We start from the raw sequence: 224,418 nt of genomic DNA, 5'->3' as shown, positions 1-224,418 counted from the left end.
GCTACTGCAACGACCTGCTGGTGAAACTGAACGTCCACGGGATGCGTGTCGCCGACGTGGCGATGCCGGCGGTCTACGGCGAGGAGGAGTCGAGCATCGCGTACGCGGAGTATATCCCAAAGGTCTCGGTGATGTTGCTTCGCGACTTCCTGTGGCGGCTGAAAATCAAGTACCTCGCGGTGGATTTCCACCCGCTCGCCCTGTTTTACCTCTTCGGTGCGGCGACGGCTGCGATCGGCGTCCTCGGAACCGGCGTGGCGGTGTTTTCGGCGCTTCCGAGTCCCGGCACACCGGCCGTCCAGGGCGCGACGAGTCTACTGTTGCTCGTCGCCGGTATCGCGTTCCTCCTGCTGGCGATGGTGTTCGACATGGCCGAAAGTGAATCGCTCGAGCGGCAGGTGCGATAGCGCCGTGCGAGCGCAAATTCGCCTGCAGGGTCGTTCGGGTTGGGACTACGATTTCGTTATTCAGAGTCGGGTTTGAAACTGGGACGGGCGGAACCGGTAACGGCTGATGCTTACTGAACTCCACACTTGATCGATGGTCAAGGTGGATATTCAATGAGCCATGTATGATTGCAGCTTGTACATCTGATCCGGACCTTCCTCCCCGGTTCAAGTAGTGTACTGGGATTTTCTGTTCCGCAGTTTGGACAATTTTCACTCTCCATAGAGATGTGGCATCTGCTACCGGTAAAGTTCATCGTGCCACACATATAGGGTGTGAAAAAGCGGGTCACAGCAGCAACTGATTACTCCTTCCCCTGAACGTACCGCGAGTCGCGAGTTTCACAACATATTCTAAATAAAGAAGTCGTACTATTATTTACTGGCAAGCTTCCTTTGTTTCGGCGTCAGTTCAGTCTCCGTGAGGGATGGCTCGTCCGGCCTGAAGACCGACCACTCCTGTTTCTTCGGTCATCCGCGTACGAGAAGGGGCCAGCGGCGCGTACCGGTTCTGTCACGGAGTGACGGTCTGTATTCCGGATCCCAATATTCCCAGCGTGAGCCCCGAGACGAGCAGGGAGAGTCCGGCGACGAACAGCAAACTATGGAGCCAGTTGCGCTCCCCTCGCTCCCTCCCGCCGGCCGCGAGCCGACTACCGATCGCGTCCGCCTTCGCGCCGAGCGGATCGGGGAACATCGACAGCACCTCGAAGGGTTCGGCGGGATCCAGTGCGCCGACGAGCAGCGCGAACGTGACGAAGATCACGAATCCGACGGGCGGGACGGCTGCGAGTGCGAGCCACGGGTTCGTGAGAGCGGTCGAGAGGGCGACGATCGGCACGGCTGCGAGGACGGTCGTCAGTATCGACCGTCCGAGTCGCGCGTCCGAAAGGGGATCGAAGCCGACCAGTCGAGCGCTCCAGCAGTGGAAGACGAACATCGAACCGTAGCCGACGCTGGTCGCGATGGCGGCACCGTGCATCCCGAAACGAGGGATGAGCGCGACGTTGAGCACGAGGTTAATCATAGCCGCACCACCGGTGGCCGCGACCGGATATCGGAGCATGCCCTTCCCCTGTGAAATCGCCAACACTGGGCGCGCGAGCGCGAACCCGAGCGATCCAGGGAGTAACAGCAGCAGGGGCGTGATCGCTGGCATGGCGTCCGCACCGAAGTAGATCGGCACGGCGACATCCGCAAGCGCCGCGAGCCCAACCGCCATGACGCCCGTGAGAAGGAACGTGTACCGCGTCGTTCGGGATGCCAGCTCCGAGATCTCTCGAAACCGGTTTTGCGACCACAACTCCGATGTCGAGTGGACGAACACCGTCTGAAGGGCCATCGGGATGAACCAGAGGAACTCGGCGAGTGTGAGCGCCGCCTTGTAGTTCCCGACCGCGGCGCTCTCCCGGAAATGCTGGAGCATCACGATGTCGATATGATAGAGCGACATCAGCAGGAAGACCAGCGCGATGCTCATCGAGTTGAACGTGAGCATCTGCTTCCGGGGGAACCGCTTCGTCGGGCGGCTGAAGAGACACGACAGCGACACGCGGCGATGCACGAGCGCCAGTCCGATCACGGCGACGAGCGTACTTGCAACCAGATGCCCTGCAAGCGCGCCGATTACACCAGCGCCGAGGTACACCAGCGGCACGGCGACGACGACGAATCCGATCTTGTCGAGGATCTTCAGGGGTTCTGAATATCGCTCGAGGCCGAATCCCATAAGCGTTTTTCGCGCGTAATCGCGAAACTGCGCCGTCACGACGAGTGCGGCGAGGACGTAGAAATACCGCGTCAGATCGGATCCGAACGCACGGCCGACGACGCCGAACCGTGTCGCAAGCACCAGCAGGAGGGCCCCGAGGGCAGAGAGCACGATCGCCAGCCGGAGATAAAAGCCGACGACGTGTTCGCTCCAGTTGGCTGCGGCCCGATCCTCCGCGAGGAACTTTCGGACGCCGTCAGTGATCCCGGAGCTGACGAATATCATGTAGATCGCGAAGATGGACAGCAAAAACGCGTATTCGCCGAACGCCGATGCGCCGAGAAGCCGGTACAAAAGCGGCGTCGAGAGCGCAGTGACGACGAGCACGACTACTTTCGCACTGACCACCGAGAAGACGCCGCTCGCAATACTCCGATTCACGGTTTCACCCTGTGACAATCGACAGCCGCCATCGACGACGATCGCTCACGATCCGACGTACTCACTGTGGCGAGACAGTGGCGACTGTGTGGCGTTATTATACGGGGGTTAAACGGGTCGAGACGCGGTTACGAGTACGTGTTCTCCCAGGTCGTGACGTCACTCGCCCCGAGGTCACGGATTCCGTCGACCAGTCGGTTCTTCTTGAACGCCGGGCTCGTCGACGAATCGTAGAGGCAGACGGCTTCCTCGTCACCCGACGACTCGAGTACCGAGTCACGAACGAGTGCGTTGGAACCGAGGTCGATGAACGGATGCTGACTGGCTCGCAGTTCGCTCTGGTAGACCGTCAGATCCGTACCTGTGTTGACGATGGCGTTCCGGTCCGTCCCGTCTCGGCCCTGCTGTATGACATCGACGTAGCTGAAGCGGCAGTTGTCCCGCTCACACCGAATCCCGTCGCGGAAGCCGCCACCGTCGCCTGCCTGCCCCGAGATCGTCAGCTGCTCGGCGAGTATCTGCTCGGTCCGATCGCTCTCTCGAATCCAGAGCGGATAGCCGCCGGCGGTTTCGTGGGTGATATCCGTCTCGACGATCGTCGTCTCGCCGCACTCGGGCGAGAGGACGATTCCGTGGTTGATGTCCGACCCTCGGATATCCAGGCGCGTATTGGCGATCCGGGCACTTTCGCAGTTGTTCATCACCGAAATCGCGTGACTCGTCGGCATCGGCGAGGTGATCTCGATAGCGGCCCCGTAGATCTCGATATCACGACCGTTTTCGATCCGGATCCCACGCTGGGCTCTATCCGCCGGCCGCGTCGCGTCGACTTCGACAGTCGGCCACCGAATTTCGCTTCCCTGGCCACCGACACGCACGTTCGCGCCGTTGCTGTTGTAGAACCAGCCACCGTGGACGATGATCGTCCCCTTGCCACCCGCCGCGTAGAGGCCGTTGTTCGGAAAGCCGCCGAGCCAGCAGTGTCTGAACTCGAGCGTTCCCACGTTCTGGTTCGCTTCGATACCGATCGGGCCACGCCAGCGGTTGCCGGCGTTCGGCGTATTGTCGACCCACGCACCGCCGTCCGGCGCTCGGAACCGTTCGACAATCCCGTAGCCGTCGGGATCGGTGACGTTGAACATGCCCGGCCCCCACGTCCCGCTGTCGTGGAAGCCGTCGATCGTCACGTCGCGGACCTCGAGTCGGTCGGCGGAGGCTTCGATCGTCCGGATCCCCGTGTCGGGTGCCGACTGGTCGACGTCGAAGCCTTCGAAGCGGAGGTGGCCCCCGGGGCTGTACGAGACACCGAGGCGGAACAGCCGATACTGCGGCCCGTCGAACTCGTGGAAGTCCGCCGGAATAAGCGTCGCGTTCTCGCCGACGACGCCGAAGTTGTCGAAGCCCGTGAATCGAAACTGCTCGTCCATGAAGTACTCTCCCTCGGGAAACACGAGCAGCGTGTCGTCACTGCGGAGGTCCTCGAGCACGGGCGTGATCGATTCAGTACCGGTATCGTCCGCGCCGGCCTCGGTCACGTCTACGACGGTCGCGTACTCGTCGTCGTAGTGGTCGTACGGGTCCGATGCGGCGGCAGTCGACGTCAAGCCGAGTCCGGCGGCACACGCCGCCACGGTTTTTCGCAGGAACCCCCTCCTCGACCGTGAGCTCGATCCGTCGATCGATGGTCGACCGGCCTCCCCCTCGGTCGAGTGAGAATCACGAGAAGCGTCACGATTCAAGCGCTGCAGATCACGTCCATCCGACATTGAAATACAAGTCGTTGTGAGTAATGACGGGGTCCAGTAGCTATGGATTCGGATAGCAAGTTTTTAAGTTCGAGAGTCGGCCGTCGCACTCGAGTCAGCCGAAGCGATTCGATTGTTGAAACGGTTGCACGTGTTACAATTCGCCGATCCAGCGGCGAGAACGAGGAAATTCTCACGCGTCAACTTCTCGTTTATCACCTCGGTAATCACTGCTCTCGCGACGGACCATCGTGGCGATCGGCTCCTGATCATCCGTCTCGTTATCGACATTCCTCGGGCATTCGATCGCTCTCGAGCGTGGCGGCGATCAGTTCGGAGACGGCGTGGCGAAGTCGCTGGGAAACCGCGGAATCCGAGATGCCGAGTCGATCGGCGAGGTCGTCCTGTGTGGCTCCGCGTGGCACGTCGAAGTAGCCGGCGAAGTAGGCCATTGTGAGCACCTCGTGCTGGCGTTCTGTGAGGAAATACGTCTGCTCGTCGGACGCTGATGAGTCGTACAGTCGGTTCACCCGAAACGAGACGCCGTGAGCGCGACAGTGTGCTCGAAACGCCGACAATGCGTCGCGATTGGGGACGTGGACCCGTGTGATCCACCCACCGTCGCCACTCGTGATCGTGAAGGCGAACACCCCGTTCTCGACACAGCAGTCAGGAACGATCTCGAGGGGCGTCTCGACGTCGACGCGATAGATCGTTCGGTTCTCGAAGACGGCGACACGTGTCGGGTTCGAAACGGTCGGGTCGGCGTCCATCGCCGCCTCGAGTGCTGTATCCGCGTCGCTGAACGCCGAGACGAACTGTTGGCGTTGCGCATCGGTCGTCGTCCCGTACTCGTATCTGAGCGTCACGCCGGAACAGCGTTCTATCGTCGGGACCAATGGAAGGCTGTCGTGGCTGAGATGGATTTCTGCAATAAATCCCATTGAGATATCGGTGTCGTACTCCGTCGTCGGGACCAGTGGCCCATACTTATACCGCGGGTAAGCGAGTTGCAGCGACTCGAAACCGTCCTGTGAGGGCGGTCAGTTCATGTAACCTAGATCGGCCAGCCGATCGGTGACCGCCTCGTCCGTCGCCGGTCGTTTACCGTCGTGCGTGTCGTACTCGGGATAGGACGTCGGTTCGATCGGGTCGACGACGGGAACGACGCTGCCGTCCATGCGGTCACTGTAGGGAACGCCCATCGCGGCCATGACCGTCGGCGCGACATCGAAGAGGTGGGTCCGTTCGAGCGCGGCGGTCTCGTCGATTCCCTCACCCGCGGCGATGAAGACCCCGTCGAGTTTATGATTCCACGGTTCGGCCGGGCTGAAGTAGTTGCCCTCGCCCAGCTGCTCGGAGAGCATGTGATCGAAGCCAGCAGGGATCGTGACGATGTCGACCGTCTCCTCGAGTTCGTCACCGTGGAAGTACTGCTCGCGCGGCGCGACCGTCTCGAAGAACGGCTCGCCATCGGGTGTTTCGATCGCCTGAAGCGCCCGGATGAGGTTCTCGCGGAGTTCCTCGTACTCTTCCGGTGGAATGATACCGTTCGGTTCCCGCCCTTCGAGGTTGATTCGAACGCCGAGTTCGGTCCGTGCACGGACGTAGGCCTCCGACTCGGCGAAGTCGACCTGCTCGTTGGCCGTCCGGGAGATGCCGCTCGGTGCATACTCGATGGCGAGCTCGGCCAGTCCGACCCGCTCGAGCGCGGTCCTGATGCGACGGGCGGTGATGCCGAATCGGGCGGCAACCGACGCTGCGCGTGCAGCGACGCCGGGCTCCCAGGTGTCGTACTCTTCGCCTTCGCGGAGCCGTCTGCGCATCGGTGTCCACGACGGCATCCCCTTGCCGCCGGTCGTCGTCTCGAGGTAGCCCATATCGCGGAGGTACTCGTTGACCCGGAACTCGTACCCGTCGTACTGTCCCATGCCGTGATCGCTCACGAGGAAGACGCGGTCGGGATCGCAGTCCTCGAGAATCTTTCCGATCTGTTCGTCGGTCGCTTCGTAGACGCGGTCGACGTGTCGTTGCTTGCCGCTGAACTCGTGGAAGACCGTATCCGTCTTCTGGAACTGGACGAAGCCGAAGTCCGGCTCGAACTCGCCGACGAGGTAGCGAAACGCTTGGCCGCGCATCCGAACGAGGTTCTGATACTCGTCGATCTTCGCACTGTCGGACAGCGAGTCGTCGTCTCGTGTGTAGCTCGGGTAGACGCGATACTCCCCGATCGCGTCGCGGACCTCGTCTAAGAGTCCGGCGGGGTGACACGGCGGGTCCTCGGGCCCGAGGAAGCCGGGGATCACCGCCCCGTCGAACTCGTCGGGTGGATGCGTCACTGGTGCGTTGACGATGACGCTCGAGCGGTCATGGTGATCCAGCAGCGTCCACAGCGAATGCTCGTGGACATCGTCGTTGCTCGCCACGTGCCAGTCGTAGCCGTCGTAGCCGACAAAGCCGACCACACCGTGTTTCCCGGGGTTAACCCCGGTATAAATCGATGGCCACGCGCTCGGCGTCCATGGTGGGATCTGCGACTCGAGCGGCGCGGCGACCCCCTCCGAACAGAGCCGCTCGATGGTCGGAATTCGGTTTGCTTTGAATAACCGTTCGAAAACCGGCAGACACCCCGCATCGATCCCGATCAGCAGCGTGTCCAGCCCGTTCGATTCGTTCGTACCCCCAGTCGATGTCGTGTCGTCACGGCGAAACGTCCGAGTCATCCTTTACTACTCAATGTGTTCGTTCGACCGCAGCCGACAGCCCACGGCAGCGGCGTTGTTCGTTGCACCACGTCTCTACGCCTATCGATGGAGACGGGATACTTCATTATCGAGACGTTAAACCCACCACACCGCCCGAATTCTGGCGGTCTGCTAGATTTGTGGCACCGGTCACGGGCGAATGCCCGACATCGTTTCGAGCACGTTCTCGAGGAGCCCAACGGCATCTGCTTCCAGTTGCTCGGCCCGAAACTCGTCTCGCGCTTCGGCCGTAAGGCGGATGACCGGCTCGGTGCCGCTCGGACGCAGGAGGAACCAGCCGTCGCCGACATCGACGTAGACGCCGTCGAGCGTCTCAATGTCGTCGTAGCGCTTGCGGACGCGCTCTCGGACTCGGTTCATCACGGCCTCTTTGTCCTCGAGTTTGACCGACGTGCGGCGGATGGGGTACGTCTCGATCTCCGCGACGAGATCGGACAGCACCCCGCGGTCGGCAATGAGTTCGACGAGTTTACACGCGGCAAGCGGGCCGTCCGGACACAGCGTCTCGTCCGGCCAGATCCACGCCCCGCTGGGCTCCCCGCCGAAGACGACGTCCGGCTGTGTGGCGCGGTCGGCCACGAAGCCGTCACCGACCCGCGTTCGGCTCACCGACGCGCCGACCGTCGCCAGCGCGTCGTCGACAGCCATGCTCGTATCGATCGGCGCAGCGATCACGTCGCCATCGGTCGCAGCCTCACGTGCGAACAGGGCGAGGAGGGCATCTTTCGGCACGAAAGAACCGGTCTCGTCGACGGCGAGCATCCGATCGGCGTCGCCATCATGGGCGATCCCCACCGCCGCGTCGGTCGCCTCGACGAGTGCCGAGAGGTCGCCGAGCGTCTCTCGTGTCGGCTCGCTCGGCCGACCGGGAAAGCGTCCGTCTCGCTGTCCGTTCAGCGTCACGACGTCACAGCCGACCTCCGAGAGCACGCGGGCGGTGATCGCACCGGTGCCGTTCCCAATGTCGACGGCGACACTCGGCGGCTCGTCGATCGAAACAGACTCGCACAATGCCGCCGCGTGGCGATCGGTCGCATCCGGGACCGGCTCGCGCGAGCCGTGTCCGTCCCACGGACGGAGGTCGTACTCGTCGCCTTCGATGCGAGCGGTGATCGCCTCGAGTTGCTCGGGATCGAAGGCCTTGCCCGAGGCCGACCAGAGTTTGAGCCCGTTATCCGGTGCGGGATTGTGCGAGGCCGTGACGACGATGCCTGCATCCGCGTTCGTTCGCGGGACCGCTCTGGCGATCGTCGGTGTTGGTGCGACACCGGCCTCGAGCACGTCTGCGCCACATTCTCGCAGTCCGGCGGTCACTGTATCGGTCAGGACCGCGCCGCTCTCTCGAGCGTCTCGTCCCACGACGACCCGCTCGTAGCCGTCGGACGCGACGGCGCGCCCAATCGAGAGCGCGAGTTCGGCTGTTACTGCTTCGCCGACAGTGCCGCGGATACCGCTCGTTCCGAACATAGCATGGGCTCTCGAGGACGCAGGGATTACTATGGAGTTGTTAGGACGAGGTCGCGGGTATTCAGGGGCTATCTGTGTGAGGGCTGTGTTCTATTGGCGGATATCACAGCGGTAGCTCATACCAATAGCTCTCTGGGCGAAAAGTGTAAGGAATAGTATGATAGTCCCGGGCAGATTCGAACTGCCGTCATGGGCTTGCTTCCGTGACGGACTGAACCGAAACACGTCCAAAGGCCCATATGATTGGCCACTACACCACGGGACTTCTCACTCCGATCAAAGTCCCGTGTACCTCGTAAATCCTCCGGATTTACTCGCCACCACGGGACTCCACGGAACGTCACTCGATGGATAGACCGCCATCGCACAATAGTGTTACTTTTCGTCGTGAGACGGAAGTGTGATCGTCCCCGCTTCGGCATGGCGATGACAGCTCCGACAGAGCGTTATCACGTTGTCCATCGTGTGTGCAGCTTCGGGCCGCTCGAACGACCGCACTGGCCGGCGATGATGCACGTCGGGATTCCGGCCCAGTTCTTCGGCACTCGTCCCGCAGTGTTGACACTCGTAGTCGTCACGCTCAAGGGCCTGCCGTCGCACCCGCCACCAGCGCTGGCCGTAGTCGATCGATCCGCCTTCCCACTGATGGTGATCCGGTCCGACGACGTTCTCTGATAACCAGTCACCGTAGCACTCGAGCGTACAGAAGACGCCTCGTTTCTGCTTCTCGAGTCGCGCCGGCCGAGCCTCGAGTTCGGCATCGCAGGCTTCGCAGCCGACGATGACCCGCTCACCTTTCTCCGACGGATTTCCCGGTACCACTCCGCGGGCACTCTCGACGCATTCTGGACAGTACATACCTGGCTTGTCCGAGGGATAGTAGTCGAGCGTCGCTCCACAGCGATTGCACGTCCCGGTTTCTTTCGCGTCTTTCCAGTTTCCGTTGTGTTCTCCACCGTTTGGATTACAGTCGTCGCAGAACTCGCGTCGTGCTTTCGGGTCGTAGAACTCGACTCCACAGCCCGTACAGGTTCGATTGGGGAGTGGCTCACCGTGGACTTTGGTATGATGCTGGCGCATTCCCTGTTCGGTGTTCAGGGACTTCCCACAGGTCGGACAGTCCATAACTATCGTCGTAGTTATGGGGAAATAAACACTAGCCAACCGCAGTGAAAGTGATCCGAACGGCCTCGAGCGACGCGCTCGAGTCTATTCAGGGAACCCGATTCGGCAACGGAAAAGCTGCTCGCGACGGAGCCGGCTTACAGGTAGCCTTCCTCGGCCAGTCGCTCGATGCCTTCCTCGAGTCGCTCTTCGCTCGCTGCATACGAGATCCGCGCGTAGCCGGGGGTGCCAAAGGCGCTGCCGGGCACGGTCGCGACGTGGGCGTCTTCGATCGCGCCTTCACACCAGGCCTGATCGTCGTCGTCTACGGGGAGCATCATGTAGAACGCACCCTCCGGGACGGCGACATCGACGTCGTGTTCGTCGAGCAGATCGATGACGAGGTCGCGGCGTTCTTCGAAGGCTGCGACCATTTCGTCGACGGCGTCCTCGGTCTCGAGCGCTTCGAGGCCGGCGTGCTGGACGAAGTTCACGGCCGAGGAGACGGAGTGGCTGTGGAGTTTGCCGGCCTGGTCGATCAGATCCTCTGGACCGGCGAAGTAGCCGAGCCGCCAGCCGGTCATCGAGTAGGCCTTCGAGAAGCCGTTGACGGTGACGGTGCGGTCGGCCATGCCCTCGAGCGTGCCGAGGCTGGTCGGTTCGACACCGTAGGTGATCTCCTTGTAAATCTCGTCGGAGATGACGGTGATGTCGTGTTCGACGGCGAGATCGCGGACGCCCTCGAGCGCGGCGTCGGAGTAGACCGCGCCGGTGGGGTTCGACGGGGAGTTGACGACGAGTAGTTCGGTGTCGTCCGAAACTGCGGCCTCGAGGTCGTCGAGGGCGGGCTCGAGCTGGAAGTCCGAGTCAGAGAGGTCGACGCGGGTCAACTCGCCGCCGGCCATCTTGACCATCGCCTCGTAGGAGACCCATGCGGGGTCGAGCAGGACGACCTCGTCACCGTCTTCGATGAGTGCCTGGACGATCTCGTAGAGAGCCTGTTTCGCGCCGGGTGTGACGATGATCTCGTCGGCGGTGTGCTCTAAGCCGTCGTCGGCGAGTTTGTCGGCGATGGCCTCGCGCAGTTCGAGGATACCGGCGGAAGTCGTGTAGCCGGTGTGGCCGGCATCCATCGCGTCCTTGCCGGCCTCGACGATGTTCTCGGGCGTGGGGAAGTCGGGTTCGCCGACGGAGAGGTCGACGACGTCTGCGCCTTCGGCCTCGAGTTCGGTTGCGAGCGCGGAGATAGCAAGCGTCGCGGACGGTTCGACTCGGGTTACACGGTCGGTAAATTCCATAGTCATTGTTGGGAGTCGGCTACGGGACTGGGATCTGGGAGTTCGTCGACGAGATCGAGCGCGCCGTCGACGGCCTTGGCAGCGTTTTCGACGCGTTCGCGCGCTTCGGCGGCGGACATGCCGGGGCCGGTCACGCCGAGTGTCACCGGCGTATCGCGCTCGAGACTCACGTCGGAGAGTCGCTGCGCGGTAGCGTCGGTGATCACCTGATCGTGGTCGGTATCGCCGGTGATGACGGTGCCGATCACGGCGACAGCGTCAATCTCGTCGCGACGTGCGAGCCGGTCAGCGGCCAGCGGCGCGTCGTAGACGCCCGGTACGTGGACCGTCTCGTACACGTCGGCACCCGCGGCCGTTGCGGCCTCGAGTGCGTCCTGCTCCATCTGCTCGGTGATCGGCCGGTTGAACTCCGCGACCACCAGTCCGAGCGTGGTCATAGGCGAGCGGTAGGGAGGACGGGTAAAAGAGGTACCGTTCTGCGGTGGCCGCGTGCTATCGATTGTCGGCCGGGCCAGGGCTCGACAGCACCCGATTCTCGCGCTCGAGCCGGACAAGAACCGCTACGACGTGTCGGTACTGCGAAACGACACGTCGCCGTTGGTCGTCTCGAGACGGATGCGGCGGGTCCCATCACCCAGCGTCATCTCGAGCGAACTGTCGCTCGAGGCGGTCGAATCGCCAAAGCCCTCGACCGAGATGTCGCCGTTGGTCGTCTCGATGCTGACGGTCGCATCGACCGATTCGGGTGCCCGAACCGTGATTTCGCCGTTAGTACTCTCCGCGGTCAGGTCGCCGCCGTCTGCAAGCACGATGTCGATATCCCCGTTCGTCGTGTCCGCGTCTACGTCGCCGCTGACGCCAGCGGCATGGACCTCGCCGTTAGTGGTCTCGGCGCTCAGTCCGCCGTCGACGCCCTCAGCATCGATCCGGCCGTTCGTCGTTCCGGCGACGAGGTCGCCGGTCACGTTCCGGGTCGCGACATCGCCGTTGGTCGTCTCCGCCCGCGCAAGTTGGATTCCCGACGGAACCGTCACCGCGAGGTCGACTTTGGGATCGGGGCCGAAGAGAAACGGCGTCGTTTCGAAGTTCGTCTCGAGTGTGAGTTGCCCGTCGCTCCGGTTGGATTCGAGAGTTACTGACTCGAGAGTGTCTTCGGTCGGTGCCGCTTTGTCGGCCGTGACCTCGATCGCGTCGCCTTCGGCTCCGTCGACGGTGATCGCGCCGTTGACGGTTTCGAGCGCGAGTGAACTGAGATCGGAGGTTTCGTAGGTTTCCGTCACGGTTTCCGTTGCGCCCCTGCCAGTCGCGAGACAGCCGGCGAGTGTGCCGAGGGTGCCGAGACTTCCCCCACCGAGCAACTGGCGTCGCGAAATATCATGTTGCATACGGAGAACTACCCGTTCTCACAACATATGTACTGGTAGTCAGTTTCTGACGTGGGTGCTCTCCACGAAGGTTTTTATAAGATAACAAATTCGTCGGGTGACACCGTTTGCTGTCACGGCCAGTTCCGTTCGATCGGAACGCATCTGTGATACGTGGGCAGCAAGGAGCGATCGCGCTTCGAGCATCCCGTTTGGGAATTCTTAAGCGCGGCCGACGACAACCGCGGCGTAATGACGACGCTACGGACGCCGGGACCGACGATCGGTGTAGTCGGAGGGGGACAGCTCGGGCGGATGCTCGCCGAGGCGGCCGCACCGCTTGGCGTCGAGGTGGTCGTGCTCGATCCGACGCCGGACTGTCCGGCGGCGCTCGTGGCCCGCGACCAGATCGTTGCTGACTTCGACGACGAAGCGGGGATCCGCGACCTCGCCGAGCGCGCCGATGTCCTCACGTTCGAAATCGAACTCGCCGACCAGAACGTCATGGACCGCATCAGTGAGGAGACGGGGACGCCGGTCCACCCGAAGCCCTCGACGCTCGAGACGATCCACGACAAACTCGTCCAGAAACGCGAACTCGAGGACGCGGGCGTTCCAGTGCCACCGTTTCGCAAGGTCGACGATGCCGACGACATTCGCGAGGCGATCGATGACTACGGCGCGCCGGTGATGCTCAAAGCCCGCACCGGCGGCTACGACGGGCGTGGGAACGTACCAGTCGAGTCCAAAGCCGACGCCGAGGACGCCCTCGAGTCGGTCGCCGGTCCCGCGATGGTCGAGTCCTTTGTCGACTTCGAGCGCGAGGTGTCGGTTATCGCCGTCAAGGGTGACGACGAGGTTGCCACCTTCCCGCTGGGCGAGAACGTCCACGAAGACGAGATCCTCCGGGAGACGATCGTTCCTGCCCGCTCGAGCGAAGCCGTTACCGAGCGCGCATATGACGTTGCGCGGGACGTGCTCGAAGTAATGGACGGGCGTGGCGTCTACGGGATCGAGCTCTTTGAAGCGACGGACGGCGAGATCCTGCTCAACGAGATCGCCCCGCGCCCGCACAACTCGGGCCACTGGACGATCGAGGGGACCCAAACCTCGCAGTTCGAACAGCACACCCGGGCCGTGCTGGGCTGGCCGCTCGGTTCGACAGCCCTGCGTTCGCCGACGGTGATGACGAACCTGCTCGGCGACGTCGACGAAGAGCAACCGGCAGCCGTGGGCGACATCGACGAGATCCTCGGAACACCCGGCGCGGCCCTCCACTGGTACGGCAAGCAGCAGGCGCGCCCGCTCCGAAAAATGGGCCACGTCACCGTGACGGGCGACGAAGGCACCGACTCCATCGACGACCTCCTCGAGACGGCGCGCGAACTCGAGGCCGCCGTGACGTTCCAGTCGTAGTCGCTCGACTGCGATCGATTCGATCTCGGTCTCGTTTACCACTGTTTCAAGTCGCTTGCCCGACCAGCATCGCCTATGAGCGACAGCGTTAGCGACTTGATCGACCGCCTGCACGACGAAGCCGACCAGGACCGCCCGGCTGCGGAGACTCCCGACATCGGGATCGTGATGGGCAGTGACTCCGACCTCGAGACGATGATGACCGGCGGCAAACGTCGCGGAGCCTACGATGCCTTCGTGGATGACCTCGGCTTCGCCGAGCAGACCGATTACGAGGACGCGCCCGATGAACGGTTCACGTTCGAGACCTACGTCACGTCGGCCCACCGAACGCCGGACTTAATGACGGCTTACGCCGAGACGGCCGAGGATCGTGGGCTCGAGGTTCTCATCGCTGGCGCGGGCGGCAAGTCCGCGGATCTGCCGAACATGACTGCCTCGATCGCGTATCCGCTGCCAGTCATCGGCGTCCCGGTTCAGGAAAAATCCGTCGACAGCGTCATCGGAATGCCGACCGGCGCGCCGCTGGTCGCCGTCGACGCCGGCAAATCGTTCAACGCCGCGCTATCGGCCGCCCAAATCCTCGCTCGCCAGCACGACGACGTTCGCGACCGGTTGGTCGAGTACCACGAGGGACTACGCGACGGCGTCGGGGCTGTGTCCCGTGAACTCCACGACGAGGGGACGCCGGCGTTCCGGGAGCGCGAACAGTAACGAGCGCGATTCCGTTCGCGAGAGATCTGGTCACGTTCTGACCCCAGTTGCAGAACACCTGTCACGACTGCTTGGAATTTTCAGCTGGATAAAGACGGGGCCGCTCGAGTGCCCAACGTTACTGGTTCGACGGCGAGTAATATTTCTTTACCGGTCCGACACCTCTCCAGGTATCTATATATAGGATCATGTGACTATTCACATGGGAGTTATTCACGCTGAAATCCCGTTGTGGCCCGTGTTTCCCGCAAAAACAAAGGATCAACCCTTATGTGTGTGCGGTTTGAAGCCCCGAACGTTACCGAGATGAATGATTGGATCGCCATCGGGGCACTGGCGCTCGTCGGGGTACTGATACCGTTCGGGATGATGACGGTATCGTATCTCCTGCGGCCCACGGTTCCCGAAACGAGTAAACGCGCCACCTACGAGAGTGGCGAGATTCCGACCGGCGGAACGCGCATCCGGTTCAATATTCAATACTACATGGTTGCGCTTCTGTTCGTCGTCTTCGATATCGAGACCGTCCTTCTGTTCCCCTGGGCGGTCGCCTATCAGGATGCGCTCGCGGCGGATATCCCGCTTGCCCGCGCGCTCGGGCCGATGCTGGCGTTCGTCGCTATCCTGCTCGTCGGACTCGCGTGGGCGTGGCGCACAGGCGCGGTACAGTGGGCACGGACACCTCGCCAACTGGACGCTGACAGACCATGAGTAGCGAACAACCCGAACAACCACGCCAGCAGATCTACGACAGCACCGCACCGTCGACGGACACCCGCGATTCGCGCATCGGGGAGGGTGCCGACGACCGCTTCAACTCCAAGCTTCGCGAGGCCTTCGGATCGACCCCCTTCATTCTCACGAAGTTCGACAAGTTCATGAACTGGGTGCGGGGCAACTCGATGTTCATGCTCCAGTTCGGGATCGCGTGTTGCAGCATCGAGATGATGCACACCTACGCGATCAAACACGACCTGGATCGCTTCGGGGCCGGCGTGCCACGCGCGTCGCCCCGTCAGGCCGACGTGATGATCGTCCCCGGGACAATCGTCTCCAAATTCGGCCCCCGCATGAAGCGGGTCTACGACCAGATGCCCGAACCCAAGTTCGTCGTCGGCATGGGCTCGTGTACGATCTCCGGCGGCCCCTTCCAGGAAGGCTACAACGTCGTCAAGGGTGCCGAGGAGATCATCCCCATCGACATCCACGTCCCCGGCTGCCCGCCGCGGCCGGAGGCGCTCGTCTACGGTATTGCCAAACTCCAAGAACGCATCCGCAACGGCGAGTCGACGCCCGTCGTCGTCAAACCGTACGAACTCGAGAAGTTCGGCGACCTGCCGAAAGACGAGCTCGTCCAGAAGCTCGCGGACGACATCGACGAAGACGACCTCGTCATGCGCTACAACTGGGCTGATTCACCATGAGCACGGGACTCGAACGACAGCCGGCAGTCGAGGTCACCGAAGACGAACTCGAGGCGATCGTCGGTGATCGCGCGCTCGCACGCGACGATCATCTGAACGCGCCCGGATTCGTCATCCGGCCGGACGACGTTCAGGACGTCCTCAAAGACCTCCGGGACGAGGCCGGATTCGACCACCTCGCCAACCTGACCGCACAGGAGTATCCGGACCGGTACGAATCGATCTACCACCTCCGGAAATACGCCGATCCGACACAAGAAGTGTCGGTCGTCGTGCCGACCACGACCGACGAGCCGGTCAGCCAGACCGCCGAACCGGTCTTCCGTACTGCCGACTGGCACGAACGGGAGGCGTTCGACCTCGTCGGCATCGACTACGAAGGCCACCCCGATCCGCGACGGATCCTGCTGCCGGAAACCTGGCAGGGCCACCCGCTCTCGCGGGACTACGACCAGGAGAAACCCCAGCTGGTGACGCTGACGGAACACGCCAATCCGATCCAGCCCGACCACCACGACGACGAGTCGGACACGATGTTCCTCAATATCGGGCCACACCACCCGGCGACCCACGGTGTGCTCCACATCGAGACGGTGTTAGACGGTGAAACCGTCGTCGACGTCGATCCCGACATCGGCTATCTCCACCGCTGTGAGGAGCAGATGTGCCAGCAGGGCACCTATCGCCACCAGATCATGCCGTATCCCGACCGCTGGGACTACGTCTCGGCTGGTCTCTTGAACGAGTGGGCCTACGCACGCGTCGCCGAAGACCTCGCGGACATCGACGTCCCCGAGTACGCCCAGGTCATTCGGACGATGGGGGCCGAACTCTCCCGGATCGCCTCACACATGCTCGCGCTGGCGACGTTCGCACTGGACGTCTACGGCGACTTCACCGCCATCTTCCAGTATGGGATGCGTGATCGTGAGGTCGTCCAGGACATTCTCGAGGATCTGACCGGCCAGCGGCTCATGTTCAACTACTTCCGGCTGGGCGGGGTCGCCTGGGACCTGCCCGAACCCCGCGAGGAGTTCATCGAGAAGACGCGCGACTTCCTCGATGGCCTTCCTGCAAAGGTCGACGAGTACAACGACCTGCTGACCGCAAACGAGATCTTCCAGATTCGAACGCACGATACCGGCATTCTCGAGCCCGAGGTCGCCAAACAGTACGGCTGTACCGGCCCCGTCGCTCGCGGGTCGGGCATCGACTACGACCTCCGTCGGGACGACCCCTACGGCTACTACGAGAACTTAGAGTGGGACGTCGTCACCAAGGACGGCTGTGACAACTACAGCCGCGTCCTCGTGCGTATGCAAGAAGTCGAGGAGTCCGCGAAGATCATCGAGCAGTGTCTCGACTTGCTCGAGGACTGGCCCGAGGACGAACGGACCGTCCAGAGCAACGTTCCGCGGACGCTGAAGCCGGATGCGGACACCGAGATCTACCGCGCCGTCGAAGGTGCAAAGGGCGAACTCGGCATCTACATTCGCGCGGACGGCACGGACAAGCCGGGTCGGTTCAAGATCCGCAGCCCGTGTTTCCACAACCTCTCGGCGCTGCCCGAGATGGCCGAAGGGGAGTACATCCCCGACATGATCGCGTCGCTTGGCAGTCTCGACATCGTGCTCGGGGAGGTGGACCGATAGTATGACCGGCACAACTGTCGCCGCAACCGATGCGGCGTCGGGGCTGCCGGCGGTCCCGCTGCAGGATACGGTCTTGCTCCCCGAACGGATCGGTGAACTGACCGGCCTCGACGGGTTCGGCCTCGGCGGAGAACTCCTCGCGACGTTCCTTGCGGCCTTTCTCATCGGGAACCTGATGCTCGCGATGACTGGAGTCGCAGGGCCGTGGGCGAAACGAAAGATCACTGCCGCCTTCACCGACCGGATCGCGGTCAATCGGCTCGGGCCGGCAGGACTGTTCATTATCGTCGCCGACTCGGTTCGACTCCTCTCGAAGGAGCTTATCATTCCCGAAAACGCCGATCGACCGGCCTACGATCTCGCGCCGATCGTCGTTGCGGCGTCGGCGCTGCTTGGGTTTGCCGTCATCCCGATGGGAAGCGGCCTCCACCTCGCAGATCCCGAGGTCGGACTTGCATACGTCTTCGCCGTCTCCGGGATCGCCAGTCTCGGGCTGGTGATGGCCGGCTACGCGTCGGCGAACAAGTACTCGCTGCTCGGCGGCCTTCGTGCGGTGGCACAGAATATCGCCTACGAGATTCCGCTGGTCATCACCGGGATGTCGGTCGTGATCTTCGCCGGCACGCTACAGATGGGCGAGATCGTCGCCGCCCAACACGAGACGCTGGTCGAGATCGCTGGTATCTCGATTCCGACGTGGTACGCGTTCGTCAACCCCTTCGCGTTCGTCCTCTTTCTGGTGGCGAACTTCGCGGAGGTCGGGCGCAACCCCTTCGACACGCCGGAGGCACCAACCGAGATCGTCGCGGGGTATCAGACCGAGTACTCCTCGGTGCACTTCGTGTTGATCTACCTCGGTGAGTTCCTCCACATCTTCCTCGGCGGGGCGATCATCGCGACGATCTTCCTCGGCGGGCCCGCAGGCCCCGTCCTGCCGGGCATCGTCTGGTTTATCATCAAGATCTGGGCGGTGTTCTTCGCGACGCAGTGGCTGCGCTCTGCGGTGCCACGCGTCCGGATCGACCAACTGATCGAGATCGGCTGGAAGGGACTGCTCGTCCTCTCCTTTGCGAATCTCATCCTGACCGCGGTAATCGTGGGGCTGATAGCATGATCGGGATACTCAAATCGATGGCAACGACGATGAAACACGCACTGGACGGCTCGACGTTCACGGTAGAGTATCCAGAGACCGCACCGGACGTCTCGCCGCGATTCCGCGGCGTCCACAAGTTCAGCCAGGAGCGGTGTATCTGGTGTCGCCAGTGTGAAAACGTTTGCCCGAACGACACGATCCAGATCGTCACGAACGATCAACGACAGGGCGAACAGTACAACCTCCACATCGGCCAGTGTATCTACTGCCGGCTCTGTGAGGAGGTCTGTCCCGTCGACGCCATCCTGCTGACGGAGAACTTCGAGTTCACCGCGGACACGAAACACGACTTCGTCTACAACAAAGAGCAGCTGAAGGCAGTACCGTGGTACAAAGACATCGACCCACTCGCCGCCCGCGAACCCGATCGAGACGCGTGGGTCGGTGAAGGTGAAGGGGAGGTCGATTACCAGTAACGGGTCCGCCCGTCCCGCAAACGGGCAGTAACTACCAATACATGAACTACGAGCTGATCGCGTTCGCGCTGTTTGCGTTACTCACGCTTGCCAGCGCGGTGGGTGTCGTGCTCATGCAGGACCCGTGGCATTCGGCGCTCCTGCTGGGCGTGGCGCTGCTCAGCGTGGCAATCCATTATGTGATGCTGGCGGCGGAGTTCGTCGCCATGATGCAGGTCCTCGTCTACGTCGGCGGGGTCCTCGTCCTCATCACGTTCGCTGTCATGCTGACCCAGCGCGACGATTCCGACACGGACGAGGTGGTACAGGCATGACGACCGGCCCGAAACTCAGACTCGGAAAGACGCTGGTCCCCGGACTACTCGCGGTCGGGCTGTTCGGCGTGATGGCACTGATCACGCTGAACGCGGCCTTCGAGCCGATGACCGCGGCTGCGGGGGCTGGCTTCCCCGCCGACGTCTCAATTACGGCCGAACTCGGCTACGCGCTGTTTGGCTTCGATGAACTCCAACAGATCGGCGGCACCGAACCGTTCCTCGCCGCCGTCTTGCTCGTCGCCGTCGCACTCGACGCCGCACTCGACGCCTCGCTCGTCCTCGCGAAACGCGAGGAAGGTGGCGAACCCGTCGCCGCGCTCTCGAGCGCTGGCGAGGAAGCAAGCGCCACTGGCGGGCCGGAACCGGCCGTGACTGACGGTGGGACCGACGGCTCGAGTGCAGCAACGAACGACCGGCACACAGACACTGGAGGTGACAGCCGATGACCGTCGACGTGCAGTATTACGTGCTGCTGTCGATGGCAGTGTTCTGTATCGGGCTGTTCGGGGTGTTGACGCGTCGTAACGCACTGTTGTTCCTGATGTCCGTCGAACTCATGCTGAACGCGGCGAATATCAATCTGATCGCGTTCGCGTTCTATCACGGCAACCTCACCGGCCAGCTGTTCGCGCTGTTTACGATGGCGCTGGCTGCCGCCGAGGTGGCCGTCGGACTCGGGATCATCCTGGTGTTGTACCGTAACTTCCGTGACATCGACGTCACGGTTCCGACGACGATGAGGTGGTAAGATGGCAGCAACAGCAACAGGACCATTCGGATTCGCACCGGCGATCGCAGTGCTCCCGCTCGTGGCGTTCGTCGTCACGCTGCTCTTTGGGAAGCATCTGCCGAAGAAAGGCGCGCTTCCGGGTATTATCGCGACGGCAGGCTCGCTGCTGATCTCGCTTGTGATGTTCGTGGCGGTCGGCGGTGGGAACGCATATCACACGACGCTGTACGAGTGGACGGCCGGCGCGGCCGCAAGCGAGACCGGCGCTGACGGGGTCGCCTTCACATTCGGCGTGTTGATCGATCCGCTCTCGGCGCTCATGCTGGTGATCGTCTCGCTGGTCGCTCTACTCGTCCACGTGTTCAGCCTCGGCTACATGAACGCCGAAGGTGAGACCGGGCTACCGCGGTACTACGCCGAGCTCGGCCTCTTTACGTTCAGCATGCTCGCCTTTGTCTTTGCGGACAACCTGCTGATGGCGTTCATGTTCTTCGAACTCGTCGGCCTGTGTTCGTACCTGCTGATCGGGTTCTGGTTCCGCACGGAATCGGCCCCCTCGGCCGCGAAGAAGGCGTTCCTGGTCACCCGCTTCGGTGACTACTTCTTCCTGATCGGGGTCGTCGCCATCGCGGCGACGTTCGGCACGGTCGGCTTCGCTGGCGAAGGATCGTTTGTCACCGCCGCCGAGACGGCAATCGACGACGGCGCGACGCTGTTCGGCTTCGACGCCCAGACGTGGGTGACGATCACCGGCCTGCTCGTGCTCGGCGGGGTGCTCGGCAAGTCCGCACAGTTCCCGTTCCATACCTGGCTACCCGACGCGATGGAAGGCCCGACCACCGTCTCCGCACTCATTCACGCGGCAACGATGGTCGCGGCCGGTGTCTATCTCGTCGCGCGGATGTTCGGCTACTACGCGCTTTCCCCGACGGCGCTTTCGATCATCGCGTTCGTCGGCGGCTTCACCGCCCTGTTCGCGGCGACGATGGGCGTCGTCAAAGACGACGTCAAGCAGGTGCTTGCGTACTCGACCATCAGCCAGTATGGCTATATGATGCTCGGCCTCGGCGTCGGCGGCTACGTCGCCGGCGTTTTCCACCTGCTGAATCACGCCTTCTTCAAGGCCTTGCTGTTCCTCGGTGCCGGGGCTGTTATCGTGCTCATGCACCACGAACAGAACATGTGGAAGATGGGCGGCCTGAAAGACAAAGCGCCCGTCACCTACTACACCTTCCTTGCGGGCGCGCTCGCACTCGCGGGGATCGTCCCCTTCTCCGGCTTCTGGTCGAAAGACGAGGTGCTGTTCGACGCGCTCATCATCGGCTTAGAGCAGCCGGTCATCCTCGCGGCGTACGCGATGGGTCTGGTTGCGGTGTTCTTTACGGGTTTCTATACGTTCCGGATGGTCTTCCTGACCTTCCACGGTGAGCCCCGGTCGGAGACCGCCGAAGACCCACACCCAGTCGGCTGGGCCATCAAGGTCCCGCTGATCGTGCTGGGGATCCTCGCGACCGTCACCGGACTCGTGAACATGGCACCCGTCGCGAAGCTACTCAACGTCGACATCACGTTCCTCGAGTTCTGGCTCGATGGCGAGTATGGCTACGTCGAAGGGCTGACCTACCACGCGTACCACGAGACGGTCGCCTTCGAAGAGGGCGTCATCGGTGGCTCCGAGACGACAACGATGCTGTTGAGTGCGGGCCTGTCGCTCGGGCTCGCACTAGCCGGCGCGTTCACCGCACACACGCTGTATAACGTGCCCGAGCCGACCCGCCACATGCAGAAACTCGGCGGCGCGTACAGCCTCCTGCGGAACAACTACTACCAGGACGAGTACCAGGTCTGGCTCGCCCAAGGATTCACGCTGCCGCTGGCTCGAGCTGCCGACCGGTTCGACCAGACTGTTATCGACGGCATCGTCAACGGGACGTCGACCGTGAGTCTGTTCAGCAGCAACTGGGTGAAACGCATCCAGACAGGTATCGTGACTAACTACGCGGCGTTGCTGGTGGGCGGGTTCATCGCCTTACTGCTCGTCCTCGGCTATCTCGGAGGGTGGTTCGCATGATGATTGAAATACTGATCGCGGTTGCACTGGTCGGCGCGCTGGTGACGTTCGTCGCGCCGAATCGCATTGCTGGCAAACTCGCTTTCGCTATCAGCCTTGTGCCGACGGCGCTGTCGCTGTGGCTGTTTGCGGCCTTCGATGGCAGCGGCAACGCCTTGCTCGACGGCGAACTGGCGTTCGAATCACAGGCGGCGTGGCTCGAGATCGGCGGCTACTCGATCTCGTGGTTCGTCGGTCTCGACGGGATCAGCCTGCCGCTGGTCGTCCTGACGGCGATCCTCTGTACGCTGGCGATCGTCAGCTCGTGGACGCCGATCGACGAGCGCGAGTCGCAGTTCTACGGCCTGATCCTCTTTATCGAGGCGATGTTGATCGGCGTCTTCTCGGCGCTCGATTTCTTCCTGTGGTTCGTCTTCTGGGAGGCGGTCCTGATCCCGATGTACCTGCTGATCGGGATCTGGGGCGGCCCGCGTCGCAAATACGCCGCGATCAAGTTCTTCGTCTACACGAACGTGGCGTCGCTGGTGATGTTCGGGTCGTTCGTCTCGCTCGTCTTCGGGCTCGGTGACTCGGTCACTTCATTCGGACTGCCCGAAATCGCGACTGCGATGCTCGCCGGCGGCCCCGAAGGGTTCTTCGGCCTGAGCGGGACGACGCTCGCGTCGCTTGCGTTCATCGGCATGTTCCTCGGCTTTGCGGTGAAGGTGCCAGTGGTGCCGTTCCACACGTGGCTCCCTGACGCCCACGTCGAGGCCCCCACGCCAGCGTCGATTCTGCTGGCCGGCGTGCTGCTGAAGATGGGGACCTACGCCCTGCTCCGGTTCAATTTCACGATGTTCCCCGAGCAGGTCGAAGCCTACGCGGTGCCGATCGCGGCGATCGCCGTCATCAGCGTCATCTACGGCGCGATGTTGGCGCTCGCCCAGACCGACCTCAAACGGATCGTCGCGTATTCGTCCGTCTCGTCGATGGGCTATGTCATCCTTGGACTGGTCGCGTACACCCAGTTCGGTGTTGGTGGCGCGACCTTCCAGATGGTTTCCCACGGCCTCATCTCCGGGCTGATGTTCATGTCGGTCGGCGTCATCTACAACGCCACCCACACCCGGATGGTCACCGACATGTCGGGCATGGCAGACCGGATGCCGATCGCCGTCGGCGTGTTGATCGCCGGCGCGTTCGGCTACATGGGGCTGCCGCTGATGTCCGGCTTCGCCGCCGAGTATTTCATCTTCTTTGGCTCGTTCGGCTCCGAGTTGCTCGCATACTCGGCGCTGTTTACGTCGCTGGCGATGTTCGGCATCGTCATCGTCGCGGGCTACCTGCTGTTTGCACTACAGCGGACGGTATTCGGACCGTACAACCTAGAAACCGACTACGAGGTCAGCCGCGCCCCCGTCCACGACGTCGCGTCGATGATCGTCCTGCTGGGACTGATCATCACCCTCGGCGTGGCCCCTGACTTGATCTTCACCATGATAACCGACGCAATTGATCCGATCATCCAGGGAGGTGGGCTCTGATGGCAGTCTTCCAGCTTCCCGAATGGGCGGCACTCGCCCCGGCACTGATCCTGGCAGGAACGGCACTCGTCTTGTTCCTGTTCGATAGCATCAATCCGCGGTCGACGAACCGCTCGCTGCTTGCTGGCACCGCCGTCGCCGGCTCGCTGGCCTCGCTCGCCGTCGCCGTCTGGTTTACCGCCGCCGGCGTCGGTGCGACCGGGATCGAAAACTACGGCGTCGTCGACGTCATGAACGGCCAGTTCATCGTCGACCGGTTGGCGCTGTACTTCATGATCATCATCTCGATCGTCACTGCCCTCGTCGCGGTGGCGAGCTACGACTACCTGCGCGATCACACCTACCAAGCTGAGTACTACTCGCTGGTCGTCCTCGCGGCGACCGGGATGTCGATGATCGCGGCTTCGAACAGCCTCGTGACGATCTTCATCGCACTCGAGCTGACAAGCCTGCCGTCGTACGCGCTGGTCGCGATCCTGAAGGACAACCGCGGCAGCGTCGAAGCGGGGCTCAAATACTTCCTGATCGGCGCGCTGTCGTCGGCGATCTTCGTCTACGGCATCTCGCTGGTCTACGGCGCGACCGGCTCGCTGCAACTCGAGGCCGTCGCGGCGAACCTCGGCGCGGCGGGCGAGATGGGCGGTCTGCTCGGGCTTGGCATCCTGATGTTGATCGGCGGCGTCGCGTTCAAGACCGCCAGCGTCCCGTTTCACTTCTGGGCCCCCGAGGCCTACGAGGGCGCGCCCGCGCCGATCTCGGCGTTTCTCTCCTCGGCCTCGAAGGCCGCTGGCTTCGTGCTCGCCTTCCGCGTGTTCACGACGGCGTTCCCGCTCGAGGCGACGACGGCGGTCATCAACGTCGACTGGACGTGGATCTTCGTCGTGCTGGCGATCATCACGATGACGCTTGGCAACTTCGCGGCGGCGACCCAAGAGCACGTCAAGCGGATGCTCGCCTACTCCTCGATCGGTCACGCCGGCTACGTGCTGATCGGGCTGGCGGCGCTCTCGACTGAGGCCGGCGACCTCGTCATGGGTGCAGCGATGATGCACCTGCTGGTCTACGGCTTCATGAACACGGGTGCGTTCCTGTTCGTCGCGCTGGCCGAGTACTGGGGTGTCGGCCCCACGTTCGAGGATTACAACGGCCTCTCGAAACAGGCACCCTTCGCCTCCGCGGCGATGGCTGTGTTCATGTTTAGTCTCGCCGGCGTGCCGCCGTTCGGTGGCTTCTGGAGCAAGTACCTGCTCTACACCGAGACAGTCAACGCGGCCGCGGACAACACGGTCTTGCTCGTCCTCGCCGCCGCGCTCGTCGTCAACAGCGCGCTCTCGCTGTACTACTATTCGCGGCTGGTCAAGGCCCTCTGGATCGAGGAGCCGATCCTCGATCGGGATCGCCTCGCCCAGCCGACCGGCCTTTACGCGGCGATCATCGCCGCCGCCGTGATGACGGTCGTCATCCTGCCGGCGTTCGATCCGATCGCCACCGCCGCACTCGAGGCGGCGGCGGCAGTCGTCGGCTAACGCGACCCGGTAGCTTTTACCCCTCGGGGTCGCAAGCCGCGATAAATGGTTTTCCGGCTCGTGCTCGGTTGTGGGACCGTCTGTCGGAAAGTGACCGAACAGGTCGCCGAGCGCGACGGCCGCGTGCTCGTCATCACTGACGATGCAAGCGCCGTGGAAACGTTACGCGACGAGAGCGTGCCCGCCCGGCACGCGGATCCAACCGATCCCGATACCATCGCGACCGTCGACCGACCGGACGTGATCTTCGTCGCTGGCGATCGAACCGACGGAAATCGGACCGCACTCGAGCTCGCGCGTGAGCAGTTCCCCGCCGTCTCGATCGTGGCCTATCTGGGTGGGCACGCGACGGCGACGGACCGCAGCCAGTTCGCGGCGTTGGCGGACCACGTTGTCGATCCGACGGCGGCGATCGCAGACCACGCACTCGAGACAGCGAGTGCGTCGGCCGAGGCGGCTATCGAACTCCGGGCGTCGCTTGCGGGGATCGACGGTCGACTGGCGGTTGTAACCCACGACAATCCCGATCCGGACGCGCTTGCGAGCGCGGTCGCGCTCGTCGACATTGCTGAATCAGTTGGCGTCGACGCTGACGCCTGTTATTTCGGCGATATCTCCCATCAGGAGAACCGGGCGATGGTCAACTTACTCGATCTGGACCTGCAAAACATGGCTCCCGACGATCCGTTGACGGACTATTCGGCGTTCGCACTCGTTGATCATTCCCGACCCGGCGTCAACGACCAGCTACCGGCGGACCTTCACGTCGACATTGTCATCGACCACCACCCACCTCGCGGGCCGGTCCCCGGCGAGTTCGTCGACCTCCGGCAGGAGGCGGGCGCGACCAGCACCGTCCTGACCGAGTACATAGAGCACTTCGATCTCGCGTTCGATCCAGCGACGGCGACGGCGCTGCTGTATGGCATTCGAGTCGATACGAACGACTTTACGCGGGAAGTCTCACCGGCCGATTTCCGGGCTGCCTCAGTGTTGTCTCCCCACGTCGACACGTCGCTGCTGCGCCAGATCGAACAGCCGTCGCTCGAGGGTGAGACACTCGAGACGATCGCACGGGCGATCAAAAACCGGATCGAACGAGGGTCAGTCGCCGTTGCCAGCGTCAATCGGATCAGCAACCGGGACGCGTTACCGCAGGCCGCAGATCAGCTGCTGACGATGGAGGGGATCGAGACGACGCTGGTCTTCGGGTTCGACGACGAAATGGTGTATCTCTCGGCCCGCTCGCGGGCGGCAGATGTCGATCTCGGCGAAACGCTTCGGGACGCGTTCGATCGAATCGGCAGCGCCGGCGGTCACGCCGACATGGCCGGCGCCCAACTCGAGATCGGTATCTTGGGTAGTGCCGACGACGAGGAAGAGGTCGAATCGATCGTCAGCATCGTCGAAGAAGTGATTATCAACCGCTTTTTCGAGGCACTCGAGACGCGACCGGGGGTCCCGGTCGGAGCCTATACGCAAACCAGCGAGTGGCTGTTCACCCAGCGCGGTGGGTCGGAAGACGGCGAGTCGGCATAAGGGTGTCCGACTCGAGTCGGCACCTGTCGATCGGCTCGCGGTCGGGGCACAATGTATTTTGTCAGTGTGTTCATACAACATGGTAGATGAGAAACAGAGCGCGGTGGCTTACTGACACGATTGCGGGTGTCTCGACGCTTACCGGCCTCAGTGGGTTCGTTCTCGCCGCAAACGGAGAACTACGGTTCACTCCCGTCTTTGCGGCCCATGCGACAGTTCTCGGTCTGTACGCTGCCATCATCCACCTCGCCAGTGACACGCCCGTCTCTGTCACAACGCTCGTTTCGATCAGTCCACTCCTGGGGGTTGCCACCGTGGTCCTCCCACTTCGAGTTAGGCTGGTGGTCGTTTCACTGCTGCTCACCGCCGGCGGGATCGCGCTTTCGCTTGTCACAACAGAGACGCGACTTCCAAACGGCATCCCCGAATAGAAGACAGTGCTTTTGCGCGCGGCACCCGTATAATCGTCTATGGAGGTCGTGTCGGACCGGACGAAGCCCCGGGTCAAAGATTACATGACGCGCGATGTCGCGACAGTGTCGCCCGACGAAACGGTCGGCGAGGTCGCGAGACGAATCGCCGAGAGTGACGAACACAGCGGCTTTCCCGTCTGCGAGCGCCGCCGCGTCGAGGGGTTCATCAGCGCCCGCGATCTGTTGCTTGCGGACGACGATGATCCGATCTTCAAGATCATGGCGACGGAGTTGCTGGTCGCCCACCCCGACATGAAGGTCAACGATGCCGCCCGCGTCATCCTCCGTTCCGGCATCCAGAAACTTCCCGTCGTCGACGACGCGGGCAACCTCGTCGGAATTATCTCGAACGCTGACGTCATCCGCAGCCAGATCGAACGCGCAACCCCCGAGAAGGTCGGCAAGCTCATGCGAACGTTAGAGCAAATCCACGAGATCGATCTAACCCAAGAGCGCCGCACCGTCCCGCTTTCGGAGCTGACACCTACCCAGGGCCGGGTGTACGCTGACGAACTCGAGGGGAGACGCTACGAGCTCGAACGCGGACTGGCCGAGCCGCTGGTGGTCATCGACAACGGCGGGATGCTGTTGCTGGCCGACGGCCACCACCGTGTGCTCGCGGCCGATCGGCTCGGGATCGACGAGATGGATGCCTACGTCATCGTTATCGACCGTGAGATCGAGTTAGGGATGGCAGACACGGCCAAAAAAGAGGAGTTAGAACAAATCGACGATATCGATGTCGTCGACTACGCGCGCCATCCGTTAGTCAAGACGACGAAGCGACTCCAGTCCGACGATCAGGCCGAGTAAAGACCACTGACGGCCACGAGAACGGACGGCGGTGTTTTCATGCACGATGTATTGATAGTCGTAGACATCAACTGCTGGTGAGCGTTTTCAGTGTCCGTGCGGTAACTCGTTCGATGGATCGCTCACGCATACCCGATCGGGTCCTCGTCGCCGGTGCCAGCGGGGAGACCGGACAGGAACTCCTGTCAGTCCTCCGGCCGACCGAACTCTCGGTGCGCGCGACCACGCGGTCGTACGCGAACGTCGACATGCTCGAGCGACACGGGGCGGACGACGTGATCGTGGCCGATTTCTTCGAGTCGGCCGACGCCGTCGCGGCGGTCGATGACTGTGATATCATCTATTGTGCGGTCGGCACGCCACCGGGGGTTCGTCACACGATCGGGAGCCGACTGGTCGATCGAACCGGTGTCATCAACCTCATCACTGCTGCCGTTGGGGCCGGTGTCTCCTATTTCGTTCTCGAGAGTGCGATCGGTGTCGGGAGGTCGAAAGCGGGGCTGTCGCTTCCGGCTCGGCTCTTGATCCGGGGCACGCTGTCAGCCAAACACGACGCCGAAACGGCTCTGCGCCGATCGGGACTGGACTACACGATCGTCCGTCCCGGCAGACTCACGAACGATCCACCAAGCGGTGCGGTCGTGGTCAACGAGGGCGGTGGTTCGTTTTCGGGATCGATTCCGCGGGCCGATGTCGCACAGGTAATGGCGGCGTCGCCGTTTACGCCCGACGCGCGGAACCGAACCCTCGAGATCGTCAGCCGCGATGGCTTGACGAGCGAGCCGCCCAACCCCGTCGATATCGACTGGGCCGACGACCGCCTCACGGCCGGGCGCGAACACCGCCGGCTGTAATAGGACAGTTATACGTCGCGTTCGATGACGAACTCCGTGAACTCCTCGAGTTTCCGCGTCGTCTCGGTGTCGAAGTCTACCTCCTCGAGCACCGCCCGCGCTTGGGCAGCCAACTCGAGGGCACACTCGCGGGCGGACTCGATGCTCCCGGTTTCCGCGAGAATCTCGAGCGCCTCGTGGATCTCGTCGTCAGTGTTCTCGTCGGCCTCGAGAATCGCCTGCAGCCGTCGGGCACGCTCAGGGTCGCTTTCTGCCATCGCGTGGATGACGAGCAGCGTCTTCTTTCCCTCGCGGATGTCGTTGCCGAACTCCTTGCCGAACTCGCCGGCTCGACCAAGCGAGTGTTCGACGTCCAAGATGTCATCGCCGATCTGGAAGGTAACGGCGGTCAGTTCCGCGTACGTGGCAACTGCCTCCTCGACCGCGTCGGGCTGATCGGTGATGATCGCGGCCAGTCGGGCGACGATCCGCCCGAGACAGCCGGTCTTGCACGCACACATCTCGAGGTATTCGTCGGTGCTGACCCGGACCTCGCGTTCGTTGTGCCAGCAGATGTCCATGCCTTGCCCGAGGTGGGTCCGGTTGAGTTCGTCCATCAACATCTCGTAGGCAGCCAGCTGCCGGTCGGCTGGCAGGTCGGCCGGATTCTGTGTAATCACTTTCAGCGGCAGGAAGTACATCGCATTGCCGACGTTGAGCGCGATGTCGTGTCCGTAGACGTGATGCAGTGCCGGATCGCCCCGCCGCATCGTCGCCTCGTCCTCAACGTCGTCAACGATGATCGTCCCGTTGTGCAGGAGTTCGGGAATACAGGCGTAGGGGAGGTACTCGGCAGGATCCTCGCCGAACCCCTCGATGAAGACCAGAAAGAGAATCGCACGCCATCGTTTCCCACCACGATCGAGGAGGTCCCACAGCGGCGTCGCAAGCGCACACTCGATGCCAGTGGCATCGTACTCGTAGGTCGGTGGCCCGAAGAACGTCTCGAGATAGTCCGCGTCGATTTCGCGTGGGACCAGATCGGCGATCGCCTCGTCGATGGCCGGCCGCCAGTCGGCAAGCATCTCCCGCATATCAGTTTCGAGCAGGAGCGGCGTAAAAAAGATTCGTAGTTAGACTTATCACTGGAAGTGAAAGTTGGCGACCCGTTCATTCGAGGACGGCCAGCAAGCGAAGCGATGGGGAGCGATACAGTTACCCGGCCGTCCGCCCACGATACGGTCATGACCGCCTGGATCGGCTCGATCTTCGAGAGCGACGTCGGCTGGACCCACCTCGAGTCTCTCGTCGACGTCGGGAATCGCATGGCCGGCAGCAAGGGCGAACGCGAGGCTGCCGAACTAACCCGTGACGCGCTGGCCGCCGCCGGCGCGCGGGATGCCCGCCTCGAGTCCTTCGAGATACAGGGCTGGACCCGCGGTGACAGCGCGATCACGGCCGGCGACACAACACAGGACTGTATCGCGCTCCCGCGCAGCCCTGACGACCGCGTCACCGGGCCACTGGTCGACCTCGGCTACGGCCTCCCCGCGGATTTCGAGACGACCGACCTCGAGGGTGCGATCGTCATGGTCCGCAGCGACGTGCCCGACTACTACGATCGGTATCTCCACCGCCGTGAAAAGTACTATCACGCCGTCGAGAACGGTGCTGTCGGCTTCATCTATCGCAACCACGTCGAGGGCTGTCTGCCGCCGACCGGCAGCGTGGGTAGCGCGGAACGACGTTCCGCGGACACAGACAGTCGGACGGAGTCCGACGAGACTGACGCGGACCCGATCGGCGAGCTTCCGGCCGTCGGCGTCTCGAGCGAAGTCGGCGCACGGTTGGCCCGTCGATTCGACGGTGAGCAGATCACGCTCGCCGTCGAGGCCGATATCCACCCCGCTGAGAGCCAGAACGTCCATGCCGAACTCGGCCCTGACACCGACGAGCGTATCCTCGTGACGAGCCACGTCGATGCTCACGACATCGCCGAGGGTGCGATGGACAATGGGGCCGGTACCGCGATGGTCGTCGAACTCGCGAACGCGCTCGCTGCCCGCGAGGACGACCTCGAGACCCGCGTCGAGTTCGTCGCCTTCGGTGCCGAAGAGGTCGGGCTGGTCGGCTCGACCCGGTATGCCGAGGCAGCCGACAGCGACGCGATCAAGGCAGTGGTCAACAACGACGGCGTCGTCAACGCTCGAACGCTCGAGTTCGTCACCCACGGCTTCGACGCGCTCGCAGCCGTCGCAGACGAGGTCGCCGAGCGATACGACCACCCGATCGAGACGGTGCCGACGCTTGGCCCCCACAGCGATCACTGGCCGTTCGTCGTGGAGGGCGTACCCGGCTGTTACGTCAAATCGGTCTCCGAGGGCGCGGGCCGAGGATGGGGACACACCTTCGCCGACACGATCGAGAAACTCGAGCCACGGACCCTGCGCGAACAGGCGATCCTCCTGACCGCGTCCATCGTTGCACTCGCCCGCGAAGACGTGACCGTCGACCACCGGACGCCCGAAGACATCGCAGTCGACCTCGAAGCACAAGACCTCGCTGAAGGGATGAAGATTACCGGCGACTGGCCCTACGACGAGTAACACGTCACTACCACAGGACGGATCGACCGCCGGCAGGCAGTCGGCGACCGACAACCGTACCCTTTTCATTGGGCCGTGTGAACTGACGACCATGGATGCCGCGTGGAGCGCCGGCGAAAAGCCCGTCGTCGGCGTCATCGATGGCCCAGCGGACGACACTGACGCCATCGAAATCGGTACTCGCGTCGAGTCGGCCGACGCCGACGTGACGATCGTCAGCGACGGCCTCGAGACCGTACTCGAGGCGGAGCCGTCGGTGCTGGTCACGGCTGGCGAAGCGTCGCTGACAGCACTTTCGCGAGCGGGCATCGATGCTCCCGTCCTGCCGGTCGGTCCGGTGTCGGGCATCGAGTCGGTCGACCGCGAGCGCGTACCCGACGCACTCGAAGCGGTCATTAGCGGTGACGCCGTCTGCCGTCCACAGCCCGTACTCGGTGTCAGCCTCGAGTCAAACGACACCGTCGTCCGCGATCGCGCACTGTTCGACGTGACCCTCGTCACCGACGAACCGGCGCGTATCTCCGAATACGGAGTCCACAGTCGCGGCCAGCCCGTCGCGACGTTTCGTGCCGACGGTGTCGTCGCGGCGACACCCGCCGGAAGCCACGGCTACGCCAGCACCGTCGACGCGCCCCAGCTCTCGGCGGCCATCGACGCGGTCGCCGTGGCTCCGATCGGTCCGTTCGTCACCCAGACTCGTCAGTGGGTTCTCCCCGACGATGACCTCGCGTTTACCGTCGAGCGAAACGAAAACGACGTCCGTCTCGTCGTCGACGACCGATCGGTCGGGATGGCGTCAATGGATGCACGAGTCACCATCTCAGTTACCGACACGCTCTCGACGCTGATCGTCCCGGAGCACTAAAACGAAAATTGCAGCAGCGTCCCGGGTCCGGTTAGCTGTTGTATGGCTCTTCGTCTCGGTGCCCGTCTGGATTTTCCTGCTCGAGCGCGGCGTCTTCTCGGTCGTCCGATTTGTGTTCGATGTCCTGTCGGCGCTGTTGTTCGTCCTGTCGCTCGCGCGCTTTCTTTTCTTCCTCGGTCAGTTCGTCCTCGTCACGCGCCTCCTCTGGGTCGGTCTGTTCGTGCTCGAGTTGGACGTCGCGTCCGTGCTCCTCTTTGCCGGTCGTCTCGCGTTCGTCGGTGTCGTCGGACATACTGATCCCGACGGGCATAGCTGTGAGCCACGAAAAGACGTTGGGCTTGCCACGGTCGGTGACCGGTCGCTATCGACAGGGGTCGGTCTCCACTCGGGCGATTACCACGGTTCGCCGGCGGCGAGATCGATCTCGCTGTCGCCCTTCTCAGAGGGGCAAATATCTGCCAGTGCGCAGTCGCCACAGTCAGGATTCCGTGCCGTACAGACCGCTCGTCCGTGGTCGATACAGAGGTGGGTGAACTGCTGCCAGTAGTCCTCGGGCACGATTTGCATCAGCTCCTCCTCGATCCGCTCGGGACGTTCTTCCTCGGTCAATCCCAGCCGCTGTGAGAGCCGCTGGACGTGCGTGTCGACGACGATCCCCTCGACCACGTCGTGGCCGTGCTGGAGGACGACGTTGGCCGTCTTCCGCCCGACTCCCGACAGCTCGGTTAGCTCGTCCATCGTGTCCGGCACCTCGCCGTCGTGGTCCTCGAGGATCGTTTCACAGGCGCTACGAATGTACTTCGCCTTGTTGTTGTAGTAGGTAATCGAGTTCAGATCCTCGGCGAGTTCGTCCTGCGCTACGTTTGCGTAGTCTTCGGGGCCATCGTACTTCTCGAAGAGGTCCTTCGTCTCCGTGTTGACCCGCTCGTCGGTACACTGCGCCGAGAGGATCACCGCGATCAGCAACTCGAGGCGATTCGAGTACCGCAGCGAAATCGTCGAATCGGGGTATTCCGCCTCGAGTCGGTCGACGACCGTCTCGGCCTGTGCCTGCCGCGTCTCGCGTGGGGTGCCCATAGGGGTGTGGTGGCAGCCGGTTCGTTTCAGCGTTCGGGTTCGATTCCGGCCGACACAGCGAGGACCGACCGATAGCCGAATGCCGTGAGCTTTAAGCGGCCCTCAGCCACCTATCAGGGTATGAAAGCCACGGCCATGGCCCACCCCATTCAGGGGCTGGTCAAGTACCACGGGATGCGCGACGACATCAAGCGATTCCCGTATCACGACAGTATCAGCGTCTGTACGGCCCCAAGCCACACGCGGACGACCGTCGAGTTCTCGATGGACTACGACGAGGACACGTTCATCGTCGACGGCGAAGAACTCGACGGCCGCGCGTACGAACGCGTCGAGGCCGTCGTCGAGAAGGCCCGCTCGAAATCCGACGCCGCCCACACCGTCTATCCCGTTCGTCTCGAGAGCGAGAACAGCTTCCCCTCGAACGTCGGGCTGGGCTCGTCGTCGTCTGGCTTTGCAGCCGCCGCGATGGCGCTGGCTGAAGCGGCCGACCTCGACGCCTCGCGACAGGAAATCTCGACGATCGCCCGCGTCGGCTCGGCGTCGTCCGCTCGAGCGGTCACCGGCGCGTTCTCCCAGCTGTATACCGGGCTCAACGACGAGGATTGTCACTCCGAGCGGATTCCGTCCGATCTCCACGAGAACTTAAAGATCGTCGTCGGGCTCGTCCCATACCACAAAGAGACTGAAGACGCCCACCGCGAGGCCGCCGACAGCCACATGTTCCAGGCGCGCAACGCCCACATCCACGGCCAGATCGCCGAGATGCGCGATGCGCTTCGTGACAACGACTTCGAGCGCACGTTCGAACTCGCCGAACAGGACTCGCTGTCGCTTGCGGCGACCACGATGACCGGGCCTTCGGGCTGGGTCTACTGGCAGCCAGCCACCCTCGCGATTTTCAACACGGTTCGTGAACTCCGCGAGGAAGAGGACATCCCCGTCTACTTCTCGACTGACACCGGTGCCAGCGTCTACGTCAACACCACCGAGGAGTACGCCGAGCAAGTCGAAGAAGCGGTCGCCGACTGTGGCGTCTCGACGACGATCTGGGACGTCGGTGGCCCTGCGAAGCTGCTCGACGAGGATCAGCACCTCTTCTAACCAACCTTTTGCGCTGTCGTTCGAAAGGCGCGGAGCGCCTTTCGTGATCACGAGACGCCAAAGGCGTCTCGAACGACGCTCCCTCGCGTTGCTCGGTCGCTCGGCAAAAGGTTGATCAAAAGCACTCCTCCCTCCGTTCCGAACGCGTAGCGTTCTCCACGTCAGTCGTCGGCCCGCTCGCTCACCCTTCGGGTTCGCTCGCGGTCGGTGTCGGTGAATCGCCTGCCCTTCCCCGGATCACGGACTCCTCGCGGTGCTCGGAGCCCGTTCCCGGCCATCGATTTTGGACGGTGCTGTTCAAGTCACCCGCTTCTTTCAAGAACACTTATCGCTTCGATCACGTCCAGCGGTCCAGCCCTGTCTGGGTGACGCTTTCTTCGATCCGCTCGAAGCCCCGTGCGACTTCGTCTTCGTCGACTCCCCACTCCTCAGTGACGTACTCACGAGCCGCTGCAAGGTCCGGCTCGAGCGTCGTCTCGAACTCGTAGTCATCGGTCACGTTCGGATCGCGAAACAGCTGTCTGACCCGATCGGCGTGCTCGATGTGGTCGCCGCGGGCCTCGAGGACGCTCCAGAGGTCGCCGTGGTCGGCGATTTCGGAGAGCGCCGTCTTGGGGCCGATGCCGGAGACGCCCTCGTTGAAATCCGTCCCGATGAGAATCGCCGCGTCGATCAACTGCTCGAGCGTGAGGTCGTGGTGGTCGAGGGTGGCCTCGAGATCCATCAGTTCGGGATCGCCCTTGCTCGTGAGCTGGCGAAGGGTACGCGGTGCCCCGAAAAGCAGAGCGTCGTAGTCCTCCGAGCCGACGTAGTCGGCGTCACCGCGTTTGGCCATGTGGGCGGCCTGTGCTTCTCCCTCCGCGGGTGCTTCGACGATCGGCACGTCGAGCAACCGAAGGAGTTCACGGCTCGTCTCCTGGATCGTCGGCGTCAGCCGCTGGGTCCGGGACTCGAGTTGCGCGATAGCGACCGCATCGCCTTCTTTACGGGCGGTCTCGAGTTGCTCCTCGTAGCTGCGGCGTTGCTCGCGGCGAGATTCGATCTCGTCGTCTTTGAGTTCGGAGGGGCCGCCGTCGAAGACCATCACCGGCGTCACGTCGTTCTCGAAGAATTTGGGGAGGCCCTGGACGATGCCGACGAGGTTGGCGACTTCGGTGCCATCAGCGGTCGTATACGTCTCGCTGTCGGTCCACTTGACCGTCGTCGTTAGATATCGGTAGAGCCAGTTGTGGGCGTCGACGGCGACGACACCCTCGATGTCATCGAAGGGGATCTCCTCGATGACAGCGATGTCCCGGAGTGCAGCGTTTCCCATTGTGGGATACTTGGGACGACTGGGATTTCAATCGTTGGCTTCCGATGCGGTTCGTCCCGTCGGCGAGTTCCGAGCCGGCCCTATGGACTGGCGACTGGTCGTTGTGTCGGTCGAACGAACGGATCACAACAGTTCGTCGCCACACCGGCGGCCAGAACGTCTCTCTCGAGACAACAATTAGGGGTGAGCTATAAGGTAACTCGGACCTAACTCAATTCTAGGTATGACAGCGAGTTCATATAACGCCACCCACTCTTTCTGGTACGTTCACACAAAAGACGTGTCAGCGCCGCCGTCTCTACGTTCCTGCCATGCTTGAGCCCGTTGCTGCAAGCCGGCTGCAGTTTGCGGTGACGACGATCGTCCACATTATTTTCCCCGTCATGAGTATGGGGCTCGCGCCTTTCCTCATCTATTTCACCTGGAAGGATATCCGCACTGGCAAGCCCATCTACGAGCAGCTGCGACGGTTCTGGACGAAGATCTTCGCCATCAGCTTCGTCGTGGGCACCGTCACGGGCATCGTCCTCGAGTTCGAGTTCGGGACGAACTTCGCGGTGTTTTCGACAGCCGCGGGCGACCTCTTTGGCGGGCCACTCGCCCTTGAGGGGATGATGGCGTTCATGCTCGAAGCGACGTTCCTCGGCATCTTCGTTTTCGGCCGCCAGCGCGTCGGGAACGTCCTCTATATGATCTCAGCGGTCGCAGTCGGTATCGGCACGTGGCTCTCGGCCGTCTGGATCCTGGTCGCAAATTCCTGGATGCAGACGCCACGCGGGTACGAACTGGTCTCCGAAAACGGCCAGCAGGTGGTGATGCTCGTCGATCCCCTCGCTGCGTACCTGAACCCGCGATTCATCTGGATGTACGTCCACATGCAAAACGCCGCCGTCGAATCGGTGGCGCTCGTTCTGGCGGGGTTGGGCGCGTACTTCGTGTTCCGCCACCACATCTGGGGCTACCCGATCGAGAACGTCGAGTTTTGGGAGACGACGCTCAAGTTCGGGCTCATCGCGCTCATCATCACCGCGCCGCTGCAGGTCCTCCACGGCGACCTCTACGCACGACACGTGTTCGAAACGCAGCCACAGAAGTTCGCCGCAATGGAAGCCATCTGGGAGACCGAGTCGTACGTCCCCGAGTACATCATTGCGTTTCCGACGAGTATGGAGGATCTCCTCGATCCTCGGGCGAAAGACATCTTCGGCATCGGGATCCCAGGTGGCGCGTCGTGGCTCGCCAGCGGTGGTGATCCACAGGCGACGATCCGCGGCCTCGAGGAGTTCGAAGGCCCACAGCCACCCGTCGCCCTCGTCTTCTGGTCGTTCCGGGCGATGGTCGGCCTCGGGTTCTGGTTCATCCTCCTGGCCGTCTGGGGCGGCTACCGCTGGGTTCGTGGCCAACTCCTCGAGGACGACCTGCTGCACCTGGCGCTGATGGCGTCGACACCGCTTGGTATCTTCGCTGTCCATCTCGGCTGGGTCGTCACCGAAGTCGGTCGCCAGCCGTGGATCATTCAAGACATCATGAAGACGAGTGCCGGCGTTTCGTCGGACCTCACCGGCACAGAGGCGACGGTGACATTGGCCGGCTTTACCGTCGTCTATCTAGCATTGCTCGTGTTGTATCTCTACGTCGTCGCCCGAATCGTCCGTAGCGGACCGCCAGCACCGGCTGATCTTACGGTGACTGAGCGTCCGGAAACGCCAACGGACGAGGTGGGCGCTGATGACTGACGGCGGCTGGCTCGCGAACGGCCCGTTGTTCGACTTGCCGCTCGCGGATATCTGGTTCGGACTGGTGTTTTTCATCTTCGCGATGTTCCTGTTTCTCGACGGGTTCGACTTCGGCGTCGGATTACTGTTTGCGACCCGTGAAGACAGTCACGAACGTGAGCAGTTACTGGCCGCGATCGGCCCGTTCTGGGACGGTAACGAAGTGTGGCTGGTCGTCTTCGGTGGTGCGCTCTTTGCGGCGTTTCCGGCCGTCTACGGCAACCTGTTTAGCCGTCATTACCTGCTGATGTTCGCCATCCTTGGTGCGCTCATCATCCGTGGGCTTGCCCCCGAGATGTACGAACAGCGCCACGACGAGAACTGGCAACGCTGGTGGGGTCGCGCGTTCATCGTCGGCAGCGTCACAGCGCCGTTTTTCCTCGGCATGTTCACCGCCAACTGGTTGGTCGGCGCGACGACCATCATTACCCTTCCCAGCCTCGTCGTTGGCCTGACCGTCGTTGCGCTCACGGTCGTTGACGGTGTCGCCTTCCTTCGGCTGAAGACGCGGGGCGAGCTCCGTGCCGACCTCCAGACGGACGGCCATCGCGCGCTCGGTGCCTATCTGGTGTTAGTCGTCCTGACGCTTGCGTACATCGCCGTCGCAGTCCCGGATCTTCGGTCGGCACTCGTCTCGCCGCTCGTGGTGGCACTCATCGTGCTGACGCTCATCCTCGCCGGCGTGTACGCCGTGGCGACGAGCCGTGATCGGTACTACGTGGCGTTCGTCGCCGCTGCGGGGCTCGTGTTCAGTCTCGTAAGTATCGTCGCCGGGCTGATGTATCCGACCATCGACCCTGCAGTTGGCCTGACCGTCGACGCGGCAATCGTCTCAACGGTCCCGCTCAACCTCATGTCGATCGGTGCAGGGCTGCTCTTGCCACTGATCTTCATCTACTTCGGCGTGCTGTACTCGGCGTTCAGCGGACCGATCGATGTGGAGGAATCGTACTGATGGAGCGTGACAAGACGGACGGCAACGGAACGAGCACCGTCGAGAGCGACTCGAGTCGTGAGGAGGAACGCACCGGTACCGGCGTCGAACGCCGCCGATCCGAGCGCGACCAGTCACCCCCGCAACTCGGCTCGCGAATACTGGTCACGTGGTTTGAACTCACCGTCGTCGGCATTACCGGCAGCCTCCTGGGTACCACGGTCGGTGGCCCGGTTGGCTTTCTCATCTATCTCGCGACGTCGCTTCTCACCGTCGGCGTCATCTTCTACAACGTGAACCAACTGATCAAGGGCTGGGTACAGCTGACCGGAGAGCGACCGTAACAACACATGTCCGACTCGAGACCCCTGTTCGCAATTATTACCTCGAACCGCGAAGTGCCCCCTAGAGCAGACAATACTGTCCAACAGGTCACCACTTTAGCGCGTTCGGGCCGTTGTACCACATGTGAGCCAACCCATGTCACAGAACGATGGACACAAGCCGTACAACAGTTCCCTGTTCGTAAGCGGCGTCGCGATGGTCCTCGCGAGCCTGATCACAGCCGTCTGGATGTTCAGACTCGGCGATATCGTCACGGCACTTGGCCTCGGGTTGATCGTCGCCGCTGGCCTCCTGCTGGCGGGAATCGGCCTCTCGCCCGAGGCGACGACGCACTGACGCCCGCACTCCTTATCCCCGGCCTCGGTACTCTGCATATGCCAACTAGATACAACACCCTAGCGGACGACTCGAGGAGACACATCGTGAGCAACCGCTGTTGCCCGCAGCCACCGTTGACGGGGTGGATCCAGCCGTGAATCGTACTGATACGGTCGACGATGCGACGTGGATGCTCGCGTTATCGATCCTCGTCATCGCGGTACTCGTCGGCGTCGGCCTGCTACAAGTGTATCTTAGCGGCGATTACGGTTCGTTCTTCCGGAGTATCGGAATCGGACTGCTCCTGTTGCTGTTCAGCGTTGGCTTCTACCGCAAGTGGCATGGAACGTGATCGGCTCCAGTGTAAATCCAGACTCGATCACCTCGCGACCGTTGCCTGATACTGTCGGACAAAACGGCTCACCCCTCGATCGCACCTAAGACGCTGTCGCCGACGTCGACAGCCGTCGAGACGCGATCAAGTAGTCACTGACGTTTGTCCGGTCGTCTGAGCTGTCGTACCTGATACGGATCACTGTCAGTCAGTGCTAGCGAGAGGGGCGGTACATTGGGAGAGGGCCGGTAGACTGGATGTGCTGTCGCTGCTGCTGCTCGAGTTTTCTCGCAACGACGCGCAGAACCGGGTATGGGAGAACGTACCAATAGTTGGAAACGTGTTTTATTTACACCAGCGTAGCAATCATCAGCCAGATTTGATAACGACTGGCGCGAACTAAACGCTGCGGGTAGTGAGTAGTGTCCGCTCGCTTCGCGAGCGGTTGACCGCCGGAGCGGGGTGAAACCCCGCGACGGCGGCCGTTTGGCATCAACGGGTTTTGCCGGGGGTTGAGGCTGGCGTCGCAGACGCCAGCCGATGCTCCCGGTAAAAGAGGTTGCTGTACGTACCGCGTGTTTCACACCGTATTCTAGATGAAGAAAGCGTGCTGCTAACTACTGGTAAGCGGGAGAGTCATCGGACACACGCGGTGAGCGTCTCTTGTCCCACCTGAACCGATTCACAGACGGATACAGGGCCGTCGTGCGCTCGAGATGTCGTGACGGGCAGTAGTGATAACCGCAATCACATCGTCGGTCGGACTGCAGCGTCATGAGCGACGAGGTCACCTGCGTCCGAAAAGAGACAGCAGCCCTACACGTAGGACTCGCCCTCTTCGACAGGGCCACTGAACGACGAGTACAGCACGATGAAGTACGTCGCGATCAGCGGCAAGAGGATCGACGAGCCGATGGTCATTATGTTCAGCGACAGCGGCGACACGATCGCGTCCGCGACCGTGAGCCCAGTCGCCGGGTCGATCAGCGGGAACAGCAGCGTCGCCGCGAGTGCGACGAGTCCGTACACCTGCCCCGCGACGGCCGCAAAGGCCAGGTAGTAGCGACCGGCCCACCCGGCGACCACGTGAACACCGGCGAGCAGCACCGTCAGCCCAAGCAGGCCGAGCGTCGGTACCGAGAACAACGCGACGTGCGGTGACGACCGGCTGCCGACGACCAGCGTCGCGACTGCCAACAGGAGGTAGACGACCTGCGCGAGATGGCCGAGTGACCGCGTCTCGAGCCGGACGTCGCCCCGGGTTTTCAGTCCGAGGAAGGCAGCACCGTCAACGATCGTCAGTGCGATGACGGCCAGACCAGCCAGCAGGCTCGCAATCGAGGCGACACCCTCGACGCCGAACAGCCAGTTGCCGACGAAGACACCGAGGAAGAACGGTGACGCGATGCTCCCGACAACGAACGCGCGGCCCCACCAGCGTTGCCAGTCCTCGTCGTGGCGCTGTTCGTACATCTCGGGGGCGAGCCCACGGATGATGAGCGCACCGAGGATCGCGAACATCAGCAGGTAGTGGCGACTGAACAGCGTCGCGTACACCGACGGAAAGACGGCGAACAGCATGCCGCCGAAGACGACCAGCCACACCTCGTTGCCGTCCCAGAACGGGCCGATCGAAGCCAGCAACTGCTCACGCTCGCCGTCGGTCGTTCGCGTGGCAAACAGCGCGCCAACGCCGAAGTCAAACCCGTCGAGAAACAGGAACGTTCCGAAGACGGCGAACACGAGCCCGAACCAGAGTTCCTCGAGCGGCAGGCCGAAGAGTGGCCCATTAGCGAGGGCGGGCGTCGCCATGATCGAGACGTCAGTCATCGCTCGGAACGACCCCCTCGGGGATGTTCGTCTCGCGTTTCGGCGTGGGTTGGCGGGTCGGAGCCTCCGTCCGGATGAGGCGGATGACGACGTACCAGTAGAGGACGAGCAACGCCGTATACACCCCGACGAATCCGACGAGTGTAGCGAGCGCTTCCGAGCCGGTCAATGACGACGAGACGCCCGCATGCGTCTTCATCACGCCCTGTATGACCCAGGGTTGGCGGCCCACCTCGGTGACGATCCAGCCTAGTTCGACGGTGAAGATACCCAGTACCGACGATCCCATGAACGCTTTCGCCAGCAGGTCGTCATCGAATAGGGTCCCCTGATACCATCGGTAGCCGCCCCAGAACGCCAGCAGGATAAACCACGTTCCGAGGCCGACCATCGCCCGGAACGCCCAGAAGACGATGGCGACTGGCGGGCTCTCGGCGTCGATATCGCTTAACCCGGTTATTGTCGCACTGGGATCGTTCCCGCTTGCAAGTAACGATGCGACGAACGGGATTTCGATAACGAAGAGGTCGTCGGCGTGGGGGTCGGTGATGTCACTCAGGCTCGTCGGAATCGCCACGAGCTTCAGTCCGACTCCAGAGTCAGTCTCGTACTGTGCTTCCATGGCGGCGAACTTCTGTGGCTGCGTGTCCGCGACGTGGCGGCCGTAGGCATCGCCGTGGATCGCCTGAAACGGGGCGGTGACGAGTAAGACGGCAAGGCCGACTTTCATCGTCGTGCGCCAGAACTCGGTGTCGCGGTTCGTCCAGACGAAGTAGGCGGCGACGCCGGTCAAAAACAGCGCAACCGACAGAACCGCCGCATTCTGCATGTGGACGTACATCCACGGGAACCGTGGATTGGCATACGCCGCAATCGGGTCCACGAGGCTGATGATCGGCTGGCCACTCTCTGTCGCCACCTCGTAGCCACGGGGCGTCTGCATCCAGGAATTTGCGACCAGGATCCAGACGGCCGAGAGCCAGGTCCCGAGCCCGACGAGCACGCTCGAGAGCATGTAGAGGCGGTCGGTAACGCGGTCACGCCCGAAGACGAAGATACCGAGGAACGTCGCCTCGAGCATGAACGCCATCATCCCCTCGAGGGCAAGCGGCCCGCCGAAGAGCTCACCGGCGGCCGTCGCAAACGCCGCGAAGTTCGTCCCGAACTCGAACTCGAGGACGATGCCCGTGACGGTGCCGACGACGAAGCTGATCGCGAAGATCTTCGTCCAGAAGGTGCGAAGTTGTTCGTATACCTGTGCGCCCGTCCGTATCTCCTTCCACGTGAAGTAGATGAGGAAGGGCGCGAGCCCCATACTCATCACGGGGAAGATGATGTGGACTATCGTCGTCACCGCAAACTGAAGTCTGCTGGCGATGACTGGATCGATCATAGTACAGTTGGGTAATGTCGGGTTCGGTTGCGGTCACCCAACAGAGGGTGCCGCTGGGGGTATCAGTCAGTTGTTACTGGTCGCGGGTGACGAACCACCAGTCGTAGTAGTTCAGGTCGTTGTCGTCGGCAGCAGCGGCTTTTCGGTCCTGAGCGTCTGCTTCGGTTCCCGGCGGTGACAGGAGGACCTGGTCACCGAATTTGTCGTTGTTTGGCCAGTCAGCGGGAGCGGCGACACCGTCGTCGTCGCTCTTCTGAAGTGCACGCAGCGAGCGGAGGACTTCGTCGATGTTACGGCCGATCTCCATTGGGTAGGTCAGACGTAGCCGAACCGTCCCCTCCGGATCGATGACGAAGACGGTGCGGACGGTTGCCGTTCCTGCACCGGGGTGGAGCATGCCGAGTTGCTGGGCAACCGCTCCCTGATCGTCCGCGATGATCGGGAACTGAATGTCGACATCGAGGTTCTCGGCGATCCACTCCGTCCACTTGATGTGCGAGTGGACGCGGTCGACCGACAGCCCGAGCAGTTCGGCGTTCAGCTCCTCGAACTCCTCGCGACGCTGCTCGAAGGCGACGAATTCAGACGTACAGACGGGCGTAAAGTCACCGGGGTGGCTAAACAGGACGAGCCACTTGTCTTCGTAGTCGTCGGGCAGCGAACGCTCACCCATGCTCGTCTCGACGGTCAGATCGGGGAACGTATCGCCGATGCCAGGTACGTCAGTCGTCGGTTCGTCCGTGGGAGCGGGTGATTGCGTCATTCTTCATCACCCTCTTAGGATTAGGGGTATTAAAGTTGATTTCTACCAACTATATTTTCTTTTTCGAGAAACATACTACACCATACAGAGCATATTTTCCGATAGTTCGATCAGGACGGCGTTCAGACGGCGCTACAACGGTGCGCCGTCGGTTTGAATCGGAAAAAGCGTGGTTGCACCGTCACACGGCCTGCGATCGGCGTGTGCGTATGCCTCGACTCGGTTCGATTGTGACGTTATCGTTCCTGTCGGTCCGACTCCTCGATTGAGGTGCTCCCGAGTGCGCGGGCGGCTGCAAGGAGCCGGCCGAGCGCACGCCGGACGTCGGCGTCGAACAGCGCCTTGGTGAGCCCAATCAGGCCGACCGGTTCGGGGTCGTCCTGCGTGAGTCCCTCGATCGAGGCATCGACGACGTTGGTGAACTTCGGATCGCCCATCGTCTCGACGAGCGCGATCATGTTACCCGCGTTCCGCCCGAGTTCGTACATGTCGACATCGGCGTCCTCGTGGGCATCCGCAAAGCCCGCCGCGGCCATCCGGAGATCACGGATGACGTTCCGGTTGTCCTGAGCAACGTCCCGCAGTTCCGGGGTCAGATCCATCGCCAGCTCGTGGGTCGCATCGAGCAAGTCGAGCATCTCCGCGAGCGTCTCGGTGTTGTCACCGAGTTTCTCGAGGAGGATAATCGTCTCTTCGCTCTCTAAGGCGAGCCGAACGCGCTCGATAACCTCGCGGTTCTCGCGGATCGCGACCTGCAGCTCCGGAACGAGATCGTCGGACAGCTCTTTCGAGACTGCGAGGATGTCAAGCAGTTCGATGAGCGTGTCCGATTCTTCGCCGACCTTCTGTAAGAGGACCAGCGTCTCCTCACGCTCGAAGGCCATGCGCAGCTCACGGATGGGTTCGCGGTTCTCACGGACGGTCTCGCGGAGTTCTGGGGTCAGGTCCGCGGCCAGTTCTTCCGCGACCGTGAGCAGCTGGAGCAGTTCCGCGAGCTCCGCTTCGTTTTCCTCGATCGCGCGTGCCAGTTCGGTTTCGTCACTGAGCGTGCCGTCGGCGTCGAGGGATCGTTCGTTGCTCGCCATCGTTATGGGAGTGGGTCGTAGCCGCGCAGCCAGGAGTCCCAGTAGAAACTGGGCAGGATATTGACGTCCATGATCCAGTTCATCCGGCTTTCGACGGGCGCGGAGATGCTGTTCTCATAGTCGAATTCGGCGACCATCGCCTTGCCCTTCTTCGTCAGCAGCGGACAGGCAGCGTAGCCCTTGTACTTTGCCGTCTGGCGTTTGTCCTCCATGTGTGCCGTGAGGTTGTCGAGGACAACGTGAGCCTGCTTGCGCGCTGCAGCGGCCGTCTTGGCGTTAGGCGTGTCACAGCCGTCACCGAGTGCGAAGACGTCTTCATACTCGGTGTGCTGGAGCGTGTGTTCGTCGACAGTGACGTACTCGCTGCCACCGGTCAGCGGCGAGTTGTCGGTGAGTGCCGGCTGTCCGTACTGCGGTGGCACGGGCGCGTAAAGATCGTACTCCTGGGTCTCGCCTTCTTCGGAGTAGATAACCTGCGCTTCGTGGTCGATCTCGTCGACCGTGAAGTTCAGGTTGGCTTCGATGTCACGGTCTGCCCAGATCTCCTCGAGTTTCTCGCGATACGGCGAGACGCCGAAGACAGCGTCGCTGCCCTTGGTCATGACGACATCGACGTCGTCGCGGATGCCCTTTCGGCGGAAGTAATCTTCCGCGAGCATCGTCATCTTCAGCGGCGCGCCGCCGCACTTGATCGACGTGTCGGGGACTGAGACGACAAAGGTGCCGCCGTCGAAGTCCTTGAGCGCCTCTCGCAACTGCATTGCGGCCTCGAAGTGATAGAACGGGTAGACCGAGTCGGTCTCTTCCCAGCCCTCGAGCATGCCGGGCGTCGTCTCGGGTGCGAGTCGGTGGCCCAGCGCGACGACGAGGTAGTCGTACGACAGCTCGCCGTCCTCGAGTGCGACGGTCTTTGTGTCGGGATCGACACCTGTTACGGCAGAGTGCACGAAGTCAATACCGTCACTGAGGAGCCCGCGGATGTCCCGGAATTGATCTTCGGGCTCCATATACTCGAACGGGAGCAGATAGAACGAGGGTTGGTACGCGTGTTCTGTACTTTTGTCCACGATGCTGATCTCCGCGTCGGAGCGGTCCAATCGACGACGGAGCATGTTGGCGGTCATCGTGCCGCCGACGCCAGCACCAAGCACGACTATATGGTCCATAGACACCTAGCCTTTAGACGTATACTACCTGAATGCTGAGGTTGCTGAAATAATAGTTGGGAATAGTTCTCCCATACTGAAACTCACAGAAAAAATTGCTGGGAGTTGCCAATCACGCGCTGGTCGACCGCTGACTGCCGAGTTGCATGGCAGATATCCGCGTGTCGTCTCAAGCGATCCGTCGTGAGACACGCGGTGAACAACCCGTAATTATTGCTTCCTTTCGTCGGCGACACCGACGACGCACAGAAAACTGACTGGAATGCCATCAACACGCTCACAGACGGGCGAAACGCGGAAATGGGGGAGCAATCGCTCGCGACAAACGCCACGACTCCAGGTCTGGCCGCCACCAGGAATTGCATCGGGGGCGGTCATGGCCGTTAGTTACAATCCTCTTCGGAACCGCAGACTGTTCGATACGCCGAGCCATAGTCCTCACGGCAACGGGGTGCCGATCGGAGGACAATCGTCAGTTCAGATGTGGGGCCGCCAGTGGCGGCACTCGATTATAGCGGCTGACGGATGGATAGCAGGACAGGGGTTACAGGTCGGTCGAATCGCAGGTTTCGACCGGGACATCGACGAGGTTCCCCCACTCGGACCAGGAGCCATCGTAGTTTGCGACGTTCGGATAGCCGAGCAGTTCCGAGAGCGCAAACCAGACCAGGGCCGAACGTTCGCCGACGTTACAGTAGACGAGGATTTCGTCGTCTTCGGTGATTCCAGCTTCGGCAAACGGTCGTTCGAGAACCTGTTGGTGCTCGAATCGGCCACACTCTCGGACGACGCTCTCCCACTCGATGTTTACGGTTCGGGGAATGTGTCCGCTTGCACGCGCGGGTGCGTCGGCCTCGCCACAGTATTCCTCGGGCGACCGGACGTCGATGATAGAGACATCCTCCGAGAGCGCACTCTGGACGTCCTGGCGGTACGCGCGGATGTGGTCGTTCGGCGGTTGCGTCTCGTACTCGGCGGGCGTGACCGTCGGGGTCGTCTTCGTCGTCGGATAATTGTTCTCGGTCCAGTAGTATTTGCCCCCGTTGAGCAACCGGACGTCCCGATGGCGGTAGTACTTAAGCGTCCAGTAGACGAACGCCGCGAACTCGTTGTAGCCATTGCTATAGAGAACAACCGTGCTGTCGGGCGTGATCCCCCGCTCGCCCAAGATGTTCTCGAGTCGGTCAGCGCTGGGAATCGTCCGCGTGCCGGCATCGAGGAAGTCTTCCCGCGGATCGAGTTTGATGGCACCCGGGACGTGGCCCTCCTCGTACTCGGTCGAAATCTCGACCAGTCGAAGGTCGGGATCGTCCGCCTTGAACGCTTCAAGCCGTTTGTGCGCACTGTCCGGCTCAACGAGGACCTGTTCGGGATAGCCAGTGCGGTCGTTTCCGATCGACCGATGGCTGATACTGTAACAGGTCTGTCGCCCGTCGTGAAGCGCCGGTGCGGCCTCGATCAGGTGTTCCTCCTCGAGTTGCGTGAGTCCATATCGTGCCGTCCGCGAACAAAGAAGTGTCTCCTCCGTGATCTGTTTGAGCGTCATCGACCCCTCCCGAGACAGTGTCTTATAAATGAATTTCGAGCTCGGCGGAAGGTCCATCAGCGCCTCCTCGATGTCTGAGGTTTGCATTGTCCCTACAATATCAGTAAGAACTTGCGCGTAAAGACGCTATTGGTATATTTGTCTCCAGTGTCAGCTTTGAGTCCGGTTCCGGGTCGTGTGCGCCGAACCGCGGGCAAAGTTGCGGAAATTATGTTGGGTACCTCCGCACTTTCCTCTCACCCCCGATATTTGAGGGAAATTATTCTCCCCGCTCAAACCGTTTTACGTGGGCACTATATACAATACAGTGACGATGGTCGAGACAATCACTGCTGAAGCGTTGCGAGATATGATCGACGCCGACGAGGACTTCGTCCTCTTCGATACCAGGTCTCCCGAGAGTTTCGAGGACTGGCATATTGCCGGTGCTAAGAACATCGAGTACTCCGGGAGCAACGACGAACTCGTCGGCGAGTTCGACGAAGACGCCATTGATGCGGACGATACCGTCGTGACGATCTGTGCGACGGGCCGATCCGCGAACGGATTCGCGAACTACCTCGAGGACGAGGGACACGTTGACGAGGTCAAGACCGTCGAGAACGGCATGGAGGCCTGGAGTATGGTCTACGACGTCGTGCCGGTTGCGACCGAAAACGACGATCTCGTCATCGTCCAGCTCCAGCGGCGCTCGAAGGGCTGCCTGGGCTACCTCGTCGGTTCGAAACGCGCCGGCGAAGCCGCACTCGTCGACGTCACCCGCGCAACCGACGAGTTCCTCGAAGCCGCAAGCGAACGCGGACTCGAGGTAACTCACGTCCTCGACACGCACATCCACGCCGACCACATCTCGCGAGGTCGACAGCTCGCCGACAAGCTCGGCGTGCCATACCACCTCGGCGCACCTGCCGAAACTCGAGACCCGCAGTTCGAGTTCGACCCCATCGAGCCCAACGACGTCGTCGAACTCGGCGATGTCGAGATCAAGGCCGTTCATACGCCGGGCCACACGACGGGGATGACCTCCTACCTCGTCGACAACGAGGCGCTGCTGACCGGTGACACGCTGTTCGTCGAATCCATCGGTCGAACCGAGCTCCAGTTCGCGGACAAGGACGCCCGCGACGGCGCTCGCGTCCAGTACGAGACGCTTCACAACGTCATCATGACCGAGCCCAACGACGTCAAGATCCTGCCGGGGCACTTCTCGGTCACCAACGACGGCGAGTACATCGACGTGACGCCCGGCCAGCCGATGTTCTCGACCGTCGGCTACCTCTGGGAGAACAACGAAATCCTCCGCATGGACGAAGAGGACTTCGTCGATCATATGTTCGACAACCTGCCGTCGAAGCCACCGAACTACGAGCAGGTCATCGCGACCAACGCCGGCGAGTACGAACCCGAAGACGAAGACGAAGAGACCGAACTCGAGCTCGGTCCGAACCGCTGTGCCGCCACGTCGGATAGCGCCGTCGCCGACGACTGAAACCCCAACCCTGTCCCATAATGTTTGGCATCGAATCCCTGTCGGGAAACGCGCAAGCAGTTGCCCTCGTTGGTGTCGTCTTACTCGAGGCGATGATCCTCTACGTCGGGTACGGCGGCCTTGAGCAGGTCTTCGGGGACTACGTCGTGGATCTGCTGCGAGGCGAGTAACGAGAGCACTGTCAGTGTTGACGTGGTGACCTGGGCGGCCTCGAGGCTTCGGGGTCGCAGCTCTAGCGGTGTCACTGTGCTTCGTGCGAGCACGGGCATCTCACCATTCCCCTCCGATTCCCGGCGTCTGGTTTCCGCCGGTTGTCAACAGAACCACACTCCTCGGGCAACTATACTCGACACCGCTCGCGCAGCCGTTCGACGACACGACTGATTCCGGTCGACGCCGATCGAAGATACTGTCGTCCCGCATGAACACGCTGCGCGAGTGCAAACCGGATCGCGTCGTAGGTGTTGCCCAGCAGGTTCCCGATGTAGATCGCACGGACGAACGCGAGAACGTCTGCAGCCGTTTCCGGACCATACGTCTCTCGCAACGCGTTCCGTGCATCTCGACCCGGGTTCCCGTCCGTCTCTGCGTACTGCTGGGCAAACACAAGCGCAGGCCGTTCATTGTCGTCGACTGCCGATCTGATGTCGTTCTCGAGGAGCTGCGTGATCGTCTCCTGCTCCATACCGGTTTCGCGTGCGACATCAGTGTGGTACCGGGTACAGTACTGACACTCGTTGACTGCCGTGACCGCTAACATGATCTTCTCTGCGAACTGATCGCTGACTCTGTCGGCACGTTTGGCACGAATGAGCCGTGGGAAATTATGGATAAATCGAGCAATACCAACCGGGAGCGACCGGATCGTGAACCTCGTCTTCTGAAACTCGGCGGTGGCTTCCCCCGTGGCGTTCATATCGGGATCTACTTTTTCAGTCGCTCGTAAGTCGATTGCGGTCGACTCGAGCGGTAGACCGAGTCAGAGCCGAACCGTGATCGCTCCGCGTCCGGCACACACCACGCCCATAGTCTTGTTCTTTATTAACAATATTGCCCGACGCCCCTCACACCCACTCTCGAGCTGCAGCTGTGCGCTCCCCGAGTGAGACTGCAGACCAGTAGCTGCTACCCACCGAAGTGATCTGACTACCACTGACCGTCACTCGTCGCGTGTCTCGCGGTCCGGCGGCTCGTTGTCACGACGCGTGTCGAGAAACACTGTCTCGTCGTCGGAGAGATCGCGGTCGCGAAACTCCTCGAGTCCGGCCTGATAGCGCTCGCGGTCGGTCCACCCAGTGTCGTCGTCCGGCGTCGGATACTCGAGGATCAGTTCCGCGATCCCCGTCGTCTCACCGGTGTAGGCAAAGCCGGCCCGGTAGAGCGCTTCGTAGGCGAAGGGATTGTTGACGGCGATCCGGAGCCGTTCATAGCCACGCTCGCGGGCCCGATTGCGGACTTCTCGGCAGAGTGTAGGACCGATCCCCTCGCCGCGCCGGTCGCGGTCGACGGTCACGTAGCGCAGCCACAGCGTGTCCGCATCGGTGCGATCCTCGTTGAACGCGACTGCCGCGACGATCTCGCCGTCCGCTGACCGCGCCACCGCCTTGCCGGTGTTCGTCATGACGAATTTGCCGGCATAGCTGAACCGTTTGTAATCGAGCCGGAGTTTGGGGCCGTCGGGTGGCCAACCGAGCAGTTCGTACTCCACGGGCGGTCTTGGAACGCAGCTTACTACAATCCACGGAGTCTGCCCGCTCTGGTCTTCGAGATGTGAAGAGAGCGACACTCGATGTTACTTGTGACGTTGCTCGCAGCAGAAATGCGCGGACCGGGATTTGAACCCGGGCCATGAGCTTGGAAGGCTCAGGTCCTACCACTAGACCATCCGCGCGCATTCTCCGGTTTTCGTTCCACGTTTAAGGCTCTTCCTTTTCCGATCCGTCGCCCGCCCGTGAGTGCCGCCGCCGTCAGCCGATCATCAACCGACAACTAGCGTCTCGAGGCGCTATCCGCGGTCGACTATAGTGTCGACTCCGTGCCTGCCACCGTCGCATAACAGTTTCCGCTCGAGACCTCCGACTCGAGCACCGAGAGGTCGCTCTCGGCCAGCTCCGTTTCGAACTCGTCGGGTGCGTAGATGTGATAGAAGCGATCGACCGTCTCGCCACCGGGCAGGGTCCACTCGACCATCGTGTCGAAGCCATCGGTTTCGTCGAACCGGTCGTGAGCGGTCGACCACGCGCTGACGAGCGCGCGGCCGTCGGACGCCAGCACCCGCGCGAGTTCGTCGAGACTGGCCCGGCGAGCGCGCTGGGTCGGCAGGTGATGCAGCGTCGCGACGTAGACGGCGAGATCGACGGTGTCGTCCCCCAACGGCAGCGAAGCCACATCCCCCTGAATCAGTGCGACATCGAAGTCATGCTCGAGCGCGCGCTCGCGGCCCGTCTCGAGCAACCCGCGGCTGACGTCGAGTCCGACGACGGACTCGAGATCGGCTGCCAGCAGTTCGGCGTGGCGGCAATTGCCACAGCCGAGATCGAGACCCACACCAGCGGTGTCGCAGTCGGTCGCGTGGCGCTCGACGAAGGCTTCGACTTCAGGCCACGCGTACTCCCGCGTCGAGGCGAAGTGGGTCGCGATACGGTCGTAGGTGTCACGCACGTCTCCGCGGCTGGTGCGCTCGTCGTCTCGACGGTCACGGTCCTGATCCCCGGCCATCGGTCAGGCTTCGTCGGGGAACCCGCAAAAAGCGTTCGTAACCTGCCTGGACGGAACCCGCTGTGATATCTCAATTGGCCGATCACGACTTCAGCGCCGATGACCCCGATCGAGCGGCAACCGATGAGAATGTGTGAGCATGACGGGGCTCGAGGAATTCGAGGGGTTTATCTATACCCGACGGGAACTGTGGGATGCGTACGAGGGCTCGTAGATCAGGGGTAGATCACTCCCTTGGCATGGGAGAGGCCCCGGGTTCAAATCCCGGCGAGTCCACTCGAAATTTGGCTTTTCAGGCCTTCTACTTGCTGAATTCCGTTCCCTGAGGGTATTCTGACGGCTATCGATGCCACAGTGCTGACAGCTGCTTGCTTGAGAGTCATGTTCCTGTTATAGGTCTTCGATGAAGTCGCGGCGCTGTTCCATCTTCTCACGGTCTGTACGGCGGTCATAGTGCCGATCGAGGATTTCAGAGGAAACGTCACACCGATCGCTGACGATTTTCTCTGGAATATCCTCGCGGAGCTGGTACGTGATCGCCCCGCGCCTGATCGTGTGCGGCGAGAGACTGCTCGGACAGTCGTAGTAGTGCCCGTACTCCGTGGCTTCGCAGTCCTTCGGCTCGCGATCGTGGGGACAGCCCTCGATCATGCAGGGCTGCGTAAGTCGGTACACCTCCGAACGGATCTGCCCGGAACTCAGCCGCCCTCGATCGCTTGTCACGAGCGGCTCGCGTCCGTGCTTGTCCACGACGTCGTGACGGTGAAACCGGATGTACTCGTCGAGGACGTCGCAGTAGTAGTCGTCGAGCGCAATCGCCCGCTCGGCTGGCTTCTGGTTCTTGAGCGGCGTCCCGGTATCCGGGCGGTGGCGAAGCCAGAAGCACTGTTCGTCGGGCTCGTAGTCCTCGAGGTCGACCGCTCGAAGACTCCCGAGGCGGATCCCCGTATGCCAGAGGATCGCCATGATGACGTGCTCGCGGCTCGCGCGCTTGTACCGCTCGAGGTAGCCGATAATCTTCTGAGCGCGGTCGGCATCAAGCATCTCGTCGCGCGCTTCGTCACCGCGGTCGACGTCCGGCAGCTTCACCCGCTCGCGCATCCCAGGCTCGACGGCGTCGATCGACGCGCAGAACTCGAGGAAGACGCGCAGTGTTGCGAGCTGCCCGCGAAGCGTGACGATGTTCACGTCTTGCTGTCGCCACACGCGGTATCGGTGGAGATCGCGACCAGTGAGGTCGTTGAGGTTGTCGATTCCGACCGTGTTACACCACTCGACGAAGGCGTTGAGCCGGTACTTGTGGTTCTGGAGCGTCTTCGCGCTCACCTCGAGTTCGCGGTGCGAGACATAGAGGTCGACCGCCTCGCGCGGTGTGATCGGCTCGAGGTCGTCGCTCATGCGCTGACCCTCCGTGTCGCGAAGTTGCTGAGTCTGCGGAAGACACCGCCTCGACGGAGTTCTCTGCCGTCTTCGGTGTGAACGATGTGGCCGCCAGCGTGGCACTCGGTACAGCGATAGCAGGCCGCGTCTGTCTTTCCCCAGGCAGTTCTCCGGGCAGTCTCCCCGCAGGTCGCGCAGGAGACCGTCTCAGGCTCGGCACTCATCGGTCTCCCCCGTCGGTTGCGGCCATCTGAAGCCCGCAAGCATCAGCACGCCGGCGGACACTTTCCTTGAGCAGTGCTTCGGCCTCGGTCGTCAGCGTGTAGCTGTTCGTTCGTCCGTCGAGTTCGCCGCGTTCGATGAACCCGTCGTCAGTCAGGCTATCGAGGTTTTGGTACAGCCGGCTGTGGAGAACGTCGTCGTAGTACTCCTCGAGATCCTCCTCGATTGCGAGTCCGTAGGGATCTATCCCGTCCGACTCGATACCGGCGATCGCCTCGAGAATGTCGCGCTGAAAGCCGGTGAGGTCGCCCCACTTGGTGCCGCCATCGGCCACCAGTTCGCCAGCCGGTGCTTGCGGTTCTGCAGTTGCTTCCGTATCGCACCCGCCGTCAGCGCGGAGCGCTGCACACACTCGACAGGCGGGTTCTTCGCGTCGAGCGTCGTAGCCCGTCGCTCGAGCGCCACAGGCGCACCGAGCGTCAGACCTTTTGGTTGGCGATGCCTCTTGCCGTGCGTGGGGTGCACGCCCCACGGAAGTTCCGAGATTCATTCCAGATCACCGGAGCTACCTTCTGGGCGGCGCTCCAACGCCGCCCGGCCTCACATACCAACAAGAGTCATCTTCAGCCGAGTTGGCAGCTCCTCACCTGCACAATTAGAGTGGTATTGCATAAATGCACCGGTCGGGCATATTGGTCAAGTTTTAGTCTAATCAGTAAATTGCGGAGGATTAGGTGTATCTGTACCGTCTGAGAACGTGATGAGACAATCTGGGACATGGATGACGATTTGGGATGATCGAATTCTCGAGATCATTCGCGACGAAGATGCTGGGCGGGTTGGGGATCTTACCGAAAGAGAGGCTATTCGTATATCTCCATCCTCAGTATCCCGACGATGCAAGAAACTTGCAGAGCATGGATTGCTCACTCCTCTCGGAAACGGAGTATACACAATCACTGATCGAGGAGAAGCGTATCTCGACGAGGAATACGACGCTGAAAACGAGGTCTATCTCAACGGGAACGGATCGAACGACGGCCCAACTGCAAGCCAAACCTCTGAATCGTAATGAGTCGAAAACCCGCTCGCTGGATGTGTACGCTCGATGAACGGATTCTCGAGCATCTCTCGGAAGATCCCTGGTCTACACCGGAGCATATGTCTCGAGTTATAAAACTCACCGCTTCGCGCGGGCGAGTTGAAGAGCGGTGTCTAATGCTCTCTGAGGTTGGACTGATTATTCCGATCTTTGAGGATAGCGATATGTATGAGATTACCTGTGAGGGTGAAGAATATCTTGACGGTAAGCTTGATCCCGAGAATCGGCCTTCTCCGACGATACACCGTTACTCAAATCACGAGATTACGTAGTATCCAACTCCACTCGGCAGTTCGAGTTCTCTGCAGTTGATTGTCGACAATCTATCAGCTATCTTCTGTTAGCGAAACGGTTATACATGAATCATTTAATGAATCAAATAGTCATGGGTAAGCCGACTTGTATTGATCTCTTCGCTGGTGCCGGCGGGTTTTCTCTTGGATTTCAAGAGGCTGGTTTTGACCTACTTGCTGCTGCAGATAAAAGTGAGGCTGCCTTAGAGTCATATGAACATAATCTAGAGAACGTGACTACTGCGGGAGTATATCTTGATAAAATTAGTCCTCAAGAACTATCCGAGAGGGTGAATGTTGAGCCAGAAGAGGTAGATGTTGTCATTGGAGGACCTCCGTGTAAAGGTTTCTCGACGGCAGGAAAAATGGACCCAGATGATCCTCGAAACTCACTGGTTGCCAATTATATCAATATTGTCGAGTATTTTGATCCAGATGCAGTTGTGATGGAGAACGTAACTGGAATCCTTCACATGGCGGATGGTGAATACAAAAAGCGGATAATAAGAGCATTTCGGGACGCCGGTTATAATATTGAGGATCACCCACCCACCCTTCGAGCTGCTCATTACGGAGTTCCCCAACTCCGTGATCGTGTATTTTTCCTCGCTTCGAAAGAAGGGGTGATTGAACCACCATCTCCTACGCACTATGGTCCTGATGATGATCGCTCTGCTGAATCCAGAGATTTAGAAGAATACATCTCTGTTGAAGATGCTATTGACGATCTCTCCTATCTCAGGTATGGTGAGAAATCTATGGAATACGAGCTAAGCGCGACCACCGACTATCAAGAAGAGATGAGAGATAGCTCAGAGAAGATCTTCAATCATAAAGCTACTAATCACGGTGAAACCGTTCGGGAACGGTTTAAGCGGTTTGAGCCTGGTGACGAGATGGGCGATCTCGACGAAGAATATCAGACTAAAAAACATTCAATGAAACGTTGGGATCCAAAAAAGCCTGCACCAACAGTCACAACACTTCCTGAAGATTTCATACATTATTCTCGACCGCGTATTCCTACCGTCCGTGAGCTCGCGAGAATTCAGTCTTTCCCGGACACATTTGAATTTAAGGGACCCCGAACAACGGGTGGTAAGCGTCGACGAAATACCGTTCCTCAGTACACTCAAGTAGGAAACGCGGTTCCTCCGAAACTAGCAAAATCTGTTGCTGAGGCAGTAAAGGAGCACCTGCAGACCAATTTGATTACGACTTGATTTGTTGGGTCACCTCTTCAATTAGACTCTTTTCCCGCTTGGTCACAAACTCTTGATAATTGTCTGGAACTGGGAACTCATTGGGGAAGCTATTCACACGCTTGTATTGCGCTCTCTCTGTGTCACTAAGTGTATCCAGCCAATCTCGAGGTAGTTCGTCATTCTTTTGCCGGTTTACTTCTTTGGGAAGCAACTGAAGGTTCCCGATTCGATGAATATTGAATTCCTCATCTTCATCTAAATCGACTTGCCTCTCGATATGATCCGATCTGGAAGCAGGGAAGATGTGATCCACCTCGAGATTGTCTACATCGGCGTACTCAAAGGCTGGAGTTGAGAGGTTGAGAATCGCAGCAACATCCCAGCTCGTGAAAATATTGTTCCGGCCACGCGTTCCGGTGTCATATTCTGCATTTTCTACAATATTTCTCACGGTATCTTCGCCAATTTCGATATCGAGATAGTCGAATATGTAGCTAAATGCCTCCTCTTCTGGGAACTCTGAATAATTCCGATCCATATTTTCATGGAGGAAGTTTGAAAGACGCGTTGCCTCAACACGTCCAAGTGATCCTTTTGAAGATTTCAGTAGAAGAAGTTTGGACAAGAACCGATAGATATTCTGGAGATTATCTGTATCTTCAGGATCGGCATCTGGGTTATAGTAATAGAACTTAGCTAATGCCGCGATCATCGGCATTGTTGACATTGTTTTTCGCGTGAAGCCTAATGTTGTGACAGACTTGAGAGCAGCGTCAAGGCTGTAACAGAACCACTGACAATCGCCTGTATCGTGCGTGGAAAACCTCTCCCCGTCTTTCAACCATTTACCACGGATTGTGAGTAGCTCGTTATCTGATAAATTACTCACTGGCTGTGTCTTCAGCACGTCATTTATTAGGTAGACAGAATATCGCATGAAGAGTTCCCGGTCAATTTTCCTATCATATTCCTCAAATGCTTCCTGATAACTCTGAACCCATTCCTTTGTTTTCTTTCTGGGGTTGATTTGCTTCTCTTCTGGCTCAGTAAATGGCCAGGTACTCATCATTCGTGACATCAAGAGTTGATGCGGATCTGGGTCCTCACCTTCAACATTAATACGCTGGAAGATCTCTTTGATCTCCGATGAAGACTTCTTCACATCTTTATTCGGGAGGGTAGCATCAAGAATTCTGGATTCAACCTTCGGGATGACTTCTGAACGAATGTCTAGCAATTCATTTCGTCGATCTTCAGTCAGATTAACATCATTGAGCGTTTCCTCTGTGATTCTTCGGAGTTCTCGAGCGTTTCTCACCTCACGATTCTCGTTCATCATCTTCGGAAGCGGGAACCAATATCGCTGGGTTCCATCAGATGATTCTACGTACCCGAACTCGTGATTAGCATCATAATCATCTGTTCTTCGGAACTCGAATTCGTAGTCTCCAGCTAAATTCTCACCGTCAAAGTCAGGATGACCAAGGAGATTAATACAAAGTTCATAGGAGGACCAATCATTGATGTTCTCTCTTCGTCCTCCTCTTCCAGTGGTGTACTTGAGTCGTTTACCGAATAGTCCAATAAAGAGGGAAGTTAGGCGCTGCTGCCCGTCGATTACGAGATAACTCAAATCAACGTTCTCCTCATCGGCTTCTTCATTGTACTTCCAGAACCCCTCCTCATTGACTGGATCGGGAATGGCTCGATCATCGTCAGCATAGTTTCGGATGAACTTATACGGATAATAATCGGCATTGGAATGGGCCACGTCCCACCGAGTTATGAGACCAACAGGATACTCCCTAATGAGGGAATCAAACAAGTTCTCGGTCTGTTTTTCGGACCAGACGAACTCGCGTTGCAATCCCGGTAGGAAGATACGGTGGTTCAAGTCCTGAATATAATCTGAAATGCTCGGCATGTCTGAAACTATATTGAGATGTACTAATTACTTTCGAGTTATATCGAGATAGATGTCACATCAGGCCGTACAGAAGTGTATCGTGGAGAATATGATTGTGTACTTGCATACAATACTATTAGTGTGTGAATCTAACCAAATTCGTCAACTTGGGTCCAGACGATCGAGACGCTCTTCCGCTGCTTTAGCTGGATCATCTCCTTCAAGCGTTGCTCTTACATGTCGTGCAAGAGCTTCTGCCATAATCGGTGGAACTGCATTGCCTACTTGCGAATATTGAGGGAGTGACTCGTCTCTCCGATTCCCGCCAGTCGTTCGTGGCCCCTCAAATTTAAACCAGTCAGGAAACGACTGCAGCCGTGCCATTTCTCGAACAGTAGGTATCCGATTGCGCGAATAATGTACCAAGTCCTCTGGTAGGGTTGTTATGGTTGGAGAAGGTTGGTCTGGACGTAATCGATGAAGAGTGTATTTGCTCGTCTGTAGCTTCTCTGGAAGATCGTCCATACTATCCCCGGGCTCCATCGCTTCAAATCGCTCCTGAACACGGGTACCATGATTAGGAGCTGTATGATTATAGAGTGAACCACTGTGATTCTTGCGCATTAATCGCTGGTAATCACTGTGTGGTATATCCATATACTCGGTGCTGCTCTCTCCGATACCAAGAAACGCCAGATCACTCATTGCTTCTTCAACTGTTTGACAGCTGCGAGTTTCAGAGACAGATCCTAATCGCTGCTGACCGGTATCGGTAATATGAGTACGACGTGGTCGGGAAACTGGGTGAGAATCCCGATAGCCAATAAAGAAGACGCGTTCTCTCCGTTGTGGAACTCCGTAATTAGCACTATTGAGCTCGAGCATTCGGGTATTATATCCTAAATCACGTGTGCGTGAGATGATCTCGTCTACGTATGCACCATCTTTTATCGATTTCACACCAGGGACGTTCTCTATTATAATTGCATCAGGTTTCAGAGCCTCGAGTACATCTATGTACCTTCTGAAGAGAGTATTACGAGCATCATCCTCGTTTTGACTACCAGTAATGCTGAACCCCTTGCACGGTGGCCCACCAACTAAGACATCTACGTCACCAGTACTAAATTCGCCCTTGTCCAGAAGTGGCTGAACGTCATCTGCTAAATTGGAGATATCTGCCTGAAGGAATGGATGGTCAAAATTTGCTTGATAGGTTTTACCGGCCGTCTCATGATAATCTGATGCAACGAGAATATCGAATCCAGCATATTCAAAACCGAGACTGAATCCACCAGCACCACAGAAGAGATCTACACAGGAGGGTCCATCGCTCATGAATGCCCGTTTTTCATATCAAGGCAAGATACTGCCGATCCGATCAGGAGAAGTCAACAAGATTTAGAATGGTCTTGTCCAATATATTTGTAATGAATCTCGACGATATTGATGTCGATGCTCTCCAAAATGAAATTCAGGGTGATGGCCTCCTTGATGAAGTCCGTGAAGAGCATATGCCAGACTCAAACACAATGTCCGAAGAGGCGATTAATAAATGGGAGGACGAGAATTACGAAATTACACCAGACAGTGTAAAAGAGAATGCTGATCATTTACTCCAGTCTCTTTTAAAAAGGGAACAGGATTTGTATAATCACTATCAGTCACAAGTATATAGCCAAACATTGGTTTATTTCCTTAAGAACCACTATGATGTTGGTCAAACTGCATTATCGTCATTCGATAATGATGATGACGATGATATGGAGTATGCAGACTATGCTACGCTCCAATCGCTTTTTACATCGCTTGAAGAAGACTACAAGTCGACAGATGGGTTTGTGTCCTACTTTGAAAAGATATTGCCAAAGATCTATCCTGCTATGGACGCAATCAGTGTTTCTGCACAACAGTCCCGACGAAAACGTGCAGGATCAAGCCTTCAGAGTCATTTACTAAACCTCTTTGACCGAGCGAGCTTTACTGTGGAAAATGTGATCTCTGCTGGCAATGGACACATATACCAGATAAAGAAGAAGAACGAGCCTGATGACGTAGGAACTGTCGATGTGTATATCTCCTGTCTCACGACAATGCGGGATCGATTCCGACAATCCTTATCTGATTCGTCAGCAGTTCTGAGCAAAGAGAACCAACGTCGGTTCATCGCGACTGCATCTGGTACGACCTTGATTACTGCCTCAGCCGCAGATGATGTCACCATCAAGAAGGTCCGTGAAGTAACGAACGAAGGTTTCACCCTGATAGTGTTTGAGGAAGTAAAGAATAAACAATTCCCAGGCATTGAGGGGGTGATCTCTTACAAAGAGTTCTTCAGCGACCAATTGCCTGAGATCTTGAATATAGACCGCTAATAGGCCTTACTAACTCATACTATCTGAGTTTGTACCGGCTGATCCCGTTATAGTGGTTATACGGCCCGTTTCTCTGGGTATATCTCCCTCGAGGTAGCTTACTTTCCCCCGCTCCCGTCGGATCGCTTCCGGCGAGAACTCACCGAGGTAGTGCCGCCGAAACGTCTCCCAGTCATCCCAGCCGCCCCAGTCCATTACAACCGACGGTAGCACACCTTGCTCGAGCAGATTCGTCCCCCAAGTCCGACGGAGGTCGTGGACATCGAGGAACGACCAGCCACGATCTCCGCTTTCAGCCTGAAGGCGTTCGGCAGCTCGCTGCACCCAGCGGTAAACCGTCTTAGCAGTAACGCCGACGATCGGCTCGTCCGGTGCGATCCCGGCAGCATCCGTATGGGCCTCGATGTACGTCGCCAGACGATCGGGAACTGGCGGCTCGCGGTAGTGTTCCTGCTTCGCAACGTCTTCCCATACTCGCAAGTGTGTCCCGGTCGGCGTCTCGACGACATCAGCGGGCGTTATCTGGACGATCTCGCAGCGGCGCAGTCCACATCGACCGGCAAGCAAGAACGCGATCATCTGGCGGTTGTTCTCCGCCTCGTCGATCACGGCTTGCAGTTCATCGTCACTCAACCACACGCGCTTCCCGTCACGTTGCGGGTACGACTTGAGTCTCATCGCTGTCCTCGATTCTCATTTTTAGCCCAACAAACCATGAAGAATGGGGTTATCAGTACGGCGATCGACCCCAATCTCGAGGTGAATTGTCCGCGAAGACAGGTTTCGCGGACACGTCTTCCTACTCTGAAGAACGCTTATCCGCGAGGTTTCCTATCAATGGAATATGGAGAATATTGAGGGTCAGGTTATAGCGGATGTGCGAAGTCTCACAGGAGATGTCCCTGAAGCGTTCTCATGGTGTGTCGACGTAGACGATGACATCTACATCTTTGAGCTTGGCGACGGCTCGTTTCTCATCCCCGTCAGTGACTATGAGGGGAACGGACCCGGAGCATGGCGAGGAAAAGGAGTCAACGACTGGGAAGAACTTGCTGGATCACTTATCGACTCCATCGCACCGATGTCCACTGACGCAATGAATTACCGCGACTGGGACGACCAATCAGGATACCGACCACCTGTAATAACGCTCGATACTGAAGAGCGATTCTTCCCCGCTGGCGATCCCGAGGGTAATCAGCCTGGTGTACTCTACCGAATATTGGGTAGTAAGACTTTCATCGTGGACTTCGAGCAGGCCTAAGAAGTCCTCCTTCTCTCGAGCATCCTTCGGATAGTTCTTTTCTTAAACACGATGGCTGTGGACAGGAAAGCAATAGAGGGCTTTTCACATATGTGTAAGCCCATTAATACTGGTATGTCTGCCTGTTCGAATGGATAAAGTATAACTCCAAACAATAACAATATTCAAATAAGCCGTCTCCGAGAGGTGGCGGCGTCAAGACCCACCGTCTGACGAAATTGGAGGGGACTCTCCCGTTGATCCTAATCCAGTCAACGTTGGGAGGCCTCTCTGGTGGACTCCGAACAGTGGGCAGAGTTGAAAAACAATGTCCGCTAAAGATGGGGACAATAGTTCCCAACGGCGGTGGGCTACGCTTCGCAAACAGTTCGAGGATCCTTCAACGTGGGATCGCTTGGACAAGGCGCGCGACGTACTGAAGACAGCCTATTGGCTGTTGAAAGTCATTAGCACGCTAAGTGCCGTTTAGGCGCTTCAGAAGCGTGGTCCGCCAGAAGAATAGGCCTCTAATTATAGGGGCATTCGCCCCTTTGTCAGGAAAAGGGAATTTCATTGCACCGTTATTCTTATTAACTAGTCTATCACACTCCTAGTTGGATTAGGATCAACGGGGGAGTCCCTAGGTTATGACTCTTCCATTCCTCTAATTGCTGAGCCCTAGCTCTACCCTCACTGCACCGTTATTCTTATTAACTAGTCTGTCCAATACCTAGTTGGATTAGGATCAACGGGAGAGTCCTAGGTTATGACTCTTCCATTCCTCTAATTGCTGAGCTCTGGCTTTGTATTGCGTCTATATCTCAAAAAGAGCACTTCACTCAACTGTCTGGTCGTGGATAGTCGCTCGGATTAAGCACTGAGACTTCCCACGTCCCTGTATCAGTCCGCGTCACCCGCACTGGCTGATCTTTCACGTTGCCCTCGTCGTCGACCAATCCAAGCGCCCGAAGCTCGCTCTTCGGGAGCACAACACCGCCCGACGTACGACCAACTTGTACCAACTGATGGATCGGCATGGCTACGTTTTGAACTGGTGCTGAATCTGTTTAAACATTGGTCTCACCAGTACGAGACTATGATATTCCCGACCGCTATCACTCGCTCGAGCGACCCATCTGAGCATGGGTGCAGACAACCCGCCACCGACTGACGAGAAGCTTCCCGACGAGATCTACCACGACCGAAATCTCCTCGCGATCGCCTTCGCGAGGGCGATGCGACTTACCTGGGGACCGGATACCGCGGGCTGGTACCGCCACGACGACTGGCCCGTAGTCTGGGTTGACACCCCAGCCGGCCAGAAGTCGTGGCACGTCACGCCCGGCCTCGAGGATGTCCTCGAGCGCTCACCACTCGACAAGCGTGAGCCGATCGGCGGCTACGACGGCCACTCGCGGACGCTCAAGAACTGCCGGCTCGCTCGCTATATCACCCGATCTTACTGATGACGGAGCGAATCGAGTTCGGATCGAAAGCAGCGGCTGACCAGTTTCGCGACAAGTACACCGACCACCTCTGCAGTGACGACGACCGCCGGCTCAAGACCGTCGTGATCTCCTCGAGCGCTCCCGACCACGTTCTCGAGACGGCGACGATCGAGGCCGCGGCGGGGCGCTCCGAACGCGGTGGTCGTGGCGGTCAGGCTAATCTGACCGACCACGAACGCGAGTCAATCAAGTTCTCTCGAACCTCAGTGCCCCACGCCAGAAGCGTGAAGGGGCTGATGATCGAGCAGGGCGTCGACGACTGGCTCGCCTACTACGATCACACGCTCAGCGTCGACGAACACCGCGAGGTTGCCAAGCGTGCGACTCGCGACGAACGCGGTGACCGACTCGACGCTGACACCAACGTCGACGATCGCCTCGCTGACCTCGAGGGTGCACAGGGAGAGCAGTGCGGCCACGCTCGCGACCACTGCGAGGATGGCGAAGACGAAGCGTGCGAGTTCCTCGTCGAGGCGTGCGGCTTCGATGAAGACGACATCGAGGCACTCGTCGCCGAAGCCCAAGCGGACGACCCGCCAGGCGAACTGTACGGCGCGAAGAACCTCCTTTGGCGACGCTACCAGATCGCCGTCGCGGAGGCGAAAGAGGCCGCGGCAGCGATCAACGAGATGAACGACCTGCTCGGGGAGTCAGCGACGGCATTCCGCGAGCTGGGCGATCGGAAACTGACGAAAGACGACATCGACTGGTAACCTCATGACAGGCTACTTCTGCCCCGTTGAGGGGTGCGACAAACACACGGACGAATGGGACGACGACCAACCGCCCTTTGCCTCGAGGGAGGCGGTCAGGAGCCACATCAACGCGATGAGCGGTGACGACCACCAGCGAGCAAGGGACCAAGGGGCCTGGAAGGAGGCCCCGACCAGCAACGAAGGCGCAGACAGCGAGGGGGTCGAGAGCAGCGACGACCAGCAGTCCGAAGCAACCGAGAGCAGCAACGACCAGCAAAACGAGCAGCCAGAAAGCAGCGACGAAGGGGGTGACAGCACCCCCTCGAGCAGCGACTCGACTGACGAGAGCAACGACGACCAGGGAGACGAACCAGTGAAACCCGCAGACAGCACCGACCCGTGGGAGTCAGATGAGCAGGCAAACGACCAGCAAAAAGGGACCACTCAAGGGTCCTCGAGCGGTGGCTCTTCTGCCTCGAGCAGTCCCTCGAGTGGTGGTCTGAATCTCCGGGCAACTGCGATCCTAATCGGGGCGGCGGTTGCCCTCGCCGTGCTGATTCTTTTGTGGCGTCGCCGCCGGTCGAACACGATCGATGTCGACTCGTCCGACCCGGTGCCTGACGAGGATGAGTCAAGCAGCAACGGCATCGATCGTGAAACAGGAGGTGGTCTTCAGTGAGCGACGCCGTTGACGAGGAAGACCTCGAAGGGCCCGCTGACACTGGCGACGAACCCAAGCCCGAAGACGCCCTCGAGGAAGAGGCGTACGCCGAGATCGATCCGGCGATCGCCGAACAGGTGGCAGCAGCCGACACTGAAGACACCGATGACGACGATGGTGTCGACGTCGACGACCCGGCGGATGAACCGGATGAAACCACCGAAAGTACCAGCACGGGTGACCGGAAGACGGTCGGTCACGTCTACTGCCGGGCACTCGGGGCCGGCGCTGCGATCAGCCAGGATCGGATGGGCTCGGGCGTCGACGACCGGTCGGCAGTGATCGACGAGTACGCCGATCTCGCGAAAGAACTCGACCTCGACGAGTACATGGACCAGTGGTACCGGGAGAACCTAAGCGGCAGCTCGGAACTCGGGCCCGGTCAGGGGCTCGTCGCGATGACCTCGCTGTTCGCAGTGATGGTTCTCGTCGAGGACGCGGAGATGCTCGACGGCGCGATCGACTCGATCGGCGGAGCCACGCCGGAGGTGGAAGCATGAACCTCCGAAATCTCGCAACCGGCGGGGATCCACGCAAGGCCCTCGCGACGAAGTTCTTCCAGAGCAGGCAGGCCGAGGCGTTCCTCTCGATCGTCGCCCATCGCGAGCGGCGGATCATGGAGGCCGTCGTCGACCTCCAGGAGGCAACAGACGCCGATATCGATGTGATCGACGGCGTTCCATCGGTCGACGACCGCGTCGAGCAGATTCGATCGATGGCGCTCGCGATGATCGACGAGTCACTCCCTGAGTGGTACATCACCGAGGCGATGGACCTCGAGAACGCCGAGGAAGCCGCTCAGTATGCCGACCTCACTGCCGACGAGTGGGAGACGACCAAGGAAACGTGGGCCGACCGCTATCGCGAGCAAGGCATCGAGGGCGACGTCGACGAACTCGCGACGGCACACATCCGGGCTCGCTTTGATATCGACGATCTCGAGACGTTCCGCGAGGCCGTCGTCGAGTGGCCTGACGATCGACAGCGGGCCGTCCTCGAGGAGGCCCTCGCCGGCGGCCTCGAGATGGCAGAGCAAGGAATCGAAGACGTCACGGAGGAACTCGAAGACCGATGAATCTCGCGTTCGGTGCCCGGACAAACTGGGGCAAATCGTACGGCTTGCAGGCGTACACTGAGCGGAACGCACCCGAGTACGACCGAACAGTTCTCGTCGACTACAAGGACGAGTACACCGGGCTGGTCGAGTCGGGACTCCTGCAGCGGCTTCCGCTCCGACCAGGAACTGAGGAACTGTCACGGTCCCAGTGGCGGCAGATATTCGAAGACAACGGCAGCCTGCAACTGGCCCGCGATGGGATGACTGACGACGCCTGGCGCGAGGCAATCGCCGTCGCGATCGAGGCGCTGGCCCAACTCGAGGAACGCACGTTCCTGGGTTTGGACGAAGCCCATCGACTCGCACCGCAGAAGGGCGGCTATCCCGACGCGATCGACACGCTGGCGACGACGTGGCACGGCGACGGGATGGGTGTCGCGTGGGTGACCCAGAGATTCGCGAAACTCGACGAAGACATCGCCTCGCAGTGTCAGGCGTCGATGCTCGGCGGCTTCGGCAGCGGGAACGACCTCGACAAAGTCCGAGGAATCGTCGAGTATCCGGCTGACGCTCACAAAGCCGACGCGGAACGCTGCCCGCGGACACTCCCCGACGCATTGCTCGTCGACGGCGAGCCGCTCACGCTCCGCCGGTTCAGCGACGACGACGGGAACACTATCGGCTCAGAATGGATCTATTCGGACGACACGACGCTGCAGCGTATCGATTCGCGGGATTGGACGCTCAACAGCACACACTACGGCAGCGACCGAGTGCGGATCAAACACCCCTTCGACGACTAATCAAATGCGCACCGATGTCACGCTTCGCGGAAGCAAGGCCGACCAGTTCGAACGGATTCAGGACCACCTCGAGGACCGACGCGGTCACGATCTCTCACGAACCGATGTTGTCGGCATCCTGATGGCAGAGTTCGAGCAGGACCTCGAGGACGATCGCAGACGACATCGGTCGCGACCGTGACAGCGGTCCGCTGCGGACTGCCGCGGATCATCACCACCAGCGCCGCCTGACTGCGTTTCTGACGCGCTCTTATATCCGAATTCGGCCGGTTGGTCGGACTCGCATGGCGATGAATTTCGATCAGGCCACGCAGGCTCTGACTGACAGTGACGTGTGGATGGATGTCGGCATGGTCGCGGGCGGCTACCTCGCTCCGTACCTCGTCGACACGGCAACTGGCACAATGCTTCCCTCGGAGATCTTCGGTCTCGGTGGGATGGCGCTCGGCGAGACGGTCGTTAGCAACCGAGCGTTCACGCTCGGCTCGGGAGCGTTCGTCGTCCGGGAAGCTGCCGAGCGCTTCAACGCGCAGGGGATGATCAACGAGGTGCTCGCGTAAATGAGCCTCTCGCTGTACGCCGCCCTCGGTGACGTGAGCAAGTACGTCACCACACAGACGAACATCACCGATCAACTGACGCCGGTCCTGACGATCAGCCCCAAAGACGGTGTGGGGGTTCTCATCCGGAACGCCGTCAGCGTCGGCGACAAATCTGGACTGCCGATCTACGGCAAGTTCAACGACTCGAACGGGAATCCGCTCCCAGCGAACACGCGCATCGCGATCGGCTACAAGTCCCCGACCGACGAGAGCATCCAGGTCGTCTCGGATCCCAAGGCCACGATCGCGAGTTACATCAAGAACAGCGTCTCCGACCAGCAGGACGAGCGCAAGGTCGACGCCGTCAAGCACCAGCTCAAGGGTAGCAAGCTCGAGGTGCGTGACATCGACGAGGCGTACATCCTCGTCGATTCGTCCGCGCAGATCGACCACACCAACAGCGAGATCTACTTTGAAGAGTCGGCGCTCGCGGAGGTGGATCTCGAGTAATGGCGATCAAACGCAAGCTCAAGTCGGCAAACTGGGTTCCCGGCAGCCTCACCCTCCGCGAGTTCGACACTCAAGAAGGCACCCCTGGCGAGGCGTCGGTTGTCGCCGAAACCAAGCTCGGACGGCCGCTGCAACTCCGAGACGATCCGGACAGCGAGCTTCGACTCGTGCTACCGGCGTACGAGCACTTCACTACCAACGGGACGGCGGACGATCAGGAGACGTTCGACCTCTCGCACAACGCGATCGACTCGCCGTCGACGGAATCGTTCGTGCTCTACGAGGATGGCACGGTCGTTGAACCGGACAGCGTCGACTACGCTGCTGGCTCGTTCGATTACACGTCGACGGGCACCGACACCGACCTCGACGTCTTCTATATCGCTCGCGACCCGGCATCGGTCGAAATCCGGAAGACCGCACCGGGCGCAGGCGGCAAGGTCAACCAGACGCTCAAGGAGGCACAGACGGCGATTCTCCACACTCGCGACCAGGCACAACAGGAGGTTCGCTTCGGTTTCGAGCGGACGCCGTTGCAGCCGTACCTGCCGCGGAAGTTCAAACTGCAGGTCGTCGTCGACGCACCGTATACCGTCGCGTTCGAGGCCCCCGAGAGAGCCAACGGCACGCCTCGAGCCCGCAATGCCCTGCTGTCGCTGCCGCGGTACCAGACCGAGGCCCGGATCGAGGGCCTGGGTGCGGCCGTCAAGCAGGACATGATCGGAGTTCGGGAGTGATCCACCATGCAGGGTGGCCTTTCGGACGGAACCGGGCCGGGGGAGGTGGCCGTCACGGCGACGACATCGTCGACGACCGCGACCTCGAGCCCGAACCAACCTCAGCAGCCCCCGGCGAGCCCGACCGAGCGGCTCGTCTACGGCACGCAGTGGACGCAGGACGACCTCATGGTCGGCCTGCTTGCGCTGCAGGTGGTGCTGCTGGTCTTCGTCACGATTCGAGCATGATCGGACACACGCAGTGGCTCGTCGCGACGATCTTGCCGACGGGCCCCACGGACAATATCGGAATGGAGGTAAGCTAACCGATGGCCGGACCTGCAGCCGCGCTCGCTGCTGGCGAGGCAGCGGACAAAGCCGGTGACATAGCGGAAAATGCCGATGACATCGCTGAGCCCGCCGCCGAGGCCGTCAGCAACGTCTCGGATAACGTCGGCCAAGCAGCCGAGAACAGCAAAGGCTTCAACATCGCGCTGGCAGTCGGTGCGATCGCCTTCGCCTACGTCGTGTATCGCGTTCTGAACATGACTCGCGGGCCGGGCCAGACCGTCGACGGCATCGGCGGCGCGATCGGCAACATCGTCGGCGGAACGACCAACGCAGCCGGTGGGGCCGGCGACGCCGCAGCCGGTGTCGGTGATGCGGTCGGTGACCTTTGGGGCGGCTCGACCGATGCAGCCGGCGGAATCGGCGGTGCAATCGGCGATGTCTGGGGTGGTGCAACCGACGTCGCGGACGGCACTGGTGATTTCGTCGGGGACGTTACTGGCGACATCTGGAGCGGCTCGACCGACGCTGCAGACGGCGCTGGCGACTTCGTCGATGACACCGTCGACGGTGTGACTGACGCCGGTGGTGACCTCTTCGGCGGCTTGCTCTCGAGTGGTGACGACGCCGTCGATGGTGCAGCTGACGCCGGCGGCAATCTCGTCGATGGTGCGACGAACTTCGCCGGTAACATCTGGAGTGGGTCGACTGACGCCGTCGACAATGCGACCGATGCTGGCGGCAATCTCTTCGGTGGCCTCCTCTCGAGCGGCGACGATGCTGTCAACAATGCAGCCGACGCCGGCAGCGATCTCGTCGACGGTGCAACCGATACCGGGAGCAACGTGATCGATGGTGCAGTCGACACCGGAGACGATCTCGTCGATGGCGCAGCCGACGCCGGGGGCAATTTCGTCGACGGAGCGACCGACTTCGCCGGAGGGCTGATCTAAATGGAGCCGATCACCCTGCTCAACCAGTTCGGGTTCCCAACCGTCGCGTTCCTACTCATGTGGAAACTCTATCGGGAAGAACGCGGCGAGCGACGGGATGAACGCAGCGAGTGGCTCGACGCGATTCACGAGCACACGGAGACGCTGAAGGCACTCCGCCGGGATGTCCGGACGGTTGCGACCGACGGCGGTACCGAACAGGAGGGGGATGCCTGATGGTCGGCGGCTCGTCGATCGGACCCAACAGCCAGGTTGAGCGCATCCTCTCGAAGTACGGCCTTGAGGCAACGTCGTGGGGTGACGATCTCCTCGAGGACGACACCAACCGACTCCTGCTCGCCCTGCTGCTCGAGCAGCGCGGCGAGAACGCCCTCGAGGCGATCGACCACCAGCCGGATGACAACCAGGAAGCTGGCTACTTCGTAACGGAAGAGCCGCTGCCGGTGGTGTCGACAGGCGAAGAGCGTCTTAACTGGCAGTTCCCGGCGAAATCCGTGACAATCTGGGGATTCGACGAACCGGTTTACGTCGCGTTCCGCTCGGAGGGAGACTATCGGAAGATTCCGCTCACACCGAGCGAGTCTCCGTTTACGATCGCCCCCGAGGGTGGCCTCGACGCCTCGAGCGTTTGGATTCGAAAGCCGAGCGACAGCAGTAACGACACCGAAATCAAGGTCTTAGCACTTCAGTAACATGGCTACAGTTGCACAAAAGCAGTCAACGGTTGCATCGCTTATCGACGATATCGCAAACACCCTTTCGGGTCTCTCCGCATGGAGTGACGCCGATACAACCATCGTCAATGACGGAGCGTCCGATTCGTGGGACAAGAACGGGCGTGTTTTCGAGAATACCAACATGGGCGTTTATCTGCTCATGTTCGTCGGCGACGGAAACCAGCACGCAGCAGACTCCGACTATGACGACGTCCATGGCGTTCGGTTCATTCTCTCGAACGACTGGAACAGTACCGACCACCATCCAGCTGGGAAGACTACAGTTACGGGCAATGACCCAATGTCTGCAGACATCGGCAACCACCGGTCTGATTCCTTCAATAACCACAGAGTCAGCTGGTCTACGTCCGAAACGGGCGCGTGGCTATTCGCCACCGATATGGGTACAGCCATTGATGCCCGATCACTCTCTGCCACGTATTTCATCAGCGCCGGAAACGACTATCTGAACGTTTCGGCGTGGAATACGAGCGACGGTAACAACGGTATGGCGTCGGCGTACGGACTGGAGTATGTCGATTCCAAGTTTTGGAACGACGGACAAGACCCGTGGGCCTTCTGGCAAGGCGACAGCTACCATGATCGGATGCAAACAGGCTACGGTTGGAACTCGTACATCTCTGACAGCCCATCCATCGAATATCTTGGTACGTCGATCGGAAACATCGAATCGGGCGACTGGGGTATCATCAACCCCGACAGTACAGATGATACGTTTTTCTTCCGTCGCCCGACGATCTACCAGACTAACAGCCAGACCGTTCCCGTCGCGTTCCTCGAAGACGCCATCCCGAACGATAAGCAAGAAGGTGCCGCACACGGCGATATCGTCACATACGACGCCACTGACTACCGAATCATGCAACAGTCGGGCGCGGGGAAATCCAACACAATTAGCGTCGGATTGAGGTACGAATAAATGGCTACGTTCAGCGCGGCATCGGGCGGCTACGGGGCCGTAAGTGGCTCAAGTACGACGACAACGCGACTTGCTTCGAGCTTCGACCCCGTGCAGAACATCACCGGGCTGAACGCCGGAGACTCTGGAACAGCTACCAGAGCCTCGAGTACGCGATCGGGCGCTGGAATCGACAAGGTGGCCGCGACCTCGACGACGTCGACGACACGACTCGCTTCGAGCTTCGATCCCGTGCAGAACATCACCGGGCTGAACGCCGATGACTCGGGAACTGCTACCAGAGCCTCGAGTACACGATCAGGTGCTGGAATAGACGAGGCTGCCGCGTCCTCGGCGACGTCGACGACGCGACTTGCCCGCGAGTTCGATCCAGTACAGAACATCACCGGGATGAACGCCGAAGGTGGAACCGGCGGCACAATGCTCCCCACCGCGTACTTTCGGAAGTTGCGCGGTGTTGTCGTCGACGAGAACGGAGAGCCCATCAAAGACGCTGCTTGGCTGTATTCGCAGGAGAACCTACCCACAGGCGGGCGTGTCGACGATGAGGGACGGTTTACCATCTACACGCTCAAGCAGAGGTACAGCGAGTTCATCCTAATTGGCGAATCTGGCCGTAAAAACGTCGATTACACATGGTACCAGCCTGTGAGTACCGAAGTAAATAGCACGGAGAACGATGTAACGCTGGTTTTCAAGACTGGCGAAATCAAAGGTCTGTTCTCCGGCGGTAAGGGAATCGGTATGGGAGGGCCACTCGGATGATCGACATCTCCAATCCGACGCTGCTCGGGATCGTCCGCTCGATCAACCCCTCGAGAAGATAAGAAAAGAGACCGGCTTACGCGAGTGCTTTTTCTCCGGGTTCGACGATGTCCTCACCGTCGGTGTAGCGCATCGGTCGAACGAAGATCCACACGCTCTGGTTGCCTGGTTCGACCGAAGCATAGCCGAGACTTTCGAGCGGCTTGATGATCTCCTCGAGAACGGCCGCCTTTGGCGTGTTGTTGTCGTAGAGCTTGTTCTTCGCCGTCTCGAGTTTCACGCGGCGCTTGATCTTGTGGGGTGCAGACGCTCGTTCGTGGAGCAGCCGGTAGGCTTCAGCAAGCCGTTCGTTGTCGGGAAGGATCGGCTGGGGTTCGTCGAGGTCGCCTTTCGCCTCGACTTCTTTCTGCACCAGCTCGCGGAGCTTCTCGCTTCGGTTCTTGTCCTCGCGCTCGGCGATCTCGTCGAGCGTCTCGAGAAGGTCGTCGGGACAGCCGAACGAGACGCGGCTCGAGGGGTTGTGATCCATCCTGGCCATCAGTGGTTCACCCCGGTTTGCATATCGGGTGAATACGCAGACGGCGTCGAGGTTCGGAGTTCGTATGCAAGGGGGGTGGGGATCCCTACGGAGAGGGCTATCGCGCGGGTGTGTGCGCGAGTCATGCGCGACCCTCCATCTCCCGCTCGTAGTCTTGTGTCCGTTCGATCGCCGCGTCGTGTGGTTCTCCCTCGAGCGTCTCGCCGGTTGCGTGGTGCATCTCATGTTCGTCGTCGGGGCTACTGTCGGTCGCTTCGACGTCGATCAGTCCGATGAAGTCGGCCTTCCGGAGCGTACAGAGATGCGCGCACGGCCCGTCGTGGTACTGCCAGCCTTTGCAGTCACACCGACCGATGTACTCGTCGTCCTCGAGGCCAAGCGCGCAGTAGTGGACGCTCTCGCCATCTCTGAGCGTCACCTTGTAACCGAACCGACCGAACGGCTCGATCAGCGCCTCACGTGGATCCGCTCGAGCCCACGACTCGGTCTCACCGTCGCGTTCCTCGAGGAAGTCGACGGGTTCGCCATCAGTGGGTTCTGAGAAGGCGCTCATCGGCCTCGAGACACCTCCTGAAGATCGTGTGGTCCGTTCTCACAAACGCGACGGGGGAGGCCGCCGGCTGAGGTCTGGGTCACCATCCGACCACCGCAGTGCGGGCAGAATCGGCTCATGCTCCGACACCTCCGCCGTACTGCGATTGACCATGGCCGAGGATTCCAGTTGCCCGCCCGGCGAGTCCACTCGAATTTCTCCGCCGTAACCAGGGTTCGACACCGCAGAGGACGGGTCTTGAATCGTCCAGCTTCCGCACAGACGCCTGAATACGTTGTCATCGCACGTATTGTAGCACTTTCCTGTCCCGATCAAGACGGCCGTCACGCTTCTGACAGCGATCGACGGCAAGCAGTTCGTCATGAGTGTCATCAGCCGTCGCGTTCATCGCTTCCGATGCGACGCACAGATCACACCACTGCACACCTACTCGCTGGATGAGACCGGAGCCGATCGCCGACTGTGATAACAGCTCCGTAACCGCGGACTATTAACGGGACCATCCAGTATGTGTGTACATGGCTAACGTGCGTGTTGCAGGAACAGGGTTAACAGCGTTCGGAGCCAGTCCCGAGCGGACTGGACGGGATCTCTTCGCCGAAGCAAGCATCGCTGCCTTCGAGGACAGCGGCGTGTCTCGAGACGACGTCGAGGCCGTCTTCTACGGCAACTTCATGGGTGAACTCGCAGAACATCAGGGCCATCAGGGGCCGCTGATGGCCGAAGCCGCAGGCGTCCGAGCACCCGCGACCCGGTTCGAGTCCGCGTGTGCCTCGAGCGGCGTTGCGGTCCGTGAGGCGGTCAAGCGGATCCGTACCGGTGAAAACGACGTGCTCCTCGTCGGCGGCGCAGAACGGATGACCAATCTCGGCACCGCGGGCGCGACGGAGGCGCTTGCGATCGCCGCGGATGACCTCTGGGAGGTGCGCGCCGGGACGACCTTCCCTGGCGCGTACGCGCTGATGGCACAAGCCTACTTCGACGCGTTCGGCGGCGACCGCGAAGATTTGGCCCATATCGCCGTCAAGAATCACGACAACGCGCTCCCCAACGAGAAGGCCCAGTACCAGCGTGCGATCGAGGTCGACGACGTGCTCGAGGCTCCGCTGGTCTCGGAACCGCTCGGACTCTACGACGCCTGTCCGATCTCCGATGGCGCGTCCGCGCTCTTGCTGACCAGCGAAGACTACGCTACAGACCACGACCTCGAGGCACCAGTCGCGATCACGGGGACTGGGCAGGGCGGTGATCGAATGGCACTGCACGACCGTGAGCATCTCGCACGCTCGCCGGCCGCTCGCGAGGCCGGCCAAGAGGCCTATGCCGACGCCGGTATCGATGCGGGCGACGTGGACGTTGCAGAGGTCCACGACTGTTTTACGATCGCCGAGGTGCTCGCACTCGAGGCGCTCGATCTCGAGCCGATCGGCGAGGGGATTTCGGCGGCCCGCGACGGGCGGACGACTGCCGACGGCGAGTTGCCGGTCAATCTCTCGGGTGGGCTAAAGGCGAAGGGCCACCCGGTCGGCGCGACCGGTGCCTCTCAGGTCGCCGAGATGGCGACGCTGCTTGCGGGCACGCATCCGAACAGCGACCACGTCGCGGATGCAACGACCGGCGTCACCCACAACGCGGGTGGGACGGTTGCGAGCGCGATGGTTCACGTCCTAGAGGTGGCCGCGTGAGCCGAGCGATCGCGATGACGCCAGCGCATGCGCTGGAGGTGGTCGCATGAGCGAGCGCAGTGACGCTGACGATATCGCGGACGCCGGCTTCGACGAGTGGCTCGACGCTGCCGAAACCGGCGACGCCTACTACCTCGAGTGTCCCAACGGCCACGGCTCCCTGCCCCCGCGGCGGGTCTGTCCTGACTGTGGCGCGACCGATCTCGAGGCGGTTGTCCTCCCCGAACCCGGCGAGATCGAGACGTTCACTATCACGCACGTTCCGACACCGGCGTTCGAAGACGACGCCCCGTATGCGACTGCCATCGTAAACGTCGGTCCCGTGCGGATCACCGGGCAAGTTGTGGGGATCGATCCCGAGGCAGTTGAGACCGGACTCGAAGTCGAACTCGAAATCACGGTTTCGGAGACGACCGGCGAGCGCGTGATCGGATTCCGACCGGCATAGTCGGTTCGCGGCCGTCGGTGCGTTTCATGGCTAGCAGACAGCACGAGCCGCAGTTCCCAGCTCGTCGACGGTCGACTACTCGTCGATGCCGACAGCCAGCAGTTCCGCACGCAGATACTCGACGAACTCGTCGGGATGTTCGGCGTGGGGCAATTGCGTCGCGTAGTCGATGACGACCAGATCCAGATCGGCAGCCGCCGCGAGGTCGCGCCCATCTCGAAGCGGAACGAGGCCCGCATCGCGGCCCCAGACGAGTGTGGTCGGCGTCTCGAGGACGGCCAGTTCGGTCGCAAGGTCGAACTCGGGATCGAGGGTGCCCGCGGCGAAGGAAGCGGGAGCGTAGCGCGCGCCGGACTGGTGGGCGCTGTCCCAGGTGTACTGGACCATCTCCGGATCGATCCGGCTGGTATCGTAGTACCCATCCCGATCGTAGAAGTAGCGGATCGAGGGTTTGCTCGCCAGCAGATTATAGAGCGTCGTCCCGACGATCGGCGTCCGCAGCAGGGTTCGGAGCCACGGCCGTTCTGTCGCCGTTTCGTCGGTCGGGCAGATCAACACCAGCTGCTGGAAGTCGGTCTCGTCGGCGGCATCGACCGCGAACGAGCCGGTCAACGAGGAGGCGACGACGATCGGGTCCGCCGTCACGTCGCCGGCGAAGTCACGGATGAACTCGGCATACAGGGACGGCGCGTAGACCAGCGGCGGTCGCTCGGAGCGGCCAAAGCCCGGCAAGGCGACCGCGTAGACGTGATAGTCCTCGGCCAACTGCTCGACGATCGGTTCGAACTCGTAACTGCTTGCGCCCGCGTAGATCCCATGGCACAAGAGCACGTCCGGATCAGTCGGGTCGCCAGCGACGGTGTAGGTCGTCTCGATCCCTCGCCAGCGATAGGTTCGTTCGATACCGACCAGCGGGTTCTCGAGGTCGCCGGCACGCCGTTTCAGCAGACGATTGCCGACGATGGCCCCACCGACAGTTCCGAGGGCTGCACCGAGGACTCTTCGGGCTTTCATACAAGGATGTAGGACGGCGACGGCCTTAGAGTTCAGGTTCAGATACACGTTCTGCTGCAACCGGCACATCGATCAGCAACCGCGCCGGGTGCTGCGATTCGAGTGACCGGCCTACTCGGCGCTCGAGTCGTCCGCGTCGGCGGCCAGATTCTCGACGCAGGCCTCGACGGGTGCGAGCACGTCGGTGGCGATCGAGTAGGGATCGGTTTCACCCTGCCGGACGGCTTCGGCGAGGTCGTCGATGCCGCCGCTGTCGGCGAGTTCGCCCTCGAGCAGCGCGTGGACATCCTCGCGCAGCAGCGTCCGAATTTCTTCGGCGTATCGCTGGCGGACCTTCTCGGCGTGGGTTCCAGAGTCAACGAGGTACGACCGGTGGTTTCCGAGTTCGTCGATGAAGGTGTCGACGCCGGTCCCCTTCGTGGCGACCGTCTCGACGATCGGCGTGGTCCAGTCGTCGGTGTCGTCACCGCTCTCGTCGACATCGTCCCAGCCCGCGCCATCGCCGTCCATCGCATCGACGCCATGGTGGCCAGCGCTACCGGCGAGCCCGCTTTCTTCGCCGAGGTGAACCATCTCACGCAGTTCTTGGACAGTCCGATCTGCGCCCTCGCGGTCGGCTTTGTTGACGATGAAGATGTCGGCGATCTCTAAGATGCCGGCTTTTAGCGTCTGAATGTCGTCGCCCGAGCCCGGCGGGACGAGGACGGCGACGGTGTCGGCGGTCCGAACGATGTCGATCTCGTTCTGTCCAGCACCGACGGTCTCGATGATGATCTTGTCCTTGCCGAAGGCGTCCATCGCCTTGACGGCGTCTGCAGTGGCCGTCGAAAGCCCACCAAGCGTGCCGCGGGCGCTCATCGAGCGGACGAAAACGTCCATGTCGCCGACGGTCGACGCCATTCGGATGCGGTCGCCCAGTACGGCACCACCGGTAAACGGCGAGGAAGGGTCGATCGCGATGACCCCAACCGTCTCGCCGCGTTCGCGGTAGGCCTCGGCGAGTTTGTCGACCAGTGTCGACTTGCCCGCACCCGGCGAACCGGTAATGCCGATCACGTCGGCGTTGCCCGTATGGGCGTAGAGCTCCGAGACGAGGTCCCGATAGCCTGGCGACCGGTTCTCGATCTTCGAGATAACCCGGGCGAGTGCGCGGTGTTCGCCGGCCAGCAGCGCCTCGAGTAGCGATTCGTCGGCTTCGTCCATGGTCATCGCTGCGGCGCGTTTTCGCGGACGAACTCGATGGTTTCCTCGATCGAGGTCCCGGGGCCGAAGATCGCCGCGACGCCGTCGTCTTTGAGTCCCTCGCGGTCTTCGTCAGGGATGACGCCGCCGGCGAGCACGAGCGTGTCGTCTTTGGCACCGTACTCCGCTAAGCCGTCCATGATCTTCGGGACGAGCGTGTCGTGGGCTCCCGAGAGAATGGAGATGCCGAGGACGTCGACGTCCTCTTGCACGGCGGCCTGGACGATCTGGTCGGGCGATTTGTGCAGTCCGGAATAGATGACTTCGAAGCCGGCATCACGGAACGCGCGTGCGATGACGTGTGCCCCGCGGTCGTGACCGTCGAGGCCGACTTTGGCGACGAGACACCGAATCGACTCCGCTTCCTGTTCGCTGCTCATACCACCCTCTTTCCGAGCCGACTGTTTGACTTTAACGGAAAATTGTTTCCATCGGCTGGTGCAGCGACGGAATTCCGTGGCGGCCCGGGTCGGTGATCGAATGGAGTTGTGACGGCATGACTGTCAGATCGCCCAAAACTGGACCGAACCAAAGGCTAAAGAGCGAAACGACCGAACATTCCAGTAATGACTATCGTTCGTCTGCTGCGGAGGGATCTATCGTGGGCGTCGAAATAAAAGAGACCAGGGTGACCGACGCCGAGTTCGAGGAGATGAAAGGATTCGTCTTCGAATATCTCGCGGCAAGCGTCGAGAAGGAAGATGAAGGTGGCCGGATGCGCTGGTATCCCTGGCACTCCGCTGAGTACCGCCACAACCACATCCTCAACGTGGTCGACCTCGCGACGGAAATCGCACAAAAGGAGGGCGCGGACGTCGACGTCACCCGCGTCGCCGCTCTCTTTCACGACGTCGCCAAACTCGAGACCGATCAGGAACTCCACGCCGAAGCCGGCGCTCGCGTCGCCCGTGAGTACCTCGAGTCCCACGGCGAGTATCCCGAGTCGTTCATTCAGCAGGTGTGTCGTTCGATCGAACACCACTCCTATCAGGGCGATCTGACCGATCTCGCCCTCGAGACCCAGTGTCTCATCGAGGCCGACCTGCTCGATAAGGTCGGTGCAAACGGGACCGCACTCATGCTATTGCGGATGGGCTACGAGGCTCGCACGCACATGGACAGCGAAGAAATGGTCGAGCGCGTCTTAGAGCGTGGGTACGACGCCGCCTCGCGCGTCCAAAGCGAGACCGCCGAGAGCATCGCCCACCAGCGGCTCAAACGCGTCAAGTGGTTCAGCGAGTGGCTCGAAGACGAGATCGCGGCGCTGGGCGAGTAATCGATCCGTCAAGGATAGCGCCCACTCGAGGCGAGGGTTTTCGAGACGTAACCACCCACAGCAGTGACTGGTGTAACAGTAGATAGGTATCCGATTTCGTTATTCAGAATTCTGCCTGAAGCTGAATCGGGCAGTTCGATCACTACATATGCGAACTAATCGGATTCGTTGACAGTGAACTCGACCGCGAAATATGGCGTCGTTCCCAAAACCAGAAATCGGTACGTACCGGACTGAAGCTCGCCATCGAGGGGGGCGGCTCGCTCTGTTAACGCTTGTTCTGAGAGCGTGAGTTGGATGGTGGTACGTTCGCCAGCAGGGAGTATGAAGGCACAGAGGTCATAATACCCATCTGCAGTCCACGTTAGGTGCGCCCATCCGTCGTTCGTCTGCTGCTGTAGTGCCCACGGATTGTGACAGCCGAGGGTGAAATCGGACGGACTCTGATTGCAGATCTCGAACTCGACTGTGTCGCCCAACCGAACAGAATCTGGTTGAACAGAGAGGGCCAACTGATCATGTTCGTAGACAACATCCGCTTCATCTGCGTATTCGGGGTCTGAGTTTGCTTCCTCGGAGCGGAATGCGGAGACGGTACAGCCAGCAAGCGGCACTGAGGCAGACGCCCCAACAAGACGGAGGAGGCGTCTGCGTGATGGAGGGGAAGTCATATAAATCAACCATTGTTGTCGTCGGTAAATACTTTCTCTGTACTGAACGTGAGTTTCGCGAGCGACGCTGAATAAAGAACCCGTATTACCAACTACTGGTAATCCACTGTCAGCGCGGGTCAGGCCACCATTAGACGATTCCAAGGCCCATCGCGAGAAAGAGCACGCCGAAACCGACGAGGACGACAGCACTGCCTGCGGCAACGATTGGTGCGAAGGCGTCGACGCGCCGACCCGCCGCAACCAGGGCCGCCGGATAGGCGACGATCCAGCACGCGATTCCCGCGAAAAAGCCGAGCAGCAGCGCCGGCGATCCCGTCTGGACGACCAACGACCCCGCGAGTGCGCTCCCGACCGCCGGGGCGTGTGCAAGAACGTCGAGCGTGCCAGGCTCGAGCAAGCCGACGCCGACGGTGAGCCAGAAGCTGATCTGGTAGGGGTTGGTCAGCGGGAGCGCGAACGTCTTGCGAAAGCCAGAGGCGGCGCTCCCGGCAGCGTCGGTAAACGACGTCGCGGTTCTGGCCTCGTCGATCGCGCCGATGGCGAAGTACAACATGAGACAGCCGCCGGCGACGTACAGCGCGGGGCGAAGCCCCGACAGGCGGTCGATGACGGCGACGACGCCGGCCAGCGTGAGCACGAAGAAGATCGCGTCCGCGAGCATGGCCCCGAGGCCGGCCCGAAAGCCGGCCGCCCAGCCGCGAACGACGCTCTCTTCGGCGATAATGGCGTTCATCGGTCCCGGTGGCGCGGCCAGCGCGAGTCCAAAGAGCACGCCAGCAAGTGCTGTCACGATGAGGGCAGTCACGCGTCTCGCTCGGCAGTGGGAGATACAGCGACAAAAGCACAGCGAACGCTGCGGGCCGGACGACAGTCCACTCGAGCAGGGGGCCGACAGCGGTAGCGGCTCTGGTTCGACACGTAAACCAATGACAGCTTAGTTGCTCGCGCCCATACCGGTGCACATGGTGCACCGTCGGTTTCGATCGCGTCCGTTCCAGGTGGTGAGCGTGCCATGAGACGCAGGGAAATCGTGGCTGGGCTCGGCAGCATTGGTGCCCTGGCCGGTGCAGGTGGACTGCTTCTCGGAGACGGGTTCTTGTCTCAAGCCGACACCGCCGACGCGGACGATGGCGGTGATGACGGTGGGCCGCTCACCGTCGAGACGATCGATGCGCGAGGAAGCGATGCCGGGACACTGTCGGTCCCCAACGGTGATCTCATGGTCGTCGAACTCTTCGTCACCGGCTGTGGCAACTGCCAGGCACAGATGCCGAACCTCGCCGAGGCACACGCGCAACTCGTCGCAGACTATGGCGACGAACTGACGTTTCTGGGGGCGACGTACCAATCCCCAGAGGGCAAGCCGCCGGCTGAGCTCCGGGACTGGTGGCGCGCCCACGGCGGGAACTGGCCCATCGGCTACGATCCGACAGGGGACATTGCGGCCCAGTACGGGATCGTCGGCTACCCCGTGACCGTCGTCATCGACGGCAACGGCGAAAAACGCTGGGAGAAACTCGGCATCACGTCGCCGGACGTAATCGTCGACCGCGTCGAATCCATCCTCGAGACGAGCAACGACGGGGCGACGAACTCGTCTGCCGACGCCAACGCCACCGAGTCGACATCTACCTGAGCGGCCGTCCATGGCCCGCGGCAGTGGGCTGTTTCGGATCGGAACGAGCCACCGATGCTGCCCGCAGGCAGTCGTGAGCAGCTACCGTTCTCCCGGTTCGTTTCCGAACCCAGTGAGGAAGCCAGTGATCGACGCCGTCCACGACGACTGGTCAGCACCGAGTGCGGTGAGTCCGGCGTCGCTTCCGAGGCAGAGCCGGCCGCTTGCGGCGGCGATCGCTGGCTCCGCGCCGACTGTATCCAGCGTGGACTCCCACCAGTGCGAGCCGTCGGCAGTCGAGAGCGCGTGCAGTCGTCCATCGGAGGTCACCAGACAAACGGTGTCGCCGAGAACGACCGGCCCGGTCACCGCCTGCCCGAGCGCTTCTCGCCAACGTTCGCTCCCGGTACTCGCGTCGATCGCATAGAGGCTGCCGTCTGCACTGGCGACGTAGACGGTTCCATCCGCGACCGCTGGCGACGCTTGGAGTCGACCGCCGGTATCGAAGCGGAACTGCCGGTCGCCGTCAGCGGCGGCCAGCACGCACAGCGTGTCGCCACAACTCAGGTAGATCCTCCCGTCCGCGACCGCCGGCGCACCGCGGATCGTCCCCTCGAGAGCGATGTCCGTCTCCCAGCGCTGATTCCCATCAGCGGCCGCGAACGCGACGACGCGGTCGTCACAGGCAACGTAAACGACTCCATCGGCGACGGAGAGCCCGACGATTCGATCGTCGACTGACTCCGTCCAGACCGCCGTCCCAGTCTCGACATCGATCGCAGCAAGTGTCTCGCCACCGACGTAGACCATCCCGTCGGCGACGATCGGCGGCGTTCGGACCGGTTCGTCAATCGCGTGTCGCCAGACGCGCTCGCCGGTGTCGGCCTCGAGCGCCGAAACCACGGCGTCACCAGCGATGTAAACGGTGTCATCGACGACCGCGGGCGTCGTTTCAATCGCGGTGTCCGACTCGACGCGCCAGCGTTCGCTGCCGTCTGCGAGCGCCAGCGCGGCCACGCCGTTCCCGTCGGCGACAAAGACAGTGTCGCCGACCAGCGCTGGTGGGGCCTCGATGTCGTCGGCGGTCTCGAGGTGCCACTGGGCCGTCGGTCGGGTACCGAGTGCGTCACCCGCCACGACGGCGTTCGTCCCTGCCGGTCCTGCACCTGCCATCGGCCACTCGCGACCGTCGTTGGCCTCGTGGTCGCGGACGTACTCGAGTCGCTCCGTCGCGGTCGTCGCCGCGCCCGCGACGCCGGGAACCGGGTCGTCAGTGAGCGGTCGAACGGCGGGAAGTGCGTCGACGGCATCGATGGCCGTCAGGATCCGGAGAACGCGCGTCCGAACGCGCCCGTCGGGGTCGGCAAGCCGTGGCCGCAGATCGGCCGCAATCCTGCTGGTGTTCTCCTCGAGCGCCGCCGTAAGCTCGGCGATGTCGGCCAGTGTCGCGCCAGTCGTCGCGCGAACGTCGGCGTCGGCATCCGATAGCGCCGCGAGTAGATCGTCGGTCACCGCATCGAAATCGTCGGGATCGTCGTCGGCCATCGACGCCAGCGTTCGCCCGGCGGTGACGCGGACGGTCGGACTTTCGACGGCAAGCCCGGCCGCGATCTTCGAGATGCCCGTCGGACGGAGCTTCGCTGACTCGTCGGCGAGGACCGACAACGCGAGGACAGCCAGCCCGGCGGCCCACGGGTCATCGTCGAGTCGTCGCCCCATTCCGGAGAGTTGCGTGTTGATCTCGTCGGTGTGCGTCGGCGTCTCGCCGCTGACGAGCGAGGCAGCTGCGTGCAGTCGACCGTCGGTTTCGTCGATCGCGTCGCCCAGCGCAGCGCCGTCGTCCCGGCCCGTTACTGTGATGATTCCAAGCGCGAGCGCTGCGTATCCGCGGACAGCTTCGTCCTCGGCCTCAAGCAACTCGACGAGTCGATCACGCGCTGCCGCCGCGTCGTCGGGGGCAGCGGCTGCCAGTCGAGCGATCTCGCCGGCGAGCGATCGTCGGTCCACGCCGTCTGCGTCGAGTTCGTCGCACAACGTCGCAGTCACGGGCTGTCCGTCGGTCTCCGCGACAGCCGTCGTCAGCGCACGCTCGAGACCGCGCCGTTGGCGGCCGCCCGTCTCCCGCAGTCGCTCGGAAAGCGGCGTCCTCGCCGCGGCGATCACTTCGGGGTTCATCCGAGCGACGTCTGCGAGCGCCATCGCGACGGCGTCCCCGCGTTCGTCGTCGGCCGACAGGGTCGTCGTCAGCGCCTCGAGCGGCGTCGGCTCGGTCTCGACGTCAGCTTCGAGGAACAGCTCGAGCGTCTCGAGCGTTGCGGCGCGGACGGCCGGCGTCGGCTCGACGAGCAGGTCACAGACGGCACCGACGGCAGCTTCGGTTTCGGTCCCAGTCTCGAGGCCGAGGACGGACAGTGCCTCGCAGGCGGCGACACGACGCGGTTGCGCGTCGGCCTCGGTTTCCGCGACAGCGAGTGCGACCGTTGGCCGACAGTCCTCAGCCGGCTCGGTGGCGACCGCCGCAAGCGTCCGGCGAGCCGTCTCGCGGACGCTGTGATCGGTATCGTCGAGCGCGTCGAACAGTCCCGACAGCGCCGGGCCGATTGCGTCCGGATCCGTCGCCGCGATTCGCTCGAGGGCCAGTGCTGCGGTGTGACGGACGTCCGCGTCGTCGTCCGACAGCCGCTCACCGAGTGCATCGACGGCTACGTGAGCGTCGTGGGGTCGCTCGGCGGCGATCGTCACCAGATCACGAGCGGCCCCGAGCCGGACCCTCGCGTGCTCGTGGCCGAGTCGCCGACACACCGATCGAACCGCTGGATGGGGGGCGGTCGTCTGCGACATCGCGATTTCTGCCAGCCTGCTAGCGGCGTAGCCACGGACCCACTCGTCGCCGTCCTCGAGTTGCCCGATCAGTTCCGACACCTCACTGTCGCCGGGGGTGTCGCGAGCGATCGCGCCGACCGCCGCAGTCGCCCGGTGACGAACTGGCTCGTGTGGATCGTCGAGGCGGGCGGCGAGTTCGGGGACGACACACCGGGCAGACGCCGGTTCGGTCGTCGAGACGGCGGCGATAGCGCGAACGGCTGCGAGCCGGACGTCTTCGTCGTCGACCGCGAGGGCATCGGTGAGGTCGGCAACGACGGGAGCGACGGTCTCGGGAGCCGCGTCGGCGACGGCGGCGATGGCCGTCACGGCGTGGTCTCGAACCGGCAGGTCATCGCAGGCTACCCGGCGGGCGAGAGGGTCGACGGCAGCAGTAACCGCTTCGGGCCGCTCGGTGGCAAGCGTCGCCAGTGTCGCAGCCGCGTCAGTTCGGACGGTCTCGAGCGGGTCTGTGAGTCGGGCGACGAGCGCGTCGACGGCCGACACGACCGCACCGGGATCGGCCTCGGCGACGTCTCGGAGCGCACCGACGGTGGCCGTTCGGACGGCGGCCACATCGTCGAGGGTCGCGGCCAGCGCGTCGACGCCCTCGCTGACCGGTTCGGGGCGTTCCGCCGCGATGGCCGCGATCGCTGCCGCAGAATCGACGCGGACGGATTCGCGCTCGTCGGTCAGCCCCATCACGAGGGCGTCAACCGACGACGCAACTGCCGCCGGCCGATCGGTCGCAATCGCATGCAGCGCCCGCGTTGCATGCTTGCGGACGGCCGGTTCGTCCGCGAGCCGGTCGACGAGCAGGTCACGGGCCTCGAGGACGGTGTCTGGATCGTGCTCGGCGATGGCCGCGAGAATTACGGCGGCGTTTTCCCGAACCGGGACGGCGTCGTCGTCGATCGCCGCCATGATCTCGTCGGTCGCCGGGATGACGGCTTCGGGATCGGCCTCGGCGATCGCAGCGAGAGCAGCTGTCACTCGAGTCCGGACGTGTCGTTCGTCGTCTGTGACGGCAGCCGCGAGAGTCGTCACCGAGTCAGCAACGACGGTCGGATCGTCGACTGCGATCGAGGCGAGCGCGTCGGCGACATCCGCCCGAATCGCAGTCGGTCCATCGAGTTGCTCGAGCAACACCGGTACGCTATCCTGCGTCGATTGCGGGTAGACCGACGCGACGGCTGACAGCGCCGTGGCTGCGTGAGATCTGATCGCAGGCTCGTCTTCGAGACACTCGGTCAACGATGCCACCGCGGATCGCACGTCCGCCGGCCGATCGGCCGCCTCCTCGGCCAGCGTGCGGGCTGCGTACTCCCGCACGTCGGGGTCGTCTGCCGTTAGAAACGTCTCGAGTTCGTCGATACCGAGGGTGACTTCGAGCCCCTCTTCGGTCGTGATCTCATTGTGGCGTGACATAGTCCGTCTCGTGACACGTGCGATCGCGAGCGGCGCGATCTGGTCGAGAACGATACGTATACACACACGCAGTTAATGGTACGCCCGGCACAGTCAGATCGACACGACGGTCGGCTGTCCCATCTCGTCAGTCAGTAGTGACTGTCTCGACAGTTCATCAGTAAGTCGTGACAGTCTCGTACGGACCACACAAACGAGCCACCGCTGGTGACTCCATCAGAGAAGGCAGGGGAACACACCGTCTTCGTAGCGACCAGCGTTCTCGCAGAAACGGACTCTGCTAGGCTTTCGCCTGCCAGCTTCGGACGCGATCGGCGCTGACGCCGTCGACGTCCTCGGCGACCGCGTCGGGGTCGGCCGCGGTCAGATCTTCGAGATCCTCGATCCCCGCGTCAGCGAGTTTTTCGACGGTTTTGGCACCGATGCCGTCGAGCGACTCGAGGTCGGAACCAGATTCGCTCTCGCGAGCCTGGAACTCCTGATAGTTACAGATCGGACAGCCCAGTTCCCAGGGTTCGTCGCCGCTATGGACGACGAGTTCGGGCAGATCGTGTTCGTCGCAGTACTCGTCGGTGACTTCGATCTCGCCGCGGCGGGGCAGCGGCAGCGAGTATTCACAGTCGGGATAGCGCGTACAACCGACGAGTCGCGAGCCGCTCTGGAGCGTTTTGATCGCCAGTTCGCCGCCTTCTTCGGCGGTTTCACCGCCTTCGTCTCGCGACGACTCCGTCGTCGCGCTGCCCTCACCACATTCGGGACAGTCACCGATGATCGGGCCCTCGCCGGCATCCTCGGCCTTACAGAGCGGGCAGCCGTGGACGAACGTCTGCCGGCCTGCGAGCATCTTGACGTGGTGGAGGTCGTGTTCGTCACAGGTCTCCTCCATGATCAGCGGCTTGCCCGTCGAGGGCAGCGGCAGCGTAAACTCACAGTCGGGGTAGCCGTCACAGCCAACAAAATACGACCCGTGGCGGCTCCGGCGCACGAGCAGATCCTCGCCACACTCGGGACACGGCCCCAGTCGCTTGTCGTCTTTCAGCGACTTGCGAAGCTGGTCGCCGATCTCGTCACGCGACTCCGCGAGGTTGGCGAAGATCTCCTCGAGCATCTCCCGCGACTCGTCGGTGACGTCATCGAGGGTCGCCTCACCGCTTGCGATGGCGTCCATGTCGGCCTCGAGTTGGGCGGTCATCTCCTCGCTGACGACGCGGTCGGCGTAGTCTTCGGCAGCCTCGACGACGGCCATCGCGAGGCGCGTCGGTCGTGGCGGATCGCTCTCGACGTAGCCACGGTCGTACAGTTTTTCGAGGATGTCGTGGCGGGTCGATTTCGTCCCGATCCCCAGCTCCTCCATGGTCTCGATGAGCCGCGACTGGCCGTATCGACGCGGCGGCTGGGTCTCTTTGGCCTCGAGCTCGACGTCCGAAAGCGCCAGTTCCTCGCCCTCGTCGACGTCGGGGACGTAGTTCTCGCTCGTGCTGAAGTAGGGGTAGACGTCGTGGTAGCCGGGCTCGACCAGACGCTTGCCGTTTGCTTTGAGCCGGTAGTCGTCGACCTCGGCGACGACCTTGAGGTGTTCCCAGACCGCGGCCTCGGCAACGGTCGCAAAGAACCGGCGGACGACGAGTTCGAAGATCTCCCACTCGTCGTCGGAGATGTCGCCACGGGCAGGGATCTCGCCAGTCGGATGGATCGGCGGGTGGTCGGTCGTCTCCTCGTCACCCTCCGTGGGGGTGATCTCGTCGGCCTCGAGCAGCGATTCGGCCGACTCACCTAACGTGGTGTGGCCGACGAAGTCATCGAGGAGTTCCTCGGGATCGAGATCGTCGGGATAGACGGTGTTGTCGGTCCGCGGATAGGTGATGTAGCCGGCGGTGTAGAGGTCCTCGGCGATCGACATCGCCCGTTTGGCCGAGTAGCCAAGTGAACTGGCCGCGCGGATGAACTGGGTCGTGTTGAACGGCGTCGGCGGCGTGTCGGTGCGGGTCCGCCGGTTGACGTCGACCACTGTCACGGCGTCGCGCTCGGAAAACGTTTCGTAGACCTCGTCGGCGACGGCTTCTTCCCAGACGCGTTCAGCCTCGTTGTCGTCCTCGTCGCGGTAGAAGTACTGGGCTTCGAAGCTCGTCTCGTCTTTTTGGAGGTCGGCGAAGAGCTCCCAGTAGTCCTCGGGATCGAACGCCTCGATCTCGCGCTCGCGGTCGACGATCAGCTTCAGCGTTGGCGACTGCACCCGGCCGACCGAAATGAAGTCCTCGCCGAGTTGCCCGGCAGACAGCGAGAGAAAGCGCGTAAGCGCGGCCCCCCAGATCAGGTCGATGATCTGTCGGGCCTCGCCAGCTGCCGCGAGATCGAAGTCGAGATCGTCAGGCTCGTCGAACGCCTGCTGGACCTCGTTTTCCGTGATCGAGGAGAACCGCACCCGGCGAATGGGGACGTCTTCGTCGACGTTACGGACGATATCGTAGGCCTCCTTGCCGATCAGTTCCCCTTCGCGGTCGTAGTCCGTCGCGATCGTCACGCGTTCAGCTCGGCGGGCCAGCAGCCGCAATGTCGCCACGATGTTCTCTTTCGTCGGCGTCTTCTCGACGCTCGCGTCGATCAACTCGACGGGCTCGACGTCTCGCCAGTCGGAGTACTCCGGCGGGAAGTCCACGCCGACGACGTGGCCCGACAGCCCTACGCAGCGCTTGCCGCCCCACTCGTAGACGTTGACCCCGTTCTCGCGACTCGAGTCGTAGGTGCCGCCGCTCAGGATGTCGGCGATCCGGCGGGCTGCGTTGTCCTTCTCGGTGATTATCAGTTCCACCGCAGACCACCTCCGAGTCCTCGAGCGTCCGGTCGCCGTCGTCGCGGACGAGTATCGGTCATCGTCGCTCGGTACGATTGAGCGTCTCATAACGCTTTCGCCAAAACCGGACGACAGCGCGGGTGTGCGTGCGCTACGCGTCGCGTGGGCGCGTACGTGGAGCACCACATGATGTCGCCTCAGTCCGACCGTCTCCGACTCACTGTGGTGTGGTACCGACTACCTTATTTCTGCTCGATGCCTACGTCCTACCGCGTGTAAACGCGGAGAGACATACTCATGGAGAAAAACGTAGGCGGATTCGATCGTACCTGGCGGCTCGCCGGCGGCGCACTTCTAGCGATCATCGGTGTGGCCGCGCTGGTCGGTGTCGTTTCGATCGGTACCGTGCTGCCGGTCCTGCTGGTCGTCTTCGGTGTCGTGTTTTTCGCCACCGGCGTCCTTCAGAAATGCGTGCTCAACCGGCTGGTTGGACTCGACACCTACCGCGGTGAAGAAGCGGAGACCGACCGGATGGACGAGGTGTCCACCGACCGGCCGAGCTAACCGTCGACGCATACGGTCTGCTGTCCCAGTTTCTCGGTGCACCCACAGGACGGTCGCGGGTGCACCGGTACTGACTGACAGGAGTCCGTCTCACGCAGTCGATCAGCTAAAATCAAGCGGCGACAACTCTTTTGTGAGTGATTCTCTCACTAAATCGTCTTTCAAGCAATCGCTACGACAGTTTTATTACCACTAGATCATACCACCTAGTTGTATGAGCGAATTCGAGCAGTTCAGTCAGGTTGGTGAAGCAGACGTAACGCGTGCGATCGGACAGGAATGGACCGAGGAGTTCATGGACTTCTCGGACTCGGACGTCATCATCGTCGGCGGCGGCCCCTCCGGGCTGACCGCCGCGAAGGAACTCTCCGAGCGCGGTGTCCAGACGATGGTCGTCGAGAAGAACAACTATCTCGGCGGCGGCTTCTGGCTCGGCGGCTTCCTGATGAACAAAGTCACCGTCCGAGGCCCCGCCCAGCAGATCCTCGAGGACCTCGAGGTGGATTACAAACAGGCCCAAGACAGCGAGGGACTCTACGTCGCCAACGGCCCCGAAGCCTGTTCCGGGCTCATCAAGGCCGCCTGTGACGCGGGCGCGAAGATGCAGAACATGACCGAGTTCACGGACATCGTCATCCGCGAGGACCACAAGGTCTCGGGGATCGTCATGAACTGGACGCCGGTCCACGCGCTGCCCCGCGAGATCACCTGTGTCGACCCGATCGCCGTCGAGGCCGACTTAGTTATCGACGCGACCGGCCACGACGCGATGGCCGTCACGAAACTCGACGAGCGAGGCGTCCTCGATGCACCCGGTATTCAGGACGCCCGCGACCGCGGTCAAGTGATGGACCAGACCGAAGACGACACCTACGGCGCGCCCGGCCACGACTCGCCCGGCCACGACTCGATGTGGGTCGGCAAAAGCGAGGACGCCGTCGTCGAACACACCGGGCTCGTCCACGACGGCCTCATCGCGACCGGGATGGCGACCGCGACGACCTACGGCCTCCCGCGGATGGGTCCGACCTTCGGTGCCATGCTCGTCTCGGGCAAGCGCGCCGCCCAGGTCGCCCTCGACGAACTCGAGGTCGACGCAGACCCCGTCGAACTGACCTCGCGCGCCGCACCGGCCGACGACTAACCACACCCTCCCACCCGATGGTCGAACACGTCATCTGCTATCGCGCCCCCACGACGGTCGCCAATGTCGACGCAATCGCCGACTGGCTGCGAGCGCGGATCGACGCCGACGTAGCTGTGCGCGACCGCTTCCTCGAGGTCCATCGCACCGACGACCTCGCGGAGCGATTCGCCGAGGCGCGCGTCACTTCGCCGTACGACCGCGGAACGGGCAACACGATGCTCGGGACGATCCGCTACGAGGAACGCGCCCTCGAGCATCCCGAACGCGAAGGCGGCGTCCTCTACGACGGTGTCCAGATTCAGCGGGCGTTCAACGCCGCGCTCCCCGCCGCAGAACGGGGCCTCGAGACGCTGCACGTCCCGATGCTCGATCGGGCCATCGGCACATGGGGCGACCACGACGGCCGCTGGCACAAGCGCGTAACCGTCCTCGGCCAGCCGGGGCTGGTGTCGGTGCCCGGACTCTACGAGGCCCCCGCAAAGCCCGAGGCGTACTACAAGGAAAAACAGCGCCACGCGCTGCTCTCGGGCGAGACGCCACCACGGGAAGTCCTCGAGAATCAGGTCGAGGGCGACTTCCTGGTTGAGGACGACCCGCGGACGACCGACGCACTGTGTGGGTACGTTCTGGCGGCGTACCACTACCTCGAGACCGGCGAGGCGTTTTGCGACCGTGAGGGCTGTCGCCTGTTCGACGCCCACTACCACGAGGACCTGATCGACGCTCAGTTGCGCGAGCCAGCCTTCTGTAGCGAGCACGCACGACTGTACGCGGAGTGAGACGGGCTGTTGTCACGATGTTCCGGTGCACCCACAATGCGGGTCGCGGGTGCACCGGAACTGACTGACAGGAATCCGTATGGGGTGTCTCGGAGGCGTTTCCGGGACCGGTGCGTATTTTCGTCGCAGTTGCGTTCGAACGTGTACAATGAGCAAGGAGTTTACCGTCAGCATTCCGGTCCAGTATCGCGACCTCGACCCGCAGGGCCACGTCAACAACGCCGTCTACGCGAGCTACCTCGAGACCGCCCGCGTCGACTATCTCGAGGACGTCCTCGAGGTTGCAGCGGCAGACATCTCGTTCGTCGTCGCGACCCTCGAGATCGAGTTTAAGCACCCGATCACGAAGGGTGATGATCCGACAGTCGCACTCTGGATAGCCAACCTCGGCGAATCCAGTTGCACCATGGAATACGAGATCCGTGTCGATGGGACGGTCGCCGCGACCGCCGACACGACGATGGTCCACATCGATCCCGACACGGGACGACCGTCGCCGCTTCCTGACGAGGTTCGAGCGCGAATGGAGCCGTTCGAAAACGTCGATCCGTCAGGGTGACGATCTCAGGACGGTCACCCGAGCAGGCCGCCGGTCAGGCGGACGACGCCGAAGACGTGTGTTTCGTCCGCGACGGCGACCGCACGCTCGCGGAGCCGGGTATGTGCAGCGTCGATCTTTTGCTCGAGGCGGCGAGCCGGATCGTCCTCGTAGCGAAGCTGCGTCGTCGGCGGCGTTGAGAGAACGACAATCGCTCGAAAGACGGCGTTGACCGGCGGGGCGTACCACTCGCGGCTCGGGGCAGCATTGGCGAGCACGACGGTCCCGTCGGGACCAACGAGGTCACACCAGTCGTCGACCGCACCGGCTGGCGCTGCGAGCATCCCCACGACGAACGTCGCGAGGACGGCGTCGATCTCGTCCGGCGTGTCGGCCGCGAGCGGTGGTTGCGTCGCATCACCCTGTAAGACGTAGACGTTGTCATAGTCCGCAGTCGCTGCTCGTGCCCGCTCGAGGACGGGCCGGGTGAAATCGATCCCGATCACGGTCCCCTCGGGACCGACCCGCTCGCGAAGGAAGGGAAGATTCGCTCCTGTTCCACAGCCCATTTCGACGACAGTATCACCGAACTCGAGCCGGCAGGCGGCGGCCGCTCGCCGGCGGAGCTGTGCGATCCCAGGCGTGCGCCGTGCGATCAGATCGTAGAGTCGCGCCCAGCGGCCGTAGAATTCCTGTGATTCCGTCGCCATCGTGGGCGATTAGACCAGCGATCGGACCGTGTCTGCGACCGACTCCGCGTCGGTACCGAGCACGTAGATCAGTGGTTCGATCCCTATCCCGCCGGTCTGGTAGAGCACCGTCGCCGCCGGGTCGTCTTCGATCGCCGCGCCGACACTCGAGGCGACGTCGTCGGATTCGTCGAACTCGGCCGCGACGTGGCCCTGTGCGGCCAGTTCGTCGATCAGTTCCGGATCGTAGGTGATGTTGATCCCAGCCGACACATCTGCGCCGTGGCGACGTGCAGCCAGCAACACGCTTGCAACGTGTTCTGAGACGCCGAACTCGGGATCTGCGGGGACGGTCGCCCGCCCTTTCACGTCGAAGATCCGACCCGGCACGCCCGCAACGTCGTCGACGTCCTCGGCGTCGGGCGTGCAGGCGACGAGGTTCGCGCCGACGGCAGGGATGAGCGCTGTAAAGCCACTCGCCGTCTCGAGGATGCGCAGCCCGCGCCGGAGTGACGAGAGCACTCGCTCGCTGGTTCGCAGGTCGCTTTCGGGGTCGTGGACGCGAAAGCTCGAGCCGTGGTCGGCCAGTTCCGGGACGGCCTCCTCGTGGAGTTGGGCGAGCAGGTCACCGCCGGCCTCGAGTTCACGGATCAGTACCTCGAGTTCGATCAGCGCTTGGACGGGAGAGATCTCTTCGGCAGCCAGCCCTGTCCCGAGTTGCTCGACGAGCTCTTGGACGCGGTCGTCGGTGGCGATGCGATCGTTGACGGTCACGTCGCCGTGGGCGTACTTCGAGACGGCGCTCTGGCTGATCCCGAGGACATTAGCGACCTCGCTCTGGGTGAACCCCCGATCGCGCAGGTCGCCGGCCAGCAGTGACCGGACGGTGGGGAGGAACTCGTCCACGACGATTTCTTCGACGAATTGCATTCGTTGCTCGACGGTACGGGCGGCTGACGTGAGAAGTTGTTGGTCTACTGGGACGCAGCTCCCAGCCGGAGCCGCTCAGACGAGCGGGACGAGCAGCGCCGCGAACTCGTAGTCGAAGATGTGGTTGAGCATCGCGTAGGTGACGACGCCGAGAACGAGACTCAGGATCCACGCGCCGGCAGCGATCCGGCCAACCCTGGCGTGGGCCGTCTGCCGGAGTTCGGCGGGCGTATGGCTCAGTCCGAGGACCAGCGCATAAAGGACGACCGGCACCGAGACGATCGAGAGGATGATATGGATCGCCAGCATGACGAGGTAGGCGTAGTAGACGTTCTGCGGGCCGACGAACTCCTTCGTGCCACCGCCGCCGACCTTGAGCAGATAGACCACCAGGAACCCAAGGATCAACACGAAGCCGCTGACCATCGCTAAGCGATGTTTCTCGACCTCGCCGGCGCGGATCCAGTACCAGCCCAGTGTCAACACCACCGTCGCGGTCGTGTTGATGACCGCAATCACGTGCGAGAGGAGATTGACCTGTGCGTTCGTCAGGTCGGGATAGATCGGCACGTCGAGCAGGAACGTTCCGAGCACCAGCGCGTAGCCGACGATCGTCAGGAGGACCGTGACACCCAGCGGCTGCTCCCGGAGATGCCGTCTCGCATCAGCAGTTGCCATTATCGACCGTTAGGAGCACCGCCGTATCATGCTTGCTGTTCGCCTCGAACTCGATCGAGATCGACGGTGCTGTGGCTTCGGGTCTCAAGTCGCCGTGGCATACGAGTTGCTGTCACCGGATTTCGGCACACTCACCGGCACCAACTGACTGGAACGTCTCAGTCCGCTGGGTCGGCCGATTCCTCGAGCGTCACCGTGCCATCGTCGCCGACGGTGACGTGGTAGCCACAGAACGGAAACGAGACCGCTCCGCCCGGTCTGGTCGCGCCGTTCGACCGCGCGGCAAAGAGCGCGTCGAGCGCTGCCGGGTCGATGACTGCATGAAGCGATTCGTACTGCGGCGGTGCGAGCTCGACCGACTCGATCCCTTCCGCGTCGGCGACTGTTTCGATTACCGCCTGGCTCGGCGGTTTCGTTGGCTGTGCGTCGCTGCTATCGCCACCCTCCACCATCGTATTCGGGCCTTCCAAACCTGGTGGAATAAAACTGTCTTTCGAGACTGTGGCCTCATCTCCGGGTCTCGATATCGACTGTCACAGTCACGAATCCGCTGCATTGGAGCCGTTCAGACGCGAACGAGGGTGCGACGGGAGTCGCCGTGAGCATAGCCAGCGACGGCTACTCGATGTAGATCGCCGGTTTGCCCGGTCGTGCTTTCGCCGCCAGTTCGTCGGCGGCGTCGGCCCGGCGGACGGTGACGGTCGCCCCGAACTCGTCCGTGACGAGCCAGGTCGCGTGCTCGAGGACCTCGAGTTCGCGGGCTGGGCCGAGCAGTTGGCCGGACTCCGCGCCGTCCTCGCGGCCGACCAGTTGCCCGACGAACGCACCGACGGTCTCGCGGTCGGCGGCGACGTCGTCGGCTGCAAGCACCTGCTCGATGATGGTATCAGTGTCGCCGTCGGCACTCGCCTCGTCGACCAGTTCGGCGGCCCGATACTTCCACTCGCGAGCGCAAACCAGTTCGATGCGCTCGGGCTCGTCGATCGCGGCGACGTCGACGATGTCGCGGACGTCCTCGAGTGTGCGTTCGACCAACTGGCGCTCGAGCTGGTAGGCCGATCGATCGCCCGCGGGCTCGGGCCAGTCGGCTTCGACGACGAGTCCGTCACCCCGGAGTTTGTTCCAGAGCTCTTCCCCGAGGTGGGGGGCCATCGGAGCGATCAGCGAAGCCAGCGTCAACAGGCCGCGTCGGTAGACCTCGTCGTGTGGCCGGTCGTACGCGCGGTAACGTCGGAGCAGGCGTGCGAGTTCCTGAATCTCGGTTGCAACACGGTGGAACCGGAACCGCTCGTACTCCTCGGTCACGGCGGCGATCGTCCGGTCGATCTCCCGGTCGACGTACGCGTCGTGATCGCGGCGTTCGACGCGGGTGTCGGCCTCCTCGACGAAGTCGGTCGCCATCCCATAGAGCGTCTGCTGGAGGTCGTAGGCCCCGCGGACGTTGTTAGCCGTCCACTCGAAGTCCTGTTCGGGGTGGGCCGCCGAGAGGACGAACAGCCGCGTCGTCTCCGCGCCGTACTCCTCGGGTGCGACGACGTTGCCCTTCGAACTGGACATCTTCTCGCCGTCGTACAGCACCGTTCCCTGACTCCGGAGCTCCTCGATCGGCTCGCGGTGCTCGAGCAGTCCCAGATCGGCCAGCGCCTTCGTGAAAAAGCGTGTATAGAGCAGGTGGAGGATGGCGTGTTCCTCGCCGCCGACATAGATATCGACGGGGAGCCACTCGTTCGCGCGGTCGGTGTCGAACGGCGCGTCCGCAAGCTGCGGTGAGAGGAATCGCAGGAAGTACCACGAGGAGTCGACGAAGGTGTCCATCGTGTCCGTCTCGCGCTCGGCCGGGGAGCCACAGTCCGGGCACGTCGTCTCTTTCCATTCCTCGGCGGCGTCCAGTGGGTTCCCCGTCGTTCGGACGAACTCGGGGAGTTCGACCGGAAGTTCCGCTTCTGGAACCAGCACCGGCCCGCAGTCGTCGCAGTGGACGACTGGAATCGGCGTCCCCCAGTAGCGCTGGCGGGAGATCAGCCAGTCGCGCAGCCGGTAGGTGACGTCTTCGGAGAGCGCCTCGTGGTCTTCGACGAGTCGCTCGCGGGCCGTCTCGCTGTCGAGGCCGGCGTACTCGCCGCTTCCCTCGAGGGTGCCCTCGCCGGTGTAGGGTTCCGTTTCGTCGCGTTCGCTGTCGTTACTGTCACCTTCGGAAACGATCACGCGCTCGATCGGGAGGTCATGCTCGAGCGCGAAGGCGTGATCGCGCTCGTTGTGGCCGGGAACGCCCATCACGGCCCCGGTACCGACGTCCTCTAAGACGTAGCCGGCGACGTAGACGGGGAGTTCGTCGCCAGTCAGCGGGTGGACCGCGGTCGCATCGGTTTCGATGCCCGAAAAGCCGACCTCGTCGGGGTCCTGTTCGCGGACGGTCTCGACGTAGTCGGCGACCTCGGCGTCCTCCTCGGCCAACTTCCGCGCCAGATCGTGACCCGGCGAGACGACGAGTGAGGTCGCGCCGTAAATCGTCTCCGGACGGGTGCTGAAGACATCGACAGGTTCGGTGTCATCGGTCTCGTGGGACACCTCGAACGTGATCCGTGCCCCCTCCTGACGGCCGATCCAGTTGCGCTGAATCTCGCGGACGCCGTCGGGCCACCCCTCGAGCTCGTCGAGTCCGTCGTGGAGTTCCTCGGCATAGTCGGTGATCGTAAAGAACCACTGATCGAGTTCCCGGCGACCGACGGGGGTCTCACAGCGCCAGCAGACGCGGGTGCCGTCGCGCTCTTCGACCTGCGCGTCGGCTAACACCGTCTCGCAGTCGGGACACCAGTTGACCGTCGCCGCCTCGTAGTCGACGAGCCCTTCCTCGAAGAAGCGTTCGAACAGCCACTGGTTCCACTGGTAGTAGTCGGGCTCACAAGTGGTGATCTCCCGCGACCAGTCGTAGCCAAAGCCCATCGTCTCGAGTTCCTCGCGCATGCGCCGGATACACGCCTGCGTCCAGGACTCGGGGTCGGTCTTGCGCTCGAACGCAGCGTTCTCGGCGGGGAGACCAAAGGCGTCCCAGCCCATCGGGTGGAGCACGTCGTCGCCCTGCATCCGGCGATAGCGCGCGTAAGCGTCCGTAATCGCGTAGTTGCGAATGTGACCCATATGGAGCGTCCCCGACGTGTAGGGAAACATTCCGAGGACGTAGGTCGGATCCTCGGCGTCGGAATCGAGCGCGTAGACGTCGTCACGCTCCCAGACGTACTGCCAGAACTCCTGTACCTGCGCGTGATCGTAATGACTCGTCATTATCGGGAGATCCGTTGCGTGTCACTCAGTTGGCCGGCTATATCATTGTTCGGCCACGGACGACGGTCTTGCCGAGCGTCATGGCCGGCGGTGGCTGCGTCGACCGCCCGCTCGAGCGGCCCGACGCCGGTCGAATGGGAACGCGAATGCAGTGCCTATGGTCCTGTGGACTGAACGTAACAAAGCGAATTGATCGTCTCCCCTCGAGTAATCGAATGTCTCGCTCCCGTGACGATCGTCCATCGACGATCACATTTTTCGTCACCATCGTGACCGTAGTACTCGTATTCAGTGCGCTTGCGGTCGTGTTCGCCCCGGAACTGACAACCAACGAGCCGACGACGTCCGGGATCGGCTCGGATGGGGTGAACGCGCCAGACGACCGCGAGCACGCCGATGAGCCTGAATCGGCGACGGCCACGAGCGATCCGACCGACGATGGTGTCGATAGCGGTTCGGATGACGAACCCGGAGTGGCTGCCCAGCCAGTCGACAGTGATCGTGACGACCGTGCCGAGACTGATGACGACGAAGATGACGACGGCCTCGAGATCGTCGAACGGACACTCGAGGAGACCGGCATTACCGACGACTCGGACGACCGCGAGCGTGGTCCGCCCGTCGGTGCCGGACCACCCGACGATGCAGGTCCTCCTGATGACTTCGACCCGTTCGACGACTGAGACGGACTGCTGGAAGTCGGTTCTGGCGTATCGGCACGACGGGTCGTGGGACCTGTCGGAACTGACAACCAATCATCGGATATGTCATCCCCTCGGTGCCGCGAAACGTCTCGTATTTCGTGACAGTCTCCGGACGTTACTGACGGGACGCCCTTTACTCATGATAGCATAACACATCGCATGCCTTCGACTGCACTCGTCACCGGCTGTTCGTCGGGCATCGGCTACGAAACGGCCCAGACACTGCTGGCCGATGGATGGGACGTCTACGCGACCGCGCGGGACCGCGACCGAGACGGCCTCGAGAACTTGGCTGACCGCGGTGCCGAACCCGTCGCACTCGATCTGACCGAACCAGCGGACATCGAACGTGTCGTCGCTCGCGTCCACGACGAAGCCGGCGGTGTCGACTGTCTGGTCAACAACGCGGGCTACGGCCAGTTCGGCCCGGTCGAAGACGTACCGACGGACGTACTCGAGCGCCAGTTCGCCGTCCACTGTTTTGGCCCGCATCGGTTGATACGGGCAGTGGTACCGGGTATGCGCGAACGCGGTCGTGGCCGGATCATCAACGTCACCAGTGCTGCCGATCGCCTCGCGCTGGCCGGCATCGGCGGCTATAACGCATCGAAATGGGCCCTGGCAGGGCTAAGCGACGCGCTCAGACAGGAACTGGTCGGGTCGGACGTCGAAGTCGTCGTCGTCCAACCCGGCCTCGTCGCGACGCCGTTTTACGATCGCGCCCTGCGTGAACTCGACGCGGCCGCGACGGCAGCGCGATCGCCGTCGTCCACGGACGAGGACGTGACGATCGATGCGACAGACGCCGACGTGACCGTCGTTAGACCGACGCAGTATACCGATCTCTACCGCGTGCTCCAGCAAGTTCGCGCCGTCGAGGGCGGTGGCCGCCTCGTCAACAACCCCGAAGACGTCGCCGAGACGATTCTGACGGCTGCGACGGTTCCCGATCCAGAAACCCACTACCGTGTCGGTACACTTCCATTGCTTGGCTCGTTGTACGGAACGCTCGTGCCAGCGACGCTCCGAGACCAGCTCACGAAACTCGGGATTCGGCTAGCCGCAAGCGAACCCGTCCTCGAGTTGCTCGAGCGACGGACGCCCGAGGCAGGGACCGAGCCGTATCCACGACGGTGACGGTTACGTTTGTGCGGCCGTCCCGCGTGGAACCTCGCGGCCGCCGGTGTAGGCGATGTACGCCGACAGTCCTGCGGCGACGAGGCCTGACAGGATGTTACTCCAGATCAGGCCGGTGGACGCGGCCTCGAGGCCGCTCATCGCGAACTCGCCGCCGATGGCCCACTGGGAGATGAAGACCCACAATCCCAGCAGGGCGACGAGTGACATCACGCCGGTGCTGGTGGCGTCGGCGTTGGTGAGCCGGTAGTAGTTGTAGCCGGCCAGCAGGAAGATCGCACCGCCGACCAGCAGGTCGTTCCACAGCATGGACGCTGCCGGCCCGTAGACGAACGGCGAGAGGGCGATCCATAGCCCGATCAGGGAGACGAATCCACTCAGCCACTTCTCCCCGTCGGAGCCACGCTGCCGGGTGGACGAGTCACCGGTCGCCGGGTCGTTGGTTGTGGACTCACTCATATTCAGTCCTACCGCGAAGGCGCTGAAAAAACGTGCCGGCCGTTACAGTCCGGCCGTGAGAATCCGTTCGAGCGATCGTTGCACCCGGATTTCGTAATGAGCGATGAGGGACTTCCAAATCCGTGTTATCCCTGTCCAATCGGTGACTGGCACCGGCTACCCAAATTCGGTAATCGTGGTTTACGCTCCTCGGGATTCGATCGCGGAACGAATAGCGACTTCCAGTCACTGCAGTCCCGCTCGCACGGCGGCTATGTGACGAATAGGGCGTTCGTGGAAGCATAACGCGATCAGGTTGAAGCGACAAGCAGGTTGCAGAGCGACTTGCTCTCCTGACGTGAGTTCCAACAGACACTTCTATGCTTTCTCTGTCGGATTATGCATGGGTGCTTCGGACCTGTATGATCCGGATGGGATCACGCCGCTTGCGTGGCGACTGCTCCGCGTCGCTGCCGGATACGAGCAGCGGGCGGTCGAACGAGAGATAGACGAACTCATGCAGGCACACGTCTCGATGCTCGAGAGCGGGAATCGATCGCTGTCTCGAGCGCGACGAAAGACGTTGCTGGATCTCTACAGCACCGAACTCACCGATGAGCAGGTACGGGCGATCGTCGATCACTTCTAGTGACAGGTTCACGAATAGAAGGGCTTAAGAACAATAATGATAATTCCCGCCTGTATCAATGATACATGGACTGTTGGGTGGTTTAAACAGACGATTAGTACAATTTCTCCTTGCGGGGATCGGGATGGTGGCGATCGCAGCGGCACCCACGCCGGCCGGTCTTTCGGTCGCGGGCCAGTACGCAATCGCGACCATGTTCTTCGCCGGCTTCCTCTGGGTGACCGGGACGCTTCCGCTTGCGGTCACCGCATTGACGATTCCTGTCTTGCTGACTGGCACCGGCATCTACAACTCCATGGACACCGCACTCGCGGGGTTCGCGGATCACATCGTCTTCCTGTTCCTCGCGGGCTTTATGCTTGCGAACGGGATTCAAAAGTACGATATCGACCGGCGGATCGCGCTCTACACCATCGCCAAGATGGGCAGCTCGCCGCGACGGCTGGTTCTCGCGATCATGATCGTGACCGCCGTGTTGTCGATGTGGGTTTCGAACACCGCGACGGCCGCGATGATGACGCCCATCGCTGTCGGGATTCTCACGCAGGTGCTCGATCGCGACGACCTTGCGTCGTCGCAAGAACCGGTACCCGACGCTGACGCAGCCGACGCGGCCGATACGGCCACCGATGGTGGGGCCGTCGGCTCGACGGGCGACTTCACAAATATCCAGATCTCGATGTTGCTGGGGACTGCCTACGCAGCGAGCGTCGGCGGCGTCGGGACGATCATCGGCACGCCGCCGAACGCGATCCTCGTCGGTCAGCTCAACGCCATTCTGGACTACGAGATCGGGTTCGCCGAGTGGTTCCTCGTCGGCTTCCCGGTCGTCGTCGTGACGCTCCCGCTGGTGTGGTTCCTCCTGACGTACGTGCTGTACCCGCCACAGATTCCACAGGTCGACCAGGCTCGAGCCATCGCTCGCGAACAGCTCGAGGCAGAAGGCGAACTCGACCCGCGCGGCAAGCGCGTGGCGCTGATCTTCGCCGCGACGGCCGGCCTCTGGATGCTCGGCGGCCTCGGTAAAGTCTTCGAGCCGTACCTCCCGAGTGCCTGGATGACGACGCTGTTCGGCGGCGATGGCATGACGGTCCTCGGCGTCGAAGGCCATCAGGGCCTGCTCTACTACGTGATGGTCGGCGTCGCTGCGGTGCCGGCGCTCGTCTTGGCTGATACGATGGAGTGGGACGAACTGGTCGACATCGACTGGGGCACGTTGTTGCTGTTCGGCGGCGGTATCTCGCTTGCGAACGCGCTGGCGGACACGGGCGCGACGAAGTGGATCGCCGAGACGGTGTTCGGCGGGCTCGTCGGCGCACCCATCGTCCTCGTCATCGGCGCGGTTGTCCTGCTGGTCATCTTCCTGACCGAGATGACGTCGAACTCCGCGACGACCAGCATCATCGTTCCCATCCTGATCAGCCTGGGCAGCGTCTTCTCGGCGACGCTCGGGCTGACGGACTTCTCGACCGCGCTCTTCCTCTCGGTTTCCGGGGCGATCGCCGCGAGCTTCGCGTTCGCGCTCCCGGTTGCGACGCCGCCGAACGCCATCGTGTTCGGCAGCGGCTACATCAAACAGCGCCACATGCTCCGGACGGGGCTCATCCTGAACGCGATTATGACCGTCATCCTGACGGGAATTATCTGGCTGCTGTTTACGTTCGTCTGGCCGAGCCTGCTGTGGTAAACGACGACTGAGCTTCGTACACAGTCGTTTCTGCTGACTCGTGGTGGTTTCGAGCAGTCACCGTCGTTTCGGTGTCTTCTCGGCGGACAACTGTCGGCCTCGGTCGGCGCTCGCTTCGGTTGTCGTTGTGGATACCCAGCGGGCAGTATGCCAGTCGATCGTCTCGAGGAATAACAGCACGCTTGTCCGGACCACGAGAGTTCGACCGGACTGGCGGACGCTCGACACCTGTCAGGGATAGCGACAGCGGATCGAAACAGTCGGCCAAAGCGATCACTCCGAACAGCTATTGTATCGAAATACGCATGGTAACATGTATGAACCGTCGAACAGTTCTCACAGCGACAGGAGGGATGTCGACGTTGTTCGTAACGGGCTGTCTGGGTGGGAGCGATCCGGTTGGCGAAGAGACCACTGACGTGTCGATGGTCGATGAGCAGTTCGATCCGCGGAACGTCCACGCCGACACGGATGCGACGATCACGTGGACCAACGAGGACGAGACGCGCCATACGGTCACGGCAGCCTCGGACAACTGGGAGAAAGACAGCGAAGTTCCTGGCGGCGCGGAGACGACCCACACGTTCGGGGGAAGCGGGGTGTACGATGTCTATTGCAGCGTCCACGGCGACGCCGACCTGTCGGGGATGAGTATGAAGGTGAGCATCGGTGATGAAACCATCGAGGATCCACTCGGCGATGGCAGCGACGCTGATGGGGGAGGCTACTACTGATACTGCTGGACGGAACGACGTGACGCCGGCCGCATACATGCGACCGGCTTCGTATTGACTGCTGTCCAGTAGTATGAGATTGGGTCCCGCCTGTCTCGAGTGGCTCCGCGACGCAGTCATCGCGTTTGCCCTGCGTTTCACTCACGAACCGAGTGACGACGGGAGTGACTCGAGAGCGTACAGGCGAGCGAATATGTCTGAAATGCACCCCGCAGGAGTGTCGGTACTCGTCCGCTCAGAACGCCATCGCGTCTACCAGAACTGCGACCAGCACGGCTCCGAGGAACGCGTTCGAGGCGTGGAACGAGCGAAACGCCGCGGCCTCGGTCTGTTCGAAATGGAGGCGAACGGCGGCCCAGAGGAAGATCCCCCCAAAGAGGACGACCGTCGCAGCGTACAGCATGCCGAGGTTGGTGATCCAGGTCAGTGCGATTGCGCTCGCAAGCGTCGCGGCGATGTAGTAGAGAATGTGTTTTCGGGTGACGGTCTCCCCGCGAACAACCGGCATCATCGGGAAGCCACCGCGGGCGTAGTCGTCCTTGTAGGCCAGCGCGAGGTTGTAGAAGTGTGCCGGCGTCCAGAGGAAGATCAGGCCCGCGAGTGCCAGTCCCGGCATACCGATCTCGTTGGTGACCGCAGCCCAGCCGATGAGCGCGGGTAGCGCCCCCGCAGCGCCGCCGATGACCGTGTTCTGGACCGTGTTCGGCTTGAGCATGAGGGTGTAGACGACGCTGTAAAACAGGATCGCGGCGAGGCCGAGCGCCGCGGCCAGTCGGTTGATCGTCAGGAACAACGCAAGCGACGCGACGGTCAACGCAAATCCGAACGCGAGCGCGTTTCGAACCGGAATCAGATCGACCGCGAGCGGCCGTTCTGCCGTCCGCGACATCTGTTGGTCGACGTCGCGCTCGAGGACGTGATTGAAGGTGCCACTCGCACCGATCGCGAGGACACCGCCGCCGAGCGTCGCGAGGATGGTCGAGAGCTTGAGGTCGGAACCGGCAGCCAGCGCCATGCCGGCAGCGGCGACCAGACAGAGCAGCCACATCAGCCGCGGTTTCGTCATTCGGAAGTACGCGATCGCGGTGAGCCGGGCGCGGGCCAGCCGGCTCGAGGGGAGCGTGCGTTCGGTTGCGGTCGGGATCTCTTCCTCGAGTTCCTCGAGCGGTTCCGGCGACTCGATCGCGTCGTCGTCGCTGCCGGTCGCAAGCTCGAGGTCCCAGGCGAGCGCGAGGACGATCGCCGAGAAGATCACGAGCCCGAGTGCGAGGTGAAGGCCGGGAACGATCGCCGCGGGGCCGACCGTCGCGGTGACGGCACCGACGCCGACCTGGACGACGTAGAGGAGCCCGCCGACCACGAGTATCGATCGGACACGGCTCGAGACGTCGCCGAGGATCGCGGCGATCGCCGTTGTGGCGACGAGCAAGCCAACGACGGCGGCCGTCAGCCGGTGGGCCCACGCGATTGCGAGTTCGGTCTGGCTCAGCGGGTCGACCGGCGCGTGGCAGGTCGGCCACGTCGAACACGACGCGGTCGCGTTCGTCAGTGAGGTCGTCGCGCCGACGATCAACAGCAAGTAAACGCCCAGTGCGGTCACTGAGAGCAGCGCTGAAAAGCGTCGTCGCGTACTGATCGGACGGGGGAACGACTCTATTGCCACGGCTATTCTCGTCTACATCGTTTGACTCCTGATATTTATGGCTCCCGCTTTTGCCGCTTTCATCCGCCCCCCTCGTATTTCGACTAGTTTTTTCCGCTTTCAGCCGATCGGCTCGTAGGACAACCGTGAGAAATCCGGCAAGCGAGTCGACTCCGAGGCGGCGACACCGGCCGCTGTGGTCGTCGTCCGACGCTACATTCCCATGTCCGCGGCCGCGTCCGGAATCGGGAGGTCGTGCGGCGAGACACCCAGGAGTTCGCCGACGTGGTCGAGTGCCATATCGAACCCGTAGTAGCGCTCGAGTTCGTCGCCATCAGCGGCTGGCCGCACTTTCAACATCGCGTATCCCTCGCGGTTCTGTGCGATCGCTGCCGTGGGACCCGTTTCATGCTCGAACGTGAGGAGTCGCTCCGTCTCGGTTTCCTCGTAAGTGGCTGTAATGCCGTTTGCATCAGCCGTCCGCTCTTCGGCGTCGGTCATGAACGAACATCACGAGGCAACCACCGGGTATCTATCGGTTCTCGTCTGATATGCCTCGCTGAGACCAACACAGGAAGCCGATCTTCTGTCCCTGACCGATACGGTCGCGGCGGACGCACATCGACACCGATTTTTCGGTTGCCTTCGAGGGTCGCCTCGTGAGCCGTTCCGAGTCACAGACGGCCCGTCGGCCGCTCGAGGCGTTCGAACTCACGCGAGCGGTCACACTCCAGTGGCTTGCCGTCTCTGCGATCGGGTTTTTTGGCTTCGCGTACGGCTTCGGGCACGTCCTCGCCTGGATTCGTGGCACCGCACTCGAGCCAATCGTGATCGCTCCCTCGTCGCCGCCGACGGTGCTTGGCTGGCTCGCCGTCTCGATCGGCCTGCTGGTCTGTGTGGTCGTGCCTCACGAACTGCTTCACGGCGTGTTCCTCGCGCGATACGGCGATCGCCCTGACTACGGGATCGGCGTCTCACATTTCGTTCTGCCCTACGCCTACGCCGGAACCAGCGGTGCGCGCTATACACGGAACCAGTTACTCATCGCCCTGCTCGCACCGTTCGTGGTGCTGACGGCCGTCGGCATCGCCGTGATGGTCATCGTCCCTACGCCCGTGTTGATCGTGCCGCTGGCGGCGAACGCGGCCGGCTCGATCGGCGACCTCTGGATGGCTGCTGTCCTTTACCAGTATCCCGCGGACGTTCGCGTGGGTGACCCACCCGGTGACGTCCGCGGCTTCGGCATCTACGGCGCGCGTGGCCAGCCGCTCAACCGACGGCCAGGCATGCCACTGCTCGCACGGTTTCTGTCTGGGGGCGTCGGTACCCTCGCCATGATCGGGCTCTACGCCTTGGGTGCCGTGTTGCTCTCGCTTGCCGTCGGCTCCGGCGACGTCGTCCTCGGCGATCCGGAGTCGGGGTGGCTGCTCGTGCGCCACGACCGGCTGCCCGACGGCACTGCACTGCTCGAGGTCGGTGATCGCGCCCTGCTCGGCGTCGCCGCCCTCGGCGGGGTCACATGGACAGCCATCGTGACTGTCCACCGATGGCTCGAGTAAGAATACGAAATCATAACGCTCGAGCGCGTCCCATGCCGACACCGTCCCATGAGCAAGTGGCTTCGAAGCGGCCGCCGCCGAGACATCTGTGTTCTCCTCGCTGCGGCCGATGACGGCGAACTGCGTGGCCAGCAACTGAAATCACGCCTCGAGTCTCATTACGACGATCGGCTCGAGCCCAAATCGTTCTACGGCTCGCTGTCGGCGCTGGTCGATGCGGGGTTCGTCGAGAAACGAACGGAAGGCCTTCACGATGTCTATGCGCTGACTGACGCTGGAGAACGACGGACCCAAGAGCACGCTGAGTGGGTTCGGGCGTGTCTCGAAGACTAACGACCGAGTCTGACTTGCGAGCGATGCGCAGTCGCTACTGCTCGAGGAGCTGGTCGCCGATCGTGTTCCGGAGTACTTCGCTGGTGCCCTCGTAGATCTCGTTGAGTTTGGCGTCGCGGTAGAACCGCTGGGCGGCGAAGTCCTTGGTGTAGCCGTAGCCGCCGTGGATCTGGATGCCTTCGTTTGCGACTTCGCGGCTCACTTCGGAGGCGTAGAGTTTGGCCTGCGAGGCGTCCTTGATGTAGTTCTCGCCGCGGATCTTCTTGTCGGCAGCCTTGTGCATGAGCAGTTTGGCGGCCTGGATCTTCGTATCCATGTCCGCGAGCTTGTGTTTGATCGACTGGAACTCGCCGATGGGCTGGCCGAACTGCTCGCGTTCGGTGGCGTAGTCCCGTGCTTCCTCGAACGCGGCGCGGGCAATGCCGACGCCGCGGGCGGCGATCGTGATACGACCGCCGTTGAGGGTCTTCAGCGCGTGGACGAAGCCCTCACCCTCGTCGCCGAGGCGTCGGTCCTCGGGGATGCGGAGATCGTCAAAGCGGAGTTCGGCGGTCGGACAGCCCTTGTCGCCGAGTTTCTCCTCAGTACCTTCGACGATGAAGCCGTCGTCCTCCTCGGGGCGAACGATAAAGGACGAGATACCCTTGTTGCCCGCGTCGGGGTCAGTCTTCGCGAACACGGTGACCGTGTCGGCCACCGAACCGTTCGAGATCCAGAGCTTGCCGCCGTTGATCACGTACTCGTCGCCGTCTTTCTCGGCGGTCGTATCCATGGCGGGCACGTCGCTGCCTGCACCGGCTTCCGAGAGCGCGAACGCGCCGATGTCGTCACCGGCTGCAAGCGGCGTCAGGTACTCCTCTTTCTGGGACTCGTCGCCGAACTCGTAGAGCATGTTCCCCGCAAGCGAGGTGTGAGCGGCGACGATCGTCCCGAGTCCGCCCGAGCCACGCGAGATCTCCTCGAGGCCGATCGCATAGGAGTGATAGTCGAGGCCGGCACCGCCGTACTCCTCCGGGAAGGGCATGCCCATCAGCCCTAGCTTGGCCATCTCGTCGATGAGGTCGGATGGGAACTCGTCGTCGTGGTCGATCTCATCGGCGACAGGGACGATCTCCTCGTCGACGAACTCCGATACCATATCCCGAATCTGTTGTTGTTCGGGGGAAAGTCCAAAGTCCATACGTGGCGGTTCGTGGGCTCGGCCCTTTATTGTTCGCTATTTCGTCTATCGTATTGTCCAGACAGTATTCTGCTTAGTAGTGTTAGCCTCGAGTGCAAAACGAGCCAACATCGGTATGTCGATCCAGCGGACGAGCGACGCGAGGGTTAGTCGCGGTCCGGAGCGGCCTCGTCCGGAACCTGTCCGTCGACGAGCGACTGGTCGGCGTACTCCTGGCGGATGTCTTTCTTGGAGAACTTGCCCGTCGCTGTCTTCGGCACTTGCTTGATAAATTCGATCTCGTCGGGCAGCCACCACTTGGGGTACTCGTCGGCGAGCATGTCATCGATTTCGTCGGGCAACGACTCGCGGTCAGCGTCCTCGCCGGGAACGACGAAGGCGACCGGTCGCTCCTGCCAGCGCTCGTGAGGGACGCCGACGACCGCTGCCTCGGAGACGTCGTCGTGGGCCATGATCGCGTTCTCGAGTTCGACCGACGAGATCCATTCACCGCCGGATTTGATCACGTCTTTCTCGCGGTCGACGAGTTCCATGTAGCCGTCCTCGTCGACGGTAACGACGTCGCCGGTCTTGAGCCAGCCGTCCTCGAACTCCGTCTCGTTGGCTTCGGGACGTTTGAAATACTCCGTCGTCACCCACGGTCCGCGAATCCACAGTTCGCCGAACTCCTCGCCGTTCCAGGCGACCTCCTCGCCGTCGTCGCCGACTACTGTGAACTCGAGGCCGGGGACCACAAGCCCCTGTTTGCTGCGCTTGTCGATCTTGGTATCGTATGCTGCGTCTTGCAGGTCGGCTTTGAGGTGCGAGACCGACCCGATCGGGGCCGTTTCGGTCATCCCCCACGCGTGAAGGACCTCGACACCGTGCTCGTCGAACCATTCGATCATCGATTTCGGTGCCGCAGAGCCGCCGACGATCACCGTCTCGAGTGCCGAGAGGTCGACCTCGTTCTCCGAACAGTAGTCCATCAAGCCGAGCCAGACGGTCGGGACGCCGGCGCTGATCGTCACCCCCTCGTCTTCGATGAGGGTCGCGAGATCCTCTGGTTCGGGCGATGGGCCGGGGAAGACCTGTTTGGCACCGCCTGCGGTCGCCGTAAACGGCATCCCCCAGGCGTTGACGTGGAACATCGGGACGACAGGCATGACGACGTCGTCGTCTGCCATCGGGATTCCCTGTGGCGTCTGAGAGGCCATCGTGTGACTCCAGAGCATCTGCTGGGTGTACTCGACGCCTTTCGGGTTGCCGGTCGTCCCCGACGTGTAACACATCCCTGCGGGTTGGTCTTCGTCGACGTCGGGCCAGTCGTAGTCTGACTCGTGGTCTCCGATGAACGATTCGTAGGGCGTTGCCTCGAGATCCTCAACCGCCTCACTGCCCATCACGACGAAGTCGACGCCGTCGAACTCGTCGTCAGCGTCGGCGACTGCGCCCGCAAGTTTCGGGGCGAGCGATGGGTCGACGAAAATGAGCTGATCGTCGGCGTTGTCGACGATGTACTGGATGTGTGCGTCAGGGAGCAGCGGATTGATCGTGTGCAGTTGGGCACCCATCGACGGGACGGCGAAGTACGTCTCGAAGTGTCGTGAGTGGTTCCAACAGAACGTCCCGACCCGGTCGCCGGTCTCGATACCGGCCGCCTCGAGTGCGTTCGCGAGTTGGCACGTTCGATCGTCGTACTCGCTGTAGGTGTATCGCTGCAGCCCGTCGTGGTTGCGGGAAACGATCTCCGTGTCGGGATACAGGTTGGTTGCACGCCACAAAAACGGTCGCAGTGTCTGGCTTGTTCCCCCTGGCATCGGTGTCTGTGCCATATGTTTATACACCGCATTACTCTTTTTATAGCATATATTTCATTTCTGTCTGCAGCCCAGTCATCGTGGCGTCGGTCACGAACGGCGCTCTAATCGCGGTCGTCGGCAGTAATCAGGTGGCGAGACGGCAGTGATCCAACACAGCCGGCGAGAGGCGGGCTAACACCCCGGATTCGTCCCTGGAAACGTTCGATCGGAAGATCACGCCGCGACCGCGGTGTTTTTCCCGGATGGTCACCAAACTAACTTGAGTAGATGACCACGGGCCAGCCCGAACCACCCACCGATGCCGACCTCGAGTGGTGTTACGATGCGGTTCATGGCGTTTCGCGAACCTTTTCGATCACGATCGATCGGCTCGAAGAGCCGATGGCGAGACATATCTGTCTCGGATATCTCTTATGCAGAATTGCGGATACGATCGAGGATGCAGGACACATCCCGCCGGAGACCCAGACTGAACTGCTCTCGACGTACGACGAGTTGCTCGATCCGGACGCCGAGCAGTCGGTCGCATCGTTCATGGACGACGTCGAGCCCTGGATCCCCGAGGAGCGAACCGACGACTGGGAGGTCGTCGCCGAGACGCCACGGGTGCTCCGGACGTTCGAGTCGCTCGAGGAGAAGCCCCGTGAGATCATGCGCGAGCCGGTCCGGGAACTCGTCGACGGAATGGCGATGTTCACCAGCCGCTATGCGAACGAGGGCGGTCTGCGGCTCCAGACGATCGAAGAACTCGAGGAGTATTGCTGGTATGCCGCCGGCACCGTCGGCACCCTGATCACTGGCCTGGTCGCCCGCGGCACCTCACAGGAACGCGCCGAGGAAATGCGTGAAAACGCCCGTTCGTTCGCGCTGCTCTTACAGCTGGTCAACATCGCGAAAGACGTCGACGACGACTACCACGAGGAGAACAACGTGTATCTCCCCGCCGAGTGGCTCGCGGCGGAAGACGTTGATGTCGAGGCCGTCACCGACGAAGCCCATCAGGGTGGCGTCACGAACGTCATCAAGCGCGTGACGGGCCGTGCCGAACGCTACCTCGACGACGCCCAGCGCTATCTCGAGATCGTGCCCGAACAACACGGCAACCGACTCTCAGCGTGGGCAATCCCCTATTTGCTGGCGGTCGGCACGCTCCGAGAACTGCGCGAACGTCCCGAGGACGTCGTCCGCGAGGGCGACGTCAAGGTCTCTCGAGCCGAAGTGTACGAACTCCTCCAACAGTTCGAGGACGGCGTCTCTCGCTCGCGCCTCGACGAACTTCGCGCGGAGATGTCCGAACAGCCGCTCCATCAGTGAGCCGCCGCTGAACCGTTTTGTGGGACCAGACTGGTCGTGTTCATGCGACCGGAACGCTGAACTACGGACGGTTACAACCAACAGGTGACCGATGAGCGATGCGAACCCGGACGATAACCCGGTCGTCCTCTTCGACGGCGTCTGCAATCTCTGTAACGGGTTCGTCCAGTTTATCCTCCCGCGGGACACGAACGGGCGCTTTCGCTTTGCATCCCTCCAGTCCAATGTCGGGCAGGAACTGTTAGCCGAACACGGTCTCCCAACCGACGAACTCGAGTCGGTGGTCCTCATCGAGGGTGACGACTGCTACACCAAGTCGGACGCGGTCATTCGCATTGCGACTCTCCTCGGCGGTGTCTATGCCCTGTTCGGCCCGTTTCGAGTCCTGCCACGTCGCCTCCGTGACTGGGCGTACGACTTCGTCGCTGCCCGTCGCTACCGCTGGTTTGGGAAGAAAGACCAGTGTGTGATGCCACCGAGCGACGTCAGCGTCGGCGAGCGATTTCTCGAGTGACGACGTGCTGGGTCGCCTGTAGCGTGGTCATACTGTTGGCCCGAACTCACGGAGGAGACGATCAACGCATTCGGCCGACCGATCGCCAAGTCGTGCTGCCACAGTATCAGTCGTCGAGTGCGAGGTGCCGTCCCAGCAACGCGAGCGGATAGCCGAACGTGGCGACGCTGACTGCCCACGGCAGGAACAGCAGACTGAACAAAGCTACCCCGTACCCGGACACCGGATGCGGGGAGGTGACCGCAATCGCGGCGATCGGTGTGAGCGCAGCGACTGCGATGAGCGCAATTGGCGTCCGCCCACGGGCGAACGCATGACCGATCGGCAGACAGAGTGCGGTCGCCAACCCGAGACAGAACGGGGACGCGTATACTGGCGGGCCGACGAGCAGCACGGTGATTCCTGCCGTGGTAATCGCTGCGAGTACCGCCAGTCCAGCGAGCCCGCGGGTCCCGAGCTGGCTCCCGAGTCGACGCGCCGCGATTCCCAGCAGCGCATAACCGACTCCGAGCGAGGCCAGCGCGACGGCATCTGGTGTGGGGCCAGCGCTGGTTGAAACCGCGCTGGTGACGAGGAACCCTCCTGCACCGATCACACCGACGGTCACGATCACCTGCTCGAGCGTCGCCGCATCAACGCGAGCATACCCTCGTTCGGTACGACCGATCACGACGCCGACGAGCGCGATCGACACTGCAGGGATGAGCCCGCCGCGGACCCCGTGTGAAAGCGCTGTTGGGCCGATCTCGAGGCCGATCGTGGCGTAACCCCTCGCGGTGTCGAGGAAGCCGTCGCCGCCGTAGGTAATGTACGTCTGATCGTCGAAATCACTGTCCCATTCGTCCCCGGTTTCGTTCGTCCACGTCGCCGTATTGCCGTCGACCGTGGCGGCAGGGATGTTATTCGTGATTTCCGTTCCGTCGGGCGTATGTACCGTCATACGGTCGGCCACGAGCTGGTAGCGTGTGGGCGACGTGCCGGTCGCGAAGTAATCGACGATCCAGGTGTCGTCGACACCGCGTCTGGCGACGTCTTCGACCGTGTAGTTCACGACGACGGTGTCGTCCTCGAGCGTCGTCTCGACGGCCCGGACGTCGCCGTCGGCGACGTGGTATCGCGCCCAAGCATCGTCGACTGCAGCCTCGAGCGCGGTCACGTTGGTCTGATATCGGTCGGCGGCCGCGGCGGTAACGGGCACGCGGGCGTGCCACTGCGAATCGCCGGTCTCGGTGACGTACACGTCGAGCGTTCCGTGGCCAGTTGCACCGTCGATCTGAGCAGTGTTTGCGACACCAGGGCCACAGACCCCACAGAGCTGTGACGGTGGTGGCGCGCCGGAAACGGCGGGAACACCGGCCAAGCCAACACTGACACAACAGAGGGCGAGGACGAGATGGGCGGTTCGCATTATCTCGACCCACGAGTGTCACTCACAAATAATTTTGCTGTGCAACGCTGTTTTCTTCCGGCGATTAGCCGTTCGACAGCCGAAGACAAGTTTCAAGACGAGACAGTGTGAGCTATGGACGACTGGTGAACCGCGTGAGCAAGAACGATGTCGTTCCTGACTCGAGTGAGGGGGGAACCGAGAGTGAGGGCGGCGGACCCCACGTCGTCGATATCGGAATCACCGTTGACGTCGGGGCCGCCACCGAGGATGAAGGTGCGACTGATATCGAACTCGAGTTCGACGAAGACGAACTTCTTGAAGCGGCCGAGTCCGGAGCAGAGACCACTATCGGGTCTGATCCTGCGCCCGAGCCTGATGCCGGGTTCGAGCCTGCGGAACGCGAGGCACTCGAGGATGCCGGGATCGACCCCGACGCAGTCCTCGAGCAGGAGTGTTCGTACCGTCGGTTGCGTGACAACGGGGTCCCCGAACCGATCGCAGACGCCCTTCGAAGACGGTTGTCGCTGCCGTGGTCGTTCGAGACCGACGGCGATCTCGATCGGCGCTCGACGGCGGTTCGCGGCCTCGGCGAGGCCGAACGCGAGTGGATCGAAGTCAGCAGCGACGAGACGTGGCAGGCCTTCGAGTACGACCACACGGAGCCGATTTCGGTCGCTCGAGACCGACCCACGGAGCGGCCGTACCCGAAGCCGACGCCGGTAACGGCGGTGATGGGTATCGGCCCCGCAGACGCCGACACGCTGGCCGAGGCCGGCATCCAGTCGGCAGAACGGCTGGCGACGATCGACGCGATGACCGTCGCCGAGCTGCTGGATCTAGACGTGTTGCACGTCCGGATGTGGCGACACAACGCCCGGGAACTGCTCGAGTGATTTCGCGGGTGTGCTTTGTTCACCACAGACCGGCTACCGTCCGCCGTTGCTACTATTTCTAACTACGACCGTACTCAATGCTCGATGCGGCGGATCATCAGAGATTTATAGCGGCCTGTTGGACCGTCTAACAGATGATTCCGATCGACGACTCTCCGATCGTTCGCGACGGCAAGTCACTGATTCTGGCGATGGACCACGGACTCGAGCACGGCCCAGTCGACTTCGAGGATGTTCCGGAGAAACTCGACCCGTCGACGGTCTTCGAGACGGCGACTCACGACGCCGTCACTGCGATGGCGGTCCAGAAGGGGATCGCCGAGGGCTACTACCCCAGCTATGAAGACGACGTCAACCTCCTGTTGAAGCTCAACGGCACGTCGAACCTCTGGATGGGCGAGCCCGACTCGGCGGTCAACTGCTCGGTCGACTACGCTGCGGAACTGGGTGCTGACGCCCTCGGCTTTACCGTCTACGGCGGCTCGAACCACGAGATCGAGATGGTCGAGGAGTTCCGCGACGCCCAGGAGAAGGGCCGCGAGTACGACCTCCCGATGGTCATGTGGTCGTATCCCCGCGGACAGGGCCTGAAAAACGACACCAAGCCCTCGACGATCTCCTACGCGACCCGGCTGGCGCTCGAGCTCGGTGCCGACATCGCGAAGGTCAAATACCCCGGCAGCAAGGACGCGATGGCCCACGCCGTCAAGTGTGCCGGCGACATGAAAGTCGTCATGTCCGGCGGCTCCAAAACGTCGGACTACGAGTTCCTCTCGACCGTCGAGGCCGTCATCGACGCCGGTGCGAAAGGCCTGGCCGTCGGCCGCAACGTCTGGCAGCGCGAGGACCCCACCCGGCTGCTCGATGCCCTCGAGAAAGTCATCTACGAGGAAGAGACGGCCGACGCCGCGCTCGAGGCGACCGAATAGGATGACCGCCTCCGATCCCGATCCGGTCGACGACGTCGTCGCTACGATCGCCCGCTCGGCGGCCGAGATCCGCCAGGGGCTGGTCGGTCGCCGGGGCAAAGCCGACGAGGAGAACCCCAGCGGCGAGACACAGGCCGAGGCCGACATCTGGGCCGACGAACTGCTCGCCGACCGGCTGTCGTCGATCGATGGCGTCGGCCAGTACGCAAGCGAGGAACGGTCCGAGATCATCGATGCCGGCGACGACCAGGTCTACGTCGCCGTCGATCCCCTCGATGGCTCGTCGAACCTGAAATCGAACAACACGATGGGGACGGTGTTTGGCATCTACGACGAACCCCTCCCCGCACCGGGCTCCGCGCTCGTCGCATCCGGCTGGATCCTTTACGGCCCGATTACGACGATGGCGTGTGCCCGGGACGGCTCGGTCACGAAGTACGAACTCACCGGCGGCGGGCGAACGGTCGTCGAGGAAGACGTCACCCTGCCCGACGACCCGCTCGTCTACGGCTTCGGCGGCCGGGTTCCTCACTGGCACGACGATTTTCGGGCGTACGTCCGGGAGATCGAGTCAGATCCCGGTCACAAACTCCGGTACGGCGGCGCGATGATCGGCGACGTCAATCAGGTGCTGACCTACGGCGGCATCTTCGCCTACCCCGCCCTCGAGGACAGCCCCCGTGGCAAACTCCGTCTGCAGTTCGAGGGGAACCCGATCGCGTACCTCATCGAAGCGGCCGGCGGTCGCTCCTCCGACGGAACTCAGTCGATACTCGAGGTCGAACCGACCGACCTCCACGACAGGGTGCCGCTACACGTCGGCAACACCGAGCTTATCGATCGGCTCGAGGCCGCGCTCGAGTGAGACGGGCTGCTGTCACGAGTTCCCGGTGCGCCCGCAGGACGGGTCGCGGGTGCACTGGCACTGGCTGACAGCAGTCCGTCTGATCGACGGCCACGAATCGGTTTTCGTATTTTACGACCGTCAGGATCGCCTCCACGACGACATCCGGCGAGGCCGAGATCGAATCGATAGTGGCCTCGAGCAGGAACTCGGTGTACGCCGGACTCATCGAGGGTGCGTCGCCACCGATTCCGATCGGACGGTCTCCCGTTCGCAGGGGGACGACAGACGGCATGGGCACCCCAGGATTATCCCGCTGCGGCTGGGAGAGAGCCGTGCCATGCAGGACGCCCACGCCCAACTGGAGGCAGACATCGCCATGCTCGAGGCGCTGCCGGTGTTCATCGCGTACAACGCGAACGTCGACGCGATCGTTCGGGTCGACGAGGAACTGGAATCATTCCTCGAGCGACCGGCCGATCCCGGGACGGACGTCCCTCCGAGTCCGCTGGCATCGAAACGAGAGCTCGCGGCGGCGATCGCACACACAATGGCGACCGGCCAGGGTGACGAGGTCGCGATGACCGATTCGTTCGCGACGCTCCTCGAGTCCGAACTCATCCCAGACAGACAACAGATGGGCGGCCAGGCGGGGATCATGACAAACCTGCTCACCGCGCTGGGGACAGCGCCGATCACGTACACGTATCTGCTGTCCGAGCGACAGGTGTCGATGTTCGAACACCCCGAGACGATTCGGTATCCGACCGTCGAGGACGGCCGGGTGAGCTACGTCCCACTGCCCGAGGCCGTCAACACGGATCGAACGAAAATCAACTGGGTGTTCGAGTTCAGGGAAGGCGACGAACTTTTCGGCGTGACTGCGACGGAAGACACCCGCTTTATCGCTGCCTCGAGACCACCGGAGTTCGACCTGACTGCCGGCGACCTCGACGAGACGATCGATCAGGTCGGCGAAGACGTCGACGGAGCCCTCCTCGCGGGGTATCACAATCTCACGCCCGACCACGTGAAAGACGGGTACGAGGAGACACACCGCCACGCACGCGAGGTCATCCGCCGACTCCGGTCAGGAGGCGACGTCGACGTCCACATCGAGTACGCCGTCACCCACGACGACGACCTCAGAGAAAGTATGTACGAGTGGATCTTGCCGGCGGCGAACGTCGTGGGCGCTGACACACACGAGCTGACGATGCTCCACGACGACGCGAGCCTGGGGGTCGTAGCGGACCCACCGTCGGAGGCGACGCCGTTCGAACCGGACGAGATACTCGATCACTACCGGATGCTCGAGGCGGTTCGCGAGGAACTCGGCGTCGACTGCGTTCAGTTACACGCCATGGAGTATCACCTCGCCGTGATGGAGTCGTCTCACTCGCCGGAGGCCGTTCGACGGGGGCTCGAGTTCGCCGCCGTCAACGCTGCGGCCAAAGCGGCCCGCGGGGAGATCACGTCGCCCGACGACCTCGAAACCGGGCTGGCGTACGAGCCCTCGGCGATGGGCCGCGAGGCGATCGAACTGTTGGCAGATCACATAGACGAGACGGCTGCAGACGGGGTCCTCGAGACACCCACGGTCGTCGCCTGCCCCAATCGCGTCGTCGACGAGCCGGCGGGCACGGTCGGCATCGGCGACATCGTCTCGTCATCGAGTTTCATCCTGGAACTCGCCGTGGCCACCGACCGGTAGTCGGCGACGACATCACGGCGACTCGGCGCTCACCGGCACGCAAAACACCGGGACATCCGTCTGACGGACGACGTTTTCGGTGACGCTCCCGAGGAACCACTGTCCGATGCCTGTCCAGCCGTGGGTTCCCATGACGATCAGGTCGACATCGTGCTCGCTCGCGTACGCGGTAATTTCGACTACTGGAGAGCCGGTCACGATCGAGTCGGAGACGCTCACGGCAGCCTCCTCCCCGCGTTCTCGTACTGCGTCGATCGCTTCTTCGCCGCTCTGCTCGAGGGCCCCGAGAACCTCGTCGCGCTCTCGTGTGTCGATAAACGGACTTGTATCGATCGAGTAGAGCGTATGGACCGACGACTCGAGCCGGGCCGCGAGTGCGATTCCCCACTCGGTCGCGATCGCCGCTCCGTCGCTGCCGTCCGTCGGCAAGAGCAGTCGGTCGAAGAGGACATCATCAATCTCGGCTTCGACGGCGTTTGGGGGGACGGCGAGGACGGGTTTCCGTGCCGTTCGGAGAACGTTCTCGGTGACGCTCCCGAGGAAGACATTGTCGAGTTCTGTGTGGCCTTTCGTCCCCATCGCGATGACGTCGATCTCACGCCGGTTGGCATACTCCCTGATTGACTGAAACGGCGTCCCCTCTCTGACCCTCGTCGTGACGTCGAGGTCGTCGTCGTACGCCGCGGCCAGCCCTGCGATTTCCTCGACCGCTTCCGTGGCCCTCTCCTCGAGCGGTGGCTGTTCTACCTCGTCGAAATCCGCAATCGAGAGTCGGGATTTGACGACCGACAGGACGTGGAGGTCCGCAGCCGTCCGCGACGCGAGCGCGATCCCATGTTTCGCACCTGCGAGCGCTCCGTCGCTGCCGTCGGTCGGTACCAGTATCGATTCGATGAACCGGCTCATTGGAGAGTCCTGCATTACTTCACCGGCTCGGGGGTTAATTGTGTAGGGGTGGTCGGCCGAGAGGCGCTATTAGCTGTCACGGTTCAGCGTCTCGACGAAAACCTCGAGGAGATCCACGAGCTGCCGAGGGAGCAAGAACCGTTTGCGAACGTGTTCATGGGCGTTCGCGCCGAACTGCGTTCGGCGCTCGTCGTCCGCGAGGAGCGCAACGATCCGGTCGCCGGCGGCTGCCGTGTCGTCCGGCTCGACGAGGTAGCCGTTTCGGCCGTCCTCGACCTGCAACGGGATCCCGCCGACCGTCGATCCGACGACCGGCGTGCGCTTCCAGAGTGCCTCCGAGACGACGATTCCGAACCCCTCGCGCAAGGATTTCTGGACGACGACGTCCGATAGCCGCTGGAGGGCATTCACCGTCGTGTCCGGGAGATCCGTCAGGACGTGGACGTTCGGATCGTCGACCGCCTCGCTGGCGACCTGCTCGTACAGCACCAGCCCCTCCGGATCGTCGCCGGCCATCCCACCAGCAAGCACCAGCTGGAGCGCCGGGATGTCCTCCCGGGCACGCCGATACGCCTCGAGCGTGCCGAACTGATCCTTCCAGGGATCGAAGCGTGACACCTGGGTTACGACCGGCGCGTCGAACGAGAGCGGATCCAGTCGGTCCCGTTCGGTCGCCAGCTCTGGCTCGTCGAGCGATCGGTTCTTCTCCGTCACCGGGTCGATCGATGGGTAGACGATGCTCGTCTCCGGACTGTCGATCGCCTTCGCGTACGCAGAGCGGCTGAAAATCCCGTGATCGATCCAATCTGTGTACGCCGAGACGAACGCGCGGTACGCCGCAACCGGGTCGGTGAGATCGACGTGACACCGCCAGATGATCGGCGCATCCGGCAGCCGCTCCGTGAGTCGCTCGAGCATGCCGAGTGGCTGTGGATCGTGAGCGACGACGAGATCGTATTCGTCCTCGATCTCGGCCGCGTTGCGTGCTGTCACCTCGCGATAGATCGTTTTCATCTCGTCGGTCAACGGCTCACCGCTCCCCTGGAGGCCGTTGTGGATCGCCTTCGTGACCTCGAAGAAGTCGTCGCCAGCGTCCATGACGAGCCAATCGGTGTCGATACCGAGATCGTTGCAGACCGGCACGATCGAACGGAGCAGTTCCGCGACCCCGCCGCCGGTCGCCGTCGAATTGACGTGGAGGATCCGGACGTCCGAAAGCGCCTCGGCGACCGAACGAAGTCGCTCGAGGCGGTCGCGTTCGGTCACGGCGGCGTACGCGTCGATCGAGCGGGTCGGTAACGAGGGAGCGTGCATCGTCCGTACCCGTTCGGACGACGACGACGTTCGTATCAGTTGGGGCTGTCTTCGGCGCTGAACAGTAGTTAGAAGCCCCGTAACTCACGATTACTGACGTTCTGAGGGGAACAAATTTACCCCGACGTGGTGACCGTCCAACCATGAGACTGGGTACCAATAGCGGCGATTCAGGAGGCGATGAAGCGCTTCGAGTCGGGCTCAACGGCTTCGGACGAGTCGGCCGGAGTCTCCTGCGTGCGTCACTGGCCCACGACGACATCGACATCGTGGCGATCAACGACGTGATGGACGACGACGACATGGCGTATCTGCTCCGATACGACTCGGTCCACGGCCGGCTCGATGGGGTGTCCCGTCACGGCGACACCCTCTTCGTACACGACCAGGAGTTCCAACTCCTCTCCGAGCACGACCCGTCGGAGATTCCCTGGGACGAACTCGAGGTCGACGTCGTCTTCGAAGCGACCGGGCTGTTCCGGACCCACGACGAGGCTGCTCAGCACCTCGAGGCCGGTGCCGACATGGTGATCATCTCGGCACCGCCGAAAGGCGAGACGGAGGTCCCGATGTTCGTCTACGGCGTCAACCACGAGGAATACGACGGGGACGACGTCATCTCGAATGCCTCCTGTACGACGAACTCCGTCGCACCGGTTTTGCAGGTCCTCGACGACGAGTTCAACGTCGTCTCTGGCCTCCTGATGACCGTCCACGCCTACACCGGCAGCCAGGGACTCGTGGACGGCCCGATGGACAAGCGACGGCGTGGCCGCGCCGCCGCCGAGAACATCGTCCCGACGACGACCGGAGCCGCGGGCGCGACAAGCAAAGTCCTGCCCGCTTTCGAAGGGAAACTCGAGGGGATGGCGATGCGAGTGCCGGTTCCAAACGGCTCGATCACCGACATCACCGTCAACATCGACGAACCAGTCGAGCGAGACGACGTGCTCGACGCGATCCGAGCAGCGGCCGACGGGAGGCTGGCCGGCGTCCTCGGCTACACCGACGACGAGATCGTCTCACGGGACATCGTCGGCCTGCCGTTCGCCTCGTACGTCGATCTCGAGTCCGTGATGGTCGCGGCGAACGATACGGTGAAAGTGCTGGCCTGGTACGACAACGAGTACGGCTTCTCGAATCAGCTGCTCGAACTCGCAAAGCACGTCGCGAGAGAATCAGAGAGCATCGATACCGGATGGACCGTCGTCCACTGACGGGACCGAGACACGCGAGCACCACCCGCAGCCATGCCCACGTTTCGACCCATCGACGACCTCGAAGCTAATCACTGAGATGACTGGACCCACTACAGCTGTCGTCCTGGCCGGCGGCTACGCGACCCGACTGTGGCCGATCACGAGGCATCGACCCAAGATGTTTCTCCCGCTCGGCGAGATGACCGTTATCGATCGGATCTACGCCGAACTCGAAGACCTCGATCGGATCGACGAAGTCTACGTGAGTACGAACGAACGGTTCGCCGCCGACTTCGAGGCCCACCTCGAGGACACCCCCTACGACAAGCCCCGCCTGTCCGTCGAGGAAACGGCACACGAGGACGAGAAACTCGGCGTCGTCGGGGCGCTCGCGCAGTTGATCGACCGGGAGCGCCTCGACGAGGAGCTGCTGGTGATCGCAGGTGACAACCTCTTTGACTTTGCCATCGAGGATTTTCTCGACTATTTCGACCGACGGAACGGGCCGGCGATCGCCGCCTACGACGTCGGCTCCCGGGAGCGGGCAACGTCCTATGGCGTGATCGAACTGGACGACGAGCGCGTCGTCGACTTCCAGGAAAAGCCCGCCGAGCCGAAGAGTTCCCTCGTCTCGATCGGCTGCTATGCGTTCCCCCGGGAGACGCTGTCGCTGCTTCCCCCATACCTCGACGCGGGGAACGATCCGGACGAACCCGGCTGGTTCGTCCAGTGGCTCCAGGACCGGGAATCGACCTACGCCTACACCTTCGAAACCGCGTGGTTCGACATCGGCACTAGGGAAAGTTACCTCGACGCCGTTTCCTGGTCTCTCGACGGCGACTCGCTGATCGCGGATTCGGCGACCGTTCGGGAGAGCGCCGTCGGTGACGACGTCCACGTGATGCCGGGCGCGACCCTCATTGACGCCGACGTCGAACGGTCGGTGATCTTCCCGGACGCGGCCCTCGAGTCCACAACCGTTCGCGACTCTCTCGTCGACGAGGGTGCTAGAATCAGCGGCTTCGACCTCGAGCGCGCCCTGATCGGTGCCTACACTCGGATTCCCGACGACCGGTGAGGGGAGCGGCTCCCAGTTACATCTTCTGCGGACTGCTCTTTACATGTCACCGTCGGCGGTCATCGCGCCCACCAGCCGCTCGTGATCGACACGTAGACGCCGACGCCGAGCAGCAGTGCGCCGTAAAACGCCCAGCGTGGCCAGGCGGTCTCGAGGAACAACACTGTCAGGAACAGAACCCACAGCGAAATGACGAGTACGTCACCGAGCAGTCGAAGGGTGCCGCTTGTGACGGCGCTGAACGTGGGTCGAGCACGGTCGGTTCGTGAACTGCGGGAGGGATCGTTACTCATGTGAATGTGTGGTCAGTCGGTGGTTAGAAGTGATAGCCGTGTTGTGCTGTCAGTTGATAGGCACTGACGCCCCAGACGTAGCTCTGGCCGGGCCACCACGTCCGGGCGTTGTTAAAGCCCGCAATGAGTACGTCGTTGTCGTCACCGTCGGGGTCGCGGTGATAGCTCACGGAGCCGCTGTCGCCGTCCGTGAGATCCATTTCGCCGCCCCAGCGAATCTGTCCACGGCGACAGAAGTCATCGGTAAAGCAGGTCACTGCGTCGATCCCCTGAATCTTTCCAGTCGTATGACCGGTCAGTGCGCCGACTTTCTCGAGTTCGGCGTCCTGTGCGACGAGCGTCGCGAGGCCGAACTTGGTGAACTGGCCGCGAACCCGGGGTCGTGACGGTGCGTCGATACGACTCGCGGGTTCGATCTCACCAGTGGGTTCGATGGCCGCAACGTCTTCGACGGGATGGTAGTTGGCAACAGACCCTACTTCGACCGTGTCACTGTCCTCGCGTGGAAGCAGCAGGGTCCCGTCGGTTGCGTCGTGGTTTTCCATGAACGCGTGCTCGGCCGTCACGAAGAAGCGTCGCTTCCCATCGGGATGATACAGTGCCGGGCCGAGCGTCGCCATGCTCGAGGGGGTTTCGCAGGCGACACCGCTAGGGACCCGTTCGTTCACGAGCATGTCTGCGAGGTGAGGCTCACGGCGTACCGGCCCGTTCTGTATCTCGTCGACATCGATGATCGTCTCCGAATTGAGGTCGATGCCCTCCGCGAATTCGGTGACCATCTCGGGGATCGAGTGGCCGTCGCTCGAGAGGCCAACGGAGATGGAAGCGGTCCCACTTTTCTGGTCGCCAGGGACGACTGCGCTGCCGAGATAGCCGGTAAAGCCGAGTTGGGCCAGCCGCTCGTTTACTTCAAGGGCCTGCTTGACGGCGGCGTACCACTCGGCGGGGACCGTTCGCGTTCGTTTCTGGATCGACCATGGATCGGCAGGATCGTCCCTGACGAGCGCGGTGACGACGGGGACCTCGTCGTCGTCAGCCGCAAGAAAGTCGTCGACACCGAGCCAGGCGGCCATTCCAATGGCGTAGCCGCCGCTGACGAGCGTTCGCAGGAACGCACGCCGATCCATTCCCTGCTCGAGCCGGTCTCGAAGCATCGCGAGTCGATGGGCTGATTGTTCAGTCTCTGTCTCCGGCATGTCGAACTCCTGCCAGCGCTGGCTCCCGCTTCGCCACTGTCTCCCGCCGCGAAGCGGCGTCGGTAACCGTCGAATTGAACGTCGAAATCGACAAAAGGGGTTCTGCCTGCAGGTGCCGCGGGGGACCGGTTCGATCGGTAGCACCCCGTTTCGAGCTGTTAGACGTGGTTACTGAGACCCGCCGTCACGCTACGCCTGTCATAACAATACCTCGCGTGATGGAATCGGCGCGTGCTCCCAGGGCACGACGCTGGTTCGACTCCGGTGGGGAGGCTATGAGGTCCGAGGGCGCGGTTCCATATCGCCACCTGCCGGGTGACGTCACACCCGGGACGCTCGAGCGACTACTCTGGGTCGTCGTCGTGCTTGCTTTGATTGCGGACGTCGCAACGACGTTCGTCGGCCTTGAACTGGGGCTCTCCGAGTCGAACCCGGCTGCACGCGGTGCGATTGAGGACTACGGGATGGCCGGTATGCTCGCCCTGAAAGCGTTTGCAGTCACCGTCGGCCTCGTCTGTCGACCGTTTCTCGAGCGGCCGTATCGCCCGATCGTCCCGGCCGGACTCGCGGTGCCGTGGCTGGTGGCTGCGACCCTAAACGCCTACATAATTGTGACCGTGCTCTAGACGGCAGTTACACGGAGACTGTGTGAAAAATTCATTATTAGATTCCATTATAGCGCTGTCATACTCCATTAGAGACGCGCTCGATCCGTCACGAACGATCGTGTCGCACAATCCCTATTTCGCTCGAGTGGCTAGCCAGCATAATGACAACGTCTCCAGCGCACGACGATTCGCCACCCCCTACTGAAACACAAAAGACGGTCCTCTTCTGTCCGGACTGTGGCCACCGAAGTCCGATCACCGGCGACTGGGATGTCACGACGACCGCCAGTGAACGGTTGCTCGTCTGTACTGACTGTGGGTCCGTTATCGACCGCCGCTCAGTCCGCCGGTCAGATCCCATCGAAACACCAGAAGGCCTGCCGACATGATCACGTCACTGTCGATTGTCAAGCACTGGCACGCATAGCGTTTGCCCCTGTCGATCGGCCGATCTCACGGACACCCACACCCCTCGTTCAGAGTGAAACGTGTCTCGAGCGAGGAGGGGGTCGCAGTACACATCAAAATTCAGAGAATTCACGAAAAGGAATCGAGATCGAGCTCCCGGTTCGTCGCCGACGGGCTGGTTTCGTGGAGTTGGTCGTAGGTCGGAAGTTCCTCGAGCGAGGAATCGCGCCGAACGGCCTTGACGATGTGTTTCGGATCGGTAACGAGCCGATGGAGGAGATAACTGCCCTGTGATCGGCCGCCGCCGGTCTTCTCGGACTCGATGACGCCGAGAAACGCCTGTTCTTTGAGTTGGCGATAGAGTCCGTTTTCGGTGATCGGATCGTTCGCAACCAGTTCACAGATCCCGACGTATCGCTCGTAGATCTCCCGTGTCTTGTACGTCTCTCGCCCGCCCGTGATGATGCGGCTCGCGAGCGCATAGAGAGCGAGTTTCGCGTGGACGGTTGCCCCGCTTGTGAGTTCCTCGATCCGGTTGATCTCGGCGACCTCCTGTGCTTGCTTGATGTGGGCTTCGGAGACGGTCTCACTACCGGTCCGGCGTGCGAGTTCGCCAGCCTCTTTGAGGATTTCGATCGCCTTCCGAGCGTCGCCGTGTTTCTTGGCCGCGAGGGCTGCACAGAGTTCGATCGTCCCACCTTCCAAGACCCCCGGCTGGAACGCGTCCTCGCGATTGCGCATGATTTCACGGAGTTGCGAGGCGTCGTAGGGATGGAAGAACAGCTCACGGTGGCCGAAGCTACTGTCGATCCGTTCGTCGAGGGTCTCCCGATACTGGACCTTGTTACTGATCCCGATAACGCCGATGTAGGTGTCGGTCTTCTGTGCCTCACGCGCACGCGAGAGTTGCATGAGTATATTACTGTTGTCCAGTTTGTCGATCTCGTCTAAAATGACGATGACCGCGTCGAAACAATCCTCGAGAATCTCCCAGATGTGCTGGTAATACTCCATCGTCCCGACGCCCCGAAGCGGGATGTTTTGTTGATACCCAGTCTGCTCTTTCAAATTGAGTGCCAACTGTCGCGTGGCACGGGTCTCGGTGTTCGCTTCCGAACAGTCGACGTAGAGTACGGCACAGTCGATCTCGTTGCTTCGGGCGGCGTCCTGGGCTCGAGTCGCAACGTGTCGGGAGATGAGGCTCTTTCCGGTACCGGTTTTGCCGTAGATCATGACGTTGTTCGGCGGATCACCGCGTGTGATCGCCCCGACCTCGGCGGCAACGGATTGAATCTCGTCGTCACGCCCGACGATCCGGTCCTCATCCGGGACGTGGCCGACATGGAGGAGTTCTTTCCGATTAAAGATAGGATCGTGAGATCGGAAAAGCGGGTCCCCACTGGTCTGCTCAGCCATAGTTCCGTTCTGGAAGACAGTACGTATAAATCTATGGAAGGTAGTTCAGACTGATAGAGTCGGCGTAGAGAATCTGTATCTGTTGTTTGGTGGCTTGTCTGAGGATTATTCAACAGACCGGATGCAGACTGAACGCCGAAACGAACAATCGGCTCCGTTCTGATCGCCACCTCAATTGGAGACGTAACTGCAGTACGCTCTCGCTGACCCACCCTCCCCTCGTTCAGACTGAAATCGACAGACAGTGATGGGCCAGCCCCCGCGATGAGAACGTCAGATCCAAAGGATTTCACAACTCAAACGACGCTCTTGGAAAGAATCCACGATATAAAGTCACAATACGCTGTGTTTAATGTTCATATATAATATTGATCTACATATAGAATATACTAGACTATCTAGATATAGTATTGAATGTTACGGTAAAGGCAATATCTGGCCGCTCAAATTACGAGCTCCGGTCGAAATCCGAGAAGTCCGGTTTTACCGCAGTGAAACGGGGTTTAACCGATCGAATCGAACCGATCGCAATACCCCTCCCACCCCTTTGATCCGTTTTCACTCTGAATAGGGGGTGTGGGTCCCATCATTTCCCGTGTCCGATCGGCCCAGGACAGACCGGGCGGACACCCGATTCAGAGTGAACGTCTGCTGCCACAACAGGACGCCGTTTCACTCTGAATGGGGAGTGTGACCACCCAACACTACTCCCTCGGTCTCCAGCCACGCCGAATTCCCATCCGCTTGCCCGCTCGATCGACCTTTCACTCTGAAAGAGGGGTGTCCCTCATCGAACCGAACCGTCGTCACTGCTCTCGGCCACTCTCGAGGGCATAGATAGTCAAATAGCTTCTAAAATCGAACTGTCCCATCCGGTAGCTATTCGGGACGACTGCTACCTTCGTCAGTGTCGTCCTTGCCAATATATAATTCTCTTTCAATCCCTTATATTGTCTTTTATGCACTATGAGGTGCATTCGCCACGTTTATTTTGATTACCTCGGAAGCTACTGTCAATGTCAGACGAAGCCAACCCGTTCGAAAGTCTGCAAGCGCAGATTGACGAGGCTGCACAGTACCTCGACATCGGCGACGACGTGATCGAGCGACTCAAACACCCCGAGCGCGTCCTCGAGACGAACCTGACGATCGAGCGTGACGACGGCGAACTCGAGCGCTTCAAGGCGTTCCGTTCGCAGTTCAACGGCGACCGTGGTCCGTACAAGGGCGGTATCCGCTATCACCCGGGCGTCTCCCGCGACGAGGTCAAGGCGCTGTCCGGCTGGATGACCTACAAGACGTCGATCGTCGACATCCCACTCGGTGGCGGCAAAGGCGGCATCATCATCGACCCCGACGAGTACTCCGAAGCGGAACTCGAGCGACTCACCCGTGCGTTCGCGAAGGAGCTGACGCCGATGATCGGCGAGGACCGCGACGTCCCCGCGCCTGACGTGAACACAGGCCAGCGGGAGATGAACTGGATCAAAGACACCTACGAGACTATCGAGAACACGACCGAGCCTGGCGTCATCACGGGGAAGGCGCTCGACTCGGGCGGCAGCGAGGGTCGCGTCGAAGCAACCGGTCGCTCGACGGTCATCGCCGCACGCGAAGCCTTCGACTACCTCGACAAGGACCTCGAGGGCGCGACCGTGGCCGTGCAGGGCTACGGGAACGCAGGCTGGATCGCGGCCAAACTGATCGACGAGATGGGCGCAACCGTCGTCGCCGCCAGCGACTCGAGCGGTGGCATCTACAACCCCGACGGCTTCGACCCCGTCGCGGCGAAAGACCACAAGAACGAGACCGGCAGCGTCGTCGGCTTCGCGGGGAGCGAAGAGGAGATCACCAACGAGGACGTGCTCACGCTCGACGTCGACCTGCTGATTCCTGCCGCACTCGAGAACGCGGTCGACGCCGACCTCGCCGAAGACGTGAAGGCAGACGTCATCTCGGAGGCTGCAAACGGGCCGCTCACGCCCGCCGCCGACGAGGTCCTCGAGGACAAGGACGTCTTCGTTATCCCGGACATCCTCGCGAACGCGGGCGGTGTCACCGTCTCGTACTTCGAGTGGGTCCAGAACCGCCAGCGCTTCGCCTGGTCCGAAGAGCGCGTCAACGAGGAACTCGAGGGCGTCATCGTCGACGCCTTCGATGCACTGGTCGAGACCTACGAGGAACACGACCTCGACAACCCACGGACGGCCACCTACGTCGTCGCGATCCAGCGCGTCGCCGACGCCTTCGAGGAAGCCGGCACCTGGCCCTGAATTCGGGCTCGCTGGTCGCGACACGAGGTAACCGACGATCTTTTTTCGGCTTGACAGACAGTCGTTGTTTCAATAAACACTTAGCGGCTGCCGGGGCATTAGCAGAACGATGAACCGACGAACCGTTCTCGCAGGACTCGGTGTCACTGGACTTACTAGTCTCTCGGGCTGTCTGGGACTAGTCGGACTGGCCGAACACGAGTCGTCACCCGCCGGTGTTACGGCCGCCGCTCGCGCGGAGACAGGCTACGAACAGACTGCCATCGAACCACTCACCGTCGACCGGGAGGTCGGGCCGACGAACGAGGCCGTGACCGTCACCAACTACATGACCTCCCACGAGAAGGCAGTGGACATGGGACCACTGGGCCGGAAACGCGGTGCCGTCTTCAACGTCTTGACGACCCCGCAGGTCTCGATTCTCGGTCGTGAACTCAATCCTATCGAGGAGATGTCGACACAGGAACTCGTCAAACTCGTCAGACAGAACTACGACGGGATTGGGAACATCGAGCATCAAGCCGATACCGACGTTACGGTTCTCGATCAGTCAACGACACAGTCGCGGTTTACCGCCGACGCGGAATTCAACGGCCAAGATGTCTCGGTCAACATCCACATCACCGAAGCCGTGGAAGCCAACGAGGACCTGCTCGTGACCATCGGCGTCTACCCCGAGTACGTCCAGCGACTTGAGGAGTCGAACATTATGTCCCTCACGGCGGCGGTGACGACCGATGTCGACGAGAACCCTTCGAGTGCCGGCTCCGATTCCGCCGCGAGCGATACCGAAAACCTCACCGATTCCACGAACATTGATGAACTCGGTAACGCGACGAGCGTTAATGGATCTGTCAACGTGAGTGTTAAAACCGAAAGCAACGACGACCTCCTCGGCTAATCCTGTCGAGTGGTGGCCGTTCCCCTATCGCCAGCGGTCATCTTCGTCGTCGCTGTCGTCCCAGCCGCTCGAGTCTCCCCAGCCGGTATCGTCGTCCCGACCGCTCGAGTCGGTGTCGTCCCGGTCTTGGGACTCATCGCGTCCCCATGGATCGGACGTGTCGCCTTGTCCGTAATCGTCCCCGGCAGGCCCATTGCTGTCCGTGTTCCAGCCACCGTCTGGCCCGTCGGTTCGGTCGGGACCGCCGCCCCGAACCGCCGCTCGCTGGTCGGGGATCAGATCGAGGTCTGCATTCGTGTCACCAAGCACCAACAGTGCGTAGTAACGGAGGTAGGTGACGATCGGAACCTGGACCAGCAACACGCCCAGCAGAATCACCGGGAGACCGAGTAGGAGCACGAGGATGCCGAGAACTGGGATGAGTAAGAGGATCAGAAACGGGATCAACAAAATGACAAAGAGAACACCAGTCACGACGGTAAGCACCAGCTGCAGGACCCAGACAAGCAAGAGATAGACGACGTACTCGGTCCACTGTCCTCGCAGCGTCGGCCAGAACCGTTTCCAGGCAGCAACGACGCCGAGATCGTGTTTGAGCATCGTCGGCGCGACGAAGACGGTCGTGAGCCGATCAATGATGGCGAAGGCGATGCTGATCGGAATCGCAAGGAGAACCAGCAGGCCGATCAGCCCCAGCGAGACGGTTTCAGACGTCGAGAAGACGATCGCAAGCACGGGGACACCGAACAAAACGAGACCAACGAGTCCGAGGGCGACGCGAAAGCCGAAGAGTCGGGTGCCATGGCTGACGTTGCGTTTCGTGTATCGGCGGACGTGGACCTCGCCCGAGCGTAGCGACTCGAGGAGCGTAAACTCGAACAGCGAGCTGACGAAGAGAAAGATGAGTCCGACAACGAGGACGACGACCACGACCGCGATCACTATCGGTAATACCTCTCCAACGTCGACGCTCGTCCCTGGGTCGGCCCCTGGTCCCGGTGTCGGCTCGCCACCGAAGCCACCGCCGAACGACATCGGTGAGCCGAAGCCGGCACCGCCGACAAAGAACACGAGGAGTGCCAGCTTGAGCCACATCCAGAGACGAACCGGCGTTAGGAACTCCCGGGTCACGTCGATCGCATCACTCAGGTCGTCGATCGCAAACATTACTGATAGCTTTAGTTCCACTTGTGATAATATTGTTGCCCTGTTACTATCGACACACCCCCTCGAGCCACGGGTCTCGCTGTCACGTGACTATCTGACAATAAACACGCTGGCGGCAAACACGTTCCGTTGGTAATAGGTCGAGACGCATTTAACGCCGACGGCCGTGATGAGTGGTATGGACATCCGCCGGCTCGCACGAGGAACCGTCGAGTGGAGCCGCATCGAGCGCGTCGTTCAGACGCTGGCGGACCGCTACGACCGCGAGTGCGTTCGCGTCGAGTTCCTCGAGGCCGACAACTGGCTTTCGACGCCGTGTGTAATCGACGACGAGTGGTTTGTCAAGATCGTCTCCCGGCAGAACGCCTTGGTGCATGCGGTGTTGACGACCGGCCGGAACGTCGGCGCGTTCTCCTCGGGCACTGAGGGGTTTTTCGACCGGTTCGACACTCCTCGTGAGATGGTCGAACACGAGTACGAGGCGACCGAGCGGATGCGCGAGATCGGTGTCAACGCGCCACAACCGATCGACGCCTTCGAGGTCAACGGACTGGGCGTACTCGTCCTCGAGTATCTTCCCAAGTTCGAATCGCTCGATGACGTCTCCGACGCCGTGATCGCCGACCGGGCAGCAGAACTGTTCGAGATGCTATCGAGTCTGCACGAACACGGACTCGCCCACGGCGACCTGCGAGCCGAAAACATCCTCCTTAGCGATGGTGAGTTCTACTTCATCGACGCGACCAGCGTTCACGACGATCGCGCCGACGAGACGACGGCATACGATCTGGCCTGTGCGCTGGCCGTCCTCGAGCCCCGGATCGGCCCGCGTAAGGCCGTTGATGCAGCGACAACGGCCTACGCCCCCTCGACACTGCTCTCGGCGCGGGCGTTTCTCGATTTCGTCCGGTTGCGTCCCGACCACGAGTTCGACTCGACGACGCTGCGTAGCGAACTCGAGAAGGCGGCGGATCTCAGCGGTGGATAAGCGTCGGGTAGCCGAATACGACCGTCGCGCTCGTGGCCAACTGACTGCTGATCGCCGGTGACCAGCGGGAACAGTCGTAGTCACTCCATCCGTCTACCGAACCAGTGGCATGATTGCACGAATTGATACAGACGGCATCATGAATTCGGCACATGGTTCGTCATATGTGAACAACCATCAGGACTTTCACCGCACGCGCCGTTCCCTCTGGTATGAGCCAGCAAGCCACCGAACAGGCACACGGACACTACATCGGCGGCGAGTGGACCACCGGAGACGGACCCACGTTCGAGAGCGAAAACCCCGCGACTGGCGAGCCGCTGGCAACCTTCCAGCGCGGGACCGCGGCCGACGTCGATGCGGCGCTCGAGGCTGCTGAATCAGCCTTCGTGGAGTGGCGCGATAAGTCGTATATCGACCGCGCGGAGCACCTGTGGGACATCTACCACGAGCTACGGGATCGCCACGAGGAACTCGGCGAGATCGTCACCAAGGAGTGTGGCAAGGAGATCTCCGAAGGAAAGGCGGACGTGACCGAGGCCTGGCATATGGTCGAGTGGGCGGCCGGCAACGCACGCCACCCCCACGGCGACGTGGTCCCTTCCGAAGTCGCGGGCAAAGACTCCTACATGCGGCGCAAACCGCGGGGCGTCGTCGGCTGTATCACGCCGTGGAACTTCCCGGTCGCGATTCCCTTCTGGCACATGGCTATCGCCTTGGTTGAGGGCAACACGGTCGTCTGGAAACCCGCCGAACAGACCCCGTGGTGTGGCCAGATCGTCGCCGAGATGTTCGAAGACGCGGGGATTCCCGACGGCGTCTTCAACATGGTCCAGGGCTTCGGCGACGCCGGCGCGGCCATCACTGACGACGAGCGGGTCGACACGGTTCTCTTTACTGGCTCGGCCGAAGTCGGCCACGAAATCGCCGACAAAGTCGGTGGCGAGCCCGGCAAACTCGCGGCCTGCGAGATGGGCGGCAAAAACGGGATCGTCATCACCGAACACGCCGACATGGACACCGCGATTCATGCGGCGATCATGTCCTCGTTCAAAACCACCGGTCAGCGCTGTGTCTCGAGCGAGCGCCTGATCGTCCACGAGGACGTCTACGACGAGTTCAAAGCTCGATTCGTCGATATCGCCGAGAACGTCGCGGTCGGCGATCCGCTCGCGGAAGACACCTTCATGGGCCCCGCGATCGAGGCCGATCACGTCGAGAAGATTCGGAGCTACAACGACCTCGCCCGCGAGGAGGGTGCGAACGTCCTCGTCGACCGATTCGAACTCGAGGACAGCGAGATCCCCGACGGCCACGAAAACGGCCACTGGGTCGGCCCGTTCGTCTACGAGATCGAGTACGACCCTGACCTGCGCTGTCTGAACGAGGAGTGTTTCGGCCCACACGTCGCCTTGCTTGAGTACTCGGGCGACATCGAACGCGCGGTCGAGATGCACAACGCCACCCCCTACGGGCTGGCGGGGGCGATCATCTCGGAGGACTACCGCCAACTCAACTACTTCCGGGACCACGCCGAGGTGGGCCTCGCCTACGCGAACCTGCCGTGTATCGGCGCGGAAGTCCAACTGCCCTTCGGCGGCGTCAAGAAGTCGGGCAACGGCTACCCGAGCGCCCGCGAGGCCATCGAAGCCGTCACCGAGCGCACCGCGTGGACGATGAACAACGCCGAGGAGATCAAGATGGCACAGGGGCTGTCGGCCGACATCAAGATCTCCGAGGACTGACGAGGGAAAAATCCTCGAGGAGAGACCGACGGCCTCCACCGGAATCTATCTGTCGCCGGTTCGCTGTGCAGTAGCAAGCGGACAACGGAGTCTGTCGCGTCGTTCTCCCCGTTAGCGCCACGGTAGCAGCCCCCGTCCTATCAACGGACCGGTCCCCTCTCAGTTCCCACCGGCAAACGAACCGCTTATCCGACGATTCATGGAAGGGGCCAGTACATGAAGGCAGTCGTCCTCGCTGCAGGCCAGGGTACGCGCATGCGACCGCTCTCCGAATCGATTCCGAAGCCGATGCTGCCGGTCGCCGACCGCCCGCTTGCGGCCCACACCGTCGATGCGGCGATCGACGCCGGTGCAACCGAAGTCGTGCTGGTAATCGGCTACGAGGCCGAGACGGTCCGGGAGTACTTCGGTCCCGAATACCGTGGCGTACCGATCTCGTATGCGATCCAAGAAGAGCAGGCCGGGACGGCCGACGCCGTCAACGCCGCCCGCGACCATCTCGAGGGCCCCTTCGCCGTCCTCAACGGTGACAACCTCTACGATCCGGCCGCGATCGACCGACTGTTCGACGCCTGTCCGGCAATCTGTGCGATCGAAGTCGCTGACCCAAGCAACTACGGCGTTCTCAGCACCGAACCTGGGCAGGACGGCTCCGTGACTGGGATCGTCGAGAAACCAGCCGATCCGCCGACGAATCTCGCCAACGCGGGGGCCTATGCCTTCCCGGCTGAAGCCCGCGAGTGGCTCGAGGTCCCCGAAAGCGAACGTGGCGAACGTGAGATCACCGATGTCGTCGCGCAGGTGATCGACGAGTACGATGTCACGCCCGTCACCCTCGAGCGGTGGCTCGACGTTGGCCGCCCGTGGGAACTACTCGAGGCAAACGAGTGGAAGCTCGCCGACCTCGAGCGCCGCGTTGACGGCAATGTCAGCGAGGACGCCACACTCGAGGGCGCAGTCGTCGTCGAGGAGGGTGCGACGGTCGAACCCGGCGTCGTGATCGAGGGACCGGCGCTGATCCGCGAGGGGGCGGAGGTCGGACCGAACGCCTACGTCCGTGGCGCGACGCTCATCGAAGCCGACGCCGAAGTCGGCCACGCCGTCGAGATCAAAAACAGCGTTATCTCACAGGGGACGTCGGTCAGTCATCTTTCCTACGTCGGCGACAGCGTGCTCGGGCGAAACGTCAACTTCGGTGCGGGGACGAACGTCGCGAATCTGCGCCACGATGACGCCGACATCCGGTTTACCGTCAAAGGCGAGCGCGTCTCGACTGACCGGCGGAAGTTCGGCGTCGTCGCCGGCGACGGGGCCAAAACTGGGATCAACACGAGTCTTACGCCTGGCCTGAAGCTCACGGCTGGCGCGACGACGATGCCAGGCGAAACCGTCGAGCGGGATCGGTAGCCACAGCCACTCGAGAGCGAGTCTGTCCGCCGAATCCGGCTCTCGGGAGAGTCGGTCTCCGCGATGGCGACGTTCCGTTTTCGATGACCACGTTCTCGTCGCGCTTCGTGAGCGGATGAAGCGGCGAAAGGTGGGATGTGGAGGCGAAAGGTGGACGCGGAAGACGAGGAGACGGGAGTGCGCTCGGTCCCGGGAACCGAGCGCATGCGACGGGCCGGAGCGACGCGCAGTGCCGGTTTCGACGTGAAAAGCGTCTGTGCCGGCGTCCGTACCGAAGGCGTGCCCAACCAAAAAGTCAGCGGTCGAGTCGTCACTCCTCGCCAGCCACACGTGGTGGTGCTGTCGGCCTACAGCCGGCGATCCCGAAGCGCCGGAAATTCCGCGCGGACGTCTGCGACCGCTTCCGGGTCGACGGTGGCCGTCACCAGTGTCGGCCCGTCGCCGCTCGAGGCTAGCGTGACGCCCCACGGGTCGTAGACGGTCGAGCGACCCAACAACGTGGCATCCTCGAATTCGCCGACTCCGTTGATCGTCGCGACATAACACTGGTTTTCGATCGCACGCGCCCGCGAAAGCGTCTGCCAGTGTTCGATGCGGGGATAGGGCCACGCACTCGGGACGAGTATCAGTTCCGCACCGGCATCGACCAGCCGCCGGTAGAGTTCCGGGAATCTGAGATCGTAACAGGTCGTCACGCCGACGGTCACGCCGCCGATCGTTGCCGTCTCGAGGCGTTCGCCGGGAACGAGCAGTTCTGACTCCGCGGACTCGTAGCCAAACAGGTGGTGTTTCCGGTAGACCAGCTGGCGAGTACCGTCGGCGTCGAACAGGACGGCAGTGTTCGCCAATCCCTCTTCGGCGGGCGTGTCGACGGCGTCGGCTGCCGCCAGGTCCTCGACGATGGTTCCCGCGAGGACGGCGATTTCGTGGTCGGCCGCCGCCTTCTGTAGCCGGGTCGCCGTCTCGCCGGTAATCGGTTCGGCATCACGCGCGTAGCAATCGAACGCGAAGTACCCGACGTTGAACAGTTCCGGCAGGGCGACCAGATCCACACCGCGAGCGGCGGCCCGTTCGACCGCCTCGAGTGCGCGATCGACGTTCGCCTCGACGTGGCCGGCCTCGATCTCGAGCTGTGCGAGCGCAATCGTGAGACCCTCCGCAGACACCTCGCTTGCAGCGTTCGGGGGAGTCATTGCCACACTATCTCGTTTCAATTACCGTTACTGTGTCGTCTGCAGGTCTCGCTCGAGGGCGCGCCGCAGGTTCTCGAGTTCCGAATCGAGGTTGCGCTTGAAGAACTTCTCGACGCCGGGGAGTTTGCCGTCGACGACGAAGTGATTCTCGAGACGCGCACCGTCATCGGTGGCGACGATTTCGTGTTCGCCAGTGACGCGCATCACTTTCGACTTGCCGACGAACTTGACGTACTCCGGTGGCCGACGCGTGACGTCTTCGGTGTCGACCCTGACGGTTCTGCGAACGAGGGGGATCGGCAGCGACACCTGCCAGGTCACGCGCCGTCCCTCTTGATCCTCGACTGTGTACGTCTCGACGACGCTGATGGCTCGCGCCCGGTTTGCCGGATCAGCAATAAACTCCCAGACGCGCTCCGGCGACGCCGCCACGTCGAACGACCGATCGACCCGTACAGTCATGCCCGTACGTGTGGGGTAGACGGATAAAAATCCGTGGACCGGCGGGCGGCCGACCCACCGATGGAGACAGCCGACATCGGGGGCGGTCCGCGAGCGGTGGCGAGACGGTCAGCTGATGGTGACTCGCCAGGTCGTCGAGCGGGCACGACCCCATTTCTCGATGTCGACTTCGTCAGTCTTCTCCGCGAGATGTGGCAACCGAGCGCCTACTTGCTTCGACGAGAGTCCGATCGCGTCCGCGATGTTTTTGGCTCGGAAGTATTGCTCGCCGCGGGCGGCGCTCTCGCGGAGGTACGAGATGATTCGCCGCTCTTCGTCGGAGTAGTCGTTCATCGTCCGTACATACCTCTAGGTGTTCGTCGGTCTTAACTCTTAACGGCCGAAACGGTACGGATCCACCACTGAGCACCGTTCGATCCGCCAGCGTGACCCCTCGAGTCTTTACGAGGAGAGGTGGATACCGACGACCGCCAGCGAGCTAAAGATCACGGCTCCTGCAAAGCCCCAAGCCGCGGTCACGTCCGGTGCACCAACGAGCATGACCAGTGCGCCGATCACTGCGAGTGCGCCCAGTGCGAGCCCCAGTCCGATACCCTTGTCCGTCTCGGTTTGCGTAGCCATGCTCGGGCGTTGTGTGTGGGGTCTCTTAACTTCACTCATTGCTGAGCGGTTCTGGGACCCTCTCGGCTGGTCGCCGGACACTCACCTACCGATCAGCTCACTTGATCGTGGTGTGTTCGGATTCCTCGTTGAGCGCGAGGTTCGCCGCGATTTCTGCGTTTCGCATCGCGTACTGGGCGGTTTGCTGGAGGCTGACGAGCACTTCACGGACACGAAGCAGATCCTCGTTTGGCATCTCCGGGAGCTCGGCCAGGATTTCCTGTTCTCGGTTGGCGATATCGTGGAACAGCTTCCGGACCTCGTTGGATTTGTTGTAATCGCGTTCGACGGCTGCCTCGACAGCCCGGGACGTGATTTCGTCGACCATCTCGTTCAGTTCGCGAATCTCACGCATCACTGAACTGTCGACGTTTAACGTGTGGCCTTCGGTCTCCATGACGATATCGCCGATGTCCTCGGCGTTGTCCGCCGTGAGCTCTAAGTTCTTCGCGATCGACCGGTAGCCAATCAGCGGGAAACCGCTGTTCAGCCCGACCGCTCGCGCGAGATTCGGGTTCTGGTAAGCCGTAAAGATCAGGCGCAACAGGAGCACGAAGATCTTGTTGGCCTGTCGTTCCCGGTTCAGGGCGCGCTGGGCCAGATCGGGGTTGCCGTGGGCCAGTGCCTTGATCGACTCGCCGCGCATCGTCTGGCCCGTTCGCTCGAGGCGCTCGAGTAGGTTATCGAGCGTGAAGTCTTCGGGGTCGACCGAACAGCGGATCGAGATGCTCTCGGGCGTTTCCTCGATGACGCCAAGCCCCATGAGCTGTGTTTCGGCCTGATAGACCGCGTTGATGTGATCCGAGTCGAGCGCACCGTCTTCGCGCTCAATGCGAATGATACGCCGTCCGAGCACGTACTGGGCGACGATCGCACGCTCGACAGCGCTTGCGTCTAAGTTGTCGGTGTGGATGATCGCTTCCGTCTCCTCCGTGCTTGCGGACTCGGGCATCACGGTCAGGGTCCCCTTGCCGCTGGTCCGCAACGACACCTCATCGCCCTTCTCGACGTCGTGTTCGGACGCCCACTCCGCGGGAAGGGTCATCGCGAGTGTTGACGGGCCGAGTCGTTGCACTTTCCGCGTTTCCATATCACACCGTAGGCTTGACCCGACCTTAATCTTGACTATATGGTCATTATCTCGAGTGCGATCGTTATATGGTTGTGATTGATGGCCGTTATGAATCGACCCTTAAATCATTCACACGGTACCCCTGCAAAACAGCCAGTGAGCAGCGTGACACGTCAGGACACGGGCATCATTCGCGTTGTGAACCGCCCGGTTCGCACCTGTTGCCACCCTCGGAGGTCATCGTCGAGTTCCTCGTCGTCGGTGTCGACGTGAAGCGAGTCGATCCCGTCTAGCTTCTCGTCCGAGGCGACGACGGCGATCTCGTCGGCCTGACGGATCACTGGCGGTGAGATCTGGTGGTTTCCGCGACCGAAAAGAAAGCCCTGTCCGCCGATCGGCGAGACGACGATCGTCACCGGATCCTCGAGGACCTCGAGGAGATCCGTTTCCGCAGCGTCGCGGGCAAGTACCGTCCCCTCGCGCCCGTCGGAGTCGCGTTCGGAGTCAGTTTTGTCCGGTTCGGTATCGGCTGCGGCCCGCCAGACGTCGACGCCCAACGGCGAGGCATCGATGCCCAGTGCCGCCTCGATCGCACCGACGGTGCTCCCGGGGCCGAAGACGTAGGTCCGACCAGGTTCGACCTCGCGGGCGAACCCCGTCGCCAGCGAGTCGACGCTCCCGCTCGAGACCTGCTTGCTCGATTGGAGATCCGGCGCGACGGGGACCGGCACGATCGCCCGTAGCGCCGTCCTGACCTCACCCTCGCGGTAGGCGTCCTCGTCGATGTCGTTGACTTCGCGGGGTTCGACGCGGTCGAACTCGGCGGCGATCCGGCCGGCATCGGCCGGCGTCACGCCGAAGACCGACGAATAAATCTTGACGCCGGCCGGGACGCCAAGCATCGGCGTCTCGGCGACGTCTCGCGGTGTCGCTGCGACCCGCTCTGCCTCCGCAGTGGTTGCGTCTTCGAGCACGTCGGCGACGTCGACGGCAGTGCCGTCGCCACCGACGAACAGGATCAGTTCGACGTCGTGCTCGAGTACCGCACGGACGGCGCGCCGGGTATCGGCTGCCGTCGTCTCGGCGTTCGCAGGGTCGCCGGGCCGTGCCGGATCGACAGCGTCGTCCTCACGGACTGTTGCTGGATCGTAGACGACCGTCGGCTCGTAGCCAGCGTCCCGAGCTGCCCGTTCGCCCATCACACCGGCGGCGGTGTAGACGGTGAGCTCGGGTGCCCGCCGATGGAGCGAGCGCAACGCTTCGCGTGCCCGCTCCGGCGCTCGCGGCTCGGCACCGCGACGGCGCGCCTCCTCGAGTTTCCCGTCGGTCCCCTTCAGCCCGACCCGACCACCCATCCCGGCGATCGGGTTGACGACGACGCCGATGGATTCCATACTCGAGCGTCGCACGCCAGCCGGAAAGCGATATCGTGTCGCCGACCGGAGAGATCACCGTCGTCGCGGCTCAGCGAGCAGGCGGCGACGGAGCAAGCGACGCGCACGATTTCTGAAGGATTAAGAGGGATGCGGTCCGAGCGCCAACCATGACCACACTGATCGATGCCGCTGTTCTTGCGACGGAAACGCAGCTCCCGATGAACATCGTCGGCTGGGGCGCACTCGCGCTGGGCCTGTTCGTCGTCATCGCCTGGACGCTCTATCTGTACCGCTGACAGCACCGGGTTACGGTGATTCGACCCGCTCACGCAGCCACGCGGCCGCGTCAGCAACGGTCGTTTCGTCAGTCCCTTTGAGCTCGATCCGGACCGAATCGCCCGGATAGCTCCCGACGGAGACGTCGAACCGCTCTCGCAGTTCGGCAATCCGATCGAGGAGTGCGCTTTCTGGTTCGTCGGCGACGATCGCCTCGCGGTAAGTCGCCGTCCCGGCGAACTCGTCTGCAATCGTCTCGAACATCGCCTTCATTTCGGCGGGGACGCCGGGAAGCACATAGACACCTTCGAGTGCGGCACCGGGGGCGACGCCCGCGTCGTTATGCAGCGCCCGCGCACCCGCCGGCAGTTCGGCGGTCCCGGCCACGAGATCGTCGCGGCTGTACCCGTCCGCCGCGAGCCAGGCGAGGGCCTCGTCGTGTTCCTCGAGGTCGCGCCCGAGGGCGGCAGCGACGCCCTCCATCGTGAGGTCGTCGTGGGTCGGCCCGAGCCCGCCCGTGACGATGACGGCGTCGTACTCGGCGCGGTACTCGTTGATAACGCGAGCGATGTCGCTAACTCGATCCGGAACCGTCGTGACGCGCTCGACGCCGACGCCACGATCGTCGAGTTGCTCGCAGAGCCACGTAGCGTTCGTATCCGTCGTTCGTCCGGCAAGCAGTTCGTCTCCGACCGTCACGACCGCGACATTCATACCGGGGCGTTTGCACCCGTGGTTCAAATGCATCTCGCCCACCTCTTGTTTCGAATACTGTCATATCGCTATGATCTTCGATAAAGTGGTAGTAACCACAAGATTCAATTCTGATAATTAGTAACGAAAGGAGTATGTCTCGGAGTCAGATAAAACAAACCGAGGGGGACTCGGCTGCAGTGCTCTCCGCATTGGGGAGTAAATATAGCGTAGAGATACTCTGTGCAGCAGGGACACCGAAATCTGCGCAAGCGCTCAGCGAAGATATCGAAATTCCGATTGCAACCTGTTATCGTCGGATCGAAGAACTCGTTAATGCAGGCCTATTGACATGTGAGGGGCGGCGACTATCCGATGAGGGAAGACGAACGAACATCTATCGCCGAACGTTAGACGAGATCGAGATCGACTTCTCGGACGAGACGCCCGAATTCTCGCGCAAACGTCGTACCGAGGCGAAAAACAGGCTTCAAGACCAACTCGAGAGCTGAGGCGGCCGCCGCCGGTCAACGACCGCGCGAGCACGTTCTCGAGTCGCCACCGACGATGCTCGCGTGATCGAGACGAAACCTGATTTTGTGGGCGGCAACCGTGTCGTGGCGACGCCGATCGAGTACCGTTTCTCCCGGCGACACACGACGACCACGTCCGGGAGCAGGTCGGCCCCAAGCGGCCATCCTTAAGTATTCTCGAAAGAATATCGAAGTATGACCACTCCCGCTGAGACATGTGACGCCGGACCAGCCACCACGACGGATGACAGTGTCGTCGGGCACCGTCGTGTCCTCCATGTCGGCCGTGATCGTCCGATCAGAATCAGCACCGGCCACCGGATTCGGCATCATGACGGCAAGTGTTCGCGACCGCATGGCCACAACTACGAAATATCCGTCACCGTCGCGGGACAGCTGACCGAGGAAGGATGGATCGCCGACAAAGGTGATATTACCGACGTCATCGACGAGTGGGACCACATGTTCCTGCTCGAGGCCGGCGATCCCCTCATCGAGGCCTTCGAGGCGGCCGGCGACGACGATGCAGTCATCGTTCTCGAACACCCGCCGACGGCCGAGGTAATGAGCGTCGTCCTAGAGCGGAAACTCGCGGCGGCCCTCCCCGAGACCGTGACCGACATCGCGGTACAGGTCAACGAGACGAGTGAACTCTGCGGGGGGAGCACGCTCTGAGATGCCGGTTTCTAATTCCGTTGACCGTGAGCCCGGCCGCGAGACCGACGGCGAGCGCAGTGGCGACGAGTCAGCCGACGGCTTGCCGATCAACGAGTTGTTCTACTCGCTGCAGGGAGAGGGTATCCTCGCCGGCGTCCCGTCGATGTTCGTCCGCACGAGCGGCTGCAACCTCCGGTGTTGGTTCTGTGACTCCTATCACACCTCCTGGGAGCCGACTCACGCTTGGATGAGCCTCGAGGAGATCGTCGCAGAGATCGAGGCTTCCGACGCCGATCACGTCGTCCTCACCGGCGGTGAACCACTGCTCCACGAGGCCAGCGTCGCCTTGCTCGAGGCGCTTGACGACCGGGGCTACCACACCACCGTCGAGACTAACGGGACGATCTACCGGGACGCGCCGATCGATCTCGTCTCCGTGAGCCCGAAACTCGCAAGCAGCACGCCAACGCCCGAACGCGATCCGTCGGGGGAGGGTGAGTGGGCCGAGCGCCACGAAGCCGATCGGATCGATATCGACGCACTCGCTCGGCTGGTCGCAGAGTACGACTTCCAGCTCAAATTCGTCGTCACTGACGCCGACGACATGCCGGAGATTCTCGAGTTGCTCGCGGACCTGCGAGCGGCTGCCGATGTCCCGATCCCCGATGAGGACGTCCTCTTGATGCCCGAAGGGGCGACCCGCGAACGACTCGCCGAGACGCGTAGCCGCGTCGCCGACCTCGCGATGGAGTACGGCTTCCGGTATACGCCGCGACTGCACGTCGACCTCTGGAACGATGCGCCCGAAACGTAACCGTTCGACCTCACGATGACTGATACATCACGCGACTCCGCAGCTGACGAATCGACCACGAAACGCGCCGTCGTCCTCCTCTCCGGCGGGATGGACAGTGCCACCGCCGCCTACGAGGCCCGCGAGCAGGGCTACGAGATCTACGCGCTGCACACCTCCTACGGCCAGCGAACCGAGGATCGCGAACTCGAGTGCGCTCGCCAACTCGCCGACGACCTCGACGCGGCCGACTTCCTGCGGATCGAGACCGGCCATCTCGCGGCGATCGGTGCCTCGAGTCTCACCGATGACGAGCTGGCCGTCGAAGACGCCGACTTAGAGAGCGACGAAATCCCATCGTCGTACGTCCCCTTCCGAAACGCGAACTTGCTCGCGATGGCGGTCTCGTATGCAGAGGCAAACGACTGTGATGCGGTGTTCATGGGTGCTCACAGCGAGGACTTCTCTGGCTATCCTGACTGCCGTCCCGAGTTCTTCGAGGCCTTCGAACACGTGGTCGACGTCGGCACGAAACCCGCAACCGAGATCGCGATCGAAGTGCCGTTCGTCGAGCACTCGAAGACCGACATTGCCGCACGCGGTGTCGAACTCAAGGTTCCCTACGAACACACGTGGAGTTGCTACCGCGAGAACGAACCCGCCTGTGGGACCTGTGATGCGTGTGCCTTCCGGCTCCAGGCGTTCCAGCGGATCGGCGTTCGTGACCCGATCGAGTACGCCGAGCGGCCATCGTACGTCGACGACTAGCGATCGCGTCATGAGACTACCGGACAGCAGTCAATACGAAGCCGGTCGCGAATTTGCGGCCGGCTTCACATCGTTCTGTCCGGCAGTATGAAAATCGGTACCGCGTCCGGTACCGAGTGCCCCCAAACGGCCACGCGAAACGGTGCTCAGATCCTCGTTCGTGCTTTTCTCTCTCCGTTCTTCGAGGACGCGTGGCCTGTGTATCATCGGTGCTTGACACACGAGACAGCCTCTCAATCACCAGACTTGCTATCGCCCAGTGACAGGGATGACTCCGCGCTGCGCTATCATAAATAATGTGCTTGTGAATGTCACGCATTAATATCTCGGCTCAAAGGGACCACGCGTTGGCCTCGCGACGAAAACCGGCAGACTGCTATTCGTCGCCTTCGTATTCGCGCAATACCGTCGACACGGTATTCGACACGTTCTCGAGCGCGACAGCGTTCGTCTTCCGAAGCTCTCCCTGCTGGCGGGCCGCCTCGAGGTGGCGAAGCGCCGCACGAAGATGCTCGCTGGTCTCGGTGTCGGTCGTGTCGGTCATGGTGGTTCGAGGGAGCGGTCGTAACGGACTCGAGCGGTTAAACTCGTCGGTGGTGTCGGTCACTCGAGCGCGTCGCGAACCGCCGCCCGGCGTTCGGCGAACGTCGCGTCATCCAGCACCGGTGTGGCTGATTCGCGGTCGATCGCGACGTCCTCGGCTAAGTCAATCCAGGCCCGACAGCCCCGGTAGCTGCCGCGTTCCTCGATCAGCCGCGGTGACGCGAGTTCTGATACCCGGAGCAACAGCACCCGCAGCTCGTCGTCCGGCCCGTACTTGTCGCGCAGGCCGTCGGGCGTGTAGACGTAGTGGCGGGCCAGGGCCTCGAGGTCGTTGCTCGAGACGGTGTACTCCTCGCAGACGTCGGCGAGTGCGCGGATCGGCACGCCGGCATCGGGTTTGGTGCTCGCCCGGTGGTAGTAGTCCTCGTAGCCGGCCTGATAGCGGGCCGGCTCTTGGTGGCTGTAGGCCGGGTAGAGAACGAACGGCTCATCGATCTCGCCGGGATCGAGCGTCGGATGGCGAACGAGGACGGTCTGTACGCCGTCGATCAGGGCGTTGACGACGCCGGCACGCTCTTTCAGCGCAGGCATCGAGTCACTCGTGGAGTCGATGGAACTCATATCTCCGGCCAATGCAAACGACATACAAGTATCCTGTCGGTTGGCAGTGGGTGTCGACGGATTCAAGTATACTTGTACTAACGCAATTACAATGATGCTAGTGGGCTCTGCCGCGCTCTCGCGGACGCAGACTGCAACTGCAGGGACGGCTGTCGTCGTCCCGGTGTGGAACCGATGAAGGGGTTCGTCCTCGGCGGCGTCAGCTCCGGCGTCGGGAAGACAGTCGCGACGCTGTCGATCATGCAGGCGCTCGAGGACGCCGGCCACGCGGTCCAGCCGGCCAAGGCGGGCCCGGATTTCATCGATCCGAGCCACCACGAGGCGATCGCGGGCCGCCCCTCTCGGACGCTGGATCTCTGGCTCGAGGGGGCAGACGGCCTCCGCCGGAATCTTCAGCGCGGCGCAGGTGACATCTGCGTCGTCGAGGGCGTCATGGGCCTGTACGACGGCGACGGCTCGAGCACCGCAATGGTCGCCGAAGCCCTCGATCTTCCCGTGGTTCTTGTGGTCGACGCCAAGGCGGGGATGGAGAGCGTCGCGGCGACCGCCCTCGGCTTCCGCGAGTATGCCGACGCGATCGGCCGTGACATCGATGTCGCCGGCGTCGTCGCCCAGCGTGCCCACGGCGGCCGCCACGAACAGGGGATTCGCGACGCCTTGCCCGACTCTCTCGAGTACTTCGGCCGGATTCCACCCTCGAGCGACCTCGAGATCCCTGACCGTCATCTCGGGCTCGAGATGGGCGACGAGGCTGCGCTGCCACGCGAGGCGCTCGCGGATGCCGCGGAGTCGCTGCGGGCCGACCGACTGGCGGCCGTCGCAAGCGAGCCACGCGCTCCGGAGACGCCGATCGAGCCTGCCGAGTTGGTCGACACGACGGTCGCCGTCGCCAGCGACGCGGCCTTCTGTTTCCAGTATCCGGCGACGATCGAGCGGTTCCGCGAGCGAGCCGACCTGGTTACGTTCTCGCCACTCGCGGGCGATTCTGTGCCCGAGTGCGACGCGGTCTATCTCCCCGGCGGCTACCCCGAACTCCACGCCGCCGAACTCGAGGCGGCCGGCACGCTGGCCGACCTGGGCGAACGCGCCGCTGAGGGGCTGCCAGTGCTCGGGGAGTGTGGCGGCCTGATGGCCATGACTCAATCGCTGACGACGGCCGAGGGTGAGACGAGCGCAATGGCTGGAATCCTGCCTGCGGACGTGACCATGTGCGACCGCTATCAGGCGCTCGATCACGTCGAACTCGAGGCCATCGAGGGAACGCTGACGGCAGCCGCCGGTGAGACGATTCGAGGCCACGAGTTCCACTACTCGAGTGCTGACGTCGACGGCGATGCCCGATTCGCATTCGAGACGGTCCGTGGTGATGGCATCGACGGCGACCACGACGGCCTGACCGAGTACGACTCGCTCGGCACGTACGTCCACGTTCATCCCGAGAGCGGGGCGTTCGATCGGTTCCTCGAGCGTGTCGGTCGGTGACGATATAACACTTACACTGCCATTCACGGATTTTGAAACTCGGTCGAATAGTTAACACGTGTGACAGCGTACCACTAGCCATGGCTGAAACAGTCCAGCGCCTCGAGCCCTTAGAGCGCAAGCCGCTGACCGACCGCACCTGTCTCGTGACTGGCTCTTCGCGCGGGATCGGTCGCGAGATCGCGTTCGAACTCGCCCGTTGTGGTGCCGACGTGGCGGTCAACTATCGCTCCTCGGACGAACTGGCCCGCGAGGTCACAGAAGCGATCGAAGAAAACGGCGAGACGGCTGTTCCCGTTCAGGCGGACGTCTCCGATCCAGCAGAGGTCGAGCGGATGGCCGAGGAAGTCCGGGCGGAACTCGGCGAAATCGATGTCCTCGTCAACAACGCGGGCATCACCGTCGATCGGACGTTCGAGAACATGACCTACGAGGACTGGCGGACAGTCATCGACGTCAACCTCAATGGGGCGTTCAACTGCACGAAGGCGTTCTACGAGGACATCAAGACATCCAATCATGGCCGGTTGATCAACATCTCGAGCGTCGTCGGCCAGCAGGGTAACTACGGCCAGGCGAACTACGCGACCTCAAAAGGCGGCCTCTTTGCGTTCACGCGGACGCTCGCGCTGGAACTCGCTGCCCACGACTCAACAGCCAACTGCGTTGCACCCGGCTTCACGGAGACGGATATGCTCGAGAAGGTCCCCGAACGCGTCCAGGAGAAGATCCGCGAAGACATTCCGCTCGATCGGTTCGCCGAACCCGAGGACATTGTCGGCATGGTTCGCTTCCTCGCCGGCGATCAGGCGCAGTACATGACCGGGCAGGTGCTTGGTATCAACGGCGGCATGGAGTGGTAATCGCGCGGTAGTCGCGTTTGCTCGGGTCGCTGGAACTGACTCGAGTCTCGTTTTAAAGTCCGTCTCGAGTTCGAGACGACGGCGTCTCAGACGGGCTCCTGTCAGTCAGTGACGGCCGGCCGCGACCCGCACTGCGGCCGGGCCGGGACAGCAGCCCGTATCAGTCGAACGTTCTCGGTGGGCTGACTGTCCGTTCGCATTTGACAACGGGAGTTGTGCTACTCCAAGTGTAGCTGGGCAACCGTAGTTGGTCTACTCCAAACAAAATTGTTTTAGGGTCGGGCTGACTTCCCACGGATGATGCCACCCATCGCGCTTCCACACGACGCGAAGGCCGGACCGACCAAGCCGGAGGTCCGGGCCGTCGTCGGCTCGAAGCTCGCACTCGAGCCAGACGACCACTTCGCGGAAGTCGGCTCCTGTACCGGAGCCATCACGATCGAAGCCGCACAGCGAGCCGGGCGGGTGACCGCCATCGAGCGGAAATCCGAGCGTCTCGAGACGACGGAGCAGAACATCGCCGCCAACGAGGACTCGATTCGCGCGGATATCGACCTGCGTAACGCGGAAGCGCCCGCGGGACTGCCCGACGACGCCGACGCGCTCTTTCTGGGCGGCAGCCGCAACTTCGAAGCGGTGCTCGACCACGCCGTCGACACGGAAATCGATCGCGTCGTGATGAACGTCGCGCGACTCGAGGTCGCCGGCAGAGCGACCGAGGCCTTCCGCGAGCGCGACCTGCTCGAGGAAGTCGTCCAGTTCCAGGTGAGTCACGGCTACGAACTCGCCGGCGCGACGAGCTTTAATTCGGACAACCCGGTCTACATGCTGGTCGGGAGCGCAACCCCGGACGAGAAAAGCGACGAGGTGAGCCGATGACGCTGTACGGCATCGGACTCGGCCCCGGTGAGGCCGACCTCGTCACGGTTCGCGGAAAGGAAGTCCTCGAGTCGGCTGACGTGGTCTACTCGCCGGGCCGCCTCTCACGGACGGTTGCACTGAACCACGTCGACGAGTCGAAGATCGGGGATCTCGACTTCCCGATGACGAAAGACGAGGAAAAGCTGCGCCGGGCGTGGAAGGAAGCCGCGGCGGAGATCGCTCCGAACGCACGCGACGGCGACGTCGCGTTCGTGACGCTCGGCGATCCGAACGTCTACTCGACCTTCGGTCACCTGCGCCGGACGATCGACGCGTTCCACCCCAACGTGGACCTCGAGATCGTCCCCGGCGTCAGTGCCGTCACCGCGTTCGCGACCGCGATGGGAGTCGAAATCGAAGCCGGCGCGGGGCTCTCGCTGCGAGAGGCCGCCGCCGGCGTGAGCCCCACGGGCCCGGATCGGATGATCCTGTTCAAAGTCACCGACGCACCCGCGACCCACGAGGGGCTCGTCGAGGCCGGCTACGACGTGACCTACGGCCGCCGGCTCTTCATGGAGCAGGGCGAGACCATCATCACCGACGATCCCGAGACGATCGACGAGCGCGACTACTACACGCTCGCCTACGCCGAAAAGGAGGATCTCGAGGTCGAACAGGCGACGGCCGCCTTCGAGACCGAGGCAAGCGACGCCGGCGGCCGTTCTGCGACAGCAGCGGAGGAAACCGATGACTGACGAGACACCCAACGACCCGCAGGACGCGATCGACTCACAGAGTGACCGCCGCCGTGAGGAACTGGACGATCGGATCTTCGAGCACAGCGCCGGCGACGACCAGGAGGGCGTTCCCTTCGTCGGGGCCGGCCCCGGCAACCCGCGCCTGCTGACCGTCGCGGGCAAGGAACTACTCGAGGAAGCAGACCTCGTCGTCCACGCCGGTTCGCTGGTCAACAGCGAACTTCTCGACGAGTACTGTTCCCACGCCGAACTGGTAAACTCAGTCGGGAAGGATCTCGAGGAACTCATCCCCCTGATGCGGGACGCCTACGAGGACGGCGACAACGTTGTCCGACTGCACAGCGGCGATCCCGCGATCTACGGGGCCGCACTCGAGCAGATGGACGCGTTAGAACACGAGGGCGTCCCGACCTACTTCGTGCCGGGCGTCACCTCGGCATTTGCCGCGAGCGCAACGCTGCGAACCCAGTTGACGCTCAACGAGGTCTCGAATCACGTCGCCTTCACCCGACCGCAGGGCAAGACCCTGACCGAGGAGGAAGACCACATCTCCGAGTTCGTGGAGATGGGCGACGTGACGACCTGCATCTATCTGGGGACCCACGCGGTTCGCGATACGATGGATCGGTTGCTCGAAGATGACCACGACCCAGAGACGCCGGTTGCGGTGATCTACCACGCCTCCTGGCCGGACGAGGACGTGATTATCGGCGACATCGGAACGATCGCCGACAAGGTCGAGGAAGCCGGCTATCGCGCCTCGGCGCTGGTCGTCATCGGCGACGCCGTGACCGGCGCGGGCTACGAGCGTTCCTTCCTCTACGGCGACTGGGCGAATCGCGGCGCTGACTCGAGCGACACGACCGAATCGGAAACACAGGCAGGAGACGACTAACCTATGAGCACGGACAATACGAACGAAGATTCGGGATCGGATTCGGGCGGCCACTGTTCGACGCCGGATTCGGATGGCGAAGTCGCCGAGGAGATCGCGATCATCTCCTTCGGCCGGAAGATGGACACCGCTGAGGAGATCAAAGCCGAAATCGGCGATCGCTACGAGACGATCGACATCATCGAGTACCACGGCGACGTCTTCGAGGAGCACTGGGGCGAGTACGACTGCTTCATCGGCCTGATGGCGTCGGGCATCGCGATGCGCAAGACGGCCCACCTGCTCGACGACAAGTGGGAAGACCCCGCCATCTGTGTCGTCGACGAGGAACTGACGTGGGCGATCCCGATCACGGGCGGCCACCACGGCGCGAATCAGGTCGCACAGGACCTGGCGACGATGGGTGCCGTCCCGGCCATGACGACGGCGTCGGAGGCCGCTGGCAAGCAAGGCGTCGAGTCGAAGGCGAAAGCGATGGACGCCCACGTCGTCAACGGCGACTCGACGGTCAAGACGAATCTCGCCGTCCTCGACGACAATCTCGGTCCCGTCGCCCGCCTTGAGGGTCCCAAAGCGGTGCTGGTCGGCGACGACGTCACCGTCCTCAAGCGCAACAAGGACGACGGCGTCGTCATCGGCACCGGCAGCGTCTCCGGCGCGAGCAAGGAGTCGTTCCTCGACGCCTGGGAAGAGGCGCTCGCACAGACCGATTACGACCTCGACGACGTCGAGTTCGTCGGGACCGCGACCCGAAAGGAAGACGAGGAGGGCCTGCTCGCAGCGGCCCAGGAACTCGATCTGGGCGTCGTCGCGTTCGACAAGGAGACGCTACTCGACCACGAGGGACCGACCCCCTCGAAATCGAAGGAGCTGATCGGTTGGCCGGGCGTCTCGGAAGCCTCCGCGATCGCCGGCGGCGCTGAACAGGAACTCGTCCTCGAGAAAATCGGCTACGAAAACGAGGTTACGGTGGCGATCGGCCGATGAGTTCCGACGCTGATTCCACACCCGCCGATGGCACCCCCGCCGACCACGGCACCCTTTCCGTCGTCGGCATCGGCCCTGGCCTACCGGAGCATATGACTCTCCGGGCCAAGGAGGTCATCGAATCGGCGGACGTCGTTATCGCCTCGAGCCTCTATCAGGAGTTCCTGCGTGACGACGGGACGCTCCCGCCGGAGGACGCTGTCGACGACGACGGTATCGCGACTCGCGAGGACGGCTTCGAGCAGGAAATCGTCCGCTCGACGATGGGACGGCAGATCGAACTCGCTCGCGCGGCGTTCGACCACGTCCGAGAAGGAAAGGACGTGGCCCACGTCTCCGGCGGCGACCCGTCGGTCTACGGCAAATCCGACCTCATCTTCAAGATGGCCGAGGAAGACGATGCGACGGACATCCCGATCGAGATCGTCCCCGGCCTGACGGCGGCACTCGGCGGCTCGGCGAACGTCGGCGCGCCGCTGTGTAACGACTTCTGTACGATCTCGCTGTCTGACAAGTGGCGCGGCTGGGACGAGATCGAGGAGAAACTGCGGGCGGCCGCAATCAGCGACTTCGTGATCGTCCTCTACAACTGCTGGCGCAACTACGAAGAGGCCGTCGAGATCGTCCGCGAGGAGCGGACCGACGACGCCTACGTGGCCATCGTCAACGACGCCGGCCGCGAAGACGCCGGCCGCAACGGCGAGAGCCACTTCATTACGACGCTCGGCGAGGCCGCCGACCACGACGACAAGGTCTCCGGAATGGGCACCTCGCTGATCATCGGCAACCACGAAACCGAAACCTGGAGTAACGACGACCGAACGTACCTTGTCACCCCGCGCGGCGGGCGTGACGTCGACGATTTCTAATATCCATGAGCACGGACACCGACGCAGACGCTGACGACGAATCGACTTCCAAGTGTGGCGCATCGAGCAGCACCGACGACTCGAGCACCTCCAAATGCGGTGGCTCTTCGAGTTCCAGTTCTTCGTCCTCGAGCAAGTGCGGCGCTTCCAGTTCCGACGATGACTCTAACGAGCAGGAAGTCGGCGCAACGGTCGACGACTTCGACGCCGAGCCCGGCCAGCTGATCGCCGTTGGCCTTGGCCCCGGTCATCCGGAGGGGATGACCGAGCGCGCGAAAGACGCCCTACTCGAGGCCGAGCACATCGTCGGCTACACGACCTACATCGAGCTAATTCCCGACGAGATCACGGAACAGGCCGACGACATCTACGACACGCCGATGTGTGGCGAAGTTTCCCGAACCGAGGAGTCGATCGACCGCGCGCTCGCGGGCAACGACGTGGCGATCGTCGGCAGCGGCGACCCCAACGTCTACGCACTTGCGGGCTTGGCACTCGAGATCCTCGAGTCGAAGGGCGCAACGGCCTCGATGGTCGACTTCGAGGTTGTGCCTGGCGTCCCGGCGGCCCAGTCCTGTGGTGCCCGCCTGGGTGCTCCCCTCGTCAACGACACCGTCTCGGTCTCGCTGTCGGACCACCTCGTCCCGATGCCGGAAATCGAGTCGCGGCTGCACGCAGTCGCGAGCGAGAACTTCACGATCACGATCTACAACCCCTGGAGTCGCAAGCGCCGGGAGAACTTCGAGAAGTGCTGTGAAATCCTGCTAACTCACCGCGACGAAGACACGCCCGTCGGTATCGTCCACGGCGCTGGCCGTGAGGACGAACAGGTGATGATCACCGAACTCGGCGAACTCGAGGACCTGGGTGAAAGCGAGATCATCGACATGACGACGACGATCGTCGTCGGTACCGAGGACACCTACGTCTGGGACGACCGGATGGTCACGCCGCGGGGCTACGAGACGAAGTACGACTACTGACATGCCACGATACGAAGTCACCATCGAGAAGGACGCCTGCGACGGCATCTTCGCCTGCCTGACCCGCGACCCGCGGTTCGTCGAAGGCGACGACGGCCTCGCAACGGTCGACCCGGACGCCGATCCGGTCTACGACTGCGAGGGCGAAGTCACCGACACCACAGAACGGGTCGTCGCGACGTTCGACGACGACCGCATCGAGGAAGCCCAGCAGGCCGCAGCAGCCTGCCCGACAGATGCGATCATCGTCGAGGAGGTGGGCGAATGAGCGACGCCGACCCGACGGCTGACGGCGACGCCTTAGAGATCGCGGTCCCGTCGGACCCGCTCGCGGGCCACCCAGCGACGGCGTACTTCTGGGGCCACGTCGCCGGCAGTGGGAGCGTGGTTCGGAGCGAAGCGAGAACCACGGACAGCGAACGGCGAAGCCGTGAGCACCTCGAGGTCGTCACCAACGACGAGGAATCCGCGCAGGTGCTCGCTGCGATCGCGGGCGGCGATCTCGAGCACGAGACGACGACCCGCGAGTACGCTCACGACACCTCGATCACGCGCACCGAAGACGAGTACACGCTGTCGATCGGCGACGGAGATGATGGAAGGCTGTTGGGTCGAAACAGCACACTCTCGCTCCCCGTCGATGGCCGCGGCAACTACCGGTTTGGCGCGTTCTCGAGTCACGATCGGGAGCTCCTTCGGGGCCTGCTCGAGGGCTGTGGCACCATCTGCTTCAAGTCTTCGAGTGGCACTGTGGGCATTTCGTTCGTCCACGACGACCGCGAACTGCTCGAGGCGACGCAGGAGTTGATCGCCGACTGTCCGATCGACGCCCCCACGGGCGACCTTTCGGCGACCTCGTCGGGTGGCTACTGGTTCGGCGTCGACGACGACGCGGTCCCCGAGTTCGGCACCTGGCTCTACGAGAACTGCGAGGAAACCGGCCTGTTCGCGCCGAGTCGCCGCCGCAAGCTCGAGCGGAGCATCGAGCAAGCGTCGGCGTACGACGGCGACGAGCCGTAATCTTTCGAGATCGATGAGCACACCTGACGACTCCACGCCCGCGACGGTGGCCGGCTTCGACGACGAAGCCGTCCTCCTGATCGGTCACGGTTCCCGTCGCGAGAAATCGAACGAACAGGTCCGCAAACTGGCCGCCGGCCTCGAGTCACGGCTCGGGATTCCGGTCGACGCCGCGTTCCTCGAACTCGCGGAGCCGTCGATCGACGAGGCCTTCGCGGGACTTGCACCCGTCGCCGATCAGGTGACGGTCGTCCACTGCTCGCTTTTTGCCGCGAGCCACGTCAAAAACGACGTGCCGCTGGCGATCGAGCAGGCCCGCGCTGAACATGATATCGCGATCAACAACGGCGCACATCTGGGGGTTCATCCCGCCATCTTGGATCTGCTGGACGACCGCGCCGCTGCCGTCGAACGCGAACTGGGCGTCGACCGCGCCGACGATGACGTCGCTGTCGTCGTCTGTGGGCGAGGCTCGAGCGATCCCGACGCCAACGGCGATGTGCACAAACTCGCACGCTTGCTGTTCGAGGGCCGGGATTTCGACCGCGTAGAGGCGACATTCATCGGTGTCACGGAGCCGACGCTCGAGGACACCTTGCATGGGCTCTCGAAGCACCGTCCCGACGCTGTCGTCGTGTTGCCGTACATGCTCGGCGACGGCGTCCTCACCCAGCGGGTCCGCGACTGGACCGCCGAGTTCGACGAGGACTATCCCTACGTCGACGCGCTGGCAGGCGACCCGCTCGGGACGGACTCGCGGCTGCTCGATGTCTTCGCCGATCGCTGGCAGGAGGCGCGGTCGGGCAGCGTCGAGATGTCCTGTGACACCTGCAAGTACAAGGTCGACCTCGAGGGCTACGAGGAAGACGTCGGCGGCGCTCGCGCCATGTTGCGTGCGCTAGCCCACCAGGAGGCCCACGCCGACCGCGAGGATATCGACGACGAGCCCCACAGTCACGACGCGCCCGAAAAGCACGTCGCGGTCTGTACCAACCAGACCTGCGCGAAGATGGGCTCGCCAGCGGTACTCGAGCGCCTGCGTCAGGAGGTCCGGGACTCCGAACACGCCGACGCCCGAATCACGCGGTCGTCCTGTCTCGGCCGCTGTGGCGACGGGCCGATGGTCGCGGTCTACCCCGATGGAATCTGGTACGGCGACGTCGCGGACGACGACGCCGAGCGGATCGTCGCCGACCATCTCGATCGGGACCGCATCGTCAGCGATCTCGTCGATCAAACGTTGTAGCGAGTGGTATCGCCTACCGAACCGACACACGACCGACCACCACGAACTCACCTATGAGCTGCCACGAAATCGAAGCACTACGACTCGGATTGATGAACGTCCTCGGCGTCGGGGACGACAGCGCCCGCGAGCACGCGGAGAAAGAACTCGAAGGCCACCTCGAGGGCCCGATTCAGGGTCTCGTGGAGGCCGACAGCCTCACGGAACTCCAGCGTCACCTCGACGCGGCGCTGGTCGACTTAGAGGAAGAGGTCGCTACGATGGACAGCGACGACCCGGAATACGATTACACGCGAGGGCGACTGCTGGCGGTTCGTGACGCCGAGCGAGCGGTCGGGCGGCTGGCCACGCAAGGCGAGAGTATCGTCGACGGACTCGGTGATGCCCACGACACCCTCCACGAGACGTTTCCGGTAGAGGAGTGACGATGGCTGAACCTGCACCCGAACACGACAGCGGGGTCGATTTCCAACGGGGGCCGCTCGGAGAGATCGAACCGGCGCGGAGCCGACACATGTGGACTCGATCCGCGGTCGGCGTCGCCGAGTCGGGCGACCTCGTCGTCACCGGCGAGTGGGACGGCACCGTCACTGCCCGTGATGCCGACTCGCTCGAGACCCGCTGGACGGTCGACCATCCGGACCACGCGGTCGGCATCGCGTCGCTCGAGCACGACGAGACGATCGTCGTCGCCGGCCGCGGCGACACCGGCGCGATCGCAGCCTACGACGCCGAGACGGGCGACCAGCGCTGGCGCTACGACACCGCCGACGACGTTGGCGAGGCAGTCAAAGACACCGTCTTCTACCTGCCCTACGTCGTCTCGCTCGAGACCGGCACGGACGCCGACGGCAACGAGCGACTCTATGCTGCCGCACGCCGGTACGAACGTGACGGTGAGACGCGACAGTGGCACAGCACGATCTATGCGTTCGACACCGACGGCGAGGTCTGCTGGACCTACGAAACCGACGCCTCGCCGATCGCGCTCGACCTCGACGCTGACGGTGAGCGCCTCGCGGTGGGCTACAACCGCTGTATGGGCGATCACGACACCGGACTCGTTGTCCTCGAGAGCGACACGGGCGAGCTCGCGTGGACCTGGGACCCCGGCACCGACGGCGACCGCCGCGTCGGCGACGTCTCCTTCGACGGCGAGACGATCGCCGTCTCGAGTCACGGTGACAAACGCGGCTATCTGCTTGGCCCCGGCGGTGCCGAGCGCTGGCACGTCGATCTCGCGGTCGAAACCGAGATCAAGGGCGAGACGCTGTATGCCTATCCGAACCACGCCTACGCGAACGACGGCCGGGTGGCGTTCGTGACCGGCAACACCTACGCTGCGGAGAGTCGCGAAACCGAGAGCCGGCATCCGAACGAACACCGGGTCGCCGCGTTCGACGCTGACGGCGACCTCGTGTGGGACGATACGGTTCGCGGGTTCGTCCACGGGCTGGCTACCGACGGCGATCGGCTCGTCGCGCCCTGTGCTCAGAACTTCCGGGTTCGCGATCCAGACACCCACGCCGTCCGCTGGTTCGACCTCGAGTCCGGCGCGGAGGGAGTCGAACGCATCGATGGAATCGCGACGGCAGCTGCCGTCGCCGACGACACCGTCGCTACGATCGAGGAACCTGTCGAGTACCACGACGAGGGAGCGACGCGCGGCGAATACGCGCTTTGTGTCGGCTCGCTCGAGTAGTCTCGACTGGGGTTTCGAGAGCGGTGTTTCTGCCACGCTGTGCCGACTAGTCGCATACGCAAGGCCAACCGCCACAACGGTCACGACCCTCTGCTTTTCCGTATAATGACCGATGAGTTCGCACATAACGGATTCGAGGAACGCTTGGATTCTGAGCGGGGCGAGCGTTCCTCGAGCCGTCCTGACTGTGCTGTGCATGCGGCAGGGCCGCCACGCCAAGTATTGACTGACGGCGGACAGGCGGAGATGGAAGCATCGGAAGACGAAACGGCCGACAGTGATGCTGAGGGAGACGCCGAAGAAGCACCCGAAAACGAAGAAACCGAGGGTGAAGGCGAGGAAGAGATAGAAGAGCCGGAAGCAGAGGTGGCAGAGGAACCGGAAGCGAAAGAGGAGACAAAGGAGGAAGCAGAAGAATCGGAAGCGGAAAAAGCGGAGAAGGAAGCAGCAGAAGACGACTACCACGTCGAAGACGCCGAAGATGTCTATCAAGACGAGGCGGTTGCGGGTGTTCTCCACCTCGACCTCGACGGCCTGTTCCTCGATTTGCTCGGCCTCGAGGTGAACCTGAATCCGGTCACGCTCGACGTCTCGGCGAGACCGGGTGAGAACAACCTGCTCGGGAACCTCCTTGCAGCGGTCTCGGGGCTCTTCAACGGGGCCGGTGGCATGCTCGAGACGGTGGAGTCGCTGCTGAACAAGCCAAGTGAATTCCTCGATGCCCTGTTCGGGGATCGTGGTGCCGACGATGAGACGGAAGGCGAAGGCGCAGAACCGGGTGACGACTCCCCCGGTCGTATCTCCAGAGCGATCGGCTGGCTCAAAGAGAAGCTGGCCGCGTTCGTGCCTAGCTTCCCCACCGAGGAGATCGTGGCAGCGATCGTCAGTGAAGTGATCGAACAGGTAGTCGAACGATTTGAGCCCGAACGACCCGAAGAGACCAGCGAACAGCGGGAGCCGTCACAGGCGGAGGCAACAGCATGAGCGACAGCACACTGACCCAGCGGATCGATACCGAGAAGATTAGCGACAACGTCGACGTCGATGAACTGGTCGAAGGAACCCAGTGGGAGGACGAAATCGACGGGGACAAGCCGCTCGGCGAAGCGCTGGGCGGGCAGATCGGCGCGATCCTCGGACGAGCGATCGGCGAATCCCTTGGACGGACGATCGGGGACATGGTCGTTGACGAACTCCTCAGTTCCAGCGAAGAGGAAGCCAAAGCGGACATGGCTGAGGAACCCGCCGAGGAAGGCAAGGAAACCGATGAGGAGGACGAAACGGGTGAAGAGACCGCCGAGGAAGGCGACGAAGAAACCGAGGCCGAGGGAGCAGGCGAAAGCGACGGCGATGAATCCGAAGACGACACCGAGGCAGAAGGTGACTCCGAGTCGGACACGGAGGACAATGAATCGGCGGACGAAGAACCGGAGCAATCGACCGAAGCCGAAGAGTAACACTGTGACCCGGGAAAATCACGCGTTCCACGGATCCAATCGAGGTGGTTATCGTGAGTAAGGAATCCGGACTGAAGGGAATGGTTGCCGATGAGGTCAGCAACCAACTCGATGTCGCCGATGTGCTCGGTGATGGGAGTATCGAAGACAGTATCGACGGCGGCGACGTCGGCGCAGCGGTCGGTTGTCAGTTCGGCGAACAGTTCGGACGTGATGTCGGCGCGTCGGTCGGCCGGAACGTCCACGAGACGATCGCTGCCGGCGTCGACGAAGGAAAGGAACTTGGCGAGATTCAGGACGACCTCTCGACGGCGATTCGAGACGCCCTCACGGAGTCGTTCTCTGAGATCGAGGGCCGCGATTCGCTCGAGTCGATGGCCAAAGGCGTCACCAACGGGAGCAGCGTCGAAGGACTCCTGGACGGTACCGGTGGCGACGAGCGTGAGGAACAGACTGAACCACAGGACGAGAAACCGGCGGACGAAGCGGAAGAACGGGAAAACGAAGACACAGAGCGCGACGAAACGGACGCCAAAGCGGTTGTCAAAGAAGCTGCCGACAAAGCAGGAGCGGCAGTCGAGGGAACTGCTGACAACGCGAGAGAGACAGCCGAAGATGTTACGACCGAATCCAAGGAGGCGGCCGACGAAGCCGACTCGTCCGGCGATGGCAAAGACGAGTCGTCGATGAAGCACCTCGAGGACCTTCGGAAGGACACGCTCGAGGATTTCCTCGGCGTGATGTCCTACGACGACCTGCAGTCGGTCGCGAAGGACGTCGGCGTGAAAGCGAACCGCAGCCGCGAGGAGATGACTGGCGAAATCATCGAGACGGTGATGGACGATGAGTCGGACTCGGACTCGAGCGAGGAGTCGGAACCGGCGGCTGAAGCCGAGTAATCGAGGGACACACACCGCCCAAGCGTCGAACGAGGGACAGACGACACGACTAGCGGCGCGGTGAGATCGGAGGGGCACCCATGACTGACTCGCAACTACAGGACCGAGTGCAGGAGATACTGACCGAGGCCGGCGCATCGAGTGGCTCGCTCGTCGCTGGCGATGGCGGCGACGAGGCGGCCGAGACGGAGTTATTCGAGACCGCAACCGAGGCGAACGACCTCCTCGAGTCAGCCGACCCCGACGAGTTGCTTACAGCAGTCGGCTTAGACACACTCGAAGACGGAACCGAACCGGGTTCGATCCCCGAGGCTATCGCCCGGGGTAAGCAGGAGCACGTCGCGGACCTCCAGCGGTTGCTTCGGCTCGCAAACCTCGCCGATCGTGCTGACGAGGACTGCCTTGAGGTGCCAGTCAGCGACCTCCGGGAGACGATCAGCGAACGGACAGCATCGGCTGCCGGAGACGAAGAACAGGGTGTCGGCGGGGATCGATCGGACGAGTTAGCGGCCGACGAAAGTGACGATGCGGAGGAGACGGCCGCCGATCTCGAGGATCGCCTTCGATCGTCGATGAAGACCTCGTTTGAGCAGTTCGGTGACGAGATCCGGCAGCTCAAAGCGCGACTCGAGACGGCAAGCGCCGGCACACCCAGTCGTGAAGGTGCCAACGCCGAAACTGCGGACGACGAGGGCCTCGCGGAAACCGGACGCGGCGGTGATCGGAACCGCGGAACGGCGTCGGGCAGTCCGACGAGTCACTCCACGCTGGCACCGCCGCCGTCGGAGCGAGCGGACATGCAGGGGACTGGGCGATACTCGACGATGCCGGACAAACACGAGTAGCTGGTCTGGGGATTCGAGACGAACGCCGTCGTGGCGGTCGCACAGGTCGGGTAGCGCTCTGCCGGTGGCTTCCGGCCGTGTCGGTCAGCGTGCGTAACCGGAAGCCGTTATTTTTCTCCTCAAATCGGGCGCTCGAGCGAACGATGTAACCATTTGTGCCCCAACGTTTATACAACTGCGATCCATCGTTGTTTCCGATATGGAATATCGACGACGAGCGTTCTTAGGGGCAGGTGCGACTGGGCTCACGGCGGCCATCGCGGGCTGTCTGAATAGCGGGAGCGACGGCAACGAGGGGTCGATCGCTGGAGCGGAACTCGCACTTGCGACGACCACGAGTACGTACGACACGGGACTGCTCGACGAGATCAACGCCGAGTTTCAGGATCGATTCGGGGTGCAAGTCGCGGCAAACGCACAAGGGACGGGGCAAGCGATCGAGTCCGCTCGGAACGGAAACGCAGACGTGATCCTCGTCCACGCACGCTCACAAGAAGACGAATTCATGCGGGACGGCTACGGTGTCAATCGTCGGGATCTGATGTTCAACGACTTCGTCGTCGTCGGCCCGAGCGACGATCCAGCCGGCGTGGGCGATACCGAACAGGCGACGGCCGCATTCGAGGCCATCGCCAGCGCACAAGCGACGTTTGCCTCCCGCGGCGACGACTCGGGGACCCACACCAAAGAAAAAGTGATCTGGTCCGAAGCCGGTATCGAGCCAAGCGGCGAGTGGTACCAGGAAACCGGCAGCGGCATGGGGAATACGTTGACTGTCGCGGATGAATCGAGCGCGTATACGCTCGCCGACCGGGGAACATTCCTCTCGATGCAGGATAACATCGACCTCGAGATTCTGCTTCAGGGCCCGATCGAGGGTGGACCGGAACTGCTCTCGAATCCCTACGGGATCATGGCGGTCAACCCCGAGATCCACGACAACGTCAACTACCAGCTCGCGATGGCCTACATCGGCTTCTTTACCAGCCCCGAGGGACAGGAGCTCATCGCGAACTACACTGCGAACGACCAGCAGTTGTTCTTCCCGGAGGCGCTGTCGGAAGATCCGGACTTCCAGCAGTACGTCCCCGAGGGATGGCAGCCGGATTCGGGCGGCGAGTGATCGCCGGGTTCACAGACCAGCCACACGGACAGATCACCAACTGATGCCATTCGAACCGATCGCCGAACCGAACTATCTCCGGAGTGTCATTCGCGTCTCGCTGACGGTGAGTCTGACGGCCATCTTCGTGAGTACGCTGGTGAGCCTGCCGATCGCGTTCCTCATCGGCTTTGCCGACTTCCGTGGGAAGCGCCTCGTGACGGCGATCATCAATACAGGGATGGGCTTTCCAAGCGTTGCCGTCGGACTGTTCGTCCTGCTATTTATTTCGACCGACGGCCCGCTCGGATCGCTGGACCTCGTCTACACGCCGGAGGCGATGATCATCTCGCAGTGTATCCTCGCCGCGCCGGTGATCACGGGCGTCGCGCTTTCGGCAGTCGAGAGTGTCGACGACGCGGTTCGTGATACCGCCTACGGTGTGGGTGGGACCCGTACGGACGTGGCGCTTATCACACTCAAAGAGGCACGTTACGGCGTTATAACTGGAATTCTCGCCGGCTTCGGACGGGCAATCAGCGAAGTTGGGTCAGTCCTCATCGTCGGCGGGAACATCGCCTACGCCGATGGCACGTCGAAAACCCGCACCATCACGACCGCAATCACGTTCGAGACGCGTCGGGGCGAGTTCGAGACGGCGCTGGCGCTCGGTGCCGTCTTGATCGCCCTCGTCTTGCTCGTCAACGGAATCGTCATGCGACTCGGTGGTCGATAACCATGAGACGGACGAACGACCGCTCCTCGAGACGACTGCGGCCGACCGAACTGGAGGTGACCAGCCGATGAACCTCGCACTCGAGGACGTCTCCTACGGCGTCGACGGCACCGAAATCCTGACGGAGATCTCGCTTGCGCTCGAGTCAGGCGAAATCATGACGATTATCGGCCCCTCGGGGGCCGGCAAGACGACGCTGTTGCGGCTGGCTGCCCTGTTCGAGCAGCCGACCGGCGGCACGATTCGCTACGACGGGACCGACCCCTGGGCGCTGTCACGGGACGATCGGCTCGTGATCCGTCGCCGGATCGGCATGGTCTTCCAGCAGGCAAGCCTGTTCGATGCGCCGGTTGCGCGTAACGTCGATATCGGACGACGGGTTCGGTGGTCGTGGCCGCGCCGGGTTCGAGCGTTCCTCGAACGACTCCTCCCTCGCCAGTTTACTGGCTCGCCGGCCGTCGATGAACGGACGCTCGAGGCCCTCGAGCTGGTCGGGCTCCGTGACGCGTGGGATCGCGATCCGGCGTCGCTGTCCGGCGGCGAAGCACAGCGGGTGTCGTTTGCCCGCGCGCTCGCAGCAGCGCCCGAAGTGCTGGTGCTTGACGAACCGACGTCTGATCTCGACCCGCGGAACACGGCCATCCTCGAGCGGGCGATCGAGCGCTCTCGCGAGCGCGATCACGGCGTCTTGCTTGCGACTCACGACATGCATCAGGCCGAGCGGATTTCGGATCGCGTCGCCTTCCTGCTCGAGGGGGAACTGGTCGAGGTCGGCCCGCCGGGCCAGGTCTTCAACAATCCGCGAGACGAGCGAACCGCGCGGTTCGTCCGCGGCGACCTGTTGTACGATGATAACGAACTTCCCGCCTGACCGCGAACACCTCCGTGAGCGGCGCGCCGCTGACTGAGATCATGGAAAAAGCGTTCGACCCCTACCTACGGATCGACGACGTGACCGTCGATCGAAGCGACGTCGAGATGTTGCGCGCGATCGACGACTGTGGCTCGCTGTCGGGTGCAGCAGACGCCCTCGAGCGATCCTATCCGCGCCTCCAGCAGCGGGTGGTGGCACTCGAGGAGTCGATCGGCCCGCTGGTCGAGCGGACTCGCGGGGGTGCCGACGGTGGTGGGAGTTCCCTGACGGAGACGGCGCGAGAGCTGCTGGTGCGGTTCGATCGGCTGGTCGCAGCCTACGAGGGCGTCGCGCGCGTCGATGAAACGGCCCTGTCGGGGCCGGTCGTCGATCGTGACGGCGAACTCGCAACCGTCGAGACGTCCGTCGGTGCGGTACTGGCGGTCGCCCCGGCCGACGCCGCACGCGTGGCCGTGACGATCCGTTCCGATGCGGTCAGTCTACATGCGCCCAGTGAGGTGCCACGAGCCGAGGGAACCAGCGTCCGCAACCGGTTTTCGGGTACCATCTCGTGGCTCGATACCGGTGATGCCGTCGTGCGGGTGGGAATCGAACTCGAGCGTGACACAAACGGCGATGGAGCCGACTCGCCCGAACTCGTGGCGCTTGTCACCCGCAAAAGCGTCGAGACGCTCGGACTCGAGCCTGGCCGCTCGATCGTCGCCTCGGTGAAGGCAACGGCGGCGCGGGGGATCGCACAGGACGAGTTGGACGCCGTTTCGACCGACGCAAACTGATCGGCCTGTCGGGACCGGTGGGTTCGATATCGACTCGAGCAGTCGTGCGATACCCGGTCAGAGCCACAGCCCTTTCTCGCGGGGGCACCTAGCATTACGTATGTACGATTCGATTCTGGTCGCAACTGACGGCAGCGAGACGGCGACGACTGCGGTCGACTACGCGCTCGCGCTCGCAGCGCAGTTCGACTCGCCACTGTACGGCATCGCCGTCGCCGACGACCGGACCGAGTACGACACGGGGATCGTCGATCCCGATGAGGCTCTGCAACACCTTCGCAAGCGGGCCGCAGGCTGGCTCGAGACGGTCGAATCGAAAGCGGCTGACGCCGACGTGGCCGTCGAGACGGCGGTTCGGACCGGCGTCCCCCACGAAGAGATTCTCGCGTACGCAAGCGAGAACGACATCGACGTGATCGTCGTCGGTGCCCGGGGCCGCTCGTCGCTCAAGGGGGCACTGCTCGGCAGCACCATCGATAGGGTCGTCAGGGTCGCCGATCGGACGGTACTGGTCGTCGGTGACGACGATGCCCGGGACCAGTGATACGAACGACTGGACGTCAGTTCCGGCACACCCGCATGACGGGTGTGGGTGTGCCGGGACACAGTGATAGCAGCCCGGATGAGTGTCAAACAGTACTCGAACCCGAGTCCCCGTTTGCTGGAGGGAGAACATTTACGTCCGCTGTCGTATGACATACCCCTATGTCATTGCTCGTTCCCTTCGACGGGTCGGAGTTGGCCATGAACGCACTCGAGCGCGCCTCCACGTTCGGTGATCTCCTCGACGAGGAAGTCGTCGTTCTGACGGTTATTCCGGACGACGAGGAGTACGCACGGGATCGCGGCTGGATCACGCAGGGCGAACCGTTCGAGCCGGAGACGATCGCCGCGGGCATGCAGACCCGCGCCAAAGAGGTCGCACCGGAAGCGACCGTCCGCTCCGAGCGGGTCAGTTCCGACGAGCCGACCGCGACATCGACGACGAACGTCGTCCGCGAGATCCGACGGGTCGCCGGCGACCTCGAGGCGTCGGTCGTCTTCATCGGTTCCGAGAACGCGGGCTCGGTCATCGCTCCCCAGTCGAGCGTTGGCAGCCCGGTCGCAAATGATCAGCGGTACGACGTCTACGTCGTCCGCGAACCCGGCGACGAGGACGATTCAGACGACCGCTCGGATCTCGATTCCACCCAGGACGGATTCTGAGCCCCAACGACGCTCGAATCGCCCTGCTGTGGGCCGAAATACGGTTCAACCGACCGTTTCATTGATTGCAACGGCGCGTCTCACTGCGCGGTGGTCCAGAGGAACGTTTATTCATCTGACCGACCACGTTTCGAACGATACATGGTCGAACGAAACGGGCGGAGCCACGAGACCTCGACACCGTCAGGCTCCACCCTCAGTCCTCCCGACTCGTTCGTCGAGCAGGCGAACGTCGCGGATCCGGCGATTCACGAGCGCTTCGAGACGAACTGGCCGGATTGCTGGACGCGTGCGGCCGACCTCCTCTCATGGGACGACCCCTACGACACCGTCCTCGAGGACGACGACGCCCCCTTCTACCGCTGGTTTTCCGATGGCCGATTGAACGCCGCCTACAACTGTCTGGATCGCCATCTCGAGTCGGGGCGGAAAAATCACGCCGCGATCCGCTGGGAGGGCAAGCAAGGCGAGCGCCGGACCTACACCTATCAGGACCTCTACGTCGAAGTCAACGAGTTCGCGGCAGCGCTGCGCGACCTCGGTGTCGAAGAGGACGACGTCGTCACGATCTATCTGCCGATGATCCCCGAACTGCCGATCGCGATGTTGGCGTGTGCCCGGATCGGTGCACCCCACAGTGTCGTTTTCGCTGGCCTCTCTGCGGACGCGCTCGCGACACGGATGGACGCCGCAAACAGCGAGTTCCTGATCACCTGCGACGGGTACTACCGGCGTGGCGACGCCTTCAACCAGAAGAGCAAAGCCGATAATGCCCGCATCGGCCTCGAGCAGGACGTCCGGACGGTCGTCGTCGACCGGCTTGGCGACGATATGCCACACGTTCTCGGCGACGACGAGTGGGACTATCACGAGCTGTGTGCCGAGTTCGCCGGCGAGACGGTCGAGCCGGTCTCGCGTAACGCCGAGGACATGCTGTTCTTGATGTATACCTCGGGGACGACTGGCCAGCCGAAAGGCGTCGTCCACTCGACGGGCGGCTATCTTGCCCATGTCGCGTGGACGAGCCATGCAGTCCTCGATATCAAGCCCGAGGACACCTACTGGTGTGCGGCCGACATCGGCTGGATTACGGGCCACTCCTACATCGTCTACGGGCCGCTTGCGCTTGGGACGACGACGGTCATGTACGAAGGGACGCCCGACTATCCCGACCGGGATCGACTCTGGGAGATCGTCGACCGAAACGCCGTCGACGTCTTCTACACTGCCCCGACGGCGATCCGCGCGTTCATGAAGTGGGGGCCTGATTATCCTGGCCGACACGATCTCTCCTCGCTGCGGTTGCTCGGCACCGTTGGCGAGCCGATCAGTCCCCGCCCCTGGAACTGGTACCGCGAGCATATCGGCGGCGGCAATTGTCCCGTCGTCGATACGTGGTGGCAGACCGAGACCGGCGCAGTGGCGATCTCGACGCTGCCGGGCGTCGACGAGATGAAACCCGGCTCGGCCGGCCCGCCGCTGCCAGGAATCGACGCTCACGTGATCGACTCCCAAGGAGAGGCGGTTAAACCCGGCGAGACTGGCTATCTCACGATCGCTCGTCCGTGGCCGGGAATGGCCCGGACACTGTATGACGGCGACGAGCGGTTCGTCACCGAGTACTGGCAGCGCTTTTCCGATCCCGATGCCGACGAGTGGCGCTACTTCAGTGGCGACACGGCCCGGATCGACGAGGACGGCTACATCACTGTCCTCGGCCGCGTCGACGACGTCATCAACGTCTCCGGCCATCGGCTCGGCACGATGGAGATCGAGGGCGCGATCGCCGACGTCGATGGCGTCGCCGAGGCCGCCGTCGTCGGTCGCTCGAACGAGACCGGCAACACCGAGATCTACGCCTATGTCAGCACCGAACGCGAGCGCGAGCCGGATGCAAGCATCCGTTCTGCCATCCTCGAGAGCATCGAGGCAGCGATCGGCCCGATCGCCCGCCCCGCCGAGGTGATCTTCACGCCGGAACTACCCAAGACCCGCTCGGGCAAGATCATGCGCCGCCTGCTCGAGGACGTCGCCAACGGCGAGGAGCTCGGGGACACGAGCGCACTCCGGAATCCCGAGATCGTCGGTGAGATTCAGGCCGAGGTCGGGGACGGCAGCCACTCCGGCCAGTAACGTTTCGTAAACTCAGATAGTCCGAAATCAATCCGGGTTGGAGTTTCTGACCGATCTCGATTACCCCTTACGAACGCCGGGAAGAGGCGATACAATTATGTTCGCGAAACCAAAAGGAGCGAACTATGAGCCTCGAGCAGGGGATGGGGGCGGTACTCAGGAGCCAGGAGTACGAGTCGCTTCTCGACGCTGCCGAAACCTACCGCGAGGCGCTGGTGATTCGCCTCTGTGCCGACGTCGGCCTCCGGCCGGCGGAGCTCACGCGGCTCACGATCGACGACATCGAGCAGGTACGAATCGATCCACCGCGGTATCTCGTCCGGGTTCCGTCCGACGACGGTGGGCGGGATCGAACCGCGTATCTGCCGACTCGCGTCGAACGCGAACTCCGGCGATACGCACGGAGTAACGGGCTCTCGACCAATGAGCGGGTGTTCTCGGTGACGACTCGCCGGCTACAGATGTTGGTCTCTGACGTCGCCGAGCGGGCAAGCGAACTGTTTAACGACCCTGGGCTTGCCGACCTTTCGACGAGCGATCTCCGACAGTACTTCGCCCACACTGCCTTGGTCGAACACGACGTCAATCCCCGCGTCGTCAAAACAGCGGGCGGCTGGCGCAGTTTCGAGGCCCTCGAGTCCTATTTACCCGAGCCGACCGATACCGAAATCGTCGACGCCTTCGACGCCGTCGAGCGGCCGTCGGGCCCTGGACACGACCGATCCGGCGGCCAGTCGGGCCCAGTGATCGGCGACGACAGCGTCATTCGCCTCTTACTAGCGGCAAGCGATCGATACGCATTGCTTCGGCTCGATTCGGACGGCTACGTCGAGCGCTGGAATCGCAGTGCAGCGGCCATGTTCGGGTACCGAGCCGGTGAGATCGTCGGCACGCACGTTTCGACGTTCTATCCCGACGCCGCCGTCGAGGACGGCGCGCCCGAACGAGCGCTGTCGACGGCCATCGAGGAATCGGGCACCGAGACCGAGGGGTGGCGTGTCCACAAGGACGGCTCACAGTTTCGCGCGACCGAAGTCATCTCGCCGCTGCGGGACGATCAGGGCCGACACCGGGGGTTTGCCGTCTTCGTCCGCGACGTCACGGTCGCCCACGAGGAACTCGCGACCGCCCGCGAAAAGCGCGAGGAACTCGATCGACTGTACGCGGTCGCACGCCGTCACCGAGACGTTACGCACGCGTTACTAGATTCAACGGATCACGAAGAGATCGAAACGTCGACCTGTACCGCCCTCACCGACGGCACAGCCTACGAGTTCGCGTGGATCGACCGCGCAACGATGTCGGACCACCGTCGGGAGTGGCGTGCATCCAGCGGGCTCGAGCCTGATGCGGTCGAGCGCGTCCTCCCTGAGAAATGGGACAACGAGCCAGCCACCGGTCCCGACGGCGCGGATTCGGCGACGGCAGCCCAGGCCGGGGACCGGACGGTCCTCGTCGCAACCGACGTGACGGCATCGCTCGAGGACGACACGTTCGAGGGGGCCGTCGCGCGAGTCCCGCTTGCCTACGGCGATACCGTCTACGGGCTCCTCTCGGTCGCGACCGAGCGCCCAGGTGCGTTCGACGATGACGAGCGCGCGTGGCTCTCGACGATCGGTCGGCACGTCGGTTACGCGATCGCCGCCATCCGCCGGCGAAACCTCCTGTTGTCCGACCGCGTGACGGAACTCGAGGTCGCCTGTCGCGACGAACGCTCGTTTTTCGTCGACGCATCACAACGACTCGATTGTCGCTTCGAACTCGACTCGCTGGTCCCGATCGACGAGTCGACCCAGCTCTACTACGTCCGTCTCGAGGGAGCGTCACCGGCCGACGTCTTCGAACTCGCCGAAGACGACCCTGGAATCGAGGACTGTCGGCTTGTCGAGACCGACGAAGACGGCTGGCGTATCGAGTTCGTTATCGACGGTTCCTGTCCGATCGTCACGCTGACGGAGTACGGCGTCACCGTCCGCGAGGCGGTCTTCGAGGACGGCACGGGGACGATCACCGGCGACTGTGCAGTCGATGCGGATATTCGGACCATCCTCGACGGCCTGCGATCCGTGTTTCCGGACTCCGAACTGGTCGGAAAACGTGAGACCGAACGCACCGTCCAGACTGCCCGCGAGTTCCGGGAAGGCCTCGAGGACCGCTTGACAGATCGCCAGGAGGCAGCGCTTCGCGCGGCGTATTTCGGCGGGTACTACGACTGGCCCAGAGAGAGCACGGCCGAGGAGGTCGCGGACGCGATGGGTGTCTCCTCACCGACGCTGCACAATCACCTGCGAAAGGGCCAACACGAGTTGCTTCGAACGTTCTTGGACGATCCGGACGGTTAGACCGCCTGTTCACGAGCCACTGCCGGCAGTTCGGGATCGCGCGACTGTGGTGTGAGGGGGTGGCGCTTACTGGTCGATTTGAGACTAAGTCTCTAGATCCGTCGTTCGATTTAGTGTCACTGACGCTTGATCTGATATCGACTGGCACGCACGAGCTGACGGCTTGCCATCGAGTGGCTCGTCGCACCACCGATTTCACCCCGTTTTTCGCGTGTGAGGCTGCCGCTTTTCCCCTAATATAGTCAATATTCCCTCTGTTACCCTGTGAGTATCGGATCGATTTTGCACAACTAGAGGCCGCCTTTACTATGGTAGTCGATAATTGACTGGGTGTACCATGTCACAGGACAATGCCGATCTCGAGGCACGACTCGCGGAGCAGGACACGTTCGAGCCGCCCGAGTCGTTCGTCGAGCAGGCAAATATCACTGACCCTGGGATCTACGAGGAGTTTGAGGAGAATTGGCCGGGCTGCTGGGAGCGTGCGGCTGATCTCCTCTCGTGGGATGAAGAGTACGACGCTGTCCTCGACGACGGCGACGCGCCGTTCTACGAGTGGTTTACCAACGGCGAACTCAACGCCTCGTACAACTGTCTCGACCGACACGTAGAGGACGGTGCCGGCGACAACGTCGCGATCGAGTGGGAAGGCGAACTCGGCGAGACGCGCACCTACACCTACGAGGAACTGCTGGACGAAGTCGAAGACACCGCCGCGATGCTGCGTGGCCTCGGCGTCGAAGAAGACGACATCGTCACGCTGTACATGCCGATGATTCCGGAGCTGCCGATCGCGATGCTGGCGTGTGCCCGCATTGGCGCTCCCCACAGCGTCGTCTTCGCCGGCTTCTCGGCGGACGCGCTCGCAACCCGGATGAACTCGGCCGACAGCGAATACCTGATCACCTGCGACGGCTACTACCGCCGCGGGGACGCGCTCGATCACATCTCGAAGACCAACGAGGGCCTCGAGGGCGTCGAGCACGAGGTTTCCGACGTCGTTGTCGTCGACCGACTGGGCGACGATCTCGACCACGAGCTCGCGGACAACCAGCACGACTACGACGACCTCGTCGCCGAGTACGAGGGATCGACGGTCGAGCCGGTTGCACGCGATTCCGAGGACATGCTGTTCCTGATGTACACCTCGGGCACGACCGGCCAGCCGAAGGGTGTCAAACACACCACCGGCGGCTATCTCGCCTATAGTGCCTGGACGAGCCACGCCGTCCTCGACATCGAGGCCGACGACACCTACTGGTGTTCGGCGGACATCGGCTGGATCACGGGCCACTCCTACATCGTCTACGGGCCGCTCGCGCTGGGGACCACCAGCGTCATGTACGAGGGCACGCCGGACTACCCCGACAAGGACCGCATGTGGGAGATCGTCGAGAAAAACGAGGTCGACATCTTCTACACCGCACCGACCGCGATCCGCGCGTTCATGAAATGGGGCGAGGAGTACCCCGCCCAACACGACCTCTCGAGCCTGCGCTTGCTCGGGACCGTCGGGGAGCCCATCAACCCACGCGCGTGGAAGTGGTACTACAAACACATCGGCAACGAGGAGTGCCCGATCGTCGACACCTGGTGGCAGACCGAGACCGGCGGCATGATGATCACGACGCTGCCCGGTGTCTGTGAGATGAAACCCGGCTCCGCCGGGCCGCCGCTGCCGGGCATCGACGCACAGGTCGTCGACGCCAACGGCGAGGAAGTCGACGCCGGCCAAGCCGGCTACGTCACGGTCAACAACCCGTGGCCCGGCATGCTCCGGACGCTGTACGACAACGACGAACGCTTCATCAACGAGTACTGGAACGAGTACTCCGACGAGGAGGCCGACGAGTGGGTCTACTTCCCCGAAGACGGCGCGAAGATCGACGAGGACGACTACATCACCATCCTCGGCCGGGTCGACGACGTGATCAACGTCTCCGGTCACCGCCTCGGCACGATGGAGATCGAGTCGGCCGTCGTCGGCGTCGAAGGCGTCGCCGAAGCCGCCGTCGTCGGCGGCGACCACGAGGTCAAAGGCGAGGCCGTCTACGTCTACGCCATCCCCGAAGACGGCTACGAGGGTGGCGAGGAACTCGAGGGGCGCGCCGCCGAGGCCATCCTCGACTCCATCGGTCCGATCGCCAAGCCAGAGGAGATCGTCTTTACGCACGAACTGCCCAAGACGCGCTCGGGCAAGATCATGCGCCGCCTGCTCGAGGACATCGCGAGCGGCAACGAGCTCGGGAACACCTCGACGCTGCGTAACCCGGATGTCGTCGACGACATCGCGGAGCAGGTCTCGACCGACTAACCAACCCATATCTTTTTAAGATAACAAACAAGTCAATAACACGATTCGTCACAATATGCCAGATAATAACAGCCACAATTCGACTGACAAACAGATCGAAACGGACGGGGGGGTGGCCGGACAACCAGGCCAGTCCCACCGAAATACCGACTACCTCAGTGCGGAGATCAACTTGCTGAACCCGAGTACGCCGTTCATGCGCGATCACCTGCGTGTGATCTGGACCGGCTTTATCGCCTGGGCGATCCTCGTGTTCGGCCCTGTGTTCGCGACGATCGCGGCACCGGAGACGATGACCTCGCAGATACCAGTCATCGAGTTCCCACTGCACTACTTCCTGGTGGCCTTCTGTGCGCCATCCGGTGCGCTGATCCTCTCGGCGTGGTACGCCCGCAAGCGTGACCAGCTGGACGCGAAGTACGGCATCGACCACTCGGAGCCGACGGGAACGGCCGGCAGCGCCGAAGACGCCACGGCAACTGACGGAGGTGTCGACCAATGACGGGCACGGGAACCCTCCTGCAGTCGGGCCTGCTACCGCAGGGAATGGACGTCTCGTTCAAGCTTGCACCGGCTGTCCTCGTTTTGGGGATGCTTGCGATCTTCCTCCTGATCGGCTTCGTGTTCCGCGTGGCCGACACGGAGGACATGTGGGTCGCGGGCCGGTCGATCGGGAACATCGAGAACGGGATGGCGATTGGGGCCAACTGGATGTCGGCCGCATCCTACCTCGGGATGGCAGCGCTGATCGCCCTCTCGGGCTTTTACGGACTGGCCTTCGTCGTCGGCTGGACGACGGGATACTTCATCCTGCTTATCTTCATGGCCGCACAGATGCGCCGGTTCGGAAAGTACACCGCACCGGACTTCGTCGGCGACCGATTCAACTCTGATACTGCACGTGGCATCGCAGCAGTCACGGCGTTCCTGATCGCCTTCGTCTACGCGATCGGTCAGGCCCGCGGGATGGCCCTTGTCGGCCTGTACATCTTCGGCGACATCGGCTTCGCCGGGCTCAGCGGCTACCAGGCGATGGTCATCGTCATGATGGCCATTACGGTCCTCTACCTCACCCTCTCGGGCATGATGGGTGCGACCAAGAACATGGCCGTCCAGTACGTCATCCTCATCGGTGCCTTCCTGGCCGGCATGTACGTGGTCGGCTGGACGCAGGGCTACTCGACGGTGCTCCCGCAGATCGAATACGGGATGCTGATCAGTGAGCTCGGCTCCGAGTTCAGCGAACCGTTCGCAACCGCCAGCCCGTACCTCTGGATCGCGACGTGTTTCTCGCTGGTCGTCGGGACCTGCGGGCTCCCTCACGTCCTGGTCCGGTTCTACACGGTTGAAAACGAACGAACTGCCCGCTGGTCGACCGTGACCGGGCTGTTCTTCATCCTCCTGCTGTACCTCGGTGCGCCGGCGTACACGGCCTTCGGTGTGCGGCTGTTCGACGTGAACCCCAACACCGCCACGACGTACGCTGCAGAGGGCGGCATGTCCGCAGCAACTGCCGACGTTCTCGTCGTGGTCGCCGCGCAGTTCGCGAACCTCCCACAGTGGTTCGTCGGCTTCGTGGCTGCCGGCGGGATCGCCGCCGCGATTGCAACGACTGCCGGGCTGTTCATTACTGGCTCCTCGGCAGTCTCCCACGACATCTACGTCAACCTCATCAACGAAGACGCGACGCAGCGCCAGCAGATTCTCGTCGGTCGGCTGGGCATCGTTGCCCTGGGCGTCCTGACCACGCTGGCTGCACTCGACCCCGCGGCACCGATCGGCGCACTGGTGTCCTACGCGTTCTCGCTGGCCGGGTCGGTGCTGTTCCCGATGTTCTTCCTCGGTCTCTGGTGGGAGAACACGAACCGTCAGGGCGCACTCGCCGGGATGCTCACTGGCCTGACCATTTGGTTCATCCCGATGATCAACGAGGTCTTGCCCACGTACATCAGCAACGGTGAGCCATACGTCGCCGCACTTGCACAGTGGCTGCCGGCAATCGGCTCGGCACTCGTCGGCGTTCCAGTCGTGTTCGCCGTCACGATCATCGTCTCCGTGATGACCGACGAACCGTCGCTCAAGACCAAGAAGATGGTCCGACAGTGTCACAGCCCCGAACCGATGGGCCAGCAGCAGTCTGCAGAAGACGTCGTGACCGACGGCGGCGAACCCCTCGACGACTAAGACAATGTACGAGAAAATACTCGTTCCGACAGACGGCAGCGAAACGTCCGAAGCGGCGGTCGAGCACGCGATCGGCCTCGCCGAAAAGTATGGGGCCGAAGTACACGCCCTGTACGTGGTCGATACCGACTCGATGAGTCTCAGTCTCGGGGCTGAACAGCTCGATCGTATCGAACAGGGTCACTTCGGCGAGATGACCGAGATCAAAGACCGTGCCGACAGCGCCACCGGCTTCGTCGCCGACCGCGCCGCCGAACACGGCCTCGAGACCGTCGAGCACGTCTCGGCGGGCAGACCTCACTCGCTGATCGAGGACTACGTCGAGGACAACGACATCGACCTCGTCGTCATGGGCTCGCACGGCCGTTCAGGCATCAAGCGTGCATTGCTCGGCAGCGTCGCCGAACGAACGCTTCGTAGCGTGACGTCACCAGTGATGGTCGTCGATAGCCGCGACTCGGCATAGACGCAGCGTTTTTCACGGTTTTATTCGGCCACAATACGTCTAGTTACGACTGAAATAATTTGTAGCTGTTAATTCGGACCCGATCGAACTGCGCGGCAGGAAGTCTGGTTACTGCTGATGTGGAACCTGTGCTGTCCAGTCGTCTGACCCGGCTCCCCTCGGCAATCAGTTACGACGGCTTTTGCTTCTCAGTAGATAATAGCGCGACTTCGTTATCCAGAATTATTCTTGAAAGTAAGTCCGAAACCAAACCGGCCAGTTCGGTCACTACATGTGCTTATTGAATCTGGTTACGCGTCCTGTCTATTCCAAACCACGCTGAAACCTCGTCCGATCGAGTATCCAACCAGTGTAATCACGCCAGATACGATTGCTCCGGTGACAAGTGGATATATGAAAGCGGCCGGATTCGCCATGACTGGGATGAACAGATTGAGTGTGAAACCAAAACTTGGGCCGAATGTGAGTATCCAATTCCCAACGAGGTCTGTACCCTGAAACGCCCGCAGGACAACGATAACAGTAATAAAGAGCGCAGCACCATTGACAATTGCCGATTGTACTGAAGTCGCGGGTTCCAAGTCCCAGACCCGCAAGCCAGTCAACGTCCCAAGAACAAAGAGAAATGCGGCAGTGGCCACTAAAATCTCACTTGTTCGCTTCTTCAAGAACATATAAATTTGTCTTGTCTTACATTACGTATGCCTTGTGGGTCAAACTGAGATGGTCTAAGCGATCTGTGCATCCACTCTACTGAACGCGGGTTTCACGAGCTGCACTGGATAAAGAAACCGTATTACTATAGCCAACCAGAAAACCGTATTCGGCGGCACCACTCGCTGACAAAACCTCGTCTGGTGTCGCTTCCGACTGCAACCGACAGCGGTCGCTACTGTACTACTGCGTTTGTTTCGCGGCTTCGAAACTCCAGACGAGTCCGAAGTACGCGACGATCCCTGCGGCCATGAACATATAGCGGGCCCAGTCCGGTCCATCAAGGAGACGGACGATGAGATCAACCCCCGTCACCCAGAGGATTGCAAATACCAGATCAGTCATCATTCCCCACCGCTCCTCGCGGGCCGTTTGAATCCACTCGCGAACGCCTGTCATCGACCCATCACCCGGCTCGTACTGTTGTCCATTGTGCGACTGTTTCGCAGGGCCCCGGAAAAAGCCTATCGACGTCTCACGAGTGTACCCGGCTACTGGTCGTAGAACTCGTCGACTTCGGCGGCTGGAAACGCCGGCGTTGCGGCGGAGACGTACTCGAGCGGTCGGTCACCGGTGTTCTCGAGGCTGTGTTCGGTGTTCGACGGAATATGCACGAGATCGCCAGCTGCAACTGTGCGTTCGTCGTCGCCGACGGCCATAACACCAGTGCCGGAAAGGATGACGTAGACCTGTTCCGGGTCGTGTTCGTGTCTCACTTGCCGTGCCCCCGGTTCGACATCGACCCAGGTGATCGTCAGGTCAGTCTCCGAGACCTCGTGCTGTGAGTGGAGGATGTGAGAGACCAGCCCGTCGTTGCGAGTGAGTGCCGGTGCATCAGATTTGTTCACTACTTTCATGAAAACACAAAGTCATGTGTAGGATATAATTCTTTGGAGAACCGACATCATCGTCACTCCTCCCAGTACTCAGTCTCATCGTCGATGTGGTAGTAGCCCTCGAGCGTCCGTTCTCCGCGGCCGCCCGGCGGCGAGCCGACGAAGACGCCGAACTTGTCCATCTCCGGATAGACGGTGACGTCCGGCTCGTTCATCGTCGACATCGCGAGATATCGAAGTGGTTTCTCGCTGTCGTTGACGACTCTGTGGCCACCGCTTTCGTTCGCCGGGAGCGTGACGTAGTCACCGGCTGTCAGCGCCTCGAGGCCAGCTTCGGTTTTGAGCTTCCCGTCACCTGACAGGACGTAGAGCGCCTCCTCGTTGGCTGTGTGGTAGTGATAGGGCCACGAGCGCATTCCCGGCGGGAGTTCATACAGGCTACAGCCGAGCGCGGCTGCATCGACGGCGCTCGAGAGCTCCTTCCGATGAAACGTGGTCTCGTCACGGTCGTATTCTTGCCAGTCGACGTCCGATTCGTTCGTCTTCTCCATACCACGACCATTTGTATTCTCGTTCACATATTAGTACGGGCCGATCCCGTCACTCAATCAGGGACAGCCGATCGACGACGCGATCTCGAGCAGCGGCGCGTCGTCGGTGAGACTCGAGACCTCGTAGCTCACATCATCACAGGTCCAGAACACGCTCTGAATCCGCCCATCGCGACGGTAGGCCGTGTGACCGTCGACTTCGATCTCCTCGAGGACGTCGGGGCTGAACCGCTGGACTTCCCGGACGGCCACGTAGAGTTCGCGTGCGACCACGTTCGGATCGTTGTACCACAGCGTCGTCGTCGTCCCGAACCGTTCGGCCTTCTCGACGACAGTGACCCGATCGAGGAGATACGACCCTGGGACTGCTGGCTCCGGCAGGTGATACGGAGCGACTGCTTCGGCAGCCGCTCGCGACTCGAAGACGCCTAACGGCTTGCGCCCGTCGGTGACGACGGTCGCGTCGGTCGGTGGGTGGTACGTAAACGTCCCCGGCTCGAGTCCTGCGTCGATCACTAGATCCTCGTACGTGACGGTCAGTTCGTGGCGCGTCTCGCCGTCGATGCTGACTGCGTTTCGCTCCTTGATCGGATACCGGTACTCGTCGTCGATCCAGACGGTCCGCGAGAGATCCATCGCATCGGGATCGCCGGTCATCCGGAGTGGGACGACGAAGGTCGTCTCCCCGACGACGAGGTTGATCGTCGGCCCGATGTCGTCGACCGGCGGCTTCGTCTCGATAACGTGTGCCTCGCGGCCATCGACAGTTTCGACCCCTTCGTAGCCGAGGCGGGACTTCTCGAGGAGGCTCTCGAGAACGAGCCGTGTCCGATCGGTATCGACCTTGTTCGGATGGTACTGTTTGTCGACGACCGCCGTCGACGGGTTGTACTCCCACGTCGTGGCTCGGTTGGTTACGGTCACAGCGCCGGCTGGGATATCTGGATCGGTCGACTCGAGGACCTCGATGCGCTGTTTGGCCGGCGGGTTGCGTGCGATGCGTTCCGTTCGCTCGACGGTCTCGTCGGGCGTTTCGACCGTCATGGTCCGACGGGCCTGCAGGTCGGTCATGTGGCGGCGCGTCTCGATGGCGTCGCGAACGAGGGTCTCGCTTTCAGGGGGCTCAGTTTCGGGCGGCTCGTCGTCACCCGGATAGCTCACACAGCCGGCAAGTGCAGCCGTGACCCCCACAGCGAGGAGCCGCCGACGATTCATACGCGGGAGATTACCATCTCTAATGATAAGTCTGTGGGTTCGATCAGTCGATGATGCCCGTGACCCCCGGTGTTTTGTGCGCGGCTCTCCCACGTTCAGTCATGAACGTCGATGCTGATCTCGCCGCACTTCGAGAGTTTCTCACAGCCAACGGGTTGGATGGCTACCTGATCGACGACGACGCCGCGGACGCCGACCAGCGGTACGTCTCGGGCTTTACCGCGCCGGATCCCTATCAGACGCTCGTCACGCAGGACGGTGTCTCTCTGCTCGTCTCCGGACTCGAGTACGGTCGCGCGACCGCCGACGCGAACGCGGACGCGGTCACTCGACGGGCCGCCTACGACTACCAGGAACTGGTCGCCGAGCACGGCCAGTACGAGGGACGGATTCGAACGATCGCGGCCTTTCTCGCGGATCACGACGTCGACTCGATCGCCGTGCCACAGACGTTTCCGACCGGAACCGCCGACGGCCTCCGCGAACACGGCTTCACGGTGACGTTCGAGCCCGAGGGGATCGTGACCGACATCCGCGCGACAAAAACCGACTGGGAACTCGAGCAGATCCGAGCGAGCCAGCACGCAAACGAGGCCGCGATGGCACGGGCCGAGGAGCTGCTCGCCACCGCGACCGTCGAGGACGGGACCCTCGTTTACGACGGCGACCCACTCACCAGCGAACGCGTCAAACAGGAAATCGAAATTACACTGTTGCGCCACGGCTGTTCGTTGGACGATACGATCGTCGCCTGCGGGGCCGACGCCGCGGACCCGCACGATCGGGGCAGCGGGCCGCTCGCAGCCGACGAGTTGATCGTGATCGACATCTTCCCCCGCGATAAGGAGACGGGCTACCACGCCGACATGACCCGCACGTTCGCCCGCGGCGATCCCGGCGCGGAGGCCCGCCGGCGCTACGAGGTCACGCGCGAAGCCTACGAGGCCGCCCTCGAGGCCGTCGAAGCTGGCGTCACCGGCGCAGATGTCCACGGTGCGGCCTGCGATGTGATCGAGGACGCAGGCTACGCGACGCTGCGGAGCGATCCAACCACCGAGACGGGCTTCATCCATAGCACCGGCCACGGCGTTGGCCTCGACGTCCACGAACAGCCAAGCGTCTCACCGGCCGGCGGCGAGTTGCAGCCGGGCCATGTGATCTCGATCGAGCCCGGTATCTACGATCCCGCAGTCGGCGGCATCCGTATCGAAGACCTGGTCGTCGTCACCGAGGACGGCTACGAGAACCTGACGGCGTATCGCGTCGGGCTCGAGCCCACCGCGAACTCAGTTTAGCGATAGCCGTCGTCGTCCACACCACGCGCGTCGTCGATCCGGGCGAACTGGTCGTCGCTCAACTCGAGGTCGACCGCGCCGACGTTTTCTTCGAGTTGGGCCGGGGTGCGTGCGCCGACGATCGGCACGCAGGTAAAGCGGTCCTGCGCCATCAGCCATCGCAGTGAGACCTGTGCGGGCGTGGCGTCGAGTTCGTCCGCAACTGATTCGACGGCCTCGAGGACCTCCCAGGCAGTGTCGCTCGTATAGCGATCCTCGAACAGGTCGGTGAGGCTGGCTCGCGAGCCGTCCGGCGCGACGACGGTGCCGTCCTCGGCGCGCTCGTATTTCCCGGTCAAAAATCCGCCGGCAAGCGGCGAGTACGGACAGATCGCGATGTCTTGATCCGCACAGACGTCGAGGTAGTCACCGACGTCGTCCGTATCGGCGGCGTTGAACATCGGCTGGGTCACGTCGAACCGCTCGAGGCCCTCTACGTCGCTTTCCCACAGCGCCTTGGTGAGCTTCCAGGCGGCCATGCTCGAGGCTCCCAGGTAGTTGACTTTCCCCTCACGGACGAGGTCGGTGAGCGTCCGGAGCGTCTCCCGGATCGGCGTGTTCTCGTCCCAGCGGTGGATGTAGTACAGATCGAGGTAGTCAGTCCCCAGTCGCTCTAAGGTGCCCTCGATCTGGGCGCGGATGTGCTTGCGTCCGAGTCCGGAGTCGTTCGGCCCGGGTTCGCCCCAGCCGTCGAAGGGGAAGTAGACCTTCGAGGCGATGACGAAGTCCTCACGGTCGTGGTCGTCGAGCCACTCGCCGATCCACTTCTCGCTGGTTCCGTCGGGGTCGCCGTAGACGTTGGCCGTATCGATGAAATTGATCCCGTGGTCCCAGGCGGCGTCGAGGAGGTCGTGGGCCTCCTCGCGGTCCGTTTCGACGACGCCACCGGTCTCGCGACCGAAGCGCCAGGTGCCGAAACAGAGTTTCGAGACAGTCGTCCCCGTGTTGCCGAGCGTGGTATACTCCATGGAAGCGGATTCGGTGGCAACTGCCAAAACGGGTTTGGAAGCGGTGATCGCGCGCTGGCGGGCCATTGTGGGACACTCGAGGGCGGTGTTTCCGAAGCTACAAACTGCTCGACGGACACCTAATCGATGATGAATTACTGGTGGCGTCGGATCGCGCTCTCACTGGTGGCCGTTTTCGTCCTCGTGTTCGTCTATGCCGGCATCTATCAGGCCGGAATGGCCGCCTTCGAGGGGGTCGACATGTCGTACTTCGAGGCACTCCAGTTCGTGATCGAAGCGCTGACGACCGCTGGCTTCGGCGGCGATTCAGCCGACTGGCAGAGCGTCCCGACGAACCTGATGGTGATCGGGATGAACCTCACCGGCGTCTTGCTCGTCTTCCTCGCGCTGCCGCTGCTCGTCGTCCCGCTGTTCCAGCAGGCCCTCGAGGATCGGCCGCCAGAGTCGACCAACCTCACCGATCACGTCGTCATCTGCTCGTACACGCCGCGATCGGACGTGCTCGCGGAGGAACTCGAGGCGGCGAACGTGCCCTACGTGTTCATCGACGACGACCCGGAACTCGTCGTCGAACTCGATCGCGACGGCATCGACGCCATCTACGGCGAACTCGACCAGGCAGAGACGCTTCGTGCCGCAAACGCCACCGACGCCCGGGCGCTCGTCACCGACATCGACGACGAGACCAACGCGATGGTGATCCTCACCGCCCGGGAACTCTCGAGTGAGCTGCGGATCGTCAGCGTCGTCGAGGACGCGGACGTCGCGAGCTACCACCGCTACGCCGGGGCCGACGAGATCGTCCGCCCGCGGCGGGTGCTCGGCCAGAGCCTTGCGACGAAGGCGACGACGGCAGTCTCGACCGAACTTCGAGACACGATCGAACTCAGCGAGGACTTTACCGTGACCGAACTGCTCGTCCAGGCACACAGTGACCTCGTCGGCCAGACGATTCCCGAGTCGGGAATTCGTGATCGCATGGGAATTACCGTCATCGGCGCGTGGTTCAACGGCGAGTTCGTCCCCGTTCCCGGCCCCGACGACGTAATCGACGACAACACGATCTTGCTCGTCGCGGGCCGTCGTGACGACCTCACGGAGCTGAAATCGCGAACGGTGTCGACCCTGCAGCGCCGCCCGGAACGCGTGGTCGTCGGCGGCTACGGCGTCGTCGGCCAAGCCGCGGTGGAAACGCTAGCCGATGAGGGCATCACCACGTTCACGATCGATACCGTCGACGCCGACGGGGTCGATATCGTTGGCAGCGTCACCGACGAATCGGTCCTCGAGACGGCAGGTGTCACCGATGGCCGCTCGGTCGTGTTGACCCTCGACGACGATGCAGCGTCGATCTATGCGACGCTGGTCATCAAACAGATCGCGCCCAGCATCGAGATCATCGTCCGAGCGAACGAAACCGAGAACATTCCGAAGTTCTACCGGGCCGGTGCGGAGTACGTCCTCTCGCTGTCGACGGTGACCGGCCGGATGCTCGCGTCGGTGCTGATCGAAGACGAAGAGGTCCTCACGCCGGAGACGCAGTTCGAGCTCGTCCGGACGGCCGCGCCGGAGCTCGTCGGTCGGAGCCTCGGAGACGTTGACCTTCGGGCGCGAACGGGGTGTACCGTTGTCGCAGTCGAACGCGGCGACGAATTGCTGACCGATCTTGGGCCGGGGTTTGTCGTCCGAGCGGACGATACGCTGATCGTCGCGGGAAGCGACGAGGCGATCAACCAGTTCGTCGCGGTTGCAACCTAGAACGACGGCAACACCTCCGCCTCGTAGAACTCGAGTGCCTTCCCTTGCTCCGGGCCGATCTGATGGTAGTAGACGTGGTCGTAACCGGCGTCGATCGCCGCCTCGATGCTGTCGATATGGGCCTGTGGGTCCGGTTCGGTTGTGGTCCCGCTTTCGGCGATGTCCTCCCGCTCGACCAACTGCGCTGCCTGCTCGAAGTGGGCCGGCGTCGATAGCTCCTGGCCGAGTTCGCCCGGAATCGAGCCGTTGGGCCACCCCTCGTAGATCGTGTCGATCGCCTCGTTTTCGCTATCAGCGTAGCAGCCGTGTAGCTGGGTGTATTTTGGCCCGTCGCCGCCTGCATCCTCGTAGGCCTCGACCGGCTCCGATTTCGGGCCGGAACACCAGAGTCCGTCCGTGTTGTCGGCGACCCACCGGGCCGTCTGCGACCCGAACGCGCTCCCAATCACCGTCGGCTGGTCGTCGGGGACGGTGTAGAGTCGCGCGTTCTCGACCGTGTAGTGAGTGCCGTGATGGCTCGTCGTCTCGCCGGTCCAGAGGTTGCGCATGACGTCCATCGCCTCATCGAGCTTTGCAAGGCGGACGTCGTGTTCGGGCCAGCGCTCGCCGGTGACGTGCTCGTTTAGGTTCTCGCCGGTGCCGACGCCGAACGTAAAGCGGTCGCCGAGCATCTCGTCGATGGTCGCAACGGCGTGGGCGACGTTGACCGGATGGATGCGAGTCGTCGGACAGGTGACGCCGACGCCGACCTCGATCTCGTCGGTCACCGTCGCAATCCCGCCGAGTGTCGACCAGACGAACGGCGACTCCCCCTGGGCAGCGACCCACGGGTGGAAGTGATCCGAGATCGAGAGGAAGTCGAAGCCGGCGTTCTCGGCACGTCGGGCGATGTCGACCAGTTCCGTCGGGCCGAACTCTTCGCTCGAGAGGGTGTATCCGAGCTGGGGCATTCTCGAGGCAGTACCACAGTCCGGCCGGTAACGGTTGAGCCTGCGACGGCAAGAGCGCGGTTCGGAACGAGCGAAGTGAGTGAGAACCGCGATGCGAACGGTGCGAAGCGCCGTGAGCAAACATGGAGTGTTATTGAGCCGACCCCCGCGGCCGGCCGAATCGAACCCCTTACCCGCGATGCGTGGGAACCGACCCCTATGGAAGCCGTAGTCGAAGCAACGGATCTCGAGAAGACCTACGGCGAGACCGTCGCCCTGTCTCGGGCCTCGCTGTCGGTCGCACGCGGCGAGGTCTTCGCACTGATCGGGCCGAACGGGGCCGGGAAGACGACGCTCGTCCGTGCGCTGACGGGGACGACCGAACCCGACGGCGGTAGCGCACGAATCCTCGGCGCATCGCCAGCAGCCGTCGATCGCGACCGGCTCGGCGTCCTCCCACAGGAGTTCTCGCCGCCGGGCCGGCTCAGTGCTCGCGAACTGCTCGCGTACTACGCCGGCCTCTACGACGACGCGCGCGATCCCGAGGACGTCCTCGCGGACGTCGGCCTCGTCGACGCCGGCGACACCTGGTACGAGGACCTCTCGGGCGGCCAGCAGCGTCGGGCCTGCGTCGGCTCCGCGCTGGTCAACGACCCCGATCTGCTCTTTCTCGACGAGCCGACGACTGGCATCGACCCCGCCGGTCGGCGCACCGTCTGGCGACTGATCGAGGATCTCGCCGACGCCGGAACGACGGTCGTCCTCACGACACACGACATGGCCGAAGCCGAGCGACTCGCCGACCGCGTCGGTCTGCTCGCCGACGGCTCGCTCGTCGCTCAAGGGACACCTACTGACCTCGTCCAGGACCACGGCGGCTCGAGTCGGCTCACCGTCGAGACAGAAGCCGACCCGGACGCTTTCGCCGACCTCGCGTATCCGGTCGACCGACCGGAACGCACTCGGGGCCGAACGCCAGACGGCGCGGTCGTCGTCCGCGACATCGATCCCGCCGCGATCGGGACCGTCGTCGACTATCTCGAGACGCACGACATCGCGTACACCGAACTCTCGTGGGCCGAACCGGATCTCGAGGACGTCTATCTCGCGCTGGCCGACGCGACCGAACGCGAGCGAACGGATCGACTCGAGAGCGAGAGTGGAGACGCAGACCTCGCACAGGCGGGTGAGACCGCATGAGCCGGATGGGACGCGTCAGGGCCGAGACGAGTGCGGGCTGGCGATCCTTTGTCCGCCGGCGGACGGCGGTCTTCTTCACGTTCTTCTTCCCGGTGATCCTGATCGTTATCTTCGGCGCGCTGATCCGCACCGATCCGACGGGAGAGGGGCTGTTCACGGAGCCGGCAGCCTACTACGTGCCGGGCTATCTCGCCGTCGTCGTCCTCTTTACACCGCTGTCGCGGATGGGCAGCGAGGTCGCACGTCACCGCGAGGGCAGTCGGTTCGAGAAACTCGCGACGACACCGCTGACTCGAGGAGAATGGTTGCTCGCCCAGACTGCAGTCAACGCCGCGATCATCGGACTGGCGAGCCTGCTCATTCTCGGACTGGTGATCCTGCTGACGGGTGCCCAGATCGCGTTCTCACCGCTTTTGATACCGTACATCCTGATCGGCGTCGTCTGTTTCTGTGGCGTCGGCGCGATGCTTGGCAGCTACACCGACTCCCAAGACGGCGCGGTCGCGGCCAGCAACGCGATTGGACTGCCGCTACTCTTCCTCTCGGAGACGTTCATCTCGCTGTCGCAACTTCCCAGCTGGTTCGGCCCGCTCGTCAATCTCTCGCCGCTGACCTACTTCGCACGCGGCGTGCGGGCCGCGACGTACGCGGGCGCAGAGGTCTCCACGGTCGCCGGCATCGATCCGGCACTCGCGAACCTTGGAATCCTCACCGCGCTCGCCGTCATCGCCTTCGCGCTCGGCGCGCGATCGATCCCGCGGACGGACTAAGCGTCCGCCGCGAGAACGAACCGATTTAGGCTCCGCACACCAAGCCCCGGCAACCAGCATGCGCCCAGCCCATCCCACCGAGCAGGCCGTCGGCATGGACCACTACGTTAGCGATACCGACGGCGTCGGCGGCCGCCTGCGCGAGGACGACGAGCACTTTCGGGTACGCGAACTCGAGCGCTTCGACACCGAACCGATCGATGTCTCGACAGACGCCTACCCACATCTCGTCTTCCGGGCGACGCTGCAGGGCTGGGATACCAACGACTTCGCGTCGCGGGTCTCCGATGCGCTCGGGATCTCCCGCGAGCGCGTCAACTGGGCCGGAACGAAAGACAAGTACGCCGTGACCACGCAGCTGTTTTCGGTCTACGGGGCAGACCCCGAGGACATCCCCGATATCAATGGGGCCGAGATCGAGGTGCTGGGCCGGGCGGGCCGAAACCTCGAGTTCGGCGACCTCGCGGGCAACGCCTTCGAACTCGTCGTTAGCGAGCCCGAGTGGCCCGACAACGCTGCGCCAATTACCGACGAGTTGCACGAATTCGGCGGCCTCGAAGATCAGGGGAACGACGACGCGATCTCGATCGGCGTTCCGAATTTCTTCGGCCAGCAGCGCTTTGGTAGCCGCCGACCGGTTACCCACGAGGTCGGCCTCGCGATCGTCCGCGACGACTGGGAAGGAGCCGTGATGGCCTACCTCGGGAATCCGACGGATGCGGAACCGGAGTCGACCCAGGAGGCCAGAGCCTTCATCGAGGAAACGCGCGACTGGCAGGAAGCCCTCGAGCGAGTTCCGAATCGTCTCCGGTACGAACGGTCGATGATCCACGCGCTCGCCGAGTACGATGGCGAGCCCGGTCCCGACGAGTTCCGAGCCGCCCTCGAGCGCGTGCCGTCGAACCTCCAGCGGCTGTTCGTCCACGCAGCCCAGTCGTATGCATTCAACCTGATGCTGTCCGAACGGCTCGAGCGCGGCCTGCCGTTCGATCGCCCCGTTGCGGGCGACGTGGCCTGCTTTGCTGACACCGACGCGCCTGATGGACTCGAACTTCCCGACCCCGACCGGCTCCAGCGCGTCGACGAGCGCCGGGTCGACTCGGTGACACGCCACTGCGAGCGTGGCCGAGCGTTCGTCACCGCGCCGCTGGTCGGCACCGAGACGGAGCTGGCCGACGGTGAACAAGGCGAGATCGAACGCGCCGTCCTTGACGATCTGGGCCTCGAGCCATCTGATTTCGACCTCCCCAGCGAATTCCATTCGACCGGCACCCGGCGGGCAATCCTCCTGCGGACGGATCTGACCCTCGAGACCGACCCGCTGACGCTCTCGTTTGCGCTCCCGAAGGGGTCGTATGCGACGGTCGTCTCCCGGGAGTACCTGAAAGTCGATCCGGTCGACCTCGGCTAACGCTGTTGTACCCGGCAGCGACGCATCTCGAGACGGTCGCCGAAGCGTTTAGACGGTGGTACGAGTAGGCTCGCACATGATCGGCACGGACGAGACCCGCGAGATCGTCGATTGGCAGAAGACGACCGAAGACGGGCAACCGGTGTACGAAATCGAGTACAGCGAGCCGGTTCCGGAGCCGACGGGACGATCGAAGCCGCTCTTCGGCGCGAGCAGCGGCGGGACGGTACCGGCCGGTGAACAGTCGTTTCTGCTGCCGGACGGCGAGCGAATTCCCGCGACGGAGGCAGCCTGCGAGGCCGACGGGACCACGCTACGCGTCCGCCACGAGCCGTCGACGCTGGCTCGTCTCCGGCGATACCTGCCATGGTAAGATCGACTGTCGTCGAGCGCATGCAGGGCCGCTGACAGCCTTTTGCCCGCCCGGGTTCAACGGCTACCTATGTGGAGCAAGCGTATACAGCGAGAAATTGATGACCTCGTCGCGCAAGGCTGGCGGATCGAGGAGGAGACCCCCGACCGCGTCGTAATGGTCGACCGGAAGTACGGGTCGGTCGGCTCGCACATCTTGGTCGCCCTGCTGACGTTCTGGTTCTCGCTGGGTGTTGGAAACGTCGTCTGGGCCGCGTACAACTACGTCGCGAACTCCCAGCGTCGCGTCCTCTGGGACGACGGTGACGCCTGTCCCGGATGTGGCGCGGCCGTGCCGGCGACCGCAGATTACTGCCCGTCCTGTGGCGAAGCCCTCGAGCGTGGCGTCGACCCGACCGGTGCGATCACCTGTCCCGACTGTGCAGCGGTCGTCACCGACGGCTCGCGGTACTGTCCGGCCTGCGGGGCAACGCTCTCGAGCGCGCTCGATACGGCCTCGTAGCGGATGGCATACCGCCGAACCGAACTGATAGGTACGTCGACCGCTAGACGGTGTATACGGCAATGGAACTGGATTCTGACCCCCACATTCTCCTGACGAACGACGACGGGATCGACGCACCCGGGATCCGGGCGCTGTACGACGCACTCCAGACGGTCGGCACGGTCACCGTCGTCGCGCCCGACCGGAACCGCAGCGCTGTCGGCCGGTCGCTCTCGTATGGCCGGACGCGATCCTCACCCGATGACCTCTCATTAGACCTGGAATCGGATTCGTTTACATCGCCAGTTCCGCACACCGACCACGAACTCGGCTACGCAGTCGACGGCACCCCCTGTGACTGTGCTATCGTCGGCGTCAACGCCGTAGAGCCCGAACCAGACATCGTCGTCTCGGGCTGTAACTCCGGGGCGAACCTGGGTGCCTACGTCTTCTCCCGATCGGGGACGGTCAGCGCCGCGATGGAGGCGGCGTTTCTCGAGACGCCGTCGATCGCTGTCTCGATGGATACGCTGGGCCACGACGGAGAGCTCGAGCCGGCCGATTTCGAGCGGGCCGCCGCGATCACCGCCACGATCGTCGACGGTGCACCCGGAACCGGCCTGTTCGACCGCGTCGACTATCTGAACGTCAACGTTCCCCGTCCGGGTCTCAAGCCGAACGGCTATGCGATTACACGCCCGACTCGGGTCTACGAGATGGACGCGACAGTCGAGGATGGCAGCTTCCAGCTCACGAACAAACTCTGGCAGCAGATGTCCAATCGAGACATTCCCGATCCCGAAGACACCGACCGCCACGCCGTACTCGCCGAGCAGGTCTCGATCTCGCCGCTTCGTATCCCCTACGACGTCATCGATACCGAGGCCGTCCGGACGATCTTTGAACACATCCTGTAGCGCCGCGACCGCCGGCGAGGAAACACGGCTGTTTTACACGATCAGTGTCAAGAGACGACTATGGAGTGTCGTCACTGTGCGTCGCCGCTCGAGAAACCTGGCGACTACTGTCTGGTCTGCCGGGACGCCAACACCGAGGCGATCGTCCTCGAGGCGGCACGCGACCGGGCGACCATCACGATGCTCGCGGGCGACGACGAGACACACGGAGATGAGCCGGCGGACCCCGACGAGCAGATCCTCGGCGAGACGACGATCACCACGACGCCAGAAGACGGCGAGAACGAGCCGACCGAACTCCGAAACTTTGCGGGCCTGATCGGCGACGAGATCCGCCGGAAACGCCCCGAGGAGGTCTACGCCGGAGGCACACGGGACGTTATCCGGGCCGTTCGCGAGACCATCCACTATCCGTTCTACCGTGTCGACGACGCCGATCCCGTCGAAGCCGTCCTCGAGCGCCGCGGCAATCGCGCACTCGACGTCGTCGAGACGCCGCCGGCCGAGAAGATCGGCGGCAGCCACACGACGCTCATCGGGGGGCGGACGGGCATGGAGGCGATCCACGCCGTTGCGGGTCATCCCCACGTCAAGAAGGTCATTCCGGGCCCCATCGACGCTGGCGGCAAGGGTTCCCAGTCGGGAATGCGCGCGAAGGTCACCCGCGCCGACGACGGTGGCAACGTACGGATGTTGCTCCGGGACGGCTCGAGCGTCCAGGAAAACCGCGTTGTGACGACCGCTCGAGATCGGGAGATGGGTGAGCGGATCCGGGCCGATTTAAACGACGTGCTCGCGGAAGCCGAATTTCAGTAATTGTCTGGCTCCGAGTCCGATCGGCTGGCTTGGATTCAGATGTTTTCACTGACACTCTGTTGCTATCCGATGGAAGTGACAGGTGCTGCTGGTTCTCCCTGCCTTAATGAGGGCTGGTGTAATTAGATATAATTAGTCATGGTCGAGCGACCGGACGCCGTCCTCACACTAATCCCGCTGCTGGCGGTCAGCGGCCTCGCCGTTCGGACACTGCTTGCTGTACCGGGTATTGGATCGGGACTGTTCACCGCGCCGCTTGCGGCAGCCGGCTATCTCGCTGCACTCGCGCTCATTCTGGCGGAACTGCTGGCGTGGCCAGTCGCCCAGCGGCTCAGTGGGTCGTGATTGGCGTCGATCGCGTTCGCGAATCGACGCGACTCAACAGGTTTAAGAATCCGCTGGCGATAGAGAGCACTACTATGGCCAAGAAAGGACAGGTCGGTAGCGCTGGCCGCTTCGGTGCCCGCTACGGCCGCGTCGCACGACGTCGCGTCAGCGAGATCGAAGACGACATGCAAAACGCCGAGGTCGACGGCGACGACGTCACCCGCGTCGGCACTGGTATCTGGAAGAACGAGGAAACTGGCGAGGTCTTCACCGGCGGTGCCTACCGCCCGGAGACCCCCGCCGGCCGCACCGTTCAGCGCTCCATCCGCGCTGCCCTCTCCGAGGACGACGACTAACATCCCCTTTAGGTCCCGTATGAGTTACAAATGCTCTCGCTGTAAACGCGACGTCCAGCTCGACGAGTACGGTGGCGTCCGCTGTCCCTACTGCGGCCACCGCGTGCTCCTGAAAGAACGCAGCCGCGACGTCAAAGAAGTCGACGCCCAGTAACGCGCCAGCGTGTCTTCTCACGACTCGACCCTCGAGTTCGACTACGAGAGCACCGCGCGTGCCGAACTCGTCGCCGCAAGCGTCGCCCGCGAAATCGGCGAGATCGACGACGACCGCTCGCGGACGACCCTCGAGCGGGACGGCGATCGCGTTTGCATCGAGATCGATGCCGACGATGTGATCGCCCTGCGCGCCGCGTTGAACACCTGGTTTTCGCTGATCGATGTCGCCGAACGGACTGCCGACGCTGGGTTAGGAGTGCTCGAGTCCGATCAGTAGACAGCGACTCGCTCGCGATCGATACTGGCAGACCTATAGGCTTTCTCGTCACTTTCAGCCCACTTGATACGGATTCCTGTCAGTCAGTGCCGGTGGGATCGCAGTGCGGGTCGCGGCCCCACCGGGACAGCGTCACAGCAGACCGTATGAATAGCGGTTCAGACCGTGACGTGGCTCGGACTGGTGAACGGAGTGAGTCCGGTCGAAAATCAAAAACGGGGCGGACGTCGATCCGGGCGAAGCACAAAGCTTGGCTTTATCAGTCCGGAGGGCGAGGGTCGAGGTATGCAAGGAAACCTGCCGCCGGAAGCACAGGAGAAAATCGAACAGCTACAGGACCTGCAGGAGACGGCACAGCAAGTCGCCGTCCAGAAACAGGAAGCGGAAACCGGTCTCACCGAGGCCCAGAACGCCCTCGACGAACTCGAGAACATCGACGAGGAGACGACGATGTACCGCAGCGTCGGCGAACTGCTCGTCGAGACTGACTACGACCAGGCAGAAGAAGACCTCGCGGACAAGGTCGACTCGCTCGAGCTCCGCCTCGAGACCCTCGAGAAACAGGAAGACCGCGTACAGGACCAGTTCGAGAGCCTGCAGGACGAGCTCGAAGAGCTGCTCGGCGGCGGCATGGGCGGCGGTCCGAGCCCTGCTGGCGGTCCCGGCGCTGGCGGCGCATAAATGCCGACTGACGAGCCGACGGCCGACGACGTCGTCCAGACGGCGTCGGACGCTGCGGAAGGCTACGTCTTCTCGCAGTACAAACAGTCGGCCGTTCGCGATCTCGACGTCACCGTGACGTTCGAAGACGGCGTCCTCGAGGTCGACGTCTATCTCAACGTGCCCGAGGACGACGCCGAGGCCGATCCCGAACAGGTCGCCGACGATGCCGCGCTCGCGGCCCGACAAGCAGTCGACGAACTGTTTGAGGAGTAACGGACGCTCCCGTTCCGACCACTCTCTTTCGGTCTTTTTCACGTGGCTAGCCAGCGCGCAGCCGGTTGTTCCGTGGTAGTGGTGACTGTCGTCCAGTGAACGGCGAAGCGAAACGACGAGACGGCACGGAGTGTCACGAGCAGCCCAGCGAAGTACCGACGACCGCTACAGCCGGGAGCTGGGTTCGAGCAACTCGATCGGATGTGGCACGTCCCGCTCGAGCAGGCCCTCGAGTTGGTCGCCACACGACGTGCCCGACGCGACGACCGTTTTGGCACCGGCGACCTGTTCGGCCAGTCGCTCGCCGACATCCACACTGAGTTCGTAGTACTCGCGTTTGTAGCCGAAAGAGCCCGCCATCCCACAGCACTCGGCACTCGAGGTGTCGGGTGTGTAGCCACAGCGCTCGAGGACGGCGACCGTCGGTGCCTCGAGATCGAGCGTGCGCTGCTGGCAGTGCGAGTGATAGGCAATCGGCTCCGCGCCATCGCCGGTCGACAGCGCCGACGGATTGGCCCCGTTCTCGAGCAGTCCGTAGACGTACTCACAGATCTCGTAGCTATTGTCGCGTAGGCGCTCGAACGACCGCTCGGGGAGCAGCTGTTCGTACTCGCGGTGCATGGCTGCCAGATCGGAGGGCTCGACGACGACGACATCTCGGCCGGCGTCGAGGTCCTCAGCCAGTGCGGCGTAGAGTCGGCTGGCCTGCCGGTCTGCAGTCGCGACCATCCCCTGTGAGAGCGCGGCGCGCCCGCTTTCGGGCAGGTCCGGAACGCGCACCGGGATGCCCAGCGCCTCGAGCGTGCGGACGGCGGCTTTTCCGCGCTCGGTGTCGACGTAGTTCGTGTAGACGTCGGGATAGAGGACGACCTCGCGATCGATGTCCGCGTCGTCGGCTCGAGCCGCCCGTCGACTCGAGGCGGCTTTGCCACCTCGCTTCTCGAACCAGTCGACGAGCGATTCGCGCTGGAACGCGGGCAGATCGCGCCGCCGGTCGATCCCGAGGGTGCGCTCGAGCAGCCCGCGGATGGGATCGGCATCGGCCAGCCAGTTCGAAACGGGCGCAGTCGCGCTGGCGGCTTTTGCGACCGTCCCGATGTTGCCGAAGAAGCGCTTGCCGAGGTCGATTCCGCCGTCTTCCATGTCAGGTGTGAGGCCATCGACGAGGAAGTCAGTGGCCGCCGGGTCCTCGTTGCGGTTGATCCGATCCCGGACGACGGTGTTTATCCATGGGATGTCGATCTTGACCGGACAGGCGTCGACACAGCGCGAACAGCCGGTACAGAGGTCGTTGAACTCAGCGGCCGAGTCCTGACCGTGGACACCAGCCTCCCAGCCAGTCGCGATCCCACCGGAGTAAGTCTCGCCGCCGAAGCCGTGGCCGCCAACGGACTGGAAGTTCACACACGAATTCGAACAGGCCCCACACCGAATGCAATAGAGCGTCTCCCGGAGCTGGTCGTCCTCGCGCATGTCCATGCGGCCGTTGTCCAGCAAGACGAGGTGGAAGTCACGATCAGCCGGCTCCGTGTTGGCTGCCCCGTCATCCCCAGCCGTGATCGGCTCGTCCGGCCGATCGAACTCCAGCGTCGGCGAGTCGGTCGGCGGGGAGAGCATCGTCACGTACTGTGCGATCGACTGGCCCGTCGCGCTCTTGGCGATGAGATCGACGAACGGCTCGAGGTCCGACAGCCTTGGAATCAGCTTCTCGACGCCTGCGATCGCGACATGAGTGTCGGGCGTGACCGCACACTTGCGCGCGTTGCCCTCGTTCGTGACGAGGGTGATCGTCCCACTGTCTGCGACGACGAAGTTCGCGCCGGTGATTCCCACGTCGGCCTCCTGGATGTGATCGGCGAGATAGTCGCGGGCGAACTGGGTGAGCTCTTCGGCTGTTTCCAATGGCTCGTCGGGATCGAATCGCTCGTTGAACAACTCGGCGATCTCCGCGCGCTCGAGGTGCATCGCCGGGCCGACGATGTGCGAGGGCGTATCGTCCGCAACCTGGAGGACCCACTCGCCGAGGTCGGTCTCGGTGACCTCGATCCCTGCGGCCTCGAGCGCGTCGTTGAGATCGATCTCCTCGGTCGTCATGGACTTCGATTTGACGACCGACGGCGTGTCACCGTCTCCGGTGATCCCGTGTTCCTCGGTCTGGGTGTCGACGACATCGGCAACGTACGCGTTCGCATCCGCCGCGTCGTCGGCAACGTAGACGGTGCCGCCGTTTGCCTCGACCGCGTCCCTGACCGTGTCGATCAGATCGGGTAGCCGGTCGATGGCGTCTTCCTTGATCGATCGGGCCTCGGTTCGCAGCGCCTCGAGGTCGTCAGCCGCATCGTACGCCTCGCCCCGCTGTGCGTGGAACGAACTCGCTTTCGCGTGGACGGCGTCGCCTTCGGTCTCGAGCAGGTGCCGGATGTGGTCGGCCTGCTGTGAGTGGGTTCGCTGGGCCATCTTAGCGGTCCTCCACGACGATCACGTCGACGTCACCGGGGCCGTGGACGCCGTGGACGAGATCGCCCATATCGGCGGTCGCGCTCCGACCGGTCGCGAAGACGACGCTGTCCTGACCCGCCGCGAAGCCGTCGGCGAGACGGTCGAAGCCGGCGCTCAGATCCGGGACCACGTCGCTTTCTGCGACGACCGCGACGTGGCGATCCGAATAGAGGCTGATCGCTTCTGCGCCGTCGGCGGTCGACTCGACGGCGACGGTACCATACTCTGCGATCGCAAAGCCGGCCGGCGTCACACCCGTCCGGGCGGCCTCGAGGTCGGCACTCGTCGGCTCCGTCGTCACTGACTCGGGGAGTGTGACGCCCTCGAACGGCAGCGGCGCGCCGACGGCTGGCTCCTCGACGATCGTTGCGATTCGCTCGCTCGCATCGGCGGCCGGAACGCGCTCGAATCCTACCTCGAGTCCCTCGAGTGCGCGTTCGAACCGGCCGACAGTGTCGACTGTCATCAGTACTCATATCTAAGCGGACGGTGAAGACACTGACGGTCGATTTGGGATGGCGATCGGGCTGTCGACCGCGACGAACATAGCCGTGTAATGGAGTTCGATAGGCCGTCTATCGAGATCTGCGGTTGTATTCAGGCCGAAGGTATCGGGTATTATTGTGTGAGCTACTTCGACTCGTTCGGCGAACGTGCCATGTGGTTTCGATGAACGATACAGAACTCGGCACCCACGAGTGGTGGGAGTCGTACAAAGAGACCGTCAACAGCGACCCGGAAATGAAAGTGCGAGGCCACGACAAGTTCTCCGAAAACTTCTACGTCGAGATCGGTGACGAGCGTGTCCTCCTCGAGATGGACGGCGGCGAGATCAAACAGCTCGTCCCGAATCCGACGATGAACAACCAGTGGTCGTTCGGCGTCGAGGGCGACCGCGAAGCCTGGGAGGAGTTCGTTCAGGAGACACCACCCGCGTTCAACCACGAAATCATCGCGTCGCACTATCGGACCGCGGTTCGCAACGAGGACGGCCATCTCCAGTTGACCGGTAACAACAAGAAAATCTTCCAGCATCTCCGCGCGTTCCAGCGAACGCTCGATCTAATGCGGGTCGCACACAACGACGGAGGGAGCTAACATGTCGACGACCTACCAGCCAGGTGATGTCGAACCGATCAGTGGGTCATACGTCCACACCGAGGTCGAGGGCGTCAACCACCGGATCTATTTCGAGGAGAACGGCCCCGAAGACGGTATTCCGTTGCTCTGCCAGCACACGGCCGGCAACAACTGTCAGGAGTGGCGTCACCTCCTGACCGACGAGCAGATCACTGAGGAGTTCCGCGTCATCGCCCACGATCTCCCCTATCACGGGAAGTCAGTGCCGCCGACGACCCAGAAATGGTGGACCGACGACTACACGATGACCGCCGAGAAGTTCACTGAGACGCTCGTCAACCTCGCGGACGCCCTCGAGCTCGAGGACCCCATCTACATGGGCTCGAGTATGGGCGGCAACATCGCGCTCGAGTTAGCCGACTGGTATCCCGAGCGATTCCGGGCGCTGATCGGCCTCGAGTGCGGTGCGCACAGTCCAGGGTTCTACATCGACTGGCTCGACCACCCCGAGGTGAACACGACGGAAGTCAACGCCTACTCGTGTTGGGGACTGATGGCTCCCCAGAGCCCCGAACAAACCAAGCGCGAGACGATGTACCTCTACGAACAGGGCGCGACGGGGGTGTTCAAGGGTGATCTCTACTACTACTCCGTCGATCACGACTACCGTGACAAACTCGATCAGGTCAACGCCGACGAGTGTCCCCTCTATATCGCCAACGGCGAGTACGACTACCTGACGACGCCGGAAGATGGCCGCCAGACCGCCGCGGGAATCGGCGAAGGCGCGACCGCGATCGAACTCGCCGAGATCGGCCACTTCCCGATGAGCGAGCATCCCGAACTGTTCAACGCCTACATTCGGGAGATTCTCGCCGATATCACCGGTGACCGAGATGAGGAACTGCCAGACGTCCTCGAGCCGGACGACGTCGGGATCGAACTTCACCAGCGGGGTCCTGCGCGCGAGAAACCGGCCGAGTAGTCATCGAATCGCTGCTGATCGCCGGTCGAGGCGCTTTCGGCCGACCCCGGCGGGGTTGCAGTCAGTTTTCGTCCGGTATCTGTCTCAGTCAGTCTACTATTATATTCTCTGCTCGTGATACGCCGGCAAGACACAAGACCTATACTGTATGTGGCTAGTTCTCATCCAACGTCAACAAACTATGACGGAAGCACCGTCTGAACCTGCCCGATGTGCCGCAAAAGAGACGGACGACGGTACTGTTCGTATCTTCGACACAACGAACGATGCGGCTTGGATCGAATCCGACACAACACTCTCGCTTGCGTGGCAGACCTGATGCGCTCTTACTGACCGTTCAAAGACGATTGGATCGCGATATGAACGCAGTTTTCATCCGAGATCTATCCACAGCCACGAGAGCAGGCGAGCAGGATCGGCCGCGAGACTACTGGGATTCGCAGATCGACAGGAAGTTCTCGAAGATTTCGTCACCTTCCTCGGTATGAGCGACCTCGGGGTGCCACTGCACACCGTAGAGGTCCCGATCGGTATCACTCATCGCCTCGACGTCACAGACGTCACTTTTCGCTGTCAGTTCGAACCCCTCGGGAAGTTCTTTGACCTCGTCGGCGTGGCTCGCCCAGACGCGCGTTTCGGGATGCAGTGAACCGGTGAGGGGATCGTCATCGTCGACGATATCGACTGACACGTCGGCGTAGCCACCGTACTCACCGCTGCCGACCTGCCCGCCTAATTCCTCGGCGATCAGTTGCATGCCCAGACAGATACCGAGCACTGGCATGTCCGCTTCGAGGTACTCGGCCGATTTCCCGATCCGGTCCATGTCAGGGCCGCCGGAGAGGACGACGCCGTCGGCGTCGACCTCCTCGGGTGGGGTTTCGTTGTCGATCAGTTCCGTGTCGACGCCGAGGTCGCGAAGCGCCCGGCGCTCGAGGTGGGTGAACTGTCCGTGATTGTCCACCACGACGATTTTCGTCATTGGGTGCCCGTAGCGGGCCACCCGGTAAAAACGGTCCGAAACGTACGCTCACGATGGCTGGTTCGCTGTGACTCGACCCGTTGGCTCGGACCGGACTCTGTCTGGTGGCTTGCATAGCTATTTGTCGACAGGTCTGGTACGTATCTGGAGACCATGGTGGCTGTTAACGAGTTACAGGAAATGTACGAGAACATGGTAACGGCGCGCCAGTATGAAGAACGATTACAGGAGGAATACCTCGAGGGCAAACAGCCCGCGTTCGATATCTCTGCCGGTCCCATCCCGGGTGAACTGCACCTCGCTGCGGGCCACGAGGCCGCCGGCGCAGGCGTCTGCCAGCACCTCCGGGACGACGATACGGTTACGGCACCGCACCGTCCCCACCACGTCGCCATCGCGAAGGGCGTCGATCTCAAGCGAATGACCGCCGAAATCTTCGGCCGCGAAAGCGGGCTGAGCGGTGGCAAAGGCGGCCACATGCACCTGTTCGACCCCAACGTCAAGTTTGCGTGTAGCGGCATCATCGCCGAAGGCTGTCCGCCTGCAGTCGGTGCCGGTCTGGCGGCGAAACAACGGAACACCGACAGCGTCGCCGTTGCGTTCCTCGGCGAGGGTGCGATCGATCAGGGCGCGTTCCTCGAGTCGCTCAACCTCGCGAGCGTCCAGGATCTCCCCGTCGTCTTCGTCGTCGAGGACAACGACTGGGCCATCAGCATGCCAAAAGAGCGCGTCACCGACGTCGAGAACGGTGCTCAACGCGCCGATGGGTTCGGCCTTCACGGCGCTCGCGTGGACGCTGACGACGCCGTCGCCGTCTACGACGCCGCCAGAGACGCCGTTGGCCGTGCTCGTGACGGGAACGGGCCGTCGCTGCTCGAGGTCCAGGTCCATCGGCGCATGGGCCATTTCATGGGCGATCCCGAAGCCTATCGCCCCGACGAGGACAAAGACGCCGCCCAGCAGCGGGATTCGATCGAGCGACTCGAGGCAGACCTCCGGGCCAATGGCGTCGACGACGAGACGATCGATGACCTGCGCTCGCGGGCCCACGACCGCGTCGAGGAGGCCATCGAGTGGGCGAAAGACCAGCCCGAACCCGACCCGGATGACGCCTACGAGGATGTGTTCGTGAATCCGCCGTCCGGCGTGACAGACAGCGAGCCGTCAACCGCGGACACAGGGGGTGACGACTAATGGCACAACAAGAGGACAACGCAAGCGACCAGCAGGCAGACCGGTCGCTGACGATGAGTCGAGCGATGGTCGAGGCGATCGCCCACGAGATGCGCGCAAACGACGAGGTCTTCTACATGGGCGAGGACGTCGCCGACTACGGCGGTATCTTCGACAGTACCCAAGGCTTGCTCGAGGAGTTCGGTCGCGACCGCATCATGGACGTGCCGATCAGCGAGACGGCGTACCTCGGTGCCGCCGTCGGTGCAGCCCAGGAAGGGATGCGTCCCATCGCCGAGCTGATGTTCGTCGACTTCTTCGGCGTCGCGATGGACCAGATCTACAACCAGATGGCCAAAAACACCTACATGAGCGGCGGCTCGGTGAACGTCCCGATGGTGCTTACCGCCGCCGTGGGTGGGACGTACAACGACGCCGCCCAGCACTCCCAGACCCTCTACGGGACGTTCGCGCACCTCCCCGGGATGAAGGTCGTCGTTCCCTCGACTGCCTACGACGCGAAGGGATTGATGCACAACGCCATCCGCGACGACGATCCGGTCGTCTACATGTTCCACAAGCGGCTGATGGGGATCGGCTGGCTGCCGGCACCGGACGGACCGAAAACCGGCGTTCCGGAGGACGACTACACGATTCCATTCGGCAGTGCCGACGTCAAACGCGAGGGCGCGGATGTGACCATCGTCACTCTCGGGTTGCACGTCCATCGCGCGCTCGAGGCTGCCGCGGACCTCGCCGACGATATCGATGTCGAGGTCGTCGATCTCCGGACGCTCGTCCCCCTCGACACCGAGACCATCCTCGATTCCGTCGCCAAGACCGGTCATCTGGTCGTCGTCGACGAGGACTACCGGTCGTACGGCGTCACCGGCGAGATCATCGCGAGCGTCGCCGAGGCCGCACTCGACGACCTCGAAGCTGTCGAGCGGGTCGCCCTCCCGGACGTGCCGATCCCATACGCGCGGCCGATGGAAGACGAGGTCATTCCGGGGACGGACGACATCACCGAGGCCGTTCGCACTGCTCGAGGGGACGAATGAGCGGGACCGACGACCGCGTCGCCGTCGAGACGAGCGATCGCTGGCCTGACGACGCAGACGAGACCGTCGGCGTCGTCGTCAACTGGTTCGCAGCCGAGGGCGGCCACGTCGCAGAGGGGGACGCGATCTGTGAGTTTCAGGTCGAAAAAGTAAGCGTCGACGTGCCAGCACCGGCCACCGGCACGCTCGAGGAGATCGCGGTCGGTGAAGACGAGGAGTTCGAGCGGGGCCATCGGCTCGCCTGGATTCGCCCAGCATAGCCGCCACCGCACTCGAACGAGCGCGAGAGTGTCTCGGCTTCGATTGCCTCTACTTAAAGGCGCAACCTGTCGAGGTGTCGGTTTTTATGTGCTCACCTCACCGCCAGTGTCAGGTCGTCTGCCCTGTCCGAGTATGGACGCAGGTGAGAGGTGTCCGACAATGAAAACTGCGATGCCGTCAGCTTCGGGTTCGGGTTCACTTCGCATCGCAGGGAACGACTCATCCGCAGAGAACACTGCGACCGATATCACAACGACTGTCGTGAGCGGGCTCTCCGTCGGAGACACGGCAGTTCTCGAGCCAGCGTTCCGGTACGCTTATGCAGTCGTCACCGGATGAACGTGACATGGCAGTCGATCTCAGCGACTTCGAGCATCCAGCGTGGCGTACCGCGGCGGGGATGGGTATCGGGTATGTGCTGATTCTCGCAGTGCTGACTGTGGCGATGTTCGTCGTGCCGTGGCTCGTCTTCTCGGCGCTCGTATAGGCATCTCGTCCCATTGTTGACCGATTTTCCACGACCTCGAGCGTAGCTGCGGCTTTCGATACTGGACCACTCGCCGATCGGAGTGTCACTGCACGCACGGCGTTTCGAGTGCCGTTGCTCGGCTCGAGCGAGTGAAAAACGAAGAGAGAGATCGCCGTCGCCCTCGAGAGCGTCAGGCGAAGGTCTTCGAGACGTCCTCGGTGTCCTCGGATTCGGCTTGGACCTTGTCCCAGGCGCTGCGGAAGTCCTCCATCCGGATCTCGGTGCGGTCGTCACGGATGGCGAACATGCCGGCTTCGGTACAAACGGCCTTGATGTCAGCACCGGAAGCTTCCTCGGCCTCTTCGGCCAGTTCGGCGAAGTCGACGTCGTCGGCGACGTTCATCCCGCGCGTGTGGATCTCGAAGATGATCTCGCGACCCTCCTGGTTGGGCTTTGGCACTTCGATGAGGCGGTCAAAGCGGCCGGGACGGAGGATAGCCCGATCGAGCATGTCGAAGCGGTTGGTGGCGGCGATGATGCGGATCTCGCCGCGTTCCTCGAAGCCGTCCATCTCGGAGAGCAGTTGCATCATCGTCCGCTGGACCTCGGCGTCGCCGGAGGTCTTCGACTCCGTCCGTTTGGCGGCGATGGCGTCGATCTCGTCGATGAAGATGACGGCGGGCTCGTGCTCGCGGGCGACATCGAAGAGGTCGCGGACGAGCTTGGCACCCTCACCGATGAACTTGTGGACCAGCTCCGAGCCAGCCATCTTGATGAAGGTGGCATCGGTCTGGTTGGCCACGGCTTTGGCGAGCATCGTCTTCCCGGTGCCCGGTGGTCCATAGAGCAGGACGCCGCTTGGCGGGTCGATCCCGACATCGTCGAACATCTCGGGCTTTTCGAGGGGCATCTCGACGGTCTCGCGGACCTCTTGCATCTGCTCTTCTAAGCCGCCGATGTCCTCGTAGCTGACGTCGGGACTCTCGGTGACTTCCATCACGCGAGCGCGCACGTCGGTCTCGCTCGAGAGTGGCTTGACGATAGACAGCGAGTTGTTGACCGCCACTCGAGCGTCGGGCTCGAGATCGGCGCGCATCTCGTCGGTGACTTCGGTCAGCGCCTCCTGGTTGTTCCCGTGTTGTTTGATGATGACGCCTTCGTCCGTGATCTCCTGGACGGTGGCGACGAACAGCGGGGACTGCTTGAGTTTCTTGTTCTCGTGCGTGAGCCGCTCGAGTTTCTGCTGGTACTTGTTGTTCTCGGCGTTGGCATCGAGGAGTTTGTCGCGCATCTCCTCGTTTTGCGCCTCGAGGATCTCCAGCCGTTCCTCGAGCGCCTGGATTTTCTCCTGTTGGGACGCCTCGTCCTCATCATATGGGAGGTCGACGTCGTCCACAGTGTCGCTCATCACCCGTCCTTTGGGTGTTGGTTCTTAAGAGGCTTCGGGTAGGTTCACTTAACTACGTTGTATTACTGCTGAGCATTATATGGAATAGAAAATATTATTACCCCGTATTCGGAATGGTGGAGTAAGATGAGTGCTTCAGAGCCCCTCCAACAGGAGACCAGCGAGCGGGGAACGTGGGACGACGTCCGCGAGCTCCCGCCGAGCGCGAAACTCGTCGCGAAAGTTCTCGAATACAACGATACGATGACCCAACAGCAGATCGCCGACGAGACGCTGCTGCCGTCCCGGACGGTTCGGTACGCGCTCAACCGACTCGACGAGAAGAACGTCGTCGATTCGCGCTTTTCGTTCTCGGACGCACGCAAGCGTCTCTACAGTCTCGACATCGACGCCTGATCGGACAGTCGTGGGTTCTCTCGACTGTTTTACTCGCTTTTGGCTCGAGTCGATAGAGTGGTATTGCTGACCGATATCGTCTGATCGGTACTGCGATGCGATCTGAATGCGTTTTGTCGCCATCTCCGCGCATATCGCGGTTCCGATTGGCCGAATCGCCTCGCGGCGCGTCCCGGCCGGGACCGGTGACGAGACAGATCAATCGGGATTCCGTTATAGTTTCACTTTCACTCCGGTCACGGAATTCCTTTAGTGCAGGCTTGCCAACCACTGGCCAATGACGCGGGTTATCCACACGGGCGATACCCACATCGGGTACCAGCAGTACAACTCGCCCGAGCGACGACGGGACTTCCTCGAGGCGTTCCGATCGGTCGTCGAGGACGCTGTCGCCGACGACGTCGATGCGGTGGTCCACGCCGGCGACCTCTTTCACGACCGCCGGCCGAGTCTGGTCGATCTGCAGGGAACGATCGACGTGCTCCGGACGCTCTCCGACGCCGACATCCCCTTTCTTGCCGTCGTCGGCAACCACGAGTCGAAACGCGACGCCCAGTGGCTCGATCTCTTCGCCGATCTCGGCCTGGCGACCCGACTCGGTGCCGAGCCGGTCGTCGTCGGTGATGCTGCCTTCTACGGCCTTGACTTCGTCCCTCGATCGCGCCGTGATGACCTCGAGTACGCGTTCGATCCGGTTCCCGAGACGGCCGACCACACCGCCCTCGTGAGCCACGGCCTCTTCGAACCCTTCGCCCACGCCGACTGGGACACCGAGACCGTCCTCGAGCAGTCGACGGTCGACTTCGACGCCGTCCTGCTGGGTGACAACCACACACCGGACACCGCAGAGGTACGTGACACCTGGGTCACCTACTGTGGCTCGACCGAACGGGCAAGCGCCAGCGAGCGCGAGGACCGGGGCTACAACATCGTCGACTTCGACGAGTCAATCGCGATCAGCCGCCGCGGGCTCACTGATACCCGCGAGTTCGTCTTCGTCGACGTCGATCTTGAGGAAGGCGAGGGGATCGACCGCGTGCAGGAACGCGTCCGCCAGCACGACCTCGCCGACGCCGTCGTCATCGTCACGATCGAGGGCGAAGGCCGCCCGATCACGCCCGCGGCGATCGAGGAACTCGCGATCGACCGCGGGGCGCTCGTCGCCCGCGTCAACGACCGCCGAGAACTCCCAGATGAGGACGACGAAGTCTCGGTCAGCTTCGCCAACCCGGACGACGCCGTCCGGGAGCGAGTCCGCGAACTGGGGCTCAGCGACGCCGCCCTCGAGATCGACGAGACCGTCCGGAGCGGCGATCTCGCCGACGCGAACGTTCGCGAGACCGTCGAGCGACGGGTTCGCGAGTTGCTCGATGAGGACCGATCGGCCTTCGAGCCCGCGCCGGAACGCGAGCCGAGCGACGAGGACGTAACGACGGTTGCTGACCACCTCGCCGATGAACCCGATTCCCCAGCCGATTCGACTGACACCAGCGCCGCCGGTACAGACGACCGCACCGAGGCGGCAGCCGACCCAGCCGAGCAACCGACCGACGAGGCCGGTGAAACCGAGGACTCTGCTGATGCTGATACCGCCTCCCTGGGTGACTTCGCATGAGGGTCGACCGCGTCCGCCTGCTGAACTTCAAGTGCTACGGCGACGCCGACCTCGCCCTCGAGCGCGGCGTCACCGTCGTTCACGGCGTCAACGGCAGCGGGAAGTCGACGCTGCTCGAGGCCGTCTTCTTCGCACTCTACGGCTCGAAGGCACTCGATGATCGCACGTTAGACGACGTCATCACGACCGGCGAGGAGGAAGCCGAGGTCGAACTCTGGTTCACCCACGACGGCCACGAGTACCACATCGAGCGCCGGCTCAAACTGCGCGGTGATCGCGCGACCACGACGAAATGCATCCTCGAGACACTGAGCGAGACGATCGAGGGGGCCCGCGACGTGCGCCGCGAAGTGACCGACCTCCTGCGGATGGACGCCGAGGCGTTCGTCAACTGCGCGTACGTCCGTCAGGGCGAGGTCAACAAGCTCATCCACGCCTCGCCGAGCGACCGCCAGGACATGATCGACGATCTCCTGCAGCTTGGCGCGCTCGAGGACTACCGCGAACGCGCCAGCGACGCCCGACTCGGTGTCAAAACGGTCCTCGATGGGCAGCGCGAGGTACTCGACACGCTCCGGAAACAGGTCGACGAAAAGGAAGCACAGAACCTCCACGCACAACTCAACGACCTCGAGTCCCGCCGCGCCGATCTCACCGAGGAGATCGACCACTACGAAGCACAGCGCGAGCAGGCCCGTGAGACCCTCGAGACCGCCCAAGACGTCCTCGAGCGCCACGAGGAAACTCGCGCAGAGATCGACACGCTCGAGGACGAAATCGCGGCGCTGCAGTCGAAAATCGAAGACACCGAACGGGAGCGCGAGGATGCGAGCGACGAGATCAGCCAGATCAGAGCGCAACGTGAGACCCTCGCCGACGAGCGGACCGGACTGCTCGAAGACGTCGACCTCGAGACTGCCGACCCCGATGAGGAGACGATTCAGGCCCGAATCGACGACCTCGAGGCCCGCGCCGAGGAACTTGCCGACGAGTTACAGGACGTCACGGTAACGATCGAAACCGGCACCGAAGAGATCGAACGGCTCCGCGAGGAAGCCGACGAGCTCGAGGCACAGGCCGAAGCTGCCCGAGACGAAGCCGACGACCTTACAGCGCGAATCGAGGACGACGAGGAGACGATCGCAGAGCGCGAAACGAAACTCGAGGAGCTCGAGGCGGAGATCGCGGACGCGCGGGCGTCTTTCGACGACGCACCCGTCGACTTCGGCGCGGCCGAATCGCACCTCGAGTCTCTCAAAGCCGACCGCGAGGAGCTGACCGCGGAACTCAACGACGTCACTGCAGACATCCGGGCCGCCGAGAACGCCATCGAGGAGGGTGAACGGCTGCTCGAGGAAGGGAAGTGCCCCGAGTGCGGCCAGCCGGTCGAGAACTCGCCACACGTCGACGTGCTGGACGATCGTCGCGCGGAGCGTGACGAGTTAGTGGCCGAACGCGAGGAACTCGAAGCCGAACGCACCGAGCTAGATGACCGGATCGACCGCGCCGAGGCGTTGCTCGAGGCCGAGCAGCGAGTCGACCGGCTCGAGGACAACCGCCAGAACGTCGAACAGTTACTCGCTGAGAAACGCGAGGCCATCGCGGACCGGCGCGACCAGCGCGATCAGTTGCGAGCGGACGCCGACGAGTACGAGTCTGAGGCCGACACGAAGCGGGCCGCGGCCGACGAACGCGAAGCCGAAGTGGCCGACGCGCGGGCCGCCCTCGGTGAGATCAATACCGAGCGCGGGGAGCTTACGGAGACGATCCAGACGCTCGAGCGCCTCTCCGAGATCGCTGACGAGTGGGCGACCCTCGAAAGCGAGATCGAACGGCGTCGCGAGCGCATGGCCGACTGGGCGGAGATCAACGAGGAGCGCCGCGAGACCCTTTCGGCAAAACGAGAGCGCAAGCGCGACCTCGAGTCCGAATTCGACGGCGAACGGGTCGAAACCGCCCGCGAAGACAAACGCAACGCCGAGCAGTACATCGAACAAGTCGAGGAGAAACTCACGGAACTCGAGGCCGACCGTGCCGGGGTACAGGGGAAGATCGGCGGCGTCGAGGAGAAACTCGAGGAACTCGAGCGGCTTCGCGAGCGCTTAGAGAGCGTCGAGACACAGTGTGAACACCTCGAGTCGCTGTATGGCGAAGCCGAGACACTCCAGACGACCTACGGGGAGTTGCGGGCAGAGTTGCGCCAGCACAACGTCGAGACCTTGGAACGGCTGCTCAACGAGACGTTCGATCTGGTCTATCAGAACGACTCCTACGCGGCGATCGATCTTGATGGCGACTACCAACTGACGGTCTACCAGAAAGACGGCGAAGCCTTAGAGCCAGAGCAGCTTTCGGGTGGTGAGCGGGCGCTCTTTAATCTCAGCTTGCGGTGTGCGATCTATCGGCTGCTGGCCGAAGGCGTCGACGGAACCGCGCCGATGCCGCCGCTGATCCTCGACGAGCCGACGGTCTTCCTCGATTCAGGTCACGTCACCCAACTCGCCTCGCTGATCGAATCGATGCGCAACGAGTTCGGTGTCGAGCAGATCATCGTCGTCAGCCACGATCAAGAACTCGTCGGGGCGGCCGATTCGCTCGTCCGCGTCGAGAAAGACGCCACGTCGAACCGCTCGCGGCTCGAGCGGGGCGAGCCACCAGAGGCGGAACTACTCGCGTCGGACACGTGAGGCGTGATCGTCTCGTCGCGTCAGACGGTCTGCTGTCCCGCTGTCCCGGCGCACCCGCTGACGGGTCGCGGGTGTGCCGGCACTGACGTCCAGAAGTCCGTATCAGTCAGAACCCGTGTTTTCATCCGTCGATGCAACTGCTGGTCGAACTGCCTCGAGTGCCGTCTCACAGGTGTCCGTAACCTGATAGCCGCGTTCGCCGGCGGCCTCGGTTTCCTCGAGCAGTCCGGCGGCTGCGAGGACCGTCAGCCGGCCGTGTAGGTCACTCTCGCACAAGTCGTAGGCATCGAGCAGCGTGCGAACGCCGAGCGGTCCTCTGTCGGCGAGTTCGATCAACAGCCCGAACGTTTCCTCGTCGTGAACGGTCGTAAGCAGCGTCAACACGGGATCGCCGACGCTGCGAGCGGCCGTCTCGAGAGGTGAGTCTCCGTCAACGCGCTCTAAGCGGTCGTTCTGGACGTAGCACTCGTTGCCGGTTTCGGGATCGCGAACGAGACTCGCGCTGTCGGAGTGTTTGAGAAGCAGGTATCGTTTTCCGGTGTCATCCTTGACGGTATTCATTTGCGATCGGAACGGGTTGGTGACTGTTGTTGGACACCGTCACCCGAAGCCGTTTCGATTGCATCGTCAGCGGACCGATCCTCGCCAGTGGGGTCGTCATCGGCTGTACCGTCGTCGTTGTCGGCGCGAAACGCACGGTATCGTCGCCCGGCGAGCCCGAACAGGACGGTGCCGGCTGCGATGAGAGCGCTGCCGCGAGTTACGTCGCCTTCGAACACGAGCAGTAAGGCTCCGAGCGAGACGGCAAAGAGGGCGGCGTTGACGACCAACACCAGCGCCCAGAACGCCTCCAGGACGTCGCTTGGAACGTCCGTCTCGTCGGTGGACACGCTCGGTATATCGATCGCAGCCGTGGACTCGGCGTCGGCATCCGAGTCGTCGTCGGTCGTCACCTGCGGAATCGTCAACCCGTCGCCGTCGGGGTCGTAGAACTCCTCCTCGGGATCCCACTCCTCGGGTTCGTTCTCGGTCCGGTCGAATACCACACCGAAGTCGATGATAAGCGGGCGGAAAAGCGTTCGCTTCGCGATCGGTTTCAGCGAATCGGTCGAAGCTGCGTCCCGACGTCCACGTCGGTCGCAATTGCGCGGAGACTGGGACCGCAGCCCGTCTCAGGCCAGATCCTCGAGCGTGAGCGTCCGGGAGGTCTCTACCCACGCGAGAGGGTTCTCCGCGTCGTAGAAGACGACGCCGTCGTCAGTCTCGTAGGATTCGATCGTCGCAGTGCCTTCGGGGATACTACTCAGCTCGCTCCGATCTGCCGCGTCGTCGTTTAGATGGGAAGACATATCGATCACCCGATTATATGCTATGTGTTACCACGTTAAATGTCTTCTTGCTGCTGCAAGGCTTGTCAGCGGCGGGTTCCTCGCCGCCCACGTCGCGTCCCGGCCTCGAGTCCGGTTCCGAAGATGGTCTCGGCGAGCAGTGAATCTGGGGGTTTTTACCCGCCGCCTGCCAATCCCAGCACTATGACTGAGGCGGGCCAGACCGGACTTACGGATTTCGGCGGCGAGTCCGGCGACGCTGACGACCGGCCGGCAGAAGAGGCGGTCGCCGTCGCCGGCAACGGCGGGACCGACGCTACGGCGGTGATCGACGTCCTCGAGGAGACCCTCCCCGAACCCGAGGGCGAGCTCGAACTCGCAGTGATGCAGGTCGACTACACCATCGCCGGCTACGGCGACGAGGAGCGACCGATCATGCACGTCTTCGGGCGCACGCCCGACGGCGAGTTAGAGCACGTTCAGGTGGTCGGCTTCAAGCCGTATTTCTATGCGCCGACGGACACGCTCGAGCGGCCACCCGAAGAACAGTACGACCGGCTGACTGGGAGTCGGGAGTACGATCACGACGGCGAGCCCTACGAGAGCATCCGTGGCGAGAAGCTGACCAAGATCTTCGGCCAGACGCCACGGGACGTCGGGCAGGTTCGTGACGACTTCGAGCACTACGAGGCTGACATCCTGTTTCCGAACCGATTCCTGATCGACAAGGACATCCGCAGCGGGGTTCGGGTGCCCGAACGGCGCGCTGACGACGACTCGCTGGTCGTCCCCCACGACGAGGTCGAAGCCGCAGACGTCAACGCCGATCCGCGCGTCAACACCTTCGACATCGAGGTCGACGACCGCTCGGGCTTTCCCGAGGACGGTGAAGAACCGATCGTCTGTCTCACCAGCCACGATTCCTACCGCGACGAGTACGTCATGTGGCTCTACGAGGCACCGGTCGGCGACGGCGAGATTCCCGACGAGATCGACGACTACGACCCGATCGAAGGCGCGATCGACCACGAGGTCCGCGTCTTCGAGGAGGAAGAAGCGATGCTCGAGGCCTTTATCGAGTACATCGAAGACACCGATCCGGACCTCCTGACCGGGTGGAACTTCGAGGATTTCGACGCACCCTATTTCCTCGACCGGCTCGAGGAACTCGACGGCCCACACCACGACTACGATCTCTCGATCGACCGCCTCTCTCGGGTCGACGAAGTCTGGCGTAGCAACTGGGGCGGCCCCGACATCAAAGGCCGGATCGTCTTCGACCTGCTCTATGGCTACCAGCGGATGGTTTTCTCCGAACTCGACTCCTATCGACTCGATGCCGTCGGCGAAGTCGAACTCGGCGTCGGCAAAGAACGCTACGCCGGCGACATCGGTGACCTCTGGGAGGACGACCCGACCCGCTTGCTCGAGTACAACCTCCGGGACGTCGAGCTCTGTGTCGAACTCGACCGCCAGCAGGAGATCATTCCCTTCTGGGGCGAGGTGCGCTCCTTTGTCGGCTGTAAGTTAGAGGACGCACCTACCCCCGGCGACGCGGTCGACATGTACGTCCTCCACGAGGCCCACGGTCGTTTCGCGTTGCCCTCGAAGGGCCAACAGGAGGCCGGCGATGAGTACGAGGGCGGTGCGGTCTTCGAGCCGATCACGGGTGTCAAAGAGAACGTCACCGTGCTCGACCTCAAGTCGCTGTATCCGATGTGTATGACGACGATCAACGCATCGCCAGAGACGAAAGTCGACCCCGACGAGTACGACGGCGAGACCTACGAAGCGCCCACGGGCACCCACTTCCAAAAGGAACCGGACGGCGTGAACCGTGAGATGATCACGGAACTGCTCGACGAGCGCGAGGAAAAAAAGGCACTTCGAGATCAACACGAACCCGGGACGCCCGAGTACGAGCAGTACGACCGACAGCAAGGAGCTGTCAAGGTTATTATGAATTCGCTGTACGGCGTGTCGGGGTGGGATAAATTCCGTCTCTATGACAAAGAGGCAGCAGCCGCAATTACCGCGACTGGCCGCGACGTCATCGAATTCACGGACGAAGCGGCAAACGAACTGGACTATCAGGTTACGTATGGGGACACCGACTCGGTCATGCTCGAGCTCGGCCCTGACGTTCCCAAAGACGACGCGCTCGAGCAGTCCTTCGAAATCGAGGAGTACATCAACGGCCGGTATGACGACTTCGCACGCGAGGACCTGAACGCCGAGGAACATCGGTTCCAGATCGAGTTCGAAAAACTCTACCGACGGTTCTTCCAGGCGGGCAAGAAGAAACGCTACGCCGGTCACATCACGTGGAAAGAGGGTAAAGATGTCGACAATATCGACATCGTCGGCTTCGAATACCAGCGCTCCGACATCGCGCCGATCACCAAAGAGGTCCAACACGAGGTCATCGAGATGATCGTCAAAGACGGCGACATCGAGGGCGCAAAGGAGTACGTCAACGGCGTCATCGAGGACGTCCTCGCCGGCGAGGTCTCGCTCGAGGACCTCGCGATTCCCGGCGGCATCGGCAAGCGCCTCGACAACTACGACACCGACACGGCGCAGGTCCGCGGCGCGAAGTACGCCAACCTCCTGTTGGGGACCAACTTCCAGCGCGGGAGCAAGCCAAAGCGCCTCTACCTCGATCGCGTCGATCCGTCATTTTTCCAGCGCCTCGAAGAAGACGACGGATTCGATGCCCGAACTGACCCCCTCTACGGTGCGTTCAAACGCGATCCCGACGTGATCTGTTTCGAGTACGAAGATCAGATTCCGGACGCCTTCGAGGTCGACTACGACACGATGCTCGAGAAGACACTTCAGGGGCCGATCGAGCGAATTCTCGAGGCACTCGGTGTCTCGTGGGAGGAAGTGAAAAGCGGCCAGGAACAGAAAGGGCTCGATTCGTTCATGTGAGACGGCCGGCGGTACCGATTCAGGCCCCGCGAACTGGCGTATATTCGTCTCTCGAGGCACAGTGGCCGTCATCGCGGCGATTGGTTCGTATGACGGTCGTTCACGGACTAATCGAATAGTGGTTTCCGAATGGAGAACTTATTTTGCTAATACGAGATTGTATCCAATTGGATACGAAACCGTTATGGGTCATACGGCCCATCCATTAGACGACAGAATACTATGGCACGTCTCGAACTACGCAACCTGCACGCGGAAGTAGCGGAGGGCGACGAGAAAATTCTCGAGGGCGTTGATCTCGAGGTCGAGTCCGGCGAGATCCACGCACTGATGGGGCCGAACGGCTCCGGGAAGTCGACGACCGCGAAGGTCATTGCCGGCCACCCTGCCTACGAGGTCACTGACGGTGAGGTTCTGCTTCACCTCGAAGACGACGAGTTCGGCGAGGACATCGAAATCGATGAAGACCAGCGCACCTGGGACCTGCTCGACCTCGAGCCCAACGAGCGTGCCGCGCTCGGTATCTTCCTCGGCTTCCAGTACCCCGCCGAGATCGAGGGCGTCACGATGACCAACTTCCTCCGGACGGCACTCAACGCCAAGATCGAAGAGCGCGAGGAGCTCTTCGAGGGCGAGGACGGCGACGACGAAGAAGAAGACGACGGCTTCGAGACCTCGCCGATGGAAGGCCCCGCCGACGAGGGCGAAGTCGGCGTCGCCGAGTTCCAGGAGATCCTCCAGGAGAAGATGGAACAGCTGGACATGGACGAGAAGTTCGCCCAGCGCTATCTCAACGCCGGCTTCTCCGGCGGGGAGAAAAAGCAGAACGAAGTGCTGCAGGCCGCCATCCTCGAGCCATCGGTCGCCGTACTCGACGAGATCGACTCCGGGCTCGACATCGACCGGCTGCAGGACGTTTCCGCCGGAATCAACGCCTTGCGCGACGAGCAGGGCACCGGCGTTCTCCAGATCACCCACTACCAGCGCATCCTCGATTACGTCGAGCCCGATCACGTCCACGTAATGCTCGACGGCCAGATCGCCAAAAGCGGCGGGCCAGAGCTCGCCGAGAAGCTCGAGGACAAGGGGTACGACTGGGTCCGCGAGGACGTCTACGGCACTGCGTAACCAGATTCAGCTAGAACAAGCGTAATACCCCTACAGCCGTAACCATAATACCGATCAACCAATGAGTTCCGATCAAGACCACCTACAAGAGACAGACACCGAGGCCCGGTTCGAGTTCAAGAAAGAACAGAACGCCGCGGTCAAATCCGACAAGGGCCTGACCGAGGAGGTCATCCGCATGATCTCCGAGGACAAAGACGAGCCCGACTGGATGCTCGAGCGCCGCCTGCGTGCGCTCAAGCAGTATCAGAACATGCCGATGCCGACGGATTGGCCCGGCCAGCCGGACCTCTCCGAACTGGACATCGAAGAGATCGTCCCCTACATCCGCCCGGACGTCGACAAGCGTGAAGGCGTCGACGACTGGACGGAGCTCCCCGACGAGATCAAAGACACCTTCGACAAGCTAGGCATTCCGGAAGCCGAGAAGAACGCCCTCTCGGGCGTCGGTGCCCAGTACGAGTCGGAGGTCGTCTACCAGAACATGCAAGAGCAGTGGGAGGAGAAGGGTGTCATCTTCATGAACATGGACCGCGCGGTCCAGGAACACCCCGAGCTCGTCAAAGAGCACTTCATGACCTCCTGTGTGCCGCCAAGCGACAACAAGTTCGCGGCGCTGCACGGGGCCGTCTGGTCCGGCGGCTCGTTCGTCTACGTCCCCGAAGGCGTCACCGTCGAGATGCCCGTGCAGGCCTACTTCCGCATGAACTCGGAAGGGATGGGCCAGTTCGAGCACACGCTCATTATCGCCGAGGAAGGAGCTGAAGTCCACTACATCGAGGGCTGTTCCGCACCGAAGTACGGCACCCACAACCTGCACTCGGGTGGCGTCGAAGTCTTCGTCGGCGAAGACGCTCACGTCCAGTACTCGACGGTTCAGAACTGGTCGAAAAACACCTTCAATCTCAACACCAAGCGTGCCATCGTCGAAGCAAACGGCACGATGGAGTGGGTCTCGGGCAGCATGGGCTCGAAAGCCACCATGCTCTACCCGTGTTCGATCCTCAAGGGTCGCGGCGCGACCGACACCCACATCACCATCGCCTTCGCCGGCGAGGGCCAGGACATCGACACCGGCGCGAAGGTCTACCACAACGCGCCCGACACGAGTTCGACCATCGAGTCTAAGTCGATCTCCAAAGACGGCGGCCGCACCAACTACCGCGGCCTCGTCCACATCGCCGACGGTGCCGAGAACTCGAGCACCGCCGTCGAGTGTGACGCGCTGATGTTCGACAACGAGTCGACCTCGGACACCATGCCGTACATGGAGATCGAGGAATCGAAAGTCGACGTCGCACACGAAGCGACCGTCGGCAAGATCGGCGACGAGGACATCTTCTACCTCCAGAGCCGCGGTCTGGACGACGACGACGCCAAGAAGATGATCGTCGCCGGCTTCATCGAGCCGATTACGGAAGAACTGCCGATCGAGTACGCGGTCGAACTGAATCGCTTGATCGAACTCGAGATGGAGGGGAGCCTCGGATAATATGAGCACGCAGGTACACGCCAATCTGACGGAAGAACAGGTACGCCAAATTTCGGGCGACTTAGACGAGCCCGAATGGCTCGTAGAGACACGTCTCGAGGCTCTCGACGCGCTCGAGGAGCTCGACATGCCCGATGTCATCCGGACGCCGGGTCGGGACTGGACGAACCTCCACGAACTCGACTTCGAGTCGCTCGTGGATCCGCTCAACGCAGCGGAGAATAAAGACCAGGTCGGCCCCGACGAGGTCGACGTGCTGTCGTGGGCTGACGCCGTCGACGAACACGAGGACCTCCTGAAAGAGCACTTCGGCTCCATCGTCGACCCACAGGAGAACTACCTGACGGCGCTCTCGACTGCCCTCTTTAGCACCGGGACGGTCATCTACGTCCCCGAGGGCGTCGACGCCGAAGACGTCACCGTCCGCACCGAGCAAAACTCCCGCTCGCTGTTCAACTACACGCTCGTCGTGACCGAGGAATCGTCCTCGGTCACGATCCTCGAGCGTCAGTCCACCGGCCAGGAGGCCGATGAGCAGTACTACAGCGGCGTCGTCGAAGTCGCTGCCGGCGAGAACAGCTACGTCCAATACGGCAGCCTCCAGAACCTCTCTGAGGACGCCTACAACTTCACCGTCAAGCGCGGCGTCGCCGACACCTACGCCACGATCGACTGGATCGAGGGCAACCTCGGCACGCAGCTAACCAAGACGGAGGTCTCGACGGAACTCAGCGGCGATAGCTCCGAAACGCAGATCGTCGGTGCATTCTACGGCCACAACGACCAGCACTTCGATCTCGATGCGAAGGTCTGGCACCGTGCCGAGCACACGACCGCAGATCTCGTGACCCGCGGCGTCACCGACGACGTCGCCCGCTCGGTCTACGAGGGTGTTCAGGACGTTGGGCAGGATGCCTGGGACACCAGCTCCTACCAGCGTGAGAACACGCTGATGCTCTCCGACGAGAGCGAGGCCGACGCCTCGCCGAAGCTGATCATCAACAACCACGACACCGAGGCCAGCCACTCTGCGACGGTCGGTCAGATCGATCAAGAGGATCTCCTCTATATGACCTCCCGTGGTGTCGACCCGCGGTCGGCCCGCAACATGCTCGTCGATGGCTTCTTCGTGCCCGTCCTCGAGGAGGTAGACGTCGACGAACTCCGCGACGACCTCGAAGACCTGATTGGCGCGCGTCTTCGCAAGCGAGAGTAAACGACCCTCTCGCTCCGAGTTTCGTTTATACGAGCGAGTGAACGACTCGTGGGATCGAAGATTCCACGGCGACTCCATCAGCGCGACTAACTGCGCACACCGCGCGTTCGAATCGCAGGTTTCCGTTCTGCCGTTTTTCTCGATTCGTGCTCCGAGACGACTAAGTAACAGCGGCCCGCTTGTCGAGATATGAGTCTGGGACAGCGTGTCTCGAGCGACAATCAGCTGACCCGATTGCTACAAATCGGAGTCGTGCTGGAAGAAGTCGTCGAGTCACGCGCCGCCCTCCATATCGACTCGCTCCCGCCGGAAGAGCGAGCGGAATTCGACGCGGAAGTGGAGGAGTTACTCGTGGAAGCGGCTGCTGAGTCGGCCGACCACCGCGAGCGACTCGAGGCGCTGATCGACGATCTCGAGGCTGAAACGGTCGAATACGAGGAAATCAACGCACTGGTCGACGCCCAGTATGGGCCGCCGGAAGACACTGACGGCGTCCTCTACGATCAGTTGGCCAACGAAGAGACGGCGTACAAGTTCTACGACGACCTGATAACAGCAATCGAGGCCTCCGATACCGAGTTCGCAGTCGATCGCGATCGACTGCTCGAGACGCTCTCCGAGATCCGCGAGGAGGAAAAAGAGGGCGTTCAAGAAGTGACCGAAATCATGGAGCACAGAGCATGAGCGAGAGACGGGAACCCGCGTCGACCACCATCAGCGAAACGCCGTTCGACGCCTGTATTGGGACCCGGACGCGGTTACACCGGCGCAACACGGCCGTAGCAGACACCGGCACCGACGGAGGGATGGCATGAACACTGCAGATCAATATCTCAAGGCGATCTATCTGGCTCAGCGCATCGAAGATGGCCCCGCATCGACCGGCACACTCGCGGATCTGCTCGACGTGAGCCCTGCGAGTGTCAACGAAATGGTCGGCAAACTCCAGGATCGCGAACTCGTCGAACACGAAAAGTACAAGGGCGCGAGCCTGACCGACGAGGGCCTCGAGCGTGCACATGACGCCCTTCAGACCTACTGCATCATCGAACGCTTCCTCGCGAACGTCCTCGAAGTCGAGGAGTTCCGCGAGGAAGCACGCGCGCTCGAGAGCGTCATCGACGATACCGTCGCAGAGCGTCTGGATACGATCATCGACCGGCCCGAGCAGTGTCCCGACTGTTTCGACCCCGAGGCCGATCACTGCGAACTCCTCGAAATCAGCGGCCGCGCGGACTGATTTTCATATTCCATACGGACTCTTGTCAGTCAGTTCCGGCACACCCGTATGACGGGTAGGTGGTACGCCGTCCCACAGTGACAACAGCCCGTCTCAGGTGTATTCGGACGGTGGGCCCCCGAAGCGCACATAGCGTCGGCCGACGATGGCAGCGACGACGGTGGCGCTGAGTCCGATCGGGAACCGCCAGGTATCGCCGGACCAGTCCGTCTCGAATACGTCCGCGTAGTAGGTCGCGATCTCCGCGCCATGGAGGACGACGAGCACCTCGCGATTGTTCTCGAGCGAGTTTTCGTTCCAATTGGCGCTGCCGACGATCGCCATCTCCCGGTCGATGACGATGCCTTTCGCGTGGATCTTTTCGAAGCGATCGGTATCCGAAACGAGTTGCACCTCGAGCGGGAGATCGTCGCTGGTAGCGAGGCGCTCAAGGTCGGCTGCGAGTCGCTTGTTTTCTTCGGCGTTGTACCACGTCGATCCGAGCAGGATGCGAACGTCGACACCGCGGCGGGCCGCCTCGAGCGTCGCCTCGAGTAGCGAAACGTCGGTTGCGATACTGGGTTGGACGACGAGAATCTCGTCGTCGGCCCCACGGAGCAGGTCCTGAAGCCGGTACTCGGCGTTATCCGGTGCGACTAACAGCTCGGCCGACTCGACAGGCACCGTTGCGGGTTCGTGGACCGTCGGAAACGAAGTATCACGCGCGGTGACGACCGGATCATCGTCGTCGACGAACGAGGTGTTCGCGCGATAGGCCGCGCTAGCGGTCGTATCCCATCCCTCGAAATCGGCTCGGAAGACACCCGCGAGATCGGCCGCGAGGGCCTCGTCCTCGAGGCGGACGCCCCAGCCGCGGCTGCTCTCGCCGCCGACGCCTGCGGGCTTCCAGTTTTCCGTGGTGACTAGCACGCGGTCGTCGGCGACGGCGTATTTGGGATGGTGATACCGGTAGCGTGCACCGTCGCCGCCGATGACTCGCACCGCGACGCCGCCTTCCTCGAGCGTCTCGAGGACGTCTGCGGTCGGTGCCGGTGTCCCGCCGACGGGGCTTGCCTCGAGGAGGACTTGGACCTCGACGCCGCGTTCGGCCGCGTCGACAAGGTCGGCGGCGACCGCCTCTGAGGTGACGGTGTAGCCGGCGAGGAACAGCCGTTCGTCGGCAGATCGGATCGTCTTCCGTGGGACGCCTGGCGCGTCGGGAAGGACGAACGCCGTCGCCTCTTCGACTGCGGCGCTCGAGACAGGCAGACAGGTCGCGTCTCGTGGCCACCACCGGCCGTCGGTAACGGGGGTCGCCTCGTTAGGGGCCGCTGTTCGATACCACCGTTCGGCCGCCGGCGCGCTGTCGTATGACACTGCGTCGATCGTCGTCGTTGCGTTTCGAAGGCGGAGCCGATCACCGCCGTTGGCGAGTTGGAGGTGTCCCTCGAGTGCGAGGACAGGGGTGTCGGTCAGCGTCTCGGTGACGTTCGGAGCCGTACTGAGGGCGACGCGCCCGGAGACCGTTTCGTTCGGGAGTGCGGCCGTCGTGTGGCCATCAGTGAGCGTCAGCTCCGCGAGCCGAGTGTCAGGTGGCGTTTCGAGGACGACGAACTCGCCGGCGTCGTCGTCGGTCGTGGGGTTCGGGGAGAGGCCAACGATCTGCGGGCTTGGTGGCGGCTCAGTGGAGGGGTGAGTAGTGGACGCTCGAGCGGGACAGGCACGAGCAGTCGCGCTGTCGCTGCCACCCAAACCCGACGGTGCTCGAGCGACGTGTCGCTCGCTCGCTGCCGGTTCAGTGGCAAAGGCGAACCCGGAGAGTATCGTGGTGCTGGCGATCAAACAACAGCCGAACACAGCGACGAGGGCGGCCCGTCGGGAGGTCATCGCCCGGTTTGGGCGCGTCTCCGTACTTAAACGCTCGGAGCGTAGCCCCAATCACCGCTGTGTGCGTCGAACGCGGATCGAAAAAGCCGTGTCGCGTCGTCAGGCTGCTGGCTCGAGGTCGACGCTCTCGGCTTCGGCCTGGACGAGGTAGGCACGGTCGTCGTCGTATCCGGCGACGACCTCGAGGGCTTCCGTGGTGCCGATCTGGCGAAGTGCCCACGCCGCGCTGGCGCGGACGCGGTCGGAATCGTCGTCTGCGAGGACGTCCGCGAGCGGTTCGATGGCGCGGGTGTCACCGATCAGGCCGAGCGCGCGAGCGGCCCAGCTTCGGACGTCGGCCTCGTCGGCGACGAGTTGCTGGGCGATCGGCTCGACGGCGTCTTCGGTGCCGATCTCGCCGAGCGCGCGGAACGCGGGCTGCTGGAGGTTCGGGTTGGAGTCGACGTAATCGAGGAGCTTGTCGACGACCTTCTCGTCGGCGACGCCGATTTTGCCGAGGACGGCCATTGCGGCCTGGTCGCGGCGGTTTGCCTTCTGGAGCATCGGCTCGATGGCCTCCTCGGGTCCCATCCGCTCTAAGGCCTCCATGCAGTGTTCCTCCATGTAATCGGAGTCGAAGGTATCCAGTGCAAGGAGGATCATGTCGACGTTGCCGCGTTTCTCGTGGACCTTGAGCGCGTGCCACTCCGGCGGGTAGTCTTTGACGTGCTCGAGCACGTCGTAGTAGCCCTCCCGACGGAGCTGTTCGCGGACCTCGAGATCCGCCCACTCGGTCGCATCGTCGATATCGCTCTGGAGGTCGTCGGCGGTCTCGAGCAGGCCGGCGATCGTCTCCGCGTCGTCGTCGGCGTCGAGGGCTGCGGCCTCGACGGCGTCGACGGCGTCGTCGAGGGTCGCGTCGAGTTGGGCTGACACGTCGTCGCCCTCGTCGACCAGCGTGACCGAACTGTCGAGCAGGCCGTTGAATTCGTCGAGGAAGTTCTCGATCGCCTCGATCAGTTCGGCGTTGCCTTCCTCGGTCCAGCGGGTGCTCGTGATCGTACCGCTGGCACTGTTGATTTCACTGACGACGTCTTCGCCGTAGGGGCCGCGCTGGTCCTCGAGATCGGACTCGAGATCGGAGAGATCGCTTTCGATCTCATCGTACTCGTCTTGCAGTTCCTCTTCGGGCGCGGGCTCTTCGTCTTCCTCCTCGTCCTCGTCGGGTTCCGGTGGCTCCGGAACCTCGACGCTCTCGAGGTCCTCACGAAACGAGTCGAGATCCGCTTCGACGACGTCGAGGTCGTCTTCGGTCTCGGCCGCCTCGAGGTCCGCATCGAGCTCCTCGAGCTCGGCGGCGAGCGTCGTAAGTCGCTCGTCGATGGCCTCGGGATCGACCGACTCCTCCTCGTCCGGTTCGGCTTCGGCGGCCGCGTCGTCACCGTTTGCCTCGTCCTCACTCATCGTACCACCCGGGGACGACGCCGACGCGTGACAGTGTGCATACCTTACTGTCGTGTCAGCACGGTCCTAAGCGTTTCCATGCACATCGACATCCGTCTCCGCCGCTCGCTCCGTCTCGCCCCAGTAGAACCAGGGACTGAGCGTCATGTACGCCAGTCCGAGTGTGAGAAGCGCGTACGGAAACGTCCGCCCGGCAACGGTCGGCACGAGAATCGCGAGCGCGTGGACGACGCCCATAATCGCCGCGTCTCGAGCCAGCAGATCGGGATATTCGATCCGCGAGACCATCAGATAAGAGAATGCGGCGGTGACAGCGAGAACGAGTTCGGGCTGGGTTTCGCCCGCGAGAATGGCTGCGCCGAGGATCGTCGCGGCCAGTGTCGTCTGGACGCCTTCGGTGTGACTGCCGGTGACGTCGTAGGCGGTGTACATCCCCAGTCGCGTGACAGCCATCGCGACGAACAGCGCACAGACGCCGGTCACAGCCAGGAGTTCGGCGGTGATCGCGTCGAACGCGATCTCGAGGCCGTCGGTGACGACGGTAAACGAGAGGACGGCAGGGGCGACGGCGAAGGAGGCGACATCGGCAAGCGAGTCGAGATAGGGGCCAGCGTCGGTGCCACCATAGCGGCGTGCGAGGATGCCGTCGAGGCCGTCCGCGATCGCCGCCAGCAGGATCAGTCGGGCGGCCAGGTCGATGTTGACGCTCGCGATGACGACTGCGACGAACCCCAGCGCGGCGTTGGCGATCGTCACCGCGTCAGCGACGCCCAGTCGACCGACGAACCGGGGGAGCATATAGCCCGATTCGACGGGGAGATACCTTACGTGTTTTCGTTTCCACGGGGCCGATTTCGACAACTGAACCGGGGCCGTTATACGGCAACTGTCCTAACGGAAGGGCATGCACCGGCGTGTCTATCTCGCTGCTGTCGGGACTGCCGTTTCGGCTGGCCTGGCAGGGTGTTCGTCCGCGATCAGTACCGGCGCGAGCGATCCCTGTTCCGGCGAGGACTGTCACATCGGTATGAATCGAACTACGTTCCTCCCTGATGTCTACGAGATTTCCGTCGGCGAGACCGTCGTCTGGAAGAACACGAGCGAGGCCTACCACACCGTCACCGCCTACGACAACGGGATCCCGGACGGGGCTTCCTTTTTCGCGACCGGTGGCTTCGAGAATCAGGAGTCGGCACGCAACGCTTGGCAGCTCGAACAAGCCGGTCGCCTCGGTCCACGCGAGACGTTCGAACACACCTTCGAGGTGCCGGGCACCTACGAGTACTTCTGTATCCCACACGAACGCGCGGAGATGGACGGGAAGATCGTCGTCTCCGAGTGACGACTGCGAGCCGCGTCAGTTCGCTTTTTCTATCGATGCTCTCATTGTCAGCTCCGCTCGAGCCGTCAGCTACCGGCTCGAGAGGCAGCATCAAAAAGTGGCAGTGAAATCGAGGAGCGACCGGCTTAGTCGTCCGTGGCGACGTCGTCTTCGTCGACGTCGACGGCGGCCGCTTCTTCTTCGGCGACTTCCTCGGGGTGGGCCTCGAGGGTGGTCTTCTGGATCTCGACGCGGCGCAGCGGGTAGATCGTTTTGGCCTCGCCGTAGATGGCAGAGGAGAGGCGGCCTTCGACGACGCTGTCGATAAGCTCCTCGAAGGAGCGCTCCTCGGCAGCCTCTTCGATCATCTGGACCATCTGCTCGCGGATGGCCTTCTCCTGGCTTGCGTCGGCCTTCTTGGTCGTGAAGGCGACGGGCTGGATCTGGACGCGGTAGTCGTCCGTCGTGAGGACGGTGACGTAGGCCTCGATCTTCGAGGCACCGCGACGGACCAGCGAACGCAGGTAGTCACGGGTCAGGGAGTGTTCCTTGAACTCCGTGTATGCGCTGTCGCTGCCGACATCGGTGACCTGGAAGGTCAGCTTCGTGTTGTTCTCGCTGGCGTTGTTCGTGAGTTCGCCGAGCGTCGTTTCGATGGTTCGGTCGTAGACTTTCTCCGGCTCGTCAGCGGGGGTCTCGCCGAGTTCCTGGCGGTCGAACTGCTCTGGTGCCAGGACGGTGTACCACCGCTTCTCCTGTTTCGCGCGTGAAACTGATCGTTCACTCATTGTGTATCGTGTGTTGAGTCGCTATCGCGGTCGGACACAGCTCCCGTGTCCGTCGGTTCTGCGTGCTGTTCGGTTCGTGCCTGTGAAACGATGTCGATCGCAACCTCGAGGTTGACGACGTAGTCGTCGACCGTCGACTGCAGGCCGCTGGTCGTCTCGCGTTCGATGTGCGTGACGACCGTCGCGGTCTCACCGTCGCGGTCGACGGTCGTCTCCATCTCGTCGGTGTTGTCCGGGCGAAGCGCCCGTGCGACAAGCGTCGCGTCGTCGTGGGCCGTCCGAATCGTTGCGTGCCGACTCATAGGCGTTCCCTCACTGCTGCGATGATTGTCGTCTCGTCCACGTCGGGGTCGAACTGTAGGTAGCCACGCCGCTGGCCGCCATCGTAGTCGACGTCAGCCTCGGGCGCTCGCTGTGCGAGCTCGCGGGCGACTGCCTCGACGGTCGCGCCAAGAGAGTCTGCCTCGCGGGTCGCGATTGCCGCCTCACCGTCTCCGACGGCGAGGACGGTTGGCTCGGGCGACCGGTAGGCAACCGCGAGCCGTGCGATGGCGTCGACGGGGCCGTCATCGATGCCGACGACGAACAGCCCGTCGTAGCGGCCAGTCGAGCCGTCCCTGAGCGCCACCTGGGCTCGGCGTCCATACTCGCGCCAGCCCTCGAGTGCTCGCTCGCGGACGTCGTGGCCCATCGCCAGCGCGACGCCCGTTCCGGGGGCTGCGCTGGCCGTCGCCTCGAGTACGTCGGCGAAGCCGCCGAGCGTCTCGAAGGGGCCGTCGGGCGTCACGGACGGCTGTAACGCTTGGCCGATCGTCTTTGCGGCAGCGTCAGTCGCCCCGTCGGCACCGACGACGTCGAGTGCGACCAGCGAGGCGATTGCTCGGTGGTCCTCCGGGTCGAAATCGGTGTGATCGCCATCGACAACGTCAGCGAGCGCCTCGCGGGTCGCGTCCCGGTCGCCCGACCACGGCGCATGCAGCCGTGTCGAGTGAGCGAGCCCGTCGACCGGATCGACGGTCGGAATCGCAACGCCCGGGCGCTGCTCGAGCAGGCCCTGCTCGCGTGCAGCTGTTTCGAGCCATTCGCTTTCGCCTGCGCCGGGTTCGCCGCCGCTTGCGACGATGCCGGCGAGTGCGACGACCGGATCCGGCGTCACGTCGAGGTCACGGACGAGATCGACTGCTTCGAGTGTCGCCGGTCGATCGGGTGCCGCAAGCTGGATGACGTCGGCCGCGTCGGCTGCGTCAGCGGTGCCGACGACGACGGTCACGTCGCCCTCGCTTGCCGGCCTATGAACCCGCTTGGATCGTGCCGCAACTGTGGGTGCGACGGTCACCTGAAACGGCGTCTCGCTGTCGTCGAGCGCGCTCGCGAGCAGTCCGCTCGCGGCGAGGGCATCGCCATCGGCGCGGGTGAGCAGCCGAACGAAGCCGGCGCTCTCGAGGGTGTTCGTGGCAGACGCCGACTCGGCGGATCGACCCTCGGTGGACATACGGTGTTACTCGTTCTCGAGGAGCTCGACTGCGACGTCGTAGGAGTACGTGAAGTCAGCCTCGAGTTCGTCGCCGCGGTAGTAATCAACCAGACGGCGCACCTTCGACTCGGTGTTCTGCAGGGCGCGTTTGTTCTGGTAGTCCTGGGGGTTGGCCTGGACGTGCTCGCGCAGGCGCACGGCGCGCTCCATCAGGTTCCGAAGGTCCTCGGGAATGTCGGACGTGGCGTCGTTCTCCTCGAGGATCTCGGTGACTTTCTTCCCGGTCGCCAGCTTGACGTCCGGGACGGGCGTGCCGGTGACGCCTTCGTCACGCAGCTTCATCCCGATCTGACTGGGATCGTAGCCCTGCTCTGCCAGTTCGACGACCCGAGATTCGATATCTTCGGGGTCGACGTCGCTCCACTCCGGCGGTTCGTCTGCCGACGGCTTGTCCGAACCGGACGAGCCGCGACGGCGGGTGTGCATTCGTGCCATTGTTTGAGGATAGGAATCGCACTGACCGCTCGTGTTCGCTGTCGAGCGCGCACGCGCCTCGACGGCGGCGTGTCTGCCGACAGCAGCCGGCTCTCGCCGTGCACTTCCGCAATCCCAAGCCACCCGGAAAAGGGGGTGACACAGTCGGATTTGCGGCCGTGCGCTTCCCACCGTCGATATCGTCGTCGCAGACTAAAGGGTTTCTACTCGCTGCGACGCCGATACGGTCGGGCACGTGCTTGCCAGTAGCTCGGCCGCGCCGACGACCTCGATGTGTCACCGGAGACGTGTTCTCCGTGCGTTACGTTCATACTGCACGAGGCCGAAAGGTCATGTACGGAATGAGGCGCGAGCACTTCACGTTAGATGTCACCAATATCGACTGGGCCGAAACCGACGGCGAGCCGAAAAAACCCTCGGTAGCGATCGACTTCACCGGCCCGGAAGCGATGCTTCGCGAGCGCCTGACTGGTCCCGACGGCGACGTTCTCGAGGCGAGCGAGACGGACACAGCCCTCCGGCTACAGGGACCGCTCGAGGACGATACTGCGGGGGTAGTGAGCGTGACCAACCGCATCACCGGCGAGTTCATCCTCGAACTCAACGAAGACGCCACCGACGTCTTGCAGTTCATCCGCGCTGCACGGCGCTACGGCGAGACCGCGGGCGACGAGGGCCAGTATCGCGTCGAGATCACGCTCGATGGCGAGCCGTTCGTCAGCTACGATAAGCGAACGTTTCTGGTCTACGACGACGAGGGGAGTTTGCTTCGACAGCATAGCCTGATCCCAAGCGGCGTCGAACTCTGAGCAACGGCGGGCTCGCCCGCTTTTCTCCCGAGTGAGCCGTTATCTCCGCTGTCTGGAGCCGAACCGGCAATTATAAGTGATTTAGGCACGCCTAAAGGGAATGTGTGCCGGCAGCTGCCGGAGGGTCGAGATATGGCCAAAGGAGAACTGCTTACGACGGCGGTCGAGAACCGATCCAACGAGCCGACGACGAGCGAGACGGTTCTCGAACTCGACGGTATCGCGAAACGCTACGGGACTCAGGAGGTCATCGGCGACCTCTCGATTGCCGTCCGTGACGGTGAAATCCTGACCCTGCTCGGCCCATCCGGCTGCGGAAAGACCACGACGCTTCGGCTGATCGCCGGCCTCGAGAAACCCAACGATGGCCGGATCCAATTGCAAGGCGAAACGGTCTCGGGTGACGGCCGGTTCGTCCCGCCTGAAGACCGCGATGTCGGCGTTGTTTTTCAGGACTTCGCGCTCTTTCCACACCTGACCGCCCGCGAGAACGTCGCCTTCGGCTTGCAGGATCGATCCGAGAGCGAGCGCGCGAGCCGCGTCGACGAACTGCTCGAGCTCGTCGGCCTCGAGGCCCACGGCGACCACTATCCGAACGAACTCTCCGGCGGCCAACAACAGCGCATCGCGCTTGCCCGCTCGCTGGCTCCCGAACCCGAGATGCTGTTGCTCGACGAACCCTTCTCGAGTCTGGACGTGGATCTACGCGTCGAGATGCGCGAAGAGGTTCGCCGGATCATCAAGCAGACTGGCGTCACCGCGATCTCCGTGACCCACGACCAGGAGGAGGCGCTGTCCATTTCAGACCGCGTCGCCGTGATGAATGACGGCGACATCGAACAGATCGATACCCCCCAAGAAGTCTTCCAGCAGCCCGAATCGCGATTTGTCGCTGGCTTTCTGGGCCACGCCAGTTTCCTCCCGGGAGAGGTCCACGGCGACAGCGTCGACACTGCACTCGGTCGCGTCCTCCGCGATGACGTTCATGGGCTGGCCCACCAATACGACGGCTCGACTGTCGACCTCCTTATTCGACCCGACGACGTCACGGCCTACCCTGCCGACGGCGCGGAGGCCGACGGCCACGTCGTCTATCGGCGCTATCTCGGCCCGACCGTCCTCTATCGTGTCGAACTCGATGGTGGCGAAACGATCGAGTGTATGCACAACCACTCCGATCATATCGACTTAGACGAGCGCGTCGCCGTTCGCGTCACCGCCGATCACAAACTCGCGTGGTTCCCTGCAGACCACCGTGAGGAGGCCGCGGATGCAGACATTACGTCTGCCAGCGCCGACTGATCACGCCACGACTCCACGTCCCGGTGGTTGCTCCGTTCTTGACAGGACTCCGTCATCCCCCCGCTGAGCGGTCGCGTTCGATTTTGCGACACGGGGCCACACAACGCTTAAATCGAAACCCTTCCTAACAGCGCGTATGCATAAGGACGAACTCCTCGAGCTCCACGAAGAACTCGTCGTCATCATGGAGTACTTTTCGGAGCGTGAGGAGGTCGATGAAACGCTGTTCGACCCCTACCGCCAGCTCGACGTCGACCCCTCGCACGTCCACAAGTCGAAAAGCGAACACAAACACGCGGTCTTCGTTCTCGGGAACGCACTCGCCAATGCGATGAGCGACGATGAGTTCTCGAGCGCCGGCCGGATCGGCAAGCGGATGAAAGAACTCGCCGAGGACGCAGAATCCAAGATCTAGTGACAGTCTAGACGAAACGTATTTGGTGCGGTTCCCGCTTGTTGACGTATGGATCCGCGCACGCAAGAGCGCGTCGAGGAGTGGGACTCCCGCCCGTTTAACGGGGGGTTCGACGGTCTCTCCGATCTCGCCCACGCTGATTTCTCCGGTGCTGTATCGGCGGCTGGCACGTGGCTTTGTATGCTCAACGGCCGCGTTGTCGGCGTCATCGATGGCGATATCGACGACTTCGAAACCGCCTCGGGAACGTGTTATGAGGCACCCGATCCGTCGCTGCCCTTGCTCTGTACGATGGAAGAACAGGGCGGCGAGACACGGGCGAAGTACTATACGAACGAGACGCCGCTTCGAGAAGTCGACGAGACGCTCCAGAGCGGATCGTTTACCGGGTACATCGAACTGAGCGAGAACGTTCTCAGCGGCGACTACTACGCTGTCTACTACGGCGGTCGTCGCATGGCTGCGGCGTACATCGGGAACGCCGAACGGCTGCTCACAGGCGAGGAAGCGTTCGAACGCGCGGCCGACGAAGTCGGCATCTACGAAGTCATCGACGTCGAAATCAATGTCATCGACGTCCCGGGGACAGCTGATTCGGCGTCGGAGACGGACTCGGCGACCGAGTCTGGGACCCCTGACGCCACGACCGATACCAGCGCTTCCGATGCGCCGACCGATGACGCGTCAGAGTCCGACCCCATGGGATCGTCGTCGCTCGAGCCGATCGACATCTCGAGTACTGAAACCGTTGACGCTGCCCCTGCGGCTGAGACGGAGTCGACCGAAGACGTCAGCGATGACGAGTCGCCGCTGTCGTCGGAAACGGACCTCACGGACGATCCGACGGGTATTACCGCGACCGATACCAGCGAGGTCGAACCTGAGCCACCGTCGGCCGGGATTACCGAGTCGCCGTCCGTCGGTGACACTGAACCGGCGTCCGCAGCCGAGACGGCCGCTGTCGATGACCCATCTCAGACCGCGACACAAGACGCCGAGACGGAGGCTGAACCGGTTGATGCCGAGTCGGAGTCAGAGTTAGACTCGGTTGACGAGTCGTCGACAGTGGACGTCGACGTCACGACGGACCCCGAACTTGCAGAAATCGAAGCAGCCGCGGAGGAACTCGATCGCAACGGCATCTCCTGGGTTGACGATGATGACGAGCCAGCGACTGGCTCGGCCAGTGACGGCCCTGACACCGAGTCCGAGACGACGGGTGACGGACTCGAAGAGGAGTTCGAACGTGAAGAGGAGTGGCGCGAGACGCGGCGTATTCCCTCGATCGATCCTGACAACAGCGACTCAGATGCTGACTCGAGTTCGAGCACGGATGGCCGCGAACTGCGCATGGACCAACCGTCGACGGCGTCCGAGACGAACACGGACGCCTCCTCGTCCGCTGCACAGTCACCGACTCAGTCGTCGGATCGAGCCGCGGCGTCGGCCAGCACGTCCGGCTCCCGTGCGGACCAATCACGCACACAGGCTGGCAGCCGAACACAGGGTGCTGCTGCCGCGACCGACGCACACAGTGACCGAGTTGCGGCGCTGACCGAGAAAGTCGAGACACTGCAGGAACAACGCGACTCACTCGCGACGAAAGCCGAGGAACTCGAGGCCGAACGCGATCGGCTGCGCGCTGAGAACGACGACCTATCCGCGACAGTCGACCGGCTTCAGTCCCGGATCGACGACCTCGAGACGGAACTCGAACACGCGCAAACGCACGACGCCGGTGGCGCGGCGGCCGACGTCAGCGCCGGGACGCAGCTATCGCCCCAGCAGGCGCTTTCGCAGACGAACCTCTTCGTCAGATACGCCTCGAAGAGCCAGCCGACCCTCGAGACGGCCCATGACGGCGACGCCGATCGCAATGAGGTCGCATCGAACCTGCGACTGGAACATCACACCGGCTTCGACTCGAACGACGCGGCCGTCGACGGACAACCGTACGACGACTTTCTCGAGACGACGATGGAGTATCGGTTCGTCGACTGGCTCACCGAGATGCTCCTGTATGAGATCCGCGATACCGGGAACGCCGACGGACTGGGCGACCTCTACGATGCGATCCCGCGAATCGACCGGGCCGAACTCGGCGCAACCATCTCGCTTGCCGACGACGACACCGACGACGTCCCCGAGGAGTTGACGTTCGATATCGTCGCGTTCGACAAGATGGGGAACCCGTTACTGCTGGTCACGCTCAACGACTCGCGCGAGCCCGCGACGAAAGACCTCCTCGCAGAACTTGAGGAAGCCGCCTCCGCCGTCAAAGCCAACTATCCGGACCTTGCGGCCGCGATCGCCGTCACCTCGAGTTACTTCGAGCCCGGCGCGCTCGAAGTGGCTGAACAGGCGACGAGCAGCGGCTTCCTCAGCCGCAGCTCGAAGCTGAGTTACGTCAATCTCTCGCGGAAATCCGGCTACCACCTCTGTCTCGTCGAGTCGCGCTCGGAAGGGTTCCATATGAACGTGCCGGAGCTGTAGTCCGTCGCTTTCGATCCCGTCGCCGTTGTTTCGTTCTGTGTTGCTCCGTTGAACGCCGACGCCCTCTGCGGATTGTATCGCTGATTTCAGGGGATTTGGACGCCGTCTGGCGATATGGGACGTCTCAGGAACCTCGCACAGACGTTTTATGAGTTTGCCACGACCCACGTAGAAGAGCCAGATGTACCCGTCGTCGCCGACGGCGACGACGGGTACGACAAATCCACGAAGATCGCGTTGCTCCTGCTCAAAGAGGAAGTCAACAAGCCGCTCCGGCAGTTCGAGGACTATCTGAACGAGATGCCGGGAATCCTTGCTGTGTTCGGCCTTGAGAACTCACCTGATTACACGTCTTTCAGCGTATGGGACGGAGAATTCCCGATGAAAGAGTTGCGCCGCCTGCTCCGCCGATCAGCGGAGCAGGCGGGGCTCTCGGGAACTG

The 224,418-nt window shown here is 62.4% G+C and carries 231 protein-coding genes, 3 tRNA genes and 1 pseudogene (1 of these 235 only partly in view); 151 read left to right on the top strand and 84 right to left on the bottom strand.

Annotation, left to right across the window (positions count from 1 at the left end):
• On the top strand, positions 1–407 hold the end of the coding sequence (locus BSG09_RS01185; protein ID WP_092929237.1) for a glycosyltransferase family 2 protein. It extends 652 nt beyond the left edge of the window; 407 of the gene's 1,059 nt are visible here — the last part of the coding sequence; its start codon lies beyond the left edge, outside the window; the stop codon is at positions 405–407.
• 553 nt (positions 408–960) lie between these two features.
• On the opposite strand, the gene BSG09_RS01180 is transcribed toward BSG09_RS01185, so the two are convergent.
• The 10 genes from BSG09_RS01180 to BSG09_RS01135 all read right to left on the bottom strand — a co-directional run bounded on the left by BSG09_RS01180 (position 961) and on the right by BSG09_RS01135 (position 12,362).
• Positions 961–2,598, bottom strand: coding sequence for a flippase (locus BSG09_RS01180; protein ID WP_092929235.1), 1,638 nt, complete (start codon positions 2,596–2,598; stop codon positions 961–963).
• A 128-nt stretch (positions 2,599–2,726) separates the two neighbouring features.
• Complete coding sequence (locus BSG09_RS01175; RefSeq protein ID WP_175542115.1) at positions 2,727–4,229, bottom strand: right-handed parallel beta-helix repeat-containing protein; 1,503 nt, start codon at positions 4,227–4,229, stop codon at positions 2,727–2,729.
• A 395-nt stretch (positions 4,230–4,624) separates the two neighbouring features.
• Complete coding sequence (locus tag BSG09_RS01170; protein ID WP_092929232.1) at positions 4,625–5,287, bottom strand: helix-turn-helix domain-containing protein; 663 nt, start codon at positions 5,285–5,287, stop codon at positions 4,625–4,627.
• A gap of 99 nt (positions 5,288–5,386) precedes the next feature.
• Entirely contained in the window at positions 5,387–7,066 is a 1,680-nt protein-coding gene (locus BSG09_RS01165; RefSeq protein WP_092929230.1) for an alkaline phosphatase family protein, read from the bottom strand.
• A 171-nt stretch (positions 7,067–7,237) separates the two neighbouring features.
• Positions 7,238–8,575: a phosphoglucosamine mutase gene (gene glmM / locus BSG09_RS01160; RefSeq protein WP_092929228.1), complete on the bottom strand. Its 1,338-nt coding sequence runs from the start codon at positions 8,573–8,575 to the stop codon at positions 7,238–7,240.
• Between the two features lie 161 nt (positions 8,576–8,736).
• Positions 8,737–8,840, bottom strand: a tRNA-Gln gene (locus BSG09_RS01155).
• A 110-nt stretch (positions 8,841–8,950) separates the two neighbouring features.
• The gene (locus BSG09_RS01150; protein WP_092929226.1) at positions 8,951–9,700 is read right to left on the bottom strand and encodes an HNH endonuclease; all 750 of its coding nucleotides are present in this window, start codon (positions 9,698–9,700) and stop codon (positions 8,951–8,953) included.
• 137 nt (positions 9,701–9,837) lie between these two features.
• On the bottom strand, positions 9,838–10,983 hold the full coding sequence (locus BSG09_RS01145; protein WP_092929224.1) for a pyridoxal phosphate-dependent aminotransferase: 1,146 nt from the start codon (positions 10,981–10,983) through the stop codon (positions 9,838–9,840).
• Positions 10,980–11,414 (bottom strand): 6,7-dimethyl-8-ribityllumazine synthase, encoded by a 435-nt coding sequence (gene ribH, locus BSG09_RS01140; protein ID WP_092929222.1) that lies wholly within the window; start codon positions 11,412–11,414, stop codon positions 10,980–10,982. Before ribH ends, BSG09_RS01145 begins: the two co-directional genes overlap by 4 nt.
• 123 nt (positions 11,415–11,537) lie before the next feature.
• Entirely contained in the window at positions 11,538–12,362 is an 825-nt protein-coding gene (locus BSG09_RS01135) for a DUF4097 family beta strand repeat-containing protein (protein WP_092929220.1), read from the bottom strand.
• 231 nt (positions 12,363–12,593) lie between these two features.
• Here BSG09_RS01135 and BSG09_RS01130 point away from each other — a divergent pair, with 231 nt between their 5' ends.
• The 17 genes from BSG09_RS01130 to BSG09_RS01050 all read left to right on the top strand — a co-directional run bounded on the left by BSG09_RS01130 (position 12,594) and on the right by BSG09_RS01050 (position 28,965).
• The gene (locus BSG09_RS01130; RefSeq protein ID WP_092929464.1) at positions 12,594–13,757 is read left to right on the top strand and encodes a 5-(carboxyamino)imidazole ribonucleotide synthase; all 1,164 of its coding nucleotides are present in this window, start codon (positions 12,594–12,596) and stop codon (positions 13,755–13,757) included.
• A gap of 75 nt (positions 13,758–13,832) precedes the next feature.
• Positions 13,833–14,471, top strand: a complete 639-nt coding sequence (locus BSG09_RS01125; protein WP_092929218.1) for an AIR carboxylase family protein — start codon at positions 13,833–13,835, stop codon at positions 14,469–14,471.
• A 306-nt stretch (positions 14,472–14,777) separates the two neighbouring features.
• Positions 14,778–15,182 carry an NADH-quinone oxidoreductase subunit A gene (locus tag BSG09_RS01120; protein WP_049911582.1) on the top strand — a complete coding sequence of 135 codons (405 nt, stop codon included), beginning with the start codon at positions 14,778–14,780 and terminating at the stop codon, positions 15,180–15,182.
• Positions 15,179–15,895: an NADH-quinone oxidoreductase subunit B gene (locus BSG09_RS01115; RefSeq protein WP_092929216.1), complete on the top strand. Its 717-nt coding sequence runs from the start codon at positions 15,179–15,181 to the stop codon at positions 15,893–15,895. The genes BSG09_RS01120 and BSG09_RS01115 overlap by 4 nt, the downstream gene beginning before the upstream one ends.
• Positions 15,892–17,547: an NADH-quinone oxidoreductase subunit D gene (locus BSG09_RS01110; RefSeq protein ID WP_092929214.1), complete on the top strand. Its 1,656-nt coding sequence runs from the start codon at positions 15,892–15,894 to the stop codon at positions 17,545–17,547. The genes BSG09_RS01115 and BSG09_RS01110 overlap by 4 nt, the downstream gene beginning before the upstream one ends.
• Position 17,548: 1 nt before the next feature.
• The gene (locus BSG09_RS01105; protein WP_092929212.1) at positions 17,549–18,661 is read left to right on the top strand and encodes a complex I subunit 1/NuoH family protein; all 1,113 of its coding nucleotides are present in this window, start codon (positions 17,549–17,551) and stop codon (positions 18,659–18,661) included.
• Positions 18,658–19,119, top strand: a complete 462-nt coding sequence (locus BSG09_RS01100; protein WP_008009959.1) for a NuoI/complex I 23 kDa subunit family protein — start codon at positions 18,658–18,660, stop codon at positions 19,117–19,119. The genes BSG09_RS01105 and BSG09_RS01100 overlap by 4 nt, the downstream gene beginning before the upstream one ends.
• Positions 19,120–19,160: 41 nt before the next feature.
• On the top strand, positions 19,161–19,433 hold the full coding sequence (locus BSG09_RS01095; protein WP_092929210.1) for an NADH-quinone oxidoreductase subunit J: 273 nt from the start codon (positions 19,161–19,163) through the stop codon (positions 19,431–19,433).
• The gene (locus tag BSG09_RS01090) at positions 19,430–19,882 is read left to right on the top strand and encodes a hypothetical protein (RefSeq protein ID WP_092929208.1); all 453 of its coding nucleotides are present in this window, start codon (positions 19,430–19,432) and stop codon (positions 19,880–19,882) included. Before BSG09_RS01095 ends, BSG09_RS01090 begins: the two co-directional genes overlap by 4 nt.
• Positions 19,879–20,184: an NADH-quinone oxidoreductase subunit NuoK gene (nuoK, locus tag BSG09_RS01085; protein ID WP_092929206.1), complete on the top strand. Its 306-nt coding sequence runs from the start codon at positions 19,879–19,881 to the stop codon at positions 20,182–20,184. The genes BSG09_RS01090 and nuoK overlap by 4 nt, the downstream gene beginning before the upstream one ends.
• A 1-nt stretch (position 20,185) precedes the next feature.
• Complete coding sequence (nuoL, locus tag BSG09_RS01080; RefSeq protein ID WP_092929204.1) at positions 20,186–22,237, top strand: NADH-quinone oxidoreductase subunit L; 2,052 nt, start codon at positions 20,186–20,188, stop codon at positions 22,235–22,237.
• Positions 22,234–23,760: a complex I subunit 4 family protein gene (locus tag BSG09_RS01075; RefSeq protein ID WP_092929202.1), complete on the top strand. Its 1,527-nt coding sequence runs from the start codon at positions 22,234–22,236 to the stop codon at positions 23,758–23,760. The genes nuoL and BSG09_RS01075 overlap by 4 nt, the downstream gene beginning before the upstream one ends.
• Positions 23,760–25,286: an NADH-quinone oxidoreductase subunit N gene (locus BSG09_RS01070; RefSeq protein ID WP_092929200.1), complete on the top strand. Its 1,527-nt coding sequence runs from the start codon at positions 23,760–23,762 to the stop codon at positions 25,284–25,286. Before BSG09_RS01075 ends, BSG09_RS01070 begins: the two co-directional genes overlap by 1 nt.
• A 45-nt stretch (positions 25,287–25,331) precedes the next feature.
• A complete protein-coding gene (locus tag BSG09_RS01065; RefSeq protein WP_092929198.1) occupies positions 25,332–26,825 on the top strand; it encodes a DHH family phosphoesterase in 1,494 nt (497 codons plus the stop codon).
• A gap of 86 nt (positions 26,826–26,911) precedes the next feature.
• Positions 26,912–27,256, top strand: a complete 345-nt coding sequence (locus tag BSG09_RS01060) for a hypothetical protein (RefSeq protein ID WP_092929196.1) — start codon at positions 26,912–26,914, stop codon at positions 27,254–27,256.
• Between the two features lie 39 nt (positions 27,257–27,295).
• Complete coding sequence (locus tag BSG09_RS01055; RefSeq protein ID WP_092929194.1) at positions 27,296–28,111, top strand: CBS domain-containing protein; 816 nt, start codon at positions 27,296–27,298, stop codon at positions 28,109–28,111.
• Positions 28,112–28,224: 113 nt separating this feature from the next.
• Positions 28,225–28,965 carry an NAD(P)-binding oxidoreductase gene (locus tag BSG09_RS01050; protein ID WP_092929192.1) on the top strand — a complete coding sequence of 247 codons (741 nt, stop codon included), beginning with the start codon at positions 28,225–28,227 and terminating at the stop codon, positions 28,963–28,965.
• A gap of 8 nt (positions 28,966–28,973) precedes the next feature.
• On the opposite strand, the gene BSG09_RS01045 is transcribed toward BSG09_RS01050, so the two are convergent.
• Complete coding sequence (locus BSG09_RS01045; RefSeq protein ID WP_092929190.1) at positions 28,974–30,038, bottom strand: polyprenyl synthetase family protein; 1,065 nt, start codon at positions 30,036–30,038, stop codon at positions 28,974–28,976.
• Positions 30,039–30,188: 150 nt separating this feature from the next.
• Here BSG09_RS01045 and BSG09_RS01040 point away from each other — a divergent pair, with 150 nt between their 5' ends.
• Positions 30,189–31,550, top strand: coding sequence for a M28 family peptidase (locus BSG09_RS01040; protein WP_092929462.1), 1,362 nt, complete (start codon positions 30,189–30,191; stop codon positions 31,548–31,550).
• 91 nt (positions 31,551–31,641) lie between these two features.
• The gene (locus BSG09_RS01035) at positions 31,642–32,415 is read left to right on the top strand and encodes an NAD(+)/NADH kinase (protein ID WP_092929188.1); all 774 of its coding nucleotides are present in this window, start codon (positions 31,642–31,644) and stop codon (positions 32,413–32,415) included.
• A gap of 31 nt (positions 32,416–32,446) precedes the next feature.
• Here BSG09_RS01035 and BSG09_RS01030 read toward each other — a convergent pair whose 3' ends face one another.
• Entirely contained in the window at positions 32,447–32,707 is a 261-nt protein-coding gene (locus BSG09_RS01030) for a hypothetical protein (protein ID WP_092929460.1), read from the bottom strand.
• Positions 32,708–32,808: 101 nt separating this feature from the next.
• Positions 32,809–33,492 carry an endonuclease III gene (nth, locus tag BSG09_RS01025; protein WP_092929186.1) on the bottom strand — a complete coding sequence of 228 codons (684 nt, stop codon included), beginning with the start codon at positions 33,490–33,492 and terminating at the stop codon, positions 32,809–32,811.
• A gap of 120 nt (positions 33,493–33,612) precedes the next feature.
• Here nth and mvaD point away from each other — a divergent pair, with 120 nt between their 5' ends.
• On the top strand, positions 33,613–34,596 hold the full coding sequence (gene mvaD / locus BSG09_RS01020; RefSeq protein ID WP_092929184.1) for a phosphomevalonate decarboxylase MvaD: 984 nt from the start codon (positions 33,613–33,615) through the stop codon (positions 34,594–34,596).
• 337 nt (positions 34,597–34,933) lie between these two features.
• Here the strand turns inward: mvaD and fen are convergent, their stop codons facing one another.
• Entirely contained in the window at positions 34,934–35,911 is a 978-nt protein-coding gene (gene fen / locus BSG09_RS01015; RefSeq protein ID WP_092929182.1) for a flap endonuclease-1, read from the bottom strand.
• A 311-nt stretch (positions 35,912–36,222) separates the two neighbouring features.
• Here fen and BSG09_RS01010 point away from each other — a divergent pair, with 311 nt between their 5' ends.
• The 5 genes from BSG09_RS01010 (at position 36,223) to BSG09_RS00990 (ending at position 39,635) form a co-directional block, all read left to right on the top strand.
• On the top strand, positions 36,223–37,647 hold the full coding sequence (locus BSG09_RS01010; RefSeq protein ID WP_092929180.1) for a cytochrome ubiquinol oxidase subunit I: 1,425 nt from the start codon (positions 36,223–36,225) through the stop codon (positions 37,645–37,647).
• Positions 37,640–38,641, top strand: a complete 1,002-nt coding sequence (gene cydB, locus BSG09_RS01005) for a cytochrome d ubiquinol oxidase subunit II (RefSeq protein WP_092929178.1) — start codon at positions 37,640–37,642, stop codon at positions 38,639–38,641. The genes BSG09_RS01010 and cydB (BSG09_RS01005) overlap by 8 nt, the downstream gene beginning before the upstream one ends.
• The gene (locus BSG09_RS01000; protein WP_092929176.1) at positions 38,641–38,964 is read left to right on the top strand and encodes a hypothetical protein; all 324 of its coding nucleotides are present in this window, start codon (positions 38,641–38,643) and stop codon (positions 38,962–38,964) included. The genes cydB (BSG09_RS01005) and BSG09_RS01000 overlap by 1 nt, the downstream gene beginning before the upstream one ends.
• A 124-nt stretch (positions 38,965–39,088) precedes the next feature.
• Complete coding sequence (locus BSG09_RS00995) at positions 39,089–39,301, top strand: hypothetical protein (RefSeq protein WP_241430464.1); 213 nt, start codon at positions 39,089–39,091, stop codon at positions 39,299–39,301.
• Positions 39,302–39,437: 136 nt separating this feature from the next.
• A complete protein-coding gene (locus tag BSG09_RS00990) occupies positions 39,438–39,635 on the top strand; it encodes a hypothetical protein (protein ID WP_139246175.1) in 198 nt (65 codons plus the stop codon).
• Positions 39,636–40,433: 798 nt separating this feature from the next.
• Here BSG09_RS00990 and cydB (BSG09_RS00985) read toward each other — a convergent pair.
• The 6 genes from cydB (BSG09_RS00985) to BSG09_RS00960 all read right to left on the bottom strand — a co-directional run bounded on the left by cydB (BSG09_RS00985) (position 40,434) and on the right by BSG09_RS00960 (position 47,487).
• Positions 40,434–41,447: a cytochrome d ubiquinol oxidase subunit II gene (cydB, locus tag BSG09_RS00985; RefSeq protein WP_394328093.1), complete on the bottom strand. Its 1,014-nt coding sequence runs from the start codon at positions 41,445–41,447 to the stop codon at positions 40,434–40,436.
• Positions 41,440–42,840, bottom strand: a complete 1,401-nt coding sequence (locus BSG09_RS00980; protein ID WP_092929172.1) for a cytochrome ubiquinol oxidase subunit I — start codon at positions 42,838–42,840, stop codon at positions 41,440–41,442. Before BSG09_RS00980 ends, cydB (BSG09_RS00985) begins: the two co-directional genes overlap by 8 nt.
• Positions 42,841–42,913: 73 nt before the next feature.
• Entirely contained in the window at positions 42,914–43,603 is a 690-nt protein-coding gene (locus BSG09_RS00975; RefSeq protein ID WP_092929170.1) for a peroxiredoxin, read from the bottom strand.
• A gap of 236 nt (positions 43,604–43,839) precedes the next feature.
• Complete coding sequence (locus BSG09_RS00970; protein WP_092929168.1) at positions 43,840–44,688, bottom strand: DUF1641 domain-containing protein; 849 nt, start codon at positions 44,686–44,688, stop codon at positions 43,840–43,842.
• Positions 44,689–44,690: 2 nt separating this feature from the next.
• Positions 44,691–45,854, bottom strand: coding sequence for an NAD(P)/FAD-dependent oxidoreductase (locus BSG09_RS00965; protein ID WP_092929166.1), 1,164 nt, complete (start codon positions 45,852–45,854; stop codon positions 44,691–44,693).
• 544 nt (positions 45,855–46,398) lie between these two features.
• Positions 46,399–47,487: a sulfurtransferase gene (locus tag BSG09_RS00960; RefSeq protein WP_092929164.1), complete on the bottom strand. Its 1,089-nt coding sequence runs from the start codon at positions 47,485–47,487 to the stop codon at positions 46,399–46,401.
• A 226-nt stretch (positions 47,488–47,713) separates the two neighbouring features.
• On the opposite strand from BSG09_RS00960, the gene BSG09_RS00955 reads away from it, so the two are divergent.
• Both BSG09_RS00955 and BSG09_RS20570 read left to right on the top strand, forming a co-directional pair.
• Complete coding sequence (locus BSG09_RS00955; RefSeq protein ID WP_092929161.1) at positions 47,714–48,889, top strand: MBL fold metallo-hydrolase; 1,176 nt, start codon at positions 47,714–47,716, stop codon at positions 48,887–48,889.
• Positions 48,890–48,909: 20 nt separating this feature from the next.
• The gene (locus BSG09_RS20570) at positions 48,910–49,059 is read left to right on the top strand and encodes a DUF7512 family protein (RefSeq protein WP_175542114.1); all 150 of its coding nucleotides are present in this window, start codon (positions 48,910–48,912) and stop codon (positions 49,057–49,059) included.
• 170 nt (positions 49,060–49,229) lie between these two features.
• On the opposite strand, the gene BSG09_RS00950 is transcribed toward BSG09_RS20570, so the two are convergent.
• The 4 genes from BSG09_RS00950 to BSG09_RS00935 all read right to left on the bottom strand — a co-directional run bounded on the left by BSG09_RS00950 (position 49,230) and on the right by BSG09_RS00935 (position 51,607).
• Entirely contained in the window at positions 49,230–49,805 is a 576-nt protein-coding gene (locus BSG09_RS00950) for a carboxymuconolactone decarboxylase family protein (RefSeq protein WP_092929160.1), read from the bottom strand.
• A gap of 243 nt (positions 49,806–50,048) precedes the next feature.
• Positions 50,049–50,597 carry a GNAT family N-acetyltransferase gene (locus tag BSG09_RS00945; protein WP_092929158.1) on the bottom strand — a complete coding sequence of 183 codons (549 nt, stop codon included), beginning with the start codon at positions 50,595–50,597 and terminating at the stop codon, positions 50,049–50,051.
• Positions 50,598–50,709: 112 nt separating this feature from the next.
• Positions 50,710–50,780, bottom strand: a tRNA-Gly gene (locus BSG09_RS00940).
• A gap of 128 nt (positions 50,781–50,908) precedes the next feature.
• Complete coding sequence (locus BSG09_RS00935) at positions 50,909–51,607, bottom strand: class I SAM-dependent methyltransferase (RefSeq protein ID WP_092929156.1); 699 nt, start codon at positions 51,605–51,607, stop codon at positions 50,909–50,911.
• 204 nt (positions 51,608–51,811) lie between these two features.
• On the opposite strand from BSG09_RS00935, the gene BSG09_RS00930 reads away from it, so the two are divergent.
• Positions 51,812–51,883 (top strand) — tRNA-Ala (locus BSG09_RS00930).
• A 114-nt stretch (positions 51,884–51,997) separates the two neighbouring features.
• Here BSG09_RS00930 and BSG09_RS00925 read toward each other — a convergent pair.
• On the bottom strand, positions 51,998–53,005 hold the full coding sequence (locus BSG09_RS00925; RefSeq protein ID WP_092929154.1) for a tyrosine-type recombinase/integrase: 1,008 nt from the start codon (positions 53,003–53,005) through the stop codon (positions 51,998–52,000).
• A gap of 202 nt (positions 53,006–53,207) precedes the next feature.
• Positions 53,208–53,621: a helix-turn-helix transcriptional regulator gene (locus BSG09_RS20565; RefSeq protein ID WP_254799165.1), complete on the bottom strand. Its 414-nt coding sequence runs from the start codon at positions 53,619–53,621 to the stop codon at positions 53,208–53,210.
• 348 nt (positions 53,622–53,969) lie between these two features.
• Here BSG09_RS20565 and BSG09_RS21225 point away from each other — a divergent pair, with 348 nt between their 5' ends.
• Both BSG09_RS21225 and BSG09_RS00900 read left to right on the top strand, forming a co-directional pair.
• Positions 53,970–54,281, top strand: coding sequence for a helix-turn-helix domain-containing protein (locus BSG09_RS21225; RefSeq protein ID WP_092929149.1), 312 nt, complete (start codon positions 53,970–53,972; stop codon positions 54,279–54,281).
• 415 nt (positions 54,282–54,696) lie between these two features.
• The gene (locus BSG09_RS00900; RefSeq protein WP_175542112.1) at positions 54,697–55,827 is read left to right on the top strand and encodes a DNA cytosine methyltransferase; all 1,131 of its coding nucleotides are present in this window, start codon (positions 54,697–54,699) and stop codon (positions 55,825–55,827) included.
• On the opposite strand, the gene BSG09_RS00895 is transcribed toward BSG09_RS00900, so the two are convergent.
• Together BSG09_RS00895 and BSG09_RS00890 are read right to left on the bottom strand one after the other, a co-directional pair.
• On the bottom strand, positions 55,817–57,733 hold the full coding sequence (locus BSG09_RS00895; RefSeq protein ID WP_092929143.1) for a DUF262 domain-containing protein: 1,917 nt from the start codon (positions 57,731–57,733) through the stop codon (positions 55,817–55,819). The genes BSG09_RS00900 and BSG09_RS00895 overlap by 11 nt on opposite strands.
• A gap of 144 nt (positions 57,734–57,877) precedes the next feature.
• Positions 57,878–59,053, bottom strand: coding sequence for a DNA cytosine methyltransferase (locus tag BSG09_RS00890; protein ID WP_092929141.1), 1,176 nt, complete (start codon positions 59,051–59,053; stop codon positions 57,878–57,880).
• Positions 59,054–59,145: 92 nt separating this feature from the next.
• On the opposite strand from BSG09_RS00890, the gene BSG09_RS00885 reads away from it, so the two are divergent.
• On the top strand, positions 59,146–60,090 hold the full coding sequence (locus tag BSG09_RS00885; protein ID WP_139246174.1) for a PDDEXK family nuclease: 945 nt from the start codon (positions 59,146–59,148) through the stop codon (positions 60,088–60,090).
• Positions 60,091–60,099: 9 nt separating this feature from the next.
• On the opposite strand, the gene BSG09_RS00880 is transcribed toward BSG09_RS00885, so the two are convergent.
• The gene (locus tag BSG09_RS00880; protein WP_254799164.1) at positions 60,100–60,768 is read right to left on the bottom strand and encodes a tyrosine-type recombinase/integrase; all 669 of its coding nucleotides are present in this window, start codon (positions 60,766–60,768) and stop codon (positions 60,100–60,102) included.
• 166 nt (positions 60,769–60,934) lie between these two features.
• Here BSG09_RS00880 and BSG09_RS00875 point away from each other — a divergent pair, with 166 nt between their 5' ends.
• From BSG09_RS00875 to BSG09_RS00785, 17 genes are all read left to right on the top strand, one after another.
• A complete protein-coding gene (locus BSG09_RS00875) occupies positions 60,935–61,354 on the top strand; it encodes a hypothetical protein (RefSeq protein WP_092929137.1) in 420 nt (139 codons plus the stop codon).
• 1,121 nt (positions 61,355–62,475) lie between these two features.
• Positions 62,476–62,799 (top strand): hypothetical protein, encoded by a 324-nt coding sequence (locus tag BSG09_RS00860; RefSeq protein ID WP_092929133.1) that lies wholly within the window; start codon positions 62,476–62,478, stop codon positions 62,797–62,799.
• Positions 62,799–63,554 carry a hypothetical protein gene (locus BSG09_RS00855; RefSeq protein WP_092929131.1) on the top strand — a complete coding sequence of 252 codons (756 nt, stop codon included), beginning with the start codon at positions 62,799–62,801 and terminating at the stop codon, positions 63,552–63,554. The genes BSG09_RS00860 and BSG09_RS00855 overlap by 1 nt, the downstream gene beginning before the upstream one ends.
• A 4-nt stretch (positions 63,555–63,558) precedes the next feature.
• Positions 63,559–64,215, top strand: a complete 657-nt coding sequence (locus BSG09_RS00850; protein ID WP_092929129.1) for a hypothetical protein — start codon at positions 63,559–63,561, stop codon at positions 64,213–64,215.
• Positions 64,212–64,757, top strand: coding sequence for a hypothetical protein (locus BSG09_RS00845; RefSeq protein ID WP_092929127.1), 546 nt, complete (start codon positions 64,212–64,214; stop codon positions 64,755–64,757). Before BSG09_RS00850 ends, BSG09_RS00845 begins: the two co-directional genes overlap by 4 nt.
• Positions 64,754–65,332, top strand: a complete 579-nt coding sequence (locus BSG09_RS00840) for a hypothetical protein (protein ID WP_092929125.1) — start codon at positions 64,754–64,756, stop codon at positions 65,330–65,332. The genes BSG09_RS00845 and BSG09_RS00840 overlap by 4 nt, the downstream gene beginning before the upstream one ends.
• A complete protein-coding gene (locus BSG09_RS00835) occupies positions 65,329–66,117 on the top strand; it encodes an ATP-binding protein (RefSeq protein ID WP_092929123.1) in 789 nt (262 codons plus the stop codon). The genes BSG09_RS00840 and BSG09_RS00835 overlap by 4 nt, the downstream gene beginning before the upstream one ends.
• 4 nt (positions 66,118–66,121) lie before the next feature.
• Entirely contained in the window at positions 66,122–66,298 is a 177-nt protein-coding gene (locus BSG09_RS20560; protein WP_175542111.1) for a hypothetical protein, read from the top strand.
• A gap of 103 nt (positions 66,299–66,401) precedes the next feature.
• Positions 66,402–66,677 (top strand): hypothetical protein, encoded by a 276-nt coding sequence (locus tag BSG09_RS00830; RefSeq protein ID WP_092929121.1) that lies wholly within the window; start codon positions 66,402–66,404, stop codon positions 66,675–66,677.
• Complete coding sequence (locus BSG09_RS00825) at positions 66,678–67,169, top strand: hypothetical protein (protein WP_092929119.1); 492 nt, start codon at positions 66,678–66,680, stop codon at positions 67,167–67,169.
• A complete protein-coding gene (locus BSG09_RS00820) occupies positions 67,169–67,906 on the top strand; it encodes a hypothetical protein (protein ID WP_092929117.1) in 738 nt (245 codons plus the stop codon). Before BSG09_RS00825 ends, BSG09_RS00820 begins: the two co-directional genes overlap by 1 nt.
• Positions 67,907–67,912: 6 nt before the next feature.
• Positions 67,913–68,134 (top strand): hypothetical protein, encoded by a 222-nt coding sequence (locus BSG09_RS00815; protein WP_092929115.1) that lies wholly within the window; start codon positions 67,913–67,915, stop codon positions 68,132–68,134.
• Positions 68,135–68,214: 80 nt separating this feature from the next.
• Complete coding sequence (locus tag BSG09_RS00810; protein WP_092929113.1) at positions 68,215–69,126, top strand: phage tail protein; 912 nt, start codon at positions 68,215–68,217, stop codon at positions 69,124–69,126.
• A complete protein-coding gene (locus BSG09_RS00805; protein ID WP_092929111.1) occupies positions 69,127–69,342 on the top strand; it encodes a hypothetical protein in 216 nt (71 codons plus the stop codon).
• Positions 69,342–69,818, top strand: a complete 477-nt coding sequence (locus BSG09_RS00800) for a hypothetical protein (protein ID WP_092929109.1) — start codon at positions 69,342–69,344, stop codon at positions 69,816–69,818. Before BSG09_RS00805 ends, BSG09_RS00800 begins: the two co-directional genes overlap by 1 nt.
• 325 nt (positions 69,819–70,143) lie before the next feature.
• Complete coding sequence (locus tag BSG09_RS00795) at positions 70,144–70,782, top strand: hypothetical protein (protein WP_139246173.1); 639 nt, start codon at positions 70,144–70,146, stop codon at positions 70,780–70,782.
• Positions 70,783–71,013: 231 nt separating this feature from the next.
• The gene (locus BSG09_RS00785) at positions 71,014–71,547 is read left to right on the top strand and encodes a hypothetical protein (RefSeq protein ID WP_139246172.1); all 534 of its coding nucleotides are present in this window, start codon (positions 71,014–71,016) and stop codon (positions 71,545–71,547) included.
• 76 nt (positions 71,548–71,623) lie between these two features.
• On the opposite strand, the gene BSG09_RS00780 is transcribed toward BSG09_RS00785, so the two are convergent.
• Positions 71,624–72,076: a ribbon-helix-helix domain-containing protein gene (locus tag BSG09_RS00780; protein ID WP_092929101.1), complete on the bottom strand. Its 453-nt coding sequence runs from the start codon at positions 72,074–72,076 to the stop codon at positions 71,624–71,626.
• A gap of 130 nt (positions 72,077–72,206) precedes the next feature.
• Positions 72,207–72,638: an SWIM zinc finger family protein gene (locus tag BSG09_RS00775; RefSeq protein ID WP_092929099.1), complete on the bottom strand. Its 432-nt coding sequence runs from the start codon at positions 72,636–72,638 to the stop codon at positions 72,207–72,209.
• Between the two features lie 518 nt (positions 72,639–73,156).
• Here BSG09_RS00775 and BSG09_RS00770 point away from each other — a divergent pair.
• Positions 73,157–74,323 carry a thiolase C-terminal domain-containing protein gene (locus BSG09_RS00770; protein WP_092929097.1) on the top strand — a complete coding sequence of 389 codons (1,167 nt, stop codon included), beginning with the start codon at positions 73,157–73,159 and terminating at the stop codon, positions 74,321–74,323.
• Positions 74,324–74,369: 46 nt separating this feature from the next.
• Positions 74,370–74,771: a Zn-ribbon domain-containing OB-fold protein gene (locus tag BSG09_RS00765; RefSeq protein ID WP_092929095.1), complete on the top strand. Its 402-nt coding sequence runs from the start codon at positions 74,370–74,372 to the stop codon at positions 74,769–74,771.
• Positions 74,772–74,846: 75 nt separating this feature from the next.
• Here BSG09_RS00765 and BSG09_RS00760 read toward each other — a convergent pair whose 3' ends face one another.
• The 3 genes from BSG09_RS00760 to BSG09_RS00750 form a co-directional block, all read right to left on the bottom strand.
• Complete coding sequence (locus BSG09_RS00760) at positions 74,847–75,785, bottom strand: alpha/beta fold hydrolase (RefSeq protein WP_092929093.1); 939 nt, start codon at positions 75,783–75,785, stop codon at positions 74,847–74,849.
• Positions 75,786–75,896: 111 nt separating this feature from the next.
• Positions 75,897–76,988 (bottom strand): methylmalonyl Co-A mutase-associated GTPase MeaB, encoded by a 1,092-nt coding sequence (meaB, locus tag BSG09_RS00755; RefSeq protein ID WP_092929091.1) that lies wholly within the window; start codon positions 76,986–76,988, stop codon positions 75,897–75,899.
• Between the two features lie 2 nt (positions 76,989–76,990).
• Complete coding sequence (locus tag BSG09_RS00750; protein WP_092929089.1) at positions 76,991–77,407, bottom strand: cobalamin B12-binding domain-containing protein; 417 nt, start codon at positions 77,405–77,407, stop codon at positions 76,991–76,993.
• A 221-nt stretch (positions 77,408–77,628) separates the two neighbouring features.
• Here BSG09_RS00750 and BSG09_RS00745 point away from each other — a divergent pair, with 221 nt between their 5' ends.
• Entirely contained in the window at positions 77,629–78,303 is a 675-nt protein-coding gene (locus BSG09_RS00745) for an HD domain-containing protein (protein ID WP_092929087.1), read from the top strand.
• Positions 78,304–79,104: 801 nt separating this feature from the next.
• Here BSG09_RS00745 and BSG09_RS00735 read toward each other — a convergent pair.
• A complete protein-coding gene (locus tag BSG09_RS00735; RefSeq protein ID WP_092929083.1) occupies positions 79,105–79,782 on the bottom strand; it encodes a LysE family translocator in 678 nt (225 codons plus the stop codon).
• Positions 79,783–79,989: 207 nt separating this feature from the next.
• Here BSG09_RS00735 and BSG09_RS00730 point away from each other — a divergent pair, with 207 nt between their 5' ends.
• Positions 79,990–80,613 (top strand): TlpA family protein disulfide reductase, encoded by a 624-nt coding sequence (locus BSG09_RS00730; protein ID WP_092929081.1) that lies wholly within the window; start codon positions 79,990–79,992, stop codon positions 80,611–80,613.
• Positions 80,614–80,694: 81 nt separating this feature from the next.
• On the opposite strand, the gene BSG09_RS00725 is transcribed toward BSG09_RS00730, so the two are convergent.
• Together BSG09_RS00725 and BSG09_RS00720 are read right to left on the bottom strand one after the other, a co-directional pair.
• Positions 80,695–84,882 (bottom strand): sister chromatid cohesion protein PDS5, encoded by a 4,188-nt coding sequence (locus tag BSG09_RS00725; RefSeq protein ID WP_092929454.1) that lies wholly within the window; start codon positions 84,880–84,882, stop codon positions 80,695–80,697.
• Positions 84,883–85,162: 280 nt separating this feature from the next.
• Complete coding sequence (locus tag BSG09_RS00720) at positions 85,163–87,691, bottom strand: DNA topoisomerase I (protein ID WP_092929079.1); 2,529 nt, start codon at positions 87,689–87,691, stop codon at positions 85,163–85,165.
• Between the two features lie 279 nt (positions 87,692–87,970).
• Here BSG09_RS00720 and BSG09_RS00715 point away from each other — a divergent pair, with 279 nt between their 5' ends.
• The 4 genes from BSG09_RS00715 to BSG09_RS00700 all read left to right on the top strand — a co-directional run bounded on the left by BSG09_RS00715 (position 87,971) and on the right by BSG09_RS00700 (position 90,722).
• Positions 87,971–88,237 (top strand): YgaP family membrane protein, encoded by a 267-nt coding sequence (locus BSG09_RS00715; RefSeq protein ID WP_092929077.1) that lies wholly within the window; start codon positions 87,971–87,973, stop codon positions 88,235–88,237.
• 214 nt (positions 88,238–88,451) lie between these two features.
• Positions 88,452–89,381, top strand: coding sequence for a sulfide-dependent adenosine diphosphate thiazole synthase (locus BSG09_RS00710; RefSeq protein ID WP_092929075.1), 930 nt, complete (start codon positions 88,452–88,454; stop codon positions 89,379–89,381).
• Positions 89,382–89,398: 17 nt separating this feature from the next.
• Complete coding sequence (locus BSG09_RS00705) at positions 89,399–90,163, top strand: DUF7001 family protein (protein WP_092929073.1); 765 nt, start codon at positions 89,399–89,401, stop codon at positions 90,161–90,163.
• A gap of 148 nt (positions 90,164–90,311) precedes the next feature.
• Complete coding sequence (locus BSG09_RS00700; protein WP_092929071.1) at positions 90,312–90,722, top strand: acyl-CoA thioesterase; 411 nt, start codon at positions 90,312–90,314, stop codon at positions 90,720–90,722.
• Positions 90,723–90,736: 14 nt separating this feature from the next.
• Here the strand turns inward: BSG09_RS00700 and BSG09_RS00695 are convergent, their stop codons facing one another.
• From BSG09_RS00695 to leuS, 5 genes are all read right to left on the bottom strand, one after another.
• Complete coding sequence (locus BSG09_RS00695) at positions 90,737–91,411, bottom strand: class I SAM-dependent methyltransferase (RefSeq protein WP_092929069.1); 675 nt, start codon at positions 91,409–91,411, stop codon at positions 90,737–90,739.
• A gap of 9 nt (positions 91,412–91,420) precedes the next feature.
• Positions 91,421–92,320, bottom strand: a complete 900-nt coding sequence (locus BSG09_RS00690; protein ID WP_092929067.1) for a thiamine-phosphate synthase family protein — start codon at positions 92,318–92,320, stop codon at positions 91,421–91,423.
• 75 nt (positions 92,321–92,395) lie between these two features.
• The gene (locus BSG09_RS00685) at positions 92,396–92,998 is read right to left on the bottom strand and encodes a DUF420 domain-containing protein (RefSeq protein ID WP_092929065.1); all 603 of its coding nucleotides are present in this window, start codon (positions 92,996–92,998) and stop codon (positions 92,396–92,398) included.
• A gap of 158 nt (positions 92,999–93,156) precedes the next feature.
• Positions 93,157–93,450 carry a HalOD1 output domain-containing protein gene (locus tag BSG09_RS00680; protein WP_092929063.1) on the bottom strand — a complete coding sequence of 98 codons (294 nt, stop codon included), beginning with the start codon at positions 93,448–93,450 and terminating at the stop codon, positions 93,157–93,159.
• A gap of 166 nt (positions 93,451–93,616) precedes the next feature.
• On the bottom strand, positions 93,617–96,280 hold the full coding sequence (gene leuS, locus BSG09_RS00675; RefSeq protein WP_092929061.1) for a leucine--tRNA ligase: 2,664 nt from the start codon (positions 96,278–96,280) through the stop codon (positions 93,617–93,619).
• A 215-nt stretch (positions 96,281–96,495) separates the two neighbouring features.
• On the opposite strand from leuS, the gene BSG09_RS00670 reads away from it, so the two are divergent.
• Positions 96,496–96,963 (top strand): hypothetical protein, encoded by a 468-nt coding sequence (locus BSG09_RS00670; protein ID WP_092929059.1) that lies wholly within the window; start codon positions 96,496–96,498, stop codon positions 96,961–96,963.
• 180 nt (positions 96,964–97,143) lie between these two features.
• Positions 97,144–98,121, top strand: a complete 978-nt coding sequence (locus tag BSG09_RS00665; RefSeq protein ID WP_092929057.1) for an SDR family oxidoreductase — start codon at positions 97,144–97,146, stop codon at positions 98,119–98,121.
• A 3-nt stretch (positions 98,122–98,124) separates the two neighbouring features.
• Here BSG09_RS00665 and BSG09_RS00660 read toward each other — a convergent pair whose 3' ends face one another.
• Positions 98,125–98,580: an SPW repeat protein gene (locus BSG09_RS00660; RefSeq protein WP_092929055.1), complete on the bottom strand. Its 456-nt coding sequence runs from the start codon at positions 98,578–98,580 to the stop codon at positions 98,125–98,127.
• A 382-nt stretch (positions 98,581–98,962) separates the two neighbouring features.
• Here BSG09_RS00660 and BSG09_RS00655 point away from each other — a divergent pair, with 382 nt between their 5' ends.
• The 3 genes from BSG09_RS00655 (at position 98,963) to BSG09_RS00645 (ending at position 101,629) form a co-directional block, all read left to right on the top strand.
• Positions 98,963–99,208, top strand: a complete 246-nt coding sequence (locus BSG09_RS00655; protein WP_092929053.1) for a hypothetical protein — start codon at positions 98,963–98,965, stop codon at positions 99,206–99,208.
• Between the two features lie 58 nt (positions 99,209–99,266).
• The gene (locus BSG09_RS00650; protein WP_092929051.1) at positions 99,267–100,895 is read left to right on the top strand and encodes an SLC13 family permease; all 1,629 of its coding nucleotides are present in this window, start codon (positions 99,267–99,269) and stop codon (positions 100,893–100,895) included.
• Positions 100,896–101,212: 317 nt separating this feature from the next.
• Positions 101,213–101,629 carry a cupredoxin domain-containing protein gene (locus BSG09_RS00645; protein ID WP_175542110.1) on the top strand — a complete coding sequence of 139 codons (417 nt, stop codon included), beginning with the start codon at positions 101,213–101,215 and terminating at the stop codon, positions 101,627–101,629.
• Positions 101,630–101,864: 235 nt separating this feature from the next.
• Here BSG09_RS00645 and BSG09_RS00640 read toward each other — a convergent pair whose 3' ends face one another.
• Together BSG09_RS00640 and BSG09_RS00635 are read right to left on the bottom strand one after the other, a co-directional pair.
• Positions 101,865–103,292, bottom strand: a complete 1,428-nt coding sequence (locus BSG09_RS00640; protein ID WP_092929047.1) for a heme o synthase — start codon at positions 103,290–103,292, stop codon at positions 101,865–101,867.
• 192 nt (positions 103,293–103,484) lie between these two features.
• The gene (locus BSG09_RS00635) at positions 103,485–103,772 is read right to left on the bottom strand and encodes a DUF7111 family protein (protein ID WP_092929045.1); all 288 of its coding nucleotides are present in this window, start codon (positions 103,770–103,772) and stop codon (positions 103,485–103,487) included.
• Between the two features lie 158 nt (positions 103,773–103,930).
• Between BSG09_RS00635 and BSG09_RS00630 the strand changes: the two genes are divergently transcribed.
• Together BSG09_RS00630 and BSG09_RS00625 are read left to right on the top strand one after the other, a co-directional pair.
• Positions 103,931–104,830 (top strand): DUF3267 domain-containing protein, encoded by a 900-nt coding sequence (locus BSG09_RS00630; RefSeq protein WP_092929043.1) that lies wholly within the window; start codon positions 103,931–103,933, stop codon positions 104,828–104,830.
• Positions 104,831–104,878: 48 nt separating this feature from the next.
• The gene (locus tag BSG09_RS00625) at positions 104,879–105,163 is read left to right on the top strand and encodes a PadR family transcriptional regulator (protein WP_092929041.1); all 285 of its coding nucleotides are present in this window, start codon (positions 104,879–104,881) and stop codon (positions 105,161–105,163) included.
• 34 nt (positions 105,164–105,197) lie between these two features.
• On the opposite strand, the gene BSG09_RS00620 is transcribed toward BSG09_RS00625, so the two are convergent.
• Together BSG09_RS00620 and BSG09_RS00615 are read right to left on the bottom strand one after the other, a co-directional pair.
• The gene (locus BSG09_RS00620) at positions 105,198–106,343 is read right to left on the bottom strand and encodes an acyl-CoA dehydrogenase (RefSeq protein WP_092929039.1); all 1,146 of its coding nucleotides are present in this window, start codon (positions 106,341–106,343) and stop codon (positions 105,198–105,200) included.
• A gap of 146 nt (positions 106,344–106,489) precedes the next feature.
• On the bottom strand, positions 106,490–108,142 hold the full coding sequence (locus BSG09_RS00615; protein WP_092929452.1) for a long-chain fatty acid--CoA ligase: 1,653 nt from the start codon (positions 108,140–108,142) through the stop codon (positions 106,490–106,492).
• A 270-nt stretch (positions 108,143–108,412) separates the two neighbouring features.
• On the opposite strand from BSG09_RS00615, the gene BSG09_RS00610 reads away from it, so the two are divergent.
• Both BSG09_RS00610 and BSG09_RS00605 read left to right on the top strand, forming a co-directional pair.
• On the top strand, positions 108,413–109,459 hold the full coding sequence (locus BSG09_RS00610; RefSeq protein WP_092929037.1) for a phytoene/squalene synthase family protein: 1,047 nt from the start codon (positions 108,413–108,415) through the stop codon (positions 109,457–109,459).
• A 91-nt stretch (positions 109,460–109,550) separates the two neighbouring features.
• A complete protein-coding gene (locus tag BSG09_RS00605; protein WP_092929035.1) occupies positions 109,551–109,973 on the top strand; it encodes a thiol-disulfide oxidoreductase DCC family protein in 423 nt (140 codons plus the stop codon).
• A 106-nt stretch (positions 109,974–110,079) separates the two neighbouring features.
• Here the strand turns inward: BSG09_RS00605 and BSG09_RS00600 are convergent, their stop codons facing one another.
• Positions 110,080–111,381 (bottom strand): hypothetical protein, encoded by a 1,302-nt coding sequence (locus BSG09_RS00600; RefSeq protein WP_092929033.1) that lies wholly within the window; start codon positions 111,379–111,381, stop codon positions 110,080–110,082.
• Between the two features lie 134 nt (positions 111,382–111,515).
• On the opposite strand from BSG09_RS00600, the gene BSG09_RS00595 reads away from it, so the two are divergent.
• The 3 genes from BSG09_RS00595 (at position 111,516) to BSG09_RS00585 (ending at position 114,050) form a co-directional block, all read left to right on the top strand.
• Positions 111,516–112,256 carry a hypothetical protein gene (locus BSG09_RS00595; RefSeq protein WP_092929031.1) on the top strand — a complete coding sequence of 247 codons (741 nt, stop codon included), beginning with the start codon at positions 111,516–111,518 and terminating at the stop codon, positions 112,254–112,256.
• 134 nt (positions 112,257–112,390) lie between these two features.
• Positions 112,391–113,185, top strand: a complete 795-nt coding sequence (locus BSG09_RS00590) for a class I fructose-bisphosphate aldolase (protein WP_092929029.1) — start codon at positions 112,391–112,393, stop codon at positions 113,183–113,185.
• 1 nt (position 113,186) lies between these two features.
• A complete protein-coding gene (locus BSG09_RS00585; protein WP_092929027.1) occupies positions 113,187–114,050 on the top strand; it encodes a class 1 fructose-bisphosphatase in 864 nt (287 codons plus the stop codon).
• Here the strand turns inward: BSG09_RS00585 and BSG09_RS21070 are convergent.
• Positions 114,019–114,324 (bottom strand): hypothetical protein, encoded by a 306-nt coding sequence (locus BSG09_RS21070; RefSeq protein ID WP_092929025.1) that lies wholly within the window; start codon positions 114,322–114,324, stop codon positions 114,019–114,021. The genes BSG09_RS00585 and BSG09_RS21070 overlap by 32 nt on opposite strands.
• A gap of 45 nt (positions 114,325–114,369) precedes the next feature.
• Between BSG09_RS21070 and BSG09_RS00575 the strand changes: the two genes are divergently transcribed.
• Positions 114,370–115,743, top strand: a complete 1,374-nt coding sequence (locus BSG09_RS00575; protein ID WP_092929023.1) for an ADP-dependent glucokinase/phosphofructokinase — start codon at positions 114,370–114,372, stop codon at positions 115,741–115,743.
• A 12-nt stretch (positions 115,744–115,755) separates the two neighbouring features.
• On the opposite strand, the gene BSG09_RS00570 is transcribed toward BSG09_RS00575, so the two are convergent.
• Both BSG09_RS00570 and BSG09_RS00565 read right to left on the bottom strand, forming a co-directional pair.
• Positions 115,756–116,649, bottom strand: a complete 894-nt coding sequence (locus BSG09_RS00570; protein ID WP_092929021.1) for a universal stress protein — start codon at positions 116,647–116,649, stop codon at positions 115,756–115,758.
• Positions 116,650–116,718: 69 nt separating this feature from the next.
• Positions 116,719–117,963: a glycosyltransferase gene (locus BSG09_RS00565; protein ID WP_092929019.1), complete on the bottom strand. Its 1,245-nt coding sequence runs from the start codon at positions 117,961–117,963 to the stop codon at positions 116,719–116,721.
• A 143-nt stretch (positions 117,964–118,106) separates the two neighbouring features.
• Between BSG09_RS00565 and gap the strand changes: the two genes are divergently transcribed.
• A complete protein-coding gene (gene gap, locus BSG09_RS00560; RefSeq protein ID WP_092929016.1) occupies positions 118,107–119,180 on the top strand; it encodes a type I glyceraldehyde-3-phosphate dehydrogenase in 1,074 nt (357 codons plus the stop codon).
• A gap of 79 nt (positions 119,181–119,259) precedes the next feature.
• The gene (locus BSG09_RS00555) at positions 119,260–120,240 is read left to right on the top strand and encodes a sugar phosphate nucleotidyltransferase (protein WP_092929014.1); all 981 of its coding nucleotides are present in this window, start codon (positions 119,260–119,262) and stop codon (positions 120,238–120,240) included.
• A gap of 59 nt (positions 120,241–120,299) precedes the next feature.
• On the opposite strand, the gene BSG09_RS00550 is transcribed toward BSG09_RS00555, so the two are convergent.
• Together BSG09_RS00550 and BSG09_RS00545 are read right to left on the bottom strand one after the other, a co-directional pair.
• A complete protein-coding gene (locus BSG09_RS00550) occupies positions 120,300–120,533 on the bottom strand; it encodes a hypothetical protein (RefSeq protein ID WP_092929012.1) in 234 nt (77 codons plus the stop codon).
• 23 nt (positions 120,534–120,556) lie between these two features.
• On the bottom strand, positions 120,557–121,729 hold the full coding sequence (locus BSG09_RS00545) for a hypothetical protein (protein ID WP_092929010.1): 1,173 nt from the start codon (positions 121,727–121,729) through the stop codon (positions 120,557–120,559).
• Between the two features lie 275 nt (positions 121,730–122,004).
• On the opposite strand from BSG09_RS00545, the gene BSG09_RS00540 reads away from it, so the two are divergent.
• On the top strand, positions 122,005–122,355 hold the full coding sequence (locus BSG09_RS00540; protein WP_092929008.1) for a DUF5658 family protein: 351 nt from the start codon (positions 122,005–122,007) through the stop codon (positions 122,353–122,355).
• Positions 122,356–122,498: 143 nt separating this feature from the next.
• A complete protein-coding gene (locus BSG09_RS00535) occupies positions 122,499–122,726 on the top strand; it encodes a hypothetical protein (RefSeq protein WP_092929006.1) in 228 nt (75 codons plus the stop codon).
• Positions 122,727–122,874: 148 nt separating this feature from the next.
• Here BSG09_RS00535 and BSG09_RS00530 read toward each other — a convergent pair whose 3' ends face one another.
• Positions 122,875–124,161, bottom strand: a complete 1,287-nt coding sequence (locus BSG09_RS00530; RefSeq protein WP_092929004.1) for a Cdc6/Cdc18 family protein — start codon at positions 124,159–124,161, stop codon at positions 122,875–122,877.
• A 1,016-nt stretch (positions 124,162–125,177) separates the two neighbouring features.
• On the opposite strand from BSG09_RS00530, the gene BSG09_RS00525 reads away from it, so the two are divergent.
• Together BSG09_RS00525 and BSG09_RS00520 are read left to right on the top strand one after the other, a co-directional pair.
• Positions 125,178–126,434 (top strand): Glu/Leu/Phe/Val family dehydrogenase, encoded by a 1,257-nt coding sequence (locus BSG09_RS00525; protein ID WP_092929002.1) that lies wholly within the window; start codon positions 125,178–125,180, stop codon positions 126,432–126,434.
• A gap of 109 nt (positions 126,435–126,543) precedes the next feature.
• Positions 126,544–127,335, top strand: a complete 792-nt coding sequence (locus BSG09_RS00520; protein WP_092929000.1) for a DUF6517 family protein — start codon at positions 126,544–126,546, stop codon at positions 127,333–127,335.
• 24 nt (positions 127,336–127,359) lie between these two features.
• Here BSG09_RS00520 and BSG09_RS00515 read toward each other — a convergent pair whose 3' ends face one another.
• On the bottom strand, positions 127,360–128,502 hold the full coding sequence (locus BSG09_RS00515) for a DUF7544 domain-containing protein (protein ID WP_092928998.1): 1,143 nt from the start codon (positions 128,500–128,502) through the stop codon (positions 127,360–127,362).
• A gap of 178 nt (positions 128,503–128,680) precedes the next feature.
• On the opposite strand from BSG09_RS00515, the gene BSG09_RS00510 reads away from it, so the two are divergent.
• The 3 genes from BSG09_RS00510 (at position 128,681) to glmU (ending at position 132,642) form a co-directional block, all read left to right on the top strand.
• The gene (locus tag BSG09_RS00510) at positions 128,681–129,490 is read left to right on the top strand and encodes an RIO1 family regulatory kinase/ATPase domain-containing protein (protein ID WP_092928996.1); all 810 of its coding nucleotides are present in this window, start codon (positions 128,681–128,683) and stop codon (positions 129,488–129,490) included.
• Between the two features lie 212 nt (positions 129,491–129,702).
• Positions 129,703–131,235: an aldehyde dehydrogenase family protein gene (locus BSG09_RS00505; protein WP_092928994.1), complete on the top strand. Its 1,533-nt coding sequence runs from the start codon at positions 129,703–129,705 to the stop codon at positions 131,233–131,235.
• A 216-nt stretch (positions 131,236–131,451) separates the two neighbouring features.
• Positions 131,452–132,642, top strand: coding sequence for a bifunctional sugar-1-phosphate nucleotidylyltransferase/acetyltransferase (gene glmU / locus BSG09_RS00500; protein WP_092928992.1), 1,191 nt, complete (start codon positions 131,452–131,454; stop codon positions 132,640–132,642).
• Positions 132,643–132,989: 347 nt separating this feature from the next.
• On the opposite strand, the gene BSG09_RS00495 is transcribed toward glmU, so the two are convergent.
• The 6 genes from BSG09_RS00495 to BSG09_RS00470 form a co-directional block, all read right to left on the bottom strand.
• Positions 132,990–133,835 carry a carbon-nitrogen family hydrolase gene (locus BSG09_RS00495; protein ID WP_092928990.1) on the bottom strand — a complete coding sequence of 282 codons (846 nt, stop codon included), beginning with the start codon at positions 133,833–133,835 and terminating at the stop codon, positions 132,990–132,992.
• A 27-nt stretch (positions 133,836–133,862) separates the two neighbouring features.
• Entirely contained in the window at positions 133,863–134,297 is a 435-nt protein-coding gene (locus BSG09_RS00490) for an SRPBCC family protein (protein WP_092928988.1), read from the bottom strand.
• A gap of 108 nt (positions 134,298–134,405) precedes the next feature.
• Positions 134,406–134,630: a DUF7123 family protein gene (locus BSG09_RS00485; RefSeq protein WP_092928986.1), complete on the bottom strand. Its 225-nt coding sequence runs from the start codon at positions 134,628–134,630 to the stop codon at positions 134,406–134,408.
• Positions 134,631–134,738: 108 nt separating this feature from the next.
• Complete coding sequence (locus BSG09_RS00480; RefSeq protein ID WP_092928984.1) at positions 134,739–134,918, bottom strand: DUF7525 family protein; 180 nt, start codon at positions 134,916–134,918, stop codon at positions 134,739–134,741.
• 97 nt (positions 134,919–135,015) lie between these two features.
• Complete coding sequence (locus tag BSG09_RS00475; protein ID WP_092928982.1) at positions 135,016–136,047, bottom strand: phosphate signaling complex PhoU family protein; 1,032 nt, start codon at positions 136,045–136,047, stop codon at positions 135,016–135,018.
• Between the two features lie 155 nt (positions 136,048–136,202).
• Positions 136,203–137,423: an ATP-NAD kinase family protein gene (locus tag BSG09_RS00470; protein ID WP_092928980.1), complete on the bottom strand. Its 1,221-nt coding sequence runs from the start codon at positions 137,421–137,423 to the stop codon at positions 136,203–136,205.
• 149 nt (positions 137,424–137,572) lie between these two features.
• Here BSG09_RS00470 and BSG09_RS21510 point away from each other — a divergent pair, with 149 nt between their 5' ends.
• Complete coding sequence (locus tag BSG09_RS21510) at positions 137,573–137,701, top strand: hypothetical protein (RefSeq protein WP_262488505.1); 129 nt, start codon at positions 137,573–137,575, stop codon at positions 137,699–137,701.
• A gap of 10 nt (positions 137,702–137,711) precedes the next feature.
• Here the strand turns inward: BSG09_RS21510 and BSG09_RS00465 are convergent, their stop codons facing one another.
• Positions 137,712–138,395 (bottom strand): competence/damage-inducible protein A, encoded by a 684-nt coding sequence (locus BSG09_RS00465; protein ID WP_092928978.1) that lies wholly within the window; start codon positions 138,393–138,395, stop codon positions 137,712–137,714.
• 134 nt (positions 138,396–138,529) lie between these two features.
• Between BSG09_RS00465 and BSG09_RS21220 the strand changes: the two genes are divergently transcribed.
• From BSG09_RS21220 to queC, 4 genes are all read left to right on the top strand, one after another.
• Positions 138,530–138,886 (top strand): winged helix-turn-helix domain-containing protein, encoded by a 357-nt coding sequence (locus BSG09_RS21220; protein ID WP_049911554.1) that lies wholly within the window; start codon positions 138,530–138,532, stop codon positions 138,884–138,886.
• A gap of 216 nt (positions 138,887–139,102) precedes the next feature.
• A complete protein-coding gene (locus tag BSG09_RS00455; protein WP_092928976.1) occupies positions 139,103–139,582 on the top strand; it encodes a 6-pyruvoyl trahydropterin synthase family protein in 480 nt (159 codons plus the stop codon).
• Position 139,583: 1 nt separating this feature from the next.
• Positions 139,584–140,378 carry a 7-carboxy-7-deazaguanine synthase QueE gene (locus BSG09_RS00450; RefSeq protein ID WP_092928973.1) on the top strand — a complete coding sequence of 265 codons (795 nt, stop codon included), beginning with the start codon at positions 139,584–139,586 and terminating at the stop codon, positions 140,376–140,378.
• A 15-nt stretch (positions 140,379–140,393) separates the two neighbouring features.
• On the top strand, positions 140,394–141,125 hold the full coding sequence (queC, locus tag BSG09_RS00445) for a 7-cyano-7-deazaguanine synthase QueC (RefSeq protein ID WP_092928971.1): 732 nt from the start codon (positions 140,394–140,396) through the stop codon (positions 141,123–141,125).
• A gap of 376 nt (positions 141,126–141,501) precedes the next feature.
• On the opposite strand, the gene BSG09_RS00440 is transcribed toward queC, so the two are convergent.
• Positions 141,502–141,732 (bottom strand): hypothetical protein, encoded by a 231-nt coding sequence (locus BSG09_RS00440; protein ID WP_092928970.1) that lies wholly within the window; start codon positions 141,730–141,732, stop codon positions 141,502–141,504.
• Positions 141,729–142,289, bottom strand: a complete 561-nt coding sequence (locus BSG09_RS00435; RefSeq protein WP_092928969.1) for a DUF1802 family protein — start codon at positions 142,287–142,289, stop codon at positions 141,729–141,731. Before BSG09_RS00435 ends, BSG09_RS00440 begins: the two co-directional genes overlap by 4 nt.
• Positions 142,290–142,463: 174 nt before the next feature.
• Here BSG09_RS00435 and BSG09_RS00430 point away from each other — a divergent pair, with 174 nt between their 5' ends.
• From BSG09_RS00430 to BSG09_RS00290, 29 genes are all read left to right on the top strand, one after another.
• On the top strand, positions 142,464–143,771 hold the full coding sequence (locus BSG09_RS00430) for a cobyrinic acid a,c-diamide synthase (protein WP_092928967.1): 1,308 nt from the start codon (positions 142,464–142,466) through the stop codon (positions 143,769–143,771).
• Positions 143,772–143,851: 80 nt separating this feature from the next.
• Positions 143,852–144,634: a beta-ketoacyl-ACP reductase gene (locus BSG09_RS00425; protein ID WP_092928965.1), complete on the top strand. Its 783-nt coding sequence runs from the start codon at positions 143,852–143,854 to the stop codon at positions 144,632–144,634.
• A gap of 300 nt (positions 144,635–144,934) precedes the next feature.
• Positions 144,935–145,513, top strand: coding sequence for a precorrin-6Y C5,15-methyltransferase (decarboxylating) subunit CbiT (cbiT, locus tag BSG09_RS00420; RefSeq protein WP_092929450.1), 579 nt, complete (start codon positions 144,935–144,937; stop codon positions 145,511–145,513).
• A complete protein-coding gene (locus BSG09_RS00415; RefSeq protein WP_092928963.1) occupies positions 145,510–146,250 on the top strand; it encodes a cobalt-factor II C(20)-methyltransferase in 741 nt (246 codons plus the stop codon). Before cbiT ends, BSG09_RS00415 begins: the two co-directional genes overlap by 4 nt.
• Positions 146,243–147,148: a cobalt-precorrin-4/precorrin-4 C(11)-methyltransferase gene (locus BSG09_RS00410; protein ID WP_092928961.1), complete on the top strand. Its 906-nt coding sequence runs from the start codon at positions 146,243–146,245 to the stop codon at positions 147,146–147,148. The genes BSG09_RS00415 and BSG09_RS00410 overlap by 8 nt, the downstream gene beginning before the upstream one ends.
• Before the next feature lie 3 nt (positions 147,149–147,151).
• Positions 147,152–148,135, top strand: a complete 984-nt coding sequence (gene cbiG / locus BSG09_RS00405) for a cobalt-precorrin 5A hydrolase (protein WP_092928959.1) — start codon at positions 147,152–147,154, stop codon at positions 148,133–148,135.
• Entirely contained in the window at positions 148,132–149,004 is an 873-nt protein-coding gene (locus tag BSG09_RS00400; protein ID WP_092928957.1) for a precorrin-3B C(17)-methyltransferase, read from the top strand. The genes cbiG and BSG09_RS00400 overlap by 4 nt, the downstream gene beginning before the upstream one ends.
• A 5-nt stretch (positions 149,005–149,009) precedes the next feature.
• Positions 149,010–149,987, top strand: a complete 978-nt coding sequence (gene cobJ / locus BSG09_RS00395) for a precorrin-3B C(17)-methyltransferase (protein WP_092928955.1) — start codon at positions 149,010–149,012, stop codon at positions 149,985–149,987.
• A gap of 1 nt (position 149,988) precedes the next feature.
• The gene (locus BSG09_RS00390) at positions 149,989–150,255 is read left to right on the top strand and encodes a ferredoxin (protein ID WP_092928953.1); all 267 of its coding nucleotides are present in this window, start codon (positions 149,989–149,991) and stop codon (positions 150,253–150,255) included.
• Positions 150,252–151,007 carry a cobalamin biosynthesis protein gene (locus BSG09_RS00385; protein ID WP_092928951.1) on the top strand — a complete coding sequence of 252 codons (756 nt, stop codon included), beginning with the start codon at positions 150,252–150,254 and terminating at the stop codon, positions 151,005–151,007. Before BSG09_RS00390 ends, BSG09_RS00385 begins: the two co-directional genes overlap by 4 nt.
• Positions 151,008–151,020: 13 nt before the next feature.
• Positions 151,021–152,253, top strand: coding sequence for a CbiX/SirB N-terminal domain-containing protein (locus BSG09_RS00380; RefSeq protein WP_092928949.1), 1,233 nt, complete (start codon positions 151,021–151,023; stop codon positions 152,251–152,253).
• Between the two features lie 53 nt (positions 152,254–152,306).
• Positions 152,307–152,678: a DUF3209 family protein gene (locus tag BSG09_RS00375; protein WP_092928947.1), complete on the top strand. Its 372-nt coding sequence runs from the start codon at positions 152,307–152,309 to the stop codon at positions 152,676–152,678.
• 2 nt (positions 152,679–152,680) lie between these two features.
• A complete protein-coding gene (locus BSG09_RS00370; RefSeq protein ID WP_092928945.1) occupies positions 152,681–153,955 on the top strand; it encodes an outer membrane protein assembly factor BamB family protein in 1,275 nt (424 codons plus the stop codon).
• Positions 153,956–154,060: 105 nt separating this feature from the next.
• Positions 154,061–154,939: a hypothetical protein gene (locus tag BSG09_RS00365; protein ID WP_092928943.1), complete on the top strand. Its 879-nt coding sequence runs from the start codon at positions 154,061–154,063 to the stop codon at positions 154,937–154,939.
• Positions 154,936–155,412 carry a hypothetical protein gene (locus BSG09_RS00360; RefSeq protein WP_092928941.1) on the top strand — a complete coding sequence of 159 codons (477 nt, stop codon included), beginning with the start codon at positions 154,936–154,938 and terminating at the stop codon, positions 155,410–155,412. The genes BSG09_RS00365 and BSG09_RS00360 overlap by 4 nt, the downstream gene beginning before the upstream one ends.
• Positions 155,413–155,456: 44 nt before the next feature.
• Positions 155,457–156,311: a hypothetical protein gene (locus BSG09_RS00355; protein WP_092928939.1), complete on the top strand. Its 855-nt coding sequence runs from the start codon at positions 155,457–155,459 to the stop codon at positions 156,309–156,311.
• A gap of 80 nt (positions 156,312–156,391) precedes the next feature.
• A complete protein-coding gene (locus BSG09_RS00350; protein ID WP_092928937.1) occupies positions 156,392–157,156 on the top strand; it encodes a hypothetical protein in 765 nt (254 codons plus the stop codon).
• A gap of 199 nt (positions 157,157–157,355) precedes the next feature.
• The gene (locus tag BSG09_RS00345) at positions 157,356–158,279 is read left to right on the top strand and encodes an ABC transporter substrate-binding protein (protein WP_092928935.1); all 924 of its coding nucleotides are present in this window, start codon (positions 157,356–157,358) and stop codon (positions 158,277–158,279) included.
• Between the two features lie 43 nt (positions 158,280–158,322).
• A complete protein-coding gene (locus BSG09_RS00340; protein WP_092928933.1) occupies positions 158,323–158,994 on the top strand; it encodes an ABC transporter permease in 672 nt (223 codons plus the stop codon).
• Between the two features lie 67 nt (positions 158,995–159,061).
• Positions 159,062–159,865, top strand: coding sequence for an amino acid ABC transporter ATP-binding protein (locus BSG09_RS00335; RefSeq protein ID WP_092929448.1), 804 nt, complete (start codon positions 159,062–159,064; stop codon positions 159,863–159,865).
• Positions 159,866–159,906: 41 nt separating this feature from the next.
• Positions 159,907–160,644, top strand: a complete 738-nt coding sequence (locus tag BSG09_RS00330; RefSeq protein WP_092929446.1) for a TOBE domain-containing protein — start codon at positions 159,907–159,909, stop codon at positions 160,642–160,644.
• 100 nt (positions 160,645–160,744) lie between these two features.
• The gene (locus BSG09_RS00325) at positions 160,745–161,188 is read left to right on the top strand and encodes a universal stress protein (protein WP_092928931.1); all 444 of its coding nucleotides are present in this window, start codon (positions 160,745–160,747) and stop codon (positions 161,186–161,188) included.
• Positions 161,189–161,349: 161 nt separating this feature from the next.
• Entirely contained in the window at positions 161,350–161,850 is a 501-nt protein-coding gene (locus BSG09_RS00320; protein ID WP_092928929.1) for a universal stress protein, read from the top strand.
• A 141-nt stretch (positions 161,851–161,991) separates the two neighbouring features.
• Complete coding sequence (gene acs, locus BSG09_RS00315) at positions 161,992–163,983, top strand: acetate--CoA ligase (protein ID WP_092928927.1); 1,992 nt, start codon at positions 161,992–161,994, stop codon at positions 163,981–163,983.
• Between the two features lie 125 nt (positions 163,984–164,108).
• Positions 164,109–166,325, top strand: a complete 2,217-nt coding sequence (locus BSG09_RS00310) for a bacterio-opsin activator domain-containing protein (protein ID WP_092928925.1) — start codon at positions 164,109–164,111, stop codon at positions 166,323–166,325.
• 337 nt (positions 166,326–166,662) lie between these two features.
• Positions 166,663–168,639: an acetate--CoA ligase gene (gene acs / locus BSG09_RS00305; RefSeq protein ID WP_092928923.1), complete on the top strand. Its 1,977-nt coding sequence runs from the start codon at positions 166,663–166,665 to the stop codon at positions 168,637–168,639.
• Between the two features lie 55 nt (positions 168,640–168,694).
• Entirely contained in the window at positions 168,695–169,141 is a 447-nt protein-coding gene (locus tag BSG09_RS00300; RefSeq protein WP_092928921.1) for a DUF4212 domain-containing protein, read from the top strand.
• Positions 169,138–170,823, top strand: a complete 1,686-nt coding sequence (locus tag BSG09_RS00295) for a sodium:solute symporter family transporter (RefSeq protein WP_092928918.1) — start codon at positions 169,138–169,140, stop codon at positions 170,821–170,823. Before BSG09_RS00300 ends, BSG09_RS00295 begins: the two co-directional genes overlap by 4 nt.
• 4 nt (positions 170,824–170,827) lie before the next feature.
• Positions 170,828–171,289: a universal stress protein gene (locus BSG09_RS00290; RefSeq protein WP_092928916.1), complete on the top strand. Its 462-nt coding sequence runs from the start codon at positions 170,828–170,830 to the stop codon at positions 171,287–171,289.
• An 897-nt stretch (positions 171,290–172,186) separates the two neighbouring features.
• Here BSG09_RS00290 and BSG09_RS00280 read toward each other — a convergent pair.
• The 4 genes from BSG09_RS00280 to BSG09_RS00265 all read right to left on the bottom strand — a co-directional run bounded on the left by BSG09_RS00280 (position 172,187) and on the right by BSG09_RS00265 (position 174,605).
• On the bottom strand, positions 172,187–172,402 hold the full coding sequence (locus tag BSG09_RS00280; RefSeq protein WP_092928912.1) for a hypothetical protein: 216 nt from the start codon (positions 172,400–172,402) through the stop codon (positions 172,187–172,189).
• Between the two features lie 92 nt (positions 172,403–172,494).
• Positions 172,495–172,860 (bottom strand): cupin domain-containing protein, encoded by a 366-nt coding sequence (locus BSG09_RS00275; RefSeq protein ID WP_092928910.1) that lies wholly within the window; start codon positions 172,858–172,860, stop codon positions 172,495–172,497.
• A 53-nt stretch (positions 172,861–172,913) separates the two neighbouring features.
• A complete protein-coding gene (locus tag BSG09_RS00270) occupies positions 172,914–173,390 on the bottom strand; it encodes a cupin domain-containing protein (protein ID WP_092928908.1) in 477 nt (158 codons plus the stop codon).
• A 57-nt stretch (positions 173,391–173,447) separates the two neighbouring features.
• The gene (locus BSG09_RS00265) at positions 173,448–174,605 is read right to left on the bottom strand and encodes a LolA family protein (RefSeq protein ID WP_092928906.1); all 1,158 of its coding nucleotides are present in this window, start codon (positions 174,603–174,605) and stop codon (positions 173,448–173,450) included.
• Between the two features lie 101 nt (positions 174,606–174,706).
• On the opposite strand from BSG09_RS00265, the gene BSG09_RS00260 reads away from it, so the two are divergent.
• Positions 174,707–175,900 (top strand): M24 family metallopeptidase, encoded by a 1,194-nt coding sequence (locus BSG09_RS00260; RefSeq protein ID WP_092928904.1) that lies wholly within the window; start codon positions 174,707–174,709, stop codon positions 175,898–175,900.
• Here BSG09_RS00260 and BSG09_RS00255 read toward each other — a convergent pair.
• Positions 175,897–176,907, bottom strand: coding sequence for an aldo/keto reductase (locus BSG09_RS00255; protein WP_092928902.1), 1,011 nt, complete (start codon positions 176,905–176,907; stop codon positions 175,897–175,899). The genes BSG09_RS00260 and BSG09_RS00255 overlap by 4 nt on opposite strands.
• A 129-nt stretch (positions 176,908–177,036) precedes the next feature.
• On the opposite strand from BSG09_RS00255, the gene BSG09_RS00250 reads away from it, so the two are divergent.
• On the top strand, positions 177,037–178,665 hold the full coding sequence (locus BSG09_RS00250) for a potassium channel family protein (RefSeq protein ID WP_092928900.1): 1,629 nt from the start codon (positions 177,037–177,039) through the stop codon (positions 178,663–178,665).
• Here BSG09_RS00250 and BSG09_RS00245 read toward each other — a convergent pair.
• The gene (locus BSG09_RS00245) at positions 178,662–179,615 is read right to left on the bottom strand and encodes a TIGR03557 family F420-dependent LLM class oxidoreductase (protein WP_092928898.1); all 954 of its coding nucleotides are present in this window, start codon (positions 179,613–179,615) and stop codon (positions 178,662–178,664) included. The genes BSG09_RS00250 and BSG09_RS00245 overlap by 4 nt on opposite strands.
• A gap of 198 nt (positions 179,616–179,813) precedes the next feature.
• Here BSG09_RS00245 and BSG09_RS00240 point away from each other — a divergent pair, with 198 nt between their 5' ends.
• From BSG09_RS00240 to BSG09_RS00180, 13 genes are all read left to right on the top strand, one after another.
• Positions 179,814–180,794, top strand: coding sequence for an ABC transporter ATP-binding protein (locus BSG09_RS00240; protein ID WP_092928897.1), 981 nt, complete (start codon positions 179,814–179,816; stop codon positions 180,792–180,794).
• Positions 180,791–181,564: an ABC transporter permease gene (locus tag BSG09_RS00235; RefSeq protein WP_092928895.1), complete on the top strand. Its 774-nt coding sequence runs from the start codon at positions 180,791–180,793 to the stop codon at positions 181,562–181,564. The genes BSG09_RS00240 and BSG09_RS00235 overlap by 4 nt, the downstream gene beginning before the upstream one ends.
• A gap of 58 nt (positions 181,565–181,622) precedes the next feature.
• Entirely contained in the window at positions 181,623–182,975 is a 1,353-nt protein-coding gene (gene truD / locus BSG09_RS00230; RefSeq protein ID WP_092928893.1) for a tRNA pseudouridine(13) synthase TruD, read from the top strand.
• 76 nt (positions 182,976–183,051) lie between these two features.
• On the top strand, positions 183,052–183,348 hold the full coding sequence (locus tag BSG09_RS00225; protein WP_092928891.1) for a hypothetical protein: 297 nt from the start codon (positions 183,052–183,054) through the stop codon (positions 183,346–183,348).
• Positions 183,349–183,417: 69 nt separating this feature from the next.
• Complete coding sequence (locus BSG09_RS00220; protein ID WP_092928889.1) at positions 183,418–183,849, top strand: zinc ribbon domain-containing protein; 432 nt, start codon at positions 183,418–183,420, stop codon at positions 183,847–183,849.
• 62 nt (positions 183,850–183,911) lie between these two features.
• Positions 183,912–184,748 carry a 5'/3'-nucleotidase SurE gene (surE, locus tag BSG09_RS00215; RefSeq protein WP_092928887.1) on the top strand — a complete coding sequence of 279 codons (837 nt, stop codon included), beginning with the start codon at positions 183,912–183,914 and terminating at the stop codon, positions 184,746–184,748.
• Positions 184,749–184,808: 60 nt separating this feature from the next.
• Positions 184,809–185,564 (top strand): DUF2103 domain-containing protein, encoded by a 756-nt coding sequence (locus BSG09_RS00210; RefSeq protein WP_092928885.1) that lies wholly within the window; start codon positions 184,809–184,811, stop codon positions 185,562–185,564.
• Between the two features lie 138 nt (positions 185,565–185,702).
• Complete coding sequence (locus BSG09_RS00205; RefSeq protein ID WP_092928883.1) at positions 185,703–185,909, top strand: hypothetical protein; 207 nt, start codon at positions 185,703–185,705, stop codon at positions 185,907–185,909.
• Between the two features lie 74 nt (positions 185,910–185,983).
• Positions 185,984–186,247 (top strand): eL43 family ribosomal protein, encoded by a 264-nt coding sequence (locus BSG09_RS00200; protein ID WP_092928881.1) that lies wholly within the window; start codon positions 185,984–185,986, stop codon positions 186,245–186,247.
• A 19-nt stretch (positions 186,248–186,266) separates the two neighbouring features.
• Positions 186,267–186,401: a DNA-directed RNA polymerase subunit P gene (locus tag BSG09_RS00195; protein WP_092928879.1), complete on the top strand. Its 135-nt coding sequence runs from the start codon at positions 186,267–186,269 to the stop codon at positions 186,399–186,401.
• Between the two features lie 9 nt (positions 186,402–186,410).
• Complete coding sequence (locus tag BSG09_RS00190) at positions 186,411–186,680, top strand: KEOPS complex subunit Pcc1 (RefSeq protein ID WP_092928877.1); 270 nt, start codon at positions 186,411–186,413, stop codon at positions 186,678–186,680.
• Positions 186,681–186,965: 285 nt separating this feature from the next.
• Entirely contained in the window at positions 186,966–187,361 is a 396-nt protein-coding gene (locus BSG09_RS00185) for a prefoldin subunit beta (protein ID WP_092928875.1), read from the top strand.
• Complete coding sequence (locus BSG09_RS00180; RefSeq protein WP_092928873.1) at positions 187,362–187,616, top strand: DUF3194 domain-containing protein; 255 nt, start codon at positions 187,362–187,364, stop codon at positions 187,614–187,616.
• Positions 187,617–187,781: 165 nt separating this feature from the next.
• On the opposite strand, the gene BSG09_RS00175 is transcribed toward BSG09_RS00180, so the two are convergent.
• Both BSG09_RS00175 and BSG09_RS00170 read right to left on the bottom strand, forming a co-directional pair.
• The gene (locus BSG09_RS00175) at positions 187,782–190,073 is read right to left on the bottom strand and encodes an LUD domain-containing protein (protein ID WP_092928871.1); all 2,292 of its coding nucleotides are present in this window, start codon (positions 190,071–190,073) and stop codon (positions 187,782–187,784) included.
• A gap of 1 nt (position 190,074) precedes the next feature.
• The gene (locus tag BSG09_RS00170) at positions 190,075–190,581 is read right to left on the bottom strand and encodes an LUD domain-containing protein (RefSeq protein ID WP_092928869.1); all 507 of its coding nucleotides are present in this window, start codon (positions 190,579–190,581) and stop codon (positions 190,075–190,077) included.
• A 203-nt stretch (positions 190,582–190,784) separates the two neighbouring features.
• Between BSG09_RS00170 and BSG09_RS21215 the strand changes: the two genes are divergently transcribed.
• The 3 genes from BSG09_RS21215 (at position 190,785) to BSG09_RS21815 (ending at position 192,499) form a co-directional block, all read left to right on the top strand.
• Entirely contained in the window at positions 190,785–191,213 is a 429-nt protein-coding gene (locus BSG09_RS21215; protein WP_092928867.1) for a hypothetical protein, read from the top strand.
• A 1-nt stretch (position 191,214) separates the two neighbouring features.
• A complete protein-coding gene (locus tag BSG09_RS00160; RefSeq protein WP_092928865.1) occupies positions 191,215–192,180 on the top strand; it encodes an alpha/beta fold hydrolase in 966 nt (321 codons plus the stop codon).
• 148 nt (positions 192,181–192,328) lie between these two features.
• Positions 192,329–192,499, top strand: coding sequence for a DUF7331 family protein (locus tag BSG09_RS21815; RefSeq protein ID WP_463508170.1), 171 nt, complete (start codon positions 192,329–192,331; stop codon positions 192,497–192,499).
• 108 nt (positions 192,500–192,607) lie between these two features.
• Here the strand turns inward: BSG09_RS21815 and BSG09_RS00155 are convergent, their stop codons facing one another.
• Positions 192,608–193,162 (bottom strand): GMP synthase subunit A, encoded by a 555-nt coding sequence (locus tag BSG09_RS00155; protein WP_092928862.1) that lies wholly within the window; start codon positions 193,160–193,162, stop codon positions 192,608–192,610.
• 180 nt (positions 193,163–193,342) lie between these two features.
• Between BSG09_RS00155 and BSG09_RS00150 the strand changes: the two genes are divergently transcribed.
• The 4 genes from BSG09_RS00150 (at position 193,343) to BSG09_RS20555 (ending at position 196,144) form a co-directional block, all read left to right on the top strand.
• The gene (locus BSG09_RS00150) at positions 193,343–194,356 is read left to right on the top strand and encodes a thiamine pyrophosphate-dependent dehydrogenase E1 component subunit alpha (RefSeq protein ID WP_092928860.1); all 1,014 of its coding nucleotides are present in this window, start codon (positions 193,343–193,345) and stop codon (positions 194,354–194,356) included.
• Positions 194,356–195,396 (top strand): alpha-ketoacid dehydrogenase subunit beta, encoded by a 1,041-nt coding sequence (locus BSG09_RS00145; protein ID WP_092928858.1) that lies wholly within the window; start codon positions 194,356–194,358, stop codon positions 195,394–195,396. Before BSG09_RS00150 ends, BSG09_RS00145 begins: the two co-directional genes overlap by 1 nt.
• Entirely contained in the window at positions 195,393–195,656 is a 264-nt protein-coding gene (locus BSG09_RS00140) for a lipoyl domain-containing protein (protein ID WP_092928856.1), read from the top strand. Before BSG09_RS00145 ends, BSG09_RS00140 begins: the two co-directional genes overlap by 4 nt.
• A 347-nt stretch (positions 195,657–196,003) precedes the next feature.
• Positions 196,004–196,144: a hypothetical protein gene (locus BSG09_RS20555; RefSeq protein ID WP_165396965.1), complete on the top strand. Its 141-nt coding sequence runs from the start codon at positions 196,004–196,006 to the stop codon at positions 196,142–196,144.
• Positions 196,145–196,316: 172 nt separating this feature from the next.
• On the opposite strand, the gene pan1 is transcribed toward BSG09_RS20555, so the two are convergent.
• A complete protein-coding gene (pan1, locus tag BSG09_RS00130) occupies positions 196,317–197,534 on the bottom strand; it encodes a proteasome-activating nucleotidase Pan1 (protein WP_092928852.1) in 1,218 nt (405 codons plus the stop codon).
• A gap of 126 nt (positions 197,535–197,660) precedes the next feature.
• Here pan1 and BSG09_RS00125 point away from each other — a divergent pair, with 126 nt between their 5' ends.
• The 3 genes from BSG09_RS00125 to rad50 all read left to right on the top strand — a co-directional run bounded on the left by BSG09_RS00125 (position 197,661) and on the right by rad50 (position 202,232).
• On the top strand, positions 197,661–197,930 hold the full coding sequence (locus tag BSG09_RS00125) for a MarR family transcriptional regulator (RefSeq protein WP_008009614.1): 270 nt from the start codon (positions 197,661–197,663) through the stop codon (positions 197,928–197,930).
• Between the two features lie 277 nt (positions 197,931–198,207).
• Positions 198,208–199,545, top strand: a complete 1,338-nt coding sequence (gene mre11, locus BSG09_RS00120) for a DNA double-strand break repair protein Mre11 (RefSeq protein WP_092928850.1) — start codon at positions 198,208–198,210, stop codon at positions 199,543–199,545.
• Positions 199,542–202,232 (top strand): DNA double-strand break repair ATPase Rad50, encoded by a 2,691-nt coding sequence (gene rad50, locus BSG09_RS00115; protein ID WP_092928848.1) that lies wholly within the window; start codon positions 199,542–199,544, stop codon positions 202,230–202,232. Before mre11 ends, rad50 begins: the two co-directional genes overlap by 4 nt.
• A gap of 102 nt (positions 202,233–202,334) precedes the next feature.
• Here rad50 and BSG09_RS00110 read toward each other — a convergent pair whose 3' ends face one another.
• From BSG09_RS00110 to BSG09_RS00100, 3 genes are all read right to left on the bottom strand, one after another.
• A complete protein-coding gene (locus BSG09_RS00110; RefSeq protein ID WP_092928846.1) occupies positions 202,335–202,793 on the bottom strand; it encodes a DUF7346 family protein in 459 nt (152 codons plus the stop codon).
• Positions 202,790–203,278: a DUF7322 domain-containing protein gene (locus tag BSG09_RS00105; RefSeq protein WP_092928844.1), complete on the bottom strand. Its 489-nt coding sequence runs from the start codon at positions 203,276–203,278 to the stop codon at positions 202,790–202,792. Before BSG09_RS00105 ends, BSG09_RS00110 begins: the two co-directional genes overlap by 4 nt.
• A 126-nt stretch (positions 203,279–203,404) precedes the next feature.
• Positions 203,405–203,581, bottom strand: coding sequence for a DUF7331 family protein (locus BSG09_RS00100; protein ID WP_008009606.1), 177 nt, complete (start codon positions 203,579–203,581; stop codon positions 203,405–203,407).
• A gap of 183 nt (positions 203,582–203,764) precedes the next feature.
• On the opposite strand from BSG09_RS00100, the gene BSG09_RS00095 reads away from it, so the two are divergent.
• The 7 genes from BSG09_RS00095 to BSG09_RS00070 all read left to right on the top strand — a co-directional run bounded on the left by BSG09_RS00095 (position 203,765) and on the right by BSG09_RS00070 (position 211,570).
• Entirely contained in the window at positions 203,765–206,494 is a 2,730-nt protein-coding gene (locus tag BSG09_RS00095) for a DNA-directed DNA polymerase (protein ID WP_092928840.1), read from the top strand.
• Positions 206,495–206,716: 222 nt separating this feature from the next.
• Positions 206,717–207,622 carry an ABC transporter ATP-binding protein gene (locus tag BSG09_RS00090; RefSeq protein ID WP_092928838.1) on the top strand — a complete coding sequence of 302 codons (906 nt, stop codon included), beginning with the start codon at positions 206,717–206,719 and terminating at the stop codon, positions 207,620–207,622.
• Positions 207,623–207,683: 61 nt separating this feature from the next.
• Positions 207,684–209,114 carry a Fe-S cluster assembly protein SufB gene (sufB, locus tag BSG09_RS00085; protein ID WP_092928836.1) on the top strand — a complete coding sequence of 477 codons (1,431 nt, stop codon included), beginning with the start codon at positions 207,684–207,686 and terminating at the stop codon, positions 209,112–209,114.
• A 1-nt stretch (position 209,115) separates the two neighbouring features.
• Positions 209,116–210,330 (top strand): Fe-S cluster assembly protein SufD, encoded by a 1,215-nt coding sequence (gene sufD / locus BSG09_RS00080; protein ID WP_092928834.1) that lies wholly within the window; start codon positions 209,116–209,118, stop codon positions 210,328–210,330.
• Positions 210,331–210,519: 189 nt separating this feature from the next.
• Positions 210,520–211,014: a rubrerythrin gene (locus BSG09_RS00075; RefSeq protein ID WP_092928832.1), complete on the top strand. Its 495-nt coding sequence runs from the start codon at positions 210,520–210,522 to the stop codon at positions 211,012–211,014.
• Complete coding sequence (locus BSG09_RS21505; protein WP_262488504.1) at positions 211,011–211,145, top strand: hypothetical protein; 135 nt, start codon at positions 211,011–211,013, stop codon at positions 211,143–211,145. The genes BSG09_RS00075 and BSG09_RS21505 overlap by 4 nt, the downstream gene beginning before the upstream one ends.
• A complete protein-coding gene (locus BSG09_RS00070) occupies positions 211,142–211,570 on the top strand; it encodes a metal-dependent transcriptional regulator (RefSeq protein WP_092928830.1) in 429 nt (142 codons plus the stop codon). The genes BSG09_RS21505 and BSG09_RS00070 overlap by 4 nt, the downstream gene beginning before the upstream one ends.
• 93 nt (positions 211,571–211,663) lie before the next feature.
• Here BSG09_RS00070 and BSG09_RS00065 read toward each other — a convergent pair whose 3' ends face one another.
• The 3 genes from BSG09_RS00065 to BSG09_RS00055 form a co-directional block, all read right to left on the bottom strand.
• The gene (locus tag BSG09_RS00065) at positions 211,664–213,436 is read right to left on the bottom strand and encodes a phospholipase D-like domain-containing protein (RefSeq protein WP_092928828.1); all 1,773 of its coding nucleotides are present in this window, start codon (positions 213,434–213,436) and stop codon (positions 211,664–211,666) included.
• A gap of 99 nt (positions 213,437–213,535) precedes the next feature.
• Positions 213,536–214,879 carry a HEAT repeat domain-containing protein gene (locus tag BSG09_RS00060; RefSeq protein WP_092928826.1) on the bottom strand — a complete coding sequence of 448 codons (1,344 nt, stop codon included), beginning with the start codon at positions 214,877–214,879 and terminating at the stop codon, positions 213,536–213,538.
• A 66-nt stretch (positions 214,880–214,945) separates the two neighbouring features.
• Positions 214,946–215,677 (bottom strand): protein sorting system archaetidylserine synthase, encoded by a 732-nt coding sequence (locus tag BSG09_RS00055; RefSeq protein ID WP_092928824.1) that lies wholly within the window; start codon positions 215,675–215,677, stop codon positions 214,946–214,948.
• A gap of 106 nt (positions 215,678–215,783) precedes the next feature.
• Here BSG09_RS00055 and BSG09_RS00050 point away from each other — a divergent pair, with 106 nt between their 5' ends.
• On the top strand, positions 215,784–216,221 hold the full coding sequence (locus BSG09_RS00050) for a cupredoxin domain-containing protein (protein ID WP_092928821.1): 438 nt from the start codon (positions 215,784–215,786) through the stop codon (positions 216,219–216,221).
• 125 nt (positions 216,222–216,346) lie between these two features.
• On the opposite strand, the gene BSG09_RS00045 is transcribed toward BSG09_RS00050, so the two are convergent.
• From BSG09_RS00045 to BSG09_RS00030, 4 genes are read right to left on the bottom strand one after another with little or no spacing between them, the layout of a single operon-like run.
• A complete protein-coding gene (locus BSG09_RS00045) occupies positions 216,347–216,988 on the bottom strand; it encodes a 30S ribosomal protein S3ae (RefSeq protein WP_008009587.1) in 642 nt (213 codons plus the stop codon).
• A complete protein-coding gene (locus BSG09_RS00040) occupies positions 216,985–217,290 on the bottom strand; it encodes a KEOPS complex subunit Pcc1 (protein ID WP_092928819.1) in 306 nt (101 codons plus the stop codon). The genes BSG09_RS00045 and BSG09_RS00040 overlap by 4 nt, the downstream gene beginning before the upstream one ends.
• The gene (locus tag BSG09_RS00035; protein ID WP_092928817.1) at positions 217,287–218,480 is read right to left on the bottom strand and encodes an exonuclease; all 1,194 of its coding nucleotides are present in this window, start codon (positions 218,478–218,480) and stop codon (positions 217,287–217,289) included. The genes BSG09_RS00040 and BSG09_RS00035 overlap by 4 nt, the downstream gene beginning before the upstream one ends.
• 6 nt (positions 218,481–218,486) lie before the next feature.
• Complete coding sequence (locus tag BSG09_RS00030) at positions 218,487–218,957, bottom strand: 30S ribosomal protein S15 (protein WP_092928814.1); 471 nt, start codon at positions 218,955–218,957, stop codon at positions 218,487–218,489.
• 341 nt (positions 218,958–219,298) lie between these two features.
• Between BSG09_RS00030 and BSG09_RS00025 the strand changes: the two genes are divergently transcribed.
• From BSG09_RS00025 to BSG09_RS00005, 5 genes and pseudogenes are all read left to right on the top strand, one after another.
• Positions 219,299–219,766 (top strand): DUF5793 family protein, encoded by a 468-nt coding sequence (locus BSG09_RS00025; RefSeq protein ID WP_092929444.1) that lies wholly within the window; start codon positions 219,299–219,301, stop codon positions 219,764–219,766.
• Between the two features lie 132 nt (positions 219,767–219,898).
• On the top strand, positions 219,899–221,068 hold the full coding sequence (locus tag BSG09_RS00020) for an ABC transporter ATP-binding protein (RefSeq protein ID WP_092928812.1): 1,170 nt from the start codon (positions 219,899–219,901) through the stop codon (positions 221,066–221,068).
• A gap of 136 nt (positions 221,069–221,204) precedes the next feature.
• Positions 221,205–221,483 (top strand): UPF0058 family protein, encoded by a 279-nt coding sequence (locus BSG09_RS00015; protein ID WP_092928810.1) that lies wholly within the window; start codon positions 221,205–221,207, stop codon positions 221,481–221,483.
• Between the two features lie 48 nt (positions 221,484–221,531).
• The gene (locus BSG09_RS00010; protein ID WP_092928808.1) at positions 221,532–223,976 is read left to right on the top strand and encodes a DUF7527 domain-containing protein; all 2,445 of its coding nucleotides are present in this window, start codon (positions 221,532–221,534) and stop codon (positions 223,974–223,976) included.
• A gap of 114 nt (positions 223,977–224,090) precedes the next feature.
• Positions 224,091–224,418 (top strand): annotated as a pseudogene (locus tag BSG09_RS00005) (IS5/IS1182 family transposase); the annotation flags it as partial.

Source organism: Natrinema hispanicum (assembly GCF_900111485.1).
Lineage (GTDB): Archaea > Halobacteriota > Halobacteria > Halobacteriales > Natrialbaceae > Natrinema > Natrinema hispanicum_A.
Note: the sequence above shows the minus strand (reverse complement) of the source record. Positions and strands in the feature narration are given on the sequence as shown.

Bases quoted from the DNA above. Each gene is read 5' to 3' on its own strand.
- BSG09_RS01040 (WP_092929462.1), top strand. From the start codon at position 30,189: ATGACCGCCTGGATCGGCTCGATCTTCGAGAGCGACGTCGGCTGGACC.
- BSG09_RS01170 (WP_092929232.1), bottom strand. From the start codon at position 5,287: ATGGGATTTATTGCAGAAATCCATCTCAGCCACGACAGCCTTCCATTG.
- BSG09_RS00475 (WP_092928982.1), bottom strand. From the start codon at position 136,047: ATGGAAACGCGGAAAGTGCAACGACTCGGCCCGTCAACACTCGCGATG.
- BSG09_RS00655 (WP_092929053.1), top strand. From the start codon at position 98,963: ATGGGTGCTTCGGACCTGTATGATCCGGATGGGATCACGCCGCTTGCG.
- BSG09_RS01010 (WP_092929180.1), top strand. From the start codon at position 36,223: ATGCTTGAGCCCGTTGCTGCAAGCCGGCTGCAGTTTGCGGTGACGACG.
- BSG09_RS00555 (WP_092929014.1), top strand. From the start codon at position 119,260: ATGACTGGACCCACTACAGCTGTCGTCCTGGCCGGCGGCTACGCGACC.
- cbiG (WP_092928959.1), top strand. From the start codon at position 147,152: ATGAGCACGGACAATACGAACGAAGATTCGGGATCGGATTCGGGCGGC.
- BSG09_RS00065 (WP_092928828.1), bottom strand. From the start codon at position 213,436: ATGACCTCCCGACGGGCCGCCCTCGTCGCTGTGTTCGGCTGTTGTTTG.
- BSG09_RS00900 (WP_175542112.1), top strand. From the start codon at position 54,697: ATGGGTAAGCCGACTTGTATTGATCTCTTCGCTGGTGCCGGCGGGTTT.
- BSG09_RS00480 (WP_092928984.1), bottom strand. From the start codon at position 134,918: ATGGCTACGCAAACCGAGACGGACAAGGGTATCGGACTGGGGCTCGCA.
- BSG09_RS00260 (WP_092928904.1), top strand. From the start codon at position 174,707: ATGAACGTCGATGCTGATCTCGCCGCACTTCGAGAGTTTCTCACAGCC.
- BSG09_RS00415 (WP_092928963.1), top strand. From the start codon at position 145,510: ATGACGCTGTACGGCATCGGACTCGGCCCCGGTGAGGCCGACCTCGTC.
- BSG09_RS00430 (WP_092928967.1), top strand. From the start codon at position 142,464: ATGAAGGGGTTCGTCCTCGGCGGCGTCAGCTCCGGCGTCGGGAAGACA.
- BSG09_RS00765 (WP_092929095.1), top strand. From the start codon at position 74,370: ATGAGCGAGCGCAGTGACGCTGACGATATCGCGGACGCCGGCTTCGAC.
- BSG09_RS00660 (WP_092929055.1), bottom strand. From the start codon at position 98,580: ATGAGTGAGTCCACAACCAACGACCCGGCGACCGGTGACTCGTCCACC.
- BSG09_RS21505 (WP_262488504.1), top strand. From the start codon at position 211,011: ATGAGCGAGAGACGGGAACCCGCGTCGACCACCATCAGCGAAACGCCG.
- BSG09_RS00270 (WP_092928908.1), bottom strand. From the start codon at position 173,390: ATGGAGAAGACGAACGAATCGGACGTCGACTGGCAAGAATACGACCGT.
- BSG09_RS00350 (WP_092928937.1), top strand. From the start codon at position 156,392: ATGACTGACTCGCAACTACAGGACCGAGTGCAGGAGATACTGACCGAG.
- BSG09_RS00540 (WP_092929008.1), top strand. From the start codon at position 122,005: ATGAGGTCCGAGGGCGCGGTTCCATATCGCCACCTGCCGGGTGACGTC.
- BSG09_RS20570 (WP_175542114.1), top strand. From the start codon at position 48,910: ATGTTTGGCATCGAATCCCTGTCGGGAAACGCGCAAGCAGTTGCCCTC.
- BSG09_RS00295 (WP_092928918.1), top strand. From the start codon at position 169,138: ATGACGGGCACGGGAACCCTCCTGCAGTCGGGCCTGCTACCGCAGGGA.
- BSG09_RS00310 (WP_092928925.1), top strand. From the start codon at position 164,109: ATGAGCCTCGAGCAGGGGATGGGGGCGGTACTCAGGAGCCAGGAGTAC.
- ribH (WP_092929222.1), bottom strand. From the start codon at position 11,414: ATGACCACGCTCGGACTGGTGGTCGCGGAGTTCAACCGGCCGATCACC.
- BSG09_RS01105 (WP_092929212.1), top strand. From the start codon at position 17,549: ATGACCGGCACAACTGTCGCCGCAACCGATGCGGCGTCGGGGCTGCCG.
- BSG09_RS00365 (WP_092928943.1), top strand. From the start codon at position 154,061: ATGACCGATGAGTTCGCACATAACGGATTCGAGGAACGCTTGGATTCT.
- BSG09_RS00880 (WP_254799164.1), bottom strand. From the start codon at position 60,768: ATGAGACTCAAGTCGTACCCGCAACGTGACGGGAAGCGCGTGTGGTTG.
- BSG09_RS00505 (WP_092928994.1), top strand. From the start codon at position 129,703: ATGAGCCAGCAAGCCACCGAACAGGCACACGGACACTACATCGGCGGC.
- BSG09_RS00050 (WP_092928821.1), top strand. From the start codon at position 215,784: ATGCACCGGCGTGTCTATCTCGCTGCTGTCGGGACTGCCGTTTCGGCT.
- BSG09_RS00545 (WP_092929010.1), bottom strand. From the start codon at position 121,729: ATGCCGGAGACAGAGACTGAACAATCAGCCCATCGACTCGCGATGCTT.
- BSG09_RS01030 (WP_092929460.1), bottom strand. From the start codon at position 32,707: ATGTCCGACGACACCGACGAACGCGAGACGACCGGCAAAGAGGAGCAC.
- acs (WP_092928927.1), top strand. From the start codon at position 161,992: ATGGTCGAACGAAACGGGCGGAGCCACGAGACCTCGACACCGTCAGGC.
- BSG09_RS00830 (WP_092929121.1), top strand. From the start codon at position 66,402: ATGGCGATGAATTTCGATCAGGCCACGCAGGCTCTGACTGACAGTGAC.
- BSG09_RS00795 (WP_139246173.1), top strand. From the start codon at position 70,144: ATGTCTGCAGACATCGGCAACCACCGGTCTGATTCCTTCAATAACCAC.
- BSG09_RS00495 (WP_092928990.1), bottom strand. From the start codon at position 133,835: ATGACTCCCCCGAACGCTGCAAGCGAGGTGTCTGCGGAGGGTCTCACG.
- BSG09_RS00180 (WP_092928873.1), top strand. From the start codon at position 187,362: ATGCCGACTGACGAGCCGACGGCCGACGACGTCGTCCAGACGGCGTCG.
- BSG09_RS00380 (WP_092928949.1), top strand. From the start codon at position 151,021: ATGAGCACACCTGACGACTCCACGCCCGCGACGGTGGCCGGCTTCGAC.
- BSG09_RS00955 (WP_092929161.1), top strand. From the start codon at position 47,714: ATGGTCGAGACAATCACTGCTGAAGCGTTGCGAGATATGATCGACGCC.
- BSG09_RS01070 (WP_092929200.1), top strand. From the start codon at position 23,760: ATGGCAGTCTTCCAGCTTCCCGAATGGGCGGCACTCGCCCCGGCACTG.
- BSG09_RS00895 (WP_092929143.1), bottom strand. From the start codon at position 57,733: ATGCCGAGCATTTCAGATTATATTCAGGACTTGAACCACCGTATCTTC.
- BSG09_RS00725 (WP_092929454.1), bottom strand. From the start codon at position 84,882: ATGTCACGCCACAATGAGATCACGACCGAAGAGGGGCTCGAAGTCACC.
- BSG09_RS00840 (WP_092929125.1), top strand. From the start codon at position 64,754: ATGAACCTCCGAAATCTCGCAACCGGCGGGGATCCACGCAAGGCCCTC.
- nth (WP_092929186.1), bottom strand. From the start codon at position 33,492: ATGGGCACCCCACGCGAGACGCGGCAGGCACAGGCCGAGACGGTCGTC.
- BSG09_RS00520 (WP_092929000.1), top strand. From the start codon at position 126,544: ATGAACCGACGAACCGTTCTCGCAGGACTCGGTGTCACTGGACTTACT.
- BSG09_RS00975 (WP_092929170.1), bottom strand. From the start codon at position 43,603: ATGACGCAATCACCCGCTCCCACGGACGAACCGACGACTGACGTACCT.
- BSG09_RS00600 (WP_092929033.1), bottom strand. From the start codon at position 111,381: ATGCGAACCGCCCATCTCGTCCTCGCCCTCTGTTGTGTCAGTGTTGGC.
- leuS (WP_092929061.1), bottom strand. From the start codon at position 96,280: ATGACGAGTCATTACGATCACGCGCAGGTACAGGAGTTCTGGCAGTAC.
- queC (WP_092928971.1), top strand. From the start codon at position 140,394: ATGACTGATACATCACGCGACTCCGCAGCTGACGAATCGACCACGAAA.
- BSG09_RS01050 (WP_092929192.1), top strand. From the start codon at position 28,225: ATGGATCGCTCACGCATACCCGATCGGGTCCTCGTCGCCGGTGCCAGC.
- BSG09_RS00400 (WP_092928957.1), top strand. From the start codon at position 148,132: ATGAGTTCCGACGCTGATTCCACACCCGCCGATGGCACCCCCGCCGAC.
- BSG09_RS00690 (WP_092929067.1), bottom strand. From the start codon at position 92,320: ATGCAATTCGTCGAAGAAATCGTCGTGGACGAGTTCCTCCCCACCGTC.
- BSG09_RS00805 (WP_092929111.1), top strand. From the start codon at position 69,127: ATGGAGCCGATCACCCTGCTCAACCAGTTCGGGTTCCCAACCGTCGCG.
- cobJ (WP_092928955.1), top strand. From the start codon at position 149,010: ATGAGCACGGACACCGACGCAGACGCTGACGACGAATCGACTTCCAAG.
- BSG09_RS00885 (WP_139246174.1), top strand. From the start codon at position 59,146: ATGAATCTCGACGATATTGATGTCGATGCTCTCCAAAATGAAATTCAG.
- BSG09_RS00155 (WP_092928862.1), bottom strand. From the start codon at position 193,162: ATGACGAAAATCGTCGTGGTGGACAATCACGGACAGTTCACCCACCTC.
- BSG09_RS00290 (WP_092928916.1), top strand. From the start codon at position 170,828: ATGTACGAGAAAATACTCGTTCCGACAGACGGCAGCGAAACGTCCGAA.
- BSG09_RS01075 (WP_092929202.1), top strand. From the start codon at position 22,234: ATGATGATTGAAATACTGATCGCGGTTGCACTGGTCGGCGCGCTGGTG.
- BSG09_RS01165 (WP_092929230.1), bottom strand. From the start codon at position 7,066: ATGACTCGGACGTTTCGCCGTGACGACACGACATCGACTGGGGGTACG.
- BSG09_RS00370 (WP_092928945.1), top strand. From the start codon at position 152,681: ATGGCTGAACCTGCACCCGAACACGACAGCGGGGTCGATTTCCAACGG.
- BSG09_RS00860 (WP_092929133.1), top strand. From the start codon at position 62,476: ATGGGTGCAGACAACCCGCCACCGACTGACGAGAAGCTTCCCGACGAG.
- BSG09_RS00410 (WP_092928961.1), top strand. From the start codon at position 146,243: ATGACTGACGAGACACCCAACGACCCGCAGGACGCGATCGACTCACAG.
- BSG09_RS00485 (WP_092928986.1), bottom strand. From the start codon at position 134,630: ATGAACGACTACTCCGACGAAGAGCGGCGAATCATCTCGTACCTCCGC.
- BSG09_RS00615 (WP_092929452.1), bottom strand. From the start codon at position 108,142: ATGCCAGGGGGAACAAGCCAGACACTGCGACCGTTTTTGTGGCGTGCA.
- BSG09_RS00750 (WP_092929089.1), bottom strand. From the start codon at position 77,407: ATGAGCAGCGAACAGGAAGCGGAGTCGATTCGGTGTCTCGTCGCCAAA.
- BSG09_RS01095 (WP_092929210.1), top strand. From the start codon at position 19,161: ATGAACTACGAGCTGATCGCGTTCGCGCTGTTTGCGTTACTCACGCTT.
- BSG09_RS01035 (WP_092929188.1), top strand. From the start codon at position 31,642: ATGGATGCCGCGTGGAGCGCCGGCGAAAAGCCCGTCGTCGGCGTCATC.
- BSG09_RS01090 (WP_092929208.1), top strand. From the start codon at position 19,430: ATGACGACCGGCCCGAAACTCAGACTCGGAAAGACGCTGGTCCCCGGA.
- BSG09_RS00695 (WP_092929069.1), bottom strand. From the start codon at position 91,411: ATGGCGACGGAATCACAGGAATTCTACGGCCGCTGGGCGCGACTCTAC.
- BSG09_RS21070 (WP_092929025.1), bottom strand. From the start codon at position 114,324: ATGCCGTCTGTCGTCCCCCTGCGAACGGGAGACCGTCCGATCGGAATC.
- BSG09_RS01120 (WP_049911582.1), top strand. From the start codon at position 14,778: ATGAATGATTGGATCGCCATCGGGGCACTGGCGCTCGTCGGGGTACTG.
- BSG09_RS00300 (WP_092928921.1), top strand. From the start codon at position 168,695: ATGCCAGATAATAACAGCCACAATTCGACTGACAAACAGATCGAAACG.
- BSG09_RS01135 (WP_092929220.1), bottom strand. From the start codon at position 12,362: ATGCAACATGATATTTCGCGACGCCAGTTGCTCGGTGGGGGAAGTCTC.
- BSG09_RS00275 (WP_092928910.1), bottom strand. From the start codon at position 172,860: ATGAAAGTAGTGAACAAATCTGATGCACCGGCACTCACTCGCAACGAC.
- BSG09_RS00925 (WP_092929154.1), bottom strand. From the start codon at position 53,005: ATGAGCGACGACCTCGAGCCGATCACACCGCGCGAGGCGGTCGACCTC.
- BSG09_RS00455 (WP_092928976.1), top strand. From the start codon at position 139,103: ATGACCACTCCCGCTGAGACATGTGACGCCGGACCAGCCACCACGACG.
- BSG09_RS00825 (WP_092929119.1), top strand. From the start codon at position 66,678: ATGAGCCTCTCGCTGTACGCCGCCCTCGGTGACGTGAGCAAGTACGTC.
- mre11 (WP_092928850.1), top strand. From the start codon at position 198,208: ATGACGCGGGTTATCCACACGGGCGATACCCACATCGGGTACCAGCAG.
- BSG09_RS00200 (WP_092928881.1), top strand. From the start codon at position 185,984: ATGGCCAAGAAAGGACAGGTCGGTAGCGCTGGCCGCTTCGGTGCCCGC.
- sufB (WP_092928836.1), top strand. From the start codon at position 207,684: ATGAGTTCCGATCAAGACCACCTACAAGAGACAGACACCGAGGCCCGG.
- BSG09_RS00835 (WP_092929123.1), top strand. From the start codon at position 65,329: ATGAATCTCGCGTTCGGTGCCCGGACAAACTGGGGCAAATCGTACGGC.
- BSG09_RS00770 (WP_092929097.1), top strand. From the start codon at position 73,157: ATGGCTAACGTGCGTGTTGCAGGAACAGGGTTAACAGCGTTCGGAGCC.
- BSG09_RS00450 (WP_092928973.1), top strand. From the start codon at position 139,584: ATGCCGGTTTCTAATTCCGTTGACCGTGAGCCCGGCCGCGAGACCGAC.
- BSG09_RS00325 (WP_092928931.1), top strand. From the start codon at position 160,745: ATGTACGATTCGATTCTGGTCGCAACTGACGGCAGCGAGACGGCGACG.
- BSG09_RS00565 (WP_092929019.1), bottom strand. From the start codon at position 117,963: ATGCACGCTCCCTCGTTACCGACCCGCTCGATCGACGCGTACGCCGCC.
- BSG09_RS00195 (WP_092928879.1), top strand. From the start codon at position 186,267: ATGAGTTACAAATGCTCTCGCTGTAAACGCGACGTCCAGCTCGACGAG.
- BSG09_RS20560 (WP_175542111.1), top strand. From the start codon at position 66,122: ATGCGCACCGATGTCACGCTTCGCGGAAGCAAGGCCGACCAGTTCGAA.
- BSG09_RS00010 (WP_092928808.1), top strand. From the start codon at position 221,532: ATGGATCCGCGCACGCAAGAGCGCGTCGAGGAGTGGGACTCCCGCCCG.
- BSG09_RS00585 (WP_092929027.1), top strand. From the start codon at position 113,187: ATGACCGCCTCCGATCCCGATCCGGTCGACGACGTCGTCGCTACGATC.
- BSG09_RS00235 (WP_092928895.1), top strand. From the start codon at position 180,791: ATGAGCCGGATGGGACGCGTCAGGGCCGAGACGAGTGCGGGCTGGCGA.
- BSG09_RS00020 (WP_092928812.1), top strand. From the start codon at position 219,899: ATGGCCAAAGGAGAACTGCTTACGACGGCGGTCGAGAACCGATCCAAC.
- BSG09_RS01060 (WP_092929196.1), top strand. From the start codon at position 26,912: ATGAGAAACAGAGCGCGGTGGCTTACTGACACGATTGCGGGTGTCTCG.
- BSG09_RS00345 (WP_092928935.1), top strand. From the start codon at position 157,356: ATGGAATATCGACGACGAGCGTTCTTAGGGGCAGGTGCGACTGGGCTC.
- BSG09_RS00710 (WP_092929075.1), top strand. From the start codon at position 88,452: ATGAGCGAATTCGAGCAGTTCAGTCAGGTTGGTGAAGCAGACGTAACG.
- BSG09_RS00220 (WP_092928889.1), top strand. From the start codon at position 183,418: ATGTGGAGCAAGCGTATACAGCGAGAAATTGATGACCTCGTCGCGCAA.
- BSG09_RS00035 (WP_092928817.1), bottom strand. From the start codon at position 218,480: ATGTCCACCGAGGGTCGATCCGCCGAGTCGGCGTCTGCCACGAACACC.
- nuoK (WP_092929206.1), top strand. From the start codon at position 19,879: ATGACCGTCGACGTGCAGTATTACGTGCTGCTGTCGATGGCAGTGTTC.
- BSG09_RS00670 (WP_092929059.1), top strand. From the start codon at position 96,496: ATGTCTCGCTCCCGTGACGATCGTCCATCGACGATCACATTTTTCGTC.
- BSG09_RS00375 (WP_092928947.1), top strand. From the start codon at position 152,307: ATGAGCTGCCACGAAATCGAAGCACTACGACTCGGATTGATGAACGTC.
- BSG09_RS00320 (WP_092928929.1), top strand. From the start codon at position 161,350: ATGTCATTGCTCGTTCCCTTCGACGGGTCGGAGTTGGCCATGAACGCA.
- BSG09_RS00110 (WP_092928846.1), bottom strand. From the start codon at position 202,793: ATGAATACCGTCAAGGATGACACCGGAAAACGATACCTGCTTCTCAAA.
- BSG09_RS00935 (WP_092929156.1), bottom strand. From the start codon at position 51,607: ATGGCCGGGGATCAGGACCGTGACCGTCGAGACGACGAGCGCACCAGC.
- BSG09_RS00980 (WP_092929172.1), bottom strand. From the start codon at position 42,840: ATGATCGATCCAGTCATCGCCAGCAGACTTCAGTTTGCGGTGACGACG.
- BSG09_RS00040 (WP_092928819.1), bottom strand. From the start codon at position 217,290: ATGAGTCGGCACGCAACGATTCGGACGGCCCACGACGACGCGACGCTT.
- BSG09_RS00055 (WP_092928824.1), bottom strand. From the start codon at position 215,677: ATGCTCCCCCGGTTCGTCGGTCGACTGGGCGTCGCTGACGCGGTGACG.
- BSG09_RS01100 (WP_008009959.1), top strand. From the start codon at position 18,658: ATGATCGGGATACTCAAATCGATGGCAACGACGATGAAACACGCACTG.
- BSG09_RS01145 (WP_092929224.1), bottom strand. From the start codon at position 10,983: ATGACTATGGAATTTACCGACCGTGTAACCCGAGTCGAACCGTCCGCG.
- BSG09_RS01125 (WP_092929218.1), top strand. From the start codon at position 13,833: ATGAGCGACAGCGTTAGCGACTTGATCGACCGCCTGCACGACGAAGCC.
- BSG09_RS00855 (WP_092929131.1), top strand. From the start codon at position 62,799: ATGACGGAGCGAATCGAGTTCGGATCGAAAGCAGCGGCTGACCAGTTT.
- BSG09_RS00255 (WP_092928902.1), bottom strand. From the start codon at position 176,907: ATGGAGTATACCACGCTCGGCAACACGGGGACGACTGTCTCGAAACTC.
- BSG09_RS00665 (WP_092929057.1), top strand. From the start codon at position 97,144: ATGCCTTCGACTGCACTCGTCACCGGCTGTTCGTCGGGCATCGGCTAC.
- cbiT (WP_092929450.1), top strand. From the start codon at position 144,935: ATGCCACCCATCGCGCTTCCACACGACGCGAAGGCCGGACCGACCAAG.
- BSG09_RS00465 (WP_092928978.1), bottom strand. From the start codon at position 138,395: ATGAATGTCGCGGTCGTGACGGTCGGAGACGAACTGCTTGCCGGACGA.
- BSG09_RS00535 (WP_092929006.1), top strand. From the start codon at position 122,499: ATGACAACGTCTCCAGCGCACGACGATTCGCCACCCCCTACTGAAACA.
- BSG09_RS00645 (WP_175542110.1), top strand. From the start codon at position 101,213: ATGAACCGTCGAACAGTTCTCACAGCGACAGGAGGGATGTCGACGTTG.
- BSG09_RS01000 (WP_092929176.1), top strand. From the start codon at position 38,641: ATGGAGCGTGACAAGACGGACGGCAACGGAACGAGCACCGTCGAGAGC.
- BSG09_RS01110 (WP_092929214.1), top strand. From the start codon at position 15,892: ATGAGCACGGGACTCGAACGACAGCCGGCAGTCGAGGTCACCGAAGAC.
- BSG09_RS01065 (WP_092929198.1), top strand. From the start codon at position 25,332: ATGGTTTTCCGGCTCGTGCTCGGTTGTGGGACCGTCTGTCGGAAAGTG.
- BSG09_RS21220 (WP_049911554.1), top strand. From the start codon at position 138,530: ATGTCTCGGAGTCAGATAAAACAAACCGAGGGGGACTCGGCTGCAGTG.
- BSG09_RS00970 (WP_092929168.1), bottom strand. From the start codon at position 44,688: ATGGCGAGCAACGAACGATCCCTCGACGCCGACGGCACGCTCAGTGAC.
- BSG09_RS00025 (WP_092929444.1), top strand. From the start codon at position 219,299: ATGAGGCGCGAGCACTTCACGTTAGATGTCACCAATATCGACTGGGCC.
- BSG09_RS21815 (WP_463508170.1), top strand. From the start codon at position 192,329: ATGTGGCTAGTTCTCATCCAACGTCAACAAACTATGACGGAAGCACCG.
- BSG09_RS00780 (WP_092929101.1), bottom strand. From the start codon at position 72,076: ATGGATCACAACCCCTCGAGCCGCGTCTCGTTCGGCTGTCCCGACGAC.
- BSG09_RS00530 (WP_092929004.1), bottom strand. From the start codon at position 124,161: ATGGCTGAGCAGACCAGTGGGGACCCGCTTTTCCGATCTCACGATCCT.
- glmM (WP_092929228.1), bottom strand. From the start codon at position 8,575: ATGTTCGGAACGAGCGGTATCCGCGGCACTGTCGGCGAAGCAGTAACA.
- nuoL (WP_092929204.1), top strand. From the start codon at position 20,186: ATGGCAGCAACAGCAACAGGACCATTCGGATTCGCACCGGCGATCGCA.
- BSG09_RS00965 (WP_092929166.1), bottom strand. From the start codon at position 45,854: ATGGACCATATAGTCGTGCTTGGTGCTGGCGTCGGCGGCACGATGACC.
- glmU (WP_092928992.1), top strand. From the start codon at position 131,452: ATGAAGGCAGTCGTCCTCGCTGCAGGCCAGGGTACGCGCATGCGACCG.
- BSG09_RS00150 (WP_092928860.1), top strand. From the start codon at position 193,343: ATGTACGAGAACATGGTAACGGCGCGCCAGTATGAAGAACGATTACAG.
- BSG09_RS00240 (WP_092928897.1), top strand. From the start codon at position 179,814: ATGGAAGCCGTAGTCGAAGCAACGGATCTCGAGAAGACCTACGGCGAG.
- BSG09_RS00525 (WP_092929002.1), top strand. From the start codon at position 125,178: ATGTCAGACGAAGCCAACCCGTTCGAAAGTCTGCAAGCGCAGATTGAC.
- BSG09_RS00590 (WP_092929029.1), top strand. From the start codon at position 112,391: ATGATTCCGATCGACGACTCTCCGATCGTTCGCGACGGCAAGTCACTG.
- BSG09_RS00340 (WP_092928933.1), top strand. From the start codon at position 158,323: ATGCCATTCGAACCGATCGCCGAACCGAACTATCTCCGGAGTGTCATT.
- BSG09_RS00760 (WP_092929093.1), bottom strand. From the start codon at position 75,785: ATGAAAGCCCGAAGAGTCCTCGGTGCAGCCCTCGGAACTGTCGGTGGG.
- BSG09_RS21510 (WP_262488505.1), top strand. From the start codon at position 137,573: ATGACCACACTGATCGATGCCGCTGTTCTTGCGACGGAAACGCAGCTC.
- BSG09_RS00800 (WP_092929109.1), top strand. From the start codon at position 69,342: ATGGTCGGCGGCTCGTCGATCGGACCCAACAGCCAGGTTGAGCGCATC.
- BSG09_RS00225 (WP_092928891.1), top strand. From the start codon at position 183,052: ATGATCGGCACGGACGAGACCCGCGAGATCGTCGATTGGCAGAAGACG.
- BSG09_RS00950 (WP_092929160.1), bottom strand. From the start codon at position 49,805: ATGAACGCCACGGGGGAAGCCACCGCCGAGTTTCAGAAGACGAGGTTC.
- BSG09_RS00145 (WP_092928858.1), top strand. From the start codon at position 194,356: ATGGCACAACAAGAGGACAACGCAAGCGACCAGCAGGCAGACCGGTCG.
- BSG09_RS00550 (WP_092929012.1), bottom strand. From the start codon at position 120,533: ATGAGTAACGATCCCTCCCGCAGTTCACGAACCGACCGTGCTCGACCC.
- BSG09_RS00715 (WP_092929077.1), top strand. From the start codon at position 87,971: ATGGAGAAAAACGTAGGCGGATTCGATCGTACCTGGCGGCTCGCCGGC.
- BSG09_RS00700 (WP_092929071.1), top strand. From the start codon at position 90,312: ATGAGCAAGGAGTTTACCGTCAGCATTCCGGTCCAGTATCGCGACCTC.
- BSG09_RS20555 (WP_165396965.1), top strand. From the start codon at position 196,004: ATGGCAGTCGATCTCAGCGACTTCGAGCATCCAGCGTGGCGTACCGCG.
- BSG09_RS00610 (WP_092929037.1), top strand. From the start codon at position 108,413: ATGACCACGGGCCAGCCCGAACCACCCACCGATGCCGACCTCGAGTGG.
- BSG09_RS00330 (WP_092929446.1), top strand. From the start codon at position 159,907: ATGGAAAAAGCGTTCGACCCCTACCTACGGATCGACGACGTGACCGTC.
- BSG09_RS00100 (WP_008009606.1), bottom strand. From the start codon at position 203,581: ATGTCTTCCCATCTAAACGACGACGCGGCAGATCGGAGCGAGCTGAGT.
- BSG09_RS00730 (WP_092929081.1), top strand. From the start codon at position 79,990: ATGAGACGCAGGGAAATCGTGGCTGGGCTCGGCAGCATTGGTGCCCTG.
- surE (WP_092928887.1), top strand. From the start codon at position 183,912: ATGGAACTGGATTCTGACCCCCACATTCTCCTGACGAACGACGACGGG.
- BSG09_RS00470 (WP_092928980.1), bottom strand. From the start codon at position 137,423: ATGGAATCCATCGGCGTCGTCGTCAACCCGATCGCCGGGATGGGTGGT.
- BSG09_RS00650 (WP_092929051.1), top strand. From the start codon at position 99,267: ATGATACATGGACTGTTGGGTGGTTTAAACAGACGATTAGTACAATTT.
- mvaD (WP_092929184.1), top strand. From the start codon at position 33,613: ATGAAAGCCACGGCCATGGCCCACCCCATTCAGGGGCTGGTCAAGTAC.
- BSG09_RS01115 (WP_092929216.1), top strand. From the start codon at position 15,179: ATGAGTAGCGAACAACCCGAACAACCACGCCAGCAGATCTACGACAGC.
- BSG09_RS21215 (WP_092928867.1), top strand. From the start codon at position 190,785: ATGAACGATACAGAACTCGGCACCCACGAGTGGTGGGAGTCGTACAAA.
- rad50 (WP_092928848.1), top strand. From the start codon at position 199,542: ATGAGGGTCGACCGCGTCCGCCTGCTGAACTTCAAGTGCTACGGCGAC.
- truD (WP_092928893.1), top strand. From the start codon at position 181,623: ATGCGCCCAGCCCATCCCACCGAGCAGGCCGTCGGCATGGACCACTAC.
- BSG09_RS00265 (WP_092928906.1), bottom strand. From the start codon at position 174,605: ATGAATCGTCGGCGGCTCCTCGCTGTGGGGGTCACGGCTGCACTTGCC.
- BSG09_RS00090 (WP_092928838.1), top strand. From the start codon at position 206,717: ATGGCACGTCTCGAACTACGCAACCTGCACGCGGAAGTAGCGGAGGGC.
- BSG09_RS00205 (WP_092928883.1), top strand. From the start codon at position 185,703: ATGGTCGAGCGACCGGACGCCGTCCTCACACTAATCCCGCTGCTGGCG.
- BSG09_RS00245 (WP_092928898.1), bottom strand. From the start codon at position 179,615: ATGCCCCAGCTCGGATACACCCTCTCGAGCGAAGAGTTCGGCCCGACG.
- BSG09_RS00095 (WP_092928840.1), top strand. From the start codon at position 203,765: ATGACTGAGGCGGGCCAGACCGGACTTACGGATTTCGGCGGCGAGTCC.
- BSG09_RS00490 (WP_092928988.1), bottom strand. From the start codon at position 134,297: ATGACTGTACGGGTCGATCGGTCGTTCGACGTGGCGGCGTCGCCGGAG.
- BSG09_RS00960 (WP_092929164.1), bottom strand. From the start codon at position 47,487: ATGCAAACCTCAGACATCGAGGAGGCGCTGATGGACCTTCCGCCGAGC.
- BSG09_RS00385 (WP_092928951.1), top strand. From the start codon at position 150,252: ATGAGCGACGCCGACCCGACGGCTGACGGCGACGCCTTAGAGATCGCG.
- BSG09_RS01045 (WP_092929190.1), bottom strand. From the start codon at position 30,038: ATGCGGGAGATGCTTGCCGACTGGCGGCCGGCCATCGACGAGGCGATC.
- BSG09_RS01055 (WP_092929194.1), top strand. From the start codon at position 27,296: ATGGAGGTCGTGTCGGACCGGACGAAGCCCCGGGTCAAAGATTACATG.
- BSG09_RS00185 (WP_092928875.1), top strand. From the start codon at position 186,966: ATGCAAGGAAACCTGCCGCCGGAAGCACAGGAGAAAATCGAACAGCTA.
- BSG09_RS00045 (WP_008009587.1), bottom strand. From the start codon at position 216,988: ATGAGTGAACGATCAGTTTCACGCGCGAAACAGGAGAAGCGGTGGTAC.
- BSG09_RS00335 (WP_092929448.1), top strand. From the start codon at position 159,062: ATGAACCTCGCACTCGAGGACGTCTCCTACGGCGTCGACGGCACCGAA.
- BSG09_RS00705 (WP_092929073.1), top strand. From the start codon at position 89,399: ATGGTCGAACACGTCATCTGCTATCGCGCCCCCACGACGGTCGCCAAT.
- BSG09_RS00685 (WP_092929065.1), bottom strand. From the start codon at position 92,998: ATGGCAACTGCTGATGCGAGACGGCATCTCCGGGAGCAGCCGCTGGGT.
- BSG09_RS21225 (WP_092929149.1), top strand. From the start codon at position 53,970: ATGAGACAATCTGGGACATGGATGACGATTTGGGATGATCGAATTCTC.
- BSG09_RS00875 (WP_092929137.1), top strand. From the start codon at position 60,935: ATGGAGAATATTGAGGGTCAGGTTATAGCGGATGTGCGAAGTCTCACA.
- acs (WP_092928923.1), top strand. From the start codon at position 166,663: ATGTCACAGGACAATGCCGATCTCGAGGCACGACTCGCGGAGCAGGAC.
- BSG09_RS00030 (WP_092928814.1), bottom strand. From the start codon at position 218,957: ATGGCACGAATGCACACCCGCCGTCGCGGCTCGTCCGGTTCGGACAAG.
- BSG09_RS00815 (WP_092929115.1), top strand. From the start codon at position 67,913: ATGCAGGGTGGCCTTTCGGACGGAACCGGGCCGGGGGAGGTGGCCGTC.
- BSG09_RS00435 (WP_092928969.1), bottom strand. From the start codon at position 142,289: ATGAGTTCCATCGACTCCACGAGTGACTCGATGCCTGCGCTGAAAGAG.
- sufD (WP_092928834.1), top strand. From the start codon at position 209,116: ATGAGCACGCAGGTACACGCCAATCTGACGGAAGAACAGGTACGCCAA.
- BSG09_RS00850 (WP_092929129.1), top strand. From the start codon at position 63,559: ATGACAGGCTACTTCTGCCCCGTTGAGGGGTGCGACAAACACACGGAC.
- BSG09_RS00210 (WP_092928885.1), top strand. From the start codon at position 184,809: ATGGAGTGTCGTCACTGTGCGTCGCCGCTCGAGAAACCTGGCGACTAC.
- BSG09_RS00175 (WP_092928871.1), bottom strand. From the start codon at position 190,073: ATGGCCCAGCGAACCCACTCACAGCAGGCCGACCACATCCGGCACCTG.
- cydB (WP_092929178.1), top strand. From the start codon at position 37,640: ATGACTGACGGCGGCTGGCTCGCGAACGGCCCGTTGTTCGACTTGCCG.
- BSG09_RS00605 (WP_092929035.1), top strand. From the start codon at position 109,551: ATGAGCGATGCGAACCCGGACGATAACCCGGTCGTCCTCTTCGACGGC.
- BSG09_RS00515 (WP_092928998.1), bottom strand. From the start codon at position 128,502: ATGTTTGCGATCGACGACCTGAGTGATGCGATCGACGTGACCCGGGAG.
- cydB (WP_394328093.1), bottom strand. From the start codon at position 41,447: ATGACTGACGTCTCGATCATGGCGACGCCCGCCCTCGCTAATGGGCCA.
- BSG09_RS01150 (WP_092929226.1), bottom strand. From the start codon at position 9,700: ATGGACTGTCCGACCTGTGGGAAGTCCCTGAACACCGAACAGGGAATG.
- BSG09_RS00810 (WP_092929113.1), top strand. From the start codon at position 68,215: ATGGCCGGACCTGCAGCCGCGCTCGCTGCTGGCGAGGCAGCGGACAAA.
- BSG09_RS00775 (WP_092929099.1), bottom strand. From the start codon at position 72,638: ATGAGCGCCTTCTCAGAACCCACTGATGGCGAACCCGTCGACTTCCTC.
- BSG09_RS00635 (WP_092929045.1), bottom strand. From the start codon at position 103,772: ATGACCGACGCCGAAGAGCGGACGGCTGATGCAAACGGCATTACAGCC.
- BSG09_RS00680 (WP_092929063.1), bottom strand. From the start codon at position 93,450: ATGGTGGAGGGTGGCGATAGCAGCGACGCACAGCCAACGAAACCGCCG.
- BSG09_RS00140 (WP_092928856.1), top strand. From the start codon at position 195,393: ATGAGCGGGACCGACGACCGCGTCGCCGTCGAGACGAGCGATCGCTGG.
- BSG09_RS00625 (WP_092929041.1), top strand. From the start codon at position 104,879: ATGAGCAAGTGGCTTCGAAGCGGCCGCCGCCGAGACATCTGTGTTCTC.
- BSG09_RS00160 (WP_092928865.1), top strand. From the start codon at position 191,215: ATGTCGACGACCTACCAGCCAGGTGATGTCGAACCGATCAGTGGGTCA.
- BSG09_RS00280 (WP_092928912.1), bottom strand. From the start codon at position 172,402: ATGACAGGCGTTCGCGAGTGGATTCAAACGGCCCGCGAGGAGCGGTGG.
- fen (WP_092929182.1), bottom strand. From the start codon at position 35,911: ATGGGAAACGCTGCACTCCGGGACATCGCTGTCATCGAGGAGATCCCC.
- pan1 (WP_092928852.1), bottom strand. From the start codon at position 197,534: ATGAGCGACACTGTGGACGACGTCGACCTCCCATATGATGAGGACGAG.
- BSG09_RS00425 (WP_092928965.1), top strand. From the start codon at position 143,852: ATGGCTGAAACAGTCCAGCGCCTCGAGCCCTTAGAGCGCAAGCCGCTG.
- BSG09_RS00890 (WP_092929141.1), bottom strand. From the start codon at position 59,053: ATGAGCGATGGACCCTCCTGTGTAGATCTCTTCTGTGGTGCTGGTGGA.
- BSG09_RS00060 (WP_092928826.1), bottom strand. From the start codon at position 214,879: ATGAGTGAGGACGAGGCAAACGGTGACGACGCGGCCGCCGAAGCCGAA.
- BSG09_RS01130 (WP_092929464.1), top strand. From the start codon at position 12,594: ATGACGACGCTACGGACGCCGGGACCGACGATCGGTGTAGTCGGAGGG.
- BSG09_RS00575 (WP_092929023.1), top strand. From the start codon at position 114,370: ATGCAGGACGCCCACGCCCAACTGGAGGCAGACATCGCCATGCTCGAG.
- BSG09_RS00820 (WP_092929117.1), top strand. From the start codon at position 67,169: ATGGCGATCAAACGCAAGCTCAAGTCGGCAAACTGGGTTCCCGGCAGC.
- BSG09_RS00070 (WP_092928830.1), top strand. From the start codon at position 211,142: ATGAACACTGCAGATCAATATCTCAAGGCGATCTATCTGGCTCAGCGC.
- gap (WP_092929016.1), top strand. From the start codon at position 118,107: ATGAGACTGGGTACCAATAGCGGCGATTCAGGAGGCGATGAAGCGCTT.
- meaB (WP_092929091.1), bottom strand. From the start codon at position 76,988: ATGGACGAAGCCGACGAATCGCTACTCGAGGCGCTGCTGGCCGGCGAA.
- BSG09_RS00075 (WP_092928832.1), top strand. From the start codon at position 210,520: ATGAGTCTGGGACAGCGTGTCTCGAGCGACAATCAGCTGACCCGATTG.
- BSG09_RS00125 (WP_008009614.1), top strand. From the start codon at position 197,661: ATGAGTGCTTCAGAGCCCCTCCAACAGGAGACCAGCGAGCGGGGAACG.
- BSG09_RS00570 (WP_092929021.1), bottom strand. From the start codon at position 116,649: ATGAGCCGGTTCATCGAATCGATACTGGTACCGACCGACGGCAGCGAC.
- BSG09_RS00510 (WP_092928996.1), top strand. From the start codon at position 128,681: ATGGACATCCGCCGGCTCGCACGAGGAACCGTCGAGTGGAGCCGCATC.
- BSG09_RS00620 (WP_092929039.1), bottom strand. From the start codon at position 106,343: ATGGACTTTGGACTTTCCCCCGAACAACAACAGATTCGGGATATGGTA.
- BSG09_RS00250 (WP_092928900.1), top strand. From the start codon at position 177,037: ATGAATTACTGGTGGCGTCGGATCGCGCTCTCACTGGTGGCCGTTTTC.
- BSG09_RS00170 (WP_092928869.1), bottom strand. From the start codon at position 190,581: ATGACAGTCGACACTGTCGGCCGGTTCGAACGCGCACTCGAGGGACTC.
- BSG09_RS00360 (WP_092928941.1), top strand. From the start codon at position 154,936: ATGAGCGACAGCACACTGACCCAGCGGATCGATACCGAGAAGATTAGC.
- BSG09_RS00015 (WP_092928810.1), top strand. From the start codon at position 221,205: ATGCATAAGGACGAACTCCTCGAGCTCCACGAAGAACTCGTCGTCATC.
- BSG09_RS00390 (WP_092928953.1), top strand. From the start codon at position 149,989: ATGCCACGATACGAAGTCACCATCGAGAAGGACGCCTGCGACGGCATC.